The organism is Erwinia papayae (assembly GCF_058241465.1).
Genome location: NZ_JBZCHT010000013.1, coordinates 345,140 through 575,825, shown reverse-complemented (window position 1 = coordinate 575,825; position 230,686 = coordinate 345,140). Strand labels below are relative to the sequence as shown.

General features: G+C 51.8%; 196 protein-coding genes, 6 tRNA genes, 5 rRNA genes, 10 pseudogenes and 1 other annotated feature (1 of these 218 only partly in view). Of the genes and pseudogenes, 115 read left to right on the top strand and 102 right to left on the bottom strand.

Features of this window, described 5'->3' with window-relative positions; genetic code table 11:
* Positions 1-168: 168 nt before the first annotated feature.
* Positions 169-3,156: a Tn3 family transposase gene (locus AC3RPL_RS18865; RefSeq protein ID WP_490741140.1), complete on the bottom strand. Its 2,988-nt coding sequence runs from the start codon at positions 3,154-3,156 to the stop codon at positions 169-171.
* A 167-nt stretch (positions 3,157-3,323) separates the two neighbouring features.
* On the opposite strand from AC3RPL_RS18865, the gene AC3RPL_RS18860 reads away from it, so the two are divergent.
* A complete protein-coding gene (locus tag AC3RPL_RS18860; RefSeq protein ID WP_490741139.1) occupies positions 3,324-3,965 on the top strand; it encodes a recombinase family protein in 642 nt (213 codons plus the stop codon).
* Positions 3,966-4,115: 150 nt separating this feature from the next.
* Here AC3RPL_RS18860 and AC3RPL_RS18855 read toward each other — a convergent pair.
* A pseudogene (locus AC3RPL_RS18855) lies at positions 4,116-4,840 on the bottom strand (type 1 glutamine amidotransferase).
* 118 nt (positions 4,841-4,958) lie between these two features.
* Between AC3RPL_RS18855 and AC3RPL_RS18850 the strand changes: the two are divergent.
* Positions 4,959-5,732 (top strand): AraC family transcriptional regulator, encoded by a 774-nt coding sequence (locus AC3RPL_RS18850; protein WP_490741138.1) that lies wholly within the window; start codon positions 4,959-4,961, stop codon positions 5,730-5,732.
* Between the two features lie 656 nt (positions 5,733-6,388).
* Here AC3RPL_RS18850 and hemY read toward each other — a convergent pair.
* Genes hemY through hemC form a run of 4 tightly spaced genes read right to left on the bottom strand, consistent with a single transcriptional unit; the run spans position 6,389 to position 10,408 of the window.
* Positions 6,389-7,579, bottom strand: coding sequence for a protoheme IX biogenesis protein HemY (gene hemY, locus AC3RPL_RS18845; protein ID WP_034938898.1), 1,191 nt, complete (start codon positions 7,577-7,579; stop codon positions 6,389-6,391).
* 2 nt (positions 7,580-7,581) lie between these two features.
* A complete protein-coding gene (gene hemX, locus AC3RPL_RS18840) occupies positions 7,582-8,706 on the bottom strand; it encodes a uroporphyrinogen-III C-methyltransferase (protein WP_490741137.1) in 1,125 nt (374 codons plus the stop codon).
* A 23-nt stretch (positions 8,707-8,729) separates the two neighbouring features.
* On the bottom strand, positions 8,730-9,470 hold the full coding sequence (gene hemD, locus AC3RPL_RS18835) for a uroporphyrinogen-III synthase (protein WP_034938894.1): 741 nt from the start codon (positions 9,468-9,470) through the stop codon (positions 8,730-8,732).
* On the bottom strand, positions 9,467-10,408 hold the full coding sequence (gene hemC / locus AC3RPL_RS18830; protein WP_490741136.1) for a hydroxymethylbilane synthase: 942 nt from the start codon (positions 10,406-10,408) through the stop codon (positions 9,467-9,469). The genes hemD and hemC overlap by 4 nt, the downstream gene beginning before the upstream one ends.
* 284 nt (positions 10,409-10,692) lie before the next feature.
* Here hemC and AC3RPL_RS18825 point away from each other — a divergent pair, with 284 nt between their 5' ends.
* The 10 genes and pseudogenes from AC3RPL_RS18825 to AC3RPL_RS18780 all read left to right on the top strand — a co-directional run bounded on the left by AC3RPL_RS18825 (position 10,693) and on the right by AC3RPL_RS18780 (position 20,221).
* Positions 10,693-13,248, top strand: a complete 2,556-nt coding sequence (locus tag AC3RPL_RS18825) for a class I adenylate cyclase (protein WP_490741135.1) — start codon at positions 10,693-10,695, stop codon at positions 13,246-13,248.
* 195 nt (positions 13,249-13,443) lie between these two features.
* A complete protein-coding gene (locus AC3RPL_RS18820; protein WP_034938886.1) occupies positions 13,444-13,764 on the top strand; it encodes a cupin domain-containing protein in 321 nt (106 codons plus the stop codon).
* A 213-nt stretch (positions 13,765-13,977) separates the two neighbouring features.
* Positions 13,978-14,178 (top strand): LPS translocon maturation chaperone LptM, encoded by a 201-nt coding sequence (gene lptM, locus AC3RPL_RS18815; protein WP_490741134.1) that lies wholly within the window; start codon positions 13,978-13,980, stop codon positions 14,176-14,178.
* Between the two features lie 26 nt (positions 14,179-14,204).
* Positions 14,205-15,029 carry a diaminopimelate epimerase gene (dapF, locus tag AC3RPL_RS18810; protein WP_034938918.1) on the top strand — a complete coding sequence of 275 codons (825 nt, stop codon included), beginning with the start codon at positions 14,205-14,207 and terminating at the stop codon, positions 15,027-15,029.
* Entirely contained in the window at positions 15,026-15,730 is a 705-nt protein-coding gene (locus AC3RPL_RS18805; RefSeq protein WP_490741133.1) for a DUF484 domain-containing protein, read from the top strand. The genes dapF and AC3RPL_RS18805 overlap by 4 nt, the downstream gene beginning before the upstream one ends.
* Positions 15,727-16,626, top strand: a complete 900-nt coding sequence (gene xerC / locus AC3RPL_RS18800) for a tyrosine recombinase XerC (protein WP_034938879.1) — start codon at positions 15,727-15,729, stop codon at positions 16,624-16,626. The genes AC3RPL_RS18805 and xerC overlap by 4 nt, the downstream gene beginning before the upstream one ends.
* Positions 16,626-17,342 (top strand): 5-amino-6-(5-phospho-D-ribitylamino)uracil phosphatase YigB, encoded by a 717-nt coding sequence (gene yigB / locus AC3RPL_RS18795; RefSeq protein WP_490741132.1) that lies wholly within the window; start codon positions 16,626-16,628, stop codon positions 17,340-17,342. The genes xerC and yigB overlap by 1 nt, the downstream gene beginning before the upstream one ends.
* A gap of 57 nt (positions 17,343-17,399) precedes the next feature.
* Positions 17,400-19,562 (top strand): DNA helicase II, encoded by a 2,163-nt coding sequence (uvrD, locus tag AC3RPL_RS18790; protein ID WP_490741131.1) that lies wholly within the window; start codon positions 17,400-17,402, stop codon positions 19,560-19,562.
* A 124-nt stretch (positions 19,563-19,686) separates the two neighbouring features.
* On the top strand, positions 19,687-19,938 hold the full coding sequence (locus AC3RPL_RS18785) for a type II toxin-antitoxin system Phd/YefM family antitoxin (RefSeq protein WP_490741130.1): 252 nt from the start codon (positions 19,687-19,689) through the stop codon (positions 19,936-19,938).
* Positions 19,935-20,221, top strand: a pseudogene (locus tag AC3RPL_RS18780) (type II toxin-antitoxin system RelE family toxin). Before AC3RPL_RS18785 ends, AC3RPL_RS18780 begins: the two are co-directional and overlap by 4 nt.
* Here the strand turns inward: AC3RPL_RS18780 and AC3RPL_RS18775 are convergent.
* Positions 20,222-20,695, bottom strand: a complete 474-nt coding sequence (locus tag AC3RPL_RS18775) for a WbuC family cupin fold metalloprotein (protein ID WP_490741129.1) — start codon at positions 20,693-20,695, stop codon at positions 20,222-20,224.
* Positions 20,696-20,784: 89 nt separating this feature from the next.
* Between AC3RPL_RS18775 and ysgD the strand changes: the two genes are divergently transcribed.
* Both ysgD and corA read left to right on the top strand, forming a co-directional pair.
* Positions 20,785-20,841 carry a YsgD/CorL family protein gene (gene ysgD / locus AC3RPL_RS18770; protein ID WP_490499189.1) on the top strand — a complete coding sequence of 19 codons (57 nt, stop codon included), beginning with the start codon at positions 20,785-20,787 and terminating at the stop codon, positions 20,839-20,841.
* 128 nt (positions 20,842-20,969) lie between these two features.
* Positions 20,970-21,923 carry a magnesium/cobalt transporter CorA gene (corA, locus tag AC3RPL_RS18765; RefSeq protein WP_034938915.1) on the top strand — a complete coding sequence of 318 codons (954 nt, stop codon included), beginning with the start codon at positions 20,970-20,972 and terminating at the stop codon, positions 21,921-21,923.
* A gap of 100 nt (positions 21,924-22,023) precedes the next feature.
* On the opposite strand, the gene rarD is transcribed toward corA, so the two are convergent.
* The gene (gene rarD, locus AC3RPL_RS18760) at positions 22,024-22,929 is read right to left on the bottom strand and encodes an EamA family transporter RarD (protein ID WP_490741128.1); all 906 of its coding nucleotides are present in this window, start codon (positions 22,927-22,929) and stop codon (positions 22,024-22,026) included.
* A gap of 29 nt (positions 22,930-22,958) precedes the next feature.
* A complete protein-coding gene (locus AC3RPL_RS18755) occupies positions 22,959-23,429 on the bottom strand; it encodes a thioesterase family protein (RefSeq protein WP_034938912.1) in 471 nt (156 codons plus the stop codon).
* 173 nt (positions 23,430-23,602) lie between these two features.
* On the opposite strand from AC3RPL_RS18755, the gene pldA reads away from it, so the two are divergent.
* The 3 genes from pldA to rhtC are packed head-to-tail and all read left to right on the top strand — an operon-like array spanning position 23,603 to position 27,010.
* Positions 23,603-24,481 carry a phospholipase A gene (gene pldA / locus AC3RPL_RS18750; protein WP_490741127.1) on the top strand — a complete coding sequence of 293 codons (879 nt, stop codon included), beginning with the start codon at positions 23,603-23,605 and terminating at the stop codon, positions 24,479-24,481.
* A 54-nt stretch (positions 24,482-24,535) separates the two neighbouring features.
* A complete protein-coding gene (gene recQ, locus AC3RPL_RS18745; protein ID WP_490741126.1) occupies positions 24,536-26,362 on the top strand; it encodes an ATP-dependent DNA helicase RecQ in 1,827 nt (608 codons plus the stop codon).
* 21 nt (positions 26,363-26,383) lie between these two features.
* Complete coding sequence (gene rhtC, locus AC3RPL_RS18740) at positions 26,384-27,010, top strand: threonine export protein RhtC (RefSeq protein ID WP_490741125.1); 627 nt, start codon at positions 26,384-26,386, stop codon at positions 27,008-27,010.
* A gap of 34 nt (positions 27,011-27,044) precedes the next feature.
* Here the strand turns inward: rhtC and rhtB are convergent, their stop codons facing one another.
* Positions 27,045-27,668, bottom strand: a complete 624-nt coding sequence (gene rhtB, locus AC3RPL_RS18735; RefSeq protein ID WP_490741124.1) for a homoserine/homoserine lactone efflux protein — start codon at positions 27,666-27,668, stop codon at positions 27,045-27,047.
* A gap of 85 nt (positions 27,669-27,753) precedes the next feature.
* Here rhtB and pldB point away from each other — a divergent pair, with 85 nt between their 5' ends.
* Both pldB and yigL read left to right on the top strand, forming a co-directional pair.
* Entirely contained in the window at positions 27,754-28,797 is a 1,044-nt protein-coding gene (gene pldB, locus AC3RPL_RS18730) for a lysophospholipase L2 (RefSeq protein ID WP_490741123.1), read from the top strand.
* A gap of 47 nt (positions 28,798-28,844) precedes the next feature.
* Positions 28,845-29,645 carry a sugar/pyridoxal phosphate phosphatase YigL gene (gene yigL / locus AC3RPL_RS18725; RefSeq protein ID WP_490741122.1) on the top strand — a complete coding sequence of 267 codons (801 nt, stop codon included), beginning with the start codon at positions 28,845-28,847 and terminating at the stop codon, positions 29,643-29,645.
* Between the two features lie 41 nt (positions 29,646-29,686).
* Here yigL and glpQ read toward each other — a convergent pair whose 3' ends face one another.
* On the bottom strand, positions 29,687-30,727 hold the full coding sequence (glpQ, locus tag AC3RPL_RS18720; RefSeq protein ID WP_490742091.1) for a glycerophosphodiester phosphodiesterase: 1,041 nt from the start codon (positions 30,725-30,727) through the stop codon (positions 29,687-29,689).
* 1 nt (position 30,728) lies between these two features.
* Entirely contained in the window at positions 30,729-32,075 is a 1,347-nt protein-coding gene (gene glpT / locus AC3RPL_RS18715) for a glycerol-3-phosphate transporter (protein WP_490741121.1), read from the bottom strand.
* Positions 32,076-32,441: 366 nt separating this feature from the next.
* On the opposite strand from glpT, the gene AC3RPL_RS18710 reads away from it, so the two are divergent.
* Positions 32,442-33,296, top strand: coding sequence for a carboxylate/amino acid/amine transporter (locus tag AC3RPL_RS18710; protein WP_490741120.1), 855 nt, complete (start codon positions 32,442-32,444; stop codon positions 33,294-33,296).
* A gap of 61 nt (positions 33,297-33,357) precedes the next feature.
* Here AC3RPL_RS18710 and AC3RPL_RS18705 read toward each other — a convergent pair whose 3' ends face one another.
* From AC3RPL_RS18705 to metR, 3 genes are all read right to left on the bottom strand, one after another.
* Positions 33,358-33,606, bottom strand: a complete 249-nt coding sequence (locus AC3RPL_RS18705) for a hypothetical protein (protein ID WP_034938841.1) — start codon at positions 33,604-33,606, stop codon at positions 33,358-33,360.
* A gap of 185 nt (positions 33,607-33,791) precedes the next feature.
* Positions 33,792-34,271, bottom strand: coding sequence for a YehS family protein (locus AC3RPL_RS18700; protein WP_490741119.1), 480 nt, complete (start codon positions 34,269-34,271; stop codon positions 33,792-33,794).
* A 96-nt stretch (positions 34,272-34,367) separates the two neighbouring features.
* Positions 34,368-35,306 carry an HTH-type transcriptional regulator MetR gene (gene metR, locus AC3RPL_RS18695; RefSeq protein ID WP_034938839.1) on the bottom strand — a complete coding sequence of 313 codons (939 nt, stop codon included), beginning with the start codon at positions 35,304-35,306 and terminating at the stop codon, positions 34,368-34,370.
* Positions 35,307-35,441: 135 nt separating this feature from the next.
* On the opposite strand from metR, the gene metE reads away from it, so the two are divergent.
* Positions 35,442-37,712 (top strand): 5-methyltetrahydropteroyltriglutamate--homocysteine S-methyltransferase, encoded by a 2,271-nt coding sequence (metE, locus tag AC3RPL_RS18690; protein ID WP_490741118.1) that lies wholly within the window; start codon positions 35,442-35,444, stop codon positions 37,710-37,712.
* A gap of 80 nt (positions 37,713-37,792) precedes the next feature.
* Here metE and AC3RPL_RS18685 read toward each other — a convergent pair whose 3' ends face one another.
* Positions 37,793-38,620, bottom strand: coding sequence for a dienelactone hydrolase family protein (locus tag AC3RPL_RS18685; RefSeq protein WP_490741117.1), 828 nt, complete (start codon positions 38,618-38,620; stop codon positions 37,793-37,795).
* Between the two features lie 277 nt (positions 38,621-38,897).
* Here AC3RPL_RS18685 and udp point away from each other — a divergent pair, with 277 nt between their 5' ends.
* The 9 genes from udp to tatD all read left to right on the top strand — a co-directional run bounded on the left by udp (position 38,898) and on the right by tatD (position 47,219).
* Positions 38,898-39,659, top strand: coding sequence for a uridine phosphorylase (gene udp, locus AC3RPL_RS18680; protein WP_490741116.1), 762 nt, complete (start codon positions 38,898-38,900; stop codon positions 39,657-39,659).
* Between the two features lie 279 nt (positions 39,660-39,938).
* Positions 39,939-41,465, top strand: a complete 1,527-nt coding sequence (rmuC, locus tag AC3RPL_RS18675) for a DNA recombination protein RmuC (RefSeq protein WP_490741115.1) — start codon at positions 39,939-39,941, stop codon at positions 41,463-41,465.
* Between the two features lie 74 nt (positions 41,466-41,539).
* Positions 41,540-42,295 (top strand): bifunctional demethylmenaquinone methyltransferase/2-methoxy-6-polyprenyl-1,4-benzoquinol methylase UbiE, encoded by a 756-nt coding sequence (gene ubiE / locus AC3RPL_RS18670; RefSeq protein ID WP_034938822.1) that lies wholly within the window; start codon positions 41,540-41,542, stop codon positions 42,293-42,295.
* 12 nt (positions 42,296-42,307) lie between these two features.
* Positions 42,308-42,913: a ubiquinone biosynthesis protein UbiJ gene (gene ubiJ, locus AC3RPL_RS18665; protein ID WP_490741114.1), complete on the top strand. Its 606-nt coding sequence runs from the start codon at positions 42,308-42,310 to the stop codon at positions 42,911-42,913.
* Entirely contained in the window at positions 42,910-44,547 is a 1,638-nt protein-coding gene (ubiB, locus tag AC3RPL_RS18660) for a ubiquinone biosynthesis regulatory protein kinase UbiB (protein WP_367168494.1), read from the top strand. Before ubiJ ends, ubiB begins: the two co-directional genes overlap by 4 nt.
* A gap of 115 nt (positions 44,548-44,662) precedes the next feature.
* A complete protein-coding gene (tatE, locus tag AC3RPL_RS18655) occupies positions 44,663-44,908 on the top strand; it encodes a twin-arginine translocase subunit TatE (RefSeq protein ID WP_034938814.1) in 246 nt (81 codons plus the stop codon).
* A 3-nt stretch (positions 44,909-44,911) separates the two neighbouring features.
* Positions 44,912-45,586 carry a Sec-independent protein translocase protein TatB gene (tatB, locus tag AC3RPL_RS18650; RefSeq protein WP_490741113.1) on the top strand — a complete coding sequence of 225 codons (675 nt, stop codon included), beginning with the start codon at positions 44,912-44,914 and terminating at the stop codon, positions 45,584-45,586.
* Between the two features lie 2 nt (positions 45,587-45,588).
* Positions 45,589-46,347, top strand: a complete 759-nt coding sequence (gene tatC / locus AC3RPL_RS18645) for a Sec-independent protein translocase subunit TatC (RefSeq protein ID WP_034938809.1) — start codon at positions 45,589-45,591, stop codon at positions 46,345-46,347.
* Positions 46,348-46,424: 77 nt separating this feature from the next.
* Positions 46,425-47,219 (top strand): 3'-5' ssDNA/RNA exonuclease TatD, encoded by a 795-nt coding sequence (tatD, locus tag AC3RPL_RS18640; RefSeq protein ID WP_490741112.1) that lies wholly within the window; start codon positions 46,425-46,427, stop codon positions 47,217-47,219.
* Positions 47,220-47,243: 24 nt separating this feature from the next.
* Here tatD and rfaH read toward each other — a convergent pair whose 3' ends face one another.
* On the bottom strand, positions 47,244-47,732 hold the full coding sequence (gene rfaH / locus AC3RPL_RS18635; protein ID WP_490741111.1) for a transcription/translation regulatory transformer protein RfaH: 489 nt from the start codon (positions 47,730-47,732) through the stop codon (positions 47,244-47,246).
* 278 nt (positions 47,733-48,010) lie between these two features.
* On the opposite strand from rfaH, the gene ubiD reads away from it, so the two are divergent.
* Together ubiD and fre are read left to right on the top strand one after the other, a co-directional pair.
* Complete coding sequence (gene ubiD, locus AC3RPL_RS18630; protein WP_261644052.1) at positions 48,011-49,513, top strand: 4-hydroxy-3-polyprenylbenzoate decarboxylase; 1,503 nt, start codon at positions 48,011-48,013, stop codon at positions 49,511-49,513.
* 25 nt (positions 49,514-49,538) lie between these two features.
* Entirely contained in the window at positions 49,539-50,240 is a 702-nt protein-coding gene (gene fre, locus AC3RPL_RS18625; RefSeq protein ID WP_490741110.1) for an NAD(P)H-flavin reductase, read from the top strand.
* 91 nt (positions 50,241-50,331) lie between these two features.
* Here fre and fadA read toward each other — a convergent pair whose 3' ends face one another.
* Positions 50,332-51,495: an acetyl-CoA C-acyltransferase FadA gene (fadA, locus tag AC3RPL_RS18620; RefSeq protein WP_034938796.1), complete on the bottom strand. Its 1,164-nt coding sequence runs from the start codon at positions 51,493-51,495 to the stop codon at positions 50,332-50,334.
* A 10-nt stretch (positions 51,496-51,505) separates the two neighbouring features.
* Complete coding sequence (gene fadB / locus AC3RPL_RS18615) at positions 51,506-53,689, bottom strand: fatty acid oxidation complex subunit alpha FadB (protein ID WP_490741109.1); 2,184 nt, start codon at positions 53,687-53,689, stop codon at positions 51,506-51,508.
* Positions 53,690-53,866: 177 nt separating this feature from the next.
* Between fadB and pepQ the strand changes: the two genes are divergently transcribed.
* From pepQ to AC3RPL_RS18580, 7 genes are all read left to right on the top strand, one after another.
* On the top strand, positions 53,867-55,198 hold the full coding sequence (gene pepQ / locus AC3RPL_RS18610) for a Xaa-Pro dipeptidase (RefSeq protein ID WP_490741108.1): 1,332 nt from the start codon (positions 53,867-53,869) through the stop codon (positions 55,196-55,198).
* Positions 55,198-55,809, top strand: coding sequence for an IMPACT family protein (locus AC3RPL_RS18605; RefSeq protein WP_490741107.1), 612 nt, complete (start codon positions 55,198-55,200; stop codon positions 55,807-55,809). The genes pepQ and AC3RPL_RS18605 overlap by 1 nt, the downstream gene beginning before the upstream one ends.
* Before the next feature lie 30 nt (positions 55,810-55,839).
* A complete protein-coding gene (gene trkH, locus AC3RPL_RS18600; protein ID WP_490741106.1) occupies positions 55,840-57,291 on the top strand; it encodes a Trk system potassium transporter TrkH in 1,452 nt (483 codons plus the stop codon).
* 18 nt (positions 57,292-57,309) lie between these two features.
* Positions 57,310-57,846: a menaquinone-dependent protoporphyrinogen IX dehydrogenase gene (gene hemG, locus AC3RPL_RS18595; protein ID WP_490741105.1), complete on the top strand. Its 537-nt coding sequence runs from the start codon at positions 57,310-57,312 to the stop codon at positions 57,844-57,846.
* Between the two features lie 399 nt (positions 57,847-58,245).
* A 16S ribosomal RNA gene (locus AC3RPL_RS18590) occupies positions 58,246-59,787 on the top strand.
* A 74-nt stretch (positions 59,788-59,861) separates the two neighbouring features.
* Positions 59,862-59,938: transfer RNA gene (locus AC3RPL_RS18585), tRNA-Ile, on the top strand.
* 140 nt (positions 59,939-60,078) lie between these two features.
* Positions 60,079-60,154: transfer RNA gene (locus tag AC3RPL_RS18580), tRNA-Ala, on the top strand.
* 336 nt (positions 60,155-60,490) lie between these two features.
* Positions 60,491-62,243: a sequence feature (23S ribosomal RNA rRNA prediction is too short), on the top strand.
* A 283-nt stretch (positions 62,244-62,526) separates the two neighbouring features.
* On the opposite strand, the gene mobA is transcribed toward AC3RPL_RS18580, so the two are convergent.
* A complete protein-coding gene (mobA, locus tag AC3RPL_RS18575; protein ID WP_490741104.1) occupies positions 62,527-63,111 on the bottom strand; it encodes a molybdenum cofactor guanylyltransferase MobA in 585 nt (194 codons plus the stop codon).
* A 74-nt stretch (positions 63,112-63,185) separates the two neighbouring features.
* Between mobA and AC3RPL_RS18570 the strand changes: the two genes are divergently transcribed.
* The 5 genes and pseudogenes from AC3RPL_RS18570 to spfP all read left to right on the top strand — a co-directional run.
* On the top strand, positions 63,186-63,455 hold the full coding sequence (locus AC3RPL_RS18570) for a YihD family protein (RefSeq protein ID WP_490741103.1): 270 nt from the start codon (positions 63,186-63,188) through the stop codon (positions 63,453-63,455).
* Between the two features lie 77 nt (positions 63,456-63,532).
* Positions 63,533-64,525, top strand: a complete 993-nt coding sequence (locus AC3RPL_RS18565) for a serine/threonine protein kinase (RefSeq protein WP_490741102.1) — start codon at positions 63,533-63,535, stop codon at positions 64,523-64,525.
* 48 nt (positions 64,526-64,573) lie between these two features.
* Positions 64,574-65,203: a thiol:disulfide interchange protein DsbA gene (gene dsbA, locus AC3RPL_RS18560; RefSeq protein WP_034940506.1), complete on the top strand. Its 630-nt coding sequence runs from the start codon at positions 64,574-64,576 to the stop codon at positions 65,201-65,203.
* Positions 65,204-65,603: 400 nt separating this feature from the next.
* Entirely contained in the window at positions 65,604-68,390 is a 2,787-nt protein-coding gene (gene polA, locus AC3RPL_RS18555) for a DNA polymerase I (protein ID WP_490741101.1), read from the top strand.
* A gap of 288 nt (positions 68,391-68,678) precedes the next feature.
* Positions 68,679-68,723 (top strand): annotated as a pseudogene (gene spfP, locus AC3RPL_RS18550) (small protein SpfP); the annotation flags it as partial.
* Between the two features lie 70 nt (positions 68,724-68,793).
* On the opposite strand, the gene yihA reads toward spfP, so the two are convergent.
* A complete protein-coding gene (yihA, locus tag AC3RPL_RS18545) occupies positions 68,794-69,423 on the bottom strand; it encodes a ribosome biogenesis GTP-binding protein YihA/YsxC (protein WP_367168429.1) in 630 nt (209 codons plus the stop codon).
* A gap of 776 nt (positions 69,424-70,199) precedes the next feature.
* On the opposite strand from yihA, the gene AC3RPL_RS18540 reads away from it, so the two are divergent.
* Positions 70,200-71,405 (top strand): XylR family transcriptional regulator, encoded by a 1,206-nt coding sequence (locus AC3RPL_RS18540; RefSeq protein WP_490741100.1) that lies wholly within the window; start codon positions 70,200-70,202, stop codon positions 71,403-71,405.
* A 129-nt stretch (positions 71,406-71,534) separates the two neighbouring features.
* Positions 71,535-71,741 (top strand): hypothetical protein, encoded by a 207-nt coding sequence (locus tag AC3RPL_RS18535; protein WP_490741099.1) that lies wholly within the window; start codon positions 71,535-71,537, stop codon positions 71,739-71,741.
* Positions 71,742-71,768: 27 nt separating this feature from the next.
* Here AC3RPL_RS18535 and AC3RPL_RS18530 read toward each other — a convergent pair whose 3' ends face one another.
* Complete coding sequence (locus AC3RPL_RS18530) at positions 71,769-72,476, bottom strand: oligogalacturonate-specific porin KdgM family protein (protein WP_490741098.1); 708 nt, start codon at positions 72,474-72,476, stop codon at positions 71,769-71,771.
* A gap of 295 nt (positions 72,477-72,771) precedes the next feature.
* Between AC3RPL_RS18530 and AC3RPL_RS18525 the strand changes: the two genes are divergently transcribed.
* The gene (locus AC3RPL_RS18525; protein WP_490741097.1) at positions 72,772-73,734 is read left to right on the top strand and encodes an NAD(P)-dependent alcohol dehydrogenase; all 963 of its coding nucleotides are present in this window, start codon (positions 72,772-72,774) and stop codon (positions 73,732-73,734) included.
* 64 nt (positions 73,735-73,798) lie between these two features.
* On the opposite strand, the gene AC3RPL_RS18520 is transcribed toward AC3RPL_RS18525, so the two are convergent.
* The 3 genes from AC3RPL_RS18520 to AC3RPL_RS18510 form a co-directional block, all read right to left on the bottom strand.
* The gene (locus AC3RPL_RS18520) at positions 73,799-76,177 is read right to left on the bottom strand and encodes a glycoside hydrolase family 3 N-terminal domain-containing protein (RefSeq protein ID WP_490741096.1); all 2,379 of its coding nucleotides are present in this window, start codon (positions 76,175-76,177) and stop codon (positions 73,799-73,801) included.
* A 76-nt stretch (positions 76,178-76,253) separates the two neighbouring features.
* Complete coding sequence (locus tag AC3RPL_RS18515) at positions 76,254-77,825, bottom strand: MFS transporter (protein ID WP_490741095.1); 1,572 nt, start codon at positions 77,823-77,825, stop codon at positions 76,254-76,256.
* 40 nt (positions 77,826-77,865) lie between these two features.
* Positions 77,866-79,893 (bottom strand): glycoside hydrolase family 20 zincin-like fold domain-containing protein, encoded by a 2,028-nt coding sequence (locus AC3RPL_RS18510; RefSeq protein WP_490741094.1) that lies wholly within the window; start codon positions 79,891-79,893, stop codon positions 77,866-77,868.
* Between the two features lie 697 nt (positions 79,894-80,590).
* On the opposite strand from AC3RPL_RS18510, the gene yihI reads away from it, so the two are divergent.
* The 3 genes and pseudogenes from yihI (at position 80,591) to AC3RPL_RS18495 (ending at position 84,581) form a co-directional block, all read left to right on the top strand.
* Positions 80,591-81,115: a Der GTPase-activating protein YihI gene (yihI, locus tag AC3RPL_RS18505; protein ID WP_490741093.1), complete on the top strand. Its 525-nt coding sequence runs from the start codon at positions 80,591-80,593 to the stop codon at positions 81,113-81,115.
* A gap of 250 nt (positions 81,116-81,365) precedes the next feature.
* Positions 81,366-82,734, top strand: a pseudogene (hemN, locus tag AC3RPL_RS18500) (oxygen-independent coproporphyrinogen III oxidase).
* Positions 82,735-82,967: 233 nt separating this feature from the next.
* Positions 82,968-84,581 carry a peptide ABC transporter substrate-binding protein gene (locus AC3RPL_RS18495; RefSeq protein ID WP_490742090.1) on the top strand — a complete coding sequence of 538 codons (1,614 nt, stop codon included), beginning with the start codon at positions 82,968-82,970 and terminating at the stop codon, positions 84,579-84,581.
* 102 nt (positions 84,582-84,683) lie between these two features.
* Here AC3RPL_RS18495 and AC3RPL_RS18490 read toward each other — a convergent pair whose 3' ends face one another.
* Positions 84,684-85,337, bottom strand: coding sequence for a TetR/AcrR family transcriptional regulator (locus tag AC3RPL_RS18490; RefSeq protein WP_490741092.1), 654 nt, complete (start codon positions 85,335-85,337; stop codon positions 84,684-84,686).
* Positions 85,338-85,525: 188 nt separating this feature from the next.
* On the opposite strand from AC3RPL_RS18490, the gene AC3RPL_RS18485 reads away from it, so the two are divergent.
* Complete coding sequence (locus AC3RPL_RS18485; RefSeq protein WP_261642932.1) at positions 85,526-85,951, top strand: DoxX family protein; 426 nt, start codon at positions 85,526-85,528, stop codon at positions 85,949-85,951.
* A 110-nt stretch (positions 85,952-86,061) separates the two neighbouring features.
* Here the strand turns inward: AC3RPL_RS18485 and AC3RPL_RS18480 are convergent, their stop codons facing one another.
* From AC3RPL_RS18480 to glnA, 4 genes are all read right to left on the bottom strand, one after another.
* Positions 86,062-86,175, bottom strand: a complete 114-nt coding sequence (locus tag AC3RPL_RS18480; protein WP_152542846.1) for a YshB family small membrane protein — start codon at positions 86,173-86,175, stop codon at positions 86,062-86,064.
* A gap of 109 nt (positions 86,176-86,284) precedes the next feature.
* The gene (gene glnG / locus AC3RPL_RS18475; RefSeq protein ID WP_034940527.1) at positions 86,285-87,694 is read right to left on the bottom strand and encodes a nitrogen regulation protein NR(I); all 1,410 of its coding nucleotides are present in this window, start codon (positions 87,692-87,694) and stop codon (positions 86,285-86,287) included.
* A gap of 7 nt (positions 87,695-87,701) precedes the next feature.
* A complete protein-coding gene (glnL, locus tag AC3RPL_RS18470) occupies positions 87,702-88,751 on the bottom strand; it encodes a nitrogen regulation protein NR(II) (protein WP_034940529.1) in 1,050 nt (349 codons plus the stop codon).
* A 259-nt stretch (positions 88,752-89,010) separates the two neighbouring features.
* A complete protein-coding gene (gene glnA / locus AC3RPL_RS18465) occupies positions 89,011-90,420 on the bottom strand; it encodes a glutamate--ammonia ligase (protein WP_034940531.1) in 1,410 nt (469 codons plus the stop codon).
* Between the two features lie 434 nt (positions 90,421-90,854).
* Between glnA and typA the strand changes: the two genes are divergently transcribed.
* The 5 genes from typA to fabY all read left to right on the top strand — a co-directional run bounded on the left by typA (position 90,855) and on the right by fabY (position 95,720).
* Positions 90,855-92,678, top strand: coding sequence for a ribosome-dependent GTPase TypA (gene typA, locus AC3RPL_RS18460; RefSeq protein WP_034940533.1), 1,824 nt, complete (start codon positions 90,855-90,857; stop codon positions 92,676-92,678).
* Between the two features lie 152 nt (positions 92,679-92,830).
* Positions 92,831-93,427 carry a glucose-1-phosphatase gene (gene yihX / locus AC3RPL_RS18455; protein ID WP_490741091.1) on the top strand — a complete coding sequence of 199 codons (597 nt, stop codon included), beginning with the start codon at positions 92,831-92,833 and terminating at the stop codon, positions 93,425-93,427.
* Positions 93,427-94,293, top strand: a complete 867-nt coding sequence (locus AC3RPL_RS18450) for a virulence factor BrkB family protein (RefSeq protein ID WP_034940536.1) — start codon at positions 93,427-93,429, stop codon at positions 94,291-94,293. The genes yihX and AC3RPL_RS18450 overlap by 1 nt, the downstream gene beginning before the upstream one ends.
* Positions 94,290-94,727 carry a D-aminoacyl-tRNA deacylase gene (dtd, locus tag AC3RPL_RS18445; RefSeq protein ID WP_490741090.1) on the top strand — a complete coding sequence of 146 codons (438 nt, stop codon included), beginning with the start codon at positions 94,290-94,292 and terminating at the stop codon, positions 94,725-94,727. The genes AC3RPL_RS18450 and dtd overlap by 4 nt, the downstream gene beginning before the upstream one ends.
* A gap of 54 nt (positions 94,728-94,781) precedes the next feature.
* A complete protein-coding gene (fabY, locus tag AC3RPL_RS18440; RefSeq protein ID WP_490741089.1) occupies positions 94,782-95,720 on the top strand; it encodes a fatty acid biosynthesis protein FabY in 939 nt (312 codons plus the stop codon).
* A gap of 14 nt (positions 95,721-95,734) precedes the next feature.
* Here the strand turns inward: fabY and rluF are convergent, their stop codons facing one another.
* The 11 genes from rluF to gmk all read right to left on the bottom strand — a co-directional run bounded on the left by rluF (position 95,735) and on the right by gmk (position 110,250).
* Positions 95,735-96,607, bottom strand: coding sequence for a 23S rRNA pseudouridine(2604) synthase RluF (gene rluF, locus AC3RPL_RS18435; RefSeq protein ID WP_490741088.1), 873 nt, complete (start codon positions 96,605-96,607; stop codon positions 95,735-95,737).
* A gap of 38 nt (positions 96,608-96,645) precedes the next feature.
* A complete protein-coding gene (locus tag AC3RPL_RS18430) occupies positions 96,646-98,328 on the bottom strand; it encodes an AsmA family protein (RefSeq protein ID WP_490741087.1) in 1,683 nt (560 codons plus the stop codon).
* Between the two features lie 119 nt (positions 98,329-98,447).
* The gene (locus tag AC3RPL_RS18425) at positions 98,448-99,773 is read right to left on the bottom strand and encodes a nucleobase:cation symporter-2 family protein (RefSeq protein WP_490742089.1); all 1,326 of its coding nucleotides are present in this window, start codon (positions 99,771-99,773) and stop codon (positions 98,448-98,450) included.
* Positions 99,774-100,073: 300 nt separating this feature from the next.
* Positions 100,074-101,069, bottom strand: a complete 996-nt coding sequence (locus AC3RPL_RS18420; RefSeq protein WP_490741086.1) for a glycosyltransferase family 2 protein — start codon at positions 101,067-101,069, stop codon at positions 100,074-100,076.
* Between the two features lie 13 nt (positions 101,070-101,082).
* The gene (locus AC3RPL_RS18415) at positions 101,083-102,375 is read right to left on the bottom strand and encodes an oligosaccharide flippase family protein (RefSeq protein WP_034940550.1); all 1,293 of its coding nucleotides are present in this window, start codon (positions 102,373-102,375) and stop codon (positions 101,083-101,085) included.
* An 11-nt stretch (positions 102,376-102,386) separates the two neighbouring features.
* Complete coding sequence (locus tag AC3RPL_RS18410) at positions 102,387-103,424, bottom strand: glycosyltransferase family 2 protein (RefSeq protein ID WP_490741085.1); 1,038 nt, start codon at positions 103,422-103,424, stop codon at positions 102,387-102,389.
* Positions 103,425-104,380: 956 nt separating this feature from the next.
* Entirely contained in the window at positions 104,381-106,462 is a 2,082-nt protein-coding gene (gene recG / locus AC3RPL_RS18405) for an ATP-dependent DNA helicase RecG (protein WP_490742088.1), read from the bottom strand.
* On the bottom strand, positions 106,459-107,157 hold the full coding sequence (trmH, locus tag AC3RPL_RS18400) for a tRNA (guanosine(18)-2'-O)-methyltransferase TrmH (protein WP_490741084.1): 699 nt from the start codon (positions 107,155-107,157) through the stop codon (positions 106,459-106,461). Before trmH ends, recG begins: the two co-directional genes overlap by 4 nt.
* 3 nt (positions 107,158-107,160) lie before the next feature.
* Complete coding sequence (gene spoT / locus AC3RPL_RS18395; RefSeq protein WP_490741083.1) at positions 107,161-109,275, bottom strand: bifunctional GTP diphosphokinase/guanosine-3',5'-bis pyrophosphate 3'-pyrophosphohydrolase; 2,115 nt, start codon at positions 109,273-109,275, stop codon at positions 107,161-107,163.
* 22 nt (positions 109,276-109,297) lie between these two features.
* Complete coding sequence (gene rpoZ / locus AC3RPL_RS18390; protein WP_490741082.1) at positions 109,298-109,573, bottom strand: DNA-directed RNA polymerase subunit omega; 276 nt, start codon at positions 109,571-109,573, stop codon at positions 109,298-109,300.
* Positions 109,574-109,626: 53 nt separating this feature from the next.
* Positions 109,627-110,250, bottom strand: a complete 624-nt coding sequence (gmk, locus tag AC3RPL_RS18385) for a guanylate kinase (protein WP_261642915.1) — start codon at positions 110,248-110,250, stop codon at positions 109,627-109,629.
* A gap of 251 nt (positions 110,251-110,501) precedes the next feature.
* Between gmk and ligB the strand changes: the two genes are divergently transcribed.
* Positions 110,502-112,193 (top strand): NAD-dependent DNA ligase LigB, encoded by a 1,692-nt coding sequence (gene ligB / locus AC3RPL_RS18380; RefSeq protein WP_490741081.1) that lies wholly within the window; start codon positions 110,502-110,504, stop codon positions 112,191-112,193.
* Here ligB and AC3RPL_RS18375 read toward each other — a convergent pair.
* Together AC3RPL_RS18375 and AC3RPL_RS18370 are read right to left on the bottom strand one after the other, a co-directional pair.
* Complete coding sequence (locus AC3RPL_RS18375; protein WP_261642911.1) at positions 112,168-112,785, bottom strand: trimeric intracellular cation channel family protein; 618 nt, start codon at positions 112,783-112,785, stop codon at positions 112,168-112,170. The genes ligB and AC3RPL_RS18375 overlap by 26 nt on opposite strands.
* 227 nt (positions 112,786-113,012) lie before the next feature.
* The gene (locus tag AC3RPL_RS18370; RefSeq protein WP_034940569.1) at positions 113,013-113,351 is read right to left on the bottom strand and encodes a zinc ribbon domain-containing protein YjdM; all 339 of its coding nucleotides are present in this window, start codon (positions 113,349-113,351) and stop codon (positions 113,013-113,015) included.
* Between the two features lie 201 nt (positions 113,352-113,552).
* Between AC3RPL_RS18370 and AC3RPL_RS18365 the strand changes: the two genes are divergently transcribed.
* Genes AC3RPL_RS18365 through AC3RPL_RS18350 form a run of 4 tightly spaced genes read left to right on the top strand, consistent with a single transcriptional unit; the run spans position 113,553 to position 116,840 of the window.
* Positions 113,553-115,529, top strand: a complete 1,977-nt coding sequence (locus tag AC3RPL_RS18365; protein WP_490741080.1) for a helix-turn-helix domain-containing protein — start codon at positions 113,553-113,555, stop codon at positions 115,527-115,529.
* Positions 115,530-115,534: 5 nt separating this feature from the next.
* Positions 115,535-116,230, top strand: a complete 696-nt coding sequence (locus AC3RPL_RS18360) for an AzlC family ABC transporter permease (protein WP_490741079.1) — start codon at positions 115,535-115,537, stop codon at positions 116,228-116,230.
* Entirely contained in the window at positions 116,214-116,567 is a 354-nt protein-coding gene (locus AC3RPL_RS18355) for an AzlD domain-containing protein (protein ID WP_034940574.1), read from the top strand. The genes AC3RPL_RS18360 and AC3RPL_RS18355 overlap by 17 nt, the downstream gene beginning before the upstream one ends.
* Before the next feature lie 48 nt (positions 116,568-116,615).
* Positions 116,616-116,840 carry a hypothetical protein gene (locus tag AC3RPL_RS18350; protein ID WP_034940576.1) on the top strand — a complete coding sequence of 75 codons (225 nt, stop codon included), beginning with the start codon at positions 116,616-116,618 and terminating at the stop codon, positions 116,838-116,840.
* A 300-nt stretch (positions 116,841-117,140) separates the two neighbouring features.
* Here AC3RPL_RS18350 and AC3RPL_RS18345 read toward each other — a convergent pair whose 3' ends face one another.
* Complete coding sequence (locus tag AC3RPL_RS18345) at positions 117,141-117,407, bottom strand: helix-turn-helix domain-containing protein (RefSeq protein ID WP_490741078.1); 267 nt, start codon at positions 117,405-117,407, stop codon at positions 117,141-117,143.
* A gap of 107 nt (positions 117,408-117,514) precedes the next feature.
* Here AC3RPL_RS18345 and AC3RPL_RS18340 point away from each other — a divergent pair, with 107 nt between their 5' ends.
* On the top strand, positions 117,515-117,775 hold the full coding sequence (locus tag AC3RPL_RS18340; protein ID WP_490741077.1) for a helix-turn-helix domain-containing protein: 261 nt from the start codon (positions 117,515-117,517) through the stop codon (positions 117,773-117,775).
* 251 nt (positions 117,776-118,026) lie between these two features.
* On the opposite strand, the gene AC3RPL_RS18335 is transcribed toward AC3RPL_RS18340, so the two are convergent.
* The 4 genes and pseudogenes from AC3RPL_RS18335 to AC3RPL_RS18320 all read right to left on the bottom strand — a co-directional run bounded on the left by AC3RPL_RS18335 (position 118,027) and on the right by AC3RPL_RS18320 (position 120,818).
* Complete coding sequence (locus AC3RPL_RS18335; protein ID WP_490741076.1) at positions 118,027-118,491, bottom strand: DUF943 family protein; 465 nt, start codon at positions 118,489-118,491, stop codon at positions 118,027-118,029.
* A pseudogene (locus AC3RPL_RS18330) lies at positions 118,481-119,335 on the bottom strand (YPO3983 family protein). The gene AC3RPL_RS18335 and the pseudogene AC3RPL_RS18330 overlap by 11 nt, the downstream one beginning before the upstream one ends.
* A gap of 246 nt (positions 119,336-119,581) precedes the next feature.
* Positions 119,582-119,779 (bottom strand): annotated as a pseudogene (locus tag AC3RPL_RS18325) (Arm DNA-binding domain-containing protein); the annotation flags it as partial.
* 175 nt (positions 119,780-119,954) lie between these two features.
* A complete protein-coding gene (locus tag AC3RPL_RS18320) occupies positions 119,955-120,818 on the bottom strand; it encodes a YicC/YloC family endoribonuclease (protein ID WP_490741075.1) in 864 nt (287 codons plus the stop codon).
* 192 nt (positions 120,819-121,010) lie between these two features.
* Here AC3RPL_RS18320 and AC3RPL_RS18315 point away from each other — a divergent pair, with 192 nt between their 5' ends.
* Positions 121,011-121,439: a DUF3574 domain-containing protein gene (locus tag AC3RPL_RS18315; RefSeq protein WP_034935324.1), complete on the top strand. Its 429-nt coding sequence runs from the start codon at positions 121,011-121,013 to the stop codon at positions 121,437-121,439.
* 32 nt (positions 121,440-121,471) lie between these two features.
* Here AC3RPL_RS18315 and AC3RPL_RS18310 read toward each other — a convergent pair whose 3' ends face one another.
* Positions 121,472-122,656, bottom strand: coding sequence for a NupC/NupG family nucleoside CNT transporter (locus AC3RPL_RS18310; protein WP_034935128.1), 1,185 nt, complete (start codon positions 122,654-122,656; stop codon positions 121,472-121,474).
* Between the two features lie 200 nt (positions 122,657-122,856).
* Between AC3RPL_RS18310 and rph the strand changes: the two genes are divergently transcribed.
* Positions 122,857-123,573, top strand: coding sequence for a ribonuclease PH (rph, locus tag AC3RPL_RS18305; RefSeq protein ID WP_034935130.1), 717 nt, complete (start codon positions 122,857-122,859; stop codon positions 123,571-123,573).
* Between the two features lie 53 nt (positions 123,574-123,626).
* The gene (gene pyrE, locus AC3RPL_RS18300; RefSeq protein ID WP_490741074.1) at positions 123,627-124,268 is read left to right on the top strand and encodes an orotate phosphoribosyltransferase; all 642 of its coding nucleotides are present in this window, start codon (positions 123,627-123,629) and stop codon (positions 124,266-124,268) included.
* A 44-nt stretch (positions 124,269-124,312) separates the two neighbouring features.
* Here the strand turns inward: pyrE and slmA are convergent, their stop codons facing one another.
* The 3 genes from slmA to coaBC all read right to left on the bottom strand — a co-directional run bounded on the left by slmA (position 124,313) and on the right by coaBC (position 126,677).
* Positions 124,313-124,909: a nucleoid occlusion factor SlmA gene (gene slmA / locus AC3RPL_RS18295; RefSeq protein ID WP_490741073.1), complete on the bottom strand. Its 597-nt coding sequence runs from the start codon at positions 124,907-124,909 to the stop codon at positions 124,313-124,315.
* A 117-nt stretch (positions 124,910-125,026) separates the two neighbouring features.
* Positions 125,027-125,485: a dUTP diphosphatase gene (dut, locus tag AC3RPL_RS18290; RefSeq protein WP_367168450.1), complete on the bottom strand. Its 459-nt coding sequence runs from the start codon at positions 125,483-125,485 to the stop codon at positions 125,027-125,029.
* Entirely contained in the window at positions 125,463-126,677 is a 1,215-nt protein-coding gene (gene coaBC / locus AC3RPL_RS18285) for a bifunctional phosphopantothenoylcysteine decarboxylase/phosphopantothenate--cysteine ligase CoaBC (RefSeq protein WP_490741072.1), read from the bottom strand. The genes dut and coaBC overlap by 23 nt, the downstream gene beginning before the upstream one ends.
* Before the next feature lie 196 nt (positions 126,678-126,873).
* On the opposite strand from coaBC, the gene radC reads away from it, so the two are divergent.
* From radC to mutM, 4 genes are all read left to right on the top strand, one after another.
* A complete protein-coding gene (gene radC, locus AC3RPL_RS18280) occupies positions 126,874-127,545 on the top strand; it encodes a RadC family protein (protein ID WP_490741071.1) in 672 nt (223 codons plus the stop codon).
* A 258-nt stretch (positions 127,546-127,803) separates the two neighbouring features.
* A complete protein-coding gene (gene rpmB, locus AC3RPL_RS18275) occupies positions 127,804-128,040 on the top strand; it encodes a 50S ribosomal protein L28 (RefSeq protein ID WP_004154798.1) in 237 nt (78 codons plus the stop codon).
* 16 nt (positions 128,041-128,056) lie between these two features.
* Positions 128,057-128,224: a 50S ribosomal protein L33 gene (gene rpmG / locus AC3RPL_RS18270; protein WP_013094893.1), complete on the top strand. Its 168-nt coding sequence runs from the start codon at positions 128,057-128,059 to the stop codon at positions 128,222-128,224.
* A gap of 75 nt (positions 128,225-128,299) precedes the next feature.
* Positions 128,300-129,109 (top strand): bifunctional DNA-formamidopyrimidine glycosylase/DNA-(apurinic or apyrimidinic site) lyase, encoded by an 810-nt coding sequence (gene mutM, locus AC3RPL_RS18265; RefSeq protein ID WP_490741070.1) that lies wholly within the window; start codon positions 128,300-128,302, stop codon positions 129,107-129,109.
* 18 nt (positions 129,110-129,127) lie between these two features.
* On the opposite strand, the gene coaD is transcribed toward mutM, so the two are convergent.
* The 8 genes from coaD to AC3RPL_RS18225 form a co-directional block, all read right to left on the bottom strand.
* Positions 129,128-129,604: a pantetheine-phosphate adenylyltransferase gene (gene coaD, locus AC3RPL_RS18260; protein WP_490741069.1), complete on the bottom strand. Its 477-nt coding sequence runs from the start codon at positions 129,602-129,604 to the stop codon at positions 129,128-129,130.
* Positions 129,601-130,386 carry a glycosyltransferase family 2 protein gene (locus tag AC3RPL_RS18255; RefSeq protein ID WP_367168452.1) on the bottom strand — a complete coding sequence of 262 codons (786 nt, stop codon included), beginning with the start codon at positions 130,384-130,386 and terminating at the stop codon, positions 129,601-129,603. The genes coaD and AC3RPL_RS18255 overlap by 4 nt, the downstream gene beginning before the upstream one ends.
* Complete coding sequence (gene waaA / locus AC3RPL_RS18250) at positions 130,387-131,661, bottom strand: lipid IV(A) 3-deoxy-D-manno-octulosonic acid transferase (protein ID WP_490741068.1); 1,275 nt, start codon at positions 131,659-131,661, stop codon at positions 130,387-130,389. It lies immediately after the preceding gene.
* A gap of 92 nt (positions 131,662-131,753) precedes the next feature.
* Positions 131,754-132,893 (bottom strand): glycosyltransferase family 4 protein, encoded by a 1,140-nt coding sequence (locus AC3RPL_RS18245; protein ID WP_490741067.1) that lies wholly within the window; start codon positions 132,891-132,893, stop codon positions 131,754-131,756.
* The gene (gene rfaQ, locus AC3RPL_RS18240) at positions 132,886-133,971 is read right to left on the bottom strand and encodes a putative lipopolysaccharide heptosyltransferase III (RefSeq protein WP_490742087.1); all 1,086 of its coding nucleotides are present in this window, start codon (positions 133,969-133,971) and stop codon (positions 132,886-132,888) included. The genes AC3RPL_RS18245 and rfaQ overlap by 8 nt, the downstream gene beginning before the upstream one ends.
* A gap of 76 nt (positions 133,972-134,047) precedes the next feature.
* Positions 134,048-135,049, bottom strand: coding sequence for a glycosyltransferase (locus AC3RPL_RS18235; RefSeq protein WP_490741066.1), 1,002 nt, complete (start codon positions 135,047-135,049; stop codon positions 134,048-134,050).
* A gap of 2 nt (positions 135,050-135,051) precedes the next feature.
* On the bottom strand, positions 135,052-136,155 hold the full coding sequence (locus AC3RPL_RS18230) for a glycosyltransferase family 9 protein (protein WP_490741065.1): 1,104 nt from the start codon (positions 136,153-136,155) through the stop codon (positions 135,052-135,054).
* A 205-nt stretch (positions 136,156-136,360) separates the two neighbouring features.
* The gene (locus AC3RPL_RS18225) at positions 136,361-137,488 is read right to left on the bottom strand and encodes a glycosyltransferase (RefSeq protein ID WP_490742086.1); all 1,128 of its coding nucleotides are present in this window, start codon (positions 137,486-137,488) and stop codon (positions 136,361-136,363) included.
* A gap of 322 nt (positions 137,489-137,810) precedes the next feature.
* On the opposite strand from AC3RPL_RS18225, the gene AC3RPL_RS18220 reads away from it, so the two are divergent.
* A complete protein-coding gene (locus AC3RPL_RS18220; protein WP_490741064.1) occupies positions 137,811-138,794 on the top strand; it encodes a polysaccharide deacetylase family protein in 984 nt (327 codons plus the stop codon).
* Positions 138,795-138,882: 88 nt separating this feature from the next.
* On the opposite strand, the gene AC3RPL_RS18215 is transcribed toward AC3RPL_RS18220, so the two are convergent.
* The 8 genes and pseudogenes from AC3RPL_RS18215 to envC form a co-directional block, all read right to left on the bottom strand.
* On the bottom strand, positions 138,883-139,800 hold the full coding sequence (locus AC3RPL_RS18215; protein ID WP_490741062.1) for a glycosyltransferase family 2 protein: 918 nt from the start codon (positions 139,798-139,800) through the stop codon (positions 138,883-138,885).
* A gap of 14 nt (positions 139,801-139,814) precedes the next feature.
* Positions 139,815-140,783: a lipopolysaccharide heptosyltransferase RfaC gene (gene rfaC / locus AC3RPL_RS18210; RefSeq protein WP_034935175.1), complete on the bottom strand. Its 969-nt coding sequence runs from the start codon at positions 140,781-140,783 to the stop codon at positions 139,815-139,817.
* Positions 140,771-141,832: an ADP-heptose--LPS heptosyltransferase RfaF gene (gene rfaF / locus AC3RPL_RS18205; RefSeq protein WP_490741061.1), complete on the bottom strand. Its 1,062-nt coding sequence runs from the start codon at positions 141,830-141,832 to the stop codon at positions 140,771-140,773. The genes rfaC and rfaF overlap by 13 nt, the downstream gene beginning before the upstream one ends.
* 16 nt (positions 141,833-141,848) lie before the next feature.
* A complete protein-coding gene (gene rfaD, locus AC3RPL_RS18200) occupies positions 141,849-142,781 on the bottom strand; it encodes an ADP-glyceromanno-heptose 6-epimerase (RefSeq protein WP_490741060.1) in 933 nt (310 codons plus the stop codon).
* A 138-nt stretch (positions 142,782-142,919) separates the two neighbouring features.
* Complete coding sequence (locus AC3RPL_RS18195; RefSeq protein WP_490741059.1) at positions 142,920-143,831, bottom strand: hypothetical protein; 912 nt, start codon at positions 143,829-143,831, stop codon at positions 142,920-142,922.
* Positions 143,824-145,081 (bottom strand): annotated as a pseudogene (locus tag AC3RPL_RS18190) (glycosyltransferase). The gene AC3RPL_RS18195 and the pseudogene AC3RPL_RS18190 overlap by 8 nt, the downstream one beginning before the upstream one ends.
* Before the next feature lie 52 nt (positions 145,082-145,133).
* A complete protein-coding gene (locus AC3RPL_RS18185) occupies positions 145,134-146,042 on the bottom strand; it encodes a divergent polysaccharide deacetylase family protein (protein WP_490742085.1) in 909 nt (302 codons plus the stop codon).
* A 30-nt stretch (positions 146,043-146,072) separates the two neighbouring features.
* Positions 146,073-147,377, bottom strand: coding sequence for a murein hydrolase activator EnvC (gene envC / locus AC3RPL_RS18180; RefSeq protein WP_490741058.1), 1,305 nt, complete (start codon positions 147,375-147,377; stop codon positions 146,073-146,075).
* Positions 147,378-147,689: 312 nt separating this feature from the next.
* On the opposite strand from envC, the gene AC3RPL_RS18175 reads away from it, so the two are divergent.
* The 5 genes from AC3RPL_RS18175 (at position 147,690) to cysE (ending at position 150,815) form a co-directional block, all read left to right on the top strand.
* Positions 147,690-148,121, top strand: a complete 432-nt coding sequence (locus AC3RPL_RS18175; RefSeq protein WP_261642855.1) for a rhodanese-like domain-containing protein — start codon at positions 147,690-147,692, stop codon at positions 148,119-148,121.
* 15 nt (positions 148,122-148,136) lie between these two features.
* Complete coding sequence (gene grxC / locus AC3RPL_RS18170; RefSeq protein ID WP_490741057.1) at positions 148,137-148,388, top strand: glutaredoxin 3; 252 nt, start codon at positions 148,137-148,139, stop codon at positions 148,386-148,388.
* 52 nt (positions 148,389-148,440) lie between these two features.
* Positions 148,441-148,908: a protein-export chaperone SecB gene (gene secB / locus AC3RPL_RS18165; RefSeq protein WP_034935191.1), complete on the top strand. Its 468-nt coding sequence runs from the start codon at positions 148,441-148,443 to the stop codon at positions 148,906-148,908.
* Complete coding sequence (gpsA, locus tag AC3RPL_RS18160; RefSeq protein ID WP_490741056.1) at positions 148,908-149,927, top strand: NAD(P)H-dependent glycerol-3-phosphate dehydrogenase; 1,020 nt, start codon at positions 148,908-148,910, stop codon at positions 149,925-149,927. The genes secB and gpsA overlap by 1 nt, the downstream gene beginning before the upstream one ends.
* Before the next feature lie 66 nt (positions 149,928-149,993).
* On the top strand, positions 149,994-150,815 hold the full coding sequence (gene cysE, locus AC3RPL_RS18155; protein WP_034935195.1) for a serine O-acetyltransferase: 822 nt from the start codon (positions 149,994-149,996) through the stop codon (positions 150,813-150,815).
* On the opposite strand, the gene trmL is transcribed toward cysE, so the two are convergent.
* From trmL to cpxR, 3 genes are read right to left on the bottom strand one after another with little or no spacing between them, the layout of a single operon-like run.
* Positions 150,812-151,285 (bottom strand): tRNA (uridine(34)/cytosine(34)/5-carboxymethylaminomethyluridine(34)-2'-O)-methyltransferase TrmL, encoded by a 474-nt coding sequence (trmL, locus tag AC3RPL_RS18150; protein ID WP_490741055.1) that lies wholly within the window; start codon positions 151,283-151,285, stop codon positions 150,812-150,814. The two genes, cysE and trmL, sit on opposite strands and share 4 nt — an antisense overlap.
* A 42-nt stretch (positions 151,286-151,327) precedes the next feature.
* Positions 151,328-152,704, bottom strand: coding sequence for an envelope stress sensor histidine kinase CpxA (gene cpxA, locus AC3RPL_RS18145; protein WP_490741054.1), 1,377 nt, complete (start codon positions 152,702-152,704; stop codon positions 151,328-151,330).
* On the bottom strand, positions 152,701-153,399 hold the full coding sequence (gene cpxR, locus AC3RPL_RS18140) for an envelope stress response regulator transcription factor CpxR (protein WP_034935204.1): 699 nt from the start codon (positions 153,397-153,399) through the stop codon (positions 152,701-152,703). Before cpxR ends, cpxA begins: the two co-directional genes overlap by 4 nt.
* Before the next feature lie 151 nt (positions 153,400-153,550).
* Here cpxR and cpxP point away from each other — a divergent pair, with 151 nt between their 5' ends.
* The 6 genes from cpxP to AC3RPL_RS18110 all read left to right on the top strand — a co-directional run bounded on the left by cpxP (position 153,551) and on the right by AC3RPL_RS18110 (position 160,254).
* Positions 153,551-154,060, top strand: coding sequence for a cell-envelope stress modulator CpxP (gene cpxP / locus AC3RPL_RS18135; protein ID WP_034935205.1), 510 nt, complete (start codon positions 153,551-153,553; stop codon positions 154,058-154,060).
* A 607-nt stretch (positions 154,061-154,667) separates the two neighbouring features.
* Positions 154,668-155,675 carry a glycosyltransferase family 9 protein gene (locus AC3RPL_RS18130; RefSeq protein ID WP_490742084.1) on the top strand — a complete coding sequence of 336 codons (1,008 nt, stop codon included), beginning with the start codon at positions 154,668-154,670 and terminating at the stop codon, positions 155,673-155,675.
* 454 nt (positions 155,676-156,129) lie between these two features.
* Positions 156,130-157,008 (top strand): CDF family cation-efflux transporter FieF, encoded by an 879-nt coding sequence (gene fieF / locus AC3RPL_RS18125; RefSeq protein WP_490741053.1) that lies wholly within the window; start codon positions 156,130-156,132, stop codon positions 157,006-157,008.
* 224 nt (positions 157,009-157,232) lie between these two features.
* The gene (gene pfkA / locus AC3RPL_RS18120; RefSeq protein WP_490741052.1) at positions 157,233-158,195 is read left to right on the top strand and encodes a 6-phosphofructokinase; all 963 of its coding nucleotides are present in this window, start codon (positions 157,233-157,235) and stop codon (positions 158,193-158,195) included.
* Positions 158,196-158,340: 145 nt separating this feature from the next.
* Entirely contained in the window at positions 158,341-159,333 is a 993-nt protein-coding gene (locus tag AC3RPL_RS18115; protein ID WP_490741051.1) for a sulfate ABC transporter substrate-binding protein, read from the top strand.
* 162 nt (positions 159,334-159,495) lie between these two features.
* The gene (locus AC3RPL_RS18110; protein WP_490741050.1) at positions 159,496-160,254 is read left to right on the top strand and encodes a CDP-diacylglycerol diphosphatase; all 759 of its coding nucleotides are present in this window, start codon (positions 159,496-159,498) and stop codon (positions 160,252-160,254) included.
* A 147-nt stretch (positions 160,255-160,401) separates the two neighbouring features.
* On the opposite strand, the gene yhjD is transcribed toward AC3RPL_RS18110, so the two are convergent.
* Both yhjD and AC3RPL_RS18100 read right to left on the bottom strand, forming a co-directional pair.
* Positions 160,402-161,406, bottom strand: a complete 1,005-nt coding sequence (gene yhjD / locus AC3RPL_RS18105; RefSeq protein ID WP_490741049.1) for an inner membrane protein YhjD — start codon at positions 161,404-161,406, stop codon at positions 160,402-160,404.
* 55 nt (positions 161,407-161,461) lie between these two features.
* Positions 161,462-162,361 carry a LysR family transcriptional regulator gene (locus AC3RPL_RS18100; protein ID WP_490741048.1) on the bottom strand — a complete coding sequence of 300 codons (900 nt, stop codon included), beginning with the start codon at positions 162,359-162,361 and terminating at the stop codon, positions 161,462-161,464.
* Between the two features lie 115 nt (positions 162,362-162,476).
* On the opposite strand from AC3RPL_RS18100, the gene AC3RPL_RS18095 reads away from it, so the two are divergent.
* On the top strand, positions 162,477-163,235 hold the full coding sequence (locus tag AC3RPL_RS18095) for an SDR family NAD(P)-dependent oxidoreductase (protein ID WP_490741047.1): 759 nt from the start codon (positions 162,477-162,479) through the stop codon (positions 163,233-163,235).
* A 24-nt stretch (positions 163,236-163,259) separates the two neighbouring features.
* Here AC3RPL_RS18095 and AC3RPL_RS18090 read toward each other — a convergent pair whose 3' ends face one another.
* Complete coding sequence (locus AC3RPL_RS18090; RefSeq protein ID WP_490741046.1) at positions 163,260-164,111, bottom strand: PhzF family phenazine biosynthesis protein; 852 nt, start codon at positions 164,109-164,111, stop codon at positions 163,260-163,262.
* A 63-nt stretch (positions 164,112-164,174) separates the two neighbouring features.
* Between AC3RPL_RS18090 and AC3RPL_RS18085 the strand changes: the two genes are divergently transcribed.
* Positions 164,175-164,798, top strand: coding sequence for a glutathione S-transferase family protein (locus tag AC3RPL_RS18085; protein ID WP_490742083.1), 624 nt, complete (start codon positions 164,175-164,177; stop codon positions 164,796-164,798).
* Between the two features lie 3 nt (positions 164,799-164,801).
* On the opposite strand, the gene AC3RPL_RS18080 is transcribed toward AC3RPL_RS18085, so the two are convergent.
* Positions 164,802-166,259 carry an aminotransferase-like domain-containing protein gene (locus tag AC3RPL_RS18080; protein ID WP_490741045.1) on the bottom strand — a complete coding sequence of 486 codons (1,458 nt, stop codon included), beginning with the start codon at positions 166,257-166,259 and terminating at the stop codon, positions 164,802-164,804.
* Between the two features lie 136 nt (positions 166,260-166,395).
* Here AC3RPL_RS18080 and AC3RPL_RS18075 point away from each other — a divergent pair, with 136 nt between their 5' ends.
* Entirely contained in the window at positions 166,396-166,983 is a 588-nt protein-coding gene (locus AC3RPL_RS18075; RefSeq protein ID WP_490741044.1) for a LysE family translocator, read from the top strand.
* An 85-nt stretch (positions 166,984-167,068) separates the two neighbouring features.
* On the opposite strand, the gene mqo is transcribed toward AC3RPL_RS18075, so the two are convergent.
* A complete protein-coding gene (mqo, locus tag AC3RPL_RS18070) occupies positions 167,069-168,658 on the bottom strand; it encodes a malate dehydrogenase (quinone) (protein WP_490741043.1) in 1,590 nt (529 codons plus the stop codon).
* Between the two features lie 433 nt (positions 168,659-169,091).
* Positions 169,092-169,547: a carboxymuconolactone decarboxylase family protein gene (locus AC3RPL_RS18065; protein ID WP_490741042.1), complete on the bottom strand. Its 456-nt coding sequence runs from the start codon at positions 169,545-169,547 to the stop codon at positions 169,092-169,094.
* Positions 169,548-169,636: 89 nt separating this feature from the next.
* Here AC3RPL_RS18065 and pdxR point away from each other — a divergent pair, with 89 nt between their 5' ends.
* A complete protein-coding gene (gene pdxR, locus AC3RPL_RS18060; protein WP_490741041.1) occupies positions 169,637-171,076 on the top strand; it encodes a MocR-like pyridoxine biosynthesis transcription factor PdxR in 1,440 nt (479 codons plus the stop codon).
* Between the two features lie 38 nt (positions 171,077-171,114).
* Here the strand turns inward: pdxR and tpiA are convergent, their stop codons facing one another.
* Positions 171,115-171,882 (bottom strand): triose-phosphate isomerase, encoded by a 768-nt coding sequence (tpiA, locus tag AC3RPL_RS18055; RefSeq protein ID WP_261642832.1) that lies wholly within the window; start codon positions 171,880-171,882, stop codon positions 171,115-171,117.
* A 120-nt stretch (positions 171,883-172,002) separates the two neighbouring features.
* Positions 172,003-172,596 carry a YiiQ family protein gene (locus tag AC3RPL_RS18050; RefSeq protein ID WP_490742082.1) on the bottom strand — a complete coding sequence of 198 codons (594 nt, stop codon included), beginning with the start codon at positions 172,594-172,596 and terminating at the stop codon, positions 172,003-172,005.
* A gap of 94 nt (positions 172,597-172,690) precedes the next feature.
* On the opposite strand from AC3RPL_RS18050, the gene AC3RPL_RS18045 reads away from it, so the two are divergent.
* Positions 172,691-173,134: a DUF805 domain-containing protein gene (locus tag AC3RPL_RS18045; protein WP_034935245.1), complete on the top strand. Its 444-nt coding sequence runs from the start codon at positions 172,691-172,693 to the stop codon at positions 173,132-173,134.
* On the opposite strand, the gene fpr is transcribed toward AC3RPL_RS18045, so the two are convergent.
* The 4 genes from fpr to AC3RPL_RS18025 all read right to left on the bottom strand — a co-directional run bounded on the left by fpr (position 173,125) and on the right by AC3RPL_RS18025 (position 177,697).
* Positions 173,125-173,871: a ferredoxin--NADP(+) reductase gene (gene fpr, locus AC3RPL_RS18040; RefSeq protein WP_490741040.1), complete on the bottom strand. Its 747-nt coding sequence runs from the start codon at positions 173,869-173,871 to the stop codon at positions 173,125-173,127. The genes AC3RPL_RS18045 and fpr overlap by 10 nt on opposite strands.
* A gap of 320 nt (positions 173,872-174,191) precedes the next feature.
* Entirely contained in the window at positions 174,192-175,202 is a 1,011-nt protein-coding gene (gene glpX / locus AC3RPL_RS18035; protein WP_490741039.1) for a class II fructose-bisphosphatase, read from the bottom strand.
* Between the two features lie 99 nt (positions 175,203-175,301).
* Positions 175,302-176,816 (bottom strand): glycerol kinase GlpK, encoded by a 1,515-nt coding sequence (glpK, locus tag AC3RPL_RS18030; protein ID WP_034935252.1) that lies wholly within the window; start codon positions 176,814-176,816, stop codon positions 175,302-175,304.
* Between the two features lie 32 nt (positions 176,817-176,848).
* Complete coding sequence (locus AC3RPL_RS18025; protein WP_490741038.1) at positions 176,849-177,697, bottom strand: MIP/aquaporin family protein; 849 nt, start codon at positions 177,695-177,697, stop codon at positions 176,849-176,851.
* A gap of 446 nt (positions 177,698-178,143) precedes the next feature.
* Here AC3RPL_RS18025 and zapB point away from each other — a divergent pair, with 446 nt between their 5' ends.
* Positions 178,144-178,383 (top strand): cell division protein ZapB, encoded by a 240-nt coding sequence (zapB, locus tag AC3RPL_RS18020; RefSeq protein ID WP_490741037.1) that lies wholly within the window; start codon positions 178,144-178,146, stop codon positions 178,381-178,383.
* A 46-nt stretch (positions 178,384-178,429) separates the two neighbouring features.
* Here zapB and rraA read toward each other — a convergent pair whose 3' ends face one another.
* From rraA to priA, 7 genes are all read right to left on the bottom strand, one after another.
* Positions 178,430-178,915 (bottom strand): ribonuclease E activity regulator RraA, encoded by a 486-nt coding sequence (gene rraA / locus AC3RPL_RS18015; protein ID WP_034935261.1) that lies wholly within the window; start codon positions 178,913-178,915, stop codon positions 178,430-178,432.
* Between the two features lie 108 nt (positions 178,916-179,023).
* Positions 179,024-179,953 carry a 1,4-dihydroxy-2-naphthoate polyprenyltransferase gene (locus tag AC3RPL_RS18010; protein ID WP_490741036.1) on the bottom strand — a complete coding sequence of 310 codons (930 nt, stop codon included), beginning with the start codon at positions 179,951-179,953 and terminating at the stop codon, positions 179,024-179,026.
* A 395-nt stretch (positions 179,954-180,348) separates the two neighbouring features.
* Positions 180,349-181,680: an ATP-dependent protease ATPase subunit HslU gene (gene hslU / locus AC3RPL_RS18005; protein ID WP_490741035.1), complete on the bottom strand. Its 1,332-nt coding sequence runs from the start codon at positions 181,678-181,680 to the stop codon at positions 180,349-180,351.
* Positions 181,681-181,690: 10 nt separating this feature from the next.
* Positions 181,691-182,221 (bottom strand): ATP-dependent protease subunit HslV, encoded by a 531-nt coding sequence (hslV, locus tag AC3RPL_RS18000; RefSeq protein ID WP_034935270.1) that lies wholly within the window; start codon positions 182,219-182,221, stop codon positions 181,691-181,693.
* Between the two features lie 94 nt (positions 182,222-182,315).
* Complete coding sequence (gene ftsN, locus AC3RPL_RS17995; protein ID WP_490741034.1) at positions 182,316-183,266, bottom strand: cell division protein FtsN; 951 nt, start codon at positions 183,264-183,266, stop codon at positions 182,316-182,318.
* Between the two features lie 172 nt (positions 183,267-183,438).
* Positions 183,439-184,476, bottom strand: a complete 1,038-nt coding sequence (cytR, locus tag AC3RPL_RS17990; RefSeq protein WP_490741033.1) for a DNA-binding transcriptional regulator CytR — start codon at positions 184,474-184,476, stop codon at positions 183,439-183,441.
* 196 nt (positions 184,477-184,672) lie between these two features.
* Entirely contained in the window at positions 184,673-186,871 is a 2,199-nt protein-coding gene (gene priA / locus AC3RPL_RS17985; RefSeq protein WP_490741032.1) for a primosomal protein N', read from the bottom strand.
* 216 nt (positions 186,872-187,087) lie between these two features.
* Here priA and rpmE point away from each other — a divergent pair, with 216 nt between their 5' ends.
* Positions 187,088-187,300 carry a 50S ribosomal protein L31 gene (gene rpmE, locus AC3RPL_RS17980; protein ID WP_034935277.1) on the top strand — a complete coding sequence of 71 codons (213 nt, stop codon included), beginning with the start codon at positions 187,088-187,090 and terminating at the stop codon, positions 187,298-187,300.
* 563 nt (positions 187,301-187,863) lie between these two features.
* On the opposite strand, the gene AC3RPL_RS17975 is transcribed toward rpmE, so the two are convergent.
* From AC3RPL_RS17975 to metJ, 3 genes are all read right to left on the bottom strand, one after another.
* The gene (locus tag AC3RPL_RS17975) at positions 187,864-189,459 is read right to left on the bottom strand and encodes a filamentous hemagglutinin N-terminal domain-containing protein (protein ID WP_490741031.1); all 1,596 of its coding nucleotides are present in this window, start codon (positions 189,457-189,459) and stop codon (positions 187,864-187,866) included.
* A gap of 94 nt (positions 189,460-189,553) precedes the next feature.
* Positions 189,554-190,978 carry a ShlB/FhaC/HecB family hemolysin secretion/activation protein gene (locus tag AC3RPL_RS17970; protein ID WP_490741030.1) on the bottom strand — a complete coding sequence of 475 codons (1,425 nt, stop codon included), beginning with the start codon at positions 190,976-190,978 and terminating at the stop codon, positions 189,554-189,556.
* A gap of 544 nt (positions 190,979-191,522) precedes the next feature.
* Entirely contained in the window at positions 191,523-191,840 is a 318-nt protein-coding gene (metJ, locus tag AC3RPL_RS17965) for a met regulon transcriptional regulator MetJ (RefSeq protein ID WP_034935279.1), read from the bottom strand.
* Positions 191,841-192,084: 244 nt separating this feature from the next.
* Here metJ and metB point away from each other — a divergent pair, with 244 nt between their 5' ends.
* The 3 genes and pseudogenes from metB to metF all read left to right on the top strand — a co-directional run bounded on the left by metB (position 192,085) and on the right by metF (position 196,815).
* A complete protein-coding gene (gene metB / locus AC3RPL_RS17960; protein ID WP_367168478.1) occupies positions 192,085-193,245 on the top strand; it encodes a cystathionine gamma-synthase in 1,161 nt (386 codons plus the stop codon).
* Positions 193,246-193,247: 2 nt separating this feature from the next.
* Positions 193,248-195,678, top strand: a pseudogene (locus AC3RPL_RS17955) (bifunctional aspartate kinase/homoserine dehydrogenase II).
* Positions 195,679-195,891: 213 nt separating this feature from the next.
* The gene (gene metF, locus AC3RPL_RS17950; RefSeq protein ID WP_034935284.1) at positions 195,892-196,815 is read left to right on the top strand and encodes a methylenetetrahydrofolate reductase; all 924 of its coding nucleotides are present in this window, start codon (positions 195,892-195,894) and stop codon (positions 196,813-196,815) included.
* Positions 196,816-197,418: 603 nt separating this feature from the next.
* Here the strand turns inward: metF and ppc are convergent.
* Positions 197,419-200,070 (bottom strand): phosphoenolpyruvate carboxylase, encoded by a 2,652-nt coding sequence (gene ppc, locus AC3RPL_RS17945; RefSeq protein WP_490741029.1) that lies wholly within the window; start codon positions 200,068-200,070, stop codon positions 197,419-197,421.
* 358 nt (positions 200,071-200,428) lie between these two features.
* On the bottom strand, positions 200,429-201,580 hold the full coding sequence (gene argE, locus AC3RPL_RS17940; protein WP_490741028.1) for an acetylornithine deacetylase: 1,152 nt from the start codon (positions 201,578-201,580) through the stop codon (positions 200,429-200,431).
* A 181-nt stretch (positions 201,581-201,761) separates the two neighbouring features.
* Between argE and argC the strand changes: the two genes are divergently transcribed.
* From argC to oxyR, 5 genes are all read left to right on the top strand, one after another.
* Positions 201,762-202,766 carry an N-acetyl-gamma-glutamyl-phosphate reductase gene (gene argC, locus AC3RPL_RS17935; protein ID WP_034935289.1) on the top strand — a complete coding sequence of 335 codons (1,005 nt, stop codon included), beginning with the start codon at positions 201,762-201,764 and terminating at the stop codon, positions 202,764-202,766.
* A gap of 15 nt (positions 202,767-202,781) precedes the next feature.
* Positions 202,782-203,558, top strand: coding sequence for an acetylglutamate kinase (gene argB, locus AC3RPL_RS17930; protein WP_034935291.1), 777 nt, complete (start codon positions 202,782-202,784; stop codon positions 203,556-203,558).
* Positions 203,559-203,577: 19 nt separating this feature from the next.
* The gene (locus tag AC3RPL_RS17925) at positions 203,578-204,792 is read left to right on the top strand and encodes an argininosuccinate synthase (RefSeq protein WP_034935294.1); all 1,215 of its coding nucleotides are present in this window, start codon (positions 203,578-203,580) and stop codon (positions 204,790-204,792) included.
* A gap of 87 nt (positions 204,793-204,879) precedes the next feature.
* Positions 204,880-206,253, top strand: coding sequence for an argininosuccinate lyase (gene argH, locus AC3RPL_RS17920; RefSeq protein ID WP_490741027.1), 1,374 nt, complete (start codon positions 204,880-204,882; stop codon positions 206,251-206,253).
* A gap of 201 nt (positions 206,254-206,454) precedes the next feature.
* Positions 206,455-207,372 (top strand): DNA-binding transcriptional regulator OxyR, encoded by a 918-nt coding sequence (gene oxyR / locus AC3RPL_RS17915; RefSeq protein ID WP_034935299.1) that lies wholly within the window; start codon positions 206,455-206,457, stop codon positions 207,370-207,372.
* Here the strand turns inward: oxyR and sthA are convergent.
* On the bottom strand, positions 207,355-208,755 hold the full coding sequence (sthA, locus tag AC3RPL_RS17910; protein ID WP_490741026.1) for a Si-specific NAD(P)(+) transhydrogenase: 1,401 nt from the start codon (positions 208,753-208,755) through the stop codon (positions 207,355-207,357). The genes oxyR and sthA overlap by 18 nt on opposite strands.
* Positions 208,756-208,947: 192 nt before the next feature.
* On the opposite strand from sthA, the gene fabR reads away from it, so the two are divergent.
* Together fabR and AC3RPL_RS17900 are read left to right on the top strand one after the other, a co-directional pair.
* Positions 208,948-209,589, top strand: coding sequence for an HTH-type transcriptional repressor FabR (fabR, locus tag AC3RPL_RS17905; RefSeq protein WP_034935304.1), 642 nt, complete (start codon positions 208,948-208,950; stop codon positions 209,587-209,589).
* A gap of 11 nt (positions 209,590-209,600) precedes the next feature.
* Positions 209,601-209,954 (top strand): YijD family membrane protein, encoded by a 354-nt coding sequence (locus tag AC3RPL_RS17900; RefSeq protein ID WP_490741025.1) that lies wholly within the window; start codon positions 209,601-209,603, stop codon positions 209,952-209,954.
* Positions 209,955-209,986: 32 nt separating this feature from the next.
* Here the strand turns inward: AC3RPL_RS17900 and trmA are convergent, their stop codons facing one another.
* Complete coding sequence (gene trmA, locus AC3RPL_RS17895) at positions 209,987-211,087, bottom strand: tRNA (uridine(54)-C5)-methyltransferase TrmA (protein ID WP_490741024.1); 1,101 nt, start codon at positions 211,085-211,087, stop codon at positions 209,987-209,989.
* Positions 211,088-211,446: 359 nt separating this feature from the next.
* Between trmA and btuB the strand changes: the two genes are divergently transcribed.
* The 10 genes from btuB (at position 211,447) to AC3RPL_RS17845 (ending at position 221,420) form a co-directional block, all read left to right on the top strand.
* The gene (btuB, locus tag AC3RPL_RS17890; RefSeq protein ID WP_490741023.1) at positions 211,447-213,321 is read left to right on the top strand and encodes a TonB-dependent vitamin B12 receptor BtuB; all 1,875 of its coding nucleotides are present in this window, start codon (positions 211,447-211,449) and stop codon (positions 213,319-213,321) included.
* Positions 213,266-214,132 (top strand): glutamate racemase, encoded by an 867-nt coding sequence (murI, locus tag AC3RPL_RS17885; RefSeq protein WP_034935312.1) that lies wholly within the window; start codon positions 213,266-213,268, stop codon positions 214,130-214,132. The genes btuB and murI overlap by 56 nt, the downstream gene beginning before the upstream one ends.
* 380 nt (positions 214,133-214,512) lie before the next feature.
* Positions 214,513-216,054: ribosomal RNA gene (locus AC3RPL_RS17880) — 16S ribosomal RNA — on the top strand.
* Positions 216,055-216,143: 89 nt separating this feature from the next.
* Positions 216,144-216,218: transfer RNA gene (locus tag AC3RPL_RS17875), tRNA-Glu, on the top strand.
* Positions 216,219-216,579: 361 nt separating this feature from the next.
* Positions 216,580-219,483 (top strand): 23S ribosomal RNA (locus AC3RPL_RS17870).
* A 205-nt stretch (positions 219,484-219,688) separates the two neighbouring features.
* Positions 219,689-219,804 (top strand): 5S ribosomal RNA (gene rrf / locus AC3RPL_RS17865).
* Between the two features lie 150 nt (positions 219,805-219,954).
* Positions 219,955-220,030: transfer RNA gene (locus AC3RPL_RS17860), tRNA-Thr, on the top strand.
* A gap of 34 nt (positions 220,031-220,064) precedes the next feature.
* A 5S ribosomal RNA gene (gene rrf / locus AC3RPL_RS17855) occupies positions 220,065-220,180 on the top strand.
* Together the 16S, 23S and 5S rRNA genes with 3 tRNA genes alongside form the textbook arrangement of a ribosomal RNA operon.
* A 118-nt stretch (positions 220,181-220,298) precedes the next feature.
* Positions 220,299-220,375: transfer RNA gene (locus tag AC3RPL_RS17850), tRNA-Asp, on the top strand.
* Between the two features lie 226 nt (positions 220,376-220,601).
* A complete protein-coding gene (locus tag AC3RPL_RS17845; RefSeq protein ID WP_490741022.1) occupies positions 220,602-221,420 on the top strand; it encodes an endonuclease/exonuclease/phosphatase family protein in 819 nt (272 codons plus the stop codon).
* Positions 221,421-221,552: 132 nt separating this feature from the next.
* Here the strand turns inward: AC3RPL_RS17845 and mltD are convergent.
* Both mltD and gloB read right to left on the bottom strand, forming a co-directional pair.
* Positions 221,553-222,934: pseudogene (gene mltD, locus AC3RPL_RS17840) on the bottom strand (murein transglycosylase D).
* 69 nt (positions 222,935-223,003) lie between these two features.
* Positions 223,004-223,759 (bottom strand): hydroxyacylglutathione hydrolase, encoded by a 756-nt coding sequence (gene gloB / locus AC3RPL_RS17835; protein ID WP_490741021.1) that lies wholly within the window; start codon positions 223,757-223,759, stop codon positions 223,004-223,006.
* A 44-nt stretch (positions 223,760-223,803) separates the two neighbouring features.
* Here gloB and AC3RPL_RS17830 point away from each other — a divergent pair, with 44 nt between their 5' ends.
* Positions 223,804-224,541: a methyltransferase domain-containing protein gene (locus tag AC3RPL_RS17830; RefSeq protein WP_490741020.1), complete on the top strand. Its 738-nt coding sequence runs from the start codon at positions 223,804-223,806 to the stop codon at positions 224,539-224,541.
* Here AC3RPL_RS17830 and rnhA read toward each other — a convergent pair.
* Complete coding sequence (rnhA, locus tag AC3RPL_RS17825) at positions 224,526-224,993, bottom strand: ribonuclease HI (RefSeq protein ID WP_490741019.1); 468 nt, start codon at positions 224,991-224,993, stop codon at positions 224,526-224,528. The genes AC3RPL_RS17830 and rnhA overlap by 16 nt on opposite strands.
* Positions 224,994-225,044: 51 nt before the next feature.
* On the opposite strand from rnhA, the gene dnaQ reads away from it, so the two are divergent.
* Both dnaQ and AC3RPL_RS17815 read left to right on the top strand, forming a co-directional pair.
* Positions 225,045-225,779, top strand: coding sequence for a DNA polymerase III subunit epsilon (gene dnaQ / locus AC3RPL_RS17820; RefSeq protein ID WP_490741018.1), 735 nt, complete (start codon positions 225,045-225,047; stop codon positions 225,777-225,779).
* Positions 225,780-225,900: 121 nt separating this feature from the next.
* A tRNA-Asp gene (locus tag AC3RPL_RS17815) sits at positions 225,901-225,977 on the top strand.
* A 62-nt stretch (positions 225,978-226,039) separates the two neighbouring features.
* Here AC3RPL_RS17815 and AC3RPL_RS17810 read toward each other — a convergent pair.
* Positions 226,040-227,536, bottom strand: a complete 1,497-nt coding sequence (locus AC3RPL_RS17810; RefSeq protein WP_490741017.1) for an NCS1 family nucleobase:cation symporter-1 — start codon at positions 227,534-227,536, stop codon at positions 226,040-226,042.
* A gap of 145 nt (positions 227,537-227,681) precedes the next feature.
* On the opposite strand from AC3RPL_RS17810, the pseudogene AC3RPL_RS17805 reads away from it, so the two are divergent.
* The 3 genes and pseudogenes from AC3RPL_RS17805 to puuE all read left to right on the top strand — a co-directional run bounded on the left by AC3RPL_RS17805 (position 227,682) and on the right by puuE (position 230,139).
* Positions 227,682-228,413, top strand: a pseudogene (locus tag AC3RPL_RS17805) (GntR family transcriptional regulator).
* A complete protein-coding gene (gene hpxA / locus AC3RPL_RS17800; RefSeq protein WP_490742081.1) occupies positions 228,413-229,150 on the top strand; it encodes an allantoin racemase in 738 nt (245 codons plus the stop codon). Before AC3RPL_RS17805 ends, hpxA begins: the two are co-directional and overlap by 1 nt.
* A 35-nt stretch (positions 229,151-229,185) precedes the next feature.
* Complete coding sequence (gene puuE / locus AC3RPL_RS17795) at positions 229,186-230,139, top strand: allantoinase PuuE (RefSeq protein WP_034933922.1); 954 nt, start codon at positions 229,186-229,188, stop codon at positions 230,137-230,139.
* 56 nt (positions 230,140-230,195) lie between these two features.
* Here puuE and AC3RPL_RS17790 read toward each other — a convergent pair whose 3' ends face one another.
* On the bottom strand, positions 230,196-230,465 hold the full coding sequence (locus AC3RPL_RS17790) for a hypothetical protein (protein ID WP_490741016.1): 270 nt from the start codon (positions 230,463-230,465) through the stop codon (positions 230,196-230,198).
* A gap of 124 nt (positions 230,466-230,589) precedes the next feature.
* On the opposite strand from AC3RPL_RS17790, the gene AC3RPL_RS17785 reads away from it, so the two are divergent.
* On the top strand, positions 230,590-230,686 hold the beginning of the coding sequence (locus AC3RPL_RS17785; RefSeq protein WP_490741015.1) for a glycosyltransferase family 25 protein. The gene runs 575 nt beyond the window's last position; 97 of the gene's 672 nt are visible here — the first part of the coding sequence; its start codon is at positions 230,590-230,592; its stop codon lies off the right edge, out of view.

Genomic DNA, 230,686 nt, shown 5'->3' with positions numbered 1-230,686 from the left:
GGTAATGAGCATCATGCTCTGGGGAGAGTTCGGCAGGATCGGCGGCGGCTGGCAAAAGAGAGAAGTGGGGGGTATTGAGAGAGGCTGAGAACAGGAAATGCCTGCCTTTTCATGTTGGCGGCGGTCGTTGTCTTAGGGCTCCGTTTGGGAAACGGAAAATATTGTACGTTAAGATTGTTTTTTGTACTGCCTGATATCAACAGGTCGTAAAGGACGATATTTCCCTTCAGCCAGCTTCTTATTGCTTCGCCAGATATAGTCTCCTGTCAGATTAATGTGTTCCCAGCCCAGTGGAGACAGGTGTGACAGCAATTGATTGTTGAGTGGTAGCCCCTTCTTTTTCAATTGGTTAATGGCGTTTTCTATATACACGGTATTCCACAATGTGATCGCGGCTGTGATCAGTGTAAGGCCACTGGCGCGGTAACTCTGGTTTTCCAGACCACGATCCCTAATTTCGCCCAGACGATGCATGAAGACGGCTCTGGCAAGGGCATTGCGGGCTTCTCCTTTGTTCAGACCGGCCTGAACCCTGCGACGCAGTGCAGGATCGCGGAACCAGTCCAGCATAAACAGTGTTCGTTCCATACGGCCGATTTCCCTCAGCGCTTTAGCAAGCCCATTCTGCTTCGGATAGCTGGCCAGCTTTTTCAGCATCAGAGACGCGGTCACCGTTCCCTGCTTTATTGAGGTCGCCAGCCTCAGAATTTCATTCCAGTGGGTTTCTATATCCCTGATATTCAGTGGAGTTGTGGAAATAATTGACTGTAGAGCCGGATATTTATTAGTCTTCCTCTGAATAAACAACCGCTTGTCATGAAGATCCCGGATCCTTGGTGCAAAAGCGAACCCCAGCAGATGCATCAGCGCAAAAACATGCTCCGTGAAACCTGCCGTATCGGTGTAATGCTCCGTGATTTCAAGATCACTTTCGTGATACAGCAGGCCATCAAGTACGTGGGTGGAGTCACGAACACGGCTGATGACTTTGGTGTAAAACGGGCTGTACTGGTCAGAAATGTGCGTATAAAACTGTATCCCCGGTTCCTGACCGTACTTCAGGTTGACCTGACCCGCATAGCGGCCATGGCTGCCAACCCGAAAATTTTGGCCGTCAGAAGATGAGGTTGAACCGTCTCCCCATAATGCCGCCAGCGGACGCGACTTCTGGGCATTGACCAGTTCAGCCAGTGCAGCAGAGTACGTTTCATCACGGATATACCATGCCTGCATGTTTTCCAGCGAAGATCGCGTGGTTCCCGGACAGGATTCGGCCATTTTGGTCAGCCCAAGATTGATGCCGTCCGCCAGGATGGTGGTAAGCAGCAAACGGTCATCCTGCGGGCGGGTAAGCGGGTTCTTAAGATGAGTAAAATGTCGCGTAAAGGCTGTCCATCGCTCAACTTCATCCAGTATTTCTGTAATTTTTGGGTGCGGCAACATGCTGTAAATCAGGTCGGCCAGTGGTGATATTGTGGAAGGAACGCTGTTATCCAGCGGGGTGATCTTCAGACCTTTATCTGAAATATCCACATTGGGAAGATCTCCGGTAACAGCCATTGCGTTAACTTCCTCCAGGCGGGAGGCCAGCAGCGTCAGCCTTGCCTTTAGGTAAGTTTCGCAATTTGTTTCGGCAGGAATATTTAACTGATTATTATTTAATAACTTTTCGAAATCGTTTCCTGGCATAAGATAGTCATCGAAGTTTTTGTAGCGCCGGGAACCCCGGACCCAGATATCACCGGCACGCAGCGCCCCCTTCAGTTCGTTCATTGCACAAATTTCATAGTATTGCCGGTCAATACCCGAGGGGGTGATCACCATCTTTTTCCAGCTCTCCGGAATGAAATCCAGCGGTGCAGATGAAGGAACCTTTCTTAGCTGCTTACGGTACATCTCACGAATAGTATCAAGGGCATAATTAAGCGGTAAGGCGGCCGGAGTGGCCCTCAGTTGCAGGGCCGATAACAACCGGGAGGAATATTTGCGCAGCGTGCTGAATTTTTCGATAATAAGATGAAGCGGTTCGAAATTATCCTTGCGTGCAAGGATCCGGGTTTCCTCCAGGCTGGCGGCAAAATCTTCCCACGGTAATATCTGTTCAACAGCAGACAGAGGGTCTTCGCCTGCGCTGCGGGCATCCAGGATCGCCTGTCCGACGGAAACATACTGTCGTAATTTTTGCTGTATGAGCTTACCCGTTTTCTGAAGGCGTTCGGCCTGCTGGCGTTTTGCCCGGCTGAACATACTGCCCAGTATACGTTCATGCAGTTCTATAATTTCATCAATGATTGTGGCTCTGGCCTCAGTCAGTACACAGACCATCGTTGCGTATCGACGAGCAGAGGCAAAATCAGCTAAATCCCGGCTGCTCATTTTGCGGCCTTCCCGCGCGAGTTTCAGCAACCGGTTCTGGTGAACGGTTCTCTCCACGCCTTCCGGTAGCGCCAGTGTTTCAATGGCGTTAAGGCGGTCTAGATGTTGCAGGACATTCTTTCCATTGATCTTCCCCGGAGGCTGAAGCAACCACGTCAAACGAGAAATTTGTTTTTCGGCGGTCACCAGTAGCGCATCAAGGGCTGATTTATGCGTAACGCTAAGGTGCTCATTCAGTGTGGTATAAACCGCTTTATCACCCAGCGTCATCGCTTCAGCACAGGTGCGTTCCACAACATCAATACCGGGAACAATAATTCGCCGCTGATGCAGGTACTTCAGTAGTTCCTCTGCGATAAGTATGCCCCGATCAGTCCTGGTAGACAGAGGAAGCAGATGCTGGATGCATTCTTTCTGAAGCGCACCATTGAAAGCCTTTAGTTCCAGATACCGGTAAAGTTCCCCCAGGTGCTCACGCCGGGTGGTATCACGACCGGAAACATATTCCTGCCAGAGTTCTGCTGAAAGTTTAAGTCGGGTGCCGATGACTCTGAGCAATTCTGCCGATGGGGACGATTTTTTATCCGGAGCAAACCCGATATTTTTCAGATAGCAAAGAAGAACGGCAAAACCAAAACGGCTGGCGGGTTTACGGTGAGCATTAATAAGTGCCAGATCCTGCTCACTGAAATACGCCATTCGGGTTAGCGTTAACTCGTCGTCTGGTAATGCCAGTAATGATTCTCTTTCCGACAGCGAAAGAATCTGCCTCCGTGCCATATAGTTTTCCTTGTAAATTATTCAGTGTGTTATTTTTAACAAAAGTGGTTATCGCACAAGGGTACACCCTGACGCCAGACCTAAAACGTGACGCCACACGATGAATGACATAACCTATATGCGATAGAATAAATGAAATAATCTAAATGCGATAACGTGGTGAAAAAATGTTCATCAGAGCTTATTTAAGGGCATCGACGGAAGATCAGTTTGCTGACAGGGCAAAAGGGATGCTGGAGCAGTTTGTTCAGGAGCGTGGACATAAAATAGCCAGTTACTACCGGGAAAACATCAGCGGTACAAAACTTGACCGCCCGGAGTTGGGACGCTTACTGATGGAAAGTCACCACAATGATATTTTGCTGGTCGAGCAGATTGACCGCCTGACCCGCCTGAGCAACAGCGACTGGATGACGCTTAAAAAGCAGATAGAGCAACACGAGCTGCGGATTGTCAGCCTGGATGTCCCCACCTCATGGCAGGCCCTGTCAGATAAAGATCCTTCACAGGCTGACCCGATCACCCGTGCGGTAATAACCGCGATCAATAACATGCTTATCGACCTGATGGCAGCAATGTCTCATAAGGACTGGCTCAGCCGCCGCCTCCGACAAAAGCAGGGGATTGAACGGGCACATACGCTGGGGAGATACCGGGGTAAGCAGGCCGACCAGGAACGGCATCAGAAAGTCCTGTACTACCGGCAGATCAAGAAACTGAGCATTCGTGAAACGGCAGATGCAACGGGCTACAGTGCTTCACAGATTTGCCGGATACAAGCGCTTTATAAAGATAATGAATCTTCCTAAAAATTTTGAATTACGTTGTTTATTTGCGGTTATGGCCTGATAACTAGGCCCTATAAACACATTTAGTCACTGGTGTCCTGATGAAGTCCGCTGTGTGCCAGAAGCGGACGTTGAAATAAGAACCGGCTGGCAAACTCACAGGGCATTACATTATGCTTGAGCTGCTTTATAACGTGCTTCGAGCTTATCCAGGAAGCCAAAAAGCACCTGATTCATTTCACTATAATCGTAACCCCTGAGTTCTTCAGGCGTGTTAACGAAGCGGTATTCTGCAGCACGGCTCAGGTCCTTCTCAGAATGTACGATCAACTGTTCAACGACATCCAGCGTTAGCTCCATATGGCACTGGAAACCAAAGACGCGATCCGAGTATGAAACGATCTGGTGAGGACTCCCTCGCTGTAAGCGATGATTTTTGCTTCCGGCGTTAGACCTGGCATGTCGTTATGCCAGTGCCCGACTTCGAGCGTCTTCGCAAAGTGAGAGAACATCTCGTCACTGCTGCCGTCTTCAGTCAGCGTGATCGGAAATTTACCAATCTCTTTTTCAGGGCTGTGTGCGAACGGCGCGCCCAGCGCTTCACCGATCAACTGTGAGCCGAGGCAGATGCCGATAACAGCCTTACCGGTTTTAACAGCGGAAGCAATCAGCGCCTGTTCACCTTTAGAATCGAAGTACATGCACTCTTCCAGTGTAGTGGCTGGATCCTGCGGACCGCCCATAACGATTAGGAAATCGATGCCCTCAGCGTCCACAGGCAATGTATCACCTGCGTATACGCGTGAGTAAGTCACATCATGGCCGTGATTTCTGGCCCACGTTTCATAGGCGCCTGGGGCTTCAAAACTTTCATGTACGATAAAGTGTACCCGCATTAGAATATGCTCCTGTAATACCAGTGATAATCTTCATTTAAATAACTCACCCATCCAATAGGGCCATAGTCCGGGTAGTTCCAGTTTCAATATCATAATTGCAGGGGCTAAATCTGAAATGCCATGTAGTATAGATAAAGCGCCAAGACATGATGAAGCAACGGGCTGGTCAAGCACAGCGATAAGCTACCAGCGTGGAGAGACAGATCCTCCCCATTATCATGTTGAGGGGCAACTGCTGTTTGCTACCAGGGGGGTTATGCTGGTTGAAACAGAGAATGACCGCTGGGTAATACCTCCTCAGCGTGCATTATGGCTACCGCCTCTTCAGATCCATAGTTACCACCTGCTTTCACATACGGACCTACGGGCTATCTATTTCAGCAGAAGCCTTATCGCTGAATGTACGAACTTTGAGAAGAGTAACCAGGTGCATGTAATTACGGCTACGGCACTGGTCAAAGAGCTGATAGCAGGGCTATTCAGTGAGGACTACAACAGACCGAGCCAACGGAAAATGGCTCTGTTGCTTCTAGAAATTCTCAGCGAGGCTCCCCCATTAGCTGCGGAGCTTCCAATGCCGCATGATGAGCGATTATTCTCTGCGGCCAGAGAACTATTATTCAATCATCGTTGGGAAGCATCGCTGGGCGATCTGGCCTTTATCGCCGCCATGTCTGAACGTACATTTTCGCGATTGTTTATTAAGGATACTGGCTTTAGTTTTAGAACATGGAAGCAGAGAGCCAGGATTTGCGCTTCGTTAGATCTTCTCGCGAATGACATCCCCATCAAACAGGTCGCTTACCAGCTTGGTTTTTCATGCCCGGCTGCATTTACAGCTGCTTTTCGTTCCATTCTGTATTCAACGCCGCGCGATTTTTTGCCTTAGTCTATGGGTTTATGTCCGCTCTTAGCTCAAAGCTGCCTGTCAACATGATCGATCGCCCTTACTGCGGCCTGGAAGTACAAAAAATGGCCTTAACGTACAATAATTTTCGATATCCAAACTGACCCCTCTTACTGACAGAGAGCCGTTAAGAGACACCCTGTCTCATTTGGGAGACAGTTAATATTATGATTTTAAAGGTTTTTAATTGTCTGTCTGTAGCCTGTCGCCATACTGCGACAGATCCCGTCCCCGTCTGACAACAGAAAACATTGCCTCCCACGGACAGTGTGCGGGCTGATTTAAATAAAATCATATTAATCAGTTAATTATAGTTATTTTTACGAGTTTATTTTCTGGTGGCACAGTTAATGCAATAACAACTTCGTAGATGCTCATTCCACCTCTTATGTTTTCGCAAGCTTCATAAACCTGGGAATGATGCAGAGGCGTTTACGATACCTGTTGTCCAGCCACCACTATCGTCGCAAGATCTTAATGGTAAAGGGCACTACGTTGAGTCAGGTATCAGTCAAATTGTCTTACCGACCTGAACTTTATACCTGCCGGACTGGCAGGTTTTTTTTTGCCGCCACGGTAGCATTCAGGCAATAAAAAGCCGGGCATTTAACCCGGCTGATGGTGACCATGAACTGAATTCAGGGATTATTTTTCAGCGTCAGTAACAGTCCGTCACGGCGCATTTCTGCGGCTTCCTCTGGCTTTTGCTGACGATCCAGCGAATCTGCCAGCCAGGCGTAGTCGAAAGCATCGGGACGCTGCTTCAGCGCTTCCCTGAAGGCCTCGCTGGCCCGCTGCCATTCGCCGTGTTTCATCAGCAACTGCCCCAGCGTGCTGTAAAGCAGCGGCGTGGCACCGTGCTGTTTGATTTGCTGATTCAGCGCTTTCTCCAGCTGTTCCGGATTACCGGTTTTCAGGCGTGGCATCAGCAGGACCAGACGATCGTCATAATTGCGCTTCAGACCAGCGAGGATAATTTCCTGCGCCGTTTCATGATCGTCACAGACAATAAGATGATCTGCCATGGCAACCTGCAACGCCGTGTCATGGCGAGTTTTGCGGCTCTGATTTTGCCACCAGCGCTTCAGCCCCTCGCTCCCCTGTTCGGCCATAGCCTGGTTCATCAGGCCCAGCCAGGCTTCCTGTTGCAGCGTCGCTCGGTGAGCCTCATCAAAGATCTGCACCTTATTCATTGCTGGCAGGATATCCAGCAGGGAACTCCATGCGCCGGTGCGCACATAAGCCTGTTCGGCCAACCGCAGAACTTCAGGGTGGCGCGGCGCAATTTCCAACAGGCGATCAATGCCGTGTCGGGCCGCATGGTCTTCATTGCGGGCCAGTTGAATGCGTACTCGGGTGATCTCAACCGGTAGCTGATCGTCACCCGCCAGCTCAGCCGCTCTCTCCAGGTGCTGATTGGCGCGAATCTCATCCCCGCGTTGCTGGGCAGCTTCACTTGCCAGCAGGTAGTTAACCACCGGCTGTTCGGCGTGATCGGCATTTTTTGACAGCAGTTTTTCAACCTGACGATGATCGCCCTCGGCCAGTTTCATCAATGCAGCGTTGGTCTGCTTGCGGGCGCGATTGCGTTTTCTGCCCAGAAACCAGCCGCGTGTCCGGGCACCGGTGCGGAACAAACGGCGCAACACCCACTCAATCAGCAGGATGACCAGAAGGGCGAGGATCAGAATAATGGCAAGCCCGGTGACGCTGGTTTCAATATTCCAGTTACTGGTCTGGATCAGGACATAGCCCTGATGACCGGCCAGTATCGGACCCAGCACTATCCCAGCCATCAGTAATAAAAAGAGTATCAGGACCTTAAGCATGCTTATTCTCCCTGCTGCTGTTGTCCGGCACCAGGCTGGGCCAGCAGGTTGCGCACGCGCGTTTGCATCAGTTTATCCAGCATTGGCTGGCTTTGCAGCGCATCAGGCACGTCCATCGAGATGCTTTGCTGGCTCAGCTCGTCAAGCTGGCTGAGATAAGCTTTGGTGGCCGGATCGTGCGTATCAAACCATGCCCGGACCCAGGCGGACACGGTATCGATAGACTGTTTGTAGATCTCATCCTGATGACGCGGAACCGCCTGGGCAGCAACCAGCAGCCTTGAGCGGATATTTTCACGCAGGTAGATTTCCTGATTTGGTGCCAACAGCGGCTCGGCCGTGGTGTCGCGGCGACGGATGGTAATAAAGTCATCCATAAAGTTGTGCCAGCTCTTTACCAGATTCTGTCGCCATTCGCTCAGGGATGAAGAGAGCTCCCCGCTGTCAGAATCCATTGGAGAGTCGCTGTTGTCACTGTCCGCCAGGCGCAGGTTATCCACGCCATTAGATAGCTGATTCAGCTTGAGAATAACGCCGTCATAATCGACCTGACTGATGGCTGAGAGTGAGCTGATGTCATTGGTCAGCGCCCGACGTACCTCTATCAGGCTCGGGTCGTTCATCTCTGCCAGGCTGTTGTCAGCACTTTTCAACAGGGCGGCCGCCGTGGTTACATCCTGGTCGCTCCACAGCTTACGTCCAGCCAGTTTCACCAGATAATCGGCCTGCGCCAGCATCCAGGTATGGGCATCGTTACCGGAGATGGTGGCAACCTTTTCTTTTAACTGGTCAAGCTGCTGGCTCATCGCGGCCTGCTGCTGACGGGCGGTGTCTAATGCGCCGGTTTGCGTGGTCAGCTGTTGTTGCAGAGTCTGTCTGCTGCTGGCCGATTGCTGCTGAAGTTCGGAAAGTTGATTAGCCAGCGTCTGATTTGCCGCAGCCAGCTGTTCTGTCTGATGCTTACCGTTAATATAAAGTCCAACGCCTGAAGCCAGTGCGATGGCAATAGCCAGAACGGCCAGTGCTGTCGCAGTATTGCGCGACTGGCGCTGAGGCTTTGGCGCTGAGATCTCTCCCGTTGAGGCAGTCTCATCAACCATGGCAGAGGAATCTTTTTGTTCCGTCATTGTGGCATATCCCATATTTAAGTTTATTGTAACGCCCGCAGCAAAGCGTCGTTATCGGCCCCATCGGCCACCCTGATATCACTCCAGCCCCGTTCCCTGGCGCGGGTGGCCAGACGTTCACTGACGACAATCACCCGGCAGTGAAGAAGCCATTCCTCACGATCAATATTGGGGAACAACAAAAAGAGCTGTTCCAGCATTTCCCCGCTGGTTACCACCAGGGTGGTAATGCCCCGGTCCCGCCAGCGGCGTCCTTCCGTTGCGCCATCATAATGCTTTGCACTACGTTGATAGCATTCAACAAACTGTACATCAGCCCCGCGCTGTTGCAAGGTTTCCGCCAGAAGTTCACGTCCACCATTACCACGCAGAATTAGCGCCCGCTTACCGGCAACCTTTTGCAATGCGGGTAATTGTATCAGCACTTCGCTGGTTTCACGTTCCTCAGGCCAGACGACCTCCCGCCCGCTGGCGGTGTGAAAGGCCAGGCCGGTTGCGCGTCCTATAGCATAATAGTTCAGGTTAACGGGCCATATCGTCCCGGTCTTTGCCAGAGCGGGTTGCGCATAGTGGATGGCCTGCTGCGAGACAATGAATACCAGGTCATCCTTTTGCAGTGCGTTGAGCTGAGCGGCTAAATTTTCCAGCCCGCGTCCTGGCGTAAATTCTATCAGTGGCATTGACCAGGCAACCTTTCCCGCCAGGCGTAATCGATCCACCAGTTGTTCAGCAGCCGGAGCGGGGCGGGTTACGAGGATGCTCATTCCGGAGGGTTCCCCTGATAGACTTCGGCCAGAATTTCGCGGCCACCGTTATCAAGTAACTCCTCTGCCAGTGAAATGCCCATCTTCTCGGCATCTTCACGTGGGCCACGGCGTTCACCACAGATCATCGCTTTGCCATCCGGCGAGCCGATAAGCCCGCGCAGCCACAGCTGATTATCCTGAAGCACGGCGAAGCTGCCGATTGGCACCTGGCAGCCGCCTTCAAGGCGGGTGTTCATCGCCCGTTCGGCTTTCACCCTTACTGCGGTATCGTCATCGTTCAGCGCCGCAAGCAGGGCGATAGTCGGACTGTCATTAAGACGGCATTCGATTCCCACCGCGCCCTGGCCTACTGCGGGCAATGATTCTTCAGCGGGCATGGCATGACGAATACGTTCGGACAATCCCAGACGTTTCAACCCGGCGACGGCCAGAATGATCGCGTCGTAGTCACCCGCGTCGAGTTTACCGAGCCGGGTGCCAACGTTGCCACGCAGAGAGCGAATTATCAGGTCGGGACGTCGTGCGCTGAGTTGGCACTGGCGACGCAGGCTGGAGGTGCCGACGACGGCACCCTGTGGCAGGGCATCGACAGAGTCGTAATGGTTGGAAACGAAGGCATCAAGCGGGTCTTCACGTTCACAGATTGTTACCAGCCCCAGTCCTTCAGGAAAGGCAATCGGCACGTCCTTCATCGAATGCACGGCAATATCGGCGCGATCGGACAGCAGCGCCTGTTCAAGTTCCTTAACAAACAACCCCTTGCCGCCCACTTTTGCCAGAGGGGTATCAAGGATGACATCACCTTTGGTGATCATCGGCACCAGTTCCACCCGAAGCCCCGGATGACAGGCCATCAGACGTTGTTGAACATAATGTGCCTGCCATAATGCAAGCGGGCTTTGCCTGGTGGCAATTCTTAAGATTTTGTCTAACATGCTTGTTACCGTTTTTATCGTTCAATCATTATCCTAACATCGACAGGTGAAGGCTGTCAGTTTCCACAGGCAGGACCGGCTTAAAGAGAGGGATTGCCGCTCTGACCCGTCAGATTGATTTCAAAACGTGCTAAACTGTGGTAACGCAACTTTCTTTACGGTCAATCTGCCAGATGTTAGATTGATCACGTTTCCGGCATTAATCTGCACGACTACTTCTAAACCAAGCGGTGGATTCGGGAAACACGGTTTTTGTAAGCACTGGGACAATCAGGCGAGACGTCTTGTACCTCTATATAGAGACACTGAAACAGAGACTGGATGCCATCAACCAACTGCGTGTCGATCGCGCTCTTGCTGCCATGGGACCTGCGTTTCAACAGGTTTACAGTCTGCTGCCAACCTTATTGCATTATCATCATCCGCTGATGCCGGGTTACCTTGAGGGTAACGTTCCACATGGCATCAGCTTTTACACGCCTGATGAAAACCAGACGGCCTGGCTGGATGATTTAGAAAGCAAATCGGCGTCGACCCCCATCCTTCCTCCACAGAGTGAAATGCCCATAACCGGCGTCTACTCTATGGGCAGCACCTCCTCTGTCGGGCAAAACAACATATCAGACCTGGATATCTGGGTCTGCCATCAGTCATGGCTGGACAACGAAGAACGCCTCTGTCTGCAACAAAAATGCACGCTGTTACAGAAATGGTGTGCAGCGATGGGGGTCGAAGTCAGCTTCTTTCTGATTGATGAAAATCGCTTCCGCCACAATGAAAGCGGCAGCCTCGGCGGCGAAGATTGCGGTTCGACCCAGCATATACTGTTGCTGGATGAGTTCTACCGTACCGCCGTTCGCCTGGCGGGCAAGCGCATCCTGTGGAATATGGTGCCTGACGAGGAAGAAGAGCACTACGACGACTATGTGATGTCGCTGTACCAGAAAGGGGTGCTGACGCCGAACGAGTGGCTGGATCTCGGCGGTCTGGATACGCTCTCTGCCGAAGAGTATTTCGGTGCCAGCCTGTGGCAGCTGTACAAGAGTATCGACTCGCCCTACAAGGCCGTGCTGAAAACGCTGTTGCTGGAAGCCTACTCATGGGAGTACCCGTCAACACGGTTGCTGGCAATGGATATCAAACAGCGTCTGCATGATGGCGAAATTGTCTGCTATGGTCTTGATCCCTATTGCATGATGCTGGAAAGGGTGACGCGGTATCTTACCAGCATTGATGATTTTGCCCGCCTCGATCTCGTCCGGCGCTGTTTCTATCTGAAAGTGTGTGAGAAATTGTCAGAGCAGAGTGGCGAATCCGGCTGGCGTCGTGAGATCCTCGGTCAGCTGGTAAGTGAGTGGGGCTGGAGCGCGGAGCGTATCGCCATTCTCGACAGTCGCGCTGACTGGAAAATTGAGCGTGTCCGCGAAGCACACAATGAACTGCTCGATGCGATGATGCAGAGTTATCGCAACCTGATCCGCTTTGCCCGCCGTAACAATCTCAGCGTCAGCGCCAGCCCACAGGATATCGGGGTGTTGACCCGTAAACTTTATGCTGTTTTCGAAGCGCTGCCGGGTAAGGTTACGCTATTTAATCCACAGATTTCGCCCGATCTTTCTGAACCGCATCTGACCTTTATTCATGTGCCGCATGGTCGTGCTAATCGTGCAGGTTGGTATTTGTATAATCAGTCGCCGGATATGCAGTCAATTATCAGCCATCAACCGCTGGAATATAATCGCTATCTCAACAAACTGGTGGCCTGGGCGTGGTTTAACGGCTTGTTGACCAGCAAAACCCGTCTGCATATTAAAGGTAATGAGCTGTGCGATCTGGCGCGTTTGCAGGAGCTGGTGGCAGACGTGTCGCACCATTTTCCGCTGCGCATTCCGGCACCATCGGCAAAAGCACTCTACAGTCCCTGTGAAATCCGTCACCTGGCGATTATCGTCAATCTGGAACACGATCCTACGGCGGCCTTTCGCAATCAGGTGGTGCATTTTGACTTCCGCAAGCTGGATGTCTTCAGCTTCGGGCAGCAGCAGCAGTGCCTGATCGGCAGTATCGATCTGCTCTATCGCAATTCCTGGAATGAAGTGCGTACTCTGCATTTCAGCGGTGAGCAGGCAATGATCGAAGGGCTGAAAACCATTCTCGGCAAAATGCATCAGGATGCAGCGCCGCCAGATGCGGTTGAGGTGTTTTGCTACAGCCAGCATCTGCGTGGTCTGATCCGTACCCGCGTGCAGCAGCTGGTGTCAGAATGCATTGAGCTACGTCTCTCCAGCACCCGCCAGGAGCCAGGCCGGTTTAAAGCGGTACGCGTGGCGGGCCAGACCTGGGGACTGTTCTTTGAGCGGCTCAGTGTCTCGGTGCAAAAGCTGGAAAATGCGGTCGAATTCTATGGCGCAATCTCAAATAACAAGCTGCACGGATTATCAATCAAGGTGGAAACCGACCACGCGAAGTTGCCCGTGGTGGTTAATGGTCACGCCAGCGAAGGGATCATCCAGTTTTTCTTCGAGGATACGCAGGACGACCACGGCTTTAATATCTACATACTTGATGAAAGCAATCGAGTGGAGGTTTACCACCATTGTGAAGGAAGCAAAGAAGAGCTGGTGCGTGATGTCAGCCGTTTTTACTCTTCTTCACACGATCGTTTTACCTACGGCTCCAGCTTTATCAACTTTAATCTGCCTCAGTTCTACCAGATTGTGCAGACGGATGGACGTTTCCAGGTGATTCCTTTCCGCAGTCAGACGCTGGCGCAACTCCGCACCACCCTGTCAGATAACGATCCCGGCGCGAATTACGATCAGCGCTTCCAGATGCATTGACCGCGACAGCCGTAGCGTTCCTCCTCTCTGGCTCTGCTTCACCGGCGTATGAAGACCGCCTTAACGCTGCCAGATGGCGTCGCATTTTTTTGCAAACAGCGTTGACGCCAGTCACATTTCCTCCGCGCCGTAATGGCAAACCGTGCTGTGCTGACCAGAATAATGGGGTTGAGTCCAGTCTGACAGGGAGCATGCATGTTCTTTTTTCATAAAGATTCCCCGGTAAAGCGAGTGGGTGAAGGGGTAAGCAGACGTGTGCTGGCCCACGGCGGCAAGATGATGTGTGTCGAGGTGAGGTTCGAGCAGGGGGCTATCGGGCCGAAGCATTCCCATCCGCATGAACAACTGACCTATGTCCGTAGCGGCACTTTTATTTTCACCGTCGGCGACGAGCAGTATCAGGTTCGGGCCGGGGATACGGTCTATAACAAGCCGGGCATCGTGCACGGTTGTGTTTGTCTGGAAAGTGGTGTGCTGGTGGATATGTTCACCCCGCATCGTCATGACCTTCTTTAAGCCCGTCTGAACACCGCCAGGGTGAAACCGCCTCTACTGAACAATGCAGTCAGGCGAGGCGGTGCGATGCAAACGAGGCTTTCCTGAAACGCTGCGGGCCATCAGCGCAGGGTATTTCTTTCTTCGTAAATCGATCGCCTTTTCCTGTTGCTTTTAACACTTCACCTGCGATGATAGTCAACCATACGGGCATCAATAACGAGCAGAATGAGCATGAACAAAATGATTTGCCGGATGGCGATGGTGCTGGCTGTGAGCAGCCTGGCAGGATGTGGACTGAAAGGGCCGTTATATTTCCCGCCGCCGGAGCAACCTCAGAAACAGACGCCTGCTGCCAGCAAACCGACAACCAGCAAAGGGCAACAGCAGTCTACGGTCACCGCCACAGGTTCGGATCAACAAGCGGCTCAGTAACGATGATGCAGCCACCGGAGCCAAAAATGCAGTTTTCCAAAATGCACGGTCTGGGTAATGACTTTATGGTCGTTGATGCCGTGACGCAGAATGTCTATTTTTCCCCTGAGTTGATCCGTCGTCTGTCGGATCGTCATCTGGGGATCGGCTTCGATCAGTTGCTGATTGTGGAACCGCCCTACGATCCCGACCTCGATTTTCATTACCGCATTTTTAATGCTGATGGCAGCGAAGTTGCGCAGTGTGGTAATGGCGCGCGCTGTTTCGCCCGCTTTGTGCGTCTGAAAGGGCTGACTAACAAAAGCGATATTCGCGTCAGCACCCAGACGGGACGCATGGTACTCAGCGTCACGCCGGATGAGCTGGTATGCGTCAATATGGGGGAGCCCAATTTTGAACCGCAACAGGTGCCTTTTCGCGCTAATAAAGCGGAAACCCTCTATCTGATGCGCGCCGCCGAGCAGACGATAATGTGTGGCGTGGTTTCAATGGGCAATCCGCACTGTGTACTTCAGGTAGACAGTGTGAAAACTGCGCAGGTTGAAACGCTTGGCCCGGTACTGGAAAGCCACGAACGTTTTCCTGAGCGGGTCAATGTGGGTTTCATGGAAGTGGTCAGCCGTGAACATATCCGTTTGCGGGTTTTCGAGCGCGGTGCAGGTGAGACGCAAGCCTGTGGCAGCGGTGCCTGTGCGGCCGTGGCCGTGGGGATCCAGCAGACGCTGCTGGCGGAGAAAGTCCGTGTGGATCTGCCCGGCGGCAGCCTGAATATCGCCTGGAAAGGTCCCGGCCAGCCGCTGTACATGACCGGGCCTGCCACTCACGTTTATGACGGATTTATTCATCTATGAAAAATGTCGGAGAACAACAGGCGCTCAGCGAGCAGCTGAACGATCGTGCAGTCAGTGACTACCTGCTGCAAAATCCGGACTTTTTTATTCGTAATGCCCGCCAGGTTGAGCAAATGCTGGTTCCGCACCCGATTCGCGGCACGGTTTCCCTTGTGGAGTGGCAGTTAGCCCGTCAACGTAACCATATCGCGCAGTTGGAAGAAGAAATTACACTGCTGATGGAGCAGGCCAGCGCCAATCAGCAGCTGTTTGACCGTCTGCTGTCGTTACAGTCCCGCCTGGCTTCAGCTTCCAGCCTGCATGACATGCTCAATCGTCTGCATCGCTGGGCGCGTGAGCTGGGGCTGGCTGGTGCAAACGTACGGTTGTTCAGCGAAAAATGGCGCATTGGCGCGCCATCCGATTTCACCCAACTGGCGTTGCCGCGTCAGGCCTTTGAGCCGCTGCGTATTCAGCGTCTGGGTGAAAAACGTCACTACCTGGGCAGCCTGAATGGCCCCGAACTGTTGCTGTTACTGCCTCAGGCGAAGGCGATTGGTTCCGTTGCCATGTCGCTGATGGGTGAACAGGGGGATTTGGGCGTGTTGATCTTCAGCAGTCGTGACAATCAGCATTATCAGTCGGGAATGGGAACGGTGTTGCTCCAGCATCTCTCACAGATGCTGCCGGAGCTGCTGTTGCGCTGGGTGGAACGGGCATGACACCGCTGGCGTCAGCCGTAGAGGGCTTTCTGCGTTATCTGAAAGTGGAGCGGCAGCTCAGCCCGTTAACGCAAATCAATTACCAGCGTCAGCTGGCTGCCTGCATTGTCCTGCTGGAAGAAAGTAAACTCAGCAGTTGGGACAAGCTGGATGCGGCTCAGGTTCGCTCTCTGGCGGCGCGCAGTCGTCGTGCCGGATTGAAACCTGCCAGTCTGGCATTGCGGCTCTCTGCCTTACGCAGTTTTCTCGACTGGCAAATCAGCCAGGGCTGGCTGAAGGCAAATCCCGCCAGAGGCATTGCCAGCCCGCGTGCGCCACGTCACCTGCCGAAAAATATTGATGTGGATGAGGTGAATCGCCTGCTGGATATCGATATCAACGACCCGCTGGCGGTGCGTGACCGGGCGATGCTGGAGATTATGTACGGTGCCGGTTTACGCCTTTCCGAGCTGGTCGGCATTGATACCGGCCATCTTGATCTGGACTCTGGTGAAGTCTGGGTGGTCGGCAAAGGCAGTAAAGAGCGTCGTCTGCCCATTGGCCGTACCGCTGTACTGTGGATGGAGCACTGGCTGGAAATGCGTGATCTGTTTGCCCCGCAGGATCAGGCGGTGTTTCTGTCGAAAACGGGAAAACGCATCTCGTTGCGCAATGTGCAGAAGCGCTTTGCGGAATGGGGCGTCCGGCAGGGCGTCTCCAGCCATATTCATCCCCACAAGCTACGGCACTCTTTTGCCACGCATATGCTGGAGTCCAGTGGCGATCTGCGAGCAGTACAGGAGCTGTTGGGCCATGCCAATCTCAGCACCACGCAAATCTACACGCATCTGGACTTCCAACACCTGGCGTCGGTTTACGATGCCGCTCATCCCCGTGCGAAACGAGGAAAATCCTGATGCACTTTTACCGCCCGTTACGACCTGTTTCAGCCATGACCTTCGATCTGGATGACACCTTATACGACAACGCGCCGGTTATCCGCCGTACCACCGAGCAATCTCATGCTTTCCTGCAAGCGTATCATCCAGCCCTGAGCACCTTCAGCGTGGAGCAGTATCAGCAACTGCGTGACGATTTGCGCCAGCAGGAGCCGGATATTTACCACGATGTCAGTGAATGGCGTCGTCGCGCGGTTGAACTGGCCATGCTGAATGTTGGCCTCAGTCAGCGTGAAGCGGAAAAAGGTTCACAGGAGGTGATGGCCCATTTCGCCAGCTGGCGCAGTAAGATTGAGGTGCCGGAGGAGACACACCGCACCTTGAGTGCCCTGGCACAACGCATCCCACTGGTGGCGATTACCAATGGTAATGCTGAACCTCACCTGTTCGGTCTGGACAAATACTTCCAGTTCATTCTGCGGGCAGGGCCGGATGGCCGCGCCAAGCCTTTTGATGATATGTATCGACTGGCGGCAGAGCGGTTAAGCCTGCCGCTGGAAAATATCCTGCATATCGGTGATGATCTGACTACAGATGTGGCAGGCTCGGTTCGTTGCGGTATGCAGGCCTGTTGGATCAATCTGCGTGAAGGGAATCTGCTGCATATTGCTGACAGTCGCCTGTTGCCCACGCTGGAAATTTCGCAGTTGGCATCGCTGACTGCGCTGATATAATATACTGGTTAAATATCCAGTGGAGTCGCGCTCACTCCCTATTTACTGACGGTGCTTATGGACGTTTCTGACCTGCTCGACAGCCTGAATGACAAACAGCGCGATGCCGTTGCCGCACCGCGAAGCAACCTGCTGGTGTTAGCAGGAGCAGGCAGTGGCAAAACCCGCGTACTGGTGCACAGGATTGCCTGGTTGCTGGCCGTTGAGAACTGCTCGCCCTGGTCAATCATGGCAGTCACCTTTACCAACAAAGCCGCTGCTGAAATGCGTCACCGCATCGGGGAGCTGATTGGCACCAGCCAGGGCGGCATGTGGATTGGCACTTTCCACGGTCTGGCCCATCGTTTGCTGCGGGCGCATCATCTTGATGCGGGGCTGCCGCAGGATTTTCAGATCCTCGACAGTGAAGATCAGATGCGTTTACTGAAGCGCCTGATTAAAGCAATGAATCTGGATGATAAACAGTGGCCGGCCCGCCAGGCGATGTGGTACATCGGGGGCAAAAAAGACGAAGGTCTGCGCCCGAAACATATTGAGAGTTACGGCAATCCGGTTGAACAGACCTGGCTGCGCATTTATCAGGCCTATCAGGAAGCCTGCGATCGCGCCGGGCTGGTGGATTTTGCGGAGCTGCTGCTGCGCGCTCATGAATTGTGGCTGAACAAACCTCACATCCTCAATCATTACCGCGAACGTTTCGGCAATATTCTGGTGGACGAATTTCAGGATACCAACAGCATTCAGTACGCCTGGATACGTCTGCTGGCGGGAGAGTCGGGAAAAGTGATGATCGTTGGCGATGATGACCAGTCGATCTACGGCTGGCGTGGGGCGCAGGTGGAAAATATCCAGCGCTTTCTTAACGACTTCAGCGGTGCACAGACCATTCGCCTTGAGCAGAACTACCGATCGACCAGTAATATTCTTAAAGCAGCTAACACACTGATTGCCAATAATAATGGACGGCTGGGAAAAGAGCTGTGGACCGATGGCAGTGACGGTGAGCCGATCGCCATTTACTGCGCTTTTAATGAGCTGGACGAAGCCCGCTTTGTGGTCAACCGCATCAAAGTGTGGATGGAAAACGGCGGTGCGCTGAAGGATTGCGCCATCCTTTACCGCAGTAACGCCCAGTCGCGCGTGCTGGAGGAGGCATTGTTGCAGACCAGCCTGCCTTACCGCATATACGGCGGTATGCGCTTCTTCGAGCGTCAGGAAATTAAAGACGCACTGGCCTATCTGCGGCTGATTGCTAACCGTAATGATGATGCAGCTTTCGAGCGCGTGGTGAATACACCGGCGCGGGGCATTGGTGACCGGACGCTGGATGTGGTGCGCCAGACGGCCCGTGAGCGTCAGTTGACCTTGTGGCAAACGGCCCGCGCGCTGCTTCAGGAAAAAGCGCTGGCCGGGCGCGCCGCCTCCGCGCTGCAACGTTTTACCGAACTGGTGGATTCGTTAGCTCAGGAAACCAGCGAACTGCCGCTGCATGTCCAGACCGACAGGGTGATCAAAGACTCCGGTTTGTGGCTGATGTATGAGCAGGAAAAAGGCGAAAAAGGTCAGGCGCGTATTGAAAACCTTGAGGAACTGGTCAACGCCACGCGGCAGTACAGCTATCAGGACGAGGATGAAGATTTAATGCCGTTGCAGGCTTTTCTGTCGCATGCCGCACTGGAAGCGGGGGAAGGTCAGGCTGATAAGTGGCAGGACGCGGTGCAGCTTATGACTCTGCACTCTGCGAAAGGCCTGGAGTTTATACAGGTGTTTATCGTCGGCATGGAAGAGGGGATGTTCCCCAGCCAGATGTCGCTGGAGGAAGGCGGCAGGCTGGAAGAGGAGCGTCGCCTGGCCTATGTCGGTGTGACACGCGCCATGCAGAAACTCACTCTGACCTATGCGGAAACCCGCCGTTTATATGGCAAAGAGGTCTATCACCGACCTTCACGCTTTGTCGGCGAACTGCCTGAAGAATGCGTTGAGGAGGTCCGTTTGCGGGCCAGCGTCAGCCGACCGGCCAGCCACCAGCGTATGGGCACGCCAGTTGCCCGTAACGACAGCGGTTTTTCTCTGGGGCAGCGGGTGCGCCATGCGAAATTTGGCGAAGGCACCATCGTTAATCTGGAGGGCAGCGGAGAACACAGTCGTTTACAGGTTGCTTTCCAGGGACAGGGAATTAAATGGCTGGTGGCCGCCTATGCGAAGCTGGAAACGGTCTGAATTCCAGTCATTTTCGCGTGTCCGGACATTAAGTCTGACTGTAAATGACAACGCAGGGAAACTTATTAACTGGTCACTAAATGGCTAACATGAAGACCTGTTAAACGGTCTTTATGAGTATCACATGCCTGACAAAATTTTGAGTGATATCAGCGCCAGTGTCAGCGAGCTGAAAAAAAATCCGATGGCGACAGTGGGTGCCGGCCAGGGTTTTCCGGTAGCGATACTGAATCGCAACCAGCCAGCATTTTATTTTGTTCCGGCAGAGTTTTACGAAAAGATGTTGGATGCTCTTGATGAACAGGAGCTGACCAGACAGGTCAGCGAGCGCAGCAATCAACCGCTTATTGATGTGGGCCTGGACAGTTATCTATGATCTACAGGGTGAGATTCAGGGAAGATGCGCTGAAAGAGTGGCACAAACTGGAAAAAGCCATTCAGCAGCAGTTCGCCAGAAAGTTAAAAAATGCTGTGAAAACCTGCATATCCCTTCAGCAAAACTTAGGGGTATAAAAGACTGCTACAAAATAAAACTTCGCTCCTCGGGTTTCCGACTGGTATATCAGGTTATAAACGACGCATTAATTATTGCCGTGGTAGCCGTTGGCAAACGTGAGCGCAGCGGCGTCTATAACCTGGCGAGTGAAAGATTAAGATAATTATTTCTGGAAGCGGTCGCCCGGCTGTGCGCTGGCATACCAGGCCATGACTTCAGCAGTCCCTTCGCCACCTTCCGGCGGTGCCCAGTGCATACAGTCATCTTCGGTCAACGCCTGATAAGGGCCGTGTTTTACTTCAAAAATCACCCCACCTTCATCCAGAGAAAGCACCGCGTGCCAGGTGAATGCGGGCATTTCCTGTAACAAAATATCTTCGCCCAGTATCGTCCGATCGGTAACCTCGCCCGCATCGTTAAACTGCAATACCACGAAGCGTCCTTTCAGCGGCGTCAACAGCTCCCAGGTCTGCGGATGACGGTGTGGCCGGATATAGGTGCCGGGCTCCATGGCAATCGCCAGACGCTGAACCGGATCGCTAAGCTCTTCATGCAGGGTGCGGTGGGAGCGCAGACGGGGCACGCTGGCGGCCTGCTCACTCATGCTCTTTATGTCGCAACGGGAAATCTGTTTCATTCTACTCCTTATTATACCGGGGTTATTATTGACGCCATTTTCGGCACAGCGTAACATGCGCGCACCATTACCCTAAGAGGACATTCGCCTTGGACACACCCAGTAGATACTGGCTCACTGACCTGTACAACAGGTACAACTCCTAAGGCTATCCTCTTCTGCCAATAGCCTTCGTGGTTGTTGGCGACCTCCATCGTGTCGCTCAGAGTCAGATCGACCGAAGCTCCTCGTGTTCAGGCGTCAGTCCCATGATATTGCATTTGGGAGTAAAGCCATGCTGAGCGCATTTAAACTTGATCACAGCCGTCTGACTCGCCTTGAGCTGGAAGAACCCGTTGATGAACTGAGCAGTTCAGTCTGGGTCGATCTGATCGAGCCAGTCGATTCCGAGCGAGAGCGCGTCCAGACTGAACTGGGTCAGAGTCTGGCCACCCGTCCTGAACTGGAGGATATTGAGGCCTCTGCACGCTTTTTCGAAGACGAAGACGGTTTACATATCCACTCATTTTTCTTCTACGAAGATGCGGAAGATCACGCAGGTAACTCGACGGTGGCCTTCACCATCCGCGAGGGACGCCTTTATACCCTGCGAGAGCGGGAATTACCTGCCTTCCGCCTGTACCGTATGCGTGCCCGTAATCAGACGCTGATTGACGGAAATGCCTGGGAGCTGCTGCTGGATCTGTTCGAAACCAAAATTGAACAGCTGGCCGATGAAATCGAAAACATTTACAGCGATCTGGAAAAACTCAGCCGGGTGATTATGGAGGGGCAGCAGGGAGATGAATTTGATGCTGCATTATCGACGCTGGCGGAACTGGAGGATATCGGCTGGAAAGTGCGTCTGTGTCTGATGGATACCCAGCGGGCGTTGAACTTCCTGGTGCGCAAGGCTCGCCTACCGGCTAATCAGCTGGAACAGGCGCGGGAAATCCTGCGCGATATTGAATCCCTGTTACCGCATAACGAATCGCTGTTTCAGAAAGTAAACTTCCTGATGCAGGCGGCGATGGGATTTATCAACATTGAGCAAAACCGCATTATCAAAATCTTCTCGGTAGTTTCAGTGGTGTTCCTGCCGCCTACCCTGGTGGCGTCCAGCTACGGGATGAACTTTGAATTTATGCCGGAGCTGAAATGGAGTTTTGGCTATCCGGGAGCTATCGGCCTGATGATCCTTGCGGGTCTGGCGCCTTATGCTTATTTCAAACGTAAAAACTGGCTGTAATCAGACAGAACGGTTGTAGCAGCAATGCTACAACCGCCTGATTCAGGCTGACTGCCCGCGCTCTGTCCTCAACGCCATTTTCTGCACCAGACAACAACCCTTAGCTTCTTACCAGCCGCGGCTCTCTGCGGCGCATCGTCCAGAGTGCATCAAAGATAAACAGCGCCAGCGCCAGCCAGATGAAACTGAAGGTCATGGCCTTATCTGCCGTCATTTGCTCACCGTAAAACACCACGGCGAGCAGAAACATCAGCGTCGGGCCGAGATACTGAAAGAAGCCCACGGTTGACAGCCGCAACCGGGCACAGGCGGCGGTAAAAAACATCAGCGGGATGGTGGTCACGATTCCAGCTGCTACCAGTAACAGGTTGAGTGACAGGGGATTATGGCTCAGGTGACTGGTACTGCTGTCGGCAATGCCAAACAGGTAAATTGCCGCTGCGGGTAACAGCCAGCTGGTTTCAATCAACATCCCGGATTTGGCATCCACACCAATCTTTTTGCGCAGCAGACCATAAAAAGAGAAGGTGACCGCCAGCGTCAGGGCGATAATCGGTACTGAACCAAACTTCCACAGCTGGACCAGCACACCACAGGTTGCCAGCAGCACGGCCAGCCACTGTAACCGGCGAAAACGCTCGCCGAGAAAGACCATGCCGACCACCACATTAAACAGCGGATTGATAAAGTAGCCCAGGCTGGCTTCCAGCATATGATGATTATTGACTGCCCAGATGAAAATCAGCCAGTTACAGCCGACTACCGTGGCAGAAACCGCCAGCAGCAGCACTTTTTTCGGCTGTTGTAAGGTCAGCTTTACCTGTTTCCAGTGGCGACTGAAGCTTATCAGCAGCAGCATAAAAAAGAATGACCAGATTACCCGGTGAGTAATGATCTCATCGGCATTAACCTGTTGAATGAGTTTGAAATAAGCCGGCGCGATACCCCAGATAGTGTAGGCTCCCAGCGCAAAAAGCACACCCTGCCGGGTTTGCTGTGCATCCATGAAATGTCTTTCCTTTAATCAGTTAATAATCAGCCAACCAGGTAGGTGGCCGTCGCGCTGGCTATATACACACCAGCATCATTGTGCAGCTCAACCCTGGCGACGGCGACTTTATTACCGCCGCGCAGCAGGCTGCTGGTAGCAATAAAACGCTCCCCACGTCCGGGACGCAGATAATCAACGCGCAGATCGATGGTGCCCATTCGCGAAAGTCGCTGACGCAGTGCGTCTTCAGTCATCCCCGGCTGACGAGAAAGGGCATTGTTAACACAGACCAGCCCGGCTGCCACATCAAGCACCGACGCGATAACGCCACCGTGCAGGATCTGCTGTGCCAGATTACCAATCAGCTGCGGCTGGCTGGCAAAGCTCAGTTCGGCATAATCCGGATCGAGTTTGTCCAGTTGCAAACCGAGCGCACGGTTAAATGGCATGTCATTAACAAAAATCTCGCCAACCAGGTGGCGAACAGCGTCCTGGGTCAGCGGCACGTTGGCGATGATGGGTTTCCTTTTGCGGCGAAATACGCGAAACGGAGTGTAATCGAGAGGCTATTTTAAGCGTTGTGAGTAGCGGTTTCCACTTAGTAAAAACATCGCTAATGTCGTTCCATTTTTGTGTGTAAAATGGCGTGCTTTTTACACACAACACCATTAGTTCCCCGGAGAATTCTATGTCTATGCTGAAAGGATTGCTGGTTGCAGCACTCCTGTTGCCCACGTTAGTTCTGGCGCAAAAAGCCACCGTCACTCAGGTTCATGACCAGCCTGCGGTGCGCGGCAGTATTATTGCTAATCTTCTGGAAAAACACGACAACCCTTTCGTGCTTTATCCCTATGAAAGCAACTACATTCTTTACACCGACACCAGCAATATTAATAAAGAAGCCATACAGAGCTATAACTGGGCGGATAAAGCAAAGCATGACGAAGTTAAATTTAAGCTGAGCCTGGCGTTTCCGTTGTGGCGTGGCATCCTCGGCGATAACTCTGTGCTGGCCGCCTCCTATACCCAGGACTCCTGGTGGCAGCTCTCCAACCGTGGTGGCTCTTCACCCTTCAGGGAAACCGACTATCAGCCACAGATTTTTCTCGGCTGGGCAACAGATTACAGCTTTGCAGGCTGGACGCTGCGTGATGTGGAGATGGGCCTGAATCACCAGTCTAATGGACGCTCTGAACCCACTTCCCGTAGCTGGAACCGCGTCTATGCCCGATTTATGGTGCAAAACGGTAACTGGCTGGTTGAAGCTAAACCCTGGTATCGTCTCCCGGAAAGCGAAAATAATGACGACAACCCTGATATCACTAAGTACATGGGGTATTATCGCCTGACTGTGGGTTATCAGATGGGTGAAAGCATCTTCAGCCTGCAAGGTAACTACAACTGGAACAGCGGTTACGGCGGCGGCCAACTGGGCTGGAGCTATCCAATGAGCGAACACGTTCGCTTCTATACGCAACTCTTTAGTGGTTATGGTGAATCACTGATTGATTACAACCACCGCCAGACCCGTATTGGGGTTGGTGTGATGTTGAACGACCTGTTCTAATGCTTTTCTGGCGGCTGAATTTCTCAGTTCGCCACTTTCAGATTTGGGGAAGATGTGTCTACGGCTGTAGTGATTGATCAGGAAGCGCTGGCAGCGCAGGTTTTACAGGAAACCTTTGGCTACCAGCAATTCCGGCCGGGTCAGCAAACTATCATTCAGGCTTCGCTGAAAGGGCGTGACTGTCTGGTAGTGATGCCCACCGGCGGGGGAAAATCTCTTTGCTATCAAATCCCTGCTTTGGTGCGGGATGGGCTTACGCTGGTGGTGTCGCCGCTGATTTCACTGATGAAAGATCAGGTTGATCAGTTGCTGGCTAACGGCGTTACTGCCGCCTGCCTCAACTCCTCCCAGACGCGGGAAGAGCAGCAGGAGGTGCTGGAGGGGTGCCGCACCGGTCGGATCCGCTTGCTGTACATCGCGCCAGAGCGGCTGATGATGGATAATTTCCTCGATAATCTGCTGCGCTGGAATCCGGCGATGCTGGCCGTGGACGAAGCGCACTGTATTTCGCAGTGGGGGCATGATTTCCGTCCGGAATATGGTGCGCTTGGGCAACTGCGGCAGCGTCTTCCTGCCGTGCCGGTGATGGCACTGACCGCGACCGCCGATGAAACCACCCGCAACGACATTGTGCGCCTGCTGCAACTGCACGATCCCCTTATTCAGATCAGCAGCTTTGACCGTCCCAACATCCGTTACACGCTGGTTGAGAAATTTAAACCCACCGAGCAGTTACTTCGCTACGTACAGGATCAGCGCGGCAAGTGCGGCATCATCTACTGCAACAGCCGCGCCAAAGTTGAAGATACCGCTGCACGCCTGCAAAGTCGCGGCCTGAGCGTTGGAGCCTATCATGCCGGAATGGACAATGCGCACCGTGCTCAGGTGCAGGAGGCTTTCCAGCGTGATGATTTACAAATCGTGGTGGCGACGGTGGCTTTCGGCATGGGCATTAATAAGCCGAACGTTCGGTTCGTGGTGCATTTTGATATCCCGCGCAATATTGAGTCCTACTACCAGGAAACCGGCCGTGCCGGACGGGATGGCCTGCCTGCCGAAGCATTGCTGCTGTACGATCCTGCAGATATGGCCTGGCTGCGTCGTTGTCTGGAGGAGAAAGCACCGGGCCAGTTACAGCAGATTGAGAGCCATAAGCTGAATGCGATGGGTGCTTTTGCCGAAGCACAAACCTGCCGTCGTCTGGTATTGCTGAACTATTTTGGTGAGGGAAGGCAGCAACCCTGTGGCAATTGCGATATCTGTCTCGATCCGCCGCGTCGTTATGATGGCCTGGTTGAAGCCCAAAAAGCCCTGTCATGTATCTATCGTGTTGGACAACGTTTCGGCATGGGCTACATCGTTGAGATCCTGCGCGGTGCTAACAATCAGCGCATCCGTGAAATGCAGCACGACAAGCTGCCGGTGTACGGTATTGGCCGTGAACAGAGCCATGAGCACTGGATTAGCGTGCTGCGCCAGCTGATTCACTTAGGCCTGGTGACGCAAAATATTGCCATGCATTCGGCTTTGCAGCTGACGGAAGCGGCGCGACCGGTACTTCGCGGTGAAACGCCGCTGATGCTGGCGGTGCCGCGCCTGGTCAGCATCAAACCGCGCAGCAATACTCAAAAATCCTTTGGCGGCAACTACGACCGTAAGCTGTTTGCCCGATTGCGCAAGCTACGCAAGGCTATCGCTGACGAAGAGAATATCCCGCCTTATGTGGTGTTTAACGATGCCACTCTGATTGAAATGGCTGAGCAGATGCCGCTCACCGCGTCGGAAATGTTAAGCATCAACGGTGTTGGTCAGCGTAAGCTGGAGCGTTTTGGTAAGCCATTTATGTTGGTTATCCGCGAGCATGTGGATGGAGAAGAGTAATTATCTGTTAACGAAATCAGAATGTTAATGTTATTTCTTACCGTTGCGTTGGTGCATTGCGTCGCGCTGATGAGCCCGGGTCCGGATTTTTTCTTTGTGTCGCAAACCGCAGCCAGCCGCTCCCGTAAGGAGGCGATGCTCGGGGTGTTGGGCATCACGATGGGCGTGTTGATCTGGGCTGGCGTGGCGCTGATGGGCCTGAATCTGCTACTGCAAAAGATGGCCTGGCTGCACCAGGCAATTATGATTGCCGGTGGATTGTACCTGCTGTGGATGGGCTGGCAGATGCTGCGTTCGGCACGCCAGCAGCACAAAAATTCGCCCGTTCAGCAGGAGCAGGTTGTGGCGCTTGCTCAGGGAGGACGCAGCTTTCTGCGCGGCCTTCTGACCAACCTGGCAAACCCTAAAGCGGTGGTTTACTTCGGCAGCGTGTTCTCGCTGTTTGTCGGTGATGACGTTGGCGCGGGCCAGCGCTGGGGGCTGTTTCTGCTGATTGTGGTGGAAACCCTGGCGTGGTTCACCCTGGTTGCCAGCCTGTTCGCTCTGCCCGCCATGCGCCGTGGTTATCAGCGCATGGCGAAATGGATTGATGGTTTTGCAGGAGTGCTGTTTGCCGGATTCGGTATTCACCTGATCCTGTCACGCTGAGTCAAACCGCCTGAGCGCGCCGTACATGGCGTACTCAGGCGATGCGCCTGGCCGAGGCCAGCAACGCCCCCACCGCCATAAACATGCCGCCAAACAATCGGTTCAGCAATTTCATTTGCTGCGGCCCTTTGATCCAGCCTGCGATGCGGGTGGCCAGCGTGGCGTAACCAATCATCACCAGAATATCGACCGCTATGGTGGTAATGCCCAACACCAGATACTGCATTGCCTGTGGCTGGTGCGGAATAACAAACTGTGGAAAAAGCGCGGCCAGAAAAACGATACTTTTGGGGTTGGTCAGATTAACCAGCACCGCACGTTTAAACAGCCTGCGGCGTGGCATGACTTTTGCCACCGCCTGGAGATCAATTGCGCCACTGGTTCGCCACTGCTGAATGCCCAGCCAGACCAGGTATGCGGCCCCGGCCCATTTGAGCACTTCAAAGGCCAGCACCGACTGTGAAAACAGCGCACCCAGGCCAATTCCCACCAGCACAATGTGCGCCGCCAGGCCCACCTGTAAACCAGAGACAGAGGCAACCGTACCGCGATAGCCGTGGCTGATGCCCGTGCTCATGGTGTTAATAGCGCCGGAACCGGGTGAAAGACTTAAGATACTGGTAGTTAAAAGATAGGTCAGCCACCATTCGATGGTCATGGGTAACGCTCCCTGAACGCGCAGAAGTATGACACAATACGCCATTGTTGACGGATGCGCTACGGGCTGAAAGCGGGCGGGGCGCATGGCTCGAAAGCTGGGAGACGTAAAGCCTGTGGAAAAGCAGAATAACGGCTGGGCCAGACGTGAAAAAGCCTTTGCGGCGTTTGCCAGTGGCCCGCTGCTGGACTTCTGGCGGCAACGGCAGGAGGGCGAATTTACCGGCGTGGGTAAGGTAATGATTCGCTACGCTCGCTTCATCTCTCCGCAACATGACAAAGTTATTCTGCTCAGTCCCGGACGGATTGAAAGTTACGTTAAATACCCCGAACTGGCCTGGGATCTGTTTCATTCTGGCTATGATGTAGTGATTATTGATCACCGTGGGCAGGGCCGATCCGGCCGCTTACTACAGGATTCGCATCGTGGTCATGTGGAGTTATTTGATTTCTACGTTGACGATCTGCAAACGCTGTATCAACGGGAGATTGCCAGCCGACCCTATCGTCAGCGTTACGCACTGGCCCACTCAATGGGAGGGGCTGTACTGACGCTGATGCTTGCCAGGCAGCCGTCAGCATTTGATGCTGCGGTGCTGGCGTCTCCGATGTTTGGTATTTCTCTGCCTTTGCCACTGTGGATGGCGCATCGAATCCTCGACTGGGCTGAAAAACGGCCCGTTTTCCGGGAAGGCTATGCTGTCGGCACCGGAAAATGGCAGCCGCGTCCTTTTAGCATCAACCAGCTCACTCACAGCCGTGAGCGTTATCGCCGCAATCTGCGATTTTATGCAGACGATCCCGGACTTCGCGTCGGGGGGCCAACCTGGCACTGGGTGCGGGAGAGTGTTCAGGCAGGGAGACGTATTCTCACTACCGCAAAAGATATTTCCACGCCGCTGCTGCTGTTGCAGGCCGGTGAAGACAAAGTCGTTGATAACCTGGCCCAGGATCAGTTCTGCCAGGCGATGACCGCAGCAGGGCAGCCCTGTGAAGGAGGAAAACCGCAGGTTATCGCCGGTGCGCGTCATGAGATCTTATTTGAAAAAGACAGTATGCGTACCGAAGCGCTGGAGGCCATTCTGGCTTTTTTTGCGCGACACGCTTTGCACCACTCAGATACGGCTTAATAACGAGGGAGTGAACGCCCTTGCTGACAAAATTAACCAGAGGTTTTATGTACCCTATTGTTGCTTCCGATCTTGATGGCACGCTGTTATCCCCCAATCACCGTCTCTCCTCTTATGCCCGTGAAACGCTGCAACAGCTCACCCGTAAAGGGGTGAATTTTATCTTTGCCACCGGACGTCATCATATTGATGTCGCACAGATGCGTGACAGTCTGGGGATTGATGCTTTTATGATTACCTCTAACGGCGCGCGCGTGCACAACACGGCCGGAGAGCTGTTTTTCAGCCATAACCTCGATGAGGATATCGCCCGTGACCTCTATGCCATGCACTACAGCAATCCGGACATTTTCACCAATATTTATCGGGATGATGAGTGGTATCTGAACCGCCATCGCCCTGAAGAGATGGACTTTTTCTGTGAATCCAACTTTAACTACCAGATCTATGAGCCGGGCTCGCTGCCGACTGATGGCATCAGTAAGGTTTTTTTCACCTGTAACGATGCAGAGAAATTGATCCCGCTGGAAGAGGCGTTAGTTGCCCGATGGGGCGATCGGGTAAACGTCAGCTTTTCGCTGCCGACCTGCCTGGAAGTGATGGGGGGTGGCGTTTCTAAAGGACTTGCGCTGGATGCGGTGGCGCACTCTTTTGGCTACTCCCTGGCGGACTGCATCGCTTTTGGCGATGGCATGAACGATAAAGAGATGCTGAACATGGCGGGCAAAGGTTGCATTATGAGCAACGCGCATCAGCGGCTGAAGGATTTACTGCCGGAACTGGAGGTCATTGGCAGCAATGCTGATAACGCGGTGCCGGAGTACCTGCGCAAGCTGTATAACGTCTGAACATCACCCTTTTGCCCCGGTCATGCCGGGGCGATAAGGTTTCAGCGCTGCAGGAAATGTACGGCTTTATCCGGGAAGTCGGTAAACAGGCCGTCCACGCCGGCCCGGTGGTAAAGCACCTCGTAGAGTTGATCGACGTTGTTAACCCAGTCAGGTAATTGATCGGCGCGGACGGTGTAAGGATGCACCACCAGGCCGCTTTCATGCGCCTCTCTAACCATCTCTGTCAGGTGAACACGCCCTGTAGTCGAATCTTTGCTGACCAGCATGTGATAATCCGGTCCTGCGCCATCGACATATTTTGCCAGGATTTTCATCGCGCCGGGTTTAAACATCCAGTCGTAGCTGTAATTAACCCACTTGCCGTTCTGTTGTTGCCGGGTCTCCTGCCACTCTGTTTTTGCAATCAGCTGCACCAGCTTCAGATTCATTCCGCGCTGTGGCTCCAGCTCCGTTTTGATCCGTTTCAGCTCATCAAAATCGAAACATTGCAGGTAGATAAGGTCGCTTTTACTGGTGTAGCCATACTGTTTCAGCACATCCAGCACCCTGGCGGAGATGTCCTTACCTTGCTGGCGGTGAAACCACGGGGCTTTGATCTCAGGATAAATGCCTACATTTTTGCCGGTGGAGTGATTTAAACCCTGAATAAATTCGATCTCTTCCGCAAAGGTATGCACATGAAAATCTGATTTACCCATTGGAAAGCGGCCCGGAAAGGTCTGGATTTTGTGACCATTTTCAAGCGTAAAACCTTCGGTAAACTTCAGACCTTTAATTTCTTTCAACGTAAAGTCGATGGCGTAAAAACGACCATCCTGCCGGGCGCGACCAGGGTAGCGCTCAGCCACGTCGGTGACCCGATCAAGATAGCGGTCGTGCAGCACCACCAACTGATCGTCTCTGGTCATCACCAGATCTTGTTCGAGGAAATCGGCCCCCTGAGCATAGGCCATCGCTTTAGCCTCCAGCGTGTGCTCCGGCAGATAGCCACTGGCCCCGCGATGCGCAATGACCAGCTTTGCCGTATCTGCCGCCATTACACACAGCGACGACGCTGTCAGAAAGCTTAATATCAGCATTCTAAGCATGATTTTTCTCCGCTGAACGTTTGTTCTCACTGAACATGGTGAGTATTAGCAGTAGCACCGACAGAATACTGCCCGCGATCATGATGATAAATCCGCCGTTCCAGCCAAAGTAATCCACGGTGTAGCCGACGAGCGTACTGGCAGCGACCGACCCGCCCAGATAGCCAAATAAACCGGTAAAGCCCGCCGCCGTTCCTGCGGTTTTTTTCGGTGCCAGCTCCAGCGCATGTAAGCCGATTAACATCACCGGGCCGTAGATTAAAAAGCCAATCGCAATCATACAGGCCATATCCACGCCGGGGTGACCGGGCGGATTCAGCCAGTAAACCACCGTGGCGACGGTCACCAGCAGCATAAAGAAGACGCCGGTTGCCCCACGATTACCACGAAATACACGGTCGGACATCCAGCCGCATAGTAGTGTGCCGGGAATACCGGCGTATTCATAAAGAAACCAGGCCCATGAGGATTTATCCAGGGTGAAATGCTTCACTTCCTTCAGATAAGTGGGGGACCAGTCGAGAATGCCGTAACGCAACAGATAGACGAAAACGTTAGCCAGTGCGATATACCACAGCAGCTTATTAGGCAGGATGTACTGCATAAAGATCTGTTTTGCGCTCAGTTCCTGTTCATGTTTTGCGTCGTAGTCGGGCGGAAAATCCTGTTTATACTCTTCAATCGGCGGCAGGCCGCAGGATTGTGGCGTATCACGCATCAATACACCGACGATTATTGCCACGACGATGGCGGCAAATGCGGGCATATAGAGCGCGGCTTTCCAGTCGTTAAACCAGGCCATACCCAGCAAAAACAGCAGGGGAGGAAGGCCGCCTCCGACGTTGTGCGCACAATTCCACACCGAGACGATGCTGCCGCGCTCTTTTTTTGACCACCAGTGGACCATGGTTCTGCCACAGGGAGGCCAGCCCATACCCTGAAACCAGCCACACAAAAACAGTAATACAAACATAATCATGATGCCGGATGTGGCCCAGGGGACAAATCCCATCAACAACATCACGGCAGCGGCAAGGATTAAACCGGCAGGCAGAAAAATGCGGGGATTAGAACGGTCTGAAACGGAACCCATAATAAATTTAGAAAAACCGTAAGCGAGGGAGATGCCGGAAAGCGCAAATCCAAGATCGCCGCGCGAAAATCCCTGCTCCACCAGGTAAGGCATGGCAAGGGCAAAATTTTTGCGTACCAGATAGTAGGCGGCATAGCCGCAGAAGATGCCGATAAAAATTTGCCAGCGAAGTTTGCGATACAGCGGATCGACGCGTCGGGCGTCAACTGGCGGTTGATGTGGCGCAGGTTTAAAAATAGTGATCATGGTGGCCTCCAATGGCGCAGTTTATTTCTCTGTTCACGCCAACTGGCGTGAGACGGAAACTGAATATCCAGGCGGTAACACGATGTGTTGGTTTCGGCGCAGAGGATAAGGGCAAATTCCAGGAGGGAGTGTGAACAGCTACGCAAATGTTACATTTTTATGACAAAACATTTTTACAGCCCCGATCGGTGCAACAGCTGCTGTTCAGCGGAGGCAGATTCCGGTTTAGCAACGTTTACTGTTTTTCTCAAAGACAGAAATGAAAACCATCTGATTGCTTGTTAATCAATTGTAAACCAGAAATTTCCCTGTCGTTCGCCGAACTTCGTTACACTGGAGCCTCATTTCTTAGCAGAGTTTCTGATTGTGACGTTACTGATTGTCACCACAATATTGTGGGCATTTTCATTCAGTCTGATAGGCGAATATCTGGCGGGACAGGTGGACACGGTATTCTCGGTGTTAATCCGTCTGCTACTGGCGGCTGCGGTGTTTTTACCCTTTCTGCGCTGGCGCGGTTATCGTGCCTCTACTCTGTTGCTTTATATGGCGGTGGGCGCTTTGCAACTGGGGATCATGTATCTGATCAGTTTCCAGGCCTATCTTTACCTGAGCGTATCTGAGCTGTTGTTGTTCACCGTGATGACGCCGCTCTATATTACGCTGATTTATGATCTGCTCAGTGGTCGTGGTATCCGCTTTGGCTACCTGGTCAGCGCACTGCTTGCGGTGGCGGGGGCGGCAATCATTCGCTATGACAAAGTCAGCGATCACTTCTGGTTTGGTTTGATGCTGGTGCAGCTGGCAAATATCTGCTTTGCCGTGGGAATGGTGGGTTATAAGCGTCTCCAGGAAACCCGGCCCGTGCCACAGCATACCGCTTTTGCGTGGTTTTATATTGGTGCGGCGATGGTCGCGGTTATTGCCTGGCTGTTGTGGGGTAATCCCAATAAATTACCCACCACCACATTCCAGTGGGGCATACTAATCTGGCTTGGCGTGGCGGCATCGGGTTTAGGTTATTTTATGTGGAACTACGGTTCAACGCAGGTTGATGCAGGAACCCTGGGAATTATGAATAACATGCATGTGCCAGCGGGTCTGTTGGTTAATCTGGCTATCTGGCAACAAAAACCACACTGGCCGAGTTTTATTATTGGTTCTGCGGTCATCTTTGCCTCGCTGTGGGTGCACCGGCAGTGGATAATAAAAAGAAGCTGATTCTGCAATGTTATAAATGCCGGAAATTTTTTCCGGCATTACGTATTAAATCAGGGGCGTTTTATTTTATCAGCGCACTGAGTTGATCAACCCATGTGCTGATTGCATCTTCAATTTTCGCACCAATTTTGCTACCCAGCTCTTCGCCATTTGTTTTTGCAGCTTCTTCAGTCGCGCCTAACGCACTGGAAAAAGAAGAGGTGAGTTTAAAAATTCCGGAGAAAAGCGAGCCGTACCAGCTGGAAACTCCATCCTGGATTTTCCCTGCGCCACTAACTTCCATAATTTGTGCAGCGTTTAATTCTTTCATAATGTATATCCTTTATACAAAAAAATAATGGAGAATATCTCCGGAAACAATTCTGCTTCTGCATAATTATATTGTCAACAATTAAAGTTTTTTATTTTCAGGGCAGGAATTAATATATTATTATTTTTATATTTCATTTTTTCTGGATGTATTAAATTAATGGCGACACTAATGTCGCCCGATAGTTAATTATTTTTTGATACGGGTGGGCGTAGTTTTAAAGTCATTCCTTTCAGAAAATTACGCAATATCTGGTCGCCACAATCACGATAATTTTTATGGCCGGGCTTACGGAAAATTGCGCCAATTTCGGACTGACCAACAGCGAAATCTGCCAGTTTGAGCGTTTCAATAATATCGGTGGTTTTCAGATCGAAGGCCACGCGAAGTTTTTTCATAATAATATTATTGGTCATCTTACGTTCAATTGATGGCACCGGAGCATCTTCACTTTTGCCTCGGCGCTGAAATATCAGACCGTTCAAAAAGTAGCCCATAATCACATCCGGGCAGGGGCGAAAACCTGCTTCATCTTCCTTTTTCAGGAAGTTCCCCATCTCTGCTTCGTTAACCTGGCTTTCTGCCAGGGCAAGAATGGCGACCATCTGGGCATCATTCAGCTTCAGCATGTAGCGCACGCTGCGCAGGACGTCGTTGTTAGTCATAAAATTCTCATCAGAAAACAAGTGGCATCCGGCGCATTATAGAGACAAATGGCTGCATAACCAGTGGAAACCGCCAGCACAGCGCTGGCAGCGGTTTCAAAGTGGTGAAGAAGTGGGTAGCGGCGTGCCGGGCTGGGAGGCATCTCTGACTCCTGGCAGATGTTCACAGGCATGTTGACGGGCTGAACGAATAAAAGCGTCGAGCACGGCCTGGCGCTGTTCGCCGTCGCGAACCGCCGCGTATAAACGACTCCACAAGCCGCCACCCAGCGTTTTTGTCACCACCAGTCCCTGATGTTCAAAACTTTCCACCACCCAATGTGGCAGGGCCGCAATGCCCATTCCGGCAGAGACCATCTGAATCAGCAGGAGTGTGTTATCGACACTTTTCAGCGCCGGACTGACGCCTGCGGGTTGCAGAAAATGACGCCAGATATCCAGACGCTGACGTTGTACCGGATAAATCATCAGCACTTCATCAGCAAGATCTTCAGGTGAAATATGACCGATCTGCGCCAGAGGATGGTCGGTCGCCAGCACCAGGCGGACTTCGTAGTCAAACATCGGCGAATAGAACAGGCCGCTGCGCGGCAAAATATCGGAGGTCAGCACCACGTCCAGGTCGCCCTGCTGTAGCGCAGGCTGGGGATCAAAAGTAACCCCGGATTTAAAGTCCATCACCACCTGCGGCCAGCTCTGGCGGAAGTTATTCAGTGCCGGGGTTAACCACTGAATGCAACTGTGGCATTCGATAGCAATACGCAGCGTGGCCTGGTGCGGCTCATGGCAAGCCTGAAGCGCATGCTGGATCTGTGGCAGCACCTGTTCAGCAAGCTGAAGCAGAATATCGCCCTGCGGGGTGAAACGCAGCGGCTGGCTTTTACGGACGAATAAACGAAAGCCCAGACGCTGTTCCAGATCGCTGAACTGATGAGATAAAGCGGATTGCGTCTGATGCAGCTGGGCCGCCGCTGCCGCCAGCGAACCCGTATTTCGCAGAGCCTGCAACGTCCGCAGGTGTTTAAGTTCGATCATGAGAGTCCTTCACATCGACAATGAACAAATTGCGCTTGTGGTGAATACAGTACCTGCGGATTATAGATGTGTAAACATCTGGACGTCTAAAAGCCCGGCAAACACGAAGACGGGCTGTAACTGAGGAAAGAACTGATGACCATTCTGAATCATACGCTCGGCTTCCCCCGTGTTGGCCTGCACCGCGAACTGAAAAAAGCCCAGGAGAGTTACTGGGCGGGTAACAGCACTCAGCAAGAGCTGCTGGCTGTTGGCCGCGAACTACGCGCCCGTCACTGGCAGCAACAGCGAGATGCTGGTGTTGATCTGGTACCGGTTGGCGATTTCGCCTGGTACGATCATGTGCTGACAACCAGCCTGCTGCTGGGCAATGTGCCTGCACGTCACCAGAATAAAGATGGATCTGTCGATCTGGATACCTTATTTCGTATTGGTCGTGGCCGCGCACCAACCGGTGAGCCAGCGGCGGCGGCTGAAATGACCAAATGGTTTAATACAAACTATCACTACATGGTGCCAGAATTTACTAAAGGCCAACAATTTAAACTGACCTGGACGCAGATTCTGGAAGAGGTGGATGAAGCACTGGCACTGGGCCATAAAGTAAAACCGGTTCTGCTGGGGCCGGTCACCTGGCTGTGGCTGGGCAAAGTGAAAGGTGAGCAATTTGATCGCCTCAGCCTGTTGAAAGACATTCTGCCGGTTTATCAGCAGCTGCTGTCTGAACTGGCGCAGCGTGACATTGAGTGGGTTCAAATTGATGAACCCGCTCTGGTTCTGGAATTGCCACAAGACTGGCTGGCGGCGTTTAAACCCGCCTACGATACGTTGCAGGGTAAAGTTAAATTATTGCTGACCACCTATTTTGACAGTGCCGCCACCAACATCGACACTATCCGCACGCTGCCGGTGCAGGGACTGCATGTTGATCTGGTTCATGGTAAGGATGATATCACTGTTCTCAATACCCGCATCCCGTCCGACTGGTTGCTCTCTGTTGGCGTGATTAATGGCCGCAACGTCTGGCGTGCCGATTTGAGCAGCTGGTTTGAACGCCTGCAACCGTTAACCGCTCAGCGGCAGCAGCTGTGGATCGGTTCCTCCTGTTCATTGTTACACAGCCCAATCGATCTGAGCGCCGAAACCCGCCTGGATGATGAAGTAAAAAGCTGGTTCGCTTTTGCGCTGCAAAAATGTGCGGAGTTGTCCCTGCTTAGCAATGCACTGAATAACAACGATCCACACGCTCTGGAGGCCTGGAGCGCACCCATTCGCGCCCGCCGTCATTCCGGCAGGGTACACAATGCTAATGTTGCCAAACGGCTGGCCGGCATCACCGCCAGAGACAGCCAGCGTGACAGTAGCTATGCCGTGCGTACTCAGGCACAACGTGTGCGATTCCGCTTGCCAGCATGGCCGACCACCACCATTGGTTCGTTTCCACAGACTACCGAGATCCGTGGCCTGCGGCTGGACTTTAAGCAGGGGCGTCTGGATGGCAACCACTACCGCACCGGCATTGCCGAACATATCAGGCAGGCGATTACTGAGCAGGAGCGACTGGGGCTTGATGTGCTGGTACATGGTGAAGCTGAACGTAATGACATGGTGGAATATTTTGGTGAGAACCTGGATGGTTTTGCTTTTACCCAAAATGGTTGGGTGCAGAGTTACGGTTCCCGCTGTGTGAAACCGCCGGTGATTATTGGTGACATCAGCCGCCCGCAGGCGATTACCGTTGAGTGGGCGAAATATGCGCAGTCACTGACCGACAAACCGGTAAAAGGCATGCTGACCGGTCCGGTGACCATTCTGTGCTGGTCATTCCCCCGCGAAGATGTTTCCCGTGAAACCATCGCTAAGCAGATTGCGCTGGCGCTGCGTGACGAAGTGGAAGACCTTGAAAAAGCAGGTATTGGCATTATCCAGATTGATGAACCCGCCCTGCGTGAAGGTTTGCCGCTGCGTCAGTCAGACTGGGCTGCTTACCTGGAATGGGCCGTCGATGCCTTCCGCCTGAATGCGGCTGTGGCACGTGACGACACGCAGATCCATACCCATATGTGTTACTGCGAATTTAATGACATCATGGATTCCATTGCGGCGCTGGATGCCGATGTCATCACCATTGAGACCTCCAGGTCGGACATGGAGCTGCTGGAGTCATTTGAACAGTTTGAGTATCCAAATGAAATTGGCCCGGGGGTGTACGATATTCACTCACCAAATGTGCCGGATGTGGCGTGGATTGAAGCATTGCTGCGCAAAGCTGCGAAGCGTATCCCAGTGGAGCGTCTGTGGGTTAACCCCGACTGCGGTCTTAAAACCCGTGGCTGGACGGAAACCCGCCAGGCTCTGGCTAACATGGTGAAGGCGGCGCAGAATCTGCGTGAAACCGAAGCCTGATGCATATTAAGGGGCGCCTGGCGCCCCTGAAGGAGATGAGTTCTGGCCTGTAAGCGTGATGGAAGCTGGGTGGAAGGCAGTCATTTCACCCCATGCTGTCTGAACCACGTCAGCATCCGTTGCCAGCCGTCCTGCGCGGATTCCTGATGATAGCTGGGACGATAATCAGCGTTAAAAGCGTGACCCGCTTCGGGATAGACCACAATTTCGGATGTGGAATTCGCTGCCCGCAGCGCCTGACGCATGGTATCGACTGAATCCTGTGGAATACCGTCATCCATTCCCCCATACAAACCCAGTACCGGCGCGGTCAGATCAAGGGCAATATCAACCGGTTGTTTCTGTTGCAGCATGGTTTTTTCACCAACCAGTTTGCCATACCAGGCAACACCCGCTTTCAACTGGGGATTATGTGCCGCATACAGCCAGGTAATGCGTCCCCCCCAGCAGAAGCCGGTTACCGCCATATTGCGCATATCGCCGCCGTGGCGTGATGCCCAGTTGGCAACGTGATCAAGATCGGCCAGTACCTGATTATCCGGAACCTTACTCACCAGCTCTTTGAGCAGCGTTGGAATATCGGAGTAAGCGGCAGCATCGCCCTGGCGGAAATAGAGCTCCGGTGCCACTGCCATATACCCCTCCAGTGCCAGGCGTCGGCAAATGTCGCGAATGTGCTCATGCACACCAAAAATCTCCTGCACCACCAGAATGACCGGCAGGGGACCGCTGGCATTGCGTGGTTTGGCATAAAAAGCGGGCATGTTTTCGCCCTGAGTTGGAACAGACGTTTCTCCGGATTGAATTGCCTCACTGCTGGTAGTAATAGTGGTTGATGCGGCAGGAGATACGGCGGGAGCGAATCCATCTTTGCTCTTCATTTGAGTCATATTATCTTCGGTTTTCATTGTCCTCTCCGGGTATGCATTGGCGCAATCAGCTAACTATAGCCAGGATCCGTTTGGGGCTGTTCTGTTCATCTTTATCACTGACAAAAAGGTTTCCGAAAGGGTAAACAACGGAGGTGTCGCTGTGAACAGTACGTTTACGTGACTGCTATCACTTTTTTGTGCAGGGTTAATGTAATTTTCATGATGCATAGTGAGATTTCTCACACAATATCCAGTGAATTTCCGTTACTCTGCCGATTCTAATCCGCCACACTTTGCCGCAAAGGAGCCAGAAATGGCAAAATCAGACGTTTTTCACCTGGGTTTAACACAGGCAGATTTGCAGGGCGCCACCCTTGCTATCGTGCCTGGCGATCCTGAACGGGTCAAAAAGATCGCTGTGCTGATGGATAATGCTGTACATCTGGCCTCACACCGCGAATTCACAACCTGGCGCGCGGAAATCGGGGGCAAAGCGGTTATCATCTGTTCAACCGGCATCGGTGGCCCTTCTACCTCCATCGCCGTTGAAGAACTTGCTCAACTGGGCGTGAGAACATTCCTGCGGGTTGGCACCACTGGCGCAATTCAATCTGGCATTAACGTCGGGGATGTGTTGGTTACCACCGGCTCAGTACGACTTGATGGAGCCAGTCAGCACTTTGCTCCGCTTGAGTTTCCTGCCGTTGCCGACTTCACCTGTACCACTGCGCTGGTTGAAGCGGCCAAAGCCGCAGGTGCGACAACCCATATTGGCATTACTGCCTCCTCAGATACTTTTTATCCGGGCCAGGAGCGTTATGACACCTTTTCCGGGCGCGTGGTCAGCCGCTTTCAGAACTCAATGAAAGAGTGGCAGCAGATGGGGGTGCTGAACTATGAAATGGAATCGGCCACCCTGCTGACGATGTGTGCCAGCCAGGGATTACGCGCCGGTATGGTCGCTGGGGTGATCGTTAATCGTACCCAGCAGGAAATTCCTGATGCGGAAATGATGAAAAAAACAGAAAGCGATGCGGTGCGTATTGTGGTTGATGCTGCCCGGCGCCTGATTTAGTTCACCTGCTAGCGCAGCCTGCTATAGCCTGCGCTCATATCCCGAATACAATTAGCGCACTCTGTCTGACATCTCAGAAATTATGTGATTGTTGGTAAGATATTGCTGTTGGTTATTGTCATTTTATGGCGAATTTCAGTCACTTTTATTTTTCTTCGTGCTGACTCGCAAATTTCAATGTAATCGCTTTCTGAATGATTTCATTGCGCTTTTTATCTGGACATTTATACAGTATCACTCTACCTTTCCCGAGGATAATCAGACGCGGGAGGAAATAGCGTGGATGCGACAATTGGTTACGGTGTCTTTATCGCTGTGGCAGGCCTGCTGGTGGGATGGTTAATTGCCTGGTTCAGAAGCCAGCAACTGTCGGCCAGGCAGGAAACAGAACGGCAACTGTTGCAACAGTCTTCTGAACAGCTGCATCACGATCGTCAGCGTCTGGTACAGCAGTTGGAGAGCCTGCAGCAGCAGCAAAAACAGAACGAGCTGGAGTTACGGCAGCTTTATGGTTCTCTTTCTGCCGCGCAGGAAAAACTGCAACATCTGGACCACTGGCGTAGTGAGGCCGAACAGCTGACCCGTGAATTGCGCAACCAGCTGGAGATCAACAGTGCCCAGGAGGCCGAACTCCGCGAAGTCACTATCCGTCTGGAAGAAACTCGTATGGCGGCAGAGGAGAAGCAGCGTCTGCTGACTAACAGTGAACAGCGCCTGAATGCGCAGTTCAAGAACCTTGCTAACCGTATCTTTGAAAACAGTGGGCGTCGGGTAGATGAACAAAATCGTCAGAGCCTGAACGGACTGATTGCTCCTTTGCGTGAACAACTGGAAGGCTTTCGCCGCCAGGTACAGGAAGGCTTTGGGCAGGAAGCGCGTGAACGGCATACGCTTTCCCATGAAATTCGCAACCTGCAGCAACTGAACGCGCAGATGGCACAGGAGGCGATTAACCTCACTAAGGCGCTGAAAGGCGACAACAAAACGCAGGGTAACTGGGGGGAAGTGGTTCTCAGCCGGGTGCTGGAGGCCTCCGGACTGCGTGAAGGTCATGAATATGAGACACAGGTTACCGTGCAACTTGAACAGCATGGCCGTATGCAACCCGATGTCATCGTTCGTCTGCCACAAGGTAAGGATGTGGTCATTGATGCAAAAATGACGCTGGTTGCTTATGAACGTTATTTTAATGCTGACGACGATGCTACAAGAGAAGTGGCAATCGGTGAACATATTGCTGCGATTCGCAACCATTTGCGTCTGCTGAGCCGAAAAGATTATCAACAGCTACCCGGATTGCGTTCGCTGGATTATGTACTGATGTTTATTCCGGTTGAACCGGCCTTTTTGCTGGCAATAGACAGGCAGCCAGAACTAATCAGTGAGGCACTTAATCAGAATATTATGCTGGTCAGCCCGACCACGCTTCTGGTGGCGCTCCGCACTATTAACAACCTGTGGCGTTATGAGCATCAAAGCCGCCATGCTCAGCGTATTGCAGACCGGGCGGCCAGGCTCTATGACAAAATGCGACTCTTTGTTGATGATATGTCAGCGATGGGACAAAACCTCGACCGGGCACAGGACAGCTACCGGCAGGCGATGAAAAAGCTGAGTGAAGGGCGAGGTAATCTGATTGCCCAGACCGAAAGTTTCCGTCAGTTGGGCGTGGAAGTTAAACGTCCAATTAATCCCCGGATGGTTGAGCAGGCGATGCCGGAAGAGGGCGAAGAAGCTGAAGATGATGAAAATCTTCATTTGTCGGTATCAGGCACAACCCGTGCTTCGCCACGGGGGGATCAATAAGCGGCAAGGCCGTGCCTGGCCTGCCGGACTCTGATACACTTGGCAGAATATTGATTGCAGAGCAGGCAAAACAAATGGCAGATGAATCAAAGGATACCACCCATTTTGGCTATCGCACCGTAGCGAAAAGCGACAAGGCTGAAATGGTCGCTGACGTTTTCCATTCCGTTGCGGCTAAATATGACCTGATGAACGATTTGATGTCATTCGGGATTCACCGGATCTGGAAACGTTTTACTATCGACTGTAGCGGTGTACGCCGTGGTCAGCGTGTGCTTGACCTTGCCGGGGGTACTGGCGATCTGACAGCAAAATTCTCGCGTCTGGTCGGTGAGACGGGCGAAGTTGTGCTGGCTGACATCAACAGCTCAATGCTTAAAGTTGGCCGTGAAAAGCTGCGCAATAAGGGCATTATTGGCAACGTCAGTTATGTTCAGGCAAACGCTGAGGCACTGCCGTTTCCGGATAACTATTTTGACTGCATTACCATCGCTTTTGGTTTGAGAAATGTCACCGAGAAAGAAAAGGCGCTGGCCTCAATGTTCCGTGTGCTCAAACCGGGTGGGCGTCTTCTGGTGCTGGAATTCTCCAAACCGTTGCTGGCTCCACTCAACAAAGCTTATGACGCCTATTCTTTTCATGTACTGCCGCGTATTGGCGAGTGGGTGGCAAAAGATTCTGAAAGCTATCGTTACCTGGCAGAGTCGATCCGTATGCACCCGGATCAGGAGACGCTCAAGCAGATGATGGACGATGTTGGGTTCGAAAATACCACCTATTCCAATCTCACTGGTGGCATCGTAGCGCTGCACCGTGGGTTCAAGTTCTAAACAGGAAAGCGCATGACTTTGACGCCGCTATTAACTGCGGGGCTGGAAACGGCACTGAACCGGGTTTTATACCGTGATCGCGGCCTGAAAGCGGCGCGTCAACGGCTTAAAGGTAAAAGTCTGGCGATCGAGCTGGCTGAACTGGCTCAGCCAGTTATCTTAATCTTTGGTGAAAAACAGCTCGATGTAATGGGCGAATGGCACGACACGCCTGATTGTCTGGTGAAAACCCGTTTAAGCACATTGCACAAATTGCGGGATCGCCAACTGTTGACCAGTATGCTGCGCAGTGGAGAGCTGGAAGTCGAAGGGGATTTGCAGGTCGTACAGCAGTTTTCTGCCCTGATTGATCTTGCTGAACTTGAGCCGGCTGAATATCTGGCTCCGTGGATTGGCGATATTGCGGCCCAGGGAGTCGGCCAGTTTGCCCGTAAGGGGATGCAGCTCTTTCGCCTTAATCTTACGCGCAAGCAGGGGTATATCAGCCAGGCACTGACCGAAGAGTGGAGAATGGCTCCTGGCGGACTGGAGCTTGCCTGGTTTGCCGAAGAAGTTGATGCGACTGCCTCTCAACTGACTGCTCTGCAAAGCCGACTTGAAGCACTGGAGGGAAAATGACCTTCGGAGAATTGCGCCGCCTCTATTTTATTATTCGTGTCTTTCTCAGCTACGGTCTTGATGAGCTGATTCCTAAAACCCGGCTCACTATACCTGTCAGGCTGTGGCGCAAGTGTCTGTTCTGGATGCCAAACAGACACAAAAAACAGCCGCTCGGTGAGCGTTTGCGGCTGGCGCTGGAACAGCTGGGTCCGGTATGGATTAAGTTTGGACAGATGATGTCTACCCGGCGTGACCTTTTTCCGCCGCACATTGCCGATCAGCTGGCTATGCTACAGGATCGTGTTGCGCCGTTTGATGGTGTAAAGGCCAGGCAACAGATCGAACTGTCGCTCGGATGTCCGCTGGAAAAGTTTTTTGATGACTTTGTCATCACCCCGCTGGCTTCCGCTTCTATTGCCCAGGTTCACACTGCCACTCTGAAAGAAAATGGGAGACAGGTGGTCATTAAGGTGATTCGTCCGGATATATTGCCGGTGATTAAAGCGGACATGAAGCTGATCAAACGGATGGCGCGCTGGGTTCCCAGACTTTTACCCGATGGCCGTCGTCTGCGACCGCAGGAAGTTGTTGCTGATTACGAAAAAACACTGATTGATGAGCTGAACCTGTTACGTGAAGCGGCAAATGCTATCCAGCTGCGTCGCAATTTTGATAACAACAAGATGCTCTACATTCCGGAAATTTTTTCTGATTATTGCAGCGAAACCATGCTGGTGATGGAGCGCATCTACGGTATTCCCGTTAATGATGTGGTGCAGCTTGAGCAGCATGGGGTCAACATGAAACTGTTGGCAGAACGTGGCGTTCAGGTGTTCTTTACTCAGGTGTTTCGCGACAGTTTTTTTCATGCAGATATGCATCCTGGCAATATTTTTGTCAGCTATGAACATCCGGAAGATCCTCAGTATATCGGCATTGACTGTGGCATTGTTGGTTCTCTGAATAAGGGCGACAAACGCTATCTTGCTGAGAACTTTATCGCTTTCTTTAACCGCGACTATCGCAAAGTGGCGGAACTGCATGTGGATTCCGGTTGGGTACCACCCGATACCAATGTCGAAGATTTTGAATTTGCGATCCGTACGGTGTGTGAGCCTATCTTCGAAAAACCGCTTGCGGAAATCTCCTTCGGCCACGTGTTGCTGAACCTGTTCAACACTGCGCGTCGCTTTAATATGGAAGTTCAGCCACAGTTGGTTCTCCTTCAGAAAACATTGCTGTATGTTGAAGGCGTTGGGCGTCAGTTGTATCCGCAGCTTGATTTGTGGAAAACCGCTAAGCCATTCCTTGAGGACTGGATCAAAGATCAGATCGGTATTCCGGCCATTGTGCGGGCATTAAAGGAAAAGGCGCCATTCTGGGCAGAAAAATTGCCTGAACTACCCGAGCTGTTTTATGACAGCCTCCGTCAGCACAAACATTTGCAGCACAGCGTTGATAAACTGACCAGCGATCTGAAAGGGGAGCGCGTCAGACAGCATCAGTCACGCTATCTGTTTGGTGTTGGTGCGACACTGTTACTGAGCGGCACGGCTATTCTTTTAACCCGACCACAATGGGACCTCATCTCTGCGGGGATGATCGCAGCAGGGCTGGTAACATGGCTGGTGGGATGGCAAAAGACTGTCTGAAAGTGGTCTACAGAGAATGGTCAGTAAAAACGGCCGTTTGATTTTTTTATCGGCAGCGATAGCGCGACAGCACACAGTCATCGCTGACATTACAACGAATTATCAGAGGTGAAACATGGGCGGTATCAGCATCTGGCAATTGTTAATTATTGCGGTAATTGTTGTTCTTCTTTTCGGTACAAATAAGTTACGGACACTGGGTTCCGATCTCGGTTCTTCGATCAAAGGCTTTAAAAAGGCGATGAGCGATGACGATGAGAAAGAAAAAAATCATGCTAATGATGCGGACTTCAATGCCAGGCTGGCTGACCAGAAGCCCGCAGATGCGTCGAAAGAAGAATCCAGAAACGACAAGGTATAAACCGTGTTCGATATAGGCTTTAGTGAACTGATATTGGTGTTCGTTATCGGGCTTGTCGTTCTCGGACCCCAGCGCCTGCCTGTGGCGGTCAGAACCGTAGTGGGTTGGATTCGCGCGATGCGCTCACTGGCGGCTAACGTTCAGAATGAGCTGGCTCAGGAACTCAAATTGCAGGAGTTACAGGACAGCCTGAAGAAAGTTGAAGAGGCCAGTAAAAACAGTCTGACGCCAGAACTGAAGGCTTCGATGGAAGAACTCAAGCAGTCGGCTGCATCGATGAAGCGCTCTTATCTGGGTGAAAACGAAAAAGCCGATGATGAAGCGCATACTATCCATAATCCACTGGTGAAAAATCCTGCGGATGCTCATGATGGCGCGACACCAGCCACTGCCGATCATCATGCCAGTTCGCCCGTTCAGGCCCCCTTAGCCTCTGAGCATCCACAAGCTGGTTTATCCTCTGCTGCTGTTCAGCCATCCGATCAGCTATCGACCTCTCAACCTCTGACAGAGGATCCTGCGCCTGTAGTCCATGTCTCTCAGGCTGCCAGCCCTCCGGTGGTTAAAACGACATCGGCGGTCAGTGACCCTGAACCGGTGACGACAGTGAGTGCTACAACGTCGATTCTTTCCAGCCGTGCTCCTGTTTCCACCACTCAACCAGGAGAGCAACGTTAAACATGGCTGTTGAAGATACCCAACCGCTGATCAGTCATCTGATTGAACTCCGTAAGCGGCTGTTGAACTGTATTATCGCTGTTGTGGCGATATTTCTTTGTCTTGCCTATTTTTCTAACGATATTTATCACCTGATCGCTGCACCGCTAATCAGTCAGATGCCCGCCGGGGCAAGCATGATTGCAACGGATGTTGCCTCGCCGTTCTTTACGCCAGTTAAATTGACGATGATCGTTTCGGTATTCCTTGCGGTGCCGGTGATCCTTCATCAGATTTGGGCATTTGTCGCACCTGCCCTGTACCGTCATGAACGTCGGCTGGTGATGCCATTACTGTTTTCCAGTTCTTTCCTATTCTATCTGGGGATGGCCTTCGCCTACTTTGTTGTTTTCCCCCTGGCCTTTGGCTTTTTTGCCAAAACGGCTCCGCAGGGTGTCCAGATCGCCACTGACATTAACAAATATCTCGATTTTGTTATGACGTTGTTTATGGCGTTTGGTGTTTCTTTTGAAGTTCCGGTGGCGATTGTGCTGCTGTGCTGGACAGGAGTAACCGGTCCTGAAGAACTGAAAAAGAAGCGTCCTTACGTTCTGGTTGGGGCATTCGTTGTAGGTATGTTGCTTACGCCTCCGGATGTTTTCTCCCAAACGCTGCTGGCCATTCCGATGTACTGCCTGTTTGAAGTGGGGGTGTTTTTCTCCCGTTTTTATGTGGGCAAGGGGCGCGAAAATGATGAAAAGGAAGAATCCGGAACAGAATAGCCAGGCGTGAAATGCGCCTTGCGTTCAGTTGAAGTGAAATAACCGCCCGAAAGGGCGGTTACCGTCTGGAACACGTTATGTTTGATATAGGGGTTAACCTGACCAGCACGCAGTTTGCGAAAGATCGCGACAGGGTCGTTAAACGTGCAAGAGAGGCTGGCGTGACCGGCTTATTGATTACCGGTACTAACGCACTGGAGAGTCAGCAGGCACAAAGCCTGGCTGCCCGTAGTCCTGGGTATTGCTGGTCGACTGCGGGAGTACATCCTCACCATGCCAGTGAATGGTCGGCCGAAACAGCGGCGACGCTGAAACGACTGGCTGAAAGCCCGCAGGTTGTGGCAATCGGTGAATGTGGCCTGGATTTCAACCGAAATGTTTCTGACCCCGATCAGCAGGCTTACGCTTTTAACGCGCAGCTGGAGCTGGCTGCTGAACTGAATTTGCCCGTATTTCTCCATTGCCGTGAAGCTCATGAACGCTTTATGGCTATTCTCACTCCCTGGCTACCTGAAATCAGCGGCGCGGTTGTCCACTGTTTTACCGGCACAGAAACCGAGCTCGAAGCTTGTCTGGCAGCAGGTTTATCTATTGGGATCACCGGCTGGGTATGCGATGAACGTCGCGGGCAGGAACTGCGTGAGCTGGTGCATTTGATCCCGGCGAACCGGTTGCTGTTGGAAACCGATGCGCCCTATCTTATACCGCGTGATCTGCGCCCCCGTCCTCCTTCCCGACGTAATGAACCCTGTTTTCTGCCGCATATTGTCGGGCAGGTTGCAGCATTACGGGGAGAAGAGGCATCAGACCTTGGACGGCAGAGCGAGAGTAATGCCAGGATGCTGTTCAGGCTGGGTGAGCAGCCTGCTTAAGCATCAATGGCGGTGGGGAATCTTTCAGATTTTCTGGAATTGTTTGTTGTCCAGGCTACGCACTATCTGTTTGTTAAGCAGTTTCAGCAACAGCATTGAGCGTGCCTCACCGTCAGGCTCAGTAAAAATGGCTTTCAGCCCTTCAAAAGCTCCCGCCGTAATGACGACCTGATCGCCAGGCTGTGGAAGGTCCGGATCGTCCAGCGTCTCGGTTCTTTCCGTCTGTAAAGCGGCAATGACATCCTCTGGTACAGTGGCTGGCATGTTGCCAAAGCGTACAAAATGACTCACGCCCCTGGTTGCACTGATAGTGGTGGTGTGAATGGCTTCGGGGTCGAACTCAATAAACAGATAGTTGGGGAACAGGGGTTCACTCACCTGGGTGCGTTTTCCCCTAACCAGTTTCTCTATCGCAATCATTGGGCTGAGACAATGCACTGCCTGGCGTTCAAGGTGTTCTTTGGCGCGAAGCAATTGACCACGTTTGCAATAAAGTAAGTACCAGGATTCCATAACGTCACTTTACAATTTCAGGGGCAGTAAGAATAACAAAATTGATACAAGAGTTATAGCGACATCCCTGTCAGACGCGGCACCCAGGCTTACTTCATCAGCAGAACCAGAATGTTTTACAGGCAGTTTGCTCTGTTTGTCGGGAGAGTTATTGGTATCAATTGTAACTTTTTCTGGCAAAATGACTACATTCCGGCCCATGATGCAGCGAAAAATTAAGCATCCTGTGACAATCCTCCTTATAATGGCCGATTCACTGACCGTATTGATGAGAAGTCATGAAATACCACGACTTACGCGACTTTATTTCTCTGTTGGAACAGCGCGGAGAATTAAAACGTATCACCATGGAGATCGATACCGATCTTGAGATGACGGAGATTGCCGACCGAACTCTGCGAGCTGGTGGTCCTGCGCTGTTATTCGAAAATCCCAAAGGCCACACTATGCCTGTGCTTTGTAACCTGTTTGGTACGCCGCAGCGGGTTGCTCTGGGTATGGGACAGGAAGAGGTTAGCGCGCTGCGCGATGTGGGCAGGCTGCTGGCCTTTTTGAAAGAGCCTGAACCGCCGCGTGGATTCCGTGATTTTTTCGATAAAATGCCGCAGTGGAAACAGGTATTAAATATGCCTACCAAACGTCTGCGGGATGCGCCATGTCAGCAGCAAATCTGGCAGGGTGACGAGGTCGATTTGTCCCGAATTCCGGTGATGAAGTGCTGGCCTGAAGATGCGGCACCCCTGATTACCTGGGGACTGACGGTGACCAGGGGGCCGCATAAAGAACGGCAAAACCTTGGGATTTATCGCCAGCAGGTGACAGGCAAGAACAAGCTGATTATGCGCTGGTTGTCGCATCGGGGTGGTGCGCTGGATTTTCAGGAGTGGTCCCAGCAACGTCCCGGTGAACGTTTTCCGGTTGCGGTGGCGCTGGGGGCAGACCCGGCAACCATTCTTGGCGCGGTTACGCCAGTGCCAGACACGCTGTCAGAATATGCTTTCGCCGGATTACTGCGCGGTACTAAAACCGAGGTGGTAAAGTGCATCTCTAACGATCTGGAAGTTCCGGCCAGCGCCGAAATTGTGCTGGAAGGCTACATCGAGGCAGGGGAAATGGCAGCGGAAGGTCCCTATGGTGACCATACAGGTTACTATAATGAGGTGGATAACTTCCCGGTATTTACCGTGACCCATATTACACAGCGTCGTGATGCCATCTATCATTCAACCTATACCGGCCGTCCACCGGATGAGCCTGCGGTGCTGGGGGTGGCGTTGAATGAGGTGTTTGTACCGATACTGCAAAAGCAGTTTCCTGAAATTGTTGATTTCTATCTGCCGCCGGAAGGTTGTTCATATCGACTGGCAGTGGTGACGATGAAAAAGCAGTATGCCGGTCACGCTAAACGCGTGATGATGGGCGTCTGGTCTTTTCTTCGTCAGTTTATGTATACCAAGTTTGTTATCGTCTGCGATGATGATGTAAACGCTCGTGACTGGAATGACGTGATTTGGGCGATAACCACCCGCATGGATCCGGCCAGAGATACCGTTCTGGTTGAAAATACGCCGATTGATTATCTTGATTTTGCTTCGCCGGTTTCAGGTCTGGGTTCAAAAATGGGCCTGGACGCAACGAACAAATGGCCGGGCGAAACTCAGCGCGAATGGGGACGGCCAATCCGTAAAGATCCGGCCGTGACTAAGCGCATCGATGAAATCTGGGATCAATTAGGTATATTCAGTGACTCGTCCGGACGCAACACGGCGTCTGGCAAATAAATGTTCGACCCGACAGAGAGAACGCATGACAACGTTAAGCTGTAAAGTGATCTCGGTAGAGACGATTACCGAAACTGTTTACCGGGTGCGCATGGTGCCGGAAGCTGACTTCAGTTTCCGGGCCGGTCAGTACCTGATGGTAGTGATGGATGAGCGGGATAAACGACCGTTTTCTCTGGCCTCCACGCCAATGGAAAAGGATATCATTGAGCTGCATATTGGCGCTTCAGAGCTTAATCTTTACGCGATGGCGGTGATGGAACGTATCCAGCAGCAGCGCAGCATTACCGTGGATATTCCCCATGGTGATGCCTGGCTGAGGGAAGAAAGCAGCCGTCCGTTGATCCTGGTCGCAGGTGGGACGGGCTTTTCGTATGCGCGTTCAATCCTGTTAACGGCGCTGTCACAGCAGCCGGATCGCGATATTGCGCTGTACTGGGGCGGTCGCGAACTGAAGCACCTTTATGATCTTGAGGAGCTAAATGCGCTGGCGGTGAAACATCCCAACCTGAAAATTATTCCGGTTGTCGAACAACCTGAGCCAGACTGGCAAGGCCGCAGCGGTACAGTGTTAACGGCAGTGATGAATGATTATGTTAGCCTCAGCGAGCACGATATTTATCTCGCCGGACGTTTCGAGATGGCAAAAATTGCCCGTGAACGTTTTTGCGCAGAACGTGGCGCGAAAGCCGATCAGATGTACAGCGATGCTTTCGCTTTTATCTGAAAGACCAGGGGGCAGAAAGCACTCTGCCCCCGATCATAAAACCGCCCCTGACAGGCGGGAAAAATAGCAGTCAGACTTCCAGCACAACCTTTCAGACTCTCTCAAAAACAGTGGCAATCCCCTGACCCAGACCAATACACATGGTTGCCAGGCCAAAGTGAGCGTCGCGCTGTTCTAACAGATTCAGTAACGTGGTACTGATCCGTGCACCCGAGCATCCCAGTGGGTGGCCCAGCGCAATCGCGCCACCATTGAGATTCACCTTCTCATCCAGTTTTTCCATCAGCCCCAGGTCCTTAATGCAGGGCAGTGTTTGTGCCGCGAAGGCTTCGTTCAGTTCAAATATATCGATATCACTGACGCTCAATCCGGCTTTTTGCAATGCCAGTTTTGAGGCTGGCACCGGACCATATCCCATAATGGAAGGATCGCAGCCGACAACCGCCATTGCGCGAATATAAGCTCGCGGCCTGAGGCCGAGCCTACTGGCGTGGGATTCACTCATCACCAGCATGGCGGCAGCACCATCTGACAGGGCTGATGAACTGGCAGCGGTCACTGTGCCATTCAGCGGATCAAACGCCGGGCGTAACGCCGCCAGTCCCTGGACGGTGGTGTCCGGGCGAATCACTTCATCGAAATCATAACGCCTGAGTACACCCTCTACATCGTGTCCGCTGGTGGCGATAATTTCACTGGCGAAATGGCCGGACTGAGTGGCTGCCCAGGCTCGCTGGTGTGAGCGGGCGGCGAACTGATCCTGCATTTCACGGCTGATATTGTGCATTTTCGCCAGCATTTCAGCTGTCAGGCCCATCATCCCGGCAGCTTTGGCAACGGTCCGGCTGAGGCCAGGATGAAAATCGACGCCGTGATTCATCGGAACATGGCCCATGTGCTCCACGCCCCCGACCAGGCAGGCACTGGCATCACCCACCATGATAGCTCTTGCTGCATCATGCAACGCCTGCATCGATGAGCCACAAAGCCGGTTAACAGTAGTGGCTGGCACATGATGCGGAATCTCTGCCAGCAGAGCGGCATTGCGGGCAATATTAAACCCCTGTTCCAGCGTCTGCTGAACGCATCCCCACCAGATGTCGTCAAGCTTTTCTGCTGTCAGAGCAGGATTACGGCTCAGCAGGCTGCGCATCAGATGAGCAGAGAGGTCTTCGGCGCGGACATGGCGGAACGCTCCGCCTTTTGAACGGCCCATCGGCGTGCGTACTGCATCAATAATGACCACTTTTTCCATTCTTTTACCCTCACGCCGTTTTAGTCGTGACATCGCCATGCGGCATTGCCTGGGGATACCAGCTTTCATTGCATCGCGCTTTATCTCGCAGGCTGACGGGCGGGAGATAAAGTGCGCCCGTCTGGCTGTAAGATTCTGCCAGGCGCAGGAAGCTGGCGTTGCCCAGCGTATCGAGGTAGCGGAATACGCCCCCCCGGAAAGGTGGAAAACCCAGTCCGTAAACCAGTGCCATATCGGCTTCGGCAGGCGTGGCAATAATCTTTTCTTCAAGGCAACGAATGACTTCGTTGACCATCGGGATCATCATGCGGGCGATGATTTCATCATCACTGAACACTCTGGATGGCTGACAGACAGTGCGTAGCAGATCGTCTGTAGCTGAATCGGCGACTTTTTTTGGCTTACCTTTGTCCGTTTCCCACCGATAAAAGCCAAGCTGATTTTTTTGTCCGTAGCGTCCGGCGGCAAAGAGTACGTCAATCGCATCACGACAGGTTTTTTTCATTCTTTCCGGAAAACCTTCCTCCATAACCTTTTGTGCATGGTGAGCGGTATCAATGCCCACCACGTCCAACAGCCAGGCGGGCCCCATCGGCCAGCCAAACTGTTTTTCCATCACTTTATCCACCTGACGATAGTCTGCACCGTCGCGCAGTAGCAGACTGAAGCCGGCAAAGTAGGGAAACAGCACCCGGTTGACGAAAAAACCGGGGCAGTCATTGACTACAATGGGGGTTTTTCCCATCTGACTGGCCCAGGCCACCACCTTTGCCAGAGTGCTCTCTGAGGTTTTTTCGCCCCGAATGATTTCAACCAGCGGCATACGGTGTACCGGGTTAAAGAAGTGCATGCCGCAGAAATTTTCCGGGCGTTGAAGCGCCCCGGCAAGTCTGTTGATGGGGATAGTTGAGGTGTTTGAGGCGAGAATCGCATCCTGACGCAAACAGGCCTCCGTTTCGGCCAGAACCCCGGCTTTCACCGTGGGGTTTTCCACCACGGCTTCCACCACCATATCCACCTGCTCAAAGCCTGCATAGTGGAGCGTCGGCTGGATGGCGCTCATTACGCCTGCCAGCTTCATGCCGTCAATTTTGCCGCGCTCCAGTTGCCTGTTAAGCAGCTTAGCCGCCTCATTCATTCCCAGGGTGAGTGACTCCGGCCTGATATCTTTCATTATCACCGGCACCCCTTTCCATGCTGACTGATATGCAATGCCGCCACCCATGATCCCGGCTCCCAACACCGCGACCTGCCGTGGTGTTGCCACCTCACGGATCATTTTTTTTGCTTTGGCTTTTATCAACTGATCGTTGAGAAAAATGCCGACCAGCGCTCTGGCCTCATCAGAGCGTGCCAGTGGTACAAAAGCCTGCGTTTCCAGCAGCAGGGCTTCGTTACGACTCAGTTGTGCGGCGGCTTCAATCGTTTTTACCGCAATCAGAGGGGCCGGATAATGTTTACCCACCGTTTGTAAAACCATGCCTCTGGCAACGTTGAAACTCATTGCGGCTTCGATTTTGCTCAGTTTAAGCGGTTGTTGCTTAAGATGGCGTCGGGCGCGCCAGTCCTGTTTGCCTTCAACTGCCTCAAGCAGGATTTTCATACCGGCATCGCGCAGTTTTTCAGCGGCGACTACGGCATCAACCAGACCGATTGCCAGCGCTTTTGCTGCATCCACATCTTTCCCGCCCGCAATAATTTCCAGCGCACTGTCTGCACCAAGCAAGCGAGGTAAACGTACCGAACCGCCAAAGCCGGGCATGATCCCCAATTTGGTTTCAGGCAGGCCTATCCGTGCATCCGCTGTTGCGATGCGAAAATCTGTTGCCAGCACACATTCACACCCACCGCCGAGGGCATAGCCGTTGATGGCAGAAAGGGTCGGGACGGGTAAATCCTCAAGGCGATTGAATATGTTGTTAGCAAAATTGAGCCACTGGGTGAGTTTTTCTGCCGGGGCAGCAAACAGTGAGAGAAATTCCGTGATATCAGCCCCGACGATAAAAGCCGGTTTACCTGAGCTGAGCAGTAGCCCTTTCAGTTCTGATTGCTCTTCGAGCACGGAAATCGCTTCACCCAGGCTGGCAACAGTTTGGGTGTCCAGTTTATTAACCTGGCCGCTGGTATCGAAGACCAGCTCAGCGATGCCCTGGTCCAGCCAGTTCAGAGTAAGCGTTTCGCTCTGGTAAAGCATGATAGTCTCCTGAGGCCACGGTTAGGGGATCTGGTCGTACCAGATGAGCGAAAGTGTGGGATTATTGTTAATTATTTGCAAACAAGACTTTGCTTATTTGCAAACAAGATCACAGGTACGGCAAAACGTCATCGCCGTGATAAGATGCGCTCAGTTTGGTGTTAATGGAGGCATGTGATGGGATCGTTGGTCACGCTGTATCAGCAGCATATCGAAACGCTACAGGCGCGGGCGCGGCAGGCCTTAGCCCGCTTTCAACTGGATTCTGTACTGATTCACTCCGGCGAGCTGCTGACGGCTTTTCTTGATGATCATGCTTATCCGTTCAAAGTGAATCCGCAGTTTAAGGCGTGGGTTCCGGTCACTTCTGTACCAAACTGCTTGTTGTGGATAGATGGTGTCAGTAAGCCTCAGCTCTATTTTTGGTCGCCTGTGGACTACTGGCATAATGTCGAGCCGTTGCCGCAAAGCTTCTGGACGGATGAAATCGACATCATCCCGTTAACAAATGCTGATGAGGCGGCCAGGCTTCTGCCCTCTCGGCGTGAGAATGTGGCCTGGATTGGTCCGGTAGCTGAACGCGCGACTCAGCTGGGTATTAAAGCCGGGCAGATCAACCCCAAAGGCTTGCTCGACTTCCTGCACTACCACCGTTCATACAAAACCGATTACGAGCTGTATTGTATGCGTGAAGCGCAAAAGACTGCCGTTACCGGTCATCGTGCGGCAAAAGAAGCGTTTCTGTCCGGCCTGAGCGAGTTTGATATCAACAATGCTTACCTCAGTGCCACCGGACATCGTGACATTGATGTGCCTTATGGCAATATCATTGCGCTTAACGAACATGCGGCAGTGCTGCACTACACCAAACTTTCCCCCCTGCCACCCGATGAAACCCGAAGCTTCCTGATTGATGTCGGCGCTGAATATCATGGCTACGCAGCAGATTTAACACGCACTTATGCTGCTAAAAATGATAGTGAGTATGCCGAGCTAATCAGGGACATGAACGCAGAAGAGCTGGCGTTGATCGCCACACTTAAAGCTGGTGTGCGTTACACCGATTACCATCAGCAAATGCATCAGCGGATTGCCAGGCTACTGCTTAAGCATCAGTTGGTGAAAGGGCTGAGCGAAGAAGCGCTGGTGGCAGAAGATATTACCGGTCCCTTTATGCCGCATGGCGTTGGCCATACGCTGGGATTGCAGGTGCATGATGTGGCTGGTTTCATGCAGGACGATCAGGGCACACATCTCGCTGCGCCGCAAAAATATCCTTATCTGCGATGTACTCGGGTGTTGGAGCCTCGCATGGTGCTGACCATCGAACCAGGAATCTATTTTATTGATTCACTGCTTGCCCCGTGGCGTGAAGGAAAATTCAGCCAGCACTTTGACTGGACACGTATCGCTGCGTTGAAGCCTTACGGCGGTATTCGCATCGAGGATAATGTCGTTATCCATCAGCACGGTGTGGAAAACATGACGCGGGATTTGAAGCTGGACTGATGGACGCTTATGACATCCCCGCAGAGCTGTTCAGTTTTAGTGAGGAAATCAAAAAAAGCCGTTTTATTACGCTGTTAGCCCACACTGACGGCGTGGAGTCAGCGCGTGCCTTTGTACAGCAGGTTAAAAGTGATCATCCTGCTGAGCGCCATCACTGTTGGGCATGGGTGGCTGGTTCACCTGCGGACTCTCAACAACTGGGCTTCTCCGATGATGGAGAGCCCTCCGGCACAGCCGGAAAACCCATGCTGGCCCAGCTGATGGGAAATCATATTGGCGAAATCACTGCCGTGGTGGTTCGTTACTACGGTGGTATTCAGTTGGGCACTGGCGGCCTGGTAAAAGCTTATGGCGGGGGAGTGCAGCAGGCGCTGAAAGCGCTGCCTCGGGTGCAAAAAGTGCCGATGCTGACCTTTACACTGTGCTGCGACTACGCTCAATTGTCAGAGATAGAAAGAATGGTTGGCCGGTTCCACGGCCAGTTGCAGCACAGCGAATTTCTGCAATGCGTTTCGCTTACGCTGGCCTTACCTCATGCCTCGGTTGCCGCGTTTACGCAAAATCTTACCGATTTCAGCAGAGGGGCGCTCCATCTGGCCCCGCTTAAATAACACTTTTATTGTCAGGAAAGGAACGGCTGCATGCATTTTCGTGCTATTACCCGCATTGTGGGTTTACTGGTCATTCTGTTTTCGGGAACGATGATCGTTCCCGGACTGGTGGCATTAATCTACCGTGACGGTGCCGGGCGAGCCTTTACTCAGACTTTTTTCATGGCGCTCCTGATCGGTTCTTTATTGTGGTGGCCAAATCGCAATCAGAAGCGCGATCTGAAGCCGCGGGAAGGCTTTTTGATCGTAGTGCTATTCTGGACAGTGCTGGGCAGCGTCGGGGCAATGCCATTCATCTTTGCCGAGCATCCGAGCCTGACGTTGACCGATGCTTTTTTTGAATCCTTTTCCGGGCTGACGACTACCGGTGCCACTACGTTAGTGGGACTGGATTCATTGCCTAAAGCGATTTTGTTTTATCGGCAAATGTTGCAGTGGCTCGGTGGCATGGGAATTATTGTGCTGGCAGTTGCTATCCTGCCGATCCTTGGGGTGGGGGGAATGCAACTCTATCGGGCGGAAATGCCGGGGCCGTTGAAGGATAACAAAATGCGCCCGCGTATTGCGGAAACGGCTAAAACGCTCTGGTTGATTTATGTATTACTGACCGTCGTCTGCGCACTTGCCCTGTGGCTGGCTGGGATGCCCTTGTTTGATGCCATTGGACACAGCTTCTCAACGATTGCGATTGGAGGGTTTTCCACCCACGATGCCAGTATCGGCTATTTCAACAGCCCCACTATTAACACCATCATCGCCGTCTTTCTGTTGATCTCTGGTTGTAATTATGGGCTGCACTTTTCATTACTTAGCGGTCGAAACCTGCGGGTTTACTGGCGTGACCCGGAATTTCGCATGTTTATTGGCGTACAGTTTACGCTGGTCGTCATCTGTACTGTCGTGCTGTGGTTTCACAATGTTTACAGCAGTGGTATGCAAACGATTAATCAGGCTTTCTTTCAGGTTGTTTCAATGGCGACAACGGCTGGTTTTACCACCGACAGCATTGCGCGCTGGCCGCTATTTCTGCCAGTCCTACTGCTTTGCTCAGCTTTTATCGGAGGCTGTGCGGGTTCCACAGGCGGTGGGTTAAAGGTTATCCGTATCCTGTTATTGTTCAAACAGGGGAACCGTGAACTGAAGCGTCTGGTCCATCCCAATGCGGTTTATACCATTAAGCTGGGACAGCGAGCGTTACCCGAAAGGATCCTTGAAGCGGTGTGGGGATTTTTCTCAGCCTATGCGTTGGTGTTCTTGTTAAGTATGCTGGCTATCATTGCCACGGGTGTGGATGATTTTTCGGCCTTTGCGGCCGTTGCCGCAACGCTTAACAATCTGGGACCAGGGCTAGGGGTGGTAGCGGATAATTTCACTACCATGAACGATACGGCGAAATGGATTTTGATTCTGACGATGCTTTTTGGTCGTCTGGAAGTCTTTACGCTGTTAGTCCTGTTCACGCCGACTTTCTGGCGTGAATAACTTAAATTGAGTGCTTATATGAAAGCGTTAATTCTGTATTCCAGCCGTGATGGCCAGACGCGTGAGATTGCTTCTTATATTGCTAATCAGCTTAAAGATAAGCTGGAATGCGATGTCTTTAACATTTTGCATGCCAGTAATATCGAGTGGAGTAAATACGACCGCGTGCTAATCGGAGCTTCAATTCGTTATGGTCATTTCCATCCTAAATTAATGGCGTTCATAAAATTGCATCTGGCTGAATTGCGTCAGCGTCCTTCTGGCTTCTTCTCGGTGAATTTGACTGCGCGTAAACCTGAAAAACGGACACCGCAAACCAATGCTTACACACGTAAATTTCTGCTGCAATCGCCGTGGCAGCCTGACTGTTGCACGGTGTTCGCAGGGGCATTACGTTACCCACGTTATGGTTTTTTTGACCGTGTGATGATCCAGATGATTATGCGCCTTACCGGCGGAGAAACGGATACGACTAAAGAAGTGGACTACACCGACTGGGATCAGGTTGGGCGCTTTGCCCATGAATTCGCTGCAATATCATGCAAAGTGCAGTAAAAAAACGCGTTTTGATGAAAAATGACGCTGTCGGTCATTTATTTGTAATAAAGCCTTGTCAGGCCCTGAAAACTCCCTATAATGCGCCACCACTGACACGGAACAGCGGCTGAGAAGCCGGCGGGTCAGGAGGTTCAGCAACGCTGAGCCGCCGGAGAAAACCTCTTAAAAAAGAAGTTGACTCTGAAGGAGGAGAGCGTAATATACGCCACCTCGCAACAGCAGCAGCGCTGCCGGTTGCACCGCTCTTTAACAATTTATCAGACAATCTGTGTGGGCACTCACAGGATTGATATCCGCATCTTAGGATGCAAAAAAATATCAAGCCTCAGAGTGAACACGTAATTCATTACGGTTTTTCCTGAGCACCGCTTCACGAGTTGAAGCAAATCAGACTTTTAATTGAAGAGTTTGATCATGGCTCAGATTGAACGCTGGCGGCAGGCCTAACACATGCAAGTCGAACGGTAGCACAGGGGAGCTTGCTCCCCGGGTGACGAGTGGCGGACGGGTGAGTAATGTCTGGGAAACTGCCCGATGGAGGGGGATAACTACTGGAAACGGTAGCTAATACCGCATAACGTCGCAAGACCAAAGTGGGGGACCTTCGGGCCTCACACCATCGGATGTGCCCAGATGGGATTAGCTAGTTGGTGAGGTAACGGCTCACCAAGGCGACGATCCCTAGCTGGTCTGAGAGGATGACCAGCCACACTGGAACTGAGACACGGTCCAGACTCCTACGGGAGGCAGCAGTGGGGAATATTGCACAATGGGCGCAAGCCTGATGCAGCCATGCCGCGTGTATGAAGAAGGCCTTCGGGTTGTAAAGTACTTTCAGCGGGGAGGAAGGGAGTGGAGTTAATAACTTCATTCATTGACGTTACCCGCAGAAGAAGCACCGGCTAACTCCGTGCCAGCAGCCGCGGTAATACGGAGGGTGCAAGCGTTAATCGGAATTACTGGGCGTAAAGCGCACGCAGGCGGTCTGTTAAGTCAGATGTGAAATCCCCGGGCTTAACCTGGGAACTGCATTTGAAACTGGCAGGCTTGAGTCTTGTAGAGGGGGGTAGAATTCCAGGTGTAGCGGTGAAATGCGTAGAGATCTGGAGGAATACCGGTGGCGAAGGCGGCCCCCTGGACAAAGACTGACGCTCAGGTGCGAAAGCGTGGGGAGCAAACAGGATTAGATACCCTGGTAGTCCACGCCGTAAACGATGTCGATTTGGAGGTTGTGCCCTTGAGGCGTGGCTTCCGTAGCTAACGCGTTAAATCGACCGCCTGGGGAGTACGGCCGCAAGGTTAAAACTCAAATGAATTGACGGGGGCCCGCACAAGCGGTGGAGCATGTGGTTTAATTCGATGCAACGCGAAGAACCTTACCTGGCCTTGACATCCACGGAAGACCTCAGAGATGGGGTTGTGCCTTCGGGAACCGTGAGACAGGTGCTGCATGGCTGTCGTCAGCTCGTGTTGTGAAATGTTGGGTTAAGTCCCGCAACGAGCGCAACCCTTATCCTTTGTTGCCATCGGTTCGGCCGGGAACTCAAAGGAGACTGCCGGTGATAAACCGGAGGAAGGTGGGGATGACGTCAAGTCATCATGGCCCTTACGGCCAGGGCTACACACGTGCTACAATGGCGCATACAAAGAGAAGCGACCTCGCGAGAGCAAGCGGACCTCATAAAGTGCGTCGTAGTCCGGATCGGAGTCTGCAACTCGACTCCGTGAAGTCGGAATCGCTAGTAATCGTGGATCAGAATGCCACGGTGAATACGTTCCCGGGCCTTGTACACACCGCCCGTCACACCATGGGAGTGGGTTGCAAAAGAAGTAGGTAGCTTAACCTTCGGGAGGGCGCTTACCACTTTGTGATTCATGACTGGGGTGAAGTCGTAACAAGGTAACCGTAGGGGAACCTGCGGTTGGATCACCTCCTTACCTGAAGATACCTTCCCGTGCAGTGCTCACACAGATTGTCTGATAGAAAAGTAACGAGCAGAAAAAACCTCTACAGGCTTGTAGCTCAGGTGGTTAGAGCGCACCCCTGATAAGGGTGAGGTCGGTGGTTCAAGTCCACTCAGGCCTACCAGATTTTCCCTCATGCCGCGTTGTGACGATAACTCGCATAGCAAACTATGCTTCGCATCGCCACGCCTTGCCTGAGAAAAAATTGCCTTTCTCAATCGGGAGAAAAGCTGAGTGGTAGTAGACGGTCTCTGCACACTGTATGGGGCTATAGCTCAGCTGGGAGAGCGCCTGCCTTGCACGCAGGAGGTCAGCGGTTCGATCCCGCTTAGCTCCACCATGCAGTTGTCAACAGTACGTCAGAGCATGCCGGAAACGGTGTGCTGCGACGTATTATGCTCTTTAACAATCCGGAACAAGCTGAAAATTTGAAACGACATGTTGTGGTCATTCTCCGTAATAAGAATGGCATAACGACATGTTCGGGTCTCTCAAATGCTTACAACATGCAGCGTGACTCTGTCGGAGTAACGAACGAGCAAGGTCGTGGCAAGGCGTCAGCGCGCAGCAGGGCGGAGTGGACTGATGTCCATGAGCACTGCAAGCACTGCATAACGCGGCCATGACGACGCGCAGTCGTTACGAAACCAGAAGAAAGGACGCCTGTGGGTTGTGAGGTTAAGTGACTAAGCGTACACGGTGGATGCCCTGGCAGTCAGAGGCGATGAAGGGCGTGCTAATCTGCGATAAGCGTCGGTAAGGTGATATGAACCGCGATACCCGACGATACCCGAATGGGGAAACCCGGTGCACTCAGTGCATCATTGCAGCATGAATACATAGTGCTGCAAGGCGAACCGGGGGAACTGAAACATCTAAGTACCCCGAGGAAAAGAAATCAACCGAGATTCCCCCAGTAGCGGCGAGCGAACGGGGAGGAGCCCGGAACCATCATCGGCTTGTGCATCAGTGGAAGCGTCTGGAAAGTCGCAGGATACAGGGTGATACTCCCGTACACGAAGAGGCACAGGCCGTGAGTTCGAAGAGTAGGGCGGGACACGTGGTATCCTGTCTGAATATGGGGGGACCATCCTCCAAGGCTAAATACTCCTGACTGACCGATAGTGAACCAGTACCGTGAGGGAAAGGCGAAAAGAACCCCGGCGAGGGGAGTGAAACAGAACCTGAAACCGTGTACGTACAAGCAGTGGGAGCACCTTCGTGGTGTGACTGCGTACCTTTTGTATAATGGGTCAGCGACTTGTATTCTGTAGCAAGGTTAACCGTATAGGGGAGCCGAAGGGAAACCGAGTCTTAACCGGGCGTTAAGTTGCAGGGTACAGACCCGAAACCCGGTGATCTAGCCATGGGCAGGTTGAAGGTTGGGTAACACTAACTGGAGGACCGAACCGACTGATGTTGAAAAATCAGCGGATGACCTGTGGCTGGGGGTGAAAGGCCAATCAAACCGGGAGATAGCTGGTTCTCCCCGAAAGCTATTTAGGTAGCGCCTCGTGAACTCATCTCCGGGGGTAGAGCACTGTTTCGGCCAGGGGGCCATCCCGGCTTACCGATCCGATGCAAACTGCGAATACCGGAGAATGTTATCACGGGAGACACACGGCGGGTGCTAACGTCCGTCGTGAAGAGGGAAACAACCCAGACCGCCAGCTAAGGTCCCAAAGTCATGGTTAAGTGGGAAACGATGTGGGAAGGCCCAGACAGCCAGGATGTTGGCTTAGAAGCAGCCATCATTTAAAGAAAGCGTAATAGCTCACTGGTCGAGTCGGCCTGCGCGGAAGATGTAACGGGGCTAAACCATGCACCGAAGCTGCGGCAGCGGCGCGCAAGCGTTGTTGGGTAGGGGAGCGTTCTGTAAGCCTGCGAAGGTGGCCTGTGAGGGCTGCTGGAGGTATCAGAAGTGCGAATGCTGACATAAGTAACGATAAAGCGGGTGAAAAGCCCGCTCGCCGGAAGACCAAGGGTTCCTGTCCAACGTTAATCGGGGCAGGGTGAGTCGACCCCTAAGGCGAGGCCGAAAGGCGTAGTCGATGGGAAACGGGTTAATATTCCCGTACTTGGTGTTGCTGCGAAGGGGGGACGGAGAAGGCTGTGTCAGCCGGGCGACGGTCGTCCCGGTTTAAGCGTGTAGGCTGGTTTTCCAGGCAAATCCGGAAAATCAAGGCTGAGGCGTGATGACGAGGCACCACGGTGCTGAAGTGACAGATGCCCTGCTTCCAGGAAAAGCCTCTAAGCATCAGGCAACACGAAATCGTACCCGAAACTACGGTCGCTGGCGACAGCAATAACGTGCCTGTCCAGTAGCTGTTCCAGTTTCAATTGCTCCCCTCCACGCCATAACGCAATTTTGGGCACAGGTTCATGCCTGAAACCTTCCAGCAAAATAATATCCATTGATGTTTGATCCATGCGGCTGACTAAAAACTGCAAATCGGGCTCAGGTTGTTGTGCCATTTCTGTGACCAACGCCCAGCGTTGCGAATTAAAGACCATAACCTGACTGGCCCCCGCCTTACGCAGCTCGTAGCTGTCTTTGCCAGGGATATCAATATCCATATCATGGTGCGTATGTTTAATCAGACCGGGACGGATGCCCCGCGTTTTGAAAATGGTAATCAGTTGCTTCAGCAGCGTCGTCTTCCCTGTACCGCTGAAAGCAGTAATCGCCAGAAGTGGAATCATTGTGCTCTCTCAGGACAAAAGGTCTTCATGTTGGTTAAAATTGGCGAATGCTTCCGGGCAGTCATCGAAAGACACGCCATGGCCTCCAGCCTCCCTAAGGAACAACATTACTTTTCTTTCTCCTTTAGCCAGAAAACCTGCCAGCGGCGTGGCAAGGCTGATATGAAGCAGGGCTATTACAGGATGGTCTCGCCCGGCTGAGCAAACCCATACTGCCGGAGCTGTATGCTTTGCCTGCCAAAGACGTGAAACCATATCCGTTGGTAGAGCTGGAGTATCACAGGGAGCAAATACCGCCCAGTCAGTATCAATATACTCAAGAGCAGCAAGCATTCCAGCCAACGGACCGGGAAAGTCAGGCAAAGAATCAGTAATCACGGATAAGCCGCTTTGCTGATAAATAGAAATGTTACGATTAGCATTAATACAAACTTTCTCTGTCTGAGGTGCCAGACTCGTCAATACGTGCTGATAAAGGGGTTTTCCGTGCCAGGTTACGAGCCCTTTGTCTTTACCGCCCATACGACTACCCCGTCCCCCCGCCAGAATTACACCGGTGATGTTATTGAATGAGAGAAGAGGGTAGCTGCTCATTAGTTTACACGCCCTTTTATTGTGGATTTAAGCCTGCTACCGTAACGACACCAGTATCAATACAGGAACCCGATATGAAATGTCATCGTCTCAACGAATTACTGTCATTATTACAACCCGTCTGGCAGCAGGACCCCGATCTGAATTTAGTGCAATTTTTGCAGAAACTTGCTGTGGAAGCGGGTTTTACTCAACCACTGGATGAATTAACGGATGATGTACTGATTTATCACCTCAAAATGCGTGGAACCGATAAACAAGCAGAAATTCCTGGCCTGAAGAAAGATTATGAAGAAGACTTTAAAACCGCTTTGCTACGCGCACGTGGTGTCATTAAAGATTAAATTGCTGCTGCCATCTGCCGTGGTGCTGTTTGATGATATTCTTCAGCGTTAACTGATCACGATGACGAGTATGCCGGATGAAAGAACCTGCCTTCAACTTTCAGAATTTAAATCCTGACACTATTCTTGATGCGCTTTGGGCGACAGGGATTAGTGTTGATTCCGGCCTGACCGCACTGAACAGTTATGAAAACAGGGTCTGGCAGTTTAGCGATGAAGAGAGAAAACGCTACGTGGTGAAGTTTTACCGCCCGCAGCGGTGGTCGCCAGCACAAATCCTGGAAGAGCATCAGTTTAGTGCTGAACTGGCGGCCTCAGAGATTCCTGTTGCCGCACCGCTGGTTTTGCAGGGTAAAACGCTGCATCAGCATGAGGGCTATCAGTTCACCCTGTTTCCCAGTCTGGGAGGCCGTCAGTATGAAACGGACAATTACGATCACCTTGAATGGGTCGGACGTTATCTGGGACGTATTCACCAGATCGGCAGGAAAAAAACGTTTGCTGATCGCCCGACCATTAGCCTGCATGAATCCGTTTTTGAACCATTAGAGGTGTTTGAGGCCAGCAGCTTGATTCCCGGCAGGCTGAAAGAAAATTTATTAAGCAGCGTCAGGCTGATAGGCACAACTTTACAAAACTGCTGGCATACTCAGTGGCAGCCGCTCCGCCTTCATGGTGACTGCCATCCCGGCAATATACTCTGGCGCGATGGACCACTATTTGTTGATCTTGATGATGCTCGTAACGGGCCGGCAGTACAGGATCTCTGGATGCTGATTAATGGTGACAGCAAGGAGCAGCGTATCCAGTGGGACATTTTGCTGGAAGCATACTGTGAATTCAGTGAGTTCGACTTACACGAATTGTCACTGATTGAGCCTTTACGCGCTATGAGGATGGTTTATTATCTGGCGTGGATTGTCCGTCGCTGGCAGGATCCGGCGTTCCCGACCAGCTTCCCATGGATGACAGACGAGGATTTCTGGCGCAGACAGATTTCCATCTTTAACGAGCAGGCCCGGCTGTTGCAGGAGCCACCATTGCAGCTGATGCCCGCATTCCAGAGTTGAGCGTTATATTTCGCTTAACCCATTTTTGTTTTCAGAAGAGAGTTTTCGATGAAAAAAATTTTGTTTGCCCTGGTTGGAATGTTTCTGATGTTCGGCGCCTCAGCGGCACAATTCACTGATGGTCAGCAGTACGTCACGCTGCAAAAACCGGCGACGGGTGAACCTCAGGTGTTGGAGTTTTTCTCTTTCTATTGCCCACATTGCTATGAATTTGAACACGTCTGGCACGTCAGTGATGCGGTTAAAAAGAATCTGCCCGCCGGTACTAAAGTGACGAAATACCACGTCGAATTTCTTGGCGGCGAAATGGGTAAAACGGTAACTCAGGCATGGGCCGTTGCGATGGCATTGGGTGTGGAAGACAAAGTTACTGCACCAATTTTTGATGGCATTCAGAAAACACAAACCATCACTGATGCAGCCAGCCTGAAAGATGCTTTTGTTAAAGCTGCTGGAATTACCCCGGAACAATATGATTCTGCCTGGAACAGCTTCGTGGTCAAATCATTGGTAGCCCAGCAGGAGAAGGCTGCTGAGGATGTTAATTTGCGCGGTGTACCGGCAATGTTTGTTAATGGCAAGTACATGGTGAACAACGGCGGCCTTGATACCAGTTCTATGGATAACTATGTTCAGCAATATGCAAACGTTGTGAAATACCTCGTAACCCAGAAATAACCCCGCTGTTTTATAACGCCAGCGTTGCGCTGGCGTTGTCTCCTCACAGATTCGATTACGCCAGTAATACATTGCTACTCTCTTTCGCTGACCGGCGACAAATTCTTCCAGATAATTAATATCCACATAGAATTAATTTGATAAGGCTTGCAGGGAATCAGCGGTTTAAATTTTATCTATATGATTAATATAAATTTTTTAATTTAATGTAATCTTCTTTTCCTGAAGATAACAATACGTTAGAAATTTTACGCACAAAGTTATCCACAGTTTATTGTTGCGTATGTTGTCGCAGTTCTGTGTTGTCAGAGAAGTTAATACGCGGACTTATTTCATTTTTTAGTCACAGCTGTGGCATCCTAAGTTTCATTGAGGAAACCAACGAAGAATGTGACAAATTATGGCTCAGATTGCAGAAAACCCGCTTATTCTGGTGGATGGATCTTCTTACCTTTATCGCGCTTATCATGCATTTCCTCCACTGACCAACAGTGCAGGAGAACCAACCGGAGCGATGTATGGCGTTCTGAATATGCTGCGCAGTTTACTGTTACAGTACAAACCCAGCCATGTGGCGGTGGTTTTTGATGCCAAAGGGAAAACGTTCCGTGATGAACTTTTCGATGCTTACAAATCTCACCGCCCACCGATGCCGGATGATCTCAGATCGCAAATCGAACCTCTCCATACCATGGTCAGGGCAATGGGATTGCCTCTACTGGCAGTGTCCGGCGTAGAAGCCGATGATGTCATCGGTACGTTGGCACTCGAAGCAGAAAAACGAGGAAAGCCCGTTTTGATTAGCACCGGTGACAAGGATATGGCGCAGCTGGTCACGCCCAATATCACGCTAATCAACACCATGAACAATGCCATTCTCGGCCCGGATGAAGTTGAGGAGAAATACGGCATCCCTCCATCGTTGATTATCGATTTTCTTGCCCTGATGGGTGATTCTTCAGATAACATCCCCGGCGTGCCTGGTGTGGGGGAGAAAACCGCTCAGGCGCTGTTGCAGGGACTTGGAGGTATTAACGATATCTTTGATAATCTGGATAAAGTGGCTGGACTGAGTTTTCGTGGCGCGAAAACGATGGCTGCGAAGCTTGAGCAAAATAAAGAGGTCGCTTTGCTTTCTTATCAGCTGGCAACCATTAAGACAGATGTTGAACTGGATCTCAGCAGTGAACAACTAACGGTCAGCGATCCGGCCGTAGAGGAATTGCTCAATCTGTTTCGCCATTATGAATTTAAACGCTGGATTGCCGACCTGGAAGAAGGCAAATGGTTGCAGGGTAAAAAGAGTAATCCACAGGCGCAGAAGATGCTGGTTGAAGAAAGGCAACAACAGGATGAAGCCGCCAGCGTACTGTCAGCTGAGGGATACGTCACCATCCTTGATCAGGATGTGTTTACCAGCTGGCTTGAAAAACTTCAAAGCAGCAAGCTGTTTGCCTTCGATCTGGAAACGGATTCCCTTGATACGCTGAGTGCCAATATCGTCGGCATTTCCTTTGCTGTAGCGCCGGGAGAGGCCGCTTACCTACCCGTCGCTCACGATTACCTTGATGCGCCCGTGCAGTTGGAGCGTGATGACGTACTCCAGCAACTGAAACCACTGCTTGAGAACGAACAGTTGCTGAAGATAGGGCAGAACCTGAAATATGATCGCGGCGTACTGAAAAACTACGATATTGAGTTACAGGGCATAAAATTTGACACCATGCTTGAGTCCTATGCACTTAACAGTGTTGTTGGCCGGCATGATATGGACACGCTGGCCTCTCGCTGGCTGAACCATAAAACGGTTACCTTTGAGGAGATAGCCGGTAAGGGTAAAAAGCAGTTGACCTTTAACCAGATTGCGTTGGAACAGGCGGCGCATTATGCAGCAGAAGACGCGGATGTCACCTTACAACTGCATCTTAAGATGTGGCCTGAACTGGAAAAAGAAGCCGGACCGAAGACAGTATTTGAATCAATTGAAATGCCACTGCTTTCCGTCATCTCGCGTATCGAACGTAATGGTGTACTGATCGATCCGAATATTTTGGCAAACCATTCGCAGGAGCTAACCACCCGTCTTGCTGAACTGGAGCTGAAAGCTCACGAGCTGGCTGGTGAGCCGTTTAACCTTTCTTCTCCCAAACAACTACAGACCATACTGTTTGAAAAGCAGGGTATTAAACCCACTAAGAAAACGCCTGGTGGAGCGCCTTCTACCAGCGAAGAGGTACTGGCTGAATTGGCGCTGGACTATCCTTTGCCGAAAGTCATCCTCGAGCATCGTGGTTTGTCCAAACTGAAGTCAACTTACACTGACAAGTTGCCTCAAATGATCAATCCACTCACCGGGCGGGTCCACACCTCTTACCATCAGGCCGTGACGGCTACGGGCAGACTCTCTTCAACCGATCCTAACCTGCAAAATATCCCGGTGCGGAACGAAGAAGGACGGCGCATTCGCCAGGCTTTTATAGCCAGTGAAGGTCACAAGATTGTTGCGGCTGATTATTCACAAATTGAACTGCGTATCATGGCTCATTTGTCACAGGATAAAGGATTACTGAAAGCCTTCTCGCAAGGGCAGGACATCCATCGCGCCACGGCGGCAGAGGTATTTGGTATGTCGCTGGATAAGGTCACTACAGAGCAGCGTCGTAGTGCCAAGGCGATAAACTTTGGTCTGATATATGGCATGAGCGCATTTGGACTATCCCGCCAATTGAATATTGGTGCAGGCGAAGCCAAAAAGTATATGGATTTGTACTTCGAACGGTACCCTGGTGTGCTGGAATATATGGAAAGCACTCGTCAGGAGGCGGCCGAAAAAGGCTACGTTTCCACGCTGGACGGGCGTCGGCTCTATCTGCCGGATATTAAGGCCAGTAATGTAATGCGTCGTAAAGCTGCCGAGCGAGCGGCTATCAATGCTCCGATGCAGGGGACTGCGGCGGATATCATTAAGAAAGCGATGATAGATGTCGATGGCTGGCTTAGCCTCGAGGAAAATTCTGAGGTGAAAATGATCATGCAGGTTCACGATGAACTGGTTTTTGAAGTAAAAACGTCAGAAGTTGAAGCGGCGAGCAGCAAAATTCGTCAACTGATGGAAAACAGCATGAAGCTGGATATTCCGTTGCAGGTAGATGTGGGAGTGGGTGATAACTGGGATCAGGCCCACTGATAGTTTCACTGGAAAGTCAGACTGATATCATCGCGATATCAGTCTTTTTTTGTCCCATAAGAAAATGCTTTGGTTAACAAGCGCTGTTGCTCAGGATTTTTCTTTCGCGCGGAATTTCAGCTAAGCACCTGGCCCGGCAGCATTTTTTTTGTAATTAAGCTACAAGCAATCTCTTTTTTTGTGAGCTATGCCAGATAACCGACGCTATTTAATGAAAATTAACTACAAAAAAACTTTTGAGGGCTCAGGAAATCATGTAAAGTTTGCTGCGTAGGGTACAGAGGTAAGATGTTCTATCTTTCAAACCTTTTACTTCACGTAATCGGATTTGGCTTAATATTAGCCGCCCCAGTTGTTACAACTGGGGCGTTTTTTATTGGGCGCGAGCTCACCGGGTTCCCGTTCAGTCACTGGTTTCTTCAGAAGAAGAGGGCAATTCACTGAACCAGCTGTCGAGTTTGAAACGGAGTTTATCAATACCCATCTTCTTAAGGGATGAAAACATCTCAACCTGCACATCCCCCGCAAAACCTTTCGCGGTTTCACGTACCATATTCAGCTGAGATTTACGCGCACCGGAAGCCAGCTTATCGGCTTTGGTTAACAGCACCAGTACCTGAATGCCACTGCTAACCGCCCATTGGATCATTTGTTGATCGAGTTCTTTCAGAGGATGGCGAATATCCATCAGGATCACCACGCCTTTCAGACACTGGCGTTTTTGCAGGTATTCTGCCAGCGAACGTTGCCATTTTAACTTCATCTCTTCCGGCACTTCTGCATAGCCATAGCCGGGTAAATCGACCAGCCGATAACCTTCAGCGACCTGGAACAGGTTAATCAATTGTGTGCGTCCTGGCGTCTTACTGGTTCGGGCCAGGTTTTTCTGATTGGTCAGCGTGTTCAGGGCGCTGGATTTGCCCGCATTGGAACGCCCGGCAAACGCCACTTCAATACCGGAATCGTCCGGCAGGTGACGAATATCGGGGGCGCTGGTAACAAAATGAGTAAGGTGATAATTCCAGCCAGACAAAATAGAAACTCCGGATATAAGGATAGTTGCGCAAAGTATACCCTTTATCGATTGAAAACGCCCTGTTGGACAAATCCCCAGGAAAACTCGTGAGAGATTACCGATGATTCTTGCAGGAAATTTTCTGTTTTTTTTAGCAGGATTATTTTAAATTTCTTATAAAACATATCATTAGTAATGATAAAAAATCACTGATAAAAAAAATCATCAGCCTTCCTTGTGACCTGAACCATATAGTCTAAAGTATTTGTCAAAGCTTGGAGGGCTTCCTTCAGGAAGAAGAGCTCAGGGACATCGGGATGGTGCAGAGCAGGGAGGGAATGTGTTGAGGGAGCAGCACTCTTTGATGGAAAGGATAGCGTTCAGGATGGACGGCGATGGCAACGGAAAACAGGGATGTTGTGTGCTAAAAAGGATACTGACTGAAGTGAGTCCTTCTCAGGAAGGCATCAGGAAAGGCGACAGGTTATCCTGTTGCCTTTCTACCATTAAGGGACCACAGATTCTGACATGAGTACTGTGTTTCAGAAAATCTGATGTAAGCAGGCATTGCAACAGAGTGCCGAATCTGTGAATACCTTTTAAACGACCAATCTGAATCTTTCGCACCCGCAACGAAACAAGTTGTGATCCACCGTCCATTCTGCGTTTTTGCCATTTCCTTTCCAATTTTCAACACGTTAAATTCTATGAAACATTGTTTTAACAAACTCAGGGCAATCAGATGCTCACTTTCCTGGTGTTTTCTCTTTCGCGGGTAAAAACAGAGGTCACTGATGGAACGTAGCGCGATTTTTCGCATAGCTCTGTTATTCAATGCTAACAAAGCCTATGACCGACAAATTATTGAAGGGGTGGGTGAATACATCCAGGCTTCCCAGGCGCTTTGGGATGTATTTATCGCTGATGATTATCGCAGTGACATCCAGCGTCTTGAAGAGTGGACCTTTGATGGCATCATTGCGGATATGGATGATGCCAGCAGCGAGGCTTATCTCGGCAGGTTGCCCGTCCCGGTGGTTGGGGTTGGGGGATCCTACCATCAATCCTCCAGCTACCCTGCGCTGCCTTACGTTGCCACTGATAATTATGCGCTGGTCCGCAGTGCGTTCCATCACCTGCTGCAGAAAGGGTTGCGCTATTTTGCCTTATATAGTTTTCCTGAATCGCAGAATAAACGCTGGGCGCTGGAACGTGAGCTTGCCTTCGAGGCGCTACTTCATGAAGGAGATCATCAGGGTAAAATTTACCGTGGTTACGATATTGATGTGAATAACTGGCAGCAAGCGCAAAATGCGCTAATGGCCTGGGTTAAAGCGCTACCGGAGGGAACCGGTATTATTGCCGTTACTGACTCCAGAGCAAGGCACCTGCTTCAGGTATGCGAATATCTTGAAATTCCGGTGCCGGAAAAGATTGCCATCATAGGTATTGATAACGAAGAGCTGGCTCGCTATCTGTCGCGCATCAGTCTGTCATCTGTCGTTCAGGGGTGTCGTCAGATGGGTTACCAGGCCGCCAAACTGTTACATCTTCAGTTACGCCAGATGCCGCTGCCGACACAGCAAATCATTGTGCCGCCAGCCAGAGTTATTGCGCGGCGCTCCACTGACTATCTCTCTGTGGTTGATCCCTGTGTAATACGGGCGATGCATTTTATTCGCAATCATGCCTGTAAAGGGATCAAAACCGAGCAGGTGCTGGATCACGTCGGTCTGTCATGCACCAATCTGGATGCGCGTTTCCGGCAAAGCCTGGGGCAGAGTATTCACGAAATGATTCACCATCAAAAGCTGGAAAGCGCACGTCAGCTGCTGATCACCACGGCCTTGTCCATCAATGAGATAGCGGATGTTACCGGCTATCGCTCATTGCAATATTTCCACGCTGTTTTCAAGAAAGCTTACGCTGTGACGCCGCTGGTATATCGTTCGCGCTGGCACAACCCAGAGGAAAATAGTGATGCTGATCACACGTTATGACACATCAGTTACCCATATTATGATTATTCTTTCGGCATTGTCCGGATGACGGACAGATCGGCAGATTGCCATCACGTTGATTATTCGCGGCAATCAAAATAATTATCAGTTGTAATGGAGAGAATTATTATGACAATGCAGTCAGGTTTACTGGCCGTTGCGGCATTCACTGCAACAATGATGTTTTTGCCAGCAACTTCTTTCGCAGAAGATCAGCAAGAAACGCAGCAATGGGTTATAAATCAGCAAGGTATTTACTGCCAGACCACGTCTGATAATCAAGAGACACAGGCAGCTAAACGTTTTGCTAAACAGATGATGGTCAGCTCTCAATAACGTAGTGCTATATCGCTTCTGAATAAATCAGAAACTGTAACGAATACCCATCCTGATACGATATTCTTTCTCTCCATTTCCGGCACGTCCGAGATCGGAGAGATCGATATAAGGCAACCAGTGCTGGTCGTAGCGATAATTGAAATAGACCGTATGCTGCCACATCGATTTTTTGTTATTGCCATAGTAAAAATTGCCGACTTTATGCAGATATACCGGATTATAGTTAAAGAAAATCCTGTCAGTTACCTGCCAGTTGAACCACAAATCATACTCATGACTGTCATTTCTTTGTTGGTCGCCGTCGAGGTTTACCGATTTATAATTGAGATGGTAATAGCGATAGCCAGCCATAAGCCCAATGTCGGGTGTCAGCTGATAGCCCAGTTTCAGATAAGGATCAATATGAGTCCCGCTGCGCCCCCAGTTAAAGACAGCATCAGGAATAATGGAAAATTTATCCGTAACCGGAATATTATATGCCATCTCTATTTCAGAGTAGTTATTTTTAAATTGAGAAAAGTCCTTGCCATGATTTATGGTGTTCTGATAAGAAAAATAGACGTTCTTTTCGATTACGGTCGATATTTGCAATTTGGTTTGAAACATCTTACTGCCAGACATCCAGGCTTCGCGAAAATCCAGAGCAGGTGAAGTAAACTCCAGGGCCATCACATTAGTTGCGCTGGTTATTCCTGTCATTACCAGTATGCTTCTCATCATTAGTTTTTTCATATCATTATCCTTTTCCCTTAAATTATGAATAAAACAGATTCCTTTCTGAAGTGTGCATGCCCATGGTGGTGCTAAAATAATAACGAGAAAAAATTAATGAACAGATTAATTTTTTTTGCTTCCGCTGCGTAAAAAATAACTTTTGTGAATTCTCTCATGTTTTTCGTAAAGATAATTACGAAGTGATTCATGTCACAATATTGTGCTGATATTGTTTTATGACTTGCAGTAAAGAGTGCGGATATCCCGGTAAATACAGGATGATTATTTTTTCCATAAAGAAAGTGAGAAATTTATGAGAGCATTAGTCCTTGAACAAAAACAGCATATTTCTCTACGCGATATTGTGCCAGATGAAGTGCTGGGAGATAACGATGTACAAATAGAAATAAAAGCGGTTGGGATTTGTGGTAGCGACATTCATTATTACCAACATGGTAAAATTGGCCCCTTCATCGTCGATAAACCAATGATTCTGGGGCACGAAGCCGCTGGCGTGGTGACTGCGACAGGCAAAAATGTTCGCCATCTGTGCTGCGGGGATCGGGTATGTATGGAGCCGGGAATACCGGATTTCTCTTCCTGGCAAAGCCGGGTTGGCCGCTATAATCTCGATCCCTCCGTACGCTTCTGGGCCACCCCTCCGGTACATGGCTGTTTGCGCGAAAGCGTCATCCATCCTGCGGCGTTAACTTATAAACTTCCTGACAATGTCTCTTTTACCCAGGGAGCAATGGTCGAACCGCTGGCGGTGGGCGTTCATGCCGTTTGTCAGGCCGGTATTAAGCCGGGAGATATTGCGCTGGTGACGGGCGCAGGCCCAATTGGAATGATGACCGCTGTTGCTGCGCTGGCTGCGGGCTGTAGCGATGTCATTGTCAGTGATGTTTTTGATGAGAAGCTGGCCTTTATCCATCATTACCCTGGTTTGCATGGGGTGAATGCCAGAGCTTCCGGCGCATTGTCGAGGGAAGTGGCCCACCTGACTGACGGGCAGGGCGCGGACGTCATTTTCGAATGCAGTGGAGCGCTTCCAGCTCTGGGCTCGCTGCCTGAATATGCTTCTCCGGGAGCTACAGTTGTGCTGGTGGGGATGCCGGTTGAAACTGCACCAATGGATATTGTTGCTGCGCAGGCGAAAGAAATCACTTTTAAAACCCTGTTCCGCTATGTCAATTGCTATCCCCGTACCCTGCGCTTACTGAGTCGGGGAAAACTACCGGTCGATGCGCTGATAAGCCGCAGCAGGCCATCCTGAAGAGATGAAAATAGTCATTACTTTTTGACCAGATGCCGACAGATTATCCCTGTCGGACAAACGGTCAGCGGTAGCTGATGATGGTGTGGCTCTCCATGCGCCAGTTCTCTCCCGGAAGCCAGTTTTCGCCCGCAAGCGTAATGGTTTCGCTGAACAGAATATCTTCGGCCGAGCGTCCTAACATAATCACAAAGTCACCGGGTTCGACACAACGTTGATGCTGATGAGTGGTAAAGCTCAGCATGTCTGTCGGCAGTTGCAGGCTGATGTCGGCCTGCTGCCCAACCTGTAACTCCAGCCTGGCAAAAGCCTTCAGTTCTTTAAGCGGACGAACCAGTGAAGCAACCTTATCGCGGACATAAAGTTGAACCACTTCGACGCCTGCCTGCGGCCCCTGATTTTCTACTGTCAGAGTGACGGTAATGATGTCCTGCATCTCAAAATGTTTGCGCTCCAGCCGTGGCGAATGCCATGCGAAGCGACTCCAGCTCAGTCCGTAGCCAAAGGGATAACGGGGAGGGAAATGAAATGCTACCGGCGTACCACTGCTTTTCATTTTGTGATTATAAAAACAGGGCATCGCCCCGGCATGGTCCGAAACAGAGAGCACCAGACGCCCGGCAGGTGCCCGTTTACCCAGCAACAGGTCGGCAATTGCCCGTCCCCCTTCCTGACCTGGCTGCCATGCCATCATCAGTCCTGCCACTTTTTCTTCAAGTCCCTGCAACGAATAGGGACGCCCACTGGTCATCACCACCATCACCGGCACCCCGGTCGCCACCACGGCTTCCAGCAATTGTTGTTGTACACCCGGTAACGACAGGGAACCGGTGTCTGAACCCTCTCCCACCGTCCCGCTCTGAAACAGGCCGGCCAGGTCGCCGACAAAACAGATTGCCAGCTGACTTTCGCGGGCGATATCGACAGCCTGAGCAATCAGGCGGGTATCGGATGACACCGGAGAGGTACTCATCGCTTTACCCACATCGCCGGGGAAAACGGGGGTGCCAGCCTGACGTTGTTGCAGAATATAGCAGCCGGGTGCATGTTGAATCTGGCAGTCCGGCAGCTGCTGACGCAGTGCGGAAAGTGGAGTGGTGACCTGGCTGGCGGTTGTGGTGGTTGCATTAAGTATCAGGTGGACCGGAAAGCTGTAACCAGAGAGCAACGCCAGCGGATCGTCAGCGGTTGGGCCGATTACCGCCACCCGCTTGAGGTCAGGCGCTGATAACGGCAACAGGTTACGATTCTCCAGTAAGATAATTGACTCAACCGCCACATCGTAAGCCGCCGCTCTGGCCTCGTCTGACTGGAAAGCCGGTTGGTCACGGCGTATAAAGGGCTGTTCAAATAACCCAAGGCGAAACTTCTCTTTCAGGATACGTGCCACGATCTCATCGATTTTTTCCCTGGTAATCAGACCCCGTTCCAGCGCCTCGCCAATAAAACGGCAGCAGTCATCTTTGGGCAACTCAATATCCAGCCCGGCATTGAATGCCGCCGCAGCTGATTCGGCATGACCTTCGGTCACCCCATGATGCTGATGCAGCAGGCTGACGCCGCCGTAATCGGCCACGATCAAACCGTCAAATCCCCAGCGCTCCCGTAACAACTCAGTCAGTAAGAAACGATCGCTATGACAGGGCTGATTATCAATATCATGGTAAGCAGGCATTACCGATCCGGCATTTGCCTGCTTAATCGCCATCTCAAACGGCAACAGGAAGATATCGTTGAGCTCTTTAAATCCCAGATGGACCGGGGCATGGTTGCGAGCTCCTTCACTGAAAGAGTGGGCGACATAATGTTTTAACGTTGCCAGCAAATCACGTTTTTCGCCCTGTAACCCTTGCACAAATCGGGTGGCCATAACCCCGACTAACCAGGGATCTTCCCCGTATGTTTCTTCAGTGCGTCCCCAGCGGACATCACGCGAAACATCCAGCACCGGTGCCAGTCCCTGATGACAACCGATACTGCGTACTTCCTCGCCAATCCAGTGTGCAGCCCTTTTCACCAGCTCAGGATGCCAGCTGGAGGCCATATTCAACGCTGAAGGAAACAGCGTTGCGCCGGCACACATCAGACCGTTGAGACACTCTTCATGGAACATCGCCGGAATACCAAAGCGGTTGCTGGCGATAATACGCGCCTGGAGCTGGTTAAGCGCGTGATAGCCTTGCTGCGGATCAACCGGCTGTGTACCAAAGGGGCGTGTAATCTGACCCACACCCAGTAACAGGCGTTCTTCAAAAGAGGAGGCGTCTTTGCGATGGCTGAAAGCATCGCTGACATCACTTCGCTCGCTAACCGTGCCGTCTTCGCCGATGGTCAGCCACCAGGCATGCATTTGAGCAATTTTTTCGTCCAGCGTCATGCGCGCCAGCAAATCGGCAGCGCGTTCTCCGGCGGGGAGCGTGGGATCCTGATAACGACATTCCATCTCTACAACCTCATCATTAAAACAGCAGAAAATGCCAGCCGCAGCCGTCGCCGCTGGCAAGAAAACAGGCTTTTCCTTAATGTTTTTCCAGCGGGTTTTCCTCAACGTTTAACGACGTGCTGAGGTGATTGTTGCTACGTTTCGCTACTTTTCCGCTGATGATTCCGGGGTTCCACAGTGCTTCATAGGGATAGCCGGTCAGTTGCTCCAGCACATCGCGGGTTTCCGCAGAGGCCCCGGTTTTGTCACCATCAGTCGCTTTCAGGCGGGCAATCTCCAGCAACAGCAACTGGTGGTTGTGGTTATTCAGTCGGAAACGGAAGGAGATAAATAAACAGCCAGCCAGCATGGAAATGGAACCGATGGAAACAATACCCACGATCGTATCGATTGCCTGTTGCGACTGACTCTGACTGTTGGATACAAAGCCATTCATTTGCAGCAGAAAGCCAATTAACAGGGTTGAGATAGCCAGGGTGCTTTTTCGTACAAAGGTCATCATGCCGGCAAATACGCCTTCACGCCGTCTGGTGCTCATGACTTCATCCACATCCGGAATAAAAGGATAAATATTCCATGACAGGTAGACATAGCCGCCTTTAAATACCTGATAAATAAATGAAATGATGTACAGCGCCGGGAACATCCAGTGGCTGGGATAAAAGTAAAAAGCGGTGTAACCCAGCATGCAAAGGATGACCATTGAATAGCAGAGTTGCAGCATCCTGCTCGGCGTAAAACGGATAAATCCCCAGGCGAACAGCGCGTTGACCCAGCCAAAACAGAAAATGCCAACCGACATCAGATTCGCCGCCAGAGTGGCATTCTGATTCAGCGCGAACACCACATAAAAGGTGAAAACCGCACTAAGCATATCCATGGCGGTAAATGAAAAAATATACATCATCAGATGCTGGCGGAACGATCTGACCCGCAGCGTGGAGAATAAATCGGTAAACACATGCTTTAATTGCGATAACAGCGAACCGTCTTTTTTCTTCACCTTGCGTGTTTGTTGTGGTTCCGCAGGGCGTTCCCAGGTTGACAGCCAGGTGATAAAAATCACCGTCATTGAGATCAGGGTAAACACCACGCCGGTGGCAAAGAAAACCTTTGCCGAGCCGCTACCATATAATGCAAAGAGGCGTCCTGGAATAAAGGTGGCGAGAAAAGTACCCAGCCCGCCAAAAATAATTCTTGCCGCAGAAAGCCTGGTCCGCTGTCCGTAATTGCTGGTCATCTCAGAAGCCAGCGCTTCGTAAGGAATGATTATCATCGCGGCCAGAATTTCAACCAGCAGATAAATTGTCAGATAGTAAAAATACCCCATATTGTCGATCCACATCAGGCTGAATATCGCCATCAGTGGACAGCCAAGCAGCAGGAAAAAACGTCGACGACCAAATTTCTTACCCAGTTTTGTATGGCCAAAGTTATCTGTTATATAACCCATTACCGGACTAATAATGGTGTCGAGTATCCTGGCAATAAATAATATCGATCCGGCTTCAATTGGGGTAAGGCCGCAAAATGTTACATAAAAGTAGAGTAACCAGGCACTGATCAGCGCAAATACACCGCCGCTGAACATATCCGTTACGCCATAACCTATATATTTTTTTACGGACAGAGAGGCTTCATCTTTCATTTCCTTTACTCCATATAGTGGATTTCACATACAGGTTTTTTTATTTGTATATGACCCTTCCCTGGATATCGTTGATTCCAGACTTGCGGTAAAAATAGGTATTTACCCGGTCACGCCATTCACAGGCATTTTTATATTGTCTGCTGAGTCTTTCACTGACGCAGGAAAAAATATCAGGATCAATAAAATCGGCCAGTTCATGCCAGCGATGACAGAAACCTTCCACTTCCTCAACGCCTGCAAAATGGGTGTCGTAGATATGCTGAATAATCGACTTTCCGCTTTTCAGTCGGTGTTGATAAGGCAAATGATGAAAAAACAAAACCAGTTCATCAGGACAGCTGTCGACTGAATCATAAAGACGGCAGTTAGCTTCAGCATACTGACCGGTAAATCCGGTGCCTGTTGCCAGTGTGCGATCCACCCCCAGACCGTGGCGATCGGCATAGTGATAAGTTCCCCACAGATCATACTCGTAGCCATCCACATTGGGGCCGTAGTGATGATGAGGGTTAACCATCCAGCCGACTCCGAGCGGGGCGGTGTATTTTTCATAAGTGTCACCGCTGGTCAACAGCATCTCAGAGACGGTATCAACAACCTGGGGTGTTTTGCCCAGCGTCAGAATGCACCATTCCCGCGCCAGTTCTGAGGCAGGCCGCGTCGGACACCACAGCAGGTTACCATAGCCATACAGATTGGCCTGTGCCAGCGGATGGCCGGTCCAGTTAGCATCATCCCCAACGTTGACCACGGCGGTAATACCAGAATGCGCAACCTTGCGCCCTTTCCCGCTCATCAGTCCGGCAACGGTGGCATCGCTGGTGGTCAGGTGGGTGTTAAACGCCAGAATGGTTTGCCATTGCGGCACCAGCCAGAACAGGTCGATTTGTTGACCGGTGTACTCCTGGGTGATTTGCAGTTCCAGCACCTGGCTGGTGGCGGGCATTGCTCCCAGCAGAGGAGAAACAGGCTCACGGACCTGAAAATCCATCGGACCGTTTTTAATCTGTAAAATGACATTGGGATGAAACTGCCCATCCAGCGTGACAAAGTTATCGTAAGCGGCCCTGGCGCGATCCGTCTTCTTGTCGCGCCAGTCTTGCAGGCAGTTGTAGACAAAGCAGCGCCAGAACACCACTCCATCAAAGGGTGCCAGAGCCTCTGCCAGCATATTGGCACCATCGGCATGAGTGCGGCCATAGGTAAAAGGGCCTGGCCGGTGTTCAGAATCGGCTTTGACTACCACGCCACCCAGTTGAGGAATGTCCTGCCACAGGCTGGCAAAACAGTCACGCCACCAGTGGCGAACCTGGGGATCAAGCGGATCGGCGCTGCTGAGCCCGCCCAGTTCAATCGGGCTGGCATAATTAATGCTGATATGCAGGCTGATCCTCCACTGGCTGAACAGCATCGCCAGGCGCTTTAATGGCTGGCGAAAAGTTGGGGTGAGCAACTGTGTTTCATAATGGTGAACGTTGACATTGTTAATCGCGATAGCATTGATGCCGACACTGGCTAACAGTCTGGCCCAGGCATTCAGCCTGGCGTCATTATTTTCAATGAACTGATTATTATGAAAAAAAAGTGAGTGGCCGGCATAACCACGCTCAATCGAACCATCCATGTTATCCCAGTGGTTAATCATGCGAATCGGCATGGCCGGTGTTTCCTTAATCCGATCACCCGCCTTCAGGGTGTCAGTCATCAGCCGCTTAAGCAGATGGAACCAGCCATAAAGCAGCCCGCGTGCGGTGGATGCCTGCACCGTAATGGTTTCTCGGGTGGCTGCCAGGGTGAATCCTTCGCAATCCGCATCCGCATCCTGCTGCAATAAGAAACGTAATCTGGCATCGGAGCCATGCTGATCATCGGCAGAGGTAACGATAAAAGCGTGACTGATTTCTTTCCTCAGCGTTTGCAGCAGCGGATCATGACCTGCTGGCAGGGAGACAACGCTTATTTCACCCAAAAATGCGCTGAGCAAATGAGGGATATCTTCGGTTTCCGGTAACCAGGCACGGTGGCTTTGAGTCGCAATATCAGGGGCGTTGAATTCAGTCATCATCATTTCTCCTTTACGTCAGGTATATCACGCGATATAAATAATCCGATGTTATGTTTTTTTATTTCGGCTTTGTGTTTATTAACTTATGTGAGAGTGATCAAAGTGTTGATCAGAGGGCGGTATTAAATGTGATCGAAGTCGTCTTTGATATTTTAATATCAGGAAAGTAAAAAATTATAATCAGCCAGCATGGCTTCTTATTAAGAAAAAAAGAAAATTTAATAACGGTTACGCTTTTTGATGGCAGTAACAATGCATTCAATGAATTCTGCCAGTGAAGTCCAGGAAAATAACTGACTGAAATTGGGTCGACGAAGCGCGTTTTTAACGTTTCAGTCAATATGCCGTTCAGCAAGATGCAACTGATCAGACAAATCTGAGCGGAAATAAATTTTCTATCTGAAAATGCAACCTGATAATATCCTGCAGCTGTGGGCTATGGTTTTGACTGGCATGATGTCTGATTAAGAATTCGGTATTTTCTGCATGATTTTCTGTGTCTGCCCCCTTCTGCCATGACGAATCAGTGCTATGATCGGCACCGCGCAGCCCGGTTGACGACCAGGGTTGGTTTGGTGCCTGCTGAGAGCGCGCCATTCGGACAGCGTTCCGCCTCCTGGCGTTTAACTATCTGGAAAATTCATTCCATATTGCGCCGCATTTTATAGTGAAGATAAAGAGTCTGAGAGCAGAAATAATGAAGCAACCTGCACGTGCGCCCCACGGCAAAAAGCCGGCAGCAAAACGTAAAACGCGCGATCAAATTAACAGTGAGGCGCGCGATCGTAAGCGTGAAAAAAAACAGCGCGGTAACGCTTCCGGCAGCCGTGCGAATCCGGTCACGGCTGAAAACAAGTCTGGCCAGACCGCCAGAGCGAAAGATCCCCGGCATGGCAGTAAAAAGCCTGTTGCTCTCGGAGCAGACGTCGCCCCAGTAACCAAAGTGGCTAAACTTGGCAAAGCTATGCCTGCCACGGAAAAAGCGCCGCGTCTGACGCCAGAAGAAGAACTGGCGAAGCTGGAAAATGATCCACGACTGGATGCGTTACTGGATCGGCTGGAAAGCGGTGAAACGCTGAAATCGGAAGATCAGGCCTGGTTGGATCAAACCCTTGATCGTATTGACGTGCTGATGGAACAGCTGGGTATCGCACTGGATGATGACGTTGAGGATGAAGAGGCGGAAGAGGATATGTACCGTCTGCTGAAGGGCGCTAACTGAGTCTGACGGCAACAAAAATGATCGGGGTGCCATTATGGCACCTCGTCTGTTGAGGGTTCTCTGCTGATGAATTGGCCTGGATCAATTTACCTGCTGATTTTGCTCTGCGGGCTGCTCTGGATGTTGGTTAAGATAAAACGTCTGTCAGGGCTGAAAAAACGCCTGCGCAGAATGGCCGGTCATCCGTCAGCCAGACCGTCTGCTTTCCGCCGACGGTCGGCATCCAGAACTCTCAGAAGGAGTGAACCTCGTGGTGCAGACGATTGAATGGGATCAGGCGCTGATTGAGAAATACAATATCTCTGGTCCCCGTTACACCTCCTATCCTACCGCGTTGGAATTTCACGAAGATTACGATGAGCAGGCATTTTTTCAGGCCAGCCAGCGCTATCCCAATCGCCCGCTGTCTCTCTATATACATATCCCGTTCTGCCACCGGCTGTGCTATTTCTGCGGCTGTAACAAGCTGGTGACGCGACAACAACATAAAGCGGATGACTACCTTGAGGCGCTGGCGGTGGAGATCGTCTCCCGTGCCAGACTGTTTGGCAATCGCACCGTCACGCAGATGCACTGGGGCGGTGGCACGCCGACCTGGCTGAATAAATCGCAGATTACCCGGCTGACAACCTTGCTGCGCCAGCATTTTAACTTCAGCAATGATGCTGAAGTATCGATTGAAATTGATCCGAGAGAATTAGAACCGGATATGCTGGACCACCTGTGGTCGGTCGGCTTTAATCGCCTCAGCATGGGGGTACAGGACTTTAATAAGGATGTTCAGGAGAAGGTCAATCGCATTCAGGACGAAGCGGCGATTGTCGGGCTGATTGCGCGGGCCAGGCAACTGGGTTTTGTTTCTGTCAATCTGGACCTGATCTACGGTCTGCCGATGCAAACGCCGGAGAGCTTTGCGTTCACCCTGAAAAAGGTGATTGCGCTGATACCTGACCGCCTCAGCGTCTTTAACTATGCGCATATGCCTCATCTGTTCGCTGCCCAGCGAAAAATCAAAGAAGCCGACCTGCCTGATGCCGATCAGAAGCTGACCATTTTGCAACAGTCTGTCACCTCGCTTACCGCAGCGGGTTATCAGTTTATTGGCATGGATCACTTTGCCCGTCCTGATGATGAACTGGCGATTGCCCAGCGGGAAGGGCGGCTGCACCGTAATTTCCAGGGATATACCACCCAGGGCGGCAATGACCTTCTCGGCATGGGCGTTTCCGCAATCAGCATGGTGGGAGACAGCTATGCGCAGAATCAGAAGGTGTTAAAAAGCTGGCACGCAGCGCTGGAACGGCAGCAGAGCGCATTGTGGCGTGGGCTGCGTCTGACCGATGATGACTGTCTGCGGCGGGAAGTGATCAAAGCGTTGATGTGTAACTTTTCACTGAACTTCGCTGATTTTTCTCTCGGCGCACTGCATTTCACTGACTATTTTGCGCAGGATTTACTCCTGTTGCGCCCGTTTATAACCGACGGGCTGGTGGAAATCAGTGGAGACAGGTCTGCGTGTAACGACTAAAGGACGGCTGTTGGTCAGGAATATCTGCATGTGTTTTGATATTTATCTGCGGCAAAAAGCGCCTGTGCAGCAGTTTTCACGGGTTATCTGAACCGCCGCCGCCAGCGTCTCATTTCTGGCGGCTTCCGGCGGTAAAACAGCACCCGGCAATGCACCCAAATGAAGCAGTGAGGCACTAAGCGCGCATTATTCGCCGGTACTCCTTTTCTTATCCCGCATGACGGGCCACTTTTATCTGTGGCGCATCATTTGCATCTGTTTTCGTTGGGCACCGCCGCGTGCCCTGAACTCTTCACTTACCTGAAAGGAAAATTCATGAAAACAATGAGTGCGGGAGCATTTTACCGGACCGCTGCCTCTCTGCTGGTGGCGTTCGGCGTGGGAGCCAGTGCTGCACAGGTGCCAGCCGGGACACAGCTGGCGGCTGCGCAGGAAATCATCAGGGGAAATGGTACTGAGCCTGCCACGCTGGATGTGCAGCGGGCAGAGAGCAATGAAGCTTTTAACGTTATTAATGACCTGTTTGAAGGGCTGGTCAGCATCGGTGCGGACGGAAAACCCCGGCCCGGCCTGGCTTCTTCATGGGAAACGCAGGATAACATTACCTGGACCTTTCATCTGCGCCCCGGTCTGACCTGGTCAGATGGCAGTCCACTGACCGCACAGGACGTGGTGTTCAGCTGGCGCCGTCTGGCCGATCCGAAAACGGCCTCTCCTTACGCCTCCTTCGCTAACTACGCTCACATTAAGAATGCGGTAGAGGTCACAGGGGGGAAAGTCGCACCTGATCAACTGGGCATCACCGCCCCGGACGATCACACCGTTAAAGTGACACTTGACCAGCCTGTCTCCTATTTTCTTCAGTTTGTCGCGCACCCTTCACTGTTTCCGGTCAGCGAGCACAACGTTGAGAAGTTTGGTGACAGCTGGCCGCGTCCCGGCAATATGGTCAGCAGCGGCCCGTACAAGTTAGATCAGTGGGTGGTGAATGAAAAAATTGTGGTCAGTCGCAATGACCGCTATTGGGACAATGCGCATACGGTGATTAATCGTGCGACTTACCTGCCACTCAACGATGGTACGGCGGAACTGAACCGCTATCTGGCGGGTGAAATCAACATCACGGACACCATTACCTCCACTGATTTTCCACGGATGAAAAAAGAGAAACCGGCGGAGATCCACAGCACCCCGGTACTGAGCGTGTTTTATTACGAATTTAATAACCGGCGCGCGCCGTTCAATGATGTGCGGGTGCGACAGGCGCTGGATCTGGCCCTTGATAAGGGAGTCATCGCCAGCAAAGTGATGGGCAAAGGGCAGAAGCCTGCATGGACGGTTCTGCCACTTTCAATGGGTGGCATCACCTTAACGCCGCCGGAATGGGCAGGCTGGACGCAGGAAAAAAGAGTTGCAAAGGCGCAGGCCCTGTTGAAGCAGGCGGGCTACTCCTCTTCGCATCCGCTGCATTTCCGTCTGCTTTACAATACCTCGGACGATAATCGTCGCCTGGCTATTGCTGCGGCATCAATGTGGAAAAAAACGCTGGGCGCGCAGGTTGAACTGCAAAACCAGGAGTGGAAAACCATGCTGGATACCATGCACCAGGGGCAGTATGACCTGGTGCGTTACACCTGGATAGGAGACTACGATGAGCCTTCGACCTTCCTGAATACTTTCCGTAGTGGCGACAGCCAGAACACATCCATGTATGGCAGTGCCGCTTTTGACGCTGCTGTGAAGTCGGCGGGGTTAGCTTCAACACCAAAAGAAGCAGGGCAATACTACCAGAAGGCTAGTGATATCATCGCCGGGGATACGCCGGTCATCCCGGTTTTTTACGGGGTACAAAACCGGCTGGTTAAGCCTGAAGTGGGCGGGTTCGCGCCGTCAACCCTGGGCTTTTACTACCTGAAGGATCTTTATCTGCGCAAGTAAGTCGTAGCAGTATCTTTGCAGGCAGGGTGCCGGCATGACAAAGGAAGGCGACAGCAGCAAGCCTTTTCATGCCGGGCTTTTTCCATCCTCATCGCCAGATTGTTAACATGCGTCTTCGGGTGATGAAAGGCCCATCATTTTTATGAAATTACGGGTGGCAGTCCGTGTGCGACTTGCCCGGTCGGGCCGATTTGCATCACTGATTTCCAGCAGTATGTTGATAAAATCTGTCCCCATCAAATCGTCAAGAAAACGCGATACGGCAAGTCTGGTCTGTTCAGGCTCTTTACCGGCAAATTCAGGATGCAACGGCAGCAACGCCTCAAGATTAAGCTGCCAGCTGTGGACGAATCCCTCATAGGCTGCGCTGGCGAGTTGAGGAAAGCGGCGCGTTTCAACCATCACGGTGCGCATAATAGCGACGGTGTCGGGATGGGTAATCTTCTCCTGAAAGAGCGCGCCTGTTTCCTGCATAACCTGTTGCAGGGGCTTCTCCTGTATAGCCTGCTGGTACTGACCTCTCTTCTCTTCTGAGTAATCACAGGCACTCAAAATCACCGCATTAAACAATGCTTCTTTGCTGATGGCGTGGCGGTACAGTGTCATAATCGAGACGTTTGCCAAAGCGGCAATCTCTTCCATGCTGGAAGCCTCATACCCGACCTGAAGAAAAACGTCTTTTGCTGCGCTGATAATTGCAGCGCGCTTGCGTGCCATCAGTTTTGCCTTGGGATGATCGTCTGGCCACTCTTTCATTACGAAATTCCTCGCCTTTTAACGATAATATAGTCTATCGTATCTCTTGTTGCGATATGGTTGATTATCGTATTGTATCTTTTCAGGATGGTCCGCACCACCTGATGTCATTCACCGGTTCCCCGCAGCCCTGCGTCACGACAATGACCAGGTGTTGCACCTCCGAACTCTTTACAGGAAACAGTGCCATGATCCACGAACAGATAAATGCCACAGAAAAACAACCTCATAAGTTAATGAATATGTTGCTGTGGGGCGCTCAGCTGTTGATCTTTATTGCCTTTGTTATTTTCGGTGGCATGAAAATGCTGATGCCCGTCAGCCAGTTGGCCGCTATGTGGGTATGGCCGGGTCAGGTGCCGGTACATTTTCTGCGGGGGATGGGGCTGATTGATGCGCTTGGCGGAGCAGGGATTCTGCTGCCTGCTTTGTTGAAAATAAAACCGCAACTGTCAGTCTGGGCTGCGTCTGGCTGCACCTTGCTGCAAATTTGTGCCATTACCTTTCATATCTCACGCGGTGAGGCTGCCGTCACGCCGCTTAATTTTATCCTGCTGGCCTTGTGCGGTTTTATCTTGTGGGGGCGTCTACGGGTAGTCCCGTTTAGCAGATAAAAGTTGTTGCTGATAATGGGAAAGGGGAGTGCGGATTATCGCCACCGGCAATCTTTCTGCATCCCGGCAGAGGTGCAATAAGCGCAAGGCCGGATATCACCGGCCTTATTTCAACTGAACAGATTCATCATCAGGGCGCACATCACTGCTGCGATGGCGGTCTGTGGAGAATGTGCCCACGCCTGCGCTGTTTGCGTGATGAAATGAATGACAGATTCCAGCATAGTATTCCTCCCGGTAGCCGCTCAGAATGATACTGATTAGCACCGACGTGTAAAGCCGCTGAAGGTATAAAAAAAAGCAATGTGCCATATTTTTACACCTTCTGCTGGCTTACTCCATCCCCAGCTCTTTCAGTTTGCGGGTCAGGGTATTGCGTCCCCAGCCCAGCAGTCGGGCGGCTTCCTGTTTGTGTCCCTGAGTGTGGCGCAATGCTGTGGTCAGCAATGTTCGTTCCATTTCAGGCTGTGCTTCGGAAAGCAGATTTTGATGACCCGAACGCAATGCACGATCAGCCCACTGAGCCAGCAGCGTTGCCCAGCTGTCAGGTAAAGACTGTACCGGCGTGTCTGCCGTTGTCGTCTCAAAAAGTTCGCCTGGCAGATCCTGGATCAGCACTTCCTGACCCGCCGCCATTACGGTCAGCCAGCGGCAGGTATTTTCCAGCTGACGCACGTTACCAGACCAGTGCAGACGGGTAAGCGCCGTTTCCGTTTCCGGATGCAGGACTTTTGCTTCAACGCCCAGTTCACGTGCCGCAATCTGTAAAAAATAGCGCGCCAGCCGTGGAATATCCTCCCGCCGTTCACGTAGCGGCGGCAGGTGTACGCGGATCACATTCAGTCGATGAAACAGATCCTCACGGAACTTACCTTCCTGCACGCGCAGTTCCAGATTCTGGTGGGTGGCCGCAATAATGCGTACATCCACCTTGACGGGCGCATAGCCTCCAACGCGATAGAACTGACCATCAGCCAGTACGCGCAGTAAACGGGTCTGCACATCCAGTGGCATATCGCCGATTTCGTCCAGGAAGAGGGTGCCGCCATCCGCCTGTTCAAAACGTCCCTGACGGATCTGATTTGCTCCGGTAAATGCCCCTTTCTCATGACCAAAGAGCTCTGATTCAATCAGATCCTTGGGGATAGCGGCCATGTTCAGGGCGATAAATGGCGCTTTAGCCCGTGGGCTGTGACGGTGCAGGGCGTGGGCGACCAGCTCTTTACCCGTACCTGATTCACCATTGATCAGCACGCTGATAGAGGAACGGGAAAGACGGCCAATGATGCGGAAGACATCCTGCATCGCCGGGGCCTCACCGATGATGTCGGTGGTCGGGCCGCTGACCGGCTGATTACGTGGCTGTTGCTGTTCCTGATAGTGGCTGATGGCACGCTCTACCAGCGCGACGGCCTCATCAATATCAAAAGGTTTGGGCAGATAATCAAAAGCACCCTGCTGATAGGCGCTGACCGCCGCATCAAGATCGGAATGTGCCGTCATAATAATCACCGGCAACATGGGATGGCGTTGTTTAATCTGTTTGAGTAGCGCCAGCCCATCCATTCCAGGCATACGAATATCTGAAAGTAAAACGTCTGGGGTTTTGGTAGACAGGGCGTCCAGCACCTCGTTACCGCTGTCAAAAGTGGCACAGCTTAAACCGGCTCCAGTGAGCGCGCGTTCAAGCACCCAGCGGATGGAGCTATCGTCATCGACGATCCAAACTATCCCTCGTTGCATAGAAACCTCACTGGCGAATAGGCAAATAAACTGAAAATTCTGTGTGGCCAGGCCAACTACTGAACTCTATTTTTCCTGAGTGCTGATCGATCAGACTGCGGGCGATAGACAGGCCTAAACCGGTCCCCCCTTCACGGCCACTCACCATGGGATAAAACAGGGTGTCCTGTAGCTGAGCCGGAATGCCGGGGCCATCATCCTCAACATCAATGCGCGCCACCAGACGATAACGCACGCCGTGCAGCGTCAGCTGAAATGCCGTGCGGGTACGAAGCGTGATTGTGCCACCTTCTTCCCCCAACGCCTGAAGCGCATTACGGACAACATTCAGTAACACCTGTTCGATCTGATCCGGATCGTGCGGTAACTCTGGCAGACTGGGATCGTAATCCCGTACCAGCGTCACGTTGTCGGGCAGTTCCATCGATACCAGGTTAACCACACGCTCAGCGACCTGATGAATACTTTGTGTGACATGCATACCGGGCTGCTGTGGGCCAAGTAGCCTGTCCACCAGATTGCGCAGGCGGTCAGCCTGTTCAATAATCACCCTGGTATACTCGGTCAGAGAGGGATCGGGGAGCGCTTTTGCCAGCAACTGAGCGGCGCCCCGCAATCCTCCCAACGGATTTTTTATTTCATGAGCCAGACCCCGAACCAAATCGCGGGCTGCTACCTGCTGGGCATGTTGAATCTGCTCCTGGCTGAGACGACGCTGATTGTCCATCGGGGCCATTTCCAGCAGGATTAAGCCATCAGGCAGACGTTGCGCGGTCAGTGACATAATATGTGCGCGGCTGTCCACTACCAGGGTGACTTCACTATCGGTAAAGCCCTGACCAGCACTCAGACTCTCGCGCATGACGTCAATATTTAACGAAAAATATCCCATCAGCTCCGGCAAAGGCGTACCGAAAAGCTTGCGTGAGCTTTGAGCCAACAGCTGTTGTGCAGCAGGATTGGCGTAATGCACCACCAGTTCGCTGTCGACCAGCAAAATACTGTTAATCAGAGAGTTGAGAATCTGCCCAGCATCGGGCAGCGTGCCAGTTGCCATACAGTCTTCCCCTGCACCTTTTTAGTGCATTATAGCCTTTTAACCCAGATATCGTCGTCCCTGACGATGAATTCGCGGTGAAAAAAGCCCATCCGGAGATGGGCTGAAATTTCCACGGCAATAATTCCCGGCGATTTTCATACCACAGCGGTGCTGGCTTCCCTCTTTCTCCCAAATAAAACAGCAGACTACGTTATTTTGGGTTATTTCGGTTGCCGCCCTACCGCGACATCGCATTCACCAGGTTCAGACGTTTTAATCATACGCTGTAGTACAGTTCAAACTCAACCGGATGCGGAGTCATACGAACGCGGTCCAGCTCGGATTTACGCAGTTCGATGTAGGCATCAATGGTATCGTCAGTGAACACACCGCCACGGGTCAGGAACTCGCGGTCTTCGTTCAGCGCGTTCAGTGCTTCTTCCAGTGAACCGGCCACTTTTGGAATCTCAGCTTCTTCTTCCGGCGGCAGATCGTACAGGTTTTTGTCCATCGCATCGCCCGGATGGATTTTATTGATGATGCCGTCAAGGCCAGCCATCAGCAGTGCAGAGAAGCACAGGTAAGGGTTAGCCGCTGGATCCGGGAAGCGAGCTTCGATACGGCGGGCTTTCGGGCTGGCAACCACAGGAATACGAATAGACGCTGAACGGTTACGGGCAGAGTAAGCCAGCATGACCGGCGCTTCGTAGCCAGGAACCAGACGCTTGTAAGAGTTGGTGGTTGGGTTAGACAGAGCATTAATCGCTTTAGCATGCTTGATAACGCCGCCGATATAGAACAGCGCCGTTTCAGACAGGCCGCCGTATTTGTCGCCAGAGAACAGGTTGGTGCCGCCTTTGGACAGGGACATATGGCAGTGCATACCTGAACCGTTATCACCAAAGATAGGTTTTGGCATAAAGGTCGCGGTTTTGCCGTAAGCGTGGGCAATGTTGTGCACAACATATTTGTAGATCTGAATTTCGTCCGCTTTTTTGGTCATGGTGTTGAAGCGGGTTGCCACTTCGTTCTGACCTGCTGTCGCCACTTCATGGTGGTGAGCTTCAACGACCAGGCCCATCTGCTCCATGGTCAGACACATAGCAGAACGGATGTCCTGTGAAGAGTCGACCGGTGGAACCGGGAAGTAACCGCCTTTCAGACCCGGACGGTGACCTTTGTTACCGCCTTCGTATTCTTTACCGGTGTTCCAGGCGGCTTCAATATCATCGATAGCAACGTGGGAACCCGAGGTGGTTGCGCCAAAACGCACATCATCAAACAGGAAGAATTCTGGCTCTGGACCAAAAAGAACGGTATCTGCAATGCCGGATGAGCGCAGGAAGTCTTCCGCGCGTTTGGCGATGGAACGAGGGTCGCGATCGTAGCCCTGCATAGTGCCTGGCTCAAGGATGTCACAACGAATGATCAGCGTAGGATCTTCGAAGAAGGGATCCAGAACTGCGGTTGTTGCGTCAGGCATCAGAACCATGTCTGATTCGTTAATCCCTTTCCAGCCACCAATCGAAGAGCCGTCAAACATTTTGCCTTCTTCGAAGAAGTCAGCGTTAACCTGATGAGCAGGGATGGTAACGTGCTGCTCTTTACCCTTGGTATCGGTAAAACGCAGGTCAACAAATTTGACTTCATGCTCGTTCATCATCGACAGAACGTGTTCAGCGGACATACTTAACTCTCCTGGATTTTGTCATTGTCGTCGTGGTCAGATATCTTTGCGGCGCATCAGGTTTATTTTCTGGTGCAGTCATTCCAAAATAAAGCGTCCTGACCAGCCGGGACCTTCGTGAAACTGGCATTTTTGCTTACAAACATCAAAGCGAAATTTATGCCAACTTTCTAAACCGGCATAAAAAGCGCTATGATGCGCCCTCTGATGAATCGGAATCTGCACCATGATGGAAGTCGCGCACCATGATGGTGCTTATGGTTGCTGTCCTTGCGCTTTTATGGTGCATTTTTAGCGGCAGGTGCAATTGTTGCACTGTAAATGGCTAAAAAAGCAACCTGACAGCAATCTTTAATTGATATTTGTGATCCTGTTCAGTCCTTCGATTAATCCGTGTACAATAGCGCGCTATTTCTAATGCCTGAGGCAAAGCTGTGATCGAAAATTTGCGTAACATCGCCATTATTGCCCACGTTGACCACGGTAAAACTACCCTGGTTGATAAATTGCTACAGCAGTCCGGAACCTTTGACGCCCGCGCTGAAGCAACCGAACGCGTAATGGACTCCAACGATTTGGAGAAAGAGCGTGGGATTACCATCCTCGCAAAAAACACCGCCATTAAATGGAACGACTACCGCATCAATATCGTGGATACCCCAGGACACGCCGACTTCGGTGGTGAGGTAGAACGTGTGATGTCAATGGTTGACTCGGTGCTGCTGGTTGTGGATGCAATGGATGGCCCAATGCCGCAAACCCGCTTTGTGACCAAAAAAGCTTTTGCAAATGGTCTGAAGCCGATCGTGGTTATCAACAAAGTTGACCGGCCTGGTGCCCGCCCTGACTGGGTTGTGGATCAGGTATTCGACCTGTTTGTTAACCTGGACGCGACCGACGATCAGCTCGACTTCCCGGTTATTTACGCCTCTGCCCTGAACGGTATCGCGGGTCTTGACCACACCGATATGGCGGAAGACATGACCCCGCTGTATGAGGCCATCGTGAAGCACGTTTCTCCGCCACAGGTTGAGATGGCTGCGCCTTTCCAGATGCAGATTTCACAGCTGGACTATAACAACTATGTTGGTGTTATCGGTATCGGCCGCATCAAGCGTGGCAAAGTGAAGCCAAACCAGCAGGTGACCATCGTCGATAGCGAAGGCAAAACCCGTAACGGTAAAGTTGGCAAAGTGCTGACCCACCTCGGGCTGGAGCGTATTGATGCGACAGAAGCCGAAGCAGGCGACATCATTGCCATTACCGGTCTGGGCGAGCTGAACATCTCTGATACCATCTGTGATCCACAGAATGTGCAGGCGCTGCCAGCACTGAGCGTTGATGAACCAACGGTAACCATGTTCTTCAACGTCAACACCTCACCTTTCTGCGGTAAAGAAGGTAAGTTCGTGACCTCACGTCAGATCCTTGACCGTCTGAACAAAGAGCTGGTGCACAATGTGGCGCTGCGTGTGGAAGAAACGGCTGATGCCGATGCCTTCCGCGTTTCAGGTCGTGGTGAATTGCACCTGTCGGTACTGATCGAAAACATGCGCCGCGAAGGTTTCGAACTGGCGGTATCCCGTCCGAAAGTTATCTTCCGTGAATTCGAAGGCCGTAAACAGGAGCCATTCGAAAACGTGACGCTGGATATTGAAGAACAGCATCAGGGTGCAGTGATGCAGGCGATGGGTGAACGCAAAGCCGACATGAAAAACATGGACCCGGATGGTAAAGGTCGTGTGCGTCTTGACTACGTGGTGCCAAGCCGCGGCCTGATCGGCTTCCGTAACGAATTCATGACCATGACTTCCGGTACCGGGCTGCTCTACTCCACCTTCAGCCACTACGATGATGTTCGTCCGGGTGAAGTGGGCCAGCGTCAGAATGGCGTATTGATCTCAAACGGCCAGGGTAAAGCGGTGGCATTTGCGCTGTTTGGCCTTCAGGATCGCGGCAAACTGTTCCTTGGTCACGGTGCGGAAGTGTATGAAGGCCAGATTATCGGTATTCACAGCCGTTCTAACGACCTGACGGTAAACTGCCTGACCGGTAAGAAACTGACCAACATGCGTGCTTCTGGTACCGATGAGGCGACAACGCTGGTACCGGCCATCAAGATGACGCTTGAGCAGGCGATTGAGTTTATCGATGATGACGAACTGGTAGAAGTTACGCCACTTTCTGTCCGTATTCGTAAACGTCACCTGACCGAAAACGATCGTAAACGCGCCATGCGCGGTAGCAAAGACGTTTAATCTGACGCTGTTGCTGATACACAGGGCCGGAGATTTCCGGCCCTGTTTTTTTTCCTCTCTGAATCTGTCTTCCAGTTTTCAAATTCGCCACCTGTTCAGGCTTCCATTTTACCGCTAGAGTGAATAGCTCACCGGAACAAAAGGAGATGGCCATGCTGTATATCTTTGATTTAGGTAACGTCATTGTTGATATTGACTTCAACCGGGTGCTGGGCGTCTGGAGCGATCTGGGACGCGTGCCGTTAGCGACGCTGCAAAACCATTTCACTTTGGGGGAGAACATTCATCGCCATGAGCGTGGAGAAGTGAGCGATGAAGCCTTCGCTGAGCAGATTTGCGAAGAGCTGGGCCTGGCGCTGAGTTTTGAACAGTTTACCGCTGGCTGGCAGGCTATATTCGTTGGTGTTCGCCCGGAAGTCTTACAGATAATGCAAGCGCTGCGCGATAAAGGCGAGAGGGTGGTTATTCTCTCCAATACTAACCGTCTGCACTGTAGTTTCTGGCCTGGTGAATACCCGGAAGTCCAGAGCGCTGCGGATAAACTTTACCTTTCACAGGATATGGGCATGCGTAAGCCCGAAGCCCGCATTTACCAGCAGGTGCTTGATGAAGAAGGTTTCAGCGCCGACCAGACAATTTTCTTTGACGACAATCTGGAAAATATCGAGGGAGCACGGGCGCTTGGCATCCAGAGTATTCACGTTACGGATGCCAGTATCATCCCGGCGTTTTTTGCTGATAAGTTGTGATGTTTCGTCATCGTTACGCCAGTCAGCACCGCCTGCGGGCATTCTGGTCCTGGATCAGGTTGCTCTGGCAGCGCATTAATGAAGATGCCATGACCACGCTGGCAGGCAATCTGGCCTATGTCTCCCTGCTGTCGCTGGTCCCGCTGGTGGCCGTGGTATTTGCGCTGTTTGCTGCTTTCCCGGCATTTGCCACGGTCAGCGGGCAGCTGAAAACCTTTATCTTCAGCAATTTTGTTCCGGCATCGGGCACGGCAATTCAGCAGTATCTCGAGCAGTTTGTGGCTAACGTTAATAAGATGACGGCGGTAGGAGCCTGCGGCCTGGTAGTGACGTCATTGCTGCTGATGTACTCCATTGATACCGCGCTGAATACCATCTGGCGCAGTCAACGTAAACGCCCGCTGGTCTACTCCTTTGCCGTTTACTGGATGATCCTGACTCTGGGGCCATTGCTGGCTGGTGCCAGCCTGGCTATCAGCTCCTACCTGCTGTCACTGCGTTGGGCCTCAGTCAGTGGCGTCAGCTGGCTGATTGATTATGGGCTACGAATTTTTCCTCTGTTACTCTCCTGGCTGGCATTCTGGCTGCTTTACAGTATTGTTCCCACTCGTCAGGTGGCTGGACGGGATGCGCTGGTCGGCGCGCTGGTTGCCGGTTTATTGTTTGAGCTGGGGAAAAAAGCCTTTGCCCTCTATGTGACCATGTTCCCGTCATATCAGCTGATTTATGGTGTGCTGGCGGTTATTCCTATCCTGTTCCTGTGGATTTACTGGACCTGGTGTATTGTTTTGCTGGGTGCAGAGATTACCGCCTCTCTGGGGGACCACCGCCTGACACAACAAAATAAAGAAGACGAGGGGTCATGATTGCTTTAATTCAACGTGCGCTCAGCGCCAGCGTTAAGGTTGGCGGAGAAACCATCAGCGAAATCGGGCCGGGGTTGCTTATCTTACTGGGTGTGGAAAAAGGTGATGACCAGCAGAAAGCGCAGCGGCTGTCTGAGCGTGTGTTGGGTTACCGCATTTTCAGTGACGCTGACGGAAAAATGAATCTGAATGTCCGGCAGGCAGAAGGCAGCCTGCTGGTTGTGTCACAATTTACGCTGGCGGCCGACACTCAAAAGGGTCTGCGTCCCGGTTTTTCTCGCGGCGCAGACCCTGCGGACGCTGAGCGGTTGTATAACTATTTTGTGGAATGTTGCCGTCAAAAGGCGGTGACCACCCGGACCGGGCGCTTCGCCGCCGATATGCAGGTCGCACTGGTCAATGATGGCCCGGTCACCTTCTGGCTCCAGGTGTAAGCCAGCGGGTTGAACGGCACGGAAGCGAACCAGACTGAAAGAGAGAACCATTTTATGTATCACCTTCGGGTTCCTGAAACAGCGGAAGAGCTGGATACTTACTATCAGTTTCGCTGGGAAATGCTACGTAAGCCTCTTCATCAGCCAATGGGCTCTGAACGGGATGCGTGGGATGCGCTGGCTCATCATCAAATGGTGGTGGATGAACGTGGCGCTCCGGTCGCTGTAGGGCGACTTTACATTAATGCCGACAATGAGGCGGCAATCCGTTTTCTGGCCGTGCATCCCTCAGTTCAGGGGAAAGGCCTGGGGACGCTGGTGGCGATGACGCTGGAGTCTGTAGCGCGTCAGGAAGGGGTTAAACGCGTGGTCTGTAGCGCCCGGGAAGATGCGGTCGAGTTCTTTGCCAAGTTGGGTTATGTCAACGAAGGTGAGGTTACCGCGCCGCAAACCACGCCGGTACGCCATTTTTTGATGGTAAAGCCGGTTATTACCCTGGATGACATATTGCATCGTGCCGACTGGTGCGGTCAGTTGCAGCAGGCCTGGTACGAGAATATCCCTCTCAGTGAGAAAATGGGGGTACGCATCCAGCAATATACCGGGCAGAAATTCATTACCACGATGCCAGAAACCGGCAATCAGAATCCGCACCACACCCTGTTTGCCGGCAGCCTGTTTTCACTGGCCACACTGACGGGCTGGGGGCTTATCTGGCTGCTGTTGCGCGAGCGGCATCTGGGCGGCACGATTATTCTGGCGGATGCACATATCCGTTACAGTCATTCGATCAGCGGCAGGCCGGGCGCAATAGCCGATCTTGGTTCCCTGAGCGGTGATTTGGACAGGCTGGCGCGTGGTCGTAAGGCACGGGTGCAGTTGGAAGTCGAACTGCACGGTAATGATACCTGTGGGGCGGTGTTTAAGGGGGTATATCTGGTCCTGCCCGCCGACCCGGATGGCCCGCTGGAGCAGGGCGGATCCGGCGACTGACGAGAGGCGCTGGATCAGCGCCCTTTCTTTTTACGGCCCGGCTGGGTGAAGCGCTTGCGGGAAGTGCTGTTGCCAGCCGTTTTCTCACTGGTTTTCGGTCCGCCGTTGGCAGGTTTTTTTGCTGCTGTCGATTTGGGTTTTGCTTTTTTGGCCGCAGGTTCTTCAGAGGATGAGTTTTCCAGCAGTTTAAACAGTTCAATCAGCTCATCGTCGGTCAGGTCACGCCATTCACCCAGCGGCAGCCCCTTCAGATTGACGTTCATAATCCGTGTGCGTTCAAGCCGGGTCACTTCATAGCCAAAATGCTTACACATGCGGCGGATTTGCCGGTTCAGCCCCTGAACCAGGGTGATACGAAAGACATTCGGTGCTTCTTTTTTAACCTTACACTTTTTGGTGACCGTACCCAGCATCGGTACACCCGCGCCCATACCGGTAATGAACTCATCGGTAATCAGCTTGTTAACCGTAACCACGTACTCTTTTTCATGGTTATTCCCGGCCCGCAGGATCTTATTCACTAAATCGCCGTGATTAGTCAGAAAAATCAGACCCTGGGAATCCTTATCCAGCCGACCAATGGGGAATACGCGCTTGCTGTGGTTAACAAAATCGCTGATATTGTCCCGCTCACCCTCTTCCATGGTGGTAATAATGCCCACCGGCTTATTCAGGGCAATCAGCACTAAATCCTCTTCATCGCGTGGTTCAATTAGCTGACCATTTACTTTCACCACGTCGCCGGTATGCACCTGATCACCGACCGAGGCTCGCTTACCGTTAATGAAAACGTTGCCCTGTTCGATATACCGGTCAGCATCGCGGCGGGAACATATCCCGCTCTCGCTAATGTATTTATTGAGGCGTGTTGAAGAGTTGGTCTGCATGGCTTATCCGCAAATAGGCGGATGATACCTTTAAACAATCATTGCGCGCCAGCCACCTGACCACCAATCATGGTCTGCTGAACGGTTTTATCGCCAGCCGTGGCTGAGAGAGTGCCATTGACCGATGGCTTTAACGGCGCACCGTTTGCCAGACTTCCCTGAATTTTCAGCTGCACGTTACCCTTCCCCTCCAGTGGCAGCGTCGGCCATCCCCAGTCGTGCAACAGATTGACCGGCACTTCACGACCGTTAAGTGTTAAGGAGAGGGCACGCTGTGGCTGTTGAGAGAGTGTCGCCAGACTTTCCAGCATTCCGTCGTGGGTGAAGGCGCTCATTTCCGTAACGTTAATATTGCTGTCAGTGGCGTTGAGACTGATGGAAGGATGGCGCACATCGACGCGGTTGAAGGTTGCCTCTGCGGCGTTGAGACTCAGATTACCTGACCAGATGCCCCACTGATGATTACGCGCCATCAGCAGGTTGCTGCCATTGCCCTCCAGCGAGGTGAGCTGGAAGGGAAAATCCGGATTGATATCGATAATCAGATTACGATTTGCCGCAAACTTCGTTACCTGCACACTCTCCAGCCATTGCGGCAGGGTAGCCATCCAGTGCTCACGCCAGTTTTGTGGCAGTGTGTACTCCAGTCCGGCCACGGCCAGCTCATCGAGAGTGAGTTTTTTATCACTGCGCGTCCAGTGCCCGGATGTCCGGATTAAGCCGTTCACCCAACGTGAACTGAACTGGTTAAGCGCAACGCCTTCAGGAGAAAAAGTCAGATTAACGATAGGGTCGTTCAGTTGCAGGCTGCCATTAACAAAGGTGCTGGCATTCATCGACAGCGATCCCTCTTTGCTTTCCCATTTCCCTTCGCGGACGGTGATATTTTTCAACGCCAGATCGAGGTCGGTTATCGCCCAGTCTCTTCCTTCGAGACGGGCATCGGTCACCTCAATGCGATCAAAATGAGCCTCTGGCAACGAGAGTAAGGGAGCGAGGAAATCAGCAAGTGACTGTTCACTCTGAAGACGAATACTGTTTAATCGCAGACCAGACACCTGCCAGTGCCCCTCAGCATCCCGTTGTGCACTGGCGGTAACTGACCCCAGCGCCACATCGGCACCCAGATTGCTAATCAGCAGTTGATTATGACTGAGCTTCCCCTGCAACAGGACGTTGGTTGCCGCAATGTCTTTTACCTTCAGCGATCCGGCACTCATCTGGAAACTGGCATCCTTACCCATAAAATCACCCGGCTGTGGTCGCCACGGCAGAATACCGCCGTCAACCCGTTGAGCGCTGAATGGTAATTTGCTTTCAGGGCTATTAACAGCCATCTGATTCAGTTGCAGACGATCGGCAGAGAGAGGAAGAGGGTGGCTGTGGTCACTGGTATTAAGGATGCCGTTTTCCAGCCAGATACTGGAAAAATGCAGCGGTTCAGAAAACTGAAGGCTGCTGAGCCCCAGATCGACCTTCTTCGCCACCAACTGCGCAGGCTCTGTTTTAAGGCCGAAAACGACATCATCCAGAATAACGTGGCCCGGATCTGAAAAGTTATGTTCCAGTTTTGAGAACGCGAGCTGATAACGGCTGTGCTGACTGACGGTGCGGCTTAGCCAGCTGGCTCCCCACTGAGTTTGCAACAGCAGGTATATCGCAATCAGTGTCAGTAGCAACACCAGCGCGATGGTCAGCAAAACTTTTCCGATAAATTTCATTGCATCCGTCCCTTAGCATGTTCAGCGAAGGACTGTTATGCCTGATTTGTCATTGAAGCTCAACCGGCAGATGACGACGGCAGCCCACAGATTAACCGCCGTCATTGTCACAGAAGAGATTATTTTTCTTCCGGGAAGACCAGATTAAGAATGATCGCAGTAATCCCGCCTGCTGCGATGCCGGAAGAAAGCAGCGTCTTCAGCCATTCAGGCGCAAATTGCAGGATCAGCGGTTGTTGTGAAACACCCAGGCCCACGGCCAGTGACAGAGCAATAATCATTACTGCCCGGCGGTTCAATGGCTCGCGCGACACGATGCGCACACCTGAGGCAGCGATGGTGCCGAACATGACGATAGTGGCACCGCCCAGCACCGGCTCTGGAATATGCTGCACAAAACCGCTTACTGCCGGAAACAACCCCAGAACAATCAGCATCAGCGCGACAACAAAGCCAACGTAGCGACTGGCTACGCCGGTCAGTTGAATGACGCCGTTGTTCTGACCAAAGCATGAGTTAGGGAAGGTGTTAAACAGCGCGGAGACACAGGAGTTAAGACCATTAGCCAGCACGCCGCCTTTCAGTCGCCTCATATACAGCGGGCCACTCACCGGCTGCTCAGAGACATCGGACGTTGCGGTAATGTCGCCGATGGTTTCCAGAGAGGTGACCATAAAAACCAGCATAAGCGGGATCAGCAGATTCCAGTCAATACTCAAGCCGTAGTGAAACGGCACGGGCACCGCAATCAGCGTCTGGTCAGATGGCGTGGTATTTTCCGGCAGCATCCCCATCAGCCAGGCCAGTAAATAGCCGACTGCCATGGCAATCACCAGTGAGGCCACGCGCAGATAAGGATTTTTCTGGCGGTTGAGCAGGATAATCACCAACAATACAGCGCCTGCCAGCAACAGATTTTTGGGGGCACCGAAGGTGTGATTGCTCATCGCAGCAAAACCTCCACCAATTGAGGTCAGGCCAACCTGAATCAGCGAAAGGCCAATAATCATCACCACAATGCCCGAAACCAGTGGTGTAATGACGCGGCGGGCCAGGTGTAGAAAACGGGATAGCAGCATCTCGGTACAGGAAGCCAGCATCAGCGTACCAAAGAGTGCGGACATCATCGTCTTTAGATCGGCTCCGCCATTCTTCAGGGCCATCCCTCCCATAATCAGCGGCGTCACAAAGTTGAAACTGGTGCCCTGAATCGATAATAAGCCGGAGCCGACGGGACCCCAGGTCTTAATCTGTAAAACGGAAGCCAGTCCTGAAGCAAACAGCGACATGCTGATGATGTGCTGAGTATCCTGGGCAGGTAGCCCCAGCGCCTGACAGATAAGCAGTGCCGGAGTGATGACGGCGACAAACATAGCCAGTAAATGCTGACAGGCAGCAAATAAAGTTTGCGGCAAAGGCGGTCTGTCTTCCAGTTGGTAAATCAGCTCGTTTTTTTAACTGAAACAACAGATGGTGGGATATCAGCTTCAGGGGTGTTGATCGACATTCGCACTGTTCTCTGATGAACAAAGAAACGATTTTAATGGTGTACAAAGTAAAAGCAAACGATTGCTGTGACATATGTCTCATTAAGTCTGGTCAGAGAGTGATGCGGGGCGAAGTACAATGCCAGCGAGGTAACAGACAGCGGTAACCTCGCTGCATTCACATTGAAAGCAACGTAAAACAGTGTCGGTATTATTTTTTCACAAAGCGGGATGCGGTATTGAAGGCAGCTTTACAGCTCAGAAAAAATGCATTCTGTAGAGAATACCCAAAGCATAATAGGCAGATATACTGTTAAGTCGCATGATGAAGAATTTCACTTTTTCATTTCTGTTGAGCAGGTTAAAAATACCTTTTGGATATTTTCTTTTTTTCAGATTTTTTATCTCTGCGAGAATTCCCGATTGTGGAAAAGAAGAATAATACATCGAGGTGACAATCTGCATATCCAGTGCCAGCATTCGCCGGGAAATGCCTTTCATAAAATATTTAAGATTGCTGTTTTTGTATTTCTTTATGATCGCATCATAGGTATCTGCCAGATGTTTCTTACGTAGCAGCAACTCGTCGTGACTCACTCGCTTTTTCGAGAGGGATCCAGAGAGATTCTCATAATGATATGAGGAGCTACTGATGACCAGCAAGTTATTAACGTGGCAGATATAGCGCAGGTTAAACAGCAGGTCTTCGCTCATCGAAACGCCTTCCTGAAAACACATCCCCGAATCATCGATGATTTTTTTTCTGTAGCACTTGTTGTGTAAGTAGCCGATATTATCGGTAACCTCCAGTTCGCCTATTATTTCAGGAATATCCTCTGCGCTGAAAAAGCCATATTGAGTAACAGGCTTGATTCGTTCGTCTCTGAGGTTGCCAATAATAAAATCCACTGAGTTATCTTTAAAGCTGTTCAGGTTTTCCTTAAAGATAAGCAAGAAGTTATCATCAACCCAGTCATCGGAATCGAGGAAGATAACGTATTCACCTACACAGTTTTTTAAACCTGTATTTCTTGCTGAACTCACGCCGCCATTAGCCTGAGGGATGACCTTTATTTGCTTATGGCCATTAAATTCCTCAAGAATAGTCGCGCTTTTGTCTGTACTACCATCATTAACAATAACAACCTCATAGTTAGTGTAACTCTGATTAAGTACACTGAGCAGGGTCCGATGGATTGTATTCTGAGCGTTATAAACAGGAATAACTATACTGAACATAATTTTTTCATTCATGTTGAATCCACTTTTATTCTCTGGAGTGTTTAAGATCGTAAAAAAGTAACCATAATTTTTTCGGGTTGATAAAGACTTTATGAATGGTGATGACGGGTTGAGCAGAAAAGAAGTAATTGAGGACAGAGAAAGAGCAGAACTCAGTAATAATTACGCTAAGTGCTGCACCATTCAGTCCGAACAAGGGTACAAACAGTGCTGAAGATACAAGGCAGATAACCAGAACAAAGAAGGTTTTCTTAACCAGAAAACGGTATCCATTATACTTGATAATAAATCTGTCCATGATACTGCTAAAGATGGCGAACATCGCACCAAAGCTCAGATATAAGGTTGGTTTAACCGCATCAAGATAAGCCGGGCCATAAAAATAATTGATAAATGGTCCCGCGAGCAGATGGATGCTCAGAATGATAATGGCGGAAACGCCAAGAACCATCAGATGCAGCCTTTGGATCCTGATGATGGTTTTTTCAGGATCTTTCTCCGAAAAAAAAGAGGGGTAGAAAGAGGCCAGCAATGCATAAGGCAAAAATGTCCAGGCTGTTGATAATGTCAATGCGACAGAAAATATCCCGGCTTCTTTTACCCCAAGAAAATATGACACGCTGATTTGATTAAATCGGGTATATAAAGAGACGGCGATAATGGAAAAAATCAGCGTACCACCTGAAGCCATCATATACCTGGAGTATTTTTTTACATGTTTTGCTCCTGGTACAGATGTTTCGCCATGTCGTAACATGAACCAGATTGTTTTAATCAGGAAGGGGACAGCGGTAACTAACACAATCGGAATCGACAGGTATTGAGGATCCAGTTCAAGGTAAGAAATGATATACCGGCATGACAGACTGATGAGCAAACCCGTAACGTTAGCGATAACGTTAAGCCTGGCGTTTAAGGTAGCCTCATTGTAGACATTGACTAAATCGATGGCTGAAAAAAGGCAGGCTATCGCGGCTGCAAAAATAAAGACCAGAGCATCTGATGTCATATGCTCTTTCATTACCACCATGCCAATAATGGAAAGAATAAGATAGGTAGTCAACACCAGGAAAAATGTCGACAGCATAAGTTTTATGCCTGAATTCCTGTTTCTTGAAATCCTTTTAAGTAAAATGACATCGCTACCCATAATGGAAACTGACTGGATAAACTGGAACACAAGCATAGATATTGACATAATGCCAAATATTTCAGGTCCAACATATTTGGCCACGAAGGATGTGACAAAAATCAGACCGAATATGCCGATAATTTTCTCAGAAATCATCCATAATGAATTTTTTATTTTATCTTTCATCAATTGCCTCGTTAACGGTCTTTTTTTATCTTACGTAATTGTGCTATCAGACCAGGGGAAAGATAAAAAAGAGTAAGATATCCTGTGCTCGCTTTACACATCAGGCCTGAAAAAAAATAAGATCTGAAATTACTTCGATACAAAGCAATATAGTTGGCGATAAAGGAAGGACTGAATTCCCCGGAATTTATCCCCCGGGCAATATAAGATGCTGTTATTTTCAGGAATATGTGATAGTAAAATTTTTTGTTTTCAGGTCGAAGATATTTTTTCATTTCTGTAAAAGAGGTGGCAAAAGAAAAATGTTTTTCCTTCAGCGTGGTTCGGGTTGCCGAATCTAAAGAATACCTGTAGTTGTAGATAATACTTTCTGAGAAAACCACCTGCTGTTGCCCTGCCAGATAGAGGTAATGAACAACAAAAAGGAGATCTTCAAAATTAGCAATGTTTTCATTAAATCTTAAATTGTTGGATCTGATAATGTCTGCCCGGAAGATCTTGTCACAAACGCCATATTTAGGATTCAAATATAACAGTTCATTTATCGCATCGGTACAGCTCAGCGTCTTGCTGGCCTCCGATGTAACAGGACTCGACATCCTGATACCATCGTGGGTATAGCCCGCCGACTGGCCAACAACCATGCAAACCTTATCCTGCATCAATCGGAGCCAGGTCGATAAGGTGTCTTCAGGCAGGAAATCATCAGCATCAACAAAGCTGATGTAATCGCCTCTGGCAATATCCAGGCCGTGGTTACGTGCTGAAGAAACACCGCCATTCTGTTTACTCACCACCCTGATACCTGGATTATCTTTATATTTTTCAATTATCATCAGAGAGTTATCCGTAGAGCCATCGTCAACGATGATAATCTCATACTGACCAACACGTTGTTGCAGAATGCTGTCGATACATGTTTCAAGATATTGGGCTGCGTTGTACACCGGTACAATCAGGCTGAATAAAACATCTGATGAGTTGTTGATCATGTTACCTCTGAAAATGGTCTGGCCAATAAAACCTGAAGGCGCAGATATTGCGTGCATTACGTTGTCAGGAAGTTTGGTCAGTTTTACTCAGCAAAGTTATCACTTCGCTCAGGATCCGCCCCATCATTTAACAGAAAAAATGCTTTTTTGAGTTTATTCCTGGGTGTCTTTATTCTGAAGATAAAAACAGACCTGAGAGTGAATTATTCAATCATGACATTTTTATTAAGATAAATGCCACGATGGGAAAGGCCATTAAATATTAAAGCAAGGCTACCGCCCTGGCTTGTAGCTACCAGTTTGCTCAATACTAAAATCAGGATGTTTACTATTAATAAAAATGGTATTAATCCGGCATTGTTTTATAAATGCCACGGTATTTCTGAGAGCCTTGCCAATCAGGGCTGGTTTACTTGCCATTCTGAACCCGGGCAGTGTTCTGAATCCTCACATACTCCTCGTACGCTCCGGTTTCTGCGCGCTTTCCGTCTCCAGACTGGCTGCGGCAATAATGCCTGGTGGACCAGGCTCTGAATTAACCGTGATGCAAAGGAAACCGTTTTTAATTAAAAACCAGGATTAATGCCATGCTGTCATCTTAATGGTGAAAAAGACAGGCTCTTCATCTGATGAAATGCGCCAGCCATTCTGACGAAATAATTTCATCAAAACACGGTGGCATAAAGCAACTCGGCACCTCATTATTACTGTCAATCTCAATAAATAACCGGGCCTGGCAACGCTCGACCGATCGCCAGTTAATCTCAGCGCTTATCTTGCCAGAGCGGTCTGTAACAATGGCCTCAAAAGATATATCCGGATGTCTGCTTATTCTCTGTTATTATTTTTCTTCCGCGATATTACAGATGGTATTTTTTACGTCAATGGGTGGGCCGGAAAACAAGAATTTCCCCATGTCTGAAATGATTAATTTTCATAAAGGAAACATGGGCCATTTTGAATATTCTGTGAGGTGGGCCACTGCATTATATAAAATAACGGCTTGTGGTCAGTCAGACATGACTATATTGCTCTGTTTCCGGCAGCCAGCGCTCAATTAATGCCTGGGCCTGTTCCGGATAGTGTTGATGAATATGTCGGGCAATACGCTGAACTTCCGGGATCATTGCGCTATCGCGAAGCAAATTAGCAACTTTAAATTCTGCATTACCCGTCTGTCGGGTACCCAGTAGTTCGCCAGGTCCACGAATCTCCAGGTCGCACTGTGCAATGACGAAGCCATCATTACTGTCACGCAGCACCTGTAGGCGTTTTTGTGCTCCCTTACTCAGGGGAGTTTTATAAAGCAGTACACAGTGTGATGCAACAGAGCCGCGGCCCACACGCCCCCGTAACTGGTGTAGCTGGGCCAGGCCCAGTCGCTCAGGATTCTCAATGATCATCAGGCTGGCATTGGGGACATCGACGCCCACTTCAATTACCGTTGTGGCAATCAGCAGATGGATCTCCCCGCGTTTGAAAGCCTGCATAATGTTTTGTTTTTCAGCGGGCTTCATCCGGCCATGGACTAATCCAACCTGTAGTGTCGGCAGTGCCAGTTTTAACTCTTCCCAGGTGGCTTCTGCTGCCTGAGCCTCCAGTTGCTCTGACTCTTCAATCAGGGTGCACACCCAGTATGCCTGGCGTCCTTCATCGGTACAGGCTCGTTTAACCCGTTCAATAATTTCGGTTCGACGCGTATCCGGGATCGCCACGGTAGTGACCGGCGTCCTGCCTGGCGGCAGTTCATCAATGGTTGAGGTATCCAGATCGGCATAGGCAGTCATGGCCAGGGTGCGAGGGATGGGAGTGGCGGTCATGATCAACTGGTGCGGATGGAAACCCTGCTCCTCTCCTTTTTCACGCAGGGCCAGACGTTGATGGACGCCAAAGCGGTGCTGCTCATCGATGATGACCAGCGCCAGGCCGTTAAACTGCACCTGCTCCTGAAAAATCGCATGCGTGCCGACGATCATCGAAACCTGTCCACTGGCAATCGCTTTCTGCTGTGCCTGACGAGCTTTGCCTTTTTGTTTGCCAGCCAGCCAGCCGACTTCAATACCCAGAGGCGCAAACCACTGACGAAAGTTACTGGCATGTTGTTCAGCCAGCAGTTCTGTCGGTGCCATCAGCGCTACCTGTTTTCCCCAGGCAATCACATTGAGTGCGGTCAGGGCCGCAACCAGGGTTTTCCCGGAGCCGACATCGCCCTGTACCAGCCGTAGCATCGGGTAATTCTGTGCCAGATCCTGCTCAATCTCGCCGACGACACGTTGCTGAGCCCTCGTCGGGCGGAAGGGTAACGCAGCCAGCAATTTATCGCTCAGCTCATGCCGGGCAGGCAGTGGAAGGGCGTGGTGACGCTGGGCGCCAGCCCGTACCGCCAGCATACTCAGATTATGAGCCAGTAACTCTTCCATAATCAGGCGGCGCTGTGCCGGATGCGTCCCGCTCTCCAGATCGGCCAGAGCCATATCAGGTGGTGGGCGATGCAGGGTTCGCAATGCTTCCGGCAGGCTGATCATGCCCTTACTGAGTTCGGATGGCAGCAGTTCGGCAATTGCGCAGGTATTGAGCAGCTCAAGGGCCTGATCGGTAAGATTACGCAGCGTGGCCTGGCGAACGCCTTCGGTCGTGGAGTAGACAGGCGTCAGCGTGTCCTGTAATTGCACGCCACCGTTCTCGCCCTGCACACGATATTCCGGATGGATAATTTCAGCACCGCGCTGGCCGCGCTTAATCTCGCCATAAGCCGTCACCCGGCGACCGGCCGCGAGGCTGTTTTTCATTCCGGCATTGAAATTGAAAAAGCGCAGGGTGAGGATGCCAGTCCCATCGCTAATCTGGCAGGTCAGCATCCGCCGACGACCAAAAGTGATATCGCTTTGCAATACCTCACCTTCAACGGTGGCGAAGATATTCGGCAGCAGATCGTTGATGGCATAAAGCTGAGTGCGATCTTCATAGCGCAGAGGGAGATGCAGCAGCAGGTCCTGTACGGTCACCAGGCCCAGTCTGGCGAGCTTTGCGGTCTGACTTGCGCCAACGCCGGACAGTGTGCTGAGGGGGACAGCATCCAGCAGGCGGCCTTTCATTTTCTGCGTACCGAAGCTTGCATTGTTGCCCACCATTCAGCATCGGCAACCACTTCACCCATGCTGTTAATTTCCGGGTAAGGCAGCCCTTTGTGTTTGGCGACGCGAGCCAACACCGGATACCCTCCTTCAAACAGCAGGCGCTGCTGCTCAGCATACTCAAGCATGCTCTCGCCGCGTTGATACATTCCGGCATTTTGTCGCTGACGCTGCGCTTCATAAAGGATCAACGCTGAGGCAACCGAAACATTCAGCGACTGAACCATGCCAGCCATAGGAATGATGATGTCCCGATCGGCAAGATCCAGTGCTTCCTGAGTGATGCCGGTTTTTTCCTGTCCCATCAGAATGCAGGTCGGGCGGGTATAATCAACCTCACGGAAATCGACGGCTTTATCAGATAAATGCGTGGCGAGGATTTGCATTCCCCGACCTTTAAGCAGGCTGACGGCTTCTGCAATGCTGCGATGCGTTTTCACCTGCACCCAGCTGTTACTTCCTGCTGCGGTGGAAACCATGGTGCGCATCCGGCAACCAGGCCAGACAGCATGAACTTCATGCACCCCGACCGCATCAGCCGTGCGGATCACGGCTGAGACATTATGAGGCTTGTGAACCTGCTCCATACAAACGGTCAGATCATGCTGGCGGGCGGCCAGCATTTCGAGGATGCGCGCATAGCGTTGAGCATTCATCGACTAGTTTCTGTTGCGGTGAACTTTAATCACGTCAGGCATCACACGGATTTTACGCATGATATTTGCCAGATGAACGCGATCGTGGGCCGTCAGACGGATAAAAGCACAGTAAACACGGCCATCTTTCTCTTCCGTGTTCAGACTCTGAATATTGGATCCTGCGGTGTTGATCGCAGCGGTCAGGTTTGCCAGTGCGCCCTGGTGATTAAACATATCCACTTTGATCTCCGCGACGAACTCCTGTTCGGTGACCTTATCCCACTCTACTGCCATATATTTCTCAGGCTCTTTCTGGTAGCCACGAATATTACGGCAGGATTCATGATGGACTACCAGGCCTTTACCGGGGCTGACATGGGCAACAATCGGATCGCCAGGGATAGGGCGGCAGCACTTGGCCAGCGTGATCAATACCCCGTCTGCACCTTTGATTGGTAACTTACCACGCGATGAGGTGGTGGGTGCGACAGGTGCAGGCTGTTCACTTTGCTGAAGATTTTTGGCCACAACCACGCTCATGGCGTTGCCCAGGCCGATTTCAGCCAGCAAATCATCCAGCGTCGCCAGCTTCATGCGTTCCAGCTCGTGCTTAATACTCTCTGGTGAAATTTCAGCCAGCTTCCGGCTGCCTCCCAGCGCATGATTCAGCAGGCGACGACCAAGACTGACCGAATCATCACGCTTAAGATTTTTCAGCAGCTGACGAATTTTTGCTCGCGCTCTGGAACTGACGACAAAGTTTAGCCATGCCGCATTCGGGCGTGCGCCCGGCGCGGTAATAATTTCAACGGTTTGCCCGCTGGTCAGTGCCTGGGAAAGCGGATAAGGTTGCCGGTCGACGCGGGCACCAACGCAGGCATGGCCGATATCGGTATGCACGGCATAGGCAAAGTCGACGGGAGTCGCGCCGGCTGGCAGTTCGACGATGCGACCTTCCGGGGTAAAAACGTAAATCTCATCAGGAAACAGATCGGATTTCACGCTTTCGATAAATTCAAAAGAACTGCCCGCACTTTGCTGTAGCTCCAGCAGGCTCTGCAACCAGCGCTGAGCACGAATCTGCGCCGTGGTGCTGCTCTCACCCTGTTCTTTGTAAGCCCAGTGCGCCGCTACCCCCATCTCTGCCATCTGATCCATATCTTCCGTACGGATCTGCACTTCAACCGGCACACCGTGTGGGCCGATCATTGAGGTGTGCAGGGACTGATAGCCGTTGGCTTTAGGGATGGCGATATAATCTTTGACCCGACCCGGACGGGGTTTGTAGAGGCTGTGCATTTGCCCCAGCACCCGATAACAGGTATCCACATCGCTGACTATCACCCGGAAAGCATAGATATCCATAATCGAATGAAAACGCTGCTCTTTCAGATGCATTTTGCAGTAGATCGAATAGAGATGTTTCTCTCGCCCACTGACGCGGCAGGCAATACCTGCTTCCTGCAAACGACCATCGATTTCAGAGAGGATTTTCTGGATCATCTCTTTACGGTTGCCACGGGCGGCTTTTACCACTTCTTTAATGACGCGGTAACGGTTGGGATAAAGCGCTTCAAAACCCAGCTCTTCCAGCTCGGTTTTAAGGTGATGGATGCCCAGGCGATGAGCCAGTGGACTATAAATTTCCAGCGTTTCCAACGCAATACGGCGCTTTTTGTCCGGGCGTAAGGTACCCAGCGTGCGCATATTGTGTGTGCGGTCAGCCAGTTTGATCAGAATGACGCGGATATCCTGCACCATTGCCATGATCATTTTGCGGAAGTTTTCGGCCTGAGCCTCTTTTTTGTCACGGAACTTTAACTTATCGAGCTTGGAGACCCCTTCGACCAGCTCTGCCACGGTCTGACCAAACAGCTGTTCCATGTCCTGGTAGGTGGCGGGGGTATCTTCGATAACGTCATGTAAGAGCGCAGCCATGAGTGTTTCATGGTCGAGCTTCATTTCCGCCAGGATGCAGGCCACGGCAACCGGATGGGTAATGTAGGGCTCGCCACTGGAGCGCGTCTGTCCCTCGTGAACATCACGTGCGACAATATAAGCCTGCTTGAGGCGCTTAATCTGCTCCTCAGGCAAGTATTTTTCAATCAGTTGATTGAGGCTTTCAAACAGGTACAAGGGCGAGCCTTCCGGCTGATGATTAACGACGACCTTCAGCGATAGCGGTAACGGCCTGTAACTCTGCGGCTTCCTGCTCTTGCTGTTCCTGACAATCACGAACATCCAGAATCTGGTTAGTGATCAGTCCTTCTTCGATCTCACGCAGTGCGATAACGGTTGATTTATCGTTCTCTTCCGGAACCAGCGGATCTTTACCGCCAACCTGCATCTGACGGGCGCGACGGGCGGCGACCAGAACCAGGTCAAAACGGTTACCAATTTTTTCTACTGCGTCCTGTACGGTTACGCGTGCCATAAGTGTGATACTCCACGGGTGACGAAATGACTGGGCATCATACTGAGTTGTCCTCAGTCTGCCAACAGTTTGCTGATTAAAGCATCGTGACGGGACTTTTGCCGCCCCATTCGCAGACGCTCGGCGCGAATAATGGTTTTCAGATCGGACAGCGCCAGATCGAAATCATCATTAACAATAAGGTAATCGTATTCCGCGTGGTGACTCATTTCTGCCACCGCCTGGGCCATACGTTTTGCTATAACCTCTTCACTGTCCTGACCACGCCCTCGCAGGCGGCGATCGAGCTCATCCTTCGATGGCGGCAAAACAAAAATACTACGGGCCTGGGGCATTTGCTTACGAATTTGCTGCGCGCCCTGCCAGTCAATGTCCAGGAAGACATCCACGCCGGTAGAGAGTACCTGCTCAATGGCTTTGCGGGACGTGCCGTAATAATTACCAAAGACTTCGGCGTGTTCCAGAAAGGCCTGTTGCTCAATCATGCCGCGAAATTCGTCATGGGAGACGAAATAGTAATGTTCACCATGATTTTCACCCGGCCGCATTCCTCTTGTGGTGTGGGAAATGGAAACCTGAGTGTCGTAGAGCGGTTGAGTTTTCAGCAGTGCATGGATCAGGCTGGATTTACCTGCTCCACTGGGCGCTGAAACAATAAAGAGCGTGCCTTGAGCCATGATTATTGTTGATTAGCCAGTCAGAGTGCGAATTCTGCACAGTATACACGGCTGGCCCCTTTCATACAGCGTTTCAGGCGTTTTGCAGCACTATTTCTCTGATTATGGAAAGCATCTCGCGATGACAATGTGGTGTTACAAACTACAGAGAAATTGTTTTCGAGCCCGCTCTGATAAATCTGTGTTTGCCGTCGCCACGGCCTGATTTTGCCTCTTTAATGTCGCTGGCAGACAACATGGAGAAGTTGGCGATGCGTAACATCATTATTTTGTGCCTTCTGTGGTGCGGAGTAGCCGAGGGGCAATGTCCGGTATGGACCGCAGTCCGGGCAGAACATGAGATGGCCTTGCTGGCGCGACAGCTAAGTGACTGGGATCGGACTTATTATCAAAAAGGGAGTAGTGAAGTAACGGATGAACACTACGATGCGCTGGAAAAAAAGTTTCACGCCTGGCAGGGCTGTTTTCACCCACAGAGCGCTGTTCGCCAGTCGGAGCTGAGTACCACCGGTAAGGTTCTTCATCCCGTTGCTCATGTTGGGGTTAAGAAGCTGACGGATAAGCATGCCCTTGAGCGGTGGATGGCAGGAAAACAGGCGCTCTGGGTTCAGCCGAAGATTGATGGTGTCGCCGTTACGCTGCACTACCAGCATGGTTCGCTGGTCAGGATGATCAGCCGCGGTAATGGATTGCGGGGTGAAGACTGGACGGATAAAGCAAAACAGATCCCGTCTGTTCCTGTGACGATACCTTTTAAGGATGACTCTCTGACGTTGCAGGGGGAGTTATTTCTGCTGATGGATGATCATCGTCAGTCAGCCATGGGAGGGGTTAATGCTCGTAGTATTGTTGCAGGCGCGATGAGGCGTAAGGCGAACCCGACTGTTTTACAAAAGCTGGGCGTGTTTATCTGGGCATGGCCAGACGGGCCTGAAAAGATGACTGAACGACTCTCTCTGTTACGCGAGGCGGGCTTTGGCCTGGCTGCTGACTGGAGCGAACCGGTAAGCTCTGCTGATGAGGTGGCGGCCTGGCGCGATCGCTGGTTCCAACAGGCATTACCTTTCGTCACCGATGGCGTGGTTATCCACGGCGCGCCGGTAGCCGGGGCACACTGGCAGCCTGGCGAGAACAACTGGTCCGTTGCCTGGAAGTATTCACCACGGAAAGTCAGCACTGAGGTTCGTTCTGTGGCGTTTTCTGTGGGGCGCAGCGGAAAACTCAGCGTAGTGCTGAATCTGGTTCCGGTACAACTTGATGACAAAAAAGTCAGCAGGGTAAGTGCGGGGTCACTGAAAAGCTGGCGTTCCGCTGACATTGTGCCTGGCGATCAGGTTATCGTTAGCCTCGCCGGCCAGGGGATACCACGAGTGGATGGCGTTGTCTGGCGGGTTGCCGATCGTCAGCCTCCGGAGATGCCTGACCAGGAGAAGTTCAATGTAGTAAGCTGTCTGACCTACACGCCCGAATGTCGTGAGCAATTTCTCTCCAGACTGGTCTGGTTAAGCCGTCCTGCGGTGTTATCGATGACCGGCATCAGCCGAAGCAGTTGGCAGCGTTTAATACAGGCCGGAAAGCTGACGCATCTTTTTTCCTGGCAGTCATTGTCCGAAGAGCAACTGGCCCGGACCGAAGGAATAACAGCGCATCAGGCCTACAAGCTTTATCACCAGTTTACTCTCAGTCAGCAACAGCCTTTCAAACGCTGGGTAAAAGCACTGGGGGTGCCCGTGCCTGATGGCGCGCTTAATGCCATGAAGGATGATAACTGGCAGACACTGCTTGCCCGCACTCAGCAGTCATGGCAGCAGTTGCCGGGAATCGGAGAAAAACTTGCCGGAAAGATCGTCGCTTTTTTGCAGCATCGTCAGGTTCAGGTACTGATTGAGGGATTGCAGGGCGATTGGCGACCAACGCTCAATGTTCAGAATGCGGATAATTGAAGACGGGCAGCCCAAGTTTATAGCGCAGTGCCAGCAGGCGGGCAATAAATCCAAACAGCAGGGTGATGATGACCACTATCTCATGAGAAAGGGGGGTTTTCAGCAGCAGAATGTAGAGCCAGCCAGAGGCGAAAGCGATGCCTGCGTACAGTTCTTTCTGAAACACCAGAGGGATACGGTTGCAAAACATATCGCGCAGAACGCCACCAAATACGCCGGTGATCACCGCACATATTGCAGCGATAATTGAGGCGTGGCCCATATCAAGCGCCACCTTAGTGCCAATAATGGAGAACACCACCAGGCCTAACGCGTCCAGAACCAGAAAAGTTTTACGCAGGTGGGGCATCAGCGGGGCAAGTTGGGTGGTCAGCACGGCGGCGACTGCCACGATGATTATGTATATCGGCTGCTGGATCCAACCGAGCGGATAGTGGCCCAACAGGATATCGCGCACCGAGCCGCCGCCTATTGCGGTGACGGAAGCGATAATAATGACGCCAAACATGTCCATCTTACGTCGACCCGCTGCCAGTGCGCCGGTCATTGCCTCGGCCGTAATGCCAATAATGTAGAGCACAGTTAGTAACATAGTCTGAACCCGAAAATCATGATGACGTTAGTTTACCTGACAACCCGCCGTGACAATCATAATTGTCCGGTGACATGTAGTTGAAAAACGACTTGCTGCGCCTGCGGCAAATCAAAGCACGGTGATGACTGCTGGCAGAGAGAGTAAAGCGACCGTGGTTTTGTTTCGTTCGCCAGCGTCAGCGAAACGAAACAAATCGTACAGGTTGTATACAGCAAAAGAGCGGGTTAGTTTTTCTTAACGAACTCAGATTTCAACTTCATCGGACCAAAGCCGTCAATTTTGCAGTCAATGTTGTGATCGCCTTCAACCAGCCGAATACCTTTAACTCTGGTACCGATTTTTAACGGTGTGGAGCTGCCTTTGACCTTCAGATCTTTAATCACGGTCACGTTGTCTCCGTCGGCTAACAGATTGCCGTTGGCATCTTTTACGATTAACGCATCTTCTGTTGCTGCTTCTGCGCCATCAGTCCAGACATGCCCGCACTCAGGGCAATTTAAAAGCGTACCATCCTGCCAGGCATATTCAGACTGGCACCTGGGGCACGGGGGGAGCGTTTGCATGATAAGTCTCCGGTTTAATCCATAACGAAAAGGGGGGCATTCTAGCCTTTTGCCCGCTGGAAACCTACTGCTAACCTGGCCCTGAGGTAGCGTAATAATGAATTTTCGGTGAAACAATTGACAGCCAGTAACATCGTTCATTATAAGGAACGACATTGGTCCTTATAAAGAACGAATGAGTTAATTTCAGGAGCGGCTGTTATGGAAGATTCGTTATTATTGTCCAGTGAGTTTCGTCAGTCAGTCTCATTGAGCCTTGCGAGAGTGAGGAAATCGCGTGGGCTTTCACTGTCCGGACTGGCTGAAACTAGTGGTATCGGTAAGGCGACACTTTCCGGCATTGAGGCCGGGCGCGGTAATCCAACGATTGAAACCGTCTGGCGACTGGCACATGCTCTTGGTGTTACGTTCGGTGAGCTGATTTCTCAGGAACAGGACCAGTCGGTTGAGTCCAGTTCGTCTGGCGTCAGCGTTCGCCTGATTAACAAACAGTCTTCTCCCTTTGTTATTGAAACCTACGTCATGGAAATGGCCCCGCATACCAAACGCCTTGCAGAAGCACATATGCCCGGCGTTGAGGAGAATGTGGTGGTGCTGAAAGGACGTGCGCTTACCGGGCCTCAGTCGGAACCGGTTTTCCTGAGCGCGGGTAAAAGTTGTAGTTTCGCCAGTGACACCCCCCACCTCTATCAAAGCCTTGATGAACAAACCTCCATGATGGTCAGTGTTATCTATCCTACGCTGGCTGAGGCTGCACCTGGAGAACATGACATTTATCGTGAATGGCCGGATACGGAAGATGACTGGTCCGGTTTACAGCAACAGTTTCGACGTCTGGCGCTGGAAAGCCGTCAGGGAATAAACGCTGTACGGCTTTGCTTTACTGACTGTGAGGATATCAGTCGCGCTGAAGAGCAGATTCGACAGCGATTATTACCGGAATCGCCGGGGATGCAGACCTTTTATGTTGAGGATCAGGGACCAAAATTAATTTGTCTCTCACGTGAGGGAAGTCATGCGCGGCTTGATGAGGGAATGCCAGAAAACCCGTTATTGCAGCAGGCAGTGGCGCTGTGCAACCTCGCTATTTCACCCTGGGTTGGGCTGGATGCTGCGACTTACGACAGACTGCAAAGCCTGGTGCGCTCAGATACCATTTGCCTGTCCAGTCTCGCCGCCGAAGTGCTGACCCGTAATGGTCACCCCTGTGTGCCGCTGCGTGCTGCGCCCTGTTATGAGGTGACACCTACGGCCAGACGAGACAATGACACCGTGCTGTTTGAAGACCGGATTGATGTCGATGGCTATGCGGTGTGGGAGCTGGTACATCCTGCCTATGCCAAACAGTCCGTAGCGATTGCGCAGCAGTTGGTCGGTTATCAATTTTCTGGCGCGGCGCGGGTCATTGATATTGGTACCGGTCCGGGATTGCCGTTGAAGATGTTGCTGGAGTTGTTGCCAGAACTTCAGGTTACCACGGTGGACCCGAGTGAAACGGCGTTTAATCATTTACAAAAGCTGTTCAAAGACTCTCCCAATGTGTATCCCCGTAAAGGCAGTATTACCGATCTTCCGCCGCCAGACCGGCCATTCGATGTGGCTATTTCAGTTGGTGCTTCGCATCACCTGGATACGCTGGCCTTTCTTGGTGCAACCAGACGACAGCTGGCGCAAGGCGGCATCTTTGTTGTCTCTGACGAAATGATTAGCCCTTTTTCCGGCATCAGGCAGCGAAAAATTAATCTGATGCAGCATCATCTGCAATATATCGCCGATACGCTGGTGTCTGTTTCAGTGAGTGAGCTCTCTCTGGATGAGCGACGTCTGGTTCATATGTTGCGTAAGGACGTCCCTCAGGCCTTATTTGAAGCCCGTACCGGTGACGAAGGGCGGGCTGAGTACCGCTGCCGTCGTCTTCTTGAAGCGCTGCACAGCCTGAATTTGCCGCCGCAGCCTGCTGATTCCCTACAGGTCTTTTATCGCTTTCATATTCTTGAGCTGGAAGCGCTGGTTGCCGGACTCGACTATGAAGTCGAACAAAAGACTTCACCGGATTGCTTCTGCGATCTGGCGATGACTGCCGGGTTCAGCATTCAGCATCACCGTCGCCTTTATGCAACCTGCGGACGAACAGACGGCGGTGCCGGAACGCATCTGTTTGTTTTAAAGGCGCTGTGAGCCGGATGAAAAAAACGGCTAAACAGGCGCTGCTTGCCTCCTTACCGGTGGTTACCGGCTATCTGCCGATTGCTTTCGCCTTTGGCATGGCGGGAGTGGTTAACGGCGTACCTGGCACAATGGTGGTGGCGATGTCCGCTTTTATTTTTGCCGGGGGGAGCCAGTTTGTATTGCTGGCTGCCATGCAGGCCGGTACGGCGTGGTATCTGGTGCTTGGATTGTGCGCGTTGATGGACGTTCGCCACCTGCTATATGGGGCGGTCATGGTGCGTCAACTGCCGGCAGGGTTGCGCAGGCAACTGCTGGCCGCCACCACGCTGACCGATGAAGTTTTTGCCACGGCGCTTGTCAGGATGCCGGACATCGTGATGGCTTCTCGCAGTAGTTGGCTGAGCTGGTTGGGAATATTCAGTTATTTATCATGGGTGCTTGGAACGGTATCAGGCGTGGTAGCCGGAACTCAGCTCAGTAAGGCTGTGCCATTGCTGGCAGAAGCCATGCCATTTGCTTTACCTGCACTGTTTGTGGTGCTGGTCCAGGAAAGTTTCAGTCCACGACATCGTATGCCGATTATTGTCTCTGTGGTGGTGGCAGGCGTGCTGTATCTGCATGGATTAACGGCGCTGGCGCTGATTGCTGGCGCGCTCTGTGGTTGTTGCGCGGTGTTTGTCAGAGGAAAGCTGAATGACTATGCACTTTGATCAGGCGTGGGTGGCGATAATAGCAATGGGCATGGTGACCTGGTTGTTACGCTCGTTGCCTTTTATGCTTAATAAACGGGTGCAGGCTGATAAAAAAGCGGATCAGAACTCGCCCGTTTTTTCCGCGCTGGGGCCGTCGCTGTTGGCCGCCATTATGATTGTTACTTTGATCCCCGGCGTTCAGCAGGCCATGGCTTCTGGTTACGGCAGGGTAATGTGTTACGGAATGGGGATTGTAATAACACTGGCGGCACTGCGTTTTACCAGAAATCCAGGTATTGCGGTGATTGCCGGAGTAGCGATGTATGGTGCAGGTCTGTGGTTCCTTACCATATAGCTGTGTTTGGTACAGTTTGCTGATTAACCTAAATCTGAGGAGCATTAAATGAGCCAAAGCCAACAGAGGTTTTCTGATGAAACTGGCGCGACTTGTTTCAGTGAGGCCAGCAATATGTTGTGTAAGGGAGATTACAGCCGTATCCGACTTGACTGGGAGGTGACTACCGATGAGTTCTTTCATCTGGTGTGGGACTGTGGAAATGTCCAGACTAAGGTGATTCGGGAGCGGGATCGTTTTTATGTCGTTGCGGGCCAGTGTGATGATGAATAAAAGCCTGCGCTTACAATGGTGACAACGCGTTAAAACGCAGTGGCACTTTTTCCCAGAATGAACTGAGTTTATCGGGCTGGTATGAAAACCGTACGGTCTTCCAACAGCCCGCCGAACACTCATCTGCATCTGTACGATGAATGCTGTTTTACCACCGTATTAATTCTTCATGTAACGAAAGTTTAGCGATTTAGCGCCAGCAAGGCTGGGGCTCTCTCCGCGCGATGTATTCCTCTGCTGCTAAACAGACCCGAAAACCGCGCCATATGCACAGGGAGTCTGGCAGATATGCGTAGAAAATCAGGGGTATTCTTTCGTTTGCCGTACATTTTTCAACTTAATCTGGCTTCGTTTTATTGAATAGCGTGAAGGCCAGATTTCCCTGGGGCTGATGCCCAGCGCCACAGCGATGATGACTTCTCCTTTGGGCCAGTGACGATAAAGCGCATTTGCCAGTGTGGATGAAGCAAGACCGGATTCGCGGGATAGTCGGGCTACGGAACTGCCCATTTTTTTTAGTGCTGCGGAAACTTCGGATGGATGCCAGTCATTCCATTCTGTCACCATAACTCTCCTTTAGTTAATCCTTTAACATGAAAAACTCAAAATAGTACGTTTTGTTCTAATATTAAAGCTGCTCGATAGTCGATTTTGTTCTATTTGAGAGGTCTTATATGCCTTCATTTTTTACAAACGACTATCAGAAACTTATCGGCTATCTGGTTGATGCCCGAAAGAAACTTAACATCACCCAGACCCAGCTGGCAGACGCGATGCGGATCGAGCAAACGTTGGTATCAAGAATTGAACGTTGCGAAAGGCGACTTGATGCCGTGGAGTTTTATCATATTTGTAGTCTGTTGGGCGTCGCTCCCGATGATCTTTATCGTCATCTCGCACCGAGATTTTCAGCTATTAAACCGATTAAGAAATAATCGAAGAGGTACCGCGTCCGGGCTGTTTTACGCCAGTGATTGTCGTAACTGGCACGAGTAAATGAGATTACACGCCCACTATGATGCGGGGGAGATTAACACCGGTAATCTACGGGGGTATTTTCTGCTTCGGCACTAAACTGTTTTGGCTATGAGGTGATGATATCACCTCTGTTCAGGTGGCCAAATTCACTATGCCACTACAATAGGGTGGATGATTTTATTGCAGTCCATACGCGAGGGGAGCGGCTCTAATTTGACTCGTCTTTTACTATCTTCCCACTTTTCTTCATGCGATATATTTTATTATTAGTAGTAAAAGAAAGTCCCATGTTCCTACCGTGACTGACAGTAAAAACTTTATTTTTTTCTATGCAGTTTCTTGGTGGTTTCATATCCTCGAAACAAAGTCTGTCATATTTACCTTCTTCTTTATAACCATCACCAAAATCCCAAAATACAACAGTAAAAAAACCATCAGTGTCAGGCTGGGGGACTTCATGCCTATTTTTGAGCATGTCCTGGTTTTCCTGCCACCAATTTATTCTCCCTTTATCCGTAAAAGGAAAACTCTTCACTAAAATATAACTGTGATTACCGTTTTCGTGTGCAGCGACGATTTCTACCGTACGCAGTGACAGCCATAGTACGCAGGCTAGTAGCAGACAAGCAAAGAACGACAGCGCAAATAGGGTTGTCTTAAGTTTAACTTTCACTACGGCCCCCGGTGATTTCTACAGTGGCTTCCATGTTGGTCATGTATGGCTTAAAGCCAAACTGATTGTATCGCTGGAGAACAAACCAGATGCGGAAGAAATGGAACTGACTGAATTTTGTTTTCAGAATGTCGTCGTTGTCCAGGCCAAAGTGATCCTGTACCTTGTAATGCACCACTGCCCGGTAACGGTCATTATCAATCTGTAATGACTTTATAGTAATATGCGTTGCCCAGGTATCATGTACGGTAATACCCATGCCGTTAAAGTTATCCTGAAATCTGTCAAATTTAGGTAATCTCCCTTCAGAAATCGCTTTTGATCGTTCGCTTTTTTGATTGGTTGGGTAGTATTTTTTATCCCAGTCAATATAGGTATCAAACGCCTCTTTCAACAATAATCTTGTACTATTTTCCTTCGAGTTATCCTTGGTAATATGCTCTTTCAATGCCCGGTCCAGCGAGATATCACGGAAGGGTGTACCGTTGCCGTGCTGCATGTGGGTGATCATCTTTTCGATCAGGTGGCTGTACGGCCCGTACACCGAGAAAAGGCGCGATAGCTGACGGAATTCATCAAACAGCATTGCGGCACACTACTGGCGGGTAATTTTCGTTCCCTCGCTGAGGTAAGCATACGTACTCAGCCGTGGATGCTGGAACGGCCTGCTTTTGTTTACTTTTGTCAGTGTCCAGGGGTTAACGTTGTCAGACACCTTATCAAGGTGATAATACGTTTTTAACTGTGCTTCGGTCAGATCGCCGCAGCGCATATCACTCGCGCCGTAGTCGTCCATCCATTTTTGGGTTTTGAATATGGTACATGGAAACTGTAGTGCAGCCATTGTTATACATTCCTTGTGTAATGATCCGTTGCGTCTTTACAGGGAATGATACGCACTGGTGGGCCGGAGTGTAAACGTTGAGCACTCTCTACACGTAATTTTTTGTATATTCCGGGCGGGGAGATAACGACTTTAAATCACAGTCTCTGACACTCCAGTGCCTGCATTTTCTGTGCGAGCCTGAGCGCGAACCTCGCGTAGTGAGGTACGAAAAACCTTCAGCTGCATCAGGTCAGGAGTGTCATTCCGATGGAAAGAAAGCTCACCGTAAGAGCCGATCTGCATCACGCGCTTTTTACCTGAGAACTTATACCGGAAGCGCCATGCAGGGACTTTATCCCCCGCCCGGTAGCGTAGGTAAAGCCCATTACCGTCTGAGCGCCCTTCAAACCGTTCTCCGGCCTTAATCCATGCCCGTATCTGAATATCTGTCAGCTTTGCCATAGTACCGCCTGTATGTTGAATAGGGGGTGTACCCAAACTGGGTCATGTAAATACGTTTGGGTACACCCATTATCCGCGATTTTATGCAATCATATGCGACAGTATGAAAATAAAAAAGCCCGCAATTAGCGGGCTGGGTTGGTTTTCTTGCTACTGAGTGCGACAGTATGCAACGTTACTCAATATTCTGAATCTGCTCGCGCATCTGCTCAATTAATACCTTAAGCTCAATAGCGGAGGCGGTGACGTCAGCGTTGATGGATTTTGAGGCCAACGTGTTCGACTCGCGATTGAATTCCTGCATCATAAAATCGAGGCGACGACCAACGGCCTCTTTTTTCTTCAGGATGTTGTAAGTCTCTTTGACATGAGCTTCCAGGCGGTCCAGCTCCTCGGCAACATCAACACGCTGTGCCAGCATGATCAACTCCTGCTCCACGCGGTTACTGTCAAGCTGTACCTGAGCTTCCTCTAACTTGCTGACCAGTCGATCACGCTGCCATTTCAGCACCTCTGGCATCTGTGCCCGTACTTTTGTCACCTCAGTACTGACTCCGGCAAGGCGTTGTTCGATCAACGTTTTCAGTGCAGCGCCTTCCGTTTCGCGTGAGGTAATAAAGTCATCAAGTGCCACATCCAGTGCTTTCAGCAATTCTGCGGAGATGACATCAAGATCCTGCTCTTCTGCGGACATGACGCCAGGCCAGCGCAGGATATCAACCGGGTTAATTTCACCTTCATCGCTCTGCAATTTCACCCAGTTTGCCGCCTGTACCAGTTGAACTGCCAGCTTTTCGTTCAGCACCAGCTTGCTTTGTGCCTGCGGGTTAGGATCAAAGCGCAGATTGCACTCGATTTTACCGCGTGTCAGCCGGTTACGAATCCGCTCACGGATGACCGGCTCCAGGCCGCGGAACTGCTCAGGCAGGCGGATATAGGTTTCCAGATAACGTTGGTTGACGGAGCGAAGCTCCCAGGCTGCGGTGCCCCATTCGCCTTTGGTTTCACGCCGGGCGTAGGCGGTCATGCTGCGAATCATTGTGTGTACCTGTTTTGAGATAAAGATAATCAGATTATAACGGTGGCAGTGATGGCTTAACAGGTATCAGCCAAAACTCGGCTAAATCAGCGGGGTGTCTGGCGTTTTAACGTGGTGCGATTATGATGTCCGAAGCCGACTGGCTCAGTGCCGGGCGATATGATGACAGCAACATAGCCTGTGAAGAAAAGGATACTAATGAAAAACACTCTCCTGATTGCCGCGTTGACGGCAATAACGCTCAGTGGCTGTACCGCACCCCTTCATCAACCTAAGCCGGTTCCGGTGTGTAAAGTCGGTGATGCGATGCAGCAAAGCACACTTTACTTTGGCCTGAGCAGGCCGCACGGCGTGGAAATCAGCGCAGCGGAATGGCAGTCCTTTATTGATAATGATGTGACGCCACGTTTTAAAGACGGTCTGACGGTCTTTGATGCCCGTGGGCAGTGGTTGGGACAGGATGGTAAAGTGTCGCATGAACCGAGCAAAGCACTGCTACTTATCTACAGCGCCTCGCCGCAAAATGAGCAGAATATTGAGGCCTTAAGAACGCGTTATAAGCAGCGTTTCCAGCAGGAGTCAGTGATGCGGGTTGATCAACCCGCTTGTGTCGGATTTTAAAATTGCCCGGCGCGCTGTGCGCCGGGTGATCATTACAGTACCAGACCAGCAAAGGCAGCGGAAAGCAGGCTGACCAGTGTGGAGCCGTAAACCAGTTTCAGGCCAAAGCGGGAAACCACATTACCCTGACTTTCATTCAGTCCTTTAATCGCACCGGCCACGATGCCAATTGAGGCAAAGTTGGCGAAGGACACCAGAAAAACCGAGAGGATCCCCAGCCCACGAGGTGAAAGTTCAGCTGCAATCTTTTTCAACTCAATCATCGCCACAAACTCATTCGCCACCAGTTTGGTTGCCATAATGCTGGCGGCGCGAAGCGCGTCATGGGCTGGAATACCAATCAGCCATGCGAACGGCCAGAAAACATAGCCAAGCATCTGCTGAAAGCTGATACCGAAAACACTGGAAAACAGGGCGTTAATTGCCGCAATCAGCGCGATAAATCCTATCAGCATCGCCATGATAATCATCGCCACTTTGAATCCTGCCAGGATGTATTCACCCAGCATTTCAAAAAAGCTCTGCTCTTCATGCAGCTTTTCCAGTTTGATCTCTGGCTCATCGCCAGGTTGGGTCGGATTAATCAATGACAGGATAATAAAGGTGCTGAACATATTCAGGATCAGCGCCGCCACGACATAACGTGGTTCAATCATCGACATGTAAGCGCCAACGATGGACAGGGAGACGGTCGACATCGCCGCCGCTGCCATAGAATAGAGACGGCGCGCTGAAATATCGGCCAGAATACCTTTATAGGCGATAAAGTTTTCAGACTGGCCCAGTATTAATGAGCTGACAGCATTAAACGATTCCAGCTTGCCCATTCCGTTTACCTTCGACAACAGGGTGCCCACGATGCGGATGAGGAGTGGCAGGATGCGCAAATGTTGCAGGATGCCAATCAGCGCGGAGATAAAGATGATGGGGCAAAGCACGCCAAGGAAGATAAAAGCCATCCCCTGACTACTCATCCCTCCGAATACGAATTCTGACCCCTGAGCAGCAAACTTCAGCAGTGTTTCAAAGAAACCAGCAAAAGCTGTCACTATGCGCAGGCCACCCGCCGCATGCAGAAAGAAATAAGCCAGTGCGGCTTCGATAACCACCAGCTGGATGATGATTCGGGGCCGAATTTTTTTTCTGTCATTACTGAACAGCAATGCCAGGCAAAAGATGACCACAAGGGCCAACAGGAAATGGAGAATGTCAGGCATCGCAGTTGTTCCACAGAAAGAGGGCGGTAAAGTGCAGCATTTAGCCACAAATCCTGATGCTTTTCACCTGATCTGATTGCACTACGGGAAAGATCCGGAAATCAGAAGAGTGATTGCCGTACTCAGGCTCTCATAGGCATCCGCCAGTGAAATCCGTATAATGCGCAGCCAATACAGATTTTATCAGCCGGAGAGAAACCATGCGTCCAGCAGGCCGTAGCGCACAGCAGGTGCGTCCCGTAACCCTGACCCGCCATTACACCAAACATGCTGAAGGTTCAGTCCTGGTTGAATTCGGTGATACCAAAGTGTTGTGTACTGCCACGATTGAAGAGGGTGTACCCCGGTTTCTGAAAGGTCAGGGCCAGGGGTGGGTGACAGCTGAATACGGTATGTTGCCGCGCGCTACCCACAGTCGCAATGCGCGTGAGGCTGCAAAAGGTAAACAAGGTGGTCGCACTCTGGAGATCCAGCGGCTTATCGCCCGTTCACTGCGGGCAGCGCTGGACTTAAAGGCACTGGGCGAGTTCACCATTACCCTGGATTGTGATGTCATTCAGGCGGATGGTGGCACCCGGACAGCGTCAATCACCGGTGCCTGTGTGGCGCTGGCGGATGCGTTGAATCACCTTGTCTCCGTCGGCAAGTTGCAGGCTAATCCAATGAAAGGGATGGTCGCCGCCATTTCTGTCGGTATCGTTGATGGCGAAGCGCGCTGTGACCTGGAGTATGTTGAAGACTCTGCCGCAGAAACTGATATGAACGTAGTGATGACTGAAGATGGTCGGATGATCGAGGTGCAGGGCACGGCCGAAGGAGAACCGTTCAGTCATGAGGAGTTACTCAGCCTGCTGGCGCTGGCACGCGGTGGTATTGAATCGCTGATCAAGGCGCAAAAAGCGGCGTTACAGAACTGATTATTAAGGCGACCTGAGAGTCGCCTCTTTTATAACCGACAGAGGAAGACAAGATGAAAGCCTGGCAGCGTCAGTTTATTGAATTCGCCATCAACAAGCAGGTGCTGAAATTTGGCGATTTCACGCTGAAATCAGGGCGCAAAAGCCCTTATTTCTTTAATGCAGGCCTGTTTAATACGGGCCGGGATCTGGCGCTACTTGGGCGTTTTTATGCACAGGCGCTGGTGGACTCCGCTATTAATTTTGACCTGCTGTTTGGCCCTGCCTATAAAGGCATCCCGATTGCCACTACCACGGCTGTCGCGCTGGCCGATCATCACGATCGCGATGTGCCTTACTGCTTTAATCGTAAGGAAGCGAAGGATCATGGTGAGGGTGGTTTATTAGTCGGCAGCCCCTTGCAGGGGCGTGTCATGCTGGTGGACGACGTCATCACTGCCGGAACGGCAATTCGCGAATCAATGGAAATTATCGCCGCCAATCAGGCCAGGCTTGCCGGGGTGCTGATTTCCCTCGACAGGCAGGAACGCGGTCGCGGCCAGGTTTCCGCCATTCAGGAAGTTGAGCGGGACTACGGTTGTAAGGTGGTTTCGCTAATTACGCTGAGTGAGCTGATAACCTGGCTGGAAGAGAGGCCTGAACTGGCCGACCACCTTGCTGCGGTGCGTGCTTACCGGCAGGAATTTGGTATCTGATCTGAAGAGGGCCGGCATAAGGCCGGCCCTGGTGCAAACCCGCGTCAGACCAGCTGCAAAGCCAGTAATGACCAGCGGGTTTCAAAATCCACCGTCGGACGATAACGGAAATCCGAACGAACAAAACGCGACAACATCCCTTCACAAAATGCCAGTAGCTGGCTTGCCAGCAGCGTTTCATCGGTTTTGAAGCCTTCACCATCACGCATTTTCTGCTCGCGCAGCACCTGGCGAAGCTGAAGTTCAATCCGTTCGAACAGTTGATTGATCCTGCCCTGCAAACGGTCCTGTTCAAACATCAACGCGTGACCGCTCAGGATGCGCGTCAAACCCGGATTACGCTCACCAAAGCCCAGCAGCAGCTGGATAATCAGACGCAGACGCGGTAGCGTCTCTTTTTCATCTTTTAAAATCAGATTGATGCGCGTAATCAGGCTGTCTTCGATAAATTCGATCAGACTGTCAAACATCCGGGTTTTACTGGGAAAATGGCGATAAAGCGCCGCTTCCGAAACGCCGACGTTGGCGGCCAACTTGGCGGTAGTGATGCGTTGGCTGCCGTCGCTGGATTCCAGCATCAGGGCCAGTGCCTGTAGTATTTCCTCGCGACGGTTCCTTTTCGCTTTTTTTTCTTCTGCCATGTCCTGAACAACCCCTGAAATATCACTTTGAAAGGGCAAATGCCCACGCAATCGCGGTGAGCATCATGCTAACGGCAAAAACAAGAATGGGTTTAAGCGCTGGTCGAAGGCCGAGTGCTACTGGCGACCTGAGTGTCCGAAGCCACCTTCACCACGGTCACTGGTGTCAAAATCGTTCACCAGATTGAATTCTGCCTGGACTACCGGCACAAAAACCATCTGCGCAATACGTTCACCGGGCTCAATTGTGAAGTCGTTCTGGCTGCGGTTCCAGACTGATACCATCAGTTGTCCCTGATAATCAGAATCGATAAGGCCCACCAGATTGCCCAGTACCACGCCATGTTTGTGACCCAGACCGGAGCGGGGAAGGATGACTGCGGCTAACTGAGGATCGGCAATGTGAATGGCCAGTCCGGTGGGAATTAACGTCGTGCCTCCCGCAGCCAGAACAACAGCCTCATCAAGACAGGCACGCAGGTCCAGACCCGCCGAGCCTGAAGTGGCATAAGTGGGCAAAGGAAAAACCTTGCCCACACGTGGGTCTAAAATCTTAACGTCGATTTTTTTCATCATAACGGCTGACTATCTCGTCTAGTAACTGTTGGCCAAGGAGAGATTTATCGCTGAGCGGTAATTTCTTTTCTCCATCCTGCCAAAAAAGATGCAGGGCATTGTTATCACTGTTGAAACCTTGCCCGGCCTGCGAAACATCATTGGCACAGATTAAATCCAGGTTCTTGCGCCTTCTTTTTTGTTGGGCGTATTCTTCCACATTATCTGTTTCTGCCGCAAATCCGACCACATAGGGCCGACCTTCCTTCATTGCCGCCACACCGGCCACGATATCGGGATTTTTAATCATTTTAAGGGTAATTTCATCACCCTGTTTTTTGATTTTTTTGCATGCCACTTCCGCTGAACGATAGTCTGCTACGGCCGCTGTGGCGATAAAAATATGCTGGCGATGCGCGTTGTCCATAACAGCCTGCTGCATTTCTGCTGCGGTTAATACGTCAATCCGCTTTACCCAGGGGGGAGTGGGTAAACTGACCGGACCTGACACCAGCGTGACATTCGCACCCCGCTTCGCAGCGGCTGTGGCAACGGCAAAGCCCATTTTGCCGGAGCTGTGATTAGTGATGAATCTTACCGGATCAAGGGGCTCACGGGTGGGGCCGGCGGTAATCATAATGTTCAGATGTTGCAGGTCGTTGACCGGCGACGCCCAGTTTAGCGCATTGTCCACAATGGTTAGCGGGTCCAGCATCCGTCCGGGGCCAATGTCACCACAGGCCTGGCTACCGCTATCCGGCCCCCATATCATCACGCCGCGTTCAGCAAGGCGCTGAAGATTGTGCTGGGTAGCGGCTGCCCGGTACATCTGCTGGTTCATTGCCGGCACCACTGCGATCGGGGCCGGTGTGGCAAGACAGATCGTGGTTACCAGATCGTTTGCCATGCCTGCGGCCTGGCGGGCTATCAGATCCGCAGTGGCCGGGGCCAGCACGACCAGATCGGCCCATTTGCCCAGCTCGATGTGGCCCATGGCGGCCTCTGCGGCGGGATCTAATAAGTCAGCGTAAACGGGATAGCCAGAAACAGCCTGCAAGCTAAGGGGGGTGATAAAAGCTTTTGCCGCCTCGGTCATTACCACCCGAACTTCCGCCCCCTGATCCCGAAGGCGCCTGACCAGTTCCGGGGTTTTGTATGCAGCAATCCCACCACTTACACCCAGAACAATCTGTTTACCGGTTAATCCTGCCATGCTGCTATCTGCTCCGTTGAGTCTGGCTGACGCGCACTTTGCCGTCACGATCTGCGTATTTTACCACATTCCAGTTGCCTCACATTTTCACGGCATGCTGCCTTTGCGAGGCGGATCGGGAAGCTGAACAAAACAGATGGAAAAGTACTGTATATAATGCCATGTTTTCTGTGAAAGAGAAAAGGAGATTCGACAAATGAAAGAGCAATGGCTGACTGTTCCACCACGTGAGAAGCTGCTGCAAAATGGTGCAAAGGCGCTAACGGATGCTGAGCTTCTGGCAATTTTTTTACGCACAGGCGCAAATGGCGTACACGTTATGTCCCTGGCGAGACAACTCATTGAAGAGTTCGGGTCACTGTATCAACTGATGACCGCTGGAAAAGCCGCCTTCTGCCACATTAAGGGCATTGGTGATGCAAAATATGCACAGCTGAATGCCATTGCTGAGCTTGGGCGCCGTTTTTTTACCTGTAACGAAGTGTTGGAGCACCGTTCCGTAGAAAGCGCGCAGGATATGCTGAGTTATTTAAGAAGCACGCTTGCGCATCGCGAGCGTGAAATTTTTCTGGTGGTCTTTCTGGATAATCAGCACCAGATGTTGCATCACAGTGAGATGTTTGCCGGAACCATCAACAGCGTGGAGGTTCACCCACGTGAAATTGTTCGTGAAGCCCTGAAATATAATGCAGCGGCACTCATCCTGGCGCATAACCATCCTTCGGGAATCTCCCGCCCCAGCCAGGCAGACAGGGATATCACCAGGCGGATTGTTGCTGCCTGCCAGCTGCTTAATATAAGGGTGTTGGATCACCTGGTTATCGGTCATGGTGAGTACGTCTCTTTTGCAGAAAGAGGGTGGATTTGATGCAGACAACGCAACGCAGTCCGCTTTTTCTGGTCTGAATGGAGCAATTTTGCGCGATCCTCTGGGATCTTTATCTGTTCGGGACTTGAGCACCAGCGCCGCAGGGCGTATACTACGCCACCTTTGAGAATCTCGGGTTTGGCATTTGGCCTGCTCAGCGGGTTCACATTGAACTCGCCTGGATGGGCTATGAGCCTGACGAGGCGGCCAGGACCTTATTTTTAAAGCTCGAGCTGATTTGATTTTTGGAGAATAGACATGTCACGAGTCTGCCAAGTAACTGGCAAGCGTCCGGTGACGGGTAACAACCGTTCCCACGCAATGAACGCGACGAAACGCCGTTTTCTGCCTAACCTGCATTCTCACCGTTTCTGGGTTGAGAGCGAAAAGCGTTTTGTTACACTGCGTGTATCTGCCAAAGGCATGCGCGTAATTGATAAGAAGGGTATTGAGACGGTTCTGGCCGATCTGCGTACCCGTGGTGAGAAGTACTAAGGTAAGGAACTGAAACATGGCTAAAGGTATTCGCGAGAAAATCAAGCTGGTTTCTTCTGCTGGTACAGGTCACTTCTATACCACCACGAAGAACAAACGTACTAAGCCGGAAAAACTGGAACTGAAGAAATTCGATCCTGTTGTCCGTCAGCACGTGATGTACAAAGAAGCCAAAATCAAGTAATTGATTTAAGCTAATGAAAACCTCGCCCCGGCGGGGTTTTTTCTTTTGTGAAAACCAAAACAGTGAGTCACGATAATGCCGGAATTACCTGAGGTAGAAACCAGTCGGCGAGGCATCGAGCCACATCTCACCGGCGCCACGATTCTGCATGCGATTGTGCGTAACGGACGCCTGCGCTGGCCGGTATCTGATGAGATTCATCGCCTCAGTGACCAGCCTGTGCTTAGCGTACAGCGTCGGGCGAAGTATTTATTGCTGGAGCTACCCACTGGCTGGATTATTATCCATCTGGGGATGTCCGGCAGCCTGCGTGTACTGGCAGAAGATCAACCTGCGGCCAGACATGACCATGTCGATTTGGTGATGAGCAACGGGAAAGTGCTGCGCTATACCGATCCCCGTCGTTTTGGTGCCTGGCTGTGGAGCAGTGACCTGGAGAGCAGTAACGTGCTGGCTCACCTCGGACCGGAACCTTTAAGTGAAGCGTTTAACGCTGATTATCTGTTTGCTAAATCGCGAACTAAACGCACGCCGGTAAAACCCTGGCTGATGGATAACAAACTGGTGGTAGGCGTTGGTAACATATACGCCAGCGAATCACTGTTTGCTGCGGGTATCCATCCCGATCGCCAGGCGATGGCGCTGAGCTATGAAGAGGCTGCGTTACTGGTCAACACCATTAAGGCGGTGCTGTTGCGCTCCATTGAACAGGGGGGCACCACGTTACGAGATTTTCTACAGACGGATGGCAAGCCGGGGTATTTTGCGCAGGAATTGCAGGTATATGGCCGTGCCGGAGAGCCGTGCAGAGTATGCGCCACGCCTTTGCTCAGTGCTAAACATACCCAGCGCAGTACCTTTTTTTGCCCCACCTGCCAGAAATAATCCCGGCCGGATATCGGCTCAGAGCTTCGCCAGCAGAGCGGTATGTATCGTAGCAGGTAAGAAGGCGCTGACATCTCCCTGATGTCGCGCGACCTCTTTCACCAGTGATGAAGAGATAAAGGAATACTCCTGCGACGGCATCAGAAACACACTTTCCAGCGCAGAATAAAGGTGGCGATTCATCTGTGCCAGCTGCATTTCGTATTCGAAATCAGATACCGCACGCAGGCCCCGCACCAGAACACTGGCCTGTTGCTCACGGGCGAAGTCAGCCATCAGATTACTGAAACCGACCACTTCCACATTGGATAAATGCGCGACCACTTCGCTGGCCAGCGCAATACGTTCATCCAGCGAGAACAGCGGTTTTTTGCCGGGGCTGGCGGCAATCGCCAGTACGATATGGTCGAACATCAGCGCTGCGCGGGTGACGATGTCCAGATGACCGTTAGTCATAGGATCGAATGTGCCGGGGTATATTGCTTTTGTATTCACAGATGCCCCTTGCCAGAAGAATGAGAGGCGTTATGCAGCGCCCAGAGTGCGGTGTACTTGTTAAAGGTATACTGTGCATTGACGACGGCCAGCAACCAACCCTGTTTACCGTCGAGAAAACCGGCCCGCAAAATCAACGTCTTAAAAAAGGCACCGAGAGTATGGGCAAACACCGAGGCAATGCTGCAACCTTTACCCTGATGGTAGCGCTGTTTTGCCCATGCTTCCGCGTAGGCAAACTGTTTCCACTGAAAGGCTGAAAAATCGCGACAGGTCAGATGCAGCAAATCACCGCGCAATGCCGTTACCGTAGCGCCTCTGGCGTCGAGCGATTCGTGCACCTGATGGTCGTTATAGTGAAAAGTCGCCGGATAAAGGCGGACTACCCGATCGGGATACCATCCGCTGTGGCGCATAAAGCGGCCAAGAAACAGATTGCGGCGGCTCAGACTGTAAACCGTGTTGGAGAGCGGCTGTTCCAGCACCGTTTCGATGGCACTTCTCAGTTGTGGCGTGACACGCTCATCGCTATCGATCATCAAAATGACGGGGTGGCTGGCATAGCTCTGTGCCAGCTGGCGCTGTTTGCCATAGCCCTGCCATTCTGTTGAGTGATAAACCTTTGCACCATGACGAGCCGCTATCTGCGGTGTGCCGTCACTGCTGCCCGAATCCAGCAGGATAATTTCATCGGCCCAGCTGACCGATGCCAGGCATTCCGGCAGCAGGTCCGCTGCGTCTCTGGCGATCAGCACGACGGACAGTGGGTGGCGTGTCGTCATTTAGTGGTTCCGCTGTGGCAGATAGGGTTCAAGTAACTGTAGCAGGCGTTGCAGCGCGCCCTGATTCTGATGAAGCACTTCTACGGCATGACGGCCATAGTAAAGGCGATAGTCTTCATCTGTCAGCAGCGTGCCAATCTCTTTATCCAGTGAGCTGGCATCGGTGACGGTAATCAGCCCGTCGGCCTGTGAAAGCCTGGCGCAGATATCTTTAAAATTAAAAGTATGCGGTCCCATCAGCACCGGAATGGCATGAGCTGCCGCCTCCAGCGGATTGTGACCACCACGTTCCACCAGACTGCCACCGACAAAGGCCAGGTCGGCAATGCCGTACAGCAACATCAGTTCTCCCATCGTGTCGCCAATCACCACCTGCGTACTGCCAGATGGGATCTCACCACTGCTGCGCAGAATAAAGCTGAAGCCGTTTTTTTGCGCCATATCGCGGGCAGTGGCGAATCGCTCCGGATGGCGCGGAACCAGAATCAGTAGCAGGGTGGGAAAACGCTGTAACAATCTGCGGTGTGCATCAAGAATAACGCTCTCTTCACCATCGTGAGTGCTGGTGGCGATCCATACCGGACGGCGCGGCGCCCACTGGCGGCGGAGCGTGACAGCGCGAGCGGCCAGCTCCGGGGTGACCGATATATCAAACTTCAGACTGCCGGTAATGGTCAGCTGAGTGCGTTTTAACCCCAGACTGATAAAGCGCTCGCCATCCTCTGCATTCTGCGCCGCGATCAGGGTTATCTGCCGCAGCAGACGTTGCATAAACTTACCGAGTTTTTTATAGCCCTTGGCCGAACGTTCTGACAGGCGGGCATTGGCAATGACCAACGGAATGTTGCGCGCGTGCAGTTCGGCAATCATATTGGGCCACAGCTCTGTTTCCATAATCATCACCAGCCGTGGGCTGACATTATCAAGAAACCGCTGCATCGAACCGGGCAGATCGTAGGGAAGATAGACGTGATGTACATCTTTTCCGAAGGCTGACGCTGCGCGCTCTGAACCGGTTGGCGTCATGGTGGTAACGGTGATCGGCATGGCAGGATAGCGATGACGTAATGCCCGCACCAATGGCACCGCTGCCAGTGTTTCTCCCACCGAAACTGAGTGCAGCAGGATGCCGTCCGGTTTAACCTTACCAGCGCAATAGCCATAGCGCTCCGCCCAGCGTTTACGATAGGCGGGAGCTTTGCGGCCTCGTAGCCAGAGCCGGAGCCAAATCAGCGGCTGAATGAGATACAGCAGAACGGTATAAAGTGTTGTCATCACAGTTATTAAAATGCGCGGAGCTCTGCGCAAGAGCAGGCCGAAAACAAGAAACAATGCGGCATGTTAGCAGATAGTCTTTCCGGCTCACACTACTTATCAGGCCTGCCGCATACTTCTTGATACAACGCATTAAGCTGGCCAGCCAGTTGTTGTGGCGAGTATGGCAGGACACGACGCCGGGCGGCATCGCCCATACGGCTGTCTGCACTCCTCACTGGCACGGAGACGGCCGCAGCGGTCAGCGAAGGAATATCCAACGCGTTGCAGACAAAACCCTGCTCGCCGTCAACAATGAACTCCGCGCCACCGCAGGTAAAGCTGGTGATGACCGGCAGACCACATGCCATGGCTTCCAGAATAACGTTAGGGAAGGGGTCATACAGTGTGGGAAGCATCAGGCCATCGGCGGCGTGATAGAAAGGGATAACGTTATGCTGTACACCCGCAAAATGTACGCGATCCAGACATCCCAGATGGCGGGCCAGCGCCACATAGCGCGCTTGCTGCTTGTCCTGTCCCACCACTAACAGATGAGCATCGGTAGCGGCGAGTGCGGAGATACTGGCTTTCAATCCTTTACGTTCAAAGCCGGAACCTACATAGATAAAAACCTTACTTTCAGCAGGGAGGCCCAGCGTTTCGCGTGATTGTTGCCGTTGCTCCGGCGTGGCTGGCATAAAGCGGTGTGCATCAATAGCATTATAAATAACGGCGAATTTCTCTTCCGGAAGCTGAAAGCAGCGCATGATGTCATGCTTAACCATCAACGAGTTGCAGATGATTTTTTTCAGGGAAGGTGAGCGAAACATGGTTTCTTCGGCGTTCATCACATAGCGATGGTAGGGACTCAGGCGGGTCAGTAAACGCTGGGCTGGCGAGATCACCCTTGCCCGTTGCTCCAGCCAGACCCGATGCACACCATCGCCAGCGCGAAAAATATCACAACCGGCAATGCGTTCGTGGCTTTGCACAATATCGAATTTTTCCCGCTGCCAGCAGGCGCGAGCGGCCACCGCAAAACCGCGTTCACGCGAGATTCGCCCCCATTTTCTGGGATTACAGATATGCAGATGCCAGCCGGGTTTTGGTTCACCCTGCCAGCTACGGGTGATGATGTTCAGTTGCAGGCTGTCATCGTCCAGCGCCTCCAGCGCACGGGCGATAAACCGCTCTGCACCGCCGTCGGGCCGGTATTTCTGTCGGACTATTGCCAGGCGAACTTTATTCATCCAGATATTTCCTTGCCGCTGTGACCACGTCCTCAAGCGGGATAGCTGAGAGATAACGGGTTTCTGTGTTGGTATCAATGCTGTCTGGCGACGGCAGCGCGGCAAAGTCACCGGCCCAGATAACCTGATTGTTTTCGCCCCAGGGGCGCCATTGGGTCAGCTTGGTTGGACCAAACAAGGCAATACAAGGCGTATTCAGTGCGGCCGCCATATGCATAGGTGCAGAATCGACACCGATAAACAGGCGGGCGTGATCGATTAGCGCAGCCAGTTGCGGCAGAGTGAGCTGGCCTGCCAGAGAAATGACGTGCGGGTGATGACACAGTGAGAGGATATTTTCGACCATCGCCTGCTCCTTTTTGTCAGGCGCAGCGGTTAACACAATGTCATAGCCCGACGCCGCCAGCGCATCAATAAGCCCGGCGACTTTGTCATCTTCCCAGCATTTGAATACCCAGCGTGAAGTGGGCTGGATCACGATACAGCGATCGGGGGAAGTCTGCTGTTTTGCCAGTATCGTCAGCGTTTGCTGCCAGTCCTCGTCACTGTAATGCATCGACGCCGGAAAACCGGTCTGCGGGATCCCCAGTGGCGTGAGAGCGGTCAGATTTTGTTCCACGGTATGCAGCGCATTGTGGCCCTGGGTGGAAATGAGATGAGTATGTGCGCGTTGCCACAGCGCATTCTGTCGCTTACGAAAATCGAAACCAATCCTGATTTTTGCCCCGGAAAGTCCGGTAATAATTGCGCTGCGCCACTGGTCAGCCAGATTTATCACCAGGTCGTAATGCGCATGGCGCACGGCCTTCACCAGCGCCATTTCATGACGCATATGCTGCCAGCTTCCCTCTTTCTTCCAGTTACGATCGATAATGTGCAGATGGCGGATCGCCGGATGTGATTGCAACATAGGGCGGGTTTCTTTATACAGCAGCACATCAATATTTGCGTCCGGATAGTGCTGACGGAGTGCATTGATCACCGGAGTGGTCAGCAGCATGTCACCATGATGACGCAGTTTTATCAGCAGAATATTGCGTGGCGCAAAAGTGGTGGGAATGGGAAGAGCCGTGGGCATACTCATTGGGTCTCAAAGTGAAGTGGACCAATTGTAAGGGAAACGCTGTTGCGGGGAAAGCTGACTGCTGCCCGCATTATTTTTTACGCCAGCGCCAGACGCGCCATAACCAGAGCAGCAACTGATACCACTGGCGAATTCCCCGTGCATTTCGCAACATCAGTCCCGGTGTTTTACTGGCAAACAGATCGGCAATCATCGTCTGACGCGCCTGCTCGTCCGGTTCACGACGTAACGAGTGGCAGACGATTAACGCTTCTTTGGTTACCTGCCGGTAGACTGCCGCAGGAATATTAACCTTCTGACGATAACGCTGATTGATTTCGTCCAACATTCTGGCGATTTTAAGATAATGCCGCTGATATTCGGCGTTACGCATGCCGGTGCGTTTCTGGTTGCTGATCGACTGGTCATGGACGTAGTAACGATACATGACTTTTTCGTTGTAGCGCACTCTTTGTGCATTGAGCATCAGTTCGGTGGTCCACGGAATATCCTGGTGATGCAGTCCGGGTTCAAAGCATAGCTGAAGCTGTTCGATTAACGCACGACGGTAGATACCCAGCCAAACCACATGCAGATAGCGGTTGGTCGATAATGCTTTGCCAAGCCACTCGACACCACTCAGCACGGTGGTTGATTGCAAGCGATCGGTTGGGATCAGCGGTTTCGCACGGCCACTCCCCAGGAATACCCGCTCCGCATTGCATTGCGCCACATCCAGATCGTCAGTGAGTGCCATAGTCATCAGGGTGCTGTACATCTCTGGTGATAAGGTGTCATCGGCATCGGGAAAGGTGACATATTGCCCGCTGGCAACGGCCATGCCCGCATTGCGCGCCCGGGAAACCCCACCATTCTGCTGATCGATAACCTGGATATGCGGATACTGTGCGGCATAGTGATGGGCCATTTCTGCTGATTCGTCAGTAGAACCATCATTAACGATGATAATTTCGACAGAATCCAGCGTTTGCGCCAGCACGGACTCAATAAAAGCCTGGAAACTCTTACCAGCGTTGTACATTGGGACAATCACGCTCAGCTGCGGCGCGGAGGGTTCAGAATGCGGCTTCATACTCAGGGTAATATCTTCTTTTCTGTCAGGTGTTGCGGACTGCGTGTGAAGATAAAGTCGTAAATATCATCCAGCTTGCGCGCATCAAGCGCAAAAAGCTTTTCAGCCGGATAGACAAATTTGTAAGGGGCCTGAAAGACAAATGATGAGGGGGCGATGTGGTCGGGCCCTATCAACAATACTTCACCCAGAGGTCGCTGCTCTTCAACACTACATGGGCCATAGATCAGCACAATCGGTACATTTTGCGAGTCAGCGATGTAGACATTTCCGGAGTCTGAGGCGACATAAAAGTCCATATTGCCAATTGCCCAGGGCAACTCTTCAAGCGTGAGTTTGCCAATCATGTTGACAATGTTATGGCTATCATCCAGCACGTTGTACAGCTGTTGCAACCACGGATTCTCTGAGGGTGTGCCAAATACATAGAACAGGCATGGCAGTGGACTCAGCCGCTCAAACAGTTTTTTCCATGTGGCAGCCGGGATGGTTTTGGCCTGATTGCCAGCGGAAATGCTGATGCCAATCCTGATCATATCCGGACGTGATAAATCTTCCGGTGGATTTTGCGGCTGATAAAGCGGCAGGGTGGCATGCTTGGGATAGCTTACCCGGCTCAGCGTGCGGTCTGCCAGTCGGAGATAGCTTTCCACCGTCAGCGAGGTTTTGCTGTGTTCAACAATACCGTCTGCCGTGGCGTAGAAAAGAGCGTGATACCATTTTCTACGGTAGGTTGAGAGAAACTGTTTATTAGAAGCATTACAAATCGCGGCACAGAACAGATTCAGGCCGTCAGGATGTAGCAGGTAAATGTTGTTGTAGCGATTGATCAGCATGAAGGCCAGCTTCAGCTTGTTAAGCGTGCTGCTCTTATAGTCTTCAACGTAGAACACCTCCTCAAGCGTGGCGTCATACTTCGCCAGCGGCGCAACTGTTCGGCTCAGCAGGGCATCGCTCTGTCTGAGATGTTTCAGCAGCGGGGTGATATTGATGAAATCCCCGATTTTCGCCGTCTGGATCACCAGATTGCGGGATGACTTTCTGTGGCCCAGCTTCTTTAGCAGCTTAAGAGGCAGCAGAAGCAGGAATAAAAACACATAATTCACGCCCCGTTCTCCCTGAGCGAAATGAACCCTGTCCAGTCAGCAATGGAACCGGCAGGTGTTAAGATTTTGCACATATTTATCACTGAGTTTTGATATCTGTTCCTGTTCACCATCACTATCATGGGGTAAAACCTTAAATCATGATGAAAGAAAAGTGTGATCTTCATCCGTAATGAAGCTGTGTGATAAACGAAAAGCGCGGCAATCATAACGACGTTTTCTGATGAGACATATCAGAGGTATTTTTAATTTCATTAATCAAATCAATATATTGCTGGCATATTTTCTCAACGCTGTAAGGTTGAAGATCCAGCCTGGTAACATCGGGCGGATTGTCCCAGATATCTTTCATGGTGGCTGCCAGCGAATCGTCATTCATCTCTGCCAGACCACGGGCAAGATCGCCCGTCAGAATGCTGGTTGGCCCACCCGGACAGCGGGTGCTGACAACCGGCGTATGGCAAATCAACGCCTCAACCAGCACATTGCCAAAGCCTTCACTGTCGGAGCTGACCACCAGCATTCGGGCATGGCGTATCCAGGGATAGGGATTGCTGGTAAAACCCTTGAACACAACCCTGTCGCTGATAGCCAGCTCACGGGTCAGCGCTTTCAGTTTTGTGGTGATTTCATCACTGCCCTGACCAATCAGTACCAGTGGCGCCGTCAGGCCACTTCTGGCATAGGCTCGCAGCAGGCGATCGTGGCGTTTGGTTTCATGGAAACGTCCTACATGGATCAGGTAATCCTGCCCGGCCATTTTGCAGGGTTTGAAAGATTGCGCCAGCACCGCCTCAAAATCAAAAGGGTTAAAAATAACCACTTCCCGGGCAGGCTGAATGTGGAAAGCCTGCTTAAGATCGTCAATAACATATTGTGAAACGCCCAGCACATTACGGTTTTGATAGACTTTTCTGGTCTTGGCTTTTTTCAGCCATAACGAAAATCCGCTGCGTTGTGCCAGATAAGAGGCAGAAAAAACGCCGTGCAGGCAGAACCAGATTTTCGACGGGGACAGCGTGGTGCAGCGTCTGACAATGCGGTCGGTTTTGTGCAGATGAGAAACGACCAGATCAAAGCTTCCGCCTTCTTCTTCCGCCGCAACAATCGCCTGATTCAGCAACTGCGCACGGCGACTCAGTTCCGTCAGTTTTCGCCAGGGTTTCTGGCAGCGATCTTTAATAACCAGATAATGCAGGCCATCAGGGATAGGGTAATCACACACGGTTCGCAGTGAAAACAGTGAAACGCGGTGGCCGCGTTCCATCAGTCCCCGGGCCAGCGTGAGCACCACCTTCTCAGCACCTCCGCCGGGCAAGCCATCAATGATCATCAAAATACGCTTGGACAATTTTTCACCCTTAGACAGAGGCACTTTTTCGCGGGAAGGTGTGTTTTCCCTTCCGCACTCAATACAACTTATTGTTGCCATATTTAATGCAGACCATCCCTTTATCCTGAGCGGGTTAATGATGTCGTGCCGATCTCAGGAATCTGCTTACCCACCTGCGTTGTCTGTTGAGGTTATCTTAAAAAATTAATAAAGATAGTGCTATCCGAATCGGTCCACCGCAGAGTGAGGAGACAAATCTCTTTGCGTCTCTTCAGGGGGCTGCGTAACATACCGCCAGGGTCATCGTGGAGCCGCAACCAGCATGAGCAAACCAGCATTTTTAATCACTATTGATACCGAAGGCGACAATCTCTGGCGTAACCGATCGGGCAATGTTACGACCAGAAACGCGGCATTTCTTGCCCGCTTCCAGCAGACTTGTGAAAAATATGCCTTTAAACCAACCTGGCTGACCAACTATGAAATGGCAACAGACCCCGTATACATCGAGTTTGCTCGCGATGTGCTCGCCCGCAACGCCGGGGAGATTGGGATGCATCTGCATGCCTGGAACAGTCCTCCTGATTATCCGCTGACAGAAAATGACTGGCAGTTTCAGCCCTATCTGATTGAGTACCCTCGTGAAGAGATGCGCAAAAAAGTGGCGTTTATGACCGGGTTGCTGGAAAAAACCTTTGCGACAAAAATGCTCAGTCATCGTGCAGGTCGTTGGGCCTTCAACGAATATTACGCGCAGTTATTAGTTGAATTTGGCTACCGGGTGGATTGTTCGGTGACACCGGGAGTGAACTGGCAATACTCTCCGGGCGCGCCGCAGGGCAAGGGGGGAACCGATTACAGTCGTTTTCCGCGCACCGCCTATTATATTGATCCTCATGATATTTCTCGTTCAGGAGAGTCTGCTCTGCTGGAAGTGCCGATGAGTATCCAGTACCGGCATTCCGCCCTGATGAACATACTTAAACAGGGATATGACAGCCTGCGCGGCAAAAAACGCAGTCCTTCGGTGCACTGGCTACGCCCGGTGGGCGGGAACGTTGAGCAAATGATTAACGTGGCGGAAAAATCCCTCTCATCCGGAGCAGATTACGTCGAATTTATGCTGCATTCTTCTGAATTTATGCCTGACGGAAGTCCGACGTTTAAAACCGAAGCGGATATCGAGCGGCTTTATAATGATCTTGACCGACTCTTCTCATGGTTACACAGCCGGACTCGTGGGATGACGCTGGCGGAGTATGCTGCTGATAAATCAGCCAGCGCTCCGGCGAAATCAATCAGCTGACGCTTTTAATCTGCGGGCTGTTTATTACGGTGGGTGAGAATGCTGCCTGAAGATGCCAGTAATCGTCAGGTTGCAAACTGCGTCCTCTTCACATACCCCGTTTGCGCACGGCCAGCATCTTTCTTTTATAACTCATCCTGATTTTGCTGTTCAGCAGAAAGCGCCCAAGACTGATTCTGGCGATACGCTCTTTCACCGTATTGCCCTGTGAGGTTCCACGCAGGGCGGGATGATAACGATTGGCAATATCCAGCCAGTGGCAGGTTATCAGGTATTCAAACCGGGCAGGCAGAACCTTGTCCATATTTTGCGTTGCTGCAATCAGACAGCTGATTTTGCGCTCATCTATAGCCGTCGACAGGCTGTGCTGATGCTTACGATACAGATAGAAGCTGCTAGTGCTGAACAGTGTTTTCTTACTGTGAGTCAGTAACAGTGGAAACAGCCAGGTGTCTTCATAACAGATGAAGTCCGGAAAAGCATGTTGTTGTAGCAGCGTTCTGGAAAAGAACTGACCGATAAAATGCGCCTGAAAGTCACGATGTACCAAAAAACGTTCGATCGCATCGTTTCTGGTCAGTTCGGTGTGTTCACCGGGTTGCCACTGTAACGTCGGGAGCTCGTGGCGAACTTCGATAATTTTACTCAGCAGGATGTCGGGGGTGTGCATCCTCAGCGTATGCAACCTGTCGTGCAAGGCGCAGGGCAGCAGTTTGTCATCCCCGTCAACCATCAGAATGTAATCACCGCAGGCCAGCTTAACGGCATGATTACGAACTTTACCTACGTTGCGGTAGTCAGTATGGAAACTGCGCAAAAGCGGCAGTCGTTGTGCGTAGTCATCAATGATCGCCTGAGTATTGTCCGTGGAAGCGTCATTAACAATCACAATCTCCGCCCGTGGCAGTGACTCGCCCAGTGATGCAACGATACTGTCTAAGGTCTCGGCAAGATAATTGCCACAGTTGTGTGCGGCGATCAGGATGCTCAGGCAGGGTGCTGTCATCTTTTTTTAATCTTTCACGCGATCAGAGGGAGGAGATGTTCGGCCACAGTCTCCGCTGAAATATCAGCCATATTATTGCCCTTATTTGGGCGCAGTACGAACTGATTTTTACCATAACCACCAATCAGTCCCGGGTCGGTAGGTCCATAAAGCGTAATATTAGGACGATCCAGAGCGGCAGTCAGATGACTCAGTCCGGTATCAACTGACACCACCGCTTTCGCTCCGGCCAGCGTGCGGGCCACCTTTTCCAGCGTCAGCCTGGGCAACACTTCCACATACTCAAAACCTTCTGCCAGTCTCAGCGCCCGCTGGTGTTCCTTTTCGGTTCCCCACGGCAGTTTGATCTTCAGTCCGCAGGTTTCCACTAATGCTGTCAGTTGACGCCAGTTTTCTTCAGGCCAGTGCTTCGCCTCGCGTGTGGTGGCATGCAGGAATACCAGATAGTTTCCGGCATCGGCAGGCGGTTCGGTCAGAAAATGTGCGGCGATAGCATAATCACCCTGAGTATCAGGCAGCGGGTAACCCAGGCTTTTGGCGAACAGTTCGCGTGTGCGTTGCACGGCATGCTGCTGTTTATTGATTTCATGCCGTTTGTCATACCACCAGCTGGCGAAAGGCTCACGCGCGCTGCGGCTGTCCTGACCGTGCTTAATGCCTTTGGCAATACGGGTAACCAGTGCGGCGCTTTTGATTAATCCCTGTGCATCAATAACCAGGTCGTAATGACGTGACTGGAGCTCGCGTTTAAACAGAAAACGCTGCTCGCGAACTTCACTGCCAAACCAGTGCTTGCGCCAGCGACGGATGGCAACCGGGATCACCCGGTCTACCGCAGGATGCCAGCCGGGAATTTGTGCAAATCCCTCTTCCACCACCCAGTCAAAACGAATATCGGGTAATGCCTGCATGGCATCTGTCAGGGCGGGCAGGGTGTGCAGCACATCCCCCATTGATGAGGTTTTAACGATCAGGACCTGCATGGGTTCTCCAGATGTTCGTCCAGCAGTGTCATCAGCTCTGTCATTACCCGTTCTGGTTGAATATCGATCAGACTCTGATGGTAGCCTGCTTCACCTTCGCCTTTCCGTACTTTGTGATAACCGGTGATCAAACGAATCACGCGCGCTTTATCTGAAAGCGGAGGGGTAAAGTCCGGACTGCTCGGGCCATACAATGCAATCAGTGGGCGATCAAGGGCGGCAGCAATGTGCATCAGCCCGGAATCATTACTGACTACGGCCTTGCAGTGAGCCAGCAAAATTACCGCCTGCTCCAGCCTGGTCTCGCCCGCCAGATTGTGGCAGTGCTGACGGGCCTCATCCGGCAGACTTTGCAGGATTTGCCTGCCCGTCTGTTGGTCTTTTTCGGAACCGAACAGGGCTATCTGATAACCCGCGCCGATCAACATCCCGGCCAGCGCGGCATAGTGATAATGTGGCCAGCGTTTGGCTGGACCAAATTCTGCTCCCGGACAGAAGCCAATGACGGGCCTTTCTGCTGCCAGATGGAACTGTGCCGCCGTATGCTGTCTCTCTTCTGCTGAAACGACCAGCGATGGCCAGAGCAGCGGCTGAGGAAGGTCTTTTGCAGAAGCGATCTGCTGTCGGTCATAAGCCAGTGCCACATAGCGCTCAACCATGAGTGGAAACGCCGCTTTATCCAGCACCCGCATATCGTTCAGCAGGCCATAGCGCATCTCTCCGCGCCAGCCCGTGCGGGTTTTGATATTGGCAAAAAAGGGCACCAGCGCAGACTTAAACGAGCCGGGCAGAATGTAAGCGTGATCGTAGCCTTCACTGCGTAAGGCTTTTCCCAGCCGCCGACGTTCGCCCAGTTGCAGCGCGCCATGACCAAGTGGCATCGCCAGTGCCGTAGTGACTTCCGGCATGCGGGAAAGTAATGGACGGCACCATGCCGGTGCCATCACGTCGATTACCGCCTCAGGATGTTTGACTTTAAGCGTGCGGTAAAGGCTTTGCGACATCATCATATCGCCGACCCATGACGGGCCGATTACCAGAATTTTCATGACAGGCATTGCCCTGTTACACGCTGCGGTTCAGCCAGGCCATATATTCAGCCACGCCTTCGGCCACGGTTTTGAAAGGTTTATCATATCCCGCTTCGCGCAGCCTGGTCTGATCCGCCAGGGTGAAAGCCTGATAGCGGCCTTTTAGTTTCTCCGGGAATGGGATGTATTCAATTTCACCTTTCTGATGGAAATTAAGCGCGGCATCAGCCACTTCCTGGAAAGACTCAGCACGGCCCGTACCACAATTGAAGATACCGGAGACATTGTTCTGCCAGAACCACAGGTTGACCGCAGCCACATCGCCGACGTAGATGAAGTCACGTTTGAAGTTGTCGCTGCCTGCAAACAGCTTGGGATTTTCACCGTTATTCAACTGGGTGTTCAGGTGGAATGCGACGCTGGCCATGCTGCCTTTATGGCCTTCACGTGGACCATAAACGTTGAAGTAGCGAAAACCGCACACCTGCGATTGCGCTTCGGGCAGAATTTGACGGACATAGTGATCGAACAGCATTTTGGAATAACCGTAGACGTTTAGCGGTTGTTCAAACTGACGTTCTTCAATGAAGTTGTCGTTACGACCACCGTAGGTGGCGGCTGAAGAGGCATACAGGAAGGGGATCTCTCTTTCAAGACAGTAATGCAGCAGCTCTTTGGAGTACTGATAGTTGTTATCCATCATGTACTTGCCATCCCACTCGGTGGTGGAGGAGCAGGCACCTTCGTGAAACACCGCCTCAACGTCACCAAAATCTTCATTTGCGAGAATGGCAATAAGGAAATCTTCCTTATCCATATAGTCTGCGATGTTCAAATCCACCAGATTGGCAAATTTGGTGCCATCTTTCAGGTTGTCGACCACCAGAATATCGGTATGGCCCTGGTCATTCAGCGCCTTGATGATATTGCTGCCAATAAATCCTGCGCCGCCAGTGACGATAATCATAAGCTTAAGCCTTAAGAAAAAGTGGGGTGAAACGGGACGTTCCACACGCTGATACTTTTCATCATAACATTTCAGCAGGGCTCAGGCAGCCAGATGACTCCGTAAGCGAATGCGATGCGCCATTCTGGCCTTTTGCCATCAACCCTGGTGTTTTTCAGCGTCGGTCAGGTAACGCACTTTTCGCGTGTAATCCTGGCCTTTGAAGGTGAGAGGCGTCAGCGATGACTCAAGGTATTTTTGCCATTCAGCAAGGGGAAAACCACCGTGTGCGCCAATCACTTCTTGTGGAATTGTTGCGGTGCTGCCGCCAATTTTTTTGGAAACCGGCCAGTTCATCCAGTCTCCCAGATTGACGGTTTTGAGATCCAGCAAATCCAGCAGCGCCGCCAGTGTTAACTGATCGGTTGGCGGCTGTGAATCGTCCATCAGCTCCCAGGTATCCTGAAACAGCGTCAGCCACAGAGGGCAAATACGCTGCCAGGTGCGGCGGGTTGCCGCCAGAAAAGCGCCGTTAACATGATCAACGATAAACGGACGAATGGCGTTGCGATAGTAGGCCGGGCGATTATGCTCCGGCGCATTCATCAGCTTGGCAATCATCTTACCCTGACGAAAGCTGGAATAGAGATGGCCATCCTGCATGTCGATGACCGGCATCTGAAGCAGATTCAGGTCAGAATCGATCATCATAATGCCCTCTGTGCGCGCCTGCAACGGTGTCTGGAGCTTGATCAGTCTGCTGCGGTAAATCTGCTTATAACGGTAGCTCTCTTCGCGAAACGGAACGTCCAGCGTCACTACGCGCGTTTTTGGCGGCAATGAACCAAATTCTTCCTCTGGCCGGTCGGTAACAATCACAATCTCTTCTGCCGTAGTGGCAAAACGGGAAGCAAACAGCGCGCTCAGTAGCGCCTCTTCAATATAATCCTCACCGGTGCAGGGGATCATTACGGAGGTCACCGCAACGTTACCCTGAACCTCTTTCTGCTGATAAGGAAGGTTATGGCGCGCACGCACGTGGCGGAATCGGGGATTAAGAAATTCAAACATGCGATGGATTCCCATGTGTCGCATTCTGCAAAATAGTTTCCACACCAGAGATGTAGTTCTCAATGGCATAGCGTTCTTTTACGCGGCTGTTGGCCTGCATTAACAGCTGCTGGCGGGTGGTGGTGTCAAGCCACAGCATTTTTATCTGTGCAAACAGCGCATCAGTATCACCATAGTCATACAGCAGGCCGGTTCTGTTGTGCTCAATGAGTTCTGCCGTTCCCGTCACCCGTGATCCAATGACCGCCGTTTTCAACAGCATGGCCTCCAGCACTACGCGGGGAAGGCCTTCACTTTTTGATGCAAGGATAAACACATCAAAAGCGGCAAGATAGTCAAGTGGATTGTCGCGAAAACCGGTAAAGATCACGCGTTCGGCAATCCCTGATTGTTGCGCCTGCTGTTGCAAAGCGTCATGCAGCGGGCCTTCACCCAGCACCACCATCCGCCAGTCGACGTCAGGAAAGGCGGCGGCGAATTTCGCCAGTGCCTGCAAAGTATGATGATGTGATTTTCTGGCAATCAATGAGCCGATGCTGCCAAATACAAAGGTTTCTGGCGGGACATTGAGTAACTTCTGGCGGGACATTGAGTAACTTCTGGCGCATGGTTTCGCGTGCGGGTAAGGCCTGGCTGATGTCGATAGCATTAAACACCGTGAAGCACTTTTCTGCTGATACGCCATGTGAAAGCAGGACCTGATTTACCCCGTCGGAAACGGCGATGACCGCACTGGCGCGTTGATTGATCATCCGCACCAGCCCTGAGTTAAGAACCGGTTCGATGCGGCAGTGTTGTACAACCGCAATCGGCAGGTTGTTGGCCGCTAGGTAACCTTCGGCGTTCGAACCTGGCTGGTTATTCATATACAGCAGATCGAAACCTTGCTGCACGATAAGCTGGCGAATTTTCAGCGCATTGGGCTTAATCCGCCATAAGGTATCAACAAAGCGGGTGACTTTCTGCCGCAGGCCCCGATGAAAAAACACCAGCCCACGCAGCAGTTCTTTGGCGATTTTCGCCCGGCGCGGCTGAAGACGCTGAGGAATAAAGATCACCGGAATGCCAAGTGAATTCAGCACCTGCTCAATTGAATCGCCCTGGCCACGGCGATAGTTATGATAAAAGCAGCAATGAACGTCAAACCGCCGGCGATCAATACGTTTCAGCAGTTCCAGCATGCTGTTAGTCCCGCCACCCCATTCGTTACCTGTATCCAGTAACAGAATTTTTATGCTTTGATGTTCCATCATGCTATTTCCCTGTCCATTTCATCTGGCTCCTGTGCGAGAAGGCGGCGCGTTAAGGCTGGTTACCGGAACGCATTCTCAGGCCGGAAAAATTGGTGGAAAAATAGTGAACAATCGCACTGCTGGAGAGGCTCTCTGCAACACTGTTCAATGCCTGCGATGCGGGTATCGGCACAACCTTCACCGGGCAAATTTTCACCCCACGGAAAGCACTCTGAACGGGGGCTGGCTTACTCTGTGCTGGCAGTGACGTTGGCTTATTGTTCTGTGGTTCATTCAGCAACTGGCCTGGGCGTACCAGCGTAATATCTGCCGGGAGTGTCGGCAACATCTGTTGCAGAACTTTCACCGTGGTCGGGTGAGGATGACCAATAGCGATGGCGGAACCATCCCGCTGAGCAAGACGAACAGCACGCATAAATTGCTGGCGAATATCGGCTTCATTTTGCGTGTCATCAAGGAACACCCGGCGTTTAATGACTTTAACGCGGGTGCCTTGTGCGGCGCGAAATGACTGGCTGTTAGCGATGGTCATGCTGTCCAGAAAGTAGAAATTATAGTGATTCAGCACCTGCATCACTTTTTGCATCCCCTCCAGACTGGACGTCATGGCGCTGCCCATATGGTTATTCAGCCCGACAGCATAAGGCACATTGAGCGTGGCTTCATGAATGATGCGTTCAATCTCAGCCAGTGACATATCCGGACGGAGCGTGTCCTTTTCCAACGGCTGTTTGCTGAGAGGTGCCATTGGCAGATGGATGAGGACTTCGTGGCCACGCTGGTGAGCTCTGGTTGCCATTTCGCGGGCGTGAGGAGCATTAGGTAATACCGCGACGGAGATGGCAGGAGGCATCTGCAACACGAGGTTTTCCTGCGCCGGACGATAGCCAAAATCATCAATGACAATAGAAAGTTTACCCGCGTGGGCGCTACAGGCCATCAGCAGACCGGTCAGCATACCGCTGAATTTAGGGAAATGTGACAAAAGTTATCTTCCTAACCACGGCAGTGGATTGACGGCCTGTCCCTGGCGGCGAATTTCAAAATAGAGTGAAGGCGTGCCCCTGCCGCCACTGGTTCCTACCAGCGCAACAGGCTGTCCGGCGCGGACCTGAGTGCCAACGCTTACCAGCGCACTCTGGTTATAACCATACAGGCTCATATCCCCTTTGCCATGTTCAATGACCACGACCAGACCATAGCCTTGCAGCCAGTCGGCCATCAGCACACGTCCATCGGCAATCGCTTTAACTTCAGTCCCTTCCGGTGCGTTAATCACCAGGCCTTTCCAGCGTAGTTCGCCTTGTAACTGCTCGCCAAATCGATGCTCAATGCGCCCATGCACCGGCCACAACGCCTGACCAGATGGTCGTCCCAGACCACCGGTACGTGCCATAAGCGAGCGCTCACCTTCAGTAGGTTTATAGGTGCTACCCTTACTTTTGGCCTGCGCTTCACGATCGCGAACGCGCTGGGCGTCTCTGGCTTCTTTTTCCGCCCGGGCCCGTGCTTCCCGCTCTGCTTTAGCAATTTTGTCCTGCAAACGGGTTTCGTTCTGCCGCATTTCAACTAGCTGCGCCTGGTCTTTTTCCAGCGAAGACTCCAGCACGGTCAGCGTTTTCTTGCGGGCAACGCGCGCACCTTCCAGTTTCTGCTGCTGATCCTGCTGCTGTGCCAGTAAAGACTTCTGTTGTGCCTGCTTATCGACCAGCGCCGCCTTTTGGGCTGAAAGCTCGTTACGGGTCTTTTTCAGTTCGTCGATAGATTTTTGACGTGCGGCATTGAGATAGCCGAAGTAGGCAAGAATACGTTCGCTACGCTGACTTTCTTCACCGCTGAGGATCAGTTGCAGGCCACTGTGCTGCCCCTGGCGAAAAGCAGCGTCGAGCTGGTCAGCCAGCAGTTTTTGCTGGCGCTCCTGCTGGGCCTGTAATTTGCTGATTGAGGCAGTCAGCGCAGCAATGTCTTTGTTCAGTGCAGAGAGAGTAATTTCAGTTTCGCGCAGTTGTCGGCTTGCCTGAGCAATGGTTTTTTCCTGGCTTTGCAGCTGCTCCAGCAGTTTGCCGCGCTGTTGTTTCTGCAACTGAACGCTTTTCTCTTTGGCAGCAATGTTCTGCTGAATACTTTTAAGTTCAGATTTATTGTCTTCGACGGCGTAGCTGAGGACGGGCAACATCAGCCCGGCAGAAAGCACGCAGGTGGACAGAATCAACGCGGCAAAACGCGATGGAAAGCCGTTGGCGGATCCATTACCCAGGGTTGGTGAAATTAAAACGGTCGCTTTTTCCCTCATAGGGCCAGGATTATTTCACGATGAACAGCCGCTTACCAGCTATCTCCAGCGCTTTTGCGTTTCCAATAATGACAGCGCCTGAGCAGGGTCTGCTGCGAAAGACTCAAAAGAGCGGCTGCGCAACAAATAACCGGGAAGTTGAAAGGGTGCCGCAGGGGCAACTGATCATTTGCACTTAAGGTAATTTTTTTTGCGAATCTGCCCCAGAAAACGTAACTCTCGCGGCTTCACGACTGTACATGAGAGCACTGGCAGGTATACTCAGAAGCCTTGTTTTAGCTTATTCACCCGTTTCGGGAGTTGTTACCCCTCATGCAAGATATTATGCAGTTTGCAGGCAACCATACCATCCTCAGTCTGGCGTGGGTTGTCCTGTTGGTTTTGGTGATTGTCACTACGGTTAAGGGCGTGTTTTCCCAGGTGAAAACCATCAGTCGTGGTGAAGCTACCCGCTTAATTAATAAAGAAGATGCAGTGGTTGTTGATGTGCGTTCACGTGATGACTACCGTAAAGGCCATATTTCGGGTGCCATTAACGTTCTGGCTGCTGATATTAAAAAAGGCAGTGTTGGTGAACTTGAAAAGTACAAAGCACAACCGGTCATTGTTGTCTGCGCCACCGGCACCTCAGCCGCTGATTCGGCTGCACAGCTCAACGCTGCTGGTTTTGGGCAGGTTTTTATTCTCAAAGATGGCGTGTCTGGTTGGAGTGGTGAGAACCTCCCGCTGGTTCGTGGCAAATAAATCTGGAGTTACAACATGGCAAATGTTGAGATTTACACCAAAGCAACCTGTCCTTTTTGTCACCGCGCCATAGCGTTATTGCGTCAGAAAGGGCTTCAGTTTCAGGAAATTGCCATTGATGGCGATGCTGTAAAGCGTGAAGAGATGATCAAACGCAGTGGCCGTACTACGGTTCCGCAGATATTTATTAATGCACAACATATCGGTGGCTGTGACGATCTTCACGCGCTTGATGACCGACAGGGGCTTGACCCGTTATTAAAATAAAATGGTCGGATTACAATTTTAACGGATTATTAAACACATAGGATTACGTAATATGTCAGAACAAAACAACTCCGAGATGTCTTTCCAGATCCAACGTATCTACACCAAGGACGTCTCTTTTGAAGCACCTAATGCCCCTCAAATTTTCCAGAAAGAGTGGGAACCAGAAGTTAAGCTGGATCTGGACACCGCGTCCAGCCAGTTGGCTGAGGGTGTGTTTGAAGTGGTGTTGCGCGTCACCGTCACCGCAACCGTAGGCGAAGAAACCGCGTTTCTGTGCGAAGTGCAGCAGGCGGGTATTTTCTCTGTTTCCGGTATTGAAGGTAACCAGATGGCACATTGTCTGGGTGCATACTGCCCGAATATTCTCTTCCCCTACGCGCGTGAGTGCATCACCAGCCTGGTTTCACGCGGTACTTTCCCGCAACTGAATCTGGCTCCGGTCAATTTCGATGCCCTGTTCATGAACTATCTTCAGCAGCAGTCAGGTGAAGGTGCTGCGCCGCAACAGGATGCGTGATGCCACGGGCTAATGCATCAATGAGTGTTATCGGTGCCGGTTCATACGGCACCGCTTTAGCCATTACACTGGCTCGAAATGGACACCAGGTGGTGATGTGGGGACATAACCCTCAACATCAGATGCAGCTCCAGGCCGACCGTTGTAATAAGGCCTTTCTGCCCGATGTTATCTTCCCTGATTCTTTAAACCTTGAAACCAGTCTTGCCCGCGCCATTGCAGCCAGCCGTGATCTGCTGGTAGTTGTGCCAAGTCATGTTTTTGGTGATGTATTACAGCAAATTAAGCCGCATCTGCGAACTGACTCGCGCATTGTCTGGGCCACCAAAGGTCTGGAGAAAGAGACTGGTCGTTTGTTGCAAGAAGTGGCCCGCGAAATTCTGGGTGAAGATATTCCTTTGGCGGTGATTTCTGGCCCGACCTTTGCCAAAGAACTGGCTGCGGGTATGCCAACGGCTATTGCGCTGGCGGCAACCGATCATCAGTTTGCGCAAGAGCTGCAAACGTTATTGCACTGTGGTAAGAGTTTTCGCGTTTATAACAATCCCGATTTTATCGGTGTTCAACTGGGTGGTGCGGTAAAAAATGTTATCGCAATTGGTGCCGGTATTTCCGATGGTATCGGTTTTGGCGCAAATGCGCGAACAGCCTTGATAACCCGCGGGCTGACGGAAATGACTCGTCTGGGAACAGCGCTGGGTGCCGATCCTACGACGTTTATGGGGATGGCTGGGCTGGGCGACCTCGTACTGACCTGTACCGACAATCAATCCCGTAACCGCCGTTTTGGCATGATGTTGGGGCAGGGGATTGACGTGGAAACCGCGCAAAGCAATATCGGTCAGGTAGTGGAAGGTTTCCGAAATACCAAAGAAGTAAAGGCCCTCGCGGCGCGCTGTGGTGTGGAAATGCCAATAACTGAGCAAATTTATCAGGTATTGTATTGCGAAAAAAATGCGCGAGAGGCAGCATTAAGCCTGCTTGGACGCGCCAGAAAAGACGAAAACAGCGTCAACTGAGACAGGGAAGCCCGGCGTAGTAGCTTACCGGCGTTTAACGGAAGCTATATTTGAGGGGAGAGAGTAATGCCGTGTGTAGAGCCTGAACTGGTCTGGGATTATATTAAAGCAGAAGCGTGGGCCCTTGTGGACTGCGAACCTATGCTGGCCAGTTTTTACCACGCTACGTTGTTGAAACATGACGATTTGGGAAGTGCGTTGAGCTATATGCTCGCTAACAAGCTGGCTAATTCGATTATGCCCGCTATTGCCATTCGCGAGATTGTTCAGGAAGCTTATAAGCAGGATCCTTCCATGATTAAGTCGGCGGCCTGCGATATTCAGGCTGTGCGTCAGCGCGATCCCGCCATTGATAAATATTCCACTCCGCTGCTCTACCTGAAAGGTTTTCATGCTTTACAGGCCTATCGTATCGGCCACTGGTTATGGAACGAGGGACGGCGTGCACTGGCAATCTATCTGCAAAATGAAATTTCCGTTTCTTTTGCTGTGGATATCCACCCGGCAGCAAAAATTGGTCAGGGCATTATGCTTGATCATGCTACCGGCATTGTGGTGGGTGAAACGGCAGTAATTGAAGATGATGTGTCGATTTTGCAATCGGTAACGCTGGGCGGTACGGGTAAAACCACGGGCGATCGCCATCCTAAAATTCGTGAAGGTGTGATGATTGGTGCTGGTGCTAAAGTCCTTGGCAATATTGAGGTGGGACGTGGCGCTAAAATTGGCGCTGGCTCAGTGGTTCTGCAACCTGTTCCTCCTCATACCACCGCAGCTGGCGTACCGGCACGCATCGTTGGTAAGCCGAACAGTGATATGCCATCAATGGAGATGGATCAGCATTTTAATGGCATGGTCCCGGGTTTTGAGTTCGGCGACGGTATCTAAACTTTAATCAACGCACCGGCATAGTCCAGCTGCCGCCATGCCTCATAAACCACCACTGAAACTGCATTGGACAAATTCATGCTGCGGCTGTCTGGCCGCATTGGAATACGAATTTTCTGCTGTGCGGGGAGCGAATCCAGAACCCTGGCAGGTAGTCCCCGTGTTTCCGGTCCAAACAGCAGATAATCCCCGGCCTGATAGCTTACTGCGCTGTGTGCAGGGGTTCCCTTCGTGGTCAGAGCGAACAGCCGTTGAGGTGCTTCAGCCTGGATAAATGCGTCATAGTCAGCATGATGCTGTATCGCTGTAAATTCATGATAATCAAGCCCGGCCCGGCGCAGGCGTTTATCATCCCAGGCAAAACCAAGCGGCTCGATAAGATGCAATCGAAAGCCGGTATTGGCGCAAAGGCGAATGATATTGCCGGTATTGGGGGGAATTTCAGGTTCAAATAAAACGATATTCAGCATTGATAGCGACCTTCAGCAACAAGGGCCGCAGCATAGCAAAGATCAGGCGTTGCTGATATACAGCGGTAGCCAGATTGTCAGGCGCAAACCACCCAGCGGGCTGTCATCGGCTTTCACCCAACCGTGGTGCTGTTGAATGGCGGTTTCCACAATTGCCAATCCTAATCCGGTGCCGCCGGATTCACGATCCCGCGCCTCGTCAGTGCGATAGAAGGGCCGGAAAATCTGCTCACGATCTTCAGCGCTGACCCCAGGACCATCATCATCGACATGAATGGTAATGCCCTTTTTATCCACCGAGAAACTGACCATAATTTTTGAATAGGAATAGCGCAGTGCATTACGGACAATATTTTCCAGCGCGCTGTCGAGCGCATTGGGGTTGCCGTAAAGCGGCCAGGGGCCAGGTGGATAAGGGATATCCAGGGTTTTGCCCATCTGCTCGGCTTCGAATTGCGCGTCATCAAGCACGCCTGACCAGAGCTGGCTGGCCTTCATTGCTTCACTGACCAGCGCATTTTTATGCTGCGTTCGTGACAGGACCAACAGGTCGTTGATCATACCATCCAGCCTCTGCGCTTCCGTTTCAATCCGTTGTAGTTCCTTCCCTTCCCCCTGACGACGGCGCATTAATGCCGTTGCCAGTTGCAAACGGGTGAGTGGAGTACGCAATTCGTGAGAAATATCAGAAAGTAAACGTTGTTGTGCGGTCATCATTCTTTCAAGCGCGCTGACCATCTGGTTAAAACTGGAACCCGCAGCCAGAAATTCTTGCGGGCCAGATTCCAGTTCAGGGCGCTGACGTAAATTCCCTGCGGCAACATCATCCGCCGCGTGTTTCAACTTACGTGCTGGTTTTGCCAGGCTCCAGGCCAGCCAGAGTAATAATGGTGAACTGATTAGCATGGTCACCATCAGTAATAACAACGGGCGATCAAATAACAGATTAATAAAGTCCAGCTGAGTGCTTCCAGCGGGGCGAATAAGATAGAGCTGATAGTTATCCTCTCCGTCACGCACTGAAAAAGGACCAATAATTTCGGTCCGGCCATATTTCTTTTTTTGTGGGTGATCGGCATTGTCCGACTGACCAATAAAATTACGGATAACCTGCATTTCGTTATGCTGGGCACCTATCACCCGCCCTTCACTGGTTACCAGCAATAAACGCTGGCCAGGCGGTGCCCATTTATCAATGGCGCGAAACAGCCTGCGCCACCACATCAGATCGTTAGGCGGATCCTGCATCAATTCCGCCTCGACATGCTGTTCGATCATAATGCCCTGACGCTGTTCATTATCCAGCAGCGGCGTCATCTGGCGGGTATCCAGTTTAGGCACCATTAAGACCAGCATCAGCACCAGTGCCAGGGTAAGCCAGAAAATGGCGAAAATGCGGGTGGTCAGACTTGAAATCATGTAGCGGAAACCATCAGATAGCCACGACCGCGCAGGGTTTTAAACCACGGATGACCATCCTTGCGATCCGGAAGCTTACGACGCAGATTAGAAATATGCATGTCGATTGCGCGATCAAATGGCGTCAGGCGTTTACCCAACACTTCCTGACTCAGATGTTCACGAGAGACAACCTGCCCAAGGTGCTGTGCCAGAAGATAAAGCAGCGTGAACTCGGTTCCGGTCAGATCGAGCGTCAGATCGTCGAAACTGGCTTCCTGACGTCCCGGGTTCAGACGCAGATGGTCTACTTCAAGGGTAGGGGAGCTGCTGTCCTGCTGCTGCTGCTGTTCACTCCAGTTTGAACGGCGCAGGATAGCGCGAATTCGGGCTACCAGCTCACGGTCGTTAAAAGGTTTGGGCAGATAGTCATCTGCGCCCAGTTCCAGCCCCAGCACGCGATCCAGCTCACTGCCACGCGCCGTCAGCATGATGACGGGAGTCTGGTGGTGCTGTCGCAATTCTTTCAAAGTATCAATGCCGTTTTTCTTTGGCATCATTACGTCAAGCAGTAACAAATCAATTGAACTGTCCAGCAGGCCCAGCGCCTGTTCACCGTCACCAGCGACCAGAACATCAAAGCCTTCCATTTCAAGTAATTCTTTCAGTAGCGAAGTCAATTCGCGGTCATCGTCAACCAACAGGATTTTATTCATTTTTGTTGCCCTCCGCAGGCAAAATACCGTGAACGAATGCTGTCAATCCATGACTTTACGTAGTTTTACACCGCCTGACGCATGTTTTCAGCTGCCTCCGTAGACTGGCTTTCGTTGAGACGAAATATGGAAACCAACCTGGGAGTTAACGATGCGCAAAGTTACCGCCGTCGTTGTGATACCTACGCTGATGATGAGTTTTTCTTGTGCGTGGGCCACAGAAGTGACGACGACTGACCAGATGCATCATGATGACACAGAGTCACGCAGTATGACGCATATTCCTCAGAGTCACATGTTTGACGGTATCAATCTTAATGAGCAGCAGCGTCAACAAATGCGGGATCTGATGCAACAGGCTCGTCATGAGCGTTCTTCCATAAGTATTAACGATTTAGAACAACTGCACGACATGATTATTGCAGATAAATTTAACGAAGCGGCCTACAAAGACAGGTTAAATCGAATTGCACAGGCGGAGATTGACCGGCAGGTTGAGATAGCGCGAGTACGCAATCAGATGTATCACCTGTTAACACCTGCACAACAGGACGTTTTGAATCAGAAACACCAGCAACGCATAGGCGAAATGCGCAAGTTATCAGCGATGCAGCAGGCTTCATCGTTGCAGGCAGTAAGTAGTACCGGCAGTAATCAGTAACGTAGTACCCCTGTTTTTTCCTTGCCATAGACACCATCCCTGTCTTCCCCCGCATGATGCGGGGTTTTTTTTATGCCGCATTTAATCCATCTGGCGCAGGTCATCATGTCCCTGAGGATAAGTTTTACCAGACGAGATGAGGTCTGATGTCCGGCAGGACAAAGTGTAACGCCGCTGTAAGATTATGTACCAGTCTGATGTTCAGCATACAGGCAGTTCACCGCTCTACCCATAACGAAAAATATATTATATGGATGCTCATTTACCGCTTTGTAGTTTGTAGAAAATCATCTGAACAATGTGGCGTCTTCTGCCACTGGAAGTAAAAAGGGAAAATATTCAGAATCATCCTGTATAAAAACCAGCAGAATATTCCAACGTATTAATTTTGATTTTTAATTTAATTAAAATTCATTTCCGGTGACTTACAACATGCCTGTCATTCCTGGTTACATTATTAATGGCTGGTTTACAATAACAGTATTGTGAAGAATTTTTTCGAATGCCGGAGATTATATTGTCATCCTCTTTACGGATGGTTTAAGTAAATCCCTGTAGAATGACGGCTTTGGTCATTTTTTCAGGGGAAATGATGGGCGGGGAAAAAATACGACGGATTCTGGTTATCCGTATTGATTTTCTGGGTGATATGGTTTGTACAACGCCATTTTTGCACTCACTACGCAAACGATGGCCAGAAGCCGAAATTCATGTTCTGGCTAATAAATACAATGCTTCCGTGCTGGATAATAACCCTGATGTTGATGTGGTTCATCACTATGTTTATTCGAAGCACTATCATAAAAATCTCAGAGCGGGATTTCTGAATTCCCTGACAGACAGAATTCGGTTGATTTCGAAACTGCGCAAGCTTAAATTTAATTTGCTTATTATACCGAATGGTGGGGTAAATAAAAATGCCATCAACTTTTCCAGGCAATTAAATATCTCTGACTGTCGTTGGCATAATGCGGATACCGAGTTCGACGACAGAAATCCCTTGCATGTCACTACAAGGCCTGTGGTACATGAGGTATTATCCGGCTACAAACTTGTTCCTGAGTTAGAAATACCTGATCCAATTACATTGCGCATTTATCCACAGCAAGACCTTAAGATTAAGTGGCAGCATTATTTTAATAACAAGCAAAGGCGCAGAGTGGGATTATTTGTCTCTAATAACAGTTATGAGCGGCAATGGGCGTGGGATAAATGGAAATCATTAGCAAAATCGCTGGCACCAGATTATGAGGTAATCATTTTTCACTCCTCTGAAGAAAAATTTCCTGCGGATTGGGGTGATATGGCTGGCGTATATCGCGTATCAACACAAACTATACCCGATCTGATAGCAGCAATGACCTGTATTGATCTGTCGGTATCAGCTGACAGCGCGCCTGTACATCTTTCCTGCGCACTCAATATTCCAGTGGTCGCATTATTTGAATCCCGCCCGGAGAAATATCTGCGCTGGTATCCTCTGGGCGTAAATAATATCTTGCTTCATGAAGGCAGTATTGTTAATGATATTTCAGTTCCTCGCGTATTAATGGCGGTAAAAGAGTTGTTATCCGGGATTACAGTGCATGAATTAAAGTTCAGGGAATCAAATTAAATTATGCCAGTGCGTAAATTGAAGAAAAAAAATCATGGACGCAGGTGGGGTTTATCTGAAAAGGAATGTGAACATTGCCATGCTAAACGTGGTCTTATTGCACGACTAATCGCGGCCGATAAGAATCTTTGCGATATTTGCTATTTTGAATTGGTAAGATCAACACGTGAAAGAGACCGCAAAGTTGAAGATGAATAAACTGGCCTGCTCAATTTATTAAATTTTACAACCAGCAGGAAGTAAAAGCCTCTGACAATTGGTTCACCTGACAGCGTCAGTCTCAGCAAGGGAGCGGGGCGTTTTGTCAAAATCCTCTCGCTGAGAGAACAGTCCCATCAATTAAATTTAATCAGCGAGTGGCAGTTGAGAGTGCTCCGATTCCACGACGGCTGGAAATGCTATTTTTCGACTTAAATCCAGTATACTGACAGCTTTGTACCGAACGGAGTAAGGCATGGAACATCACTATGCACGGTTGGTAAATTCTGCCGCACTGGCTGCGACCACACTGGCCTCATTGTTACTGTTGGTGAAAATCTTTGCATGGTGGTACACCGGTTCGGTCAGTCTGCTGGCAGCGCTGGTGGACTCGCTTGTGGACATTGCCGCCTCCCTGACCAATCTTTTTGTGGTGCGTTACTCCCTACAACCTGCCGACGAAGAGCACACATTTGGTCATGGTAAAGCGGAATCGCTGGCGGCGCTGGCGCAAAGTATGTTTATTTCTGGCTCCGCGTTGTTTCTCTTTCTGACGGGATTGCAGCACATGGCCACGCCCAGTGAAATGCATGCGCCTCTGGTGGGTATGGTGGTGACTCTGATAGCGCTGTTTTCCACGCTGATGCTGGTGACTTTTCAACGGTGGGTGGTGCGACGAACCCGTAGCCAGGCGATCCGCGCGGATATGTTACATTACCAGTCTGATGTGATCATGAACGGTGCGATCCTGCTGGCGCTGGCGCTCAGCTGGTATGGCTTTAAACGTGCTGATGCTTTGTTTGCGTTAGGTATTGGCGTCTGGATCCTCTACAGTGCTTTGCGTATGGGCTATGAAGCCGTGCAGTCGCTCCTTGACAGGGCGCTGCCTGAAGCAGACCAGCAGGAGATTAAGAATATTGTCTCCAGCTGGCCGGGGGTGCAGGGCGTACATGACATCCGTACCCGGCAATCTGGTCCGACACGTTTTATCCAGCTACATCTTGAGCTGGACGACCACCTGCCGTTATTTCAGGCCCACCGCATTGCGGAAGACGTTGAGCAGGCTTTACTAAGAGGTTTTCCAGGTGCAGATATCACTATTCACCAGGATCCCTGTTCGGTCGTTCCCGAATAGCAGCAATATGAGTTAATATTTCCAGTTATATGAGTGCTTCACCGCCGAAGTCGTCGGCTGGTGAAAAGGGGAGGAAAATAGCCAGATGTTCACTGACCTGAATCAATTCAGCCCAGAGGCATTGATATACTATTGCCATCATTAGTCCATAAAATCGCTCGCGGCGCTCCTTCCCCACAGCGTTCAGACTTTTTATATTTGCATTAACAAGTTCAGAGGTTGTCATGATTAAAAAAATCGGTGTACTGACAAGTGGCGGTGACGCTCCAGGTATGAACGCAGCCATCCGGGGAGTTGTACGCGCAGCGTTAAGTGAAAATCTGGAAGTTTTTGGGATTTATGATGGCTATATGGGGTTGTATGAAGATCGTATGGTCAATCTGGATCGCTACAGCGTGTCGGATATGATTAACCGCGGTGGTACTTTTCTTGGCTCAGCCCGTTTCCCTGAATTCCGTGAAGAATCTGTCCGCGCCGTCGCTATCGAAAATATGAAAAAGCGTGGCATTGATGCGCTGGTGGTTATTGGCGGCGATGGTTCCTACATGGGGGCCAAGCGTCTTACTGAAATGGGTTTTCCGTGCATCGGTCTGCCCGGCACAATCGATAACGATGTTGCCGGAACGGATTACACTATTGGCTACTTCACCGCGCTGGAAACGGTGGTCGAGGCCATTGACCGCTTGCGCGATACCTCTTCCTCACATCAGCGTATTTCTATTGTGGAAGTGATGGGGCGCTATTGTGGCGACCTGACGCTGGCGGCCGCCATTGCGGGTGGCTGCGAGTTTATCGTGCTTCCGGAAATTCCTTACACACGTGAGGAGCTGGTGGAGGAGATCAAAGCCGGTATCGCCAAGGGTAAAAAACATGCCATCGTGGCGATAACTGAGCACATTTGTGATATCGATGAGTTGGCTAAATACATCGAATTTGAGACTAAACGTGAAACCCGCGCAACCGTCCTGGGGCATATTCAGCGCGGGGGTGCGCCAGTGGCCTATGACCGTATTCTCGCGTCGCGTATGGGTGCTTACTCTATCGAATTGTTGTTGCAGGGTTATGGCGGACGTTGTGTCGGTATTCAGAATGAGAAGATGGTGCATCATGACATCATTGATGCCATTGAGAATATGAAACGTCCATTCAAAGGCGACTGGCTGGATACGGCTAAAAAACTTTATTAAGCAAAATCAGGGCACTGAAATACAGTGCCTTTCTTATGCAAATTGTTATGCCATTTAGCTATTACCGCTATTTTTTAATTCTTTAAAACGTAAAAGACTTTGTGTCACGCTCTCTCACAGTAAAAAACCTTTGGGAGCGCGTGAAATGAATAAGTGGAGTGTAGGGTTAACCCTGTTACTGGCCTCAACCAGTGTTCTGGCAAAGGATGTGCAGCTGTTAAACGTTTCTTACGATCCAACTCGTGAGCTTTACGAGCAGTATAACAAGGCTTTCAGTGCCCATTACAAGCAGGAAACTGGCGATAATGTGGTCATCCGTCAATCTCATGGCGGCTCCGGCAAGCAGGCAACTTCAGTCATTAACGGTATTCGCGCCGATGTGGTAACGCTGGCACTGCAATCAGATGTAGATGCTATTGCCGATCGTGGGCGCATTGATAAAAACTGGATCAAACGTCTGCCGGATAACTCTGCTCCTTATACCTCCACGATTGTCTTTCTGGTACGCAAGGGCAATCCAAAGCAAATCCACGACTGGCAGGATCTGGTAAAACCGGGCGTTTCGGTGATTACGCCAAATCCCAAAACCTCCGGTGGCGCGCGCTGGAACTATCTGGCAGCCTGGGGATGGGCGCTGGATAAAAACAAGGGTGATACAGCAAAAGCCCAGGCGTATATCCGCTCACTGTTCAAAAACGTCGAGGTTCAGGATTCCGGGGCGCGTGGCGCCACCAATACTTTCGTAGAGCGTGGCATCGGTGATGTGCTGATTGCTTGGGAAAACGAAGCGTATCTGGCGGTTAACAAGCTGGGCAAAGATAAGTTTGAAATTGTTACCCCTGGCGAGTCTATCCTGGCTGAACCTACCGTATCCGTGGTGGATAAGGTGGTAGACGAGCGTGATACCCGTAAAGTGGCTGAAGAGTACCTGAAGTACCTCTATTCACCTGAAGGTCAGGACATCGCGGCGCAAAATTATTATCGCCCACGCGATCCAGCGGTGGCGAAAAAGTATGCCAGCACTTTTGCACCGGTCAAACTGTTTACCATCAACGATGCTAAGTTTGGCGGCTGGAGCAAAGCGCAGAAAACCCATTTTGCCGATGGTGGTACCTATGATCAGGCCATGCAGCGCTGAATAATCCTGTCAGCATCAGGGCCGGACAACTGTCCGGCCTTTTTTTTATCTGCTGCTGCATTTGTAACCATTTTCATTAATCACCTGGGTATATTATTTGAAATGTTCTTCTATAATAATTGGTTTACATAGTGAGCCAATCACGCTCAGAGGTTTCCAGATATGCAGGGGCAAAAGCATACCCTCATCGCAGTGGTATTAGTTGGGGTGGTGGTGACAGCGGGCTGTGCCTCTGTAGCGTTGAGTAGAAAAAACAACGCGGATGCGTTATGGAAAATTGTCAGTCAGAAATGCGTTCCAAACCAGCAAAAGAATCATGATCCCAGCCCCTGTCGTGCGGTCGATCTCCGTTATGATTATGTGGTGCTGAAAGATCGCGTCGGTCCCCTGCAATTTTTACTGATCCCGACAGAAAAGATCAGCGGAATTGAAAGTCCCAGATTGCTCAATCCTTCCACCCCCAATTTCTTCGCTGAAGCCTGGCGTTCTCGTCATTACATGAGTGAGAAGCGCGGCCAGCCGATGAGTGAAAGCGTGGTATCGCTGGCGGTTAACTCCGTCAGTGGCAGAACGCAAAACCAGCTACATATTCATATCTCCTGCCTGCGTAGTGATATCCGACAGCGTCTGGACAGCCTGTCGTCGATACTGAAAAACAGCTGGCAGTCTGAACAGCTGGGAGAACATCAGTATCAGGTCAGAACGCTGACCGGCGATGAGATGCAGAGAACCAGCCTGTTTATCCGTGTTGCAAATGAGCTGCCCGGTGCGCGTGAGGAGATGGGGAAATATGGCATAGCGGTGGCTGCGTTGCCGGATGGCCGCCGTGTGCTGATGGTCATCAGGCGCAACTTGTTGTTGCTCAACCCCGCCTCTGCGGAGGAGCTACAGGACCACAGTTGCAGCATTCTGAAATCGTAAAGGGATAAAGCCTGGCCCATCAGACTGGGTTATTTGCCATTCCGCTGCCAGGCTGCGCGCATACCTTGCGTACCCCCTCAGCGCTTCAGGTTGTTCCGCGCTGCCCGGGCCGGAGTGATGACAACATACACGCTGATGGCCAGGGTTTTAGTGTTTACTCGTGGCAGATTCGATCGGTTCGTCATCAGCATATTTTGCTGTGGCAATCCATGCGGCGCAGAACAGCGTTAAGCGCGCAAAGAAATAGAAAAACGCCATCAGCCCCAACACCGATCCAAAAGCTGCTCCCGATGGCGAGGACGCCAGTTTTGGCAGCGTTAATGTCATGATGAATTTGATGATTTCAAAGCCTGTTGCAGCCAGCAACGTGCCACGGAACAGCGCTTTCTTCCGGGGTTTATGTCGCGGTAATATCCAGAAAATCCACAGAAATAACAGATAATTAGCCAGAATGGATATCGACAGGGCGATCAGCGTCATCGCCGGGCGTAGCCATTCAATACCCTCCAGACCCAGAGCCCGGACAATGCTGGCCTGAGCCGCTCCGGCAACGGACGTCAAAGAGAGCGTGACAATCAGCGCCACGACCAGTCCGGTGAGCGAGATAAAGTCGCGCGTATACTTAAACCAGACCTTTTCCTTATCCTGCTCGTTACGCTCCCAGACATCGCGTGACTGGGCACGGATGGCCTCTCGCAGATTACCCATCCAGCTAATCCCGGAGTAGAGCGCGATAAGCAACCCGGTCACTCCGACGGTGGTACGCTGCTGCACTGCGGTGTTCACCGTGTTTTTCAGCGTTGAGGCGAGGGTGGGATCGCTGATGTTGTTGACGATCTTATTAATCAGCTCGGTCAATAAGTCCTGATTAGACGCCAGCACAAAGCCTACGGCGGCAAAGGACACCATCAGGATGGGAATCAGCGAAAGAAAGGAGAAATAGGTAATCGCGGCGCCAAACTGGCTACCCAGCCGGTCATTAAAGCGTTCTCCTGCACGAATAAAATGGGCCACGGCGTGGTTTGCCTTAAACCGGGTGGCAAGGGTTGAGACGCGATCAATCGATTTATCGACGGTCTGATTCCCCGTTTTGATATTAAGTAGTGGTTTATCCTGCTGATGCTGCACATCTGTCGGTTTTTTTTCCGTCATGAAACCTTCTTCGTCTTCTTCAGGTGCGGGCTGTTAGCAAATTATAACCTGTGGATCAGTCTACGTAACTTTGCATCGCCCTGCTCAGCCATTCCATAAAGACGTGTACTCGTCTCGCCAGATTACGGCGATGAGGGAAAATCAGCGACAGGGGCATTGGCTCTGGGCGAAAATGCGGCAGAATTTCAACCAGCCTCTTATCTTTAATCGCCTGACGCATTCCGCGTTCAGGTGCCTGAATAATGCCCAGGCCAGAAAGGCAGGCCGCACGATAAGCCTGAGTATTGTTGACGGTAACGGTGCCACCGGTCTTGATGAAATGGCGGCTTTTGCCGTCAAAAAATTCAAACCCCGCAGGCGTGCTACCCAAATGCTGGCTGTAATGCACCACGGCGTGAGTGGCAAGGTCCTCCAGCGCGACCGGTGTTCCAAAACGCGCCAGATAATCCGGGCTGGCGCAGTTAATCTGGGTCAGCGTTCCCAGAGAACGGGCAATAAGGCCGGAATCTTCCAGCACGCCGCCACGTATTACGCAATCAAAGCCCTCTCTGACCACATCCACCCGATGGTCGCTGCTGCTCAGTTCCAGCTCAATCCCCGGATACTGTTGAAGAAATTCCGGCAGCATTGGCAGGATACAGTCACAGGCCAGGCTGACTGGCATATCTACTCGCAGACGACCACTGACTGACGCGGGATCGTGTTGAAACAGCGAATCCATCTCTTCCAGCGTAGCCAGCAGCTCCCGGCAACGTTCGTAATAAACCTGACCGTCCTGAGTCAGCTGTACCCGCCGCGTGGTGCGATGCAGCAACCGCGTACCCAGATTGTTTTCCAGCGTCTGGAGCTGTCGTGACAGGCTGCCTTTTGGTAATCCCAGGCTTTCAGCCGCGCGGGTGAAACTTTGTAATTCCGCCACCCTGACAAAAATCTGCATTGCCTGAATTTTATCCACTTTGCTGCCTTTTGTTGCTCAGAATGAAACAGTGATATGCATTTATAAATATTTATAGATCAGAGTGAAGCTAATAATCTCTCTTTTGTTGATAAAAAAACCAGTGGAGAAGAACATGAGCGATAAAATTGCATTAATCACCGGTGGAAGTCGTGGTTTAGGTAAGAATGCGGCGCTGAAACTGGCTGCACGAGGGGTAAATATCATCCTGACCTGGCACAGCTTCGAACAGCAGGCGCGGGAGGTCGTTGCACAAATTGAGGCGCTCGGCTCCCGTGGCGTGGCGCTCCAGCTGGATACCGGCAACAGTAAAACCTTCCCTGGCTTTGCCAGTGAAGTGCAGCAACAGCTAAAAGCGATATGGCAACGCGACACGTTTGATTATTTATTAAACAACGCCGGAGCCGGAGTGCATCAGGAGTTCATCACCACCAGTGAAGAACAGTTTGACCAGATGGTGAATGTGCATTTCAAAGGCCCTTTTTTCCTGACGCAGAAGCTGTTGCCGCTGATGGCCGATGGTGGTCGCATTCTGAATGTATCCAGCGGGCTGGCCCGGTTCAGTTTGCCTGGCTCCAGCGCTTACGCTTCGGTAAAAGGTGCAATTGAGGTGTTAACCCGCTACCAGGCGAAGGAACTCGGTGCGAGAGGGATCACCGCCAATGTGCTGGCCCCTGGCGCTATCGAAACTGATTTCAGTGGTGGGATGGTGAGGGACAATCCGCAGGTGAATGCTTTCGTCAGTTCCATTACGGCGCTGGGTCGTCCCGGATTGCCGGATGATATTGGTGATGCCGTTGCTTTATTGCTTAGCGATGAGAGTGGCTGGATTAATGGCCAGCGCATTGAAGCCTCTGGCGGCATGGCGCTCTGATGGAGCGCCTTAAAGTGGAATGGCTCAGACGTTAATGGTGCCGTCAATGACCGTCACTGACTGACCGCCAATCCACACGCCATCTGGCGTGTAATTCACGCTCAGGCGGCCGGCACGTTGCAGAACGGTGCCCTGGCGCACGCGGTAATCCAGCGTCTTCCCCTGTGCCTGAAGATAAAGGGCCAGACAGGCGTTGGCGCTGCCTGTAACCGGGTCTTCAACCAGTGCACCATTTTCAGTAAACAGGCCGCGCACTTCATACTGCTCCCTCTCGCCAGCAAGCGGCCCGAATATCATCACGCCATTTACGCGGGCTTTTTGCGTCAGCCGCTCAAATTCCACCACGTTGGGTTTAACCGCCAGCACGTCACGGGCAGAGGTCATTGGCACCAGAAGCCAGCGAATGCCCATATCAGCCACCATCACCGGCAGCGTGTTCTCCATCGCCTCGCTGTTTAGTGCACTGCTGAGCGGGGCATCACTGAATTCTGACAGCGTGGCCTCCGGCGCGGCGAAGGCCAGGTGGTGGTCAGCAGCTGTTTTGATCGTCACCAGCCCGATACCGCACTGCTGAACGATCTTACCCGGCATTTTCAGACTGATTCCCGATTCCAGCAGAGCGTGTGCGGTGCCCAGCGTCGGATGTCCGGCAAAAGGCAGTTCGAGAGTGGGGGTAAAGATACGCACCCGATAATCGGCCGCCGGGTCGCTGGCCGGCAGGACAAAAGTGGTTTCCGACAGGTTGGTCCAGCGTGCGATAGCCTGCATCTGCTCATCGCTTAGCCCGTCGGCTTCCAGCACTACCGCCAGTGGGTTGCCGTTCAGCGGCGAAGAAGTGAAAACATCAACTTGCTTAAAAGCGCGTAATTGCGACATTGTGAGTATCCTTGCCATTATCAGCCCGTGCCGGGTTGAATGCTAAATAAAAGTGACGATCTTATGCTGAAGATATTAGGAAGGGCCTCATCGATCAACGTCAGAAAAGTGCTGTGGCTGTGTGACGAGCTGAATATTGCCTGGAGACGTGATGACTGGGGCGAAGGTTTTAAGTCACCTCAGCAGGATGCCTTTAAGGCGATGAATCCTAATGCTTTGATTCCGGTAATCCAGGATGGCGATTTTATTATGTGGGAATCCAATGCCATTATTCGCTATCTGGCCAATGCATATGGCGGCGGCTGGCTCTATCCGGACGATCCCCGCGCCCGTGCGCCGGTCGATCAATGGATAGACTGGCAGGCGACCGAGCTGAATACCTCCTGGCGCTATGCTTTTATGTCACTGGTACGGCATTCCCCTGCGCACCAGGACCCGCGTCTGCTGGCTGCGGCCTGTAAGGGCTGGTCGCACACGATGGCTATCCTCAATCAGCAACTGGAACGTACCGGAGCCTGGGTGGCAGGGAACGCCTTTTCACTGGCTGATATTCCGATAGGTCTGTCGGTTAACCGTTGGTACGAAACGCCGCTGGACCATCCTGACCTGCCTGCGGTGCGGGCGTACTACGAACGGCTCACCGAAAGAAAAGGGTATGCAGCCTGGGGGCGCAACGGTACGCCCTGAATCTCATTCGCTGCCTGCTGCTATCCCAGTCATTTCGCAGGCCAGTGCGCCAGTTCTTTTCAGCGCCCAGCTGTAGCGGTCGTCAAACGGATAGCAGCAGCTCAGGCGCATGGCGCTGTTACCCCGTTCGCTGAGCGTATAGAGCGCACCGGGTGTCAGACAGATTTTCTCCTGCAACAGACGGTGGAACAGCGCGACGCAGTCCAGCCTGCCGGGCAGTTCAACCCAGAATACAAACCCGCCGCTGGGCTGGGTGGCTCGTGTTCCTGCCGGAAAGTGTCGGGCGATCATGCCGCGTGCCTCATCCATCTGGGCAGCATAACGGCGGCGAAGATTGCGCAGATGATGATCATAGCCGCCTGACTCCAGAAAATGCCCCAGCGTTTCAGAAAGCAGCCTTGATTCTGCCAGCGAGGAGACAGACTTCAGCCGCGCCAGTTTTTCATGAAAACGTCCGCCCGCCATCCAGCCAAGATGGAAGTCAGGCGCGATGGTTTTGGTAAAACTGGTGCAGTGAATGATCCAGCCATCGCTGTCAAAGGCTTTTACCGCCGGTGACAGCGGCCAGTTGAATTGCAGTTCACAGTACAGGCCATCTTCGATCAGCGGCACCTGGTAGTGATTGACCATTTTTGCCAGGCGTTTTTTATCGGGCAACGTCATGGTGCAGCCCATTGGATTTTGCGCTGTCGGCATGGCGACCAGTGCCTGGATGCGCTTCTCTTGTAACACCAGCTCCAGCGCATCCAGCGACAGGCCATGCTGCGGATCGGTGGGGATTTCCAGCACGCTCAGCCCCAGACTGGCCAGCAGAGGAAAGAGATAAAAATAGGTTGGTGTTTCCACACCGACGCAGTCACCCGGAGTGGTAACGGCCCGAAGCGCCAGTTGCAGCGCCTCCATACAGCCATGAGTCAGGGTGATCTCTTCTGCTGTCAGGCCCATCCCAAGGTCCAGCGCGCGTCGTGCGATTTCCCGGCGCAGCCGCTGACTGCCAGGCGGCAGGGCATAGCGGCCAATCAGCATCGGTTCCCGACGCAGCAACGAGGAGATAATACGGCTGATTTTTGCTGTGGGATAAAAGTCGCTGTTCTGCGGGCAGGCGAGGGAGATGTTGGTGTAGTCAGGATGATTTTGTGCGGCAAAAACGGTTTCAATCAGCGCCAGCTTATCGCTTCCCGGAGAGTGCACCGTCGGGTGGAGTCGGCTGAGGGCTTTAACCGAAGGCAGCACGCTGCGCACATAATAACCAGACTGAGGGCGTGCCTCGATCAGTCCGCGATCCTCCAGGATACGGTAGGCCGTCAGCACAGTATTGACGCTGACCTGATGATGGCTGGCACAGCGGCGGATCGCAGGCAGGCGGCTACCGGGAGGATAAGTTCCGCAGTGAATCGCTTCCGCCAGGGTGACGGCCAGCTGTTGATAGAGCGGTGATTCCTCGGTTTCGCTGATGGACACAATTATTCCTCTCGGGGATGGGTACAATACAGGGATAAGGATGACTGTACCCATAACAATAGTCTGTTTCTGAATCTGTTACCATATCGTGGCAGCCTGTATGTTGATGTTCTTACTCATCATCAGGATAACAATCATGCTCGACCCCTCCTTTTTCAGTTACGTCACGGTTATGTCGATTACGCCAGGCCCTAACAACCTGATGCTGGCGACGTCCGGCGTGAATTTTGGCATGAGACGAACACTGCCAATGATGATGGGAATTGTCTGTGGCTGTGCGCTCCAGACTGCCCTCGCCGGGCTGCTGCTGGATGTGTTACTCCAGTGGATGAGTGCGGTCAGAGTGCCTCTGACGCTGCTTGGCTGTAGTTATCTGCTGTGGCTGTCATGGAAGATTTTTCGCGCAGGATCGCCGGAGATGCAGGAAAAATCCCGCCCCATGACGCTACTGGGCAGCGCGGCGTTTCAGGCGGTGAATCCCAAAGCCTGGCTGATGGCTACCAATGTTGCGCTGATGTACAGCTCAGGCAATGGCATTCTGGCGGTAGCGGTGGGATTTATGGTGCTCAATCTACCCTGCATCATGGTCTGGGCGGTGATGGGGGACCGGATGGGCCGTCACTTGCAGGTGCCGTGGAAATTGCGAGCATTCAACAGTGTGATGGCGCTGTCGCTGGTACTGACTACCGTATGGATGCTGGTGGAAGCCGTTAACATCCGCTGAATCAATCATCTTGTCGGCAGGAAGAGGGGTGAGGCAGGATAAAGCAGGGTGGTTATACCACCCTGTTATGACCGTTCCGGCGGGATTATTTGCCAATAACCGCCGCGTGGCCGTCTTTGTTTTCATCGTTGGCCGCTGATGAAGGCGTGTAATCAAGTTGCAGAATGCGGCTGGTTTCCGCCATTTCATGTTCCGTCGCCGCCACGTTACCGTTCAGTTTCTGACCATAGGACGGAATTATTGCCCTGAGTTTCGACTGCCATGCCGCACTGTGGAACTGCTCCTTAAAGACTTTATTCATCAGGTCAAGCATGATTGGCGCAGCGGTAGAGGCACCCGGCGAGGCACCCAGCAGCGCTGAAATGGTGCCATCTTCAGAGGTCACCACTTCGGTTCCCAGCTTCAGCACGCCGCCTTTTTTCTCATCTTTCTTGATGATCTGCACGCGCTGTCCGGCTTTTACCCGCTGCCAGTCGCCTTGCCGCGCCTCAGGAAAATAGTCCTGCAAGGCTTTCAGCCGCGCCTCATCGGTCAGCAACACCTGACCGACCAGATATTTGATTAAATCAAAATTCCCCAGACCGACATGCACCATTGGCATCAGGTTGGTCGGGGTGATTGAGCCAAACATATCCCACAGCGAACCCTGTTTAAGGAAACGGGTCGAGAAGGTGGCGAACGGCCCAAACAACAGTACCTGTTTGCCATCCAGCATCCGGGTATCAAGATGAGGCACCGACATGGGCGGTGCGCCGACGGATGCTTTGCCATACACCTTCGCCAGATGACGTTGTACCACCTGCGGATTGTCGCTCACCAGGAACTCGCCGCCGACCGGGAAACCAGCATAATTTTTGGCTTCCGGAATCCCCGTGCTCTGTAACAGGGGCAGCGCCGCGCCTCCCGCACCAATAAAAATATATTTCGCCCGCAAGGTCTTTTCTTTACCGTTTTTATTCAGGTCGGCCAGACTGACCTGCCAGCTGCCGTCCTGATTGCGTCTGAAACGGCGTACCTCATGGCGAGTTTGCAGGGTGAAGTGCGCACTTTTCTGCATCGAGGCGATCAACTGGCGGGTGATTTCGCCAAAGTTAACGTCCGTTCCTGCTGAGGTGCGCGTCGCGGCAACAGGCTGTGTTGCATCACACCCTTCCATCATCAGCGGCACCCATTCCCTGATCTGCTCAGGATCTTCCGAGTATTCCATTCCACGAAAGAGGGTGCTTTTTTGCAGAGCGTTGAATCGTTTCTTCAGAAAACTGACGTTCTCATCGCCCCAGACGAAGCTCATGTGCGGCACACTTTTAATAAAACTGTGTGGCTCCTTCAGCATTCCCTTCTGTACCTGATGGGCCCAGAACTGGCGCGACTGCTGAAAGGCTTCATTAATATTGATGGCTTTCTGAATATCGACGCTGCCGTCACTGTTCTCCGGGGTGTAGTTCATTTCCGCAAGGGCGGCATGACCTGTCCCGGCATTATTCCAGCCATCAGAGCTTTCGCCGGCCACATCCGCCAGCCGCTCAACCATTGTGATATGCCAGCCTGGCTCCAGTTCCTGTAAATAAGCACCCAGGGTGGCGCTCATAATACCGCCGCCGATCAACAGCACATCGACGTCTGTTTTCTGTTGCTGTTCGGAGGCCGGGGTAAGGTTTTCGGCTGATTTTCGCATGGGGCGACATCTCCATATGTTGACGAATCAACATGTTAAGCAGGTGAAACAGCCCGGTTTCGGCAGAAAAAATCTGGCTGAATCGCTGAATACAAGGGGATAGCTGGCCGCGACGCCATACCGCAGGCATGGATGAGTTGGCAACCAGTCAGGCTGTCAGAAAATATACCATTGTTATGAGTAAATTAAAAAAATGTTTAAATATTAAAAATGAGAATGAAGAATAAAAAGAAATCAGTAATAGTAATAATGAAGCTGAGGAAGGAGACGGATATTCTGAATATATCTTTTAACATCATGCAATTAAATGAAAATGAGCAAAAGAATCGACTGATTTTCCAGGCCCGAATCTGGTGCTGAATCGAGCCTGCTGAAGAGTGAAGTGTAAATTTTTCCGGCTGCCAGCAAGCCACAGCCGCCTCAGAGCATCTGTTCAGTTACCGGGCATGCTGTCGGGTAATTTTCGATGGCTGATGGCCAGACGGTTCCAGGCATTCATCAGGCCGATGGCGATACTCATATCGGTGATCTCCTTATCGCTGAATGCTACCGAAACCTCTGCAAATACCGCATCCGGCGCCTGCGTCCGGGCAATTAAGGTCAGCGACTCTGCCCAGGCCAGTGCAGCCTGTTCCCGGGACGTGAACCAGCTCCCGGCCTCACGCCAGACTTTAGTCAGTACGATTTTGTCCCAGGCCAGTCCTGCTCCATGCAACGCTTTGGTATGTTTATCGATGCAGTAAGCGCAGCCGTTGATTTCTGAAATGCGCAAAAAAATCAGTTCAGTGAGTTCCATTGCCAGCCCTGATTGCGCAACATAGTTGTATACACCTGCCAGTGCTTTCATACCTGCCGGTGCGACCTGTGCGTAGTGGATGCGTTCGCTCATTCTCTTCTCCTGTGATTACATCGCGGATCCCGGCATAACAATGGTGCCGGTACTGAGCAGATTCTCTCTGTCCTGATGGAACAACAAAAGTGCCAGGAATTGACAAAAACAGTGGCCCATCCCTGCCAGCCGAAATTGACCTTACCCTGAGTCGTCAGGCTTCTCTGAACCTGAGTGAACAGATAGTTGCGGCTGTCAGCGCTGCGATCCGATCCGGACGGATTCGTCCCGGTGCACGGATGCCTTCCGCCCGTGACTTTGCAATACAGCTTGGTGTGGCTCGCGGAACGGTGCGTGCCGCCTATGACATGCTGGCGGACAGCCAGTTGTTGGTGGCAAAAGGCGCAGCAGGAACCTGGGTCGGCGAGCGACTGCTTCTGCCATCAACCTCTGTGCCACAGATATCGACTCCGTCGCCGCTGTCAGGCGTTCTGCATGATTTTGGTACCCCGCCACGGATTTTTCAGCTGGGTGTTCCTGCGGGTGACGCATTTCCGGGGAAAGTATGGTCGCGTATCGTATCCCGTCATGCCCGCAGAATGAGTGGCAGGTCGGTCGGCTATCCCGACCCGCGTGGCAGTCAACATTTGCGCGAACAACTGGTCAGTTATCTGGCAATGACGCGTGGAATAAATTGCCAGGCATCGCAAATTATCATTACGCACGGTTTTGCCGGTGCGCTGGGATTAATTAGCCTGGCAATGAACTGGTGTGGGCAAAAAATCTGGACAGAAGACCCCGGTTATCTGCTGGCGCGTAAAGCGCTGGAGCTGGCCGGAATGACAGTGGTTGGCGTTAAGGTTGATCAGGAAGGAATACGGGTGAGCGAGGGGCAGAGCCTTGCTTCCGATGCCAGGCTGGCGCTGGTTACGCCAGGACAGCAGGCTCCGTTGGGTATGCCTCTGTCGCCTGGCCGACGCGGTGAATTACTCCACTGGGCGAAGATGTCTGAGGGCTTCATCATAGAAGATGATTACCTTGGTGAGTTGCAGTTAACGGGCCGCGCCGCGCCAGCTCTGGCATCACTGGACGGTGAGCGGGTTTTGCATATCGGTACGTTCAGTAAGAATCTCAGCCCCGCATTGCGGATGGGATATCTGGTGGTGCCGGAGAGGCTGTCCGGACAATTTGGCGACGTTGCTGCTGCTCTCTTACCTGCCGCGTCTTTTGTGCTACAGGATGCCGTTGCAGAGTTTTTGCGTGAGGGGCATTTTATGCGGCACCTTCGGCGGATGAAGCGCCTGTATGCGCAACGGCAGGCAAAAATGCTGTCAGCCCTGAGAAATCATTTCCCTCTGGTTTATCCGGCAGCTCTGGCCGTGGTGGTTGAATTTTCTCCCGGGACGAAGGACGTGGACATTGCCCGCAAAGCGCTGGCTTATGGTATGGCCCCGACGCCTCTCTCGCGCTGGTATCTGCATGAAGAACAGTGCCGTTACGGGTTAATACTGAGCGTGACGAACATGCCGGAAGAGGGATTTGAAAGTCATGTGCTGACATTAAAAAGTCTGGAGGAGCGGTGGGGGTAAGTGAAAACCCTGCGCCGTTTTCAGCGCAGGGAGAACGATCAGACGTTTTTAGCCGCAGCCGCAGCTTTGACGATCACTGCAAAAGCATCTGCTTTCAGTGATGCGCCGCCAACCAATGCGCCGTCGATGTCTGGTTGTGCAAAGAGTTCAGCGGCATTTTTGTCGTTAACAGAACCACCGTACTGAATGATCACCTGAGCCGCCACGCTGGCGTCTTTTTTCGCAATGTGATCGCGAATGAATTTATGTACCGCCTGTGCCTGAGCTGGGGTGGCTGATTTTCCGGTGCCAATAGCCCAGACTGGCTCATAGGCAATGACCACGCCATTGAAGGCTTCAGCGCCCTGGGTGTTGAGCACCGCATCGATCTGGCGGGCACAGACTTCTTCTGTTTTACCTGCTTCGTTTTCGGCTTCGGTTTCACCAATGCAGAGAACCGGAACCAGGCCCGCTTCTTTCAGCACGGCGAATTTTTTGGCGATCAGCTCATCGCTCTCTTTGTGATAGGTGCGACGCTCAGAGTGACCAATAATGATGTATTTCGCGCCGATATCTTTCAGCATCTCAGCAGAGATTTCACCGGTGAAAGCACCAGACAGATTGACGTCAACGTTTTGGGCGCCAGCCGCAATGTGGCTACCCGCAATAGCGTGTTTTGCCTGATCCAGATACATCACCGGTGGGGCTATGGCTACACCGCAGCCGTCAACGTTGCTCAGCTCGGTGCGCAGACCGGCGATCAGTTCGTTGACCATGTGTTTGCTGCCGTTCAGTTTCCAGTTACCCATTACTAACGGATGTCGCATTATTTCCTCCACGCTTAGCGCGATACGGTTAAATTAGCCTGCCTCAGCAGCGTTGTCTGCCGGACAGTATAGAGATCAAAACCTCTGAAGGCTTTGCTTTTCGTCATTTTTGACCGCAAGTCAGCCAGTGCTCATGGCAAGCTTAAGTGGTTCGATGGCAAAGGTCAGCCCTTTATCGCCATTATCAGAAACGATATAGCGCAGAGCACCTTCGCTTTGAGAAAAATAGCGTAAGCCTTTACCCTTGCTCAGCAGGTCGTCCAGCCGTTTCAGGCTCTGTTCTTCGTTCAGCGTCGGCTCAAAAAAACGCTCCAGCGCGGCCATGTAAGCGCGAGCGATATCACGTGAGCTTTGCTCCTCCGGACCGGGAATGGGCAACCAGGTTATTTGTAACGTTTTGATCTTTCCTGTGCCTTGTTCAAGGGCGGTTGAGGAATAGATATTTTCGTTGATCTTGCTGGCAGCACGGGTCAAATTACTTTTGTCGTCACGGTTGTCGATTGCCCGGTATTCCGGGATCTGCAAGGTTGGATTGCTGAGATTATACTTTTCGCGAAACTGGCCGATAGTCATATCAAAGGTAGGCGCACCGGGTAAAAGATAGGGCGCAGTTGGCAAATGCTCAGCATGATCCTGAGGGTCAGCATCGGCCCGGGCTGGTGCCATCGCCAGTATGCCGAGTAACACCATGCCCGCGAAAAGCGTTTCTTTCATTTTCATCTGCCCTTACCTGTGCATTTTTACGGAAGATTAGAGCGGACAATCGCTGGAAAAGTCAAAGGTTGAGGCTGTTCCTGGGGATAAAAAAATGACCTTACAAGCGTGGTGTTTTTCCTATCGCGGCAGGATCGGTCGGCGCGATCTCTGGATCTGGCTAATGCTGTGGCTGATACTGATGATCGTGTTATTTATGCTGGCGTCCTGTGAATGGGTGAGCACGCAGACCGCCGCTTTTTGCGTGGTCAGCCTGTTATGGCCAACCAGTGCAGTGGTGGTTAAGCGTCTTCATGACCGTAACAAACCGGGTTACTGGGGACTGCTGTTGATTGCTGCCTGGATGCTGTCGGCTGGCAACTGGGAGATGTTACCCGCAAGTTGGCAATGGGCGCTGGGGCGCTTTATCCCGACGCTGATTCTGGTGACCATGACGCTGGAGCTGGTGGTGTTGCCAGGCACCAGAGGGGATAATCGTTTTGGCACAACCGCCTGCCGGGTTAACTATTCTGGCCGCAGAGCCTCAGACTACCAGTAATGTTCACTGGTCATATGTCCGGGCTTACGTTTAAGATGTTTTCGCATCTGGCGCGTGTCTTTCAGCAGTTGCTGAGTGTCCCTGACCATTTGCGGGTTACCGCACAGCATGACGTGACTGTGTTCCGCCTCCAGAGCCAGCCCAACGGCTGATTCCAGCTGACCACTGGCGATCAACGCCGGGACGCGGCCGGTCAGCGAGCCGGCAGCCTCTTCCCGACTGACCACCGTCTGAATGCGGAGCTTACCGTTATATTGTTGTTGCAGTTGCTGCATCAGCGGCAGGTAGCTCAGATCCTGGGCGTAACGTGCTGCATGAACCAGTACAATATGTTCGAAACGCTCCAGACCTTTCGCTTCCTGTAATATTGACAGATAAGGCCCGATGGCGGTGCCGGTAGCCAGCATCCACAGTGTTTTACAGGGAGGGATTTCGTCCAGCACGAAAAATCCCGCCGACTCTTTCGTGATCATCACCTGTTGGCCGGGTTTTAACTGGTGTAATTGCGGGCTGAGTTTCCCTTCAGGGACGTTGACAATGTAAAACTCCAGATGGTCGTCGCTGGGTGCGTTAACGAAGGAATAGGCACGCTGAACGCGCTCACCGTCGGTTTCCAGCGCCAGCTTGGCAAACTGGCCGGCGATGAAAGGATCAATTGGAGCAGTGACGACAAGGCTGAATAAACTGTCAGTCCAGGTCTTTACCTCTTTAATACTGGCGTTAACCCATTCGGCCATAACAACTCCTTAGTCGGTGTGGGGCGGGGTGGTCTCCTATCTTCGCTACTGGCGAGGCTTTTTTCCAGTGACTGCCAGTCATAAAGCTCATATCGACAAATGACCCTGGCACGGGTGCACGCAAAGCGCCAAATCTCCTCGTCGACAGGGGAGCCGGTGGTGGCTGGGCTCCAGGGAACGGTTTCCCCCTGGTGAAGGGTAACCTTAAGTGCCACGGCGCTGAGCTGAGCAATATTGTCCAGCCGTTCAGGGTAAGGCCTTACAAGCACGGTATCTTATACCGGAATGAGCAAGGTGACGGCTCACCTTGCCCAGGGTGATTACAAAATATAAGGGTGAAGATTCTCGTCCTTACGATCCAGATAATGGACGGACTTAATGCGACGAATGGTGCGCGATTTGCCACGGATAAGTAGTGTTTCCGTGGTGGCAATATTGCCCTTGCGGGTAATACCTTTGAGCAGGTCGCCGTCAGTGATGCCGGTGGCAGAGAAGATAACATTATCGTCTTTCGCCATATCATCAAGTTGCAGCACCCTGCCAGCGTCTATCCCCATTGCAGCGCAGCGCTGCAACTCCTGTTCACCGGCAGCCCGGTTTTCAGGGGTGTCGCCTTTGACATGATGGCGGGCCAGCAGTCGACCCTGCATATCGCCACCCAGCGCACGGATGACCGCAGCCGAAACCACGCCCTCGGGCGCGCCGCCAATGCCGTAAAGTACGTCCACTTCACTGTCCGGCATACAGGTCAGAATCGATGCGGCCACATCGCCATCAGGAAAAGCAAATACCCGCACGCCAAGCTGTTTAAGCATGGCAATAACCGCCTCATGGCGCGGTTTGGCTAGCAGGGTAACGGTTAATTCGGACAGGGGCTTTTGCAACGCTCCGGCGATCCGCCGCAGGTTCTCTTCCAGCGGCTGGTTCAGGTCAATTACACCTTTTGCTCCCGGTCCGACAACCAGCTTTTCCATATACATATCCGGAGCATTCAGGAAGCAGCCTTTGTTACCGACGGCCAGCACCGCCAGCGCATTAGCCTGTCCCATTGCGGTCATTCTGGTCCCTTCAATGGGATCGACGGCAATATCTACGCGATCGCCATTGCCGCTGCCCACCCTTTCACCAATATAGAGCATGGGAGCTTCATCAATTTCCCCCTCGCCAATCACAATCTGACCGTCAATGTTGACGTTATTGAGCACGATGCGCATGGCATGGACAGCTGCACCGTCGGCGGCATTTTTATCACCGCGCCCCAGCCATTTATATCCGGCCAGCGCGGCGGCTTCCGTTACGCGTGAAAATTCAATGGCGAGTTCTCGTTTCATGATTTGCCCTGGTGGAATGATCAGGCAGAGGAGTTTATCACAGCGGAGAAAAAGGAAGGGGAAATGCCCGCGCTCCTGACAATCGCGGGCGGGAGGGGATTATGCGTCGTCCTGCTCTTCCCATGCCTGGGCGCGGGCAACGGCTTTTCTCCATCCGGCGTAGCGGTAGTTGCGCTCGCTGCTTTCGATGCCGGGACGGAATTCACGCTCAATGACGGCTTTCTCTTTGACTTCATCCAGATCTTTCCAGAAGCCAACGGCCAGGCCTGCCAGATAGGCGGCTCCCAGGGCGGTGACTTCACGAACTTCCGGGCGCTCTACGCGGGTGCCGAGAATATCGGACTGGAACTGCATCAGGAAGTTGTTGGCTACCGCTCCACCATCCACGCGCAGCGATTGCAGACGGGTATCCGCATCGTTTTGCATTGCTTCCAGCACGTCACGAGTCTGATAGGCAATGGACTCCAGCGTTGCGCGAATAATGTGGTTAGCATTTGCACCGCGCGTCAGGCCGAAAATCGCACCGCGTGCATAGGGGTCCCAGTAAGGTGCGCCCAGTCCCGTAAAGGCCGGAACGACATAAACGCCGTTACTGTCTTTCACTTTCATCGCGAAGTATTCAGAATCGGTCGCGTCACCAATCAGTTTCATCTCATCCCGCAACCACTGGATAGAGGCTCCACCGATAAACACCGCACCTTCCAGTGCATAGTTCACTTCACCGCGTGGGCCACAGGCAATGGTAGTCAGCAGACCATGGGTTGAGGTGACGGCTTCAGTTCCGGTATTCATCAGCATAAAGCAGCCGGTGCCGTAGGTATTCTTCGCCATGCCCGGCTGAACGCACATCTGACCATAAAGTGCCGCCTGCTGGTCACCGGCAATACCCGCGATAGGAATACGTGTCCCGCCTTTACCACCAATGTTGGTCTGACCGTACACTTCGGAAGAGGATTTCACCTCAGGCAGCATTTCACGCGGAATATCAAGAATTTCCAGCATGCGCTCGTCCCACTCCAGCTTGTGGATGTTGAACATCATGGTGCGCGAGGCATTGGTGTAATCGGTGATGTGCACGCGGCCCTGGGTCATTTTCCACACCAGCCAGCAATCAACGGTGCCAAACAGCAGCTCGCCGCGTTTAGCACGTTCGCGGGCACCTTCAACATTGTCGAGGATCCACTTAACTTTAGTGCCAGAGAAGTAAGGGTTGATCACCAGGCCAGTGGTGTGCTGGATATACTCTTCCAGTCCCTCTTTTTTCAGTTTTGCACAGTAATCAGCGGTACGCGGATCCTGCCAGACAATCGCGTTATAAACCGGCTTACCGGTTTCCTTATCCCAGACGATAGCGGTTTCACGCTGGTTAGTAATACCGATAGCGGCAATTTCATCTGAACGGATATCGGCGTGGGCCAGCACTTCAACCAGTGTTGAACTTTGTGATGCCCAGATGTCCATCGGGTCATGTTCAACCCAGCCTGGCTTAGGATAAATTTGCTGAAATTCGCGCTGAGAGACGGCCACAATGTTTGAGTCATGATCAAGGATAACCGCGCGGGAGCTGGTTGTGCCCTGATCGAGCGCGACAATGTATTTCTTTTCTGTAGTCATAAATCCTTCCTGATGATTCAAAAGGTTATCTTTTACGCTTTACGCTGCTCAGCACGCGCTATCGTTTTCTCTTCTTGCTTTACTACCGCAACGGCGCCAGGCAGATTACGGGCAATTAATACGCGGTAGCCAAATGCGCCCACGCTGGCACCGACAATCGGGCCAAAAATCGGTACGAGGAAGTACGGGATATCACGGCCACCGGTAAAGGCCACATTGCCCCAGCCTGCCAGCCATTCAAACAGTTTAGGTCCAAAATCACGGGCAGGGTTCAGGGCGAAGCCTGTCAGTGGACCGGTAGCGCCACCGATGATGGCAATCAGCAGGCCAATCAGCAGCGGAGCCATAGGACCACGCGGCAAGCCATTACCGTCATCGGTTAGCGCCATAATCAGTCCCAGCATGACGGCGGTGATTACGGCTTCAACCAGGAAGGCCTGGCCTACGCTGATGTGCGCGTTAGGGTAGGTGGAGAAAACGCCCGCCAGTTCAAGGCTTTCCACGCTGCCACGCACAATATGATGCGTCTGCTCATAATCGAGAAACAGGTTGTAGTACAGCCCATAGACAAGGGCAGCAGAGCAGAAAGCACCTGCGATTTGTGCCAGAATATAGGGAACGACTTTACGAGCTTCGAAATTACCGAACAGGCACAATGCAATGGTGACGGCTGGGTTTAAATGAGCGCCAGAAATGGCGGCGCTGAGATAGATAGCCATAGCAACGGCGATCCCCCAGATAATGCTGATTTCCCACAGTCCAAGAACTGCTCCGGCTAATTTTGCTGCGGCGACACAGCCAGCACCAAAGAAAATAATGGTGCCGACTCCCAGGAATTCTGCGATGCACTGCCCTTTGAGCGTGCTTGTTGTTTGAGTCATGTTGGCGTTTCCTGAAGGCGAGGTTAAATGTTGAACTGCGTTTTTTTCTCATTCCCTGAGCTGCCCTGGTTATTTGTAGGGCTGATGTGAATTTATCGTTAACGAGCATAAACGAGAAATAGCGAAATCAAAACTTGTGCTCTGCGTCAAAAAAATGAGCGTTTTCGCGTCTTTTAACACTATGTAAACGGCATTCCAGCTTTCGTTTTAATTTTAATTTATCTTTTTTTTAACAATAACCCTGCTCCTGGTAAGGGCAATTGTTACATTTACCAGGTCTGGACTGAAAATTGTTACAGACTGCACTCCATGCCGGTTCGCTGCTGGACTTGCCGGACGGGGGTACTTACAATCGGGGCATCGTTGTTACCCGGAAGAGGCCGGTTCATGCCTTCTTACCGTGCGGGTGGCAGCATCAACGCTTGCAATCAGGAGAGGTTACAGCCATGTCATTTGAAGTGTTTGAAAAACTGGAAGCGAAAGTACAGCAGGCGATTGATACCATCACTCTGCTACAGATGGAAATTGAAGAACTGAAAGAGCAGAACAATAATCTGCATCAACAGGTCCAACAGGCGGCAGGTAACAGTGAATCACTGGTGCGTGAAAATCAGGTGTTGAAAGAAGAACAGCATGTCTGGCAGGAGCGTCTGCGCGCATTGTTGGGAAAAATGGATGAGGTCTGAGTTAATCAGCCAGAATGTAACGGGTGCCAATGGCACCCGTTACGTTTTATTCGATGTCCAGCGGGTCTTCGGAAAGGATGATGCCCGTATTATCCGCGTAAAGATGGTCGCCTGAGAAAAAGGTTACGCCGCCGAAGTTTACCCGAACGTCGCTTTCACCAATACCTTCGCCTGCTGCGCCTACGGGAATGGCGGCGATAGCCTGAATACCAATGTCCAGCTCTTCCAGGCTGTCCACCTGACGGACTGAGCCATATACCACAATACCTTCCCACTCGTTTTGCAGCGCCAGCCTTGCCAACGCGGCGTCAACCAGCGCACGACGGACCGAGCCGCCGCCATCAACTAACAGGACACGACCACGTCCGTTTTCCTCCAGCAAATCGTAGAGAAGCCCGTTGTCTTCGAAACATTTTACCGTGATGATTTGTCCACCAAACGAGGTACGACCACCGAAGTTTGAAAAGAGCGGTTCAACGACGTTTACATCTTCGTGATAGATGTCGCAGAGTTCAGAAGTATCATATTTCATAAGAAAGGTTCGTCTGTTTGCCACAGGAAGGGCAAGTATATCGCTTTCCGCCGGGTGTTGCCAAAATCATCAGTTGCTAAAAATTGCGATGGGTCAAGCACATCGTGATTAGCTGATGACCAGACCAACAGCAAAAAGCAGGTTAACCAGCAGCGCGCTTTTTACCGTTTTTACCAGCAGTGGCCGCATTGCCAACGCCGAGGTTTGCTCCAGCACATAACGGCCCTGACGGAATAGCAAAGGCGAAGCCAGCAGGAACAACCAGCCGGTCACACCCAGTGAGTTCATCGCGGCAAACAGTGCAAAGCACAACAGTGAAGCTGACAGCAGTAACAGATGGTAATAACGTGCCCGGGTGGGACCCAAACGTACAGCCAGGGTGAATTTGCCATTCTGGCGATCGTTTTCAATGTCACGCATGTTATTGGCGTTAAGGACTGCGACCGCCAGTAACCCACAGCCGCTGGCTGGATAGAGTAACATTGCGTGGAAGTTGTGGGCCTGCAGATAATAGCTGCCGAGTACGCCCAGCCAGCCAAAAAAAATCAGTACAGATGCATCCCCAAGCCCGAGATAGCCATAAGGTTTTTTCCCCACGGTATAGGCGATAGCGGCTACGATAGCCAGCGCCCCCAACGCCAGAAAACCGAAGATATCGCTGAGCGACCGACAGGCGCTCACCACCAGAGTCAGGCCAGAGGCGATTGTCAGTACGATAGTAATCACCAGAGCAAAGCGCATCTGTTTCTGACTGATCATCCCTTTCTGCATTCCGCGTAGCGGGCCGATACGCTCCGGGGTATCACTGCCCTTTATTGCATCGCCGTAGTCATTCGCCAGATTGGAGAGGATTTGCAGCAGGGCGGTGGTCAGCAGAGCAAGTACGGCAACAGAAAGCCTGAAATGCCCGTGCCACCAGGCGAGAGCCGATCCGGTGAGCACTGAGGCACAGGCCAGAGGCAGGGTGCGTAACCGCAGACTTTCCAGCCAGGCACGAAGTGGGGATAGAGTTGGTATGGAGCAGATGTTTTCCGTCATCGGGCTGTCCCCTGGCTGGAGAGAAGGAGCGGTAGAGTGTCAGAAAGTATAAGGGGGATGTTTTGTAAAAGACTTAATCCATATCAACTAACGCTTTGCGCTGTATCGCAGTTGTTTCTTGCTGTTAGTGACCTGTACCAGTTCCGGCAGAGATTGGTTATCAGGAAATATTTGAATTTTATTGCTATAAATTCAGCCTCTCCTGGTGCAGGGAATGGCTGTCTGATGTTCAACTTGGCTGAAAAAATGCAATACCGTGATGCATAAAGGTAATGACGATAGTTCTGCCGCAATCGATGAAATCTTATCCTGCCAACTGGATGCGATCTCTTCAGAATAGTGCCGATCGCCTGGGGCGATCGGCAGAGGGGAAGGTGACTTGATTCGCGGTAAAATTACAAAATGAAACGGCTGAGATCTTCGTCGGCCACCAGCTCGTCGAGGTGTTTGCCAACGTAATCCGCATCAATGGTAATGGATTCGCCGTTACGATCGCTGGCGTCAAAGGAAATCTCTTCCATCAGACGCTCAAGCACCGTGTGCAGACGGCGGGCACCGATGTTTTCAGCCGTTTCGTTGACCTGCCACGCAGCAGCAGCAATCCGACCAATGCCATCTTCGGTGAAATGAATATCGACACCTTCCGTCTTCATCAGCGCTTTGTATTGTACAGTGACAGATGCATTTGGCTCAGTCAGGATCCGTTCGAAGTCATGTGTCGTCAGCGCCTGCAATTCGACCCTGATTGGCAAACGTCCCTGAAGTTCCGGAATCAGATCAGAAGGGCTGGCCACCTGGAACGCACCGGAAGCAATAAACAGAATGTGATCGGTTTTCACCATGCCGTGCTTGGTGGAAACCGTGCACCCTTCTACCAGCGGCAGCAGATCGCGTTGTACGCCTTCACGTGAAACGTCAGGGCCAGAGCTTTCACCCCGCTTACAGACCTTGTCAATTTCATCAATAAACACGATGCCATGCTGTTCAACCGCGTCGATCGCTTCCTGTTTCAGTTCTTCAGGATTGACCAGTTTGGCGGCTTCTTCTTCCACCAGCATCTTCATGGCATCTTTGATTTTCAGCTTGCGTGGCTTCTGCTTCTGTCCGCCCAGATTCTGGAACATTGACTGCAACTGGCTGGTCATCTCCTCCATCCCCGGAGGTGCCATGATTTCGACGCCCATTGGCGCTGCGGCCAGATCGATTTCGATCTCTTTGTCGTCCAGCTCACCCTCACGCAATTTTTTACGGAAAGACTGGCGCGCGGCGGAAGGCTCAGCAGATGACTCGGCCTGGCCCCAGTTATTTTTAGCTGGTGGGATCAGTACGTCGAGAATGCGTTCTTCAGCCATCTCTTCAGCGCGATAACGATTCTTATCAATCGCCTGCGAGCGCACCATTTTAATGGCTGAGTCAGTCAGATCACGGATGATGGAGTCAACTTCTTTGCCAACGTAGCCCACCTCGGTGAATTTTGTGGCTTCAACTTTGATAAAGGGCGCGTTAGCCAGTTTGGCAAGACGCCGGGCAATTTCGGTTTTCCCTACCCCGGTTGGGCCAATCATCAGAATGTTTTTTGGGGTGACCTCGTGGCGCAGCTCTTCATCCAGCTGCATACGACGCCAGCGGTTACGCAGAGCGATAGCTACAGCACGTTTGGCGCCATCCTGACCGATGATAAATTTGTTCAGTTCGCTGACGATTTCGCGCGGAGTCATTTCAGACATAATCAGGTCCTTACGCTTTAGACGGTAATTCTTCAATGGTGAGATTGTGGTTGGTATAAATGCAGATATCGCCTGCAATACCCAGCGCTTTTTCCACGATATCGCGCGCACCGATTTCGGTGTTTTCCAGCAGTGCGCGGGCGGCTGCCTGCGCGTAAGGACCGCCGGAACCGATAGCAATCAGGTCGTTTTCCGGCTGAATGACATCGCCATTACCGGTAATAATCAGGGAGGCATTCTCGTCAGCGACGGCCAGCAGAGCTTCCAGTTTGCGCAGCATCCGGTCGGTACGCCAGTCTTTTGCCAGTTCAACGGCTGCTTTTACCAGGTGCCCCTGGTGCATTTCCAGCTTACGTTCAAACAGTTCAAACAGCGTGAAGGCATCTGCGGTACCACCAGCAAAACCGGCAATAACCTTGTCGTTATAGAGACGACGCACTTTTTTGACGTTGCCTTTCATTACGGTGTTGCCGAGGGTGGCCTGGCCATCACCGCCAATGATTACCTGGCCGTTGCGTCGTACACTTACAATTGTTGTCACGGGCAGACCCCTTGTTGCAGTCAGAAAGATACCCCCGCAGCATGGCTACGGGGTTTTAATGATGCAAACAGATATGGGGCGGGTTTGAGGTGTTTCAACCCCCGGCGGCGAGAGGAATGCAATTTGTGTGGCCGGAGCCGCGCAGTCTCTTCAACGTGCTGTCAGCAGCAGGGCGATTGTTTAACGGTCCAATGACGACGCGATTCCAGCCGCCGCCGGTAGTGATTCGACTCTCAAATCCTTCGAAAGCCAGCTGGGCACGAACCGATTCGGCCTGATCGGTGCCCTTAAAGGATCCACATTGTACCATCCAGTGTTGAGACTTCTCTTTTGGCACTTCTTTGGGTTTTGCTTCTGCTTTTGGTTGTTGCGCCGTTTGCGGTTGAGCCGCAACCTGATGAGTCGGTTCACGGGTGACAGGAGCAGCCTGCTGTGGACGGTTTTGCGGCAGCATGCGCGTTGTTTGCGGTTGATTTGCCGTTTGGGACTGACTGTGGTTTTGCGCCGCTGATGGCTGCTGTTGCAAACGAGACTGTTGCTGCAATGTGTTTTGCTGCTGCTGATGCAGTGTTTGCTGGCGTTGCAGCGTTTGCTGACGCTGCGCCGGTGTTTGCTCGTTCCACGGCACTTCATTCAGTTGGGTTGGCTGCTGGCGCATATCTGCCTGCATCTGCTCAAGCAATTGACGCTGCTCGTCGGTCAGCTGAGTCTGGGAATGAACTTCGCCGCCCGCAGAAGGTTCGGTTGGGGTCGGCACGGTTATCTGACGGTTTTCCAGCTCTTTGATGTAACGCCAGCGTTCTTCCGGTTTAGGCGGCAGGCCATTGCCTGGCGCTTTATGATCCTGAATTACCGCCGTTTCTTCTTTTTTATGATGAGCAATAAACCACAATCCACCGACGAAGGTCACCAGCACTGCTGCGGCAAGCACCACCATTATCTTTGATACACCTGAACCACCACTGCGCTTTTTACTGCGACTGTTGGTCTTTTTGCGCCGCGTCCCTGTCGAACGCCCGCGGCTAACGTAATCTTTTTGTGCCACTATCGTTCCGCTAATAAACAGTGAAAAAAGTGAGGCCGGAAACTCATCAGCGCTGGCGCGCCCGGTTGTCAGCCCGCCATGTTACTCAAGGGGCGGAGATTTGACCAGCAGCGATGCCATTAAGAATCTACTGAATCTCGATTTCAGCTCTGCAAAACGCTATTAATCGCTTTTATTCCTTTTCGTCGAGTGAGGGGGCGGTGCTGCCACGAATTTTCAGTTCAAAATCTAACAGCCTTGAACCATTGTTAATCATTTTTCCCTGCAACTGTTCCAGCAGCAGGTTCATTGCTTCACGCCCAATGTTAAATCTCGGATGAACGATGGTGGTCAGCTGAGGATCGCTGTAACGAGACAGTTCGATATCATCGAAGCCAATCAAAGAGAGATCCTGAGGTACGCGCAGCCCCATACTCTTTGCCTGAGACATGGCTCCCAACGCCATAATATCACTGTGGCAAAACAGTGCATCGGGTGGGACAGGTAACGCCATTAGCTGTTTCAGTGCCCTTGAGCCTGCGTCAAATGTGAAGTCACCCCGCACAATATAGTGTGGTTCCAGCGAAATGCCATGGCGCTGCAATGCCTGAATATATCCTTGCAGGCGAAACTGGCACAGCGGCATATGATGTGGGCCAGCGATGCAGGCGATACGGCTGTGGCCCAGCTTCAGCAGATGGTTTACCGCCTCAAAGGCCGCGGTCAGATTGTCGATGTGTACAGAGGGCAGATCAAGCTCAGGCGCAAATTCATTCGCCATCACTATCGGAGGCAGATTCTGACGCTCTTCCATACTGCTTTTAAAAGGCAGTTGAGAACCGAGCAGGATCATGCCGTCAATCTGGCGGGTCATCATCAGATTGAGAAAGGATTGCTCATGGTGGTGCTGGTGAGCGCAATCGCCAATCAGCACCAGATAGTCGTGTTGGGATGCCACGACTTCAATCCCCCGAATCATCTCACTGAAAAAGGGATCACAGATATCCGGAACGATTGCCAGAATGGTTTTTGATTCAGTGCGCCTGGCGTTGCGCGCCAGGGTGTGCGGTGAGTAACCGACGGCGATCACCGCCTCTTCCACTTTTTGTCGCGTTGCGGCTGAGACTTTATCCGGGTTCATTAGGGTGCGCGAAACGGTTGCCGTTGACACGCCAGCTTTCTCCGCCACGTCCTTCATGGTGACACCCGTTGTCTCTTGATTCTGCTCCAACCCTACTCTCCTCACGCCAGCCAGAGCTGGCCTGACAATCATTATTCTGGCAACAACGCTACTGTGGCCTGTCCATTGTTAAATATTCCGGCAATGAGATGCTAACGGATGGCGTAACCTAATTTGCATAAAAATTGTGACTTGTGCGACTTTTTTCGATCGCTCTCGCAGCGGTCCTGCACAGCAGGAAAGGTTTTCAGCCTTCCCCGGGATCGACATCCAGCGTCCACTTGACTTTTCTGGCCTGTGGCAGCGTCCCAATCAGCGGCAGCGTATATTTTATCAGCCGTTGTAAATGACCACGCGAAGGATGCTGAAGCAGTAATTGCCAGCGATAACGTCCACCGCGTTTAGGTTGTAGCGCGGGCACAGGCCCCATTACCCAGAACGCGTCATCTTTCAGCGGGCTGGCTTCAAGCAGATTTCGCAGTTGTTGCAGAAACAGCGCTGACTGCTGATTATCATGATCGTCTGAACGAAACAGGGCATGGCTGGTAAAAGGGGGAAGAAATACCGCTTTACGTTCACTGAGTGCCTGCTGTGCAAATGCATCATAGCCCTGATGAAGCAGAGTTTGCAGCAGCGGATGTTCCGGGTGGTGCGTTTGCAGCAGCACTTCACCCTGTTTGCCCGCCCTTCCAGCCCGACCCGCTACCTGGGTATACAGTTGGGCAAACCGTTCGGACGAACGAAAATCAGCAGAAAAAAGCGCGCCATCGACATCCAGCAAAGATACCAGCGTGACATCCGGGAAATGGTGACCCTTAGCCAGCATCTGAGTACCCAGCAGAATGCGTGCGCCGCCACGGTGAACTTCGGCCAGTTGCTGCTCAAGAGCACCTTTGCGGCTGGTGGTATCCCGGTCAATACGTGACAGGGGTATCCCAGGAAACAGCTGACTCAGATTTTGTTCCAGCTGCTCTGTGCCGAGGCCCACCGGCACAAGATGGGTTGAGCCACACTGCGGGCACTGATGTGGAATGGGCCGCTGACTGTCGCAGTGATGGCAGCGCAATTGTCGTTGATGCTGATGGAGTGTGTAATAGCGATCGCAACGCTGGCATTCAGCAATCCAGCCACATTCATGGCACAGCATAGCGGGGGAGTAGCCACGACGATTCAGAAACAACAGCACCTGATTGTCGGCTTTCAGGTGTGTGCCAATTTTTTTCAGCAGCGCTGGCGAAAGGCCGCCCTGAAGCCTGACGCCTTTCAGATCGATCAATTGCTGCGTCGCCTGCCGTGCATTACCGGCGCGCTTGCTGAGCGTTAATTGCCGGTACTTGCCAATCTGCACATTATGCAGCGTTTCCAGCGCCGGTGTCGCCGTGCCCATCACCACGGGGATTTCTTCCTGCTGTGCCCGAAAAACGGCCAGATCGCGCGCCTGATAACGCCAGCCCTCCTGCTGTTTATAAGAGCTGTCATGCTCCTCATCGATAATGATCACGCCCAGACGGGCAAAGGGGGTAAACAGCGCCGAACGGGTGCCAATAACGATAGCCGTTTCGCCGCGATGTGCCCGTAACCAGACTGCCAGACGTTCACTGTCATTCAGGGCGGAGTGCAAAACATCAACCGGGGCATGAAAGCGTTCGCGAAAACGGGCAATGGTTTGCGGTGTCAGACCAATTTCAGGCACCAGCACCAGTGCCTGACTGCCTTTTGCCAGCACATTCTCCAGCACGCTTAAATAAACCTCTGTTTTACCTGAGCCGGTGATGCCTGCGAGTAGCCAGGCTGCAAAATGGTCGTCTTCGCCGCGAATGGCACCCACTGCCATTGCCTGTTCGGTATTCAGCCGCAGACGTTCACCCTTTACCGCATAGTCTTCGCGCCAGTCAGGCTGTTTGACAAAACTTGCCTGCAAATCACACAGGCCTTTGACCCGCAGCGCCTGTAGCGTGGCGTCTGTAATATCGTGCTGGCTGATTTCATGACGATAAAGATTACTCTGGCGCAGGGCTGCCAGTGCCTGTTGTTGCTTAGGCGCACGTTTGAGAGTTTCTGGTGCCGTTGCCCGACCGGTTTCGCTGATAAACCACTGCCACAATGGTGCTTCCTGTGCGGGTTTTCCCTGGCGAAGCAAAACGGGTATGGCATGAAACAGGACTTCGCCTGTCGGGTAATGATAATAATCAGCAGCCCATAGCAGAATGCGCCAGAGTGAGGGCGGATATAATGAGCAGGTATCCAGGACGTCGTATATCGACTTCAGCTGATCCTGTGGCAGGTCACTGCTCTCTGCCAGTCCGACGACAATGCCGATAGCTTTGCGCTTGCCAAAAGGTACGCTTACGCGCGCGCCGGGCACCGTTGCAGGAAGATGCGCAGGCAACAGGTAGTCAAAGTTACGGGCAAGCGGGACGGGCAGTGCGACCTGAACAACACGCATGAATTCATCCGGGTGAAATTATTAGCGGGACAGTGTACACTGTGTCGTTCGCAATGTGCGGATTCGATTGCGGCACGTGGTTAATTTCTGTATAGTTCGCCGCCGTTGATACGTTAAGTGGTATCAGCATACAGCTGTTATTTTTAATCTTCGTGTGGTACCTGTGCAGGAGTGACCTGGCACGGGAGAGCGACACGGCCTTCACTGAGGTTTCCCATGAAAAAAGGTATTCACCCAAATTACGTTGAAGTTACTGCAAAATGTTCTTGTGGTAATGAAATCAAAACCCGCTCAACAGTGGGTCGTGACCTGAACCTGGACGTATGTGGTAACTGCCACCCGTTTTACACTGGTAAGCAGCGTGATGTTGCTACCGGTGGCCGTGTTGACCGCTTCAACAAGCGTTTCAGCATTCCTGGTAGCAAATAAGCTTCCTGAAGGTTACGCGATGACAAGTCCGCTTTAACACTCAGTTTTCTGATGAGGAGCGGATAAAAAACGGGTACTGAATAGCGGCAACTGTTGGATGTAAGCCAGCCAGAAAACCGATATTCGTGCCCGTTTGTTATTTACTTCAGAAGGGTTTTCGCAAAACTTCTTACCAGCCACCAGCCACCAGCCACCAGCCACCAGCCACCAGCCACCAGCCACCAGCCACCAGCCACCAGCCACCAGCCACCAGCCACCAGCCACTTCTCAATGGGTTAGTTACATCAGCCCTGCCAGTAACGTCTGTTCTCCGTCAACGTTCAATGTTATCTGCCGTATTATTAATGGCACAGATTCAGGTTTATCAGGCCTGGCAAAATGTTTCAGTTGAGGTGTTCTTCAGCAACGCAACCGGGGCGAAAAATTCCGTACAGCATGCTGACTGAAAATTAAAGAACGGCACAAGTGTACCGTTCTTAATCTGGTTTCATCACCCAGATTATTGGCCCAAATATATTTGGGCTAAGTTAGCTACAGTGATGAAATAACCTGTTGATACAGTATTACTCTGTGGTGGTTGCATTCAGCGTCACTGTGGGGGCAACAATGTTACCTGCGATATCACTGACGCTGGCTATGGTCGGTGCAGTAATATTGATTGAGGTATCAGCTGACAGCGTTCCTGATGTACACAAGACCAGCCAGGAGCAGGTTTTATTATTGATTTTACCATTGGTGTTGAGTGCCAGAGTATTGCCTTTCAACGTACCATAGTTAGTAATGCTGTTAAGGCCGGTAACGACAAAAGCATCTTCGGCAGTCATTGTGCTGGTATTTTCAAAACTACCAGAATAAACAGTAATATCCTTGCCACTGAACGTAGTCGCGTTTTTAACCGTGTTTGCCACAACGTAAGCGGTTCCTTCCGTGGAAACTGAGCCAGAATTCAGGTTGACCTGATCCGTTGCCAGCAGGCTGACGGCGCTTTTTCCGCTAATGGTGCCCGTATTGGTGACTTTAGTATTGGCTACGGCTGTAAGCGCGTTATCTGCATCGGATGTATACCCGGAACGGAGATACACGGTGCCATCTGAACTGATGGTGCCTTTGTTTTCAATGTCACCTTTATAGGCGATAAGCTGATTGGTGGTGGTTGCATTCAGCGTAGCTTTTTCTGAGTTGGATATTTTACTGCCGGCCGCCGCGCTGAGTATGGCACTGGCATTAACTGTACCGTTATTATTCAAGTCTCCGGACGAAACCAGTTGAATATTTGTGCCAGTCATCGAACCGCTGTTTGTCAGGGTACCGCCGGAAGATGCGATGAGATTGGTGGTGGCTTTCAATGATCCTGAGTTGATCAGCGTACCATTGGTGGAAATCTGCATATTGTCAGCGGTTAGCGTACCATTGTTATTAACACCGACTCCCGTTTTGGTGCTTTGCAACAGAATGACACCCGCTGTCACCCCACCCAACGCGCTGACATCAATACCGTTTACTAAAAATGCGTGAGATCCGTCGGCGGTGACCATGTCGGTGGTGCTGTCATAGGTATACTTCCCTGCGATAGCCCTGAGAGTTCCCGAGGTAATCTGACCGTTAATACGTACATTTTCAGCCAGAATATCCGTATAGCTGTCAGTATTTGTTAACCCACTACCGTTAACGGTGACGGTTCCTTTCTGAACGTTAAAGCCCGTCAGCGCGCCGTCGTATAATACGGGCGTACCGGTAGTCAGCGTTGCCCGGCTGGCATTAACAAAGCTACAGCCCGTGCAGGTGATGCCATTTGGATTGGCGATAATAACGTCGGCAGCAGTACCGCCAACCTCAATAAAGCCTTTTAATGTACTGGCTTTATTGGAAATAACTTCGTTCAGAATAACTTTTGCAGCCGCATCCAGGTTGTTATTTTTGGCGATGTTACCACTATCACGAATCAAATCAGCGGTACTGTTGTTCAGCACCATCCCTTTATCGCTGACGTTAAAATCTGACCACATGTTGTGAGAAAGACCGTTGGTATCAGCTTTGTTGATGTTCACCACGGTAGATCCATTGAGATGCGTGTAGGTGGCTGGATCCGCTAAAGCAACCTGTGACATCATGGCAACCGAAGTGGCTAAAAAAACCAGGTTAAATTTATGCATTTTCATTTTTAATCCTTTAATAACATTCCTGATAATAGTGAGTATTGCAATAATCAGAGCTAACAATAAATTGCTATTGTTTTTTTGACCTCCTTAATTTTTAATATTTCCAGTACAGAGAAAAACCTAAATTCAAAGGATCAGTATGGAGCCCCTGAGGTTTATAGAGTGGCGCGCCGAAAAAAAAGTCATAATGGGTATTCCAGAGCCGACCGCGCAACCCCGCGACGCTACCTGTGAGCGTTCTACCAGAATAATATTGCTGGCTGTAATCACCAATGACCTGGCCGAAATCGATCCCCAGATAAGGCTGATAGCTTTTCCCAGCGAATACCCAGCTTAAGTCATTACTAAAAAACCATCCCTGGTTATCCTGTAAATTATTTTCGCCATTAAAACCTCTGACTGTCCAGCGGTTACCCAGCGAATAACGATCCAGTGATGATAAGGTATCCGGTGACAATTGCAGGTTAAATCGCGGAGAGTAATTTAGTATTTGCCCCAACAGAGAGAAGTTCATTGAACCCTGAAGGTCAAGCGTAATAATCCGTCCTGCACTGTCGATCAGGCCATATTGCTGTTCCACGGTTTTGCTGCTGGAAAACCAGGGCATTTTCTTTTGATAGCTGAGGCTGGCAGAAACAGCGGCGTTATCGAAATAATGCTGATGCTGGAGGCGAACTTTCCATCCGGCATTTCTCTTATGCATACTGGTCAGTTCATAGTCATTATAATAGTAATGCGTGCCTGCGTTAAAAATCTGCAATTCAACGATGGATTTTTGATGAACGGTATGGGACAGCAGGCGACTGATTTGGGTGCTGAAATAATAGTTTTTGTTATTCAGCATCCAGTCCAGACTGTTTCCTTCAATATGTTGTTTGTAGCGACTCTGGCTGGCATACAAATCCATCCACCAAAATCCAAAGGGAACCGAGTAGCCAATTGACTGATTGTTATTACCTTCAGGTTTATTACGGTGGTTAAGGTCATGACCTGCTGAGATAAACAAGGTGTCACTGAGTGAGGTCACATTATTAAGATATAATGCCCCGCCAGCCTGATAGCGCCCTGTGGATTCATTGCCGGCATCATCCATCCATGCACTGACCTGCCAGTATTTATCCTGATAGCGATTAATCAGAATCTCGCTCTCACCCTTTCTTTCCCCGGGAATGACATTGAGCCTGACCTGCGAGCCAGCAACGTGCTGTAAATTAAAACTCCCCTGTTCCAGCTCACTCAGGCTCAGCAGATCACCTTCGCGAAAAGGCAAGGTTGTTTTCAGGTTGATATAGTTAGAGCCTCCTTCTTTCAGGCGGATTTTGCTGATCTTGCCGGCATTAATATCAAAGTACAGCTCTCTTTTATTCAGATCCTGCTCGGGAAGATTTATTCGCGTAGTGATGTAACCCAAACGGATGATTTCATCTTGCAGCACTTTTGTTAATAGTCTGATGCCTTTAATACCCAGGCATTTCCCCTGAGCCTGATGGGTAAAGTAATCCAGTGTTCTTAAATTCAAAGTTGAGTTATCTTTTTTCCAGCTTACCTTATCAATTACGTAACAAGTCTTCTCATCTGGGAAATGGATTATTTCTTTGTTGGTTTCTTGTTTTGTTGAGCGTTCACCTCTTTCGGTCTTCAGTAATTTTTCTTTGCGATTTTTATCCTGTTCAATCTGATTAATGGACTGATCGTGAAGTGATTTTATGGCATTTTCTGTTGGTGCTTCTGCTGCTTGTGTTTCTGTATTCAGGGAAAAAAGAATAATAATGAAAACAGGCATCATCGTTCGGATGCTTAAAAAACTATCCATGTGAAATTCCGTTTTTTTTAAATTTTATTTAAGTTGGCAGTATACTTTATTATTAATAAGGCGGGCAATATAGCGATGATGTATTTTACTGGTTTTTTTATCTGACAATTAATAGCGGTTTTTTTACAGGTTTTTCGGTAATTTCTGAATCACCAATTGATTCTAATCTCAACAGAATATAAAGGAAAAGCAACTGGCAGCAATTATTGAGATACGCTTTTGCTGCCAGAGTTGAACAACGCCCGATGCGTCAGTATTCCCAGGTATCGGGATCGACACCCATCTCCCGCATGATGGCTTTTGCATCCTCGGGGATCTCATCACCGCGTTCCTTCCGCAGATCAACGTCATCCGGCAGTGGTTGACCGGTGAAAGCATGTAAAAAAGCTTCACACAGCAGCTCACTGTTGGTGGCATGGCGGAGGTTGTTAACCTGACGGCGAGTACGCTCGTCGGTCAGGATTTTCAGTACTTTTAACGGAATGGATACCGTAATCTTTTTAACCTGTTCGCTCTTTTTACCGTGCTCAGCGTAAGGGCTGATATATTCGCCGTTCCATTCAGCCATGGGTTACCTTAGTTATCATTAAAATTGAAAATGCCAAAATTCTGCTAATTATGCCTGAAGTTTGTGCTTGTCACACTGCACTGGCGTTACTTCCTGTTGGCCTGAACGGCACAATATTAACGGTTATTGGCGGTTTGCTCAATCTGTACGCAAAGACATTTAGATGTCCAGATGTGTTGACGTCTATTTTTGCACTGATATGCTTAAGCTCACTCTTCGTTCTGCTTCAGGAATTTAAAACACCATGACTCGTAAACAGGCAACAATCGCCGTTCGCAGCGGTTTGAATGATGACGAACAGTATGGCTGCGTTGTTCCACCTATTCATCTTTCCAGTACTTATAACTTCACTGATTTCAATCAGCCACGCGCACATGACTATTCCCGGCGCGGCAATCCGACCCGGGATGTCGTTCAGCGTGCGCTGGCTGAACTGGAAGGTGGGGCTGGTGCGGTGATGACCAACACCGGCATGTCAGCGATTCATCTGGTCTGTACCGTATTCCTGAAGCCCGGCGATCTGCTGGTGGCACCGCACGATTGCTATGGTGGCAGTTATCGTTTATTTGACAGTCTGAGTAAACGCGGGGCTTACCGTGTCAGGTTTGTTGATCAGGGTGATGATGCGGCTCTGAAAGCGGCGCTGGCTGAAAAACCCAGCCTGGTACTGATCGAAAGCCCCAGCAACCCATTGCTGCGCGTCGTGGATATTGCGGCTATCTGTAAAGCGGCCAGCGAAGCTGGAGCAATAAGCGTGGTAGACAATACCTTCCTTAGTCCGGCGCTGCAAAACCCTCTGGCGTTGGGCGCGGACCTGGTCCTGCACTCCTGCACCAAATACCTGAATGGCCATTCTGATGTGGTGGCAGGTGCGGTAATAGCGAAAGATCCGGCTCATGTTACTGAACTGGCGTGGTGGGCGAATAATATTGGCGTGACGGGTGCCGCTTTTGACAGCTACCTGCTGCTGCGTGGTTTACGAACGTTGGCACCGCGTATGGCTGCTGCGCAACGTAATGCGCTGGCCATTGTTGATTACCTTAAGCAGCAACCATTGGTGAAAAAGTTGTATCATCCTTCCCTGGCGGAAAATGCAGGTCATCAGTTTGCGGTACGCCAGCAAAAGGGCTTTGGTGCGATGCTGAGTTTTGAGCTGGACTGTGATGAGCAAACCTTGCGTCGTTTCCTGAAAGCGCTGCAACTTTTCACTCTGGCAGAATCTTTAGGTGGGGTGGAAAGTCTGATTTCTCACACCGCGACCATGACGCATGCCGGTATGTCAGCTGAAGCCCGCGCTGCGGCAGGAATTTCAGAAACGCTGCTGCGTATTTCTGTGGGTATTGAAGATCACGAAGATTTAATCGCCGATTTGGATAATGCATTCCGGATCGCGGCGGAGAGGTAAGCATGAGTCAGTCAGCAGTGGCAGCAGGAACGCGTCAGTTGCATAAATTTGGTGGCAGCAGTCTTGCTGATGCCAAATGTTATTTGCGTGTTGCCGGGATTATGGCGGAATACAGCCAGCCCGGCGATATGATGGTTGTTTCAGCTGCGGGAAGCACCACCAATCAGTTAATCAACTGGCTGAAACTGAGCCAGAGCGATCGGTTATCCGCCCATCAGGTCCAGCAGGCGCTGCGGCGCTATCAAAGCGAGCTGATTAACAGCTTGCTGCCCGGTGACGCGGCGGAGGTGTTGATTGCCACCTTTTATTCAGGATCTGGAAAAGCTGGCCGCGCTGCTGGATGGCAAAATAACCGAAGCGGTATATGCCGAAGTGGTAGGGCATGGTGAAATCTGGTCTGCTCGTCTGATGTCAGCGGTATTAAATATGCGTGATATCGCGGCAACCTGGTTGGATGCCCGTGATTTTCTGCGCGCAGAGCGGGCTGCTCAGCCGCAGGTGGACGAAGCAAAGTCCAGGCCGTTATTACACCAACTGATTGCCCGGCATCCAGACCAGCGTCTGGTGGTCACCGGCTTTATCAGTGGGAGTGATGCTGGTGAAACGGTGCTGCTGGGGCGCAATGTTAGTGACTACTCAGCCACGCAGATTGGCGCGCTGGCGGGTGTGTCACGTGTGACCATCTGGAGCGACGTGGCCGGGGTATACAGTGCTGATCCACGCAAGGTTAAAGATGCCTGTCTGCTGCCTTTATTGCGTCTGGATGAGGCCAGCGAACTGGCTCGCCTGGCGGCTCCGGTATTGCACACCCGCACTTTGCAACCCGTTTCCGGCAGCGATATCGATTTGCAACTGCGTTGCAGCTATCAGCCGGAGCATGGCTCCACCCGCATTGAACGTGTGCTGGCTTCCGGAACCGGAGCCAGAATTGTCACCAGCCACGATGATGTCTGCCTGATTGAGTTCCAGCTTTCGCCGCAGCATGATTTTGCTGCCCTGCAAAAAGAGGTTGATCACCTACTGAAACGGGCACAGCTTCGTCCTCTGGCAACCGGCGTGCATCCTGACCGCAATCTTTTACAGCTGTGTTATACCTCCGAAGTGGTGAGCAGTGCGCTGGCACTGTTGCAGGACGCGGCAATGCCGGGCCGTCTCCAGCTGCGTGAGGGGATGGCGCTGGTCGCCCTGGTGGGCGCCGGAGTTTGCCGTAATCCGCTGCACAGCCACCGTTTCTGGCAACAGTTGCAGGATCAGCCCGTAGAGTTTATCTGCCAGTCGGAAGAGGGTATCAGCCTGGTGGCGGTACTGCGCGTTGGTCCCACAGAGCATCTGGTGCGTGGTCTGCATCACTCCTTGTTCCGCGCAGAAAAGCAGGTTGGCCTTGTGCTGTTTGGTAAAGGCAATATTGGTTCACGCTGGCTGGAGCTGTTTGCGCGTGAGCAGGGTTCGCTTTCGGCCCGTACCGGTTTTGAATTTATTCTGGCAGGGGTGGTGGACAGCCGCCGCAGCCTTCTCAGCTATGAAGGTCTGGATGCCAGCCGTGCGCTGGCTTTTTTTGAAGATGAAGCGCTTGAACGGGATGAAGAAAGCCTGTTTTTATGGATGCGCGCGCATCCGTTCGACGATCTGGTGGTGCTGGATGTCACCGCCAGCGAGCGTCTGGCGGCACAGTATCTGGATTTTGCCAGCCACGGATTCCATGTGATTGGTGCTAATAAATTGGCCGGAGCCGCCAGCGGCGATAGCTATCGGCAAATTCGGGATGCCTTCGCCAAAACGGGACGTCAGTGGTTGTATAACGCCACCGTCGGAGCCGGGTTGCCGGTGAATCACGCCGTGCGCGACCTGCGGGAAAGTGGCGACACCATTCTGGCGATCAGCGGAGTGTTTTCCGGAACGCTCTCCTGGCTGTTTTTACAATATGACGGTACGGTGCCTTTCACCGAGCTGGTCGATCAGGCCTGGCAGCAGGGATTGACCGAGCCTGACCCTCGGGTCGATCTGTTGGGCCAGGATGTGATGCGCAAGCTGGTGATCCTTGCACGTGAAGCGGGTTACGACATTGAGCCAGACCAGGTGCGGGTTGAGTCACTGGTGCCAAAAAGTTGCGAGGGTGAATCAATCGATCACTTCTTCGAAAACAGCGAAGTGCTTAACGAGCAGATGAAGCAGCGGTTTGAAGCGGCACAGGAGATGGGATTGTTACTGCGTTATGTGGCGCGTTTCGATGCCAACGGCAAAGCGCGTGTTGGCGTGGAAGCCGTAAGGGATGACCATCCACTGGCCTCCCTGTTGCCGTGCGACAATGTTTTTGCCATTGAAAGCCGCTGGTATCGGGACAATCCCCTGGTCATCAGAGGACCAGGCGCAGGGCGGGACGTCACGGCTGGTGCAATCCAGTCCGATATTAACCGTCTGGCGCATCTGCTTTAACCTGACCCGGGCCGGAATTCTCCGGCCCATTGAATTTCAACGCCTTCCTTCCCCAGATGAAATTCCCTCAACTTTGCTGAGAATTTGTCACGAAAGTTCCGCATTTATTCGTTGACTGAAAAGGCTTAACCCTGCATTTTGAATGTCTGGACGTCTAAACGTATGGATGTTCAATTCGACAAATTATTAACTGAGCGATCGATGAGGGAAGCCATGAGTTTTTTCCATGTTAATCAGCGCGAGGTGCTGAACCAGAGTCTGGCCGAGCTGAACGGACAAATTAATGTCTCATTTGAGTTCTTTCCGCCACATACCAACGAAATGGAACAGACGCTGTCGGCTTCAATTGATCGCCTCAGTAGTCTGAAACCGAAGTTTGTGTCGGTCACCTATGGGGCTAACTCCGGTGAGCGTGACCGCACCCACAGCATTATCAAAGGAATTAAAGATCGTACCGGGCTGGAGGCAGCACCGCATCTGACCTGTATTGATGCCACCCGCGATGAGCTGCGTACGATTGCCCAGGATTATTGGGATAATGGTATTCGTCATATCGTGGCGCTGCGTGGCGATCTGCCGCCGGGCGCGGGCAAACCTGAAATGTACGCAGCCGATCTGGTCGCGCTACTGCGCGAGGTAGGGGATTTTGACATTTCCGTTGCCGCCTATCCGGAAGTGCACCCGGAGGCCAAAAGCGCCCAGTCTGATTTAATCAACCTGAAGCGAAAAATAGATGCCGGGGCGACCCGCGCTATTACCCAGTTTTTCTTTGATGTGGAGGGCTATCTGCGCTTTCGCGATCGTTGTGTTATCGCCGGAATTGATGTGGAAATTGTGCCGGGCATTCTGCCGGTGTCGAACTTCAGGCAGTTGCAGCGTTTTGCTGCCCTGACCAACGTCCGTGTGCCCGGTTGGATGAACAGCATGTTTGCCGGACTGGATGATGATCCTGAAACCCGCAAAATGGTGGGCGCGAATGTTGCTATGGATATGGTGAAGATCCTCAGCCGTGAAGGAGTAAAAGACTTCCATTTTTATACCCTGAATCGTGCGGAGCTAAGTTACGCCATTTGTCACACGCTGGGCGTTCGCCCGGAGAAAAGTGCGCAACCGTCGATGGCGGCCAGTGAACATTAAGAGCCTGGCCCCTCAGGGCTATTACTTGCCATTTTGCACCTGGGCACTGCCCGAAATTCTCACGTACTGCGTGTACGCTCCGGTTTCTGCACGCTGTCCTTGTCCAGACTGGCTGCGACAATAACGTCTGGTGGGACAGGCTCTGACGGAAGTTTATTATCAGCCAGCTGCGAAAAGGAATTTTATAATATTTACAGAGCTCTGTTGATTAATTGGGTAGCTGCTTTATGGTGCGAAAAGGATTATTCATCCGGTCCTCTGTTAACAGATGATATTTTTCTGATAATTAATTAAATTTACCGTGCTGAAAATTATAAATATCAGTTTTTAATCAGTACGTTACACAACTTCTGGCTTTTTTAAGCAGCCGCTTCAGTAATAAATAAAAATCAGCCAGACAAATCCTTTTTCCTGAAAAAGAAATAATGGCGCAGAGAAATGATATTAATCTTTACTGGCTGATGTCATAAAACGAGAAGCTGATAACACGCTGGTCATTGCGTAATAGAAATTTTTTCTGAATATGCAGTCACATCTGGCAAAGTGACATTATTTTAAAAGCAGCGTTTGTGTCCCTCCCAGGACACAAACGCATCATATTATTTAGCCCGTATTACGCATCCCCGCCGCAACACCGGCAATGGTCACCATCAGCGCCTGCTCAACACGCGCATCTGGCTCACCGCCGCTGGCTTCCTGCTGGCGGGAGCGGTGCAGCAGTTCAGCCTGGAGCACATTAAGCGGGTCAGTGTAGACATTACGTAAAGTGATGGACTCTGCAATCCACGGTTGATCGGCCATCAGATGGGCATCGTTAGCAATGGTCAGCACCGCCTTAATATCAGAATCCAGCTGATCGCGCAGCTGTTTACCCAGCGGCCACAACTCTTTATCGACCAGACGTTGATCGTAGTATTCGGCCAGCCACAGATCGGCTTTCGAGAAGACCATCTCCAGCATCCCCAGCCGGGTAGAGAAGAATGGCCAGTCGCGGCACATCGCTTCCAGCTGGTTCTGATGACCGGCGGCCATCGCTTTTTGCAGCGCGGCCCCGGCTCCCAACCAGGCCGGGAGCATCAGGCGGTTCTGCGTCCATGCAAAGATCCACGGAATGGCGCGCAGTGATTCGACGCCACCGGTCGGACGGCGTTTCGCCGGACGTGAACCCAATGGCAGTTTGCCCAGTTCCTGTTCCGGGGTGGCTGAACGGAAGTAGGGCACAAAGTCTTTATGCTCACGCACATAGCCACGGTACATCTCGCAGGAGTCCTTCGACAGCTGGTCCATAATATCGCGCCACTGTGGTTCCGGCTCTGGCGGAGGCAGCAGGTTGGCTTCAAGGATAGCGCCGGTATACAGCGACAGACTGCTGATCGTCACCTCTGGCAGACCATATTTAAAGCGGATCATTTCACCCTGCTCGGTGACGCGCAGGCCACCTTTCAGGCTGCCCGGCGGCTGTGAAAGCAGCGCTGCGTGAGCCGGTGCGCCGCCACGGCCAATCGTGCCGCCGCGCCCGTGAAACAGAGTCAGGGCGATACCGGCTTTTTCACAGGTTTTGATCAGGGCATCCTGCGCCTGATATTGCGCCCAACTGGCCGCCATCACCCCGGCATCTTTGGCGGAGTCAGAATAGCCAATCATTACCATCTGCTTACCCTGGATAAAACCACGATACCAGTCAATGCTGAGCAGCTGGCTCATGACATCGTTGGCGTTGTTCAGGTCATCCAGCGTTTCGAACAGGGGAGCAACCGGCATGGCGAAGGGGATGCCAGCTTCTTTCAGTAACAGATGAACGGCGAGAACGTCCGATGGCGTTTTTGCCATTGAGATGACATAGGCCGCGACCGATCCTTTCGGGGCCTCGGCGGCGACGCGGCAGGTATCCAGCACTTCCTGCGTCTCATCGCTGGGTTGCCAGTTGCGTGGCAGCAACGGACGCTTCGAATTGAGCTCGCTAATCAGGAAAGCCTGTTTATCCGCTTCTGACCAGCTGGCATAGTCGCCCAGCCCCAGATAACGGGTGACTTCGGCAATAGCATCGGTATGCCGGGTGCTCTCCTGACGAATATCGATGCGCACCAGCGGCACGCCGAAACATTTGACACGGCGCAGCGTATCCAGCAACTGTCCGTTGGCAATGATCCCCATCCCACAGGCCTGTAGCGACTGATAGCAGGCATACAGCGGGTCCCACAGCTGATCGTTGTTGATCAACAAATCGGCAGGGCGAGCCGGACGTTCTCCCTTCAGACGTTGCTCAAGATAAGCCTGCGTGCTCATCAACTGCGTACGCAGCTTTTTCATGATCTCGCGATAGGGTTCCTGAGCGTCGGGGTTGCCGCACAGCTCCCATACTTCCTGCGTGCATTCCGACATCGACAGTTCGGAGACCAGCACGGCGATATCACGCAGAAAAAGATCGGTGGCTTTCCAGCGGCTCAGTTGCAGCACGTGGCGGGTTATTTTTGCTGTGACGTTTGGATTACCATCGCGATCGCCGCCCATCCACGAGGTGAACTGCACGGGGACAAAATCCACCGGCAGTTTGACGCCAAAACAGGCTTCGACCTGTTCATTCAGCTCGCGCAGAAAGTTGGGTACGCCTTCCCACAGACTGTTTTCCACTACCGCAAAGCCCCATTTGGCCTCATCAACCGGAGAGGGACGATATTTACGAATTTCATCGGTATGCCAGGCCTGGGCCACCAACTGACGCAGACGGCGCATGATCAGTGAACGATCATAATCAGAGAGATCGTTATGATCGAGTTGCTTTAAGCAACTGTTCACCTCGACCAGCTTGTGAATAAGCGTTCGGCGGGTGATTTCTGTTGGGTGAGCGGTGAGCACCAGCTCAAGAGAGAGTGACTCAATAGCTTCACGAATTTTCTCTTCGGTCAGGTCGGGATGTTGTTTCAGACGCTCAAAAGCGTTGGTCAGCATTTCCGGGTGGTTAGCCCTTTCGCCTTTCGGTGAAATCGTATGATACTGCTCTGCGACGTTGGTCAGATTAAGAAACTGGCTGAATGCGCGGGCGACGGGTAACAGTTCATCATTGGAGAGATTTTGCAGCGTTGACAGCAATTGCTGCCTGTGAGCGTCATTTCCTGCACGGGATGACTTTGAAAGCTTTCGGATGGTTTCCACCCGATCAAGAATGTTTTCACCTAATGCATTCTTGATAGTATCCCCGAGTAGTTTACCGAGCATACTGACATTACTTCGCATTGCGGAATATTGTTCGTTCATATGGCCCCTGATACCCTTCTTGTTTAATGCTCTTCACTTTTCAGGCCGCAGTAAGGCAGGCTGGATGCTTATCCCTCTCGCTTTGCTGTGAAAAGCGTCCTGGAATCCGCGTGGTTATCCTGTTCCTGCTTTCTGAAATCTTATGAGCGCGTCGCTGTTGATGGCATAACTTTGCCTTTTATCTAGCCACGTTCATTTCCATTCGTCAATTGAGTTAAATTTGCATTATCCTGCGGCTAAATGACGGGAATTTATGAAATTTAACTAACAGGAAGTGAGATAAGTTATTCTTATTCAAAAGAGCGGCAAAAAGTCGGGATAAGCTGCTGTTTTCACAGTTGAATACCCCGAATGTCATCTAGTGGTAACAGAAATGCTGCACAACCTGAGTAATTAACTCACGGGTCGGTTGAATAAATGCGGTATCAATATATTCATCGGGCTGGTGCGCCTGTTCAATCGATCCCGGCCCCAGCACCAGCGTTGGGCACAGCTGTTGGATAAACGGAGCTTCCGTACAGTAGTTGACGATTTCCGTTGGCGTACCCAGAAGTTTTTCGACCACCTGCACCAGCTGGTGATCCGGCGGGCATTCATAGCCAGGAATAGGCGGATGTAGCGGACTGACCGTCAGACGGCCCGGCCAGCGGGCACTGACCGGTGCCAGCGCTTCATTGAGCAAACCATCCAGATCGTCCAGCGTCAGTCCCGGCAGCGGGCGAATATCCATATGCAGTTCACAGCAGGCGCAAATGCGGTTAGCGGCGTCACCACCGTGGATATGGCCAAAGTTCATGGTGGGATAAGGGATAGCGAAGCCTGCATGGTGATAACGTTCTTTCAGCGTGTTACGCAAGCCCATCAATTCGGTAATAGATTCATGCATCAGTTCAATCGCGTTGACGCCACGCGAAGGGTCGCTGGAGTGGCCTGACTGCCCCTGAATCCGGATGGCGTGGGATAAATGTCCCTTGTGCGCCCGAACGGGCTTCAACGAGGTGGGTTCACCAATGATCGCGCAGTCAGGACGAATGGCGGTGCTCTCTGCAAAATATCTCGCGCCAGCCATGGTTGTTTCTTCATCTGCCGTCGCCAGGATGTAAAGCGGTCTGGAGAGCGTGGCAACATCAACGTCACGCAGGGCATCTAAAATAAACGCGAAGAAGCCTTTCATATCGGCCGTGCCCAGTCCGTACAATTTGTTGTCATGTTCAGTCAGGGTAAAGGGATCGCGCGTCCAGCGGCCATCGTCAAAGGGAACCGTATCGGTATGACCCGCCAGCAGCAGGCCACCCGCGCCACTGCCAGTTCTGGCCAGCATATTAAATTTGTGGGTCGTACCCGGTACTGCCTGGACTTCAACGGTGAAGCCCAGACTTTCAAACCAGCCAGCCAGCAAACTGATTAAAGTTTCATTACTTTGATCGAGAGCGGCATCGGTTGCGCTGATTGACGGCGTGGCAATCAGTTCACGGTAAAGCTCGATAAAAGGTGGTAATTTTGTCTTCACTGTTGGCAGTCCTTGAGTTAGGATAGTATCAATATTCATGCATTATTAGTGAATAAAAATACATTAGCGGCGTGAGGATGGAAACCGGAAACTGACCGGTAAGTTTAGCGCCCAACGCGAAGGGGCAGCAAAAAACGGCTGCAACCCGATACTTTAAGACCGTTATAAGGTAGTCAGTCTGATGTTGAATACGCTGATTGTTGGTGCCAGTGGTTATGCTGGCGTGGAGCTTGCCACTTACCTGAATCGTCATCCACAGGTGAACATAACCGCTTTAGCGGTTTCAGCGCAAAGCCCGGACGCAGGAAAATTACTCTCTGACCTTCATCCTCAACTCAAAGGTATCGTTGATCTGCCGTTACAGCCATTGAGCCAGGCGGCGGATTTTGCCGATAAAGTGGATGTGGTTTTTCTGGCTACGGCGCATGAGGTCAGTCACGATCTTGCTCCGGAGTTTCTTGCTGCCGGCTGTGTGGTGTTCGATCTTTCAGCCGCTTTTCGGGTCAACGAAGAAAGTTTCTTCACCGACTACTACGGTTTTCCTCATCAGCACCTGGACTGGCTGGAAAAAGCGGTTTATGGCCTTGCTGAATGGCAAGATGAAAAGATCAAAGAAGCGCGGTTAATCGCCGTGCCCGGCTGTTATCCGACGGCGGCGCAGCTGGCGCTGAAGCCGTTGATTGAGGCAAACCTGCTCAACCTTGATCAATGGCCGGTGATTAACGCCACGAGCGGGGTCAGCGGGGCAGGGCGCAAAGCCTCTGTCACCACCAGTTTCTGTGAAGTGAGCCTGCAACCTTACGGTATTTTCACTCATCGCCATCAGCCGGAAATTGCCGCGCATCTCGGCATTCCGGTAATTTTCACACCGCATCTGGGTAATTTCCCTCGTGGTATTCTGGCGACCACCACCTGCCGTCTGAAGCCGGGCATCACCCATGATGATGTGGCGGAAGCGTTCCACAATGCCTATCAGGATAAGCCTCTGGTGCGGGTATATGAAAAAGGTGTGCCTTCGATCAAAGGCGTGGTCGGTCTGCCGTTCTGCGATATTGGCTTTGCGGTGAAAGGGGAGCATTTGATTGTCGTCTCAGCGGAAGATAACCTGCTGAAAGGCGCATCATCGCAGGCTGTACAGTGCCTGAACATTCGTTTCGGCTTCCCGGAAACCCAGTCACTTATTTAATCCGTGAGTAATCAAATGACCAATCCATTAATTGTTAAACTTGGTGGCGTACTGCTGGACAGTGAAGAAGCGCTGGAGAAATTGTTCGGCGCACTGGTCACCTGGCGCGAATCCCATCAGCGACCGGTATTGATCGTGCATGGCGGAGGTTGCCTGGTCGATGAGCTGATGAAAAAATTATCGCTTCCGGTGAAAAAGAAAAATGGTTTGCGCGTAACGCCAGCGGACCAGATCGACATCATCACCGGCGCACTGGCAGGTACAGCGAATAAAACGCTGCTGGCCTGGTCAAAAAAACATGGCATTGATGCGGTCGGTTTGTGTCTTGGCGATGGCGGCAGCGTCAACGTTGAGCAGTTCGATGAAGAACTGGGTCACGTTGGTCAGGCCACCCCGGGTTCGCCACGGCTGATTACCACGCTGTTGTCGGCCGGTTTCCTGCCCGTGATTAGCTCCATCGGCATCACTATTGATGGCAAACTGATGAACGTCAATGCTGACCAGGCTGCAACGGCGCTGGCGTCAACGCTGGGCGCAGACCTGATTCTGCTCTCCGATGTCAGCGGTATTCTTGATGGCAAAGGCCAGCGGATAGAAGAGATGACGGCGGCAAAAGCGGAACAGCTGATTGCCCAGGGCATTATTACCGACGGTATGATTGTTAAAGTGAATGCTGCCCTCGACGCAGCCCGCACCCTGGGACGTCCGGTGGACATCGCCAGCTGGCGTCATGCTGAACAGTTACCAACCCTATTTAACGGCGTGTCCATCGGCACCCGTATCCTCGCTTAACCGGTTCAAGGAAAAGACAATGCAAGACAAAAGCATCAAAAAAATCGTTCTGGCTTACTCCGGCGGTCTGGATACCTCTGCCATTATTCCGTGGCTGAAAGAGAACTACGGCGGTTGTGAAGTGGTTGCGTTTGTGGCGGATATCGGCCAGGAGCGTGGCGATCTGGAAGGTGTTGAGCAGAAAGCCCTTCAGTCAGGCGCATCTGAATGCCATGTGGTCGATCTGCGTGAAGAGTTCATCAGTGAATATGTCTATCCGGTGCTGCAAACGGGCGCACTGTATGAAGGCACTTATCTGCTGGGAACCTCAATGGCGCGTCCGGTTATCGCTAAAGCACAGGTTGAGCTGGCGCTGAAAGTGGGTGCTGATGCGTTGTGCCACGGTGCAACCGGTAAAGGTAATGACCAGGTGCGTTTTGAAACCACTTACACCGCGCTGGCACCGCAGTTGAAAGTCGTCGCGCCGTGGCGTGAGTGGAACCTGCGTTCCCGTGAAGCGCTGCTGGCTTACCTGAAAGAGCGTAATATTCCCACCACGGCCTCACTGGAAAAAATCTACAGCCGTGATGAAAACGCCTGGCACATCTCCACCGAAGGTGGCGTGCTGGAAAGCCCGTGGAATGCCCCGAATAAAGACTGCTGGGTGTGGACCGTTGATCCACTGGAAGCACCTGACCAGCCAGAGCAGGTTACGGTCACCGTGGAGAAGGGCTGCGTGGTGGCGGTGAATGGCGAATCATTATCCCCATTCCAGTGTCTGGAAAAACTGAACGTGATTGGTGCGAAACACGGTGTTGGTCGCGTTGATATCGTGGAAAACCGTCTGGTCGGGATTAAATCCCGTGGCTGCTACGAAACCCCCGGCGGCACCATCATGGTTAACGCGCTGCGTGCGGTTGAGCAATTAGTTCTGGATCGTGACAGCTTCAAATGGCGTGAGCAGCTGGGCCATGAGATGTCTTACGTCGTGTACGATGGCCGCTGGTTTGCGCCGCTGCGTAAATCCATCCAGGCTGCGGCCCAGTCGCTGGCCACAGAAGTAAATGGTGAAGTGGTGCTGCAACTGTATAAAGGTCAGGTCACCGCCATTCAGAAGAAATCGGCTAACAGCCTCTATTCAGAAGAGTTCGCCACCTTCGGTGAAGACGAGGTTTACGATCACCGTCATGCGGGCGGCTTTATCCGTCTGTTCTCTCTCTCTTCACGCATCCGTGCGCTGAACGAGAAGAAATAAGCCGTCTGACAGAGCGGCGATTCCGCCGCTCTCACTGTTACGCTAAGCAACATCAATATTAATTTCCGAAATCAAGGGAGCACTGACATGGCACTTTGGGGTGGACGGTTTACTCAGGCAGCAGACCAACGTTTCAAACAGTTTAACGATTCGCTGCGCTTCGATTATCGTCTGGCAGAGCAGGATATCGTCGGGTCTGTTGCCTGGTCCAAAGCGCTGGTCACAGTCAATGTTCTGACCTCTGAGGAGCAGCAGCAACTGGAAAGCGCACTGAATGTGCTGCTGGAAGAAGTGCGTGCCAATCCACAGCAGATCCTCGAAAGCGACGCAGAAGATATCCACAGCTACGTCGAAGGCCGTCTGATTGAAAAGGTCGGGGCTCTGGGCAAAAAACTGCATACCGGGCGCAGCCGTAACGATCAGGTTGCGACCGATCTGAAACTCTGGTGTAAAGCCCAGGTCAGCGAATTGCTGATGGCTTTGCGTCAGCTGCAACAAGCGCTGGTGGTTACCGCCGAAGCAAACCAGGATGCGGTAATGCCTGGCTATACCCATCTTCAGCGCGCCCAGCCGGTGACGTTTGCCCACTGGTGTCTGGCCTATGTTGAGATGCTGGCCCGTGATGAAAGCCGTCTTGAAGATGCGTTGCAGCGCCTCGATGTCAGCCCATTAGGTTGCGGTGCGCTGGCCGGAACAGCCTATGAGATTGACCGTGAGCAACTGGCGGGCTGGCTGGGCTTTGCCTCTGCCACCCGCAACAGCCTGGATACGGTTTCTGACCGTGATCACGTGCTTGAGCTGCTCTCGGATGCGTCTATCAGTATGGTTCACCTGTCTCGCTTCGCTGAAGACCTGATTTTCTTTAATACCGGTGAGTCCGGGTTTGTTGAGCTGTCCGACCGAGTGACTTCGGGTTCTTCGTTGATGCCTCAGAAGAAAAACCCGGATGCGCTGGAGCTGATTCGCGGTAAATGTGGCCGCGTTCAGGGGGCACTGACCGGCATGATGATGACGTTGAAAGGTCTGCCGCTGGCTTACAACAAAGATATGCAGGAAGACAAAGAGGGCTTGTTTGATGCGCTGGACAGCTGGTCTGACTGTCTGCATATGGCGGTGTTGGTGCTTGACGGTATTCAGGTGAAACGTCCGCGTTGCCAGGAGGCCGCAGAGCAGGGCTACGCCAATGCGACTGAACTGGCCGACTACCTGGTGGCGAAGGGCGTTCCGTTCCGTGAGGCCCACCATATCGTTGGTGAAGTGGTGGTTGCGGCAATCAATCAGGGTGTGGCGCTGGAAGCGCTGGCGCTGTCAGAGCTGCAAACCTTCAGCAACGTGATTGGCGAAGATGTCTATCCGATTCTGTCATTGCAGTCCTGTCTCGATAAACGCAATGCTAAAGGTGGCGTGGCGCCGGGTCAGGTTCGGTTTGCTATCGAACAGGCCAGACAACGGCTGGCCTGATACAGCAGTGAGCTTTACTTATCATATGGCGGTCGCCTGAACGGGCTGGTTAAAGGATCCATGTTTTCATGGATCCTTTTTGTTTTCAGTGCAATCGCCTTTCTGTGGTGATCTTCATTATTTTTATCCGCCCTTGATAGGGTTAATCGTTGATTGCTATCCTATCTATCGCCGCGAACTATCGTGGTCCGGAGGAATAAAATGAACATTCGTGATCTTGAGTATCTGGTTTCACTGGCTGAGCACCGGCATTTTCGCCGGGCAGCGGACGCCTGCCACGTCAGCCAGCCCACCCTGAGTGGCCAGATCCGCAAGCTGGAAGATGAACTGGGTGTGATGCTGCTGGAGCGAACCAGTCGTAAGGTATTATTTACGCAGGCCGGGTTACTGCTGGTGGACCAGGCTCGTACCATCCTGCGTGAAGTTAAAGTGTTGAAAGAGATGGCCAGCCAGCAGGGAGAAGCCATGTCCGGGCCGCTGCATATCGGATTGATCCCGACGGTCGGACCCTACCTGTTGCCGCAGATTGTGCCCATGCTGCACCAGACATTCCCTAAACTGGAAATGTATCTGCATGAGGCTCAGACTCTGCAACTGCTGGCCCAGTTGGACAGCGGTAAGCTGGACTGTGCCATCCTCGCACTGGTCAAAGAGTCGGAAGCCTTTATTGAAGTCCCGCTGTTTGATGAACCAATGCGTCTGGCGATTTATCAGGACCACCCGTGGCACGATCGCGACCGCGTACCGATGTCTGACCTCGCCGGTGAGAAGTTGCTGATGCTGGAAGATGGTCACTGCCTGCGCGATCAGGCGATGGGTTTCTGCTTTCAGGCTGGTGCTGATGAAGATACGCATTTCCGGGCGACCAGCCTCGAAACGCTGCGTAATATGGTCGCCGCAGGCAGCGGTATTACCCTGCTGCCTGCCCTGGCGGTGCCGAAAGAGCGCACGCGTGATGGTATTTGCTATCTGCCGTGTTACAAGCCGGAACCTCAGCGAACCATTGCGCTGGTTTATCGTCCCGGTTCGCCGTTGCGCAGTCGCTATGAGCAACTGGCAGAGGTTATTCGCGAACACATGCAGAGCTACATGACCAGCCGCTTAAAACAGCCGGTTTAAGCCGTTTAACGCGGCAACGCGATAGGCTTCAGCCATCGTTGGATAGTTAAAGGTGGTATTCACGAAATATTCAATCGTGTTGCCACCGTTTTTCTGCTCCATGATTGCCTGACCAATATGAATGATTTCCGCTGCGCGTTCACCGAAGCAGTGAATTCCCAGAATTTCTTTGGTTTCACGATGGAAAAGAATCTTCAGGCTGCCCACGTTCATCCCCACGATCTGCGCCCGTGCAAGATGTTTGAACTGCGCCCGTCCGACTTCATAAGGGACTTTCATCGCCGTCAGCTGCTGTTCGGTTTTACCGACGGAGCTGATCTCCGGAATGGTATAAATTCCGGTGGGTATATCCTCGATAAGATGAGCATTGGCTTCACCTTTGATCAGCGCCTGAGCGGCGATGCGGCCCTGATCGTAAGCAGCTGAAGCAAGGCTGGGATAACCAATGACGTCCCCCACTGCATAGATATGCGGCTGTGCCGTCTGGTACATGCTGTTGACCTTCAGCAAGCCACGACTGTCTGCTTCCAGTCCGATATTTTCCAGCGACAGTGAATCGGTGTTTCCGGTGCGGCCATTAGCGTAGAGCAGGCAGTCAGCTTTGACTTTTTTGCCGGACTTCAGGTGCATGATGACCCCATCGCTGACGCCTTCGATTTTTTCATACTCTTCGTTATGGCGGATAACCACGCCGCTGTTCCAGAAGTGATATGAAAGTGAATCTGAAATTTCCTGATCGAGAAAGGCCAGCAGATGATCGCGGGTGTTAATCAAATCGACTTTGACATTGAGGCCACGGAAAATTGAGGCATATTCACAGCCAATGACGCCGGCTCCGTAAATAATCACATGCCCCGGTTCGTGGTGCAGATTGAGAATTGAGTCGCTGTCGTAAACACGTGGATGGGTAAAATCCACATCGGCAGGACGGTAGGGACGGGAGCCACAGGCGATGACAAATTTTGCAGCGGTCAGACGTTCGGCAGTGCCATCATGGGTGATTATCTCAATGGTATTGGCATCAATAAATCGTGCATCACCCTGATACAACTCACAGCGATTACGCTCATAAAAGCCCTGCCGCATCCGCGTTTGCTGACTGATAACACTTTCAGTGTGGTTAAGAATGTCTGCAAAGGAAGAGCGCAAAAGGCGGGTATGGTCGCTGTAGAGAGGGTTTTGATTAAACTCGATAATGCGACTGACGGCGTGACGGAGTGCTTTTGAAGGGATGGTTCCCCAGTGGGTACAACCGCCGCCAATATTGTGATAACGCTCGATAACCGCGATGCGTGCGCCCTGTTTCACCAGACCCATTGCAGCACCTTCACCGCCGGGGCCTGAACCAATCACAATAGCATCGTAATCATAAGACTGTTGCATGCCAATACGTCCTGGTTATTATACAATTTTACAACGATATTCTAACATCTCACCTGACTGGTGCCCAATTCTAACCACTTATTTTGTTATCATTTGACAAAGTGTGGGATTAACAGGCCGTCACAAAGTTGGCAGCACTGTACGCTGAAATTTTGATATAGTGCCTTTCCGGCAGTTAAAACAGGCACAAACATGGGCGTCAGAGCGCAGCAAAAAGAACGGACACGGCGTTCGCTGATTGAAGCGGCATTTAGTCAGCTTAGTGCCGAACGCAGCTTTGCCAGCCTGAGCCTGCGGGAAGTTGCACGCGAAGCCGGGATTGCTCCAACGTCATTCTATCGTCACTTTCGTGATGTAGATGAATTAGGGCTGACAATGGTCGATGAAAGTGGCCTGATGTTGCGCCAGCTGATGCGCCAGGCGCGTCAGCGCATTGCCAGGGGGGGCAGCGTAATACGTACTTCCGTTGCCACCTTTATGGAGTTTATAGGTGACAATCCCAATGCTTTCCGTCTGCTGCTACGGGAGCGTTCCGGCACATCTGCTGCCTTTCGTGCGGCCGTTGCCCGTGAGATACAACACTTTATCGCCGAACTGGCGGATTATCTTGAGATTGAAAACCGTATGCCGCGTAGCTTTACGGAAGCGCAGGCTGAAGCGATGGTCATCATTGTTTTTAACGCCGGGGCCGAAGCGCTGGATATTGATGCTGACCAGCGTCGCCAGTTGGAAGAACGACTGGTGCTGCAACTGCGGATGATTTCGAAAGGCGCTTACTACTGGTATCGACGTGAACAGGAGAGACTGGCGGGCACGCTGGAATCTCAGGATTAAAGGACGGTGAAATGAAACTGGCTACTGGACGCGACAGAGGGACTCTGTTGCTGGCATTCCTCACCGGATTGTCGATTAACGGAACGTTTTCGGTACTGTTCAGTTCGCTGGTGCCGTTTTCTTTGTTCCCTCTGATTGCACTTGGGCTGTCGGCCTGGTGTCTGCATCAGTGCTACCTTAATCGTTCCATGCCTGATGGGATGCCCTCTATTGCCGCCGCGTTTTTTCTGTTAGGCATTTTGCTGTACAGCGCGATTGTGCGGGCGGAATATCCTGCTCTTGGGTCAAATTTTGTGCCCACCCTTTTAATGGTGGCGCTGGTATTCTGGATAGGACTGAAACTCAGATCGCGCAAGAGCGAGTAACAAAGGGTGGCCGGTTTCGCCACCCTGGGTGCTTAGCGACGAACCAGCAGCACACCGCATTCCATATGGTGTGTGTAAGGGAACTGGTCGAACAGAGCCAGCCGGGCAACCTGATGTGTCGTGGAGAGCGTAGCCAGATTTTCACACAGTGTCTGTGGATTGCAGGAGATGTACAGAATCCGTGGATAGGCCTGTACCATTCTGACCGTTTCGGCATCCAGTCCGCTACGTGGAGGATCGATAAAAATCGTTTCGCACTGGTAGCTGCTTAAATCGATACCTTCCAGCCGGTTAAATGTCCGTTCACCGTTCATTGCCTGGGTAAATTCTTCCGCTGCCATGCGAATTATTTGCACATTTTCAATGTTGTTGACGGCGATATTGTACTGCGCTGAGGCAACAGAAGGTTTGGCGATTTCGGTCGCCAGCACCCGTCTGAAATTGCGCGCCAGCGCTAATGAGAAATTACCGTTGCCACAATAGAGTTCCAGCAGATCACCCCTGGCGTCTTTTGTCACCTCCAGCGCCCATTCCAGCATCTGAATATTCATCGCCGCATTAGGCTGGGTAAAGCTGTTTTCCACCTGACGGTAAGTGATCTCCTGCCCCGCGACCGGCAAACATTCATCGACAAAATCGCGATCCAGGCAGATTTTAGTTTTCGTCGCCCGGCCGATCAGATGCAGGTCAAAGCCCTGAGCACGTAGCGTATCGCGCAGGATGACAGCCGCCTGCTGCCACTCTTCTGTCAATGTGCGGTGATAAAGCAGAGTGATAAGGACCTGATTGCTCATGGTGGAGAGGTAATCAACCTGAAACAGTTTATGGCGCAGCAGAGGGTTGTCCCGTAGAGCATCTATCAGCAGAGGCATCAGCTGATTGATTAATTCGCTGGCCGCCGGAAAGCTGTCCACTCGGATGCGCTGGCGGGTATGTTGATCGAAGATAATGTGATAAAGATCATCGCCATCATGCCATACCCGAAATTCCGCTCGCATACGATAATGGCTGACCGGGGAACGAAACACTTCAGTCTCAGGCGCGTCAAACGGCGCCATCAGGGCATTCAGACGAACTACCTTCTGCTGGAGTTGTGCATCGTATTGTTCCGTTGGCAGCTGTTCGGGCGTCATGGTCATTCCTCGGTTAATGGCCTTTTGTGCCCGGCGCATTGTAGGGATTCAGCACGCAATGTCCAGCGTTGTCAGGTCGTGAAGGGGCCGCTCAGGCGGATACCTGGATTTATCCTGATTTTAAACATAAGATGCCCCCGTTTTGCCGCTACATCACTATGGGCTTCATTGCAGCGTCGGAGCTGACACAATGCGGCGTGGGATTGCTCCCGGGCACTTTAGTTAGGACAGCAGCGCTTTTATTCTTTGTGATGCTGACACAATACTGCCGGGATATCCGCCGCATTTCACACGATTATCCTGTGCTATTTGTTATGTGCCTGCGGCATCCTGCATGATTTTTTGGGCGTTTATTCAGAATGATAACCAATAAAAACAGACCGCTGGCATTCAGCATGTCGGCTATTTTCCTCTGGACGCAGCACGGTTTTGCGCAGAATACAGATAATACGCTGGTCACTACGGCTAATCGTTTTGCCCAACCCGTTTCTTCCGTGCTTGCTCCGACGACGGTCGTCACCCGTGAGCAGATTGACCGCTGGCAGTCAAAGAGCCTGGCGGACGTGATGCGCCGTTTACCCGGCGTGGATATTGCGCAAAATGGTGGTCTGGGCCAGCAAAGTTCACTGTTTATTCGCGGTACTAACTCCAGCCATGTACTGGTGCTGATAGATGGTATTCGCCTGAATCAGGCGGGAATCAGTGGTTCGTCCGACCTGAGCCAAATCCCAGTTTCACTGGTGCAGCGCATTGAATATGTTCGAGGCGCACGTTCTGCTGTTTACGGCTCTGATGCGATTGGCGGCGTGGTGAATATTATTACCGGGCGCGACAAGCCGGGAACTACGCTGACCGCAGGATCCGGATCGCATGGCTACCAGTCTTATGATGGCACCACGCAGCAGACACCTGGTACAGATACTCGCATAACGCTCGCCGGTAACTACACCTACACCAAAGGTTATGATGTGGTGGCTAATTTGCCAGATATCTATGGCGATCCCGCACAGAAAGATCGTGACGGCTTTATGAGCAAGACACTTTATGGTCTGGTCGAACACCAGTTTAATGACGAATTAAGTGGTTTTGTCCGGGGCTATGGTTACGACAATCGTACCGCTTACGATGGGTCGTTGAGCTTCAGTGTGCCGGGTGCGCTGGTGGATACCCGCCAGCTGTATAGTCAGAGTTGGGACACGGGGCTGCGCTTTAATCGTGACAGTTATTCATCCCAACTGATTGCCAGCTACAGCCACACTAAAGATTATAATTATGACCCACGGCTGGGTCGTGATGTCGTTCCTGCGACACTGGATGATGTGCAGCAGTACAATCTGCAATGGGGGAATACCGTTGCGCTTGACTCCGGCACGGTCAGTGCAGGTGTTGACTGGCAGAGGCAAACCTCCCGGCCAAACACCAACTACGTCAGTGAAGGTCAGGAACAGCGTAATACCGGTATTTATGCCACCACTCAGCAGAAACTGGGATCGGTGACCCTGGAAGGCGCAGTAAGGGGTGATGATAATAATGCCTTCGGCTGGCACAACACCTGGCAGACCAGCGCCGCATGGGAGTTTGTCGATGACTACAGTCTGTTTGCATCGTATGGCACGGCATTTAAGGCACCGAATCTGAGCCAGGTATACAGCGCGAACTACGGTAACCGCGATCTCGCCCCGGAAAAAAGTCAGCAGTGGGAAGGCGGTTTTGCAGGTCTGACCGGCCTCGTCAATTGGCGTCTGTCTGGCTATCGTAATGATATTGATGACCTTATCGACAGCGATCCAAACACATTCCGTTATTACAATATCAGCAAAGCGACTATTAAAGGAGTGGAAGCGACGGCTTCGTTTGACACCGGCCCGGTCAGCCACTCCCTCTCTTATGACTATGTCGATGCGCGTGACGGCAACACCAACGAAGTTCTGCTGCGCCGTGCCAGGCAGCAGTTGAAGTATCAGCTCGATTACACCATCTGTGATGTTGACTGGTCAGTCAGCTATCAATATCTTGGCGATCGTTATGACAAGGATTACAACTCAGATTACACGGCCCGAACTGTAAAACTGGGAGGTGTCAGCCTGTGGGATCTGGCTGTTTCGTATCCACTCACATCTCAGCTAACCGTTCGTGGTAGAATAGCTAACCTGTTCGATAAAGATTACGAGACAGTTTATGGCTATCAAACTCCGGGAAGGGAGTATTACCTCAGCGGCAGCTACACCTTCTGAAGAACGACCCACGGTACTGGTGTTTGACTCCGGTGTTGGTGGGCTTTCTGTCTATGATGAAATCCGGCAGCTATTGCCGGATCTTCATTATCTGTACGTCTTCGATAATGTGGCTTTTCCTTACGGTGAGAAAAGTGAAGAGTTTATTGTTGAGCGCGTCCTGCAAATTGTTGATGCAGTCACCCGCCGCTACCCGCTGGCACTGGTGGTTATCGCCTGTAATTCCGCCAGTACCGTTACTCTTCCTGCCTTGCGTCAACGCTTCAACTTTCCCGTTGTTGGTGTCGTACCTGCGATCAAACCGGCGGCACGTCTCACCCGTAACGGTGTTGTGGGACTCCTTGCCACTCGTGGCACGGTGAAGCGACCTTATACACATGAACTGGTATCGCGTTTTGCCGGAGAGTGTAAAACAGAAATGCTCGGCTCGGCGGAGCTGGTTGAGCTGGCGGAGGCTAAATTGCAGGGTAAACCAGTGCCCCTGGATGAGCTGAGGCGTATCCTGCAACCCTGGCTGAAAATGAAAGAACCGCCGGACACGGTTGTGCTTGGTTGTACACATTTTCCTTTACTAAATGATGAGCTGAGTCAGGTACTGCCTCCGGGGACCCGGCTGGTTGATTCTGCTGCTGCCATTGCCCGTCGCACCGCCTGGCTGTTAGAAAATGAAGCGCCTGAGGCTAAGTCAGCCGAGAGCAATCTGGTGTTTTGCATGGATATCACAGAGCGTGTAGTGCAATTAATGCCCGTTTTAAGGCGTTATGGCTTCGAACGGCTTGAAAAACTATCACTTTATGGCGCTGATGAGTGAAAAAACAGCGATCAAAATTTTTTTTGCAGATAGCGCTTGTCAGCTCTCAGAAACTCCCTATAATGCGCCACCACTGACACGGAACAGCGGCTGAGAAGCCGGCGGGTCAGGAGGTTCAGCAACGCTGAGCCGCCGGAGAAAACCTCTTAAAAAAGAAGTTGACTCTGAAGGAGGAGAGCGTAATATACGCCACCTCGCAACAGCAGCAGCGCTGCCGGTTGCACCGCTCTTTAACAATTTATCAGACAATCTGTGTGAGCACTCACAGGATTGATATCCGCATCTTAGGATGCAAAAAAATATCAAGCCTCAGAGTGAACACGTAATTCATTACGGTTTTTCCTGAGCACCGCTTCACGAGTTGAAGCAAATCAGACTTTTAATTGAAGAGTTTGATCATGGCTCAGATTGAACGCTGGCGGCAGGCCTAACACATGCAAGTCGAACGGTAGCACAGGGGAGCTTGCTCCCCGGGTGACGAGTGGCGGACGGGTGAGTAATGTCTGGGAAACTGCCCGATGGAGGGGGATAACTACTGGAAACGGTAGCTAATACCGCATAACGTCGCAAGACCAAAGTGGGGGACCTTCGGGCCTCACACCATCGGATGTGCCCAGATGGGATTAGCTAGTTGGTGAGGTAACGGCTCACCAAGGCGACGATCCCTAGCTGGTCTGAGAGGATGACCAGCCACACTGGAACTGAGACACGGTCCAGACTCCTACGGGAGGCAGCAGTGGGGAATATTGCACAATGGGCGCAAGCCTGATGCAGCCATGCCGCGTGTATGAAGAAGGCCTTCGGGTTGTAAAGTACTTTCAGCGGGGAGGAAGGGAGTGGAGTTAATAACTTCATTCATTGACGTTACCCGCAGAAGAAGCACCGGCTAACTCCGTGCCAGCAGCCGCGGTAATACGGAGGGTGCAAGCGTTAATCGGAATTACTGGGCGTAAAGCGCACGCAGGCGGTCTGTTAAGTCAGATGTGAAATCCCCGGGCTTAACCTGGGAACTGCATTTGAAACTGGCAGGCTTGAGTCTTGTAGAGGGGGGTAGAATTCCAGGTGTAGCGGTGAAATGCGTAGAGATCTGGAGGAATACCGGTGGCGAAGGCGGCCCCCTGGACAAAGACTGACGCTCAGGTGCGAAAGCGTGGGGAGCAAACAGGATTAGATACCCTGGTAGTCCACGCCGTAAACGATGTCGATTTGGAGGTTGTGCCCTTGAGGCGTGGCTTCCGTAGCTAACGCGTTAAATCGACCGCCTGGGGAGTACGGCCGCAAGGTTAAAACTCAAATGAATTGACGGGGGCCCGCACAAGCGGTGGAGCATGTGGTTTAATTCGATGCAACGCGAAGAACCTTACCTGGCCTTGACATCCACGGAAGACCCCAGAGATGGGGTTGTGCCTTCGGGAACCGTGAGACAGGTGCTGCATGGCTGTCGTCAGCTCGTGTTGTGAAATGTTGGGTTAAGTCCCGCAACGAGCGCAACCCTTATCCTTTGTTGCCATCGGTTCGGCCGGGAACTCAAAGGAGACTGCCGGTGATAAACCGGAGGAAGGTGGGGATGACGTCAAGTCATCATGGCCCTTACGGCCAGGGCTACACACGTGCTACAATGGCGCATACAAAGAGAAGCGACCTCGCGAGAGCAAGCGGACCTCATAAAGTGCGTCGTAGTCCGGATCGGAGTCTGCAACTCGACTCCGTGAAGTCGGAATCGCTAGTAATCGTGGATCAGAATGCCACGGTGAATACGTTCCCGGGCCTTGTACACACCGCCCGTCACACCATGGGAGTGGGTTGCAAAAGAAGTAGGTAGCTTAACCTTCGGGAGGGCGCTTACCACTTTGTGATTCATGACTGGGGTGAAGTCGTAACAAGGTAACCGTAGGGGAACCTGCGGTTGGATCACCTCCTTACCTGAAGATACCTTCCCGTGCAGTACTCACACAGATTGTCTGATAGAAAAGTAATGAGCAGGACGGCTGCGAAGTCGAGACACCTTTGTGTCCCCTTCGTCTAGCGGTTAGGACTCCGCCCTTTCACGGCGGCAACAGGGGTTCGAATCCCCTAGGGGACGCCACCTGCCTGGTGACAGGTGAAAGATGTCTCCGCCCGTATCTCAGAGCTGATTTACCGCAAGGTGAATCGGTTATGAGATACATGCTCTTTAACAATCCGGAACAAGCTGAAAATTTGAAACGACATGTTGTGGTCATTCTCCGTAATAAGAATGGCATGACGACATGTTCGGGTCTCTCAAATGCTTACAACATGCAGCGTGACTCTGTCGGAGTAACGAACGAGCAAGGTCGTGGCAAGGCGTCAGCGCGCAGCAGGGCGGAGTGGACTGATGTCCATGAGCACTGCAAGCACTGCATAACGCGGCCATGACGACGCGCAGTCGTTACGAAACCAGAAGAAAGGACGCCTGTGGGTTGTGAGGTTAAGTGACTAAGCGTACACGGTGGATGCCCTGGCAGTCAGAGGCGATGAAGGGCGTGCTAATCTGCGATAAGCGTCGGTAAGGTGATATGAACCGCGATACCCGACGATACCCGAATGGGGAAACCCGGTGCACTCAGTGCATCATTGCAGCATGAATACATAGTGCTGCAAGGCGAACCGGGGGAACTGAAACATCTAAGTACCCCGAGGAAAAGAAATCAACCGAGATTCCCCCAGTAGCGGCGAGCGAACGGGGAGGAGCCCGGAACCATCATCGGCTTGTGCATCAGTGGAAGCGTCTGGAAAGTCGCAGGATACAGGGTGATACTCCCGTACACGAAGAGGCACAGGTCGTGAGTTCGAAGAGTAGGGCGGGACACGTGGTATCCTGTCTGAATATGGGGGGACCATCCTCCAAGGCTAAATACTCCTGACTGACCGATAGTGAACCAGTACCGTGAGGGAAAGGCGAAAAGAACCCCGGCGAGGGGAGTGAAACAGAACCTGAAACCGTGTACGTACAAGCAGTGGGAGCACCTTCGTGGTGTGACTGCGTACCTTTTGTATAATGGGTCAGCGACTTGTATTCTGTAGCAAGGTTAACCGTATAGGGGAGCCGAAGGGAAACCGAGTCTTAACCGGGCGTTAAGTTGCAGGGTACAGACCCGAAACCCGGTGATCTAGCCATGGGCAGGTTGAAGGTTGGGTAACACTAACTGGAGGACCGAACCGACTGATGTTGAAAAATCAGCGGATGACCTGTGGCTGGGGGTGAAAGGCCAATCAAACCGGGAGATAGCTGGTTCTCCCCGAAAGCTATTTAGGTAGCGCCTCGTGAACTCATCTCCGGGGGTAGAGCACTGTTTCGGCCAGGGGGCCATCCCGGCTTACCGATCCGATGCAAACTGCGAATACCGGAGAATGTTATCACGGGAGACACACGGCGGGTGCTAACGTCCGTCGTGAAGAGGGAAACAACCCAGACCGCCAGCTAAGGTCCCAAAGTCATGGTTAAGTGGGAAACGATGTGGGAAGGCCCAGACAGCCAGGATGTTGGCTTAGAAGCAGCCATCATTTAAAGAAAGCGTAATAGCTCACTGGTCGAGTCGGCCTGCGCGGAAGATGTAACGGGGCTAAACCATGCACCGAAGCTGCGGCAGCGGCGCGCAAGCGTTGTTGGGTAGGGGAGCGTTCTGTAAGCCTGCGAAGGTGGCCTGTGAGGGCTGCTGGAGGTATCAGAAGTGCGAATGCTGACATAAGTAACGATAAAGCGGGTGAAAAGCCCGCTCGCCGGAAGACCAAGGGTTCCTGTACAACGTTAATCGGGGCAGGGTGAGTCGACCCCTAAGGCGAGGCCGAAAGGCGTAGTCGATGGGAAACGGGTTAATATTCCCGTACTTGGTGTTGCTGCGAAGGGGGGACGGAGAAGGCTGTGTCAGCCGGGCGACGGTCGTCCCGGTTTAAGCGTGTAGGCTGGTTTTCCAGGCAAATCCGGAAAATCAAGGCTGAGGCGTGATGACGAGGCACCACGGTGCTGAAGTGACAGATGCCCTGCTTCCAGGAAAAGCCTCTAAGCATCAGGCAACACGAAATCGTACCCGAAACCGACACAGGTGGTCAGGTAGAGAATACCAAGGCGCTTGAGAGAACCCGGGTGAAGGAACTAGGCAAAATGGTGCCGTAACTTCGGGAGAAGGCACGCTGGCGCGTAGGTGGAGGGACTTGCTCCCCGAGCCGAGGCCAGTCGAAGATACCAGCTGGCTGCAACTGTTTATTAAAAACACAGCACTGTGCAAACACGAAAGTGGACGTATACGGTGTGACGCCTGCCCGGTGCCGGAAGGTTAATTGATGGGGTTATGGGTAACCAGAAGCTCCTGATCGAAGCCCCGGTAAACGGCGGCCGTAACTATAACGGTCCTAAGGTAGCGAAATTCCTTGTCGGGTAAGTTCCGACCTGCACGAATGGCGTAATGATGGCCAGGCTGTCTCCACCCGGGACTCAGTGAAATTGAACTCGCTGTGAAGATGCAGTGTACCCGCGGCAAGACGGAAAGACCCCGTGAACCTTTACTACAGCTTGACACTGAACGCTGAGCCTTGATGTGCAGGATAGGTGGGAGGCTTTGAAGCGTGGACGCCAGTCTGCGCGGAGCCATCCTTGAAATACCACCCTTTAACGTTTGGCGTTCTAACCTTGCGCCGTGATCCGGCGCGGGGACAGTGTCTGGTGGGTAGTTTGACTGGGGCGGTCTCCTCCCAAAGCGTAACGGAGGAGCACGAAGGTTGGCTAATCCTGGTCGGACATCAGGAGGTTAGTGCAATGGCATAAGCCAGCTTGACTGCGAGCGTGACGGCGCGAGCAGGTGCGAAAGCAGGTCATAGTGATCCGGTGGTTCTGAATGGAAGGGCCATCGCTCAACGGATAAAAGGTACTCCGGGGATAACAGGCTGATACCGCCCAAGAGTTCATATCGACGGCGGTGTTTGGCACCTCGATGTCGGCTCATCACATCCTGGGGCTGAAGCAGGTCCCAAGGGTACGGCTGTTCGCCGTTTAAAGTGGTACGCGAGCTGGGTTTAGAACGTCGTGAGACAGTTCGGTCCCTATCTGCCGTGGGCGCTGGAGAATTGAGGGGGTTTGCTCCCAGTACGAGAGGACCGGAGTGAACGCACCGCTGGTGTTCGGGTTGTCACGCCAGTGGCACTGCCCGGTAGCTAAGTGCGGAAAAGATAAGCGCTGAAAGCATCTAAGCGCGAAACTTGCCCCGAGATGAGTTCTCCCTGTGGCTTTAAGCCACCCGAAGGGACGTTGAAGACGACGACGTTGATAGGCCGGATGTGTAAGCGCAGCGATGCGTTGAGCTGACCGGTACTAATGACCCGAGAGGCTTAACCTTACAACGCCAGAGGCGTTCTGTTGAGAGACAGTGAATAATTTTCAGCTTGTGACGGATAAGTAATTTGCAGGGAACGTGAGATTTTGTGCTGAGAGAAGGCGGCAGGCGAAGGAAAGGAAAGAGCATACATAAGTATGCGACTGACTTTACGAGCGCAGGCAACGCGGTATCAGGGCAAAAGAAGCGTTTTGTGCACCAAGATTTGCCTGGCGGCCGTAGCGCGGTGGTCCCACCTGACCCCATGCCGAACTCAGAAGTGAAACGCCGTAGCGCCGATGGTAGTGTGGGGTCTCCCCATGCGAGAGTAGGGAACTGCCAGGCATCATATTAAGACCAGCTTTCTGGCAAACCTTATCAGCGGAAGATAAGGGCGAACTACCTGATTACAATGGACTGCCCTGCTGTTGTGAATAGCAGAAGTAGTATTTAAAACGGTTAACGCACTTTCACGTTAATTGTTCATAACAAAGTGCTGATATGGCTCAGTTGGTAGAGCGCACCCTTGGTAAGGGTGAGGTCCCCAGTTCGACTCTGGGTATCAGCACCACTTAGTATGGCACTGAGTTCATTAAAAGAATTTGCCTGGCGGCTGTAGCGCGGTGGTCCCACCTGACCCCATGCCGAACTCAGAAGTGAAACGCCGTAGCGCCGATGGTAGTGTGGGGTCTCCCCATGCGAGAGTAGGGAACTGCCAGGCATCATAAAAGAAGATAAGGGCTGATAAGTTCTTAACTTCAACACTTTTCAGGTGACATGAAAGGTATAAGTAATACCTGATATCAGAAGCAACATTCTGAATTCAGTACAGAATCGGTGGAGCGGTAGTTCAGTTGGTTAGAATACCTGCCTGTCACGCAGGGGGTCGCGGGTTCGAGCCCCGTCCGTTCCGCCACTTTATACAAGCCCTGAGCATATTTGCTCAGGGCTTTTTTGTTATCATCACTTTTTTCATAATCCAACCTGAAGCGTTGATTAGTACCAGTAAATTTGTCTTAATTTGCAAATGTTTACCTGGTTTTTCGCGCTTATCAGCAAGCCCGGATTGAAAGTCGGCTGCAAAGCCCCTATAACTGAATGACAGTGTGACTGACACCCTAAGAAAAAAGCCAGGCGGTAAAGTGCGAAAAAAAACTTATGCCATGCGATATGTAGCAGGACAGCCAGCAGAGCGTATTTTTCCGCCTGGCTCCATGCTTCACGTCGGCAAGGCATTACCTCCCGGTACACCACTTACAACTCAATCTTCGCTACGTGTACTGGTATGGAATATTTTCAAGCAACAGCGTGCTGACTGGCTCTCGGTGCTGCAGAACTTTGGTAAAGATGCCCATCTGGTTTTATTGCAGGAAGCACAGACAACCCCTGAGCTGGTACGTTTTGCCACAACTCACTATCTTGCTGCCGATCAGGTGCCCGCTTTCGTCCTGCCTCAGCATCCATCAGGTGTAATGACTCTCGCTGCTGCACATCCCGTATATTGCTGCCCCTTACGTGAACGTGAGCCGCTATTAAGACTGGCAAAATCGGCACTGGTTACGGCTTATCCTTTACCAGACGGTCAGATGCTGATGGTGGTGAATATTCACGCGGTCAACTTTAGCCTGGGTATAGATGTCTACAGCAAACAGTTAGGCCCGATTGGGGAGCAGATTATCCACCATCAGGGACCGGTGATTATGGCCGGGGATTTTAATGCCTGGAGCCGTCAACGTATCAATGCGTTGTATACGTTTGCGCGTGATATGGGGTTGGATGAAGTCAGTTTTAGTGATGACCATCGGCGCAGGGCGTTTGGTCGTCCTCTCGACTTTGTATTTTATCGCAGGATGAAAGTGTTACAGGCATCCGTACTTATAACCCGTGCTTCTGACCATAACCCGTTACTGGTTGAATTCGATTCAGGCACAGCCGCCGCCACTGATGAATGCCCCGATTAACGGTCAATGCTGCCCATTTCAACGCCAGTCAACGACTCTTATGGTAGCTGACCAGCTTCACGGGAGGTGGTTTTGCGTTGGCAATAAAAAAGCCAGTCAGGTGACTGGCTTTTTAATGACTGTAGAAATTGATTAGCTGTCTGGTGAAGCGCTGTTGTTAACGTACAGTGTCAGATTATCTCCGGGTCGAAGATTCGCCACGTCGCCATTGTTCCAGCGCATAACGTCCTTCATATTAACCCCGTGTCGCTTTGCGATGCTGGCCAGAGAATCACCCCTACGGACTTTATAGGTGATGCTGTTGCCATTATCTGCCAGCTTACTGGCATTACTACTGCCACTGTAGCTTAAGGTCTGCCCTGGCTTAATATTACTGCCGCGCAGATTATTAGCCCGCTGCAATTCGCTAACCGGGACGTTCAGCCGCTTCGCAATTCCGGACAAGGTATCACCGTTACGAACCTTGTATGAGCTTGCAGTCGTGCTGTTACTGGCTAATGCGCCAGGCTGAACTGCGGCAATATCCCCTGTTGCCAGTGAGTTACGCAGCTGCGCAACGTTGGACTTCGGTACCATAATGTACTGAGGGCCACCATCAGGCGCTGTCTTACCGCGTTTGTACCCTGCGTTGAAACTTTTCAACTTAGTCAGCGACATACCCGACATTTCTGCTGCCTGAGTCAACTCCATCTGCTGTCCCACTTCTACTCTTGCCAGGGCGCGAGATTCATTAGGTTCAGGCAGGCGTACGCCGTAGCGCTTGTTGTTCTTCAGGATCTCTCCCAGAGCGAACATTTTGGGTACATAGACTGTCGTTTCACGTGGTAACGACAGATGCCAAAAATCCGTTGGTTTACCCCTGGCTTTATTGGCTTTTATCGCCTTCAGAACACGTCCTTCACCACTGTTATAGGCGGCGATGGTCAGTAGCCAGTCCCCGTCAAACATGCCGTTCAGGCGTTCCATCATATCCAACGCAACTTTGGTCGATGCAACCACATCGCGACGACCGTCATACCACTGGTTCTGTTTCAAACCATAGTTACGCCCCGTTTGCGGCACTATCTGCCAGATGCCAGCGGCATTGGCAGCAGAGGTGGCATGGGGGTCAAAAGCGCTCTCCACTATGGGTAGTAGTACTAGTTCCATCGGCATCTTACGTTGCTTAATCTCCTCGACTATCCAGTACATATACGGCTCTGCCCGTAAAGTTACATCGTGGAGATAGCTCTTGTTACTTAAATATTTTTGTTTTTGTTCGCGTATCCGGGGGTTATCCGGAACCTTCATCTTCAGCTCGTTGCTAATGAAATCCCACAGATGCTGTTGCTGCGCAAGGTTGGTTCCATCATCCTGCCAGCGCGGCGACAAAAAGCGATCTGCGTTTTTACTCGTTTCACTTTGACTTGCCGAAGACAAACTCTGTGCATGCTGTTCAGGGGGTTAACGTCATGTCCTGACGCCTGGCAACCCACCAGCAAGACCGAGGCGATAATTATCGCTGTAGCCTTCATGTGTTTGTCGTAGTTAGCTTAAAAGACGAGCAACTATACGTGGTCAGTTTGCGCAACACAACCCGAAAATCAAAAATGGTCTTTCTTCTGACGTAACGTTGCAAATACTTGCCATAGTTGTGATGGAGATGTTTCGTAACCAATTATTCTTTGTAATTCAATTTCATGCGTTCTGAGGAAAATATTTATTTTTCGCTCAAACGCCAGATTTGTGGGGAGTGAAATGCCGTTTTTCGCACGTAACTCCTTAATTTTATGATGATAGCGCTCAATCTCAACATCATGCGGCAAAAGGCTCCGACAAAACTCCAGATTCGATAACGTATACTCGTGAGCGCAACAGATCAGCGTTTCCGCTGGCAGTGAGTTAATCTTCTGAAAAGATTCATACATTTTTTGTGGTGTGCCTTCAAATAGTTTGCCACAGCCTGCGGAAAACATCGTATCACCACAAAAAAGGTAAGGAAAACTGAAATATGAGATATGTCCTAAAGTATGACCTGGGGTATACAGGACACTGAATTCCATTCCCAGAACAGTCACTTTCTCCCCCTCAGACACCACCTGGGTTACCCCTTTGCCCAGCGCTTCAGCAGGACCATAAACCACCAGCTGCGGATATTTCTCGACCAGCTTTTGCACCCCTCCGGTGTGGTCATGATGATGGTGAGTGAGAAGAATCGCGACTGGCTGCCAGTGATTTTTTGTCATGGCGTCCAATACCGGTTCTGCTTCACCAGGATCGACAATCAGGCAGTCACCCCGATCGTCATTCAACAGCCAGATGTAGTTATCCTGAAGAGCGGGAATACTGTTAAGATTCATCATCGCCTCTGTAAACGGTCGCAATGGAAAGAAGATGGTAAAGCATGAAGCCAGCTAAAACACGCCGGATTCGTCATGTGCCTCAGTGCTGGGCCGGAATCCCATGGGGAGAGTTTTACCGTGATGCGCTCACCCGGCATCTGGAGACATCCTTAAGTAAAATCTACGGTTATCATCTGCTGAAGATAGGACATCTCAGTGCGGAGATCGACACCCGGCACTGCGATATCTCCCATCAGGTCAATGTCGGCACCAGTGGCAGCGATCTGCATGTAATCGCTGAACCGGGTAGTCTGCCGTTCGCCTCCAAATCCGTGGACGCCTGCCTGCTTGCCCATTGTCTGGCGTGGAGCGACGATCCGCATCGCGTTCTGCGTGAAGTGGATCGGGTGTTGATTGACGATGGCTGGATGATTATCAGCGGTTTCAATCCTTTCAGTTTACTGGGTACAGGCAAGTTGATCCCGGGGCTTAACCGACGCATACCGTGGAACAGCAGAATGTTTACTCCCATGCGTTTGATGGACTGGTTGAGCCTGCTCAACTATGAAGTGACTGAACACACCCGTTTTCAGGTCTTGCCCTGGAATCGTCAGGGCGGCAGAGTGATCAGCACACATTTTCCGGCGCTGGGCTGCCTGAATATTATTATGGCACGCAAAAGGACTTTCCCGTTGACCATCAATCCGGCCAGAAAAGCTGCCGCAAAAAGAAGACTGGCCTCGGCGGTTGGCGCTACACGTCAGTTTCGGGCAGGTTATCGCCGTCAGGATTCTGACTGATAGCCGGTATCCTGCTGGGAAGGGCTGCCGGCAGCGGATCGCGCCAGCTCGTCACAACGTTCATTTTCTTCATGACCGGCGTGGCCCTTTACCCACTGCCACTCTATCTGATGATGACTTAACGCAGCATCAAGGCGTTGCCACAGGTCAACGTTCTTGACCGGTTTTTTATCGGTTGTTTTCCAGCCACGTTTTTTCCAGTTATGGATCCAACTGGTTATCCCCTGTCTGACGTACTGACTGTCAGTACTGAGCACCACTTTGCAGGGTTGCGTCAGCCCCTCCAGTGCCACAATCGCCGCCATCAGCTCCATGCGATTATTGGTGGTCAGATAGTATCCGGCGCTGAACGTTTTCTCGTGTTTGCCATAACGCAGAATTGCGCCATACCCCCCGGGGCCGGGATTGCCAAGGCAAGAACCATCGGTGAAAATTTCTACCTGCTTAAGCATCTCTGGTAGACTCCCTGCTGAAAAATGCCAAGTCTGACATAAACGGGTCCTATGAGCACAGTAAATACCACGCGGCAAATCGTTCTTGATACGGAAACCACCGGTATGAATATGATCGGGGTGCACTATGAAGGGCATCGCATCATTGAAATCGGTGCCGTTGAGGTGGTGAACCGCCGTCTGACCGGTAATAACTTCCATATTTATCTGAAGCCGGATCGGCTGGTCGATCCTGAAGCCTTTGGTGTTCACGGCATTGCCGATGAATTTCTTGCCGATAAACCCACCTTTGCAGAAATTGCTGACGATTTTATTGCTTACATCAGCGGGGCTGAACTGGTTATCCATAATGCTTCGTTTGATATCGGCTTTATCGACTATGAATTTGCCAAACTTGCCCGCAATATCGCCGGCACGGAAACCTTTTGCCAGGTCACAGACAGTCTGGCGATGGCGCGCAAGATGTTCCCCGGCAAGCGTAACAGCCTTGATGCGCTCTGCTCACGTTATGAAATAGACAACAGCAAGCGCACCCTGCACGGCGCTCTTCTTGATGCCGAAATTCTGGCTGAAGTTTATCTGACGATGACCGGTGGACAGACGTCACTGACCTTTTCAATGGAAGGCGAGCGTCAGCAGCAGAGCGGAGGAGATACCATTCACCGTATTACACGACCGCTTGCAGGGCTGCGGGTAGTGGAAGCAACCGCAGAAGAAATGGCGGCGCATGAATCCCGTCTGGATCTGGTGATGAAGAAGGGCGGAAGTTGCCTCTGGCGGACATAATCCCCATAAATCAGGCGGTAAGGCGAAAAAATATGCATTCGCGCTTAAAGCCGTAGAAAAAGCATTGACGAAGTGAGGACCCCACCGTAATATTCGCCCCGTTCCGCAAGGAACTGAGCGCGGAGCGGTAGTTCAGTTGGTTAGAATACCTGCCTGTCACGCAGGGGGTCGCGGGTTCGAGCCCCGTCCGTTCCGCCAAAATTCAGAAAGCCTGATTCAGTAGTGAATCAGGCTTTCGTCGTTTCAGTCTCAGCAACGCCTTACGACGATCTCAGTGGGCTTTGCTTACTGGCAAAATCCTGCGCGGCTGCCACGCGCTCATTGCGCGCAATCCAGCGGTAGCAACCGGCTGACAGCGCCGCGCCAATAAACCAGCTGAAGTTAGCGACGGCATGTAGCGACGGTATAAAGCTAATCACCAGCCCGACAAATACCGACGGCACCAGCGCGGCAATCGCTTTCGGGTTGAACCCACCGCGATACCAGTAACGCCCTTTCGGCGTATCATCAAACAGATCATCTACCGCAATCTGACCGCGTTTGATCAGATAGAAATCGCACAGCAGAATGCCAAACAACGGGCCAATAAACGCACCCAGCACATCCAGCGTGTAGTGGATTAATTCGGGAGACTGGAACAGATTCCACGGCGTCAACAGCACGGAGCCGACGGCGGCGATCATCCCGCCGGTGCGGAAGCTGATTTTTTGCGGTGAACAGTTTGAAAAGTCAAAGGCCGGAGAGACGAAATTGGCCACGATATTAATGCCAATGGTTGCGGTAATCATCGTCAGCAGGCCGATGGCAACCGCCAGGTCGCTACCCACCCGGCTGACGGTTTCAATAGGATCGGTGATCATCCTGCCGAACAGTGACTGTGTACCGGAAACAATCACCACGGTGACCACCGAAAACAGCAGAAAGTTAAACGGCAGTCCCCAGCGATTCCCCCGACGGATTTCCCCCATGCTTTTGCCATATCGGGAAAAGTCGCCAAAGTTGAGCAACGGGCCGGAAAAATAAGAGACGACCAGCGCCGTTGCGGTGATCATCTCCCATGCCTGTTGACCTTTACTCAATTGCTTGCTGGTCAGCGTCAGCGAAATGCCGTCAAAGCCGGTCTTGTACACAATCCACCCGGCCAGGGCCAGCATCACCACATACACTGCCGGGCCTACCACGTCGATAAACCGTTTGATCGCGCTCATCCCATGCCAGAAAACCAGCGCCTGAGCGAACCACATGATGCCAAAGCAAATCCAGCCCAGCTGCGACAGTCCCAGCCAGGAAGTCTGGGTCATCGCTGCCAGTGACGGCCAGAATTTCAGTGAAACCAGCATCAGCGCATTGGCCGCCAGATAAGTCTGGATACCATACCAGGCAAAGGCAATCAGGCCACGGATCACTGCCGGGATATTGGCGCCGAACACGCCAAAGGCCTGACGGGAAACAACCGCATAGGGTACTCCGGCCATCTGGCTGGGTCTGGCGACCAGGTTGGCGCAAATCTGCACGATACAGATGCCCGCCAGCAGGCACAGCAGCACCTGCCAGCTGGCCAGACCCAGCGTAAAGAAGCTGGCTGCGACCACATAGCCGCCCATGCTGTGTACATCCGACATCCAGAACGAAAAGATGTTGTACCAGTTCCAGTTTTGATCGCGGGTTGGGGCGAGATCATCGTTGCACAGTCGTGGGCTGTAGCGGGCGTTGACGCTGTCTGACGCCGGGGGTGAAACATGCTGAATGTCTGGCATGAAACCTGCTCCTGTAAATTCAACTCGAAACGTAATGGATGGAGGATGTATTGCAGGATCCAGGCCAGAATGTTTTTTCATGTATACAAAAGTAAAGAAAAGTGTGTACGATTTTCTTTAAATAAGATGTTTAGCGGAGTAGGGAATGAAGAGTGAAACTGGCCTGATCGCGGCCTCTGACCTGACCGACAAGGACGAACCCATCTATCAGGCGCTACTGACGGCGATAGTTGAACAGCAATTACCGCCGGGTAGCAAACTGCCGGAAGAACCCCTTGCTGAGATTTTTGGTATCAGCCGTACCGGCATCCGTAAAGTGCTGCAACGCCTTGCTGCGGTGCAGATGATCGTGCTGACGCCCAAACGTGGTGCACAGGTCGCCACGCCGTCAGTAGAAGAGGCACAGGATATTTTCCGTACCAGGGCCTTAATTGAATGTGCCAATCTGCCTGCGGTGCTGGCGCGCTGTCAGTCCACGCATCTGGCGGCGCTGGAAAAACTAATCCGTCTTTAGCAGCAGGCGCATCAGGATCACCATGGTCCGGCGGCCATTCGCCACTCTGCGGCTTTCCACGTCCAGTTACAGGCGATTGGGGGCAACGCTGTGCTGACTGAAATGGTGATGCGACTGGCGCAACGTTCATCGCTGGTGGTTGCTGCATATGGTGCGCCCTGGCAGCAGGGCTGCCGCTGCGATGACCATGACCAGCTGATAAAGTTGATCAGAAAAAAAAATCCGCAACCACTGGCTGACGCAATGCGGCAACATTTTTCGCATATCGTAGCCAGTCTGCGCTTTGAGCGTGGCGGAGAAACGCTGCCGGACTTTGCCAGATTGTTTGCCGGATTTACGCCGAAAACAGGAGGTAAACCATGATGGCCGGGCAGATTATCCAGGTGATTAATCCGAATACCAGCCTGGCGATGACGCAGACCATTGCCCAGGCCGCGCGGGCTGTAGCCGCGCCCGGTACTGAAATCCTCGCCGTTTGCCCGACTGACGGCGTCCCCTCGATTGAGGGGCATTTTGATGAGGCCATTGCGGCCATCGGCGTGCTGGAACAGGTGAAGGCCGGGCGCGAGCAGGGGGTTTCCGGTCATGTCATCGCCTGCTTCGGCGATCCGGGCCTGCTGGCGGCGCGTGAACTGGCCCGGGGGCCGGTGGTGGGCATTGCTGAAGCGGCGATGCACATGGCAACAATGGTCGCCACACGTTTTTCGGTGGTGACCACCCTGCCGAGAACGGTGATTGTTGCACGACATTTGCTAAGACAGTATGGCTTTGAGCATCATTGCGCTGCGCTGCACGCTATCGATCTGCCGGTGCTGGCACTGGAAGACAGCAGCGGGCTGGCACAGGAAAAAGTGCGGGAATACTGTATACAGGCAAAACGTCAGGATGGCAGTGGAGCCATCGTTCTTGGCTGTGGAGGGATGGCCATGCTTGCCCGCGAGCTGACCAAAGAGCTGGCTATTCCGGTGATCGATGGCGTTGGGGCTGCCGTTAAAATGGTGGAATCACTGGTGACGCTGGGGCTGTCAACCAGCAAGCACGGCGATCTGGACTATCCTGTGCAGAAAATACTATCGGGCCAGTTTGAACGTCTGAACTGAGTAAGAGCAATCAAGCTGATAACAGGATGCTGACGATGAGCAATGACGTAGAAAAAAAAGAGTACAGCTTTAATAAAAATTATCCTCGTGACCTGACAGGCTACGCCGGTAAGCCGCCTCATGCCGCCTGGCCGGGCAGCGCGAAGATTGCCGTACAGTTTGTGCTTAATTACGAAGAGGGCGCAGAAAACAACGTATTGCATGGCGATGCCGGATCCGAGCAGTTTTTATCCGATATTATTGGTGCCGCCAGCTATCCGGAGCGTCACATGTCGATGGATTCACTGTATGAATATGGTTCCCGTGCCGGGTTCTGGCGTATTCATCAGGAGTTTCAGAAGCGTGGACTGCCGCTGACGGTCTTTGGCGTTGCGATGGCGCTGGCTCGCCACCCGGAAATCGTCGCGGCAATAAAAGAGGCAGACTACGACGTGGTAAGCCACGGCTGGCGCTGGATCCACTACCAGGCAATGGATGCCCGGACTGAACGCCAGCATATGCAACTGGCGGTGGATACGCTGACCGACCTGTTCGGCAAAGCGCCGACCGGCTGGTACACCGGCCGGGACAGCCCTAACACCCGCAGGCTGGTGGTGGAGCAGGGCGGATTTAGCTATGACAGCGACTACTATGGCGACGACCTGCCATTCTGGACCCAGGTAACCTGTCAGGATGGGTCGGTTAAGCCGCATTTGATTATCCCTTACACGCTGGAAACCAACGATATGCGCTTTGCCACGCCGCAGGGGTTCAATACCGCAGAGCAGTTTTATACCTATCTGAAAGACAGCTTTGATGTGTTGTATGCTGAGGGCGAAACGGCACCAAAAATGATGTCGATAGGGATGCACTGTCGGCTGTTGGGCAGGCCCGGTCGTTTTCGGGCGCTACAGCGTTTCCTTGATTATATCCAGCAACATGATGCGGTGTGGATCTGCACCCGCCAGCAGATTGCGGAGCACTGGATCGCCACCCATCCGGCCGGATGAAGCAAAGATAACTGCTTTTCTGCGGGCTGTTTTTGCCAGTAAACAGCCCGTCAGACTTAACGGACTTTGTCGGCTGAGTAGTGCGATTTTTTTTTAAATAAACGTACGCCGGACGGGTTCTGTAAAACACCTGCGGTTTTCAATTGAACTGGATTAACGGGAAATTTATTTAATTTCACCGGGTTTAAATATATACCCACGACCAGACTCTCCAGAGAAAGTAAGCGTTGTTTTAACGACCTGCCCTGAAGTAAATTAAAAAAATCATCTGCCTTACCGGCATGTGATCTGATTATTTTTTTGTAAAATACTCTCGCTGCAATCATTGATTATCATCTTATGCAATTTACTGATATAAAAATAAAATTTCGTTGTTTTTATTTTTCTTCATCTCACTGCGCCAGTATGCAAGTGTATTATCAGTTAAGGCATAAAATCAGGGAGGCCATAATGGAATTCATTAACTGGCAATTTGTCGACAAGGTTGTCTATATTAATTTTAATAAAAGATCGGACAGAAATCAGGCGATGCAGGAAGAGCTGAAGT

Coding starts and splice junctions, on each gene's coding strand:
- AC3RPL_RS18865 (WP_490741140.1), bottom strand. CDS start 3,156: ATGGCACGGAGGCAGATTCTTTCGCTGTCGGAAAGAGAATCATTACTG.
- AC3RPL_RS18860 (WP_490741139.1), top strand. CDS start 3,324: ATGTTCATCAGAGCTTATTTAAGGGCATCGACGGAAGATCAGTTTGCT.
- AC3RPL_RS18850 (WP_490741138.1), top strand. CDS start 4,959: ATGCCATGTAGTATAGATAAAGCGCCAAGACATGATGAAGCAACGGGC.
- hemY (WP_034938898.1), bottom strand. CDS start 7,579: ATGCTTAAGGTCCTGATACTCTTTTTATTACTGATGGCTGGGATAGTG.
- hemX (WP_490741137.1), bottom strand. CDS start 8,706: ATGACGGAACAAAAAGATTCCTCTGCCATGGTTGATGAGACTGCCTCA.
- hemD (WP_034938894.1), bottom strand. CDS start 9,470: ATGAGCATCCTCGTAACCCGCCCCGCTCCGGCTGCTGAACAACTGGTG.
- hemC (WP_490741136.1), bottom strand. CDS start 10,408: ATGTTAGACAAAATCTTAAGAATTGCCACCAGGCAAAGCCCGCTTGCA.
- AC3RPL_RS18820 (WP_034938886.1), top strand. CDS start 13,444: ATGTTCTTTTTTCATAAAGATTCCCCGGTAAAGCGAGTGGGTGAAGGG.
- lptM (WP_490741134.1), top strand. CDS start 13,978: ATGAACAAAATGATTTGCCGGATGGCGATGGTGCTGGCTGTGAGCAGC.
- dapF (WP_034938918.1), top strand. CDS start 14,205: ATGCAGTTTTCCAAAATGCACGGTCTGGGTAATGACTTTATGGTCGTT.
- AC3RPL_RS18805 (WP_490741133.1), top strand. CDS start 15,026: ATGAAAAATGTCGGAGAACAACAGGCGCTCAGCGAGCAGCTGAACGAT.
- xerC (WP_034938879.1), top strand. CDS start 15,727: ATGACACCGCTGGCGTCAGCCGTAGAGGGCTTTCTGCGTTATCTGAAA.
- yigB (WP_490741132.1), top strand. CDS start 16,626: ATGCACTTTTACCGCCCGTTACGACCTGTTTCAGCCATGACCTTCGAT.
- uvrD (WP_490741131.1), top strand. CDS start 17,400: ATGGACGTTTCTGACCTGCTCGACAGCCTGAATGACAAACAGCGCGAT.
- AC3RPL_RS18785 (WP_490741130.1), top strand. CDS start 19,687: ATGCCTGACAAAATTTTGAGTGATATCAGCGCCAGTGTCAGCGAGCTG.
- AC3RPL_RS18775 (WP_490741129.1), bottom strand. CDS start 20,695: ATGAAACAGATTTCCCGTTGCGACATAAAGAGCATGAGTGAGCAGGCC.
- corA (WP_034938915.1), top strand. CDS start 20,970: ATGCTGAGCGCATTTAAACTTGATCACAGCCGTCTGACTCGCCTTGAG.
- rarD (WP_490741128.1), bottom strand. CDS start 22,929: ATGGATGCACAGCAAACCCGGCAGGGTGTGCTTTTTGCGCTGGGAGCC.
- pldA (WP_490741127.1), top strand. CDS start 23,603: ATGTCTATGCTGAAAGGATTGCTGGTTGCAGCACTCCTGTTGCCCACG.
- rhtC (WP_490741125.1), top strand. CDS start 26,384: ATGTTAATGTTATTTCTTACCGTTGCGTTGGTGCATTGCGTCGCGCTG.
- rhtB (WP_490741124.1), bottom strand. CDS start 27,668: ATGACCATCGAATGGTGGCTGACCTATCTTTTAACTACCAGTATCTTA.
- pldB (WP_490741123.1), top strand. CDS start 27,754: ATGGCTCGAAAGCTGGGAGACGTAAAGCCTGTGGAAAAGCAGAATAAC.
- yigL (WP_490741122.1), top strand. CDS start 28,845: ATGTACCCTATTGTTGCTTCCGATCTTGATGGCACGCTGTTATCCCCC.
- glpQ (WP_490742091.1), bottom strand. CDS start 30,727: ATGCTGATATTAAGCTTTCTGACAGCGTCGTCGCTGTGTGTAATGGCG.
- glpT (WP_490741121.1), bottom strand. CDS start 32,075: ATGATCACTATTTTTAAACCTGCGCCACATCAACCGCCAGTTGACGCC.
- AC3RPL_RS18705 (WP_034938841.1), bottom strand. CDS start 33,606: ATGAAAGAATTAAACGCTGCACAAATTATGGAAGTTAGTGGCGCAGGG.
- AC3RPL_RS18700 (WP_490741119.1), bottom strand. CDS start 34,271: ATGACTAACAACGACGTCCTGCGCAGCGTGCGCTACATGCTGAAGCTG.
- metR (WP_034938839.1), bottom strand. CDS start 35,306: ATGATCGAACTTAAACACCTGCGGACGTTGCAGGCTCTGCGAAATACG.
- metE (WP_490741118.1), top strand. CDS start 35,442: ATGACCATTCTGAATCATACGCTCGGCTTCCCCCGTGTTGGCCTGCAC.
- AC3RPL_RS18685 (WP_490741117.1), bottom strand. CDS start 38,620: ATGAAAACCGAAGATAATATGACTCAAATGAAGAGCAAAGATGGATTC.
- udp (WP_490741116.1), top strand. CDS start 38,898: ATGGCAAAATCAGACGTTTTTCACCTGGGTTTAACACAGGCAGATTTG.
- ubiE (WP_034938822.1), top strand. CDS start 41,540: ATGGCAGATGAATCAAAGGATACCACCCATTTTGGCTATCGCACCGTA.
- ubiJ (WP_490741114.1), top strand. CDS start 42,308: ATGACTTTGACGCCGCTATTAACTGCGGGGCTGGAAACGGCACTGAAC.
- ubiB (WP_367168494.1), top strand. CDS start 42,910: ATGACCTTCGGAGAATTGCGCCGCCTCTATTTTATTATTCGTGTCTTT.
- tatE (WP_034938814.1), top strand. CDS start 44,663: ATGGGCGGTATCAGCATCTGGCAATTGTTAATTATTGCGGTAATTGTT.
- tatC (WP_034938809.1), top strand. CDS start 45,589: ATGGCTGTTGAAGATACCCAACCGCTGATCAGTCATCTGATTGAACTC.
- tatD (WP_490741112.1), top strand. CDS start 46,425: ATGTTTGATATAGGGGTTAACCTGACCAGCACGCAGTTTGCGAAAGAT.
- rfaH (WP_490741111.1), bottom strand. CDS start 47,732: ATGGAATCCTGGTACTTACTTTATTGCAAACGTGGTCAATTGCTTCGC.
- ubiD (WP_261644052.1), top strand. CDS start 48,011: ATGAAATACCACGACTTACGCGACTTTATTTCTCTGTTGGAACAGCGC.
- fre (WP_490741110.1), top strand. CDS start 49,539: ATGACAACGTTAAGCTGTAAAGTGATCTCGGTAGAGACGATTACCGAA.
- fadA (WP_034938796.1), bottom strand. CDS start 51,495: ATGGAAAAAGTGGTCATTATTGATGCAGTACGCACGCCGATGGGCCGT.
- fadB (WP_490741109.1), bottom strand. CDS start 53,689: ATGCTTTACCAGAGCGAAACGCTTACTCTGAACTGGCTGGACCAGGGC.
- pepQ (WP_490741108.1), top strand. CDS start 53,867: ATGGGATCGTTGGTCACGCTGTATCAGCAGCATATCGAAACGCTACAG.
- AC3RPL_RS18605 (WP_490741107.1), top strand. CDS start 55,198: ATGGACGCTTATGACATCCCCGCAGAGCTGTTCAGTTTTAGTGAGGAA.
- trkH (WP_490741106.1), top strand. CDS start 55,840: ATGCATTTTCGTGCTATTACCCGCATTGTGGGTTTACTGGTCATTCTG.
- hemG (WP_490741105.1), top strand. CDS start 57,310: ATGAAAGCGTTAATTCTGTATTCCAGCCGTGATGGCCAGACGCGTGAG.
- mobA (WP_490741104.1), bottom strand. CDS start 63,111: ATGAGCAGCTACCCTCTTCTCTCATTCAATAACATCACCGGTGTAATT.
- AC3RPL_RS18570 (WP_490741103.1), top strand. CDS start 63,186: ATGAAATGTCATCGTCTCAACGAATTACTGTCATTATTACAACCCGTC.
- AC3RPL_RS18565 (WP_490741102.1), top strand. CDS start 63,533: ATGAAAGAACCTGCCTTCAACTTTCAGAATTTAAATCCTGACACTATT.
- dsbA (WP_034940506.1), top strand. CDS start 64,574: ATGAAAAAAATTTTGTTTGCCCTGGTTGGAATGTTTCTGATGTTCGGC.
- polA (WP_490741101.1), top strand. CDS start 65,604: ATGGCTCAGATTGCAGAAAACCCGCTTATTCTGGTGGATGGATCTTCT.
- AC3RPL_RS18540 (WP_490741100.1), top strand. CDS start 70,200: ATGGAACGTAGCGCGATTTTTCGCATAGCTCTGTTATTCAATGCTAAC.
- AC3RPL_RS18535 (WP_490741099.1), top strand. CDS start 71,535: ATGACAATGCAGTCAGGTTTACTGGCCGTTGCGGCATTCACTGCAACA.
- AC3RPL_RS18530 (WP_490741098.1), bottom strand. CDS start 72,476: ATGAAAAAACTAATGATGAGAAGCATACTGGTAATGACAGGAATAACC.
- AC3RPL_RS18525 (WP_490741097.1), top strand. CDS start 72,772: ATGAGAGCATTAGTCCTTGAACAAAAACAGCATATTTCTCTACGCGAT.
- AC3RPL_RS18520 (WP_490741096.1), bottom strand. CDS start 76,177: ATGGAATGTCGTTATCAGGATCCCACGCTCCCCGCCGGAGAACGCGCT.
- AC3RPL_RS18515 (WP_490741095.1), bottom strand. CDS start 77,825: ATGAAAGATGAAGCCTCTCTGTCCGTAAAAAAATATATAGGTTATGGC.
- AC3RPL_RS18510 (WP_490741094.1), bottom strand. CDS start 79,893: ATGATGACTGAATTCAACGCCCCTGATATTGCGACTCAAAGCCACCGT.
- yihI (WP_490741093.1), top strand. CDS start 80,591: ATGAAGCAACCTGCACGTGCGCCCCACGGCAAAAAGCCGGCAGCAAAA.
- AC3RPL_RS18495 (WP_490742090.1), top strand. CDS start 82,968: ATGAGTGCGGGAGCATTTTACCGGACCGCTGCCTCTCTGCTGGTGGCG.
- AC3RPL_RS18490 (WP_490741092.1), bottom strand. CDS start 85,337: ATGAAAGAGTGGCCAGACGATCATCCCAAGGCAAAACTGATGGCACGC.
- AC3RPL_RS18485 (WP_261642932.1), top strand. CDS start 85,526: ATGATCCACGAACAGATAAATGCCACAGAAAAACAACCTCATAAGTTA.
- AC3RPL_RS18480 (WP_152542846.1), bottom strand. CDS start 86,175: ATGCTGGAATCTGTCATTCATTTCATCACGCAAACAGCGCAGGCGTGG.
- glnG (WP_034940527.1), bottom strand. CDS start 87,694: ATGCAACGAGGGATAGTTTGGATCGTCGATGACGATAGCTCCATCCGC.
- glnL (WP_034940529.1), bottom strand. CDS start 88,751: ATGGCAACTGGCACGCTGCCCGATGCTGGGCAGATTCTCAACTCTCTG.
- glnA (WP_034940531.1), bottom strand. CDS start 90,420: ATGTCCGCTGAACACGTTCTGTCGATGATGAACGAGCATGAAGTCAAA.
- yihX (WP_490741091.1), top strand. CDS start 92,831: ATGCTGTATATCTTTGATTTAGGTAACGTCATTGTTGATATTGACTTC.
- AC3RPL_RS18450 (WP_034940536.1), top strand. CDS start 93,427: ATGTTTCGTCATCGTTACGCCAGTCAGCACCGCCTGCGGGCATTCTGG.
- dtd (WP_490741090.1), top strand. CDS start 94,290: ATGATTGCTTTAATTCAACGTGCGCTCAGCGCCAGCGTTAAGGTTGGC.
- fabY (WP_490741089.1), top strand. CDS start 94,782: ATGTATCACCTTCGGGTTCCTGAAACAGCGGAAGAGCTGGATACTTAC.
- rluF (WP_490741088.1), bottom strand. CDS start 96,607: ATGCAGACCAACTCTTCAACACGCCTCAATAAATACATTAGCGAGAGC.
- AC3RPL_RS18430 (WP_490741087.1), bottom strand. CDS start 98,328: ATGAAATTTATCGGAAAAGTTTTGCTGACCATCGCGCTGGTGTTGCTA.
- AC3RPL_RS18420 (WP_490741086.1), bottom strand. CDS start 101,069: ATGAATGAAAAAATTATGTTCAGTATAGTTATTCCTGTTTATAACGCT.
- AC3RPL_RS18415 (WP_034940550.1), bottom strand. CDS start 102,375: ATGAAAGATAAAATAAAAAATTCATTATGGATGATTTCTGAGAAAATT.
- AC3RPL_RS18410 (WP_490741085.1), bottom strand. CDS start 103,424: ATGCACGCAATATCTGCGCCTTCAGGTTTTATTGGCCAGACCATTTTC.
- recG (WP_490742088.1), bottom strand. CDS start 106,462: ATGAAAGGCCGCCTGCTGGATGCTGTCCCCCTCAGCACACTGTCCGGC.
- trmH (WP_490741084.1), bottom strand. CDS start 107,157: ATGAATGCTCAACGCTATGCGCGCATCCTCGAAATGCTGGCCGCCCGC.
- rpoZ (WP_490741082.1), bottom strand. CDS start 109,573: ATGGCACGCGTAACCGTACAGGACGCAGTAGAAAAAATTGGTAACCGT.
- gmk (WP_261642915.1), bottom strand. CDS start 110,250: ATGGCTCAAGGCACGCTCTTTATTGTTTCAGCGCCCAGTGGAGCAGGT.
- ligB (WP_490741081.1), top strand. CDS start 110,502: ATGCGTAACATCATTATTTTGTGCCTTCTGTGGTGCGGAGTAGCCGAG.
- AC3RPL_RS18375 (WP_261642911.1), bottom strand. CDS start 112,785: ATGTTACTAACTGTGCTCTACATTATTGGCATTACGGCCGAGGCAATG.
- AC3RPL_RS18370 (WP_034940569.1), bottom strand. CDS start 113,351: ATGCAAACGCTCCCCCCGTGCCCCAGGTGCCAGTCTGAATATGCCTGG.
- AC3RPL_RS18365 (WP_490741080.1), top strand. CDS start 113,553: ATGGAAGATTCGTTATTATTGTCCAGTGAGTTTCGTCAGTCAGTCTCA.
- AC3RPL_RS18360 (WP_490741079.1), top strand. CDS start 115,535: ATGAAAAAAACGGCTAAACAGGCGCTGCTTGCCTCCTTACCGGTGGTT.
- AC3RPL_RS18355 (WP_034940574.1), top strand. CDS start 116,214: ATGACTATGCACTTTGATCAGGCGTGGGTGGCGATAATAGCAATGGGC.
- AC3RPL_RS18350 (WP_034940576.1), top strand. CDS start 116,616: ATGAGCCAAAGCCAACAGAGGTTTTCTGATGAAACTGGCGCGACTTGT.
- AC3RPL_RS18345 (WP_490741078.1), bottom strand. CDS start 117,407: ATGGTGACAGAATGGAATGACTGGCATCCATCCGAAGTTTCCGCAGCA.
- AC3RPL_RS18340 (WP_490741077.1), top strand. CDS start 117,515: ATGCCTTCATTTTTTACAAACGACTATCAGAAACTTATCGGCTATCTG.
- AC3RPL_RS18320 (WP_490741075.1), bottom strand. CDS start 120,818: ATGATTCGCAGCATGACCGCCTACGCCCGGCGTGAAACCAAAGGCGAA.
- AC3RPL_RS18310 (WP_034935128.1), bottom strand. CDS start 122,656: ATGCCTGACATTCTCCATTTCCTGTTGGCCCTTGTGGTCATCTTTTGC.
- rph (WP_034935130.1), top strand. CDS start 122,857: ATGCGTCCAGCAGGCCGTAGCGCACAGCAGGTGCGTCCCGTAACCCTG.
- pyrE (WP_490741074.1), top strand. CDS start 123,627: ATGAAAGCCTGGCAGCGTCAGTTTATTGAATTCGCCATCAACAAGCAG.
- slmA (WP_490741073.1), bottom strand. CDS start 124,909: ATGGCAGAAGAAAAAAAAGCGAAAAGGAACCGTCGCGAGGAAATACTA.
- dut (WP_367168450.1), bottom strand. CDS start 125,485: ATGATGAAAAAAATCGACGTTAAGATTTTAGACCCACGTGTGGGCAAG.
- coaBC (WP_490741072.1), bottom strand. CDS start 126,677: ATGGCAGGATTAACCGGTAAACAGATTGTTCTGGGTGTAAGTGGTGGG.
- radC (WP_490741071.1), top strand. CDS start 126,874: ATGAAAGAGCAATGGCTGACTGTTCCACCACGTGAGAAGCTGCTGCAA.
- rpmB (WP_004154798.1), top strand. CDS start 127,804: ATGTCACGAGTCTGCCAAGTAACTGGCAAGCGTCCGGTGACGGGTAAC.
- rpmG (WP_013094893.1), top strand. CDS start 128,057: ATGGCTAAAGGTATTCGCGAGAAAATCAAGCTGGTTTCTTCTGCTGGT.
- mutM (WP_490741070.1), top strand. CDS start 128,300: ATGCCGGAATTACCTGAGGTAGAAACCAGTCGGCGAGGCATCGAGCCA.
- AC3RPL_RS18255 (WP_367168452.1), bottom strand. CDS start 130,386: ATGACGACACGCCACCCACTGTCCGTCGTGCTGATCGCCAGAGACGCA.
- waaA (WP_490741068.1), bottom strand. CDS start 131,661: ATGACAACACTTTATACCGTTCTGCTGTATCTCATTCAGCCGCTGATT.
- AC3RPL_RS18245 (WP_490741067.1), bottom strand. CDS start 132,893: ATGAATAAAGTTCGCCTGGCAATAGTCCGACAGAAATACCGGCCCGAC.
- rfaQ (WP_490742087.1), bottom strand. CDS start 133,971: ATGCCCACGGCTCTTCCCATTCCCACCACTTTTGCGCCACGCAATATT.
- AC3RPL_RS18235 (WP_490741066.1), bottom strand. CDS start 135,049: ATGAAGCCGCATTCTGAACCCTCCGCGCCGCAGCTGAGCGTGATTGTC.
- AC3RPL_RS18225 (WP_490742086.1), bottom strand. CDS start 137,488: ATGATCATTGATGGCTTGCCCGGCGGAGGTGCTGAGAAGGTGGTGCTC.
- AC3RPL_RS18220 (WP_490741064.1), top strand. CDS start 137,811: ATGAGCAAACCAGCATTTTTAATCACTATTGATACCGAAGGCGACAAT.
- AC3RPL_RS18215 (WP_490741062.1), bottom strand. CDS start 139,800: ATGACAGCACCCTGCCTGAGCATCCTGATCGCCGCACACAACTGTGGC.
- rfaC (WP_034935175.1), bottom strand. CDS start 140,783: ATGCAGGTCCTGATCGTTAAAACCTCATCAATGGGGGATGTGCTGCAC.
- rfaF (WP_490741061.1), bottom strand. CDS start 141,832: ATGAAAATTCTGGTAATCGGCCCGTCATGGGTCGGCGATATGATGATG.
- rfaD (WP_490741060.1), bottom strand. CDS start 142,781: ATGATTATCGTCACTGGCGGCGCAGGATTTATTGGCAGCAATATCATC.
- AC3RPL_RS18195 (WP_490741059.1), bottom strand. CDS start 143,831: ATGTTTGAATTTCTTAATCCCCGATTCCGCCACGTGCGTGCGCGCCAT.
- AC3RPL_RS18185 (WP_490742085.1), bottom strand. CDS start 146,042: ATGCTGACCGGTCTGCTGATGGCCTGTAGCGCCCACGCGGGTAAACTT.
- envC (WP_490741058.1), bottom strand. CDS start 147,377: ATGAGGGAAAAAGCGACCGTTTTAATTTCACCAACCCTGGGTAATGGA.
- AC3RPL_RS18175 (WP_261642855.1), top strand. CDS start 147,690: ATGCAAGATATTATGCAGTTTGCAGGCAACCATACCATCCTCAGTCTG.
- grxC (WP_490741057.1), top strand. CDS start 148,137: ATGGCAAATGTTGAGATTTACACCAAAGCAACCTGTCCTTTTTGTCAC.
- secB (WP_034935191.1), top strand. CDS start 148,441: ATGTCAGAACAAAACAACTCCGAGATGTCTTTCCAGATCCAACGTATC.
- gpsA (WP_490741056.1), top strand. CDS start 148,908: ATGCCACGGGCTAATGCATCAATGAGTGTTATCGGTGCCGGTTCATAC.
- cysE (WP_034935195.1), top strand. CDS start 149,994: ATGCCGTGTGTAGAGCCTGAACTGGTCTGGGATTATATTAAAGCAGAA.
- trmL (WP_490741055.1), bottom strand. CDS start 151,285: ATGCTGAATATCGTTTTATTTGAACCTGAAATTCCCCCCAATACCGGC.
- cpxA (WP_490741054.1), bottom strand. CDS start 152,704: ATGATTTCAAGTCTGACCACCCGCATTTTCGCCATTTTCTGGCTTACC.
- cpxR (WP_034935204.1), bottom strand. CDS start 153,399: ATGAATAAAATCCTGTTGGTTGACGATGACCGCGAATTGACTTCGCTA.
- cpxP (WP_034935205.1), top strand. CDS start 153,551: ATGCGCAAAGTTACCGCCGTCGTTGTGATACCTACGCTGATGATGAGT.
- fieF (WP_490741053.1), top strand. CDS start 156,130: ATGGAACATCACTATGCACGGTTGGTAAATTCTGCCGCACTGGCTGCG.
- pfkA (WP_490741052.1), top strand. CDS start 157,233: ATGATTAAAAAAATCGGTGTACTGACAAGTGGCGGTGACGCTCCAGGT.
- AC3RPL_RS18115 (WP_490741051.1), top strand. CDS start 158,341: ATGAATAAGTGGAGTGTAGGGTTAACCCTGTTACTGGCCTCAACCAGT.
- AC3RPL_RS18110 (WP_490741050.1), top strand. CDS start 159,496: ATGCAGGGGCAAAAGCATACCCTCATCGCAGTGGTATTAGTTGGGGTG.
- yhjD (WP_490741049.1), bottom strand. CDS start 161,406: ATGACGGAAAAAAAACCGACAGATGTGCAGCATCAGCAGGATAAACCA.
- AC3RPL_RS18095 (WP_490741047.1), top strand. CDS start 162,477: ATGAGCGATAAAATTGCATTAATCACCGGTGGAAGTCGTGGTTTAGGT.
- AC3RPL_RS18090 (WP_490741046.1), bottom strand. CDS start 164,111: ATGTCGCAATTACGCGCTTTTAAGCAAGTTGATGTTTTCACTTCTTCG.
- AC3RPL_RS18085 (WP_490742083.1), top strand. CDS start 164,175: ATGCTGAAGATATTAGGAAGGGCCTCATCGATCAACGTCAGAAAAGTG.
- AC3RPL_RS18075 (WP_490741044.1), top strand. CDS start 166,396: ATGCTCGACCCCTCCTTTTTCAGTTACGTCACGGTTATGTCGATTACG.
- mqo (WP_490741043.1), bottom strand. CDS start 168,658: ATGCGAAAATCAGCCGAAAACCTTACCCCGGCCTCCGAACAGCAACAG.
- AC3RPL_RS18065 (WP_490741042.1), bottom strand. CDS start 169,547: ATGAGCGAACGCATCCACTACGCACAGGTCGCACCGGCAGGTATGAAA.
- tpiA (WP_261642832.1), bottom strand. CDS start 171,882: ATGCGACATCCGTTAGTAATGGGTAACTGGAAACTGAACGGCAGCAAA.
- AC3RPL_RS18050 (WP_490742082.1), bottom strand. CDS start 172,596: ATGAAAGAAACGCTTTTCGCGGGCATGGTGTTACTCGGCATACTGGCG.
- AC3RPL_RS18045 (WP_034935245.1), top strand. CDS start 172,691: ATGACCTTACAAGCGTGGTGTTTTTCCTATCGCGGCAGGATCGGTCGG.
- fpr (WP_490741040.1), bottom strand. CDS start 173,871: ATGGCCGAATGGGTTAACGCCAGTATTAAAGAGGTAAAGACCTGGACT.
- glpX (WP_490741039.1), bottom strand. CDS start 175,202: ATGAAACGAGAACTCGCCATTGAATTTTCACGCGTAACGGAAGCCGCC.
- glpK (WP_034935252.1), bottom strand. CDS start 176,816: ATGACTACAGAAAAGAAATACATTGTCGCGCTCGATCAGGGCACAACC.
- AC3RPL_RS18025 (WP_490741038.1), bottom strand. CDS start 177,697: ATGACTCAAACAACAAGCACGCTCAAAGGGCAGTGCATCGCAGAATTC.
- zapB (WP_490741037.1), top strand. CDS start 178,144: ATGTCATTTGAAGTGTTTGAAAAACTGGAAGCGAAAGTACAGCAGGCG.
- rraA (WP_034935261.1), bottom strand. CDS start 178,915: ATGAAATATGATACTTCTGAACTCTGCGACATCTATCACGAAGATGTA.
- AC3RPL_RS18010 (WP_490741036.1), bottom strand. CDS start 179,953: ATGACGGAAAACATCTGCTCCATACCAACTCTATCCCCACTTCGTGCC.
- hslU (WP_490741035.1), bottom strand. CDS start 181,680: ATGTCTGAAATGACTCCGCGCGAAATCGTCAGCGAACTGAACAAATTT.
- priA (WP_490741032.1), bottom strand. CDS start 186,871: ATGCGTGTTGTTCAGGTCGCACTGCCCGTCCCGCTTGCCCGTAACTTT.
- rpmE (WP_034935277.1), top strand. CDS start 187,088: ATGAAAAAAGGTATTCACCCAAATTACGTTGAAGTTACTGCAAAATGT.
- AC3RPL_RS17975 (WP_490741031.1), bottom strand. CDS start 189,459: ATGAAAATGCATAAATTTAACCTGGTTTTTTTAGCCACTTCGGTTGCC.
- metJ (WP_034935279.1), bottom strand. CDS start 191,840: ATGGCTGAATGGAACGGCGAATATATCAGCCCTTACGCTGAGCACGGT.
- metB (WP_367168478.1), top strand. CDS start 192,085: ATGACTCGTAAACAGGCAACAATCGCCGTTCGCAGCGGTTTGAATGAT.
- metF (WP_034935284.1), top strand. CDS start 195,892: ATGAGTTTTTTCCATGTTAATCAGCGCGAGGTGCTGAACCAGAGTCTG.
- ppc (WP_490741029.1), bottom strand. CDS start 200,070: ATGAACGAACAATATTCCGCAATGCGAAGTAATGTCAGTATGCTCGGT.
- argC (WP_034935289.1), top strand. CDS start 201,762: ATGTTGAATACGCTGATTGTTGGTGCCAGTGGTTATGCTGGCGTGGAG.
- argB (WP_034935291.1), top strand. CDS start 202,782: ATGACCAATCCATTAATTGTTAAACTTGGTGGCGTACTGCTGGACAGT.
- AC3RPL_RS17925 (WP_034935294.1), top strand. CDS start 203,578: ATGCAAGACAAAAGCATCAAAAAAATCGTTCTGGCTTACTCCGGCGGT.
- argH (WP_490741027.1), top strand. CDS start 204,880: ATGGCACTTTGGGGTGGACGGTTTACTCAGGCAGCAGACCAACGTTTC.
- oxyR (WP_034935299.1), top strand. CDS start 206,455: ATGAACATTCGTGATCTTGAGTATCTGGTTTCACTGGCTGAGCACCGG.
- sthA (WP_490741026.1), bottom strand. CDS start 208,755: ATGCAACAGTCTTATGATTACGATGCTATTGTGATTGGTTCAGGCCCC.
- fabR (WP_034935304.1), top strand. CDS start 208,948: ATGGGCGTCAGAGCGCAGCAAAAAGAACGGACACGGCGTTCGCTGATT.
- AC3RPL_RS17900 (WP_490741025.1), top strand. CDS start 209,601: ATGAAACTGGCTACTGGACGCGACAGAGGGACTCTGTTGCTGGCATTC.
- trmA (WP_490741024.1), bottom strand. CDS start 211,087: ATGACGCCCGAACAGCTGCCAACGGAACAATACGATGCACAACTCCAG.
- btuB (WP_490741023.1), top strand. CDS start 211,447: ATGATAACCAATAAAAACAGACCGCTGGCATTCAGCATGTCGGCTATT.
- murI (WP_034935312.1), top strand. CDS start 213,266: ATGGCTATCAAACTCCGGGAAGGGAGTATTACCTCAGCGGCAGCTACA.
- gloB (WP_490741021.1), bottom strand. CDS start 223,759: ATGAATCTTAACAGTATTCCCGCTCTTCAGGATAACTACATCTGGCTG.
- AC3RPL_RS17830 (WP_490741020.1), top strand. CDS start 223,804: ATGAAGCCAGCTAAAACACGCCGGATTCGTCATGTGCCTCAGTGCTGG.
- rnhA (WP_490741019.1), bottom strand. CDS start 224,993: ATGCTTAAGCAGGTAGAAATTTTCACCGATGGTTCTTGCCTTGGCAAT.
- dnaQ (WP_490741018.1), top strand. CDS start 225,045: ATGAGCACAGTAAATACCACGCGGCAAATCGTTCTTGATACGGAAACC.
- AC3RPL_RS17810 (WP_490741017.1), bottom strand. CDS start 227,536: ATGCCAGACATTCAGCATGTTTCACCCCCGGCGTCAGACAGCGTCAAC.
- hpxA (WP_490742081.1), top strand. CDS start 228,413: ATGGCCGGGCAGATTATCCAGGTGATTAATCCGAATACCAGCCTGGCG.
- puuE (WP_034933922.1), top strand. CDS start 229,186: ATGAGCAATGACGTAGAAAAAAAAGAGTACAGCTTTAATAAAAATTAT.
- AC3RPL_RS17790 (WP_490741016.1), bottom strand. CDS start 230,465: ATGATTGCAGCGAGAGTATTTTACAAAAAAATAATCAGATCACATGCC.